The sequence below is a fragment of the Amycolatopsis sp. MEPSY49 genome (assembly GCF_051337345.1).
GTDB lineage: Bacteria > Actinomycetota > Actinomycetes > Mycobacteriales > Pseudonocardiaceae > Amycolatopsis.
This window is the reverse complement of the sequence record NZ_JBDLYJ010000002.1, coordinates 903,301-1,131,357: the sequence shown is the minus strand read 5'-3', so window position 1 is coordinate 1,131,357 and position 228,057 is coordinate 903,301. Positions and strand designations below refer to the sequence as shown.

Annotated in this window: 199 protein-coding genes (1 of these 199 only partly in view); 120 read left to right on the top strand and 79 right to left on the bottom strand. The window is 71.9% G+C overall.

From position 1 onward, the window contains the following. Window positions 1-229: the 5' portion of a LysR family transcriptional regulator gene (locus ABFJ78_RS14365; RefSeq protein WP_436386595.1), read on the bottom strand. Its footprint begins 665 nt before the window's first position; only the first 229 of its 894 coding nucleotides appear in the window; its start codon is at window positions 227-229; its stop codon lies off the left edge, out of view. Window positions 230-299: 70 nt separating this feature from the next. Here ABFJ78_RS14365 and ABFJ78_RS14360 point away from each other — a divergent pair, with 70 nt between their 5' ends. After that, window positions 300-2,033 carry a pyruvate dehydrogenase gene (locus tag ABFJ78_RS14360; RefSeq protein WP_436386593.1) on the top strand — a complete coding sequence of 578 codons (1,734 nt, stop codon included), beginning with the start codon at window positions 300-302 and terminating at the stop codon, window positions 2,031-2,033. 45 nt (window positions 2,034-2,078) lie between these two features. Here the strand turns inward: ABFJ78_RS14360 and ABFJ78_RS14355 are convergent, their stop codons facing one another. The 4 genes from ABFJ78_RS14355 to ABFJ78_RS14340 form a co-directional block, all read right to left on the bottom strand. Further along, complete coding sequence (locus ABFJ78_RS14355) at window positions 2,079-2,321, bottom strand: hypothetical protein (protein ID WP_436386591.1); 243 nt, start codon at window positions 2,319-2,321, stop codon at window positions 2,079-2,081. Between the two features lie 16 nt (window positions 2,322-2,337). Beyond that, window positions 2,338-3,447 (bottom strand): NDMA-dependent alcohol dehydrogenase, encoded by a 1,110-nt coding sequence (locus ABFJ78_RS14350; protein ID WP_436386589.1) that lies wholly within the window; start codon window positions 3,445-3,447, stop codon window positions 2,338-2,340. Between the two features lie 104 nt (window positions 3,448-3,551). After that, complete coding sequence (locus ABFJ78_RS14345; RefSeq protein WP_436386587.1) at window positions 3,552-5,165, bottom strand: sigma-54-dependent Fis family transcriptional regulator; 1,614 nt, start codon at window positions 5,163-5,165, stop codon at window positions 3,552-3,554. 101 nt (window positions 5,166-5,266) lie between these two features. Continuing rightward, a complete protein-coding gene (locus tag ABFJ78_RS14340) occupies window positions 5,267-6,091 on the bottom strand; it encodes an urea carboxylase-associated family protein (RefSeq protein ID WP_436386586.1) in 825 nt (274 codons plus the stop codon). A 143-nt stretch (window positions 6,092-6,234) separates the two neighbouring features. Here ABFJ78_RS14340 and ABFJ78_RS14335 point away from each other — a divergent pair, with 143 nt between their 5' ends. Both ABFJ78_RS14335 and ABFJ78_RS14330 read left to right on the top strand, forming a co-directional pair. Beyond that, window positions 6,235-7,215, top strand: coding sequence for a hypothetical protein (locus ABFJ78_RS14335; protein ID WP_436386584.1), 981 nt, complete (start codon window positions 6,235-6,237; stop codon window positions 7,213-7,215). An 82-nt stretch (window positions 7,216-7,297) separates the two neighbouring features. After that, window positions 7,298-7,954, top strand: coding sequence for an HNH endonuclease family protein (locus tag ABFJ78_RS14330; RefSeq protein ID WP_436386582.1), 657 nt, complete (start codon window positions 7,298-7,300; stop codon window positions 7,952-7,954). Here ABFJ78_RS14330 and ABFJ78_RS14325 read toward each other — a convergent pair. Beyond that, window positions 7,951-8,694: a fructosamine kinase family protein gene (locus ABFJ78_RS14325; RefSeq protein WP_436386580.1), complete on the bottom strand. Its 744-nt coding sequence runs from the start codon at window positions 8,692-8,694 to the stop codon at window positions 7,951-7,953. The genes ABFJ78_RS14330 and ABFJ78_RS14325 overlap by 4 nt on opposite strands. A gap of 55 nt (window positions 8,695-8,749) precedes the next feature. On the opposite strand from ABFJ78_RS14325, the gene ABFJ78_RS14320 reads away from it, so the two are divergent. Next, a complete protein-coding gene (locus ABFJ78_RS14320; RefSeq protein WP_436386578.1) occupies window positions 8,750-9,106 on the top strand; it encodes an MmcQ/YjbR family DNA-binding protein in 357 nt (118 codons plus the stop codon). On the opposite strand, the gene ABFJ78_RS14315 is transcribed toward ABFJ78_RS14320, so the two are convergent. The 4 genes from ABFJ78_RS14315 to ABFJ78_RS14300 form a co-directional block, all read right to left on the bottom strand. Then, window positions 9,031-9,888, bottom strand: a complete 858-nt coding sequence (locus ABFJ78_RS14315) for a GNAT family N-acetyltransferase (RefSeq protein ID WP_436386576.1) — start codon at window positions 9,886-9,888, stop codon at window positions 9,031-9,033. The genes ABFJ78_RS14320 and ABFJ78_RS14315 overlap by 76 nt on opposite strands. Window positions 9,889-9,934: 46 nt before the next feature. Next, window positions 9,935-12,007, bottom strand: coding sequence for a putative Ig domain-containing protein (locus ABFJ78_RS14310; protein ID WP_436386794.1), 2,073 nt, complete (start codon window positions 12,005-12,007; stop codon window positions 9,935-9,937). Between the two features lie 106 nt (window positions 12,008-12,113). Then, window positions 12,114-12,335 carry a hypothetical protein gene (locus ABFJ78_RS14305; RefSeq protein ID WP_155543862.1) on the bottom strand — a complete coding sequence of 74 codons (222 nt, stop codon included), beginning with the start codon at window positions 12,333-12,335 and terminating at the stop codon, window positions 12,114-12,116. 200 nt (window positions 12,336-12,535) lie between these two features. Then, on the bottom strand, window positions 12,536-14,107 hold the full coding sequence (locus ABFJ78_RS14300; RefSeq protein ID WP_436386574.1) for an acyl-CoA synthetase: 1,572 nt from the start codon (window positions 14,105-14,107) through the stop codon (window positions 12,536-12,538). A 129-nt stretch (window positions 14,108-14,236) separates the two neighbouring features. Between ABFJ78_RS14300 and ABFJ78_RS14295 the strand changes: the two genes are divergently transcribed. After that, window positions 14,237-15,463, top strand: coding sequence for a phospholipase D-like domain-containing protein (locus tag ABFJ78_RS14295; RefSeq protein WP_436386573.1), 1,227 nt, complete (start codon window positions 14,237-14,239; stop codon window positions 15,461-15,463). A gap of 55 nt (window positions 15,464-15,518) precedes the next feature. On the opposite strand, the gene ABFJ78_RS14290 is transcribed toward ABFJ78_RS14295, so the two are convergent. Next, window positions 15,519-17,360: a tetratricopeptide repeat protein gene (locus ABFJ78_RS14290; RefSeq protein WP_436386571.1), complete on the bottom strand. Its 1,842-nt coding sequence runs from the start codon at window positions 17,358-17,360 to the stop codon at window positions 15,519-15,521. Further along, window positions 17,318-18,454 carry a BTAD domain-containing putative transcriptional regulator gene (locus ABFJ78_RS14285; RefSeq protein ID WP_436386569.1) on the bottom strand — a complete coding sequence of 379 codons (1,137 nt, stop codon included), beginning with the start codon at window positions 18,452-18,454 and terminating at the stop codon, window positions 17,318-17,320. The genes ABFJ78_RS14290 and ABFJ78_RS14285 overlap by 43 nt, the downstream gene beginning before the upstream one ends. Before the next feature lie 530 nt (window positions 18,455-18,984). On the opposite strand from ABFJ78_RS14285, the gene ABFJ78_RS14280 reads away from it, so the two are divergent. Beyond that, entirely contained in the window at window positions 18,985-19,344 is a 360-nt protein-coding gene (locus ABFJ78_RS14280) for a DUF488 domain-containing protein (RefSeq protein ID WP_436386567.1), read from the top strand. A 2-nt stretch (window positions 19,345-19,346) separates the two neighbouring features. Here the strand turns inward: ABFJ78_RS14280 and ABFJ78_RS14275 are convergent, their stop codons facing one another. Together ABFJ78_RS14275 and ABFJ78_RS14270 are read right to left on the bottom strand one after the other, a co-directional pair. Further along, the gene (locus ABFJ78_RS14275) at window positions 19,347-21,692 is read right to left on the bottom strand and encodes a glycoside hydrolase family 2 TIM barrel-domain containing protein (protein WP_436386565.1); all 2,346 of its coding nucleotides are present in this window, start codon (window positions 21,690-21,692) and stop codon (window positions 19,347-19,349) included. Window positions 21,693-21,868: 176 nt separating this feature from the next. Next, entirely contained in the window at window positions 21,869-22,903 is a 1,035-nt protein-coding gene (locus tag ABFJ78_RS14270; protein ID WP_436386563.1) for a LacI family DNA-binding transcriptional regulator, read from the bottom strand. A gap of 150 nt (window positions 22,904-23,053) precedes the next feature. On the opposite strand from ABFJ78_RS14270, the gene ABFJ78_RS14265 reads away from it, so the two are divergent. From ABFJ78_RS14265 to ABFJ78_RS14225, 9 genes are all read left to right on the top strand, one after another. Next, window positions 23,054-24,571, top strand: a complete 1,518-nt coding sequence (locus tag ABFJ78_RS14265) for a sugar ABC transporter ATP-binding protein (protein WP_436386561.1) — start codon at window positions 23,054-23,056, stop codon at window positions 24,569-24,571. Beyond that, window positions 24,568-25,626 carry an ABC transporter permease gene (locus tag ABFJ78_RS14260; RefSeq protein WP_436386560.1) on the top strand — a complete coding sequence of 353 codons (1,059 nt, stop codon included), beginning with the start codon at window positions 24,568-24,570 and terminating at the stop codon, window positions 25,624-25,626. The genes ABFJ78_RS14265 and ABFJ78_RS14260 overlap by 4 nt, the downstream gene beginning before the upstream one ends. Next, window positions 25,619-26,626 (top strand): ABC transporter permease, encoded by a 1,008-nt coding sequence (locus ABFJ78_RS14255; RefSeq protein WP_436386559.1) that lies wholly within the window; start codon window positions 25,619-25,621, stop codon window positions 26,624-26,626. Before ABFJ78_RS14260 ends, ABFJ78_RS14255 begins: the two co-directional genes overlap by 8 nt. A gap of 5 nt (window positions 26,627-26,631) precedes the next feature. After that, window positions 26,632-27,693, top strand: coding sequence for a rhamnose ABC transporter substrate-binding protein (gene rhaS, locus ABFJ78_RS14250; protein WP_436386557.1), 1,062 nt, complete (start codon window positions 26,632-26,634; stop codon window positions 27,691-27,693). Window positions 27,694-27,764: 71 nt separating this feature from the next. Continuing rightward, entirely contained in the window at window positions 27,765-28,109 is a 345-nt protein-coding gene (locus ABFJ78_RS14245; RefSeq protein WP_436386555.1) for an L-rhamnose mutarotase, read from the top strand. After that, on the top strand, window positions 28,106-29,281 hold the full coding sequence (rhaI, locus tag ABFJ78_RS14240) for an L-rhamnose isomerase (RefSeq protein WP_436386553.1): 1,176 nt from the start codon (window positions 28,106-28,108) through the stop codon (window positions 29,279-29,281). Before ABFJ78_RS14245 ends, rhaI begins: the two co-directional genes overlap by 4 nt. A 2-nt stretch (window positions 29,282-29,283) precedes the next feature. Beyond that, window positions 29,284-31,314 carry a bifunctional aldolase/short-chain dehydrogenase gene (locus ABFJ78_RS14235; RefSeq protein ID WP_436386551.1) on the top strand — a complete coding sequence of 677 codons (2,031 nt, stop codon included), beginning with the start codon at window positions 29,284-29,286 and terminating at the stop codon, window positions 31,312-31,314. 8 nt (window positions 31,315-31,322) lie between these two features. Further along, a complete protein-coding gene (locus ABFJ78_RS14230) occupies window positions 31,323-32,744 on the top strand; it encodes an arabinose isomerase (RefSeq protein ID WP_436386550.1) in 1,422 nt (473 codons plus the stop codon). 5 nt (window positions 32,745-32,749) lie between these two features. Further along, the gene (locus ABFJ78_RS14225; RefSeq protein WP_436386793.1) at window positions 32,750-34,135 is read left to right on the top strand and encodes a rhamnulokinase; all 1,386 of its coding nucleotides are present in this window, start codon (window positions 32,750-32,752) and stop codon (window positions 34,133-34,135) included. Between the two features lie 22 nt (window positions 34,136-34,157). Here ABFJ78_RS14225 and ABFJ78_RS14220 read toward each other — a convergent pair whose 3' ends face one another. The 5 genes from ABFJ78_RS14220 to ABFJ78_RS14200 form a co-directional block, all read right to left on the bottom strand. Beyond that, entirely contained in the window at window positions 34,158-34,769 is a 612-nt protein-coding gene (locus ABFJ78_RS14220) for a hypothetical protein (RefSeq protein ID WP_436386548.1), read from the bottom strand. A 54-nt stretch (window positions 34,770-34,823) separates the two neighbouring features. After that, entirely contained in the window at window positions 34,824-35,420 is a 597-nt protein-coding gene (locus ABFJ78_RS14215; RefSeq protein ID WP_436386546.1) for a mycothiol-dependent nitroreductase Rv2466c family protein, read from the bottom strand. A 66-nt stretch (window positions 35,421-35,486) separates the two neighbouring features. Next, window positions 35,487-36,095 (bottom strand): response regulator, encoded by a 609-nt coding sequence (locus ABFJ78_RS14210; RefSeq protein WP_436386545.1) that lies wholly within the window; start codon window positions 36,093-36,095, stop codon window positions 35,487-35,489. Then, window positions 36,092-37,168, bottom strand: a complete 1,077-nt coding sequence (locus ABFJ78_RS14205; RefSeq protein ID WP_436386543.1) for a sensor histidine kinase — start codon at window positions 37,166-37,168, stop codon at window positions 36,092-36,094. The genes ABFJ78_RS14210 and ABFJ78_RS14205 overlap by 4 nt, the downstream gene beginning before the upstream one ends. A gap of 10 nt (window positions 37,169-37,178) precedes the next feature. Further along, window positions 37,179-37,568: a hypothetical protein gene (locus tag ABFJ78_RS14200; RefSeq protein WP_436386541.1), complete on the bottom strand. Its 390-nt coding sequence runs from the start codon at window positions 37,566-37,568 to the stop codon at window positions 37,179-37,181. A 121-nt stretch (window positions 37,569-37,689) separates the two neighbouring features. Between ABFJ78_RS14200 and ABFJ78_RS14195 the strand changes: the two genes are divergently transcribed. Together ABFJ78_RS14195 and ABFJ78_RS14190 are read left to right on the top strand one after the other, a co-directional pair. Further along, entirely contained in the window at window positions 37,690-38,730 is a 1,041-nt protein-coding gene (locus ABFJ78_RS14195; protein ID WP_436386539.1) for a LacI family DNA-binding transcriptional regulator, read from the top strand. 257 nt (window positions 38,731-38,987) lie between these two features. Beyond that, complete coding sequence (locus ABFJ78_RS14190; protein ID WP_436386537.1) at window positions 38,988-42,182, top strand: TIM-barrel domain-containing protein; 3,195 nt, start codon at window positions 38,988-38,990, stop codon at window positions 42,180-42,182. Between the two features lie 348 nt (window positions 42,183-42,530). Here ABFJ78_RS14190 and ABFJ78_RS14185 read toward each other — a convergent pair whose 3' ends face one another. Together ABFJ78_RS14185 and ABFJ78_RS14180 are read right to left on the bottom strand one after the other, a co-directional pair. Next, window positions 42,531-43,058, bottom strand: coding sequence for a DUF305 domain-containing protein (locus tag ABFJ78_RS14185; protein ID WP_436386536.1), 528 nt, complete (start codon window positions 43,056-43,058; stop codon window positions 42,531-42,533). Continuing rightward, window positions 43,055-43,987, bottom strand: a complete 933-nt coding sequence (locus tag ABFJ78_RS14180; protein WP_436386534.1) for a DUF1996 domain-containing protein — start codon at window positions 43,985-43,987, stop codon at window positions 43,055-43,057. Before ABFJ78_RS14180 ends, ABFJ78_RS14185 begins: the two co-directional genes overlap by 4 nt. A gap of 214 nt (window positions 43,988-44,201) precedes the next feature. Between ABFJ78_RS14180 and ABFJ78_RS14175 the strand changes: the two genes are divergently transcribed. The 5 genes from ABFJ78_RS14175 (at window position 44,202) to ABFJ78_RS14155 (ending at window position 50,039) form a co-directional block, all read left to right on the top strand. Beyond that, entirely contained in the window at window positions 44,202-46,334 is a 2,133-nt protein-coding gene (locus tag ABFJ78_RS14175; RefSeq protein WP_436386532.1) for a discoidin domain-containing protein, read from the top strand. Window positions 46,335-46,629: 295 nt separating this feature from the next. After that, window positions 46,630-47,682 carry a hypothetical protein gene (locus ABFJ78_RS14170; RefSeq protein WP_436386531.1) on the top strand — a complete coding sequence of 351 codons (1,053 nt, stop codon included), beginning with the start codon at window positions 46,630-46,632 and terminating at the stop codon, window positions 47,680-47,682. A gap of 214 nt (window positions 47,683-47,896) precedes the next feature. Continuing rightward, window positions 47,897-48,331 (top strand): XRE family transcriptional regulator, encoded by a 435-nt coding sequence (locus tag ABFJ78_RS14165; protein ID WP_436386529.1) that lies wholly within the window; start codon window positions 47,897-47,899, stop codon window positions 48,329-48,331. A gap of 19 nt (window positions 48,332-48,350) precedes the next feature. After that, window positions 48,351-48,941, top strand: coding sequence for a hypothetical protein (locus ABFJ78_RS14160; RefSeq protein WP_436386527.1), 591 nt, complete (start codon window positions 48,351-48,353; stop codon window positions 48,939-48,941). 9 nt (window positions 48,942-48,950) lie between these two features. Further along, the gene (locus ABFJ78_RS14155; protein ID WP_436386526.1) at window positions 48,951-50,039 is read left to right on the top strand and encodes a hypothetical protein; all 1,089 of its coding nucleotides are present in this window, start codon (window positions 48,951-48,953) and stop codon (window positions 50,037-50,039) included. 102 nt (window positions 50,040-50,141) lie between these two features. On the opposite strand, the gene ABFJ78_RS14150 is transcribed toward ABFJ78_RS14155, so the two are convergent. Together ABFJ78_RS14150 and ABFJ78_RS14145 are read right to left on the bottom strand one after the other, a co-directional pair. Then, complete coding sequence (locus tag ABFJ78_RS14150) at window positions 50,142-50,684, bottom strand: 2'-5' RNA ligase family protein (protein ID WP_436386524.1); 543 nt, start codon at window positions 50,682-50,684, stop codon at window positions 50,142-50,144. Between the two features lie 394 nt (window positions 50,685-51,078). Beyond that, window positions 51,079-51,498 carry a hypothetical protein gene (locus ABFJ78_RS14145; RefSeq protein ID WP_436386523.1) on the bottom strand — a complete coding sequence of 140 codons (420 nt, stop codon included), beginning with the start codon at window positions 51,496-51,498 and terminating at the stop codon, window positions 51,079-51,081. Between the two features lie 155 nt (window positions 51,499-51,653). Here ABFJ78_RS14145 and dinB point away from each other — a divergent pair, with 155 nt between their 5' ends. Beyond that, window positions 51,654-52,847, top strand: a complete 1,194-nt coding sequence (gene dinB / locus ABFJ78_RS14140) for a DNA polymerase IV (protein WP_436386522.1) — start codon at window positions 51,654-51,656, stop codon at window positions 52,845-52,847. 12 nt (window positions 52,848-52,859) lie between these two features. Here dinB and ABFJ78_RS14135 read toward each other — a convergent pair whose 3' ends face one another. Next, entirely contained in the window at window positions 52,860-53,744 is an 885-nt protein-coding gene (locus ABFJ78_RS14135) for a class I SAM-dependent methyltransferase (protein WP_436386521.1), read from the bottom strand. Window positions 53,745-53,962: 218 nt separating this feature from the next. Here ABFJ78_RS14135 and ABFJ78_RS14130 point away from each other — a divergent pair, with 218 nt between their 5' ends. From ABFJ78_RS14130 to fdhD, 3 genes are all read left to right on the top strand, one after another. Further along, entirely contained in the window at window positions 53,963-54,373 is a 411-nt protein-coding gene (locus ABFJ78_RS14130; RefSeq protein WP_436386520.1) for a histone-like nucleoid-structuring protein Lsr2, read from the top strand. An 800-nt stretch (window positions 54,374-55,173) separates the two neighbouring features. Further along, complete coding sequence (locus ABFJ78_RS14125; RefSeq protein WP_436386518.1) at window positions 55,174-56,511, top strand: OFA family MFS transporter; 1,338 nt, start codon at window positions 55,174-55,176, stop codon at window positions 56,509-56,511. 1 nt (window position 56,512) lies between these two features. After that, window positions 56,513-57,346: a formate dehydrogenase accessory sulfurtransferase FdhD gene (fdhD, locus tag ABFJ78_RS14120; protein ID WP_436386516.1), complete on the top strand. Its 834-nt coding sequence runs from the start codon at window positions 56,513-56,515 to the stop codon at window positions 57,344-57,346. Here the strand turns inward: fdhD and ABFJ78_RS14115 are convergent. Genes ABFJ78_RS14115 through sucC form a run of 4 tightly spaced genes read right to left on the bottom strand, consistent with a single transcriptional unit; the run spans window position 57,334 to window position 60,787 of the window. Continuing rightward, window positions 57,334-58,332: a LysR family transcriptional regulator gene (locus ABFJ78_RS14115; RefSeq protein ID WP_436386514.1), complete on the bottom strand. Its 999-nt coding sequence runs from the start codon at window positions 58,330-58,332 to the stop codon at window positions 57,334-57,336. The genes fdhD and ABFJ78_RS14115 overlap by 13 nt on opposite strands. Continuing rightward, window positions 58,332-58,760 carry a beta-class carbonic anhydrase gene (locus ABFJ78_RS14110; RefSeq protein WP_372664963.1) on the bottom strand — a complete coding sequence of 143 codons (429 nt, stop codon included), beginning with the start codon at window positions 58,758-58,760 and terminating at the stop codon, window positions 58,332-58,334. The genes ABFJ78_RS14115 and ABFJ78_RS14110 overlap by 1 nt, the downstream gene beginning before the upstream one ends. Further along, the gene (gene sucD, locus ABFJ78_RS14105) at window positions 58,757-59,638 is read right to left on the bottom strand and encodes a succinate--CoA ligase subunit alpha (protein WP_436386512.1); all 882 of its coding nucleotides are present in this window, start codon (window positions 59,636-59,638) and stop codon (window positions 58,757-58,759) included. Before sucD ends, ABFJ78_RS14110 begins: the two co-directional genes overlap by 4 nt. Before the next feature lie 3 nt (window positions 59,639-59,641). Beyond that, window positions 59,642-60,787 carry an ADP-forming succinate--CoA ligase subunit beta gene (gene sucC / locus ABFJ78_RS14100; RefSeq protein WP_436386510.1) on the bottom strand — a complete coding sequence of 382 codons (1,146 nt, stop codon included), beginning with the start codon at window positions 60,785-60,787 and terminating at the stop codon, window positions 59,642-59,644. Between the two features lie 269 nt (window positions 60,788-61,056). Between sucC and ABFJ78_RS14095 the strand changes: the two genes are divergently transcribed. From ABFJ78_RS14095 to ABFJ78_RS14075, 5 genes are all read left to right on the top strand, one after another. Beyond that, window positions 61,057-62,793 carry a thiamine pyrophosphate-binding protein gene (locus ABFJ78_RS14095; protein ID WP_436386508.1) on the top strand — a complete coding sequence of 579 codons (1,737 nt, stop codon included), beginning with the start codon at window positions 61,057-61,059 and terminating at the stop codon, window positions 62,791-62,793. A gap of 14 nt (window positions 62,794-62,807) precedes the next feature. Continuing rightward, window positions 62,808-64,037 (top strand): formyl-CoA transferase, encoded by a 1,230-nt coding sequence (frc, locus tag ABFJ78_RS14090; RefSeq protein ID WP_436386507.1) that lies wholly within the window; start codon window positions 62,808-62,810, stop codon window positions 64,035-64,037. Continuing rightward, window positions 64,038-66,164 carry an acetate--CoA ligase family protein gene (locus ABFJ78_RS14085; RefSeq protein WP_436386505.1) on the top strand — a complete coding sequence of 709 codons (2,127 nt, stop codon included), beginning with the start codon at window positions 64,038-64,040 and terminating at the stop codon, window positions 66,162-66,164. A 103-nt stretch (window positions 66,165-66,267) separates the two neighbouring features. Further along, the gene (locus ABFJ78_RS14080; RefSeq protein ID WP_436386503.1) at window positions 66,268-67,647 is read left to right on the top strand and encodes an OFA family MFS transporter; all 1,380 of its coding nucleotides are present in this window, start codon (window positions 66,268-66,270) and stop codon (window positions 67,645-67,647) included. Between the two features lie 55 nt (window positions 67,648-67,702). Continuing rightward, window positions 67,703-69,082: an OFA family MFS transporter gene (locus ABFJ78_RS14075; protein ID WP_436386501.1), complete on the top strand. Its 1,380-nt coding sequence runs from the start codon at window positions 67,703-67,705 to the stop codon at window positions 69,080-69,082. 28 nt (window positions 69,083-69,110) lie between these two features. On the opposite strand, the gene ABFJ78_RS14070 is transcribed toward ABFJ78_RS14075, so the two are convergent. Further along, window positions 69,111-69,848, bottom strand: coding sequence for a GntR family transcriptional regulator (locus ABFJ78_RS14070; protein ID WP_436386500.1), 738 nt, complete (start codon window positions 69,846-69,848; stop codon window positions 69,111-69,113). A gap of 247 nt (window positions 69,849-70,095) precedes the next feature. On the opposite strand from ABFJ78_RS14070, the gene ABFJ78_RS14065 reads away from it, so the two are divergent. From ABFJ78_RS14065 to ABFJ78_RS14000, 14 genes are all read left to right on the top strand, one after another. Then, window positions 70,096-71,091 (top strand): 2-dehydropantoate 2-reductase, encoded by a 996-nt coding sequence (locus ABFJ78_RS14065; RefSeq protein WP_436386498.1) that lies wholly within the window; start codon window positions 70,096-70,098, stop codon window positions 71,089-71,091. A 13-nt stretch (window positions 71,092-71,104) separates the two neighbouring features. After that, complete coding sequence (locus ABFJ78_RS14060; protein WP_436386497.1) at window positions 71,105-73,024, top strand: molybdopterin oxidoreductase family protein; 1,920 nt, start codon at window positions 71,105-71,107, stop codon at window positions 73,022-73,024. Window position 73,025: 1 nt separating this feature from the next. After that, window positions 73,026-74,771: an NAD(P)H-dependent oxidoreductase subunit E gene (locus ABFJ78_RS14055; RefSeq protein WP_436386495.1), complete on the top strand. Its 1,746-nt coding sequence runs from the start codon at window positions 73,026-73,028 to the stop codon at window positions 74,769-74,771. A 34-nt stretch (window positions 74,772-74,805) separates the two neighbouring features. Beyond that, window positions 74,806-75,663 carry a 2Fe-2S iron-sulfur cluster-binding protein gene (locus tag ABFJ78_RS14050; RefSeq protein WP_436386493.1) on the top strand — a complete coding sequence of 286 codons (858 nt, stop codon included), beginning with the start codon at window positions 74,806-74,808 and terminating at the stop codon, window positions 75,661-75,663. A gap of 138 nt (window positions 75,664-75,801) precedes the next feature. After that, complete coding sequence (locus tag ABFJ78_RS14045) at window positions 75,802-76,614, top strand: hydroxypyruvate isomerase family protein (RefSeq protein WP_436386491.1); 813 nt, start codon at window positions 75,802-75,804, stop codon at window positions 76,612-76,614. Next, on the top strand, window positions 76,611-77,498 hold the full coding sequence (locus ABFJ78_RS14040) for a 2-hydroxy-3-oxopropionate reductase (protein WP_436386489.1): 888 nt from the start codon (window positions 76,611-76,613) through the stop codon (window positions 77,496-77,498). The genes ABFJ78_RS14045 and ABFJ78_RS14040 overlap by 4 nt, the downstream gene beginning before the upstream one ends. Window position 77,499: 1 nt before the next feature. Beyond that, window positions 77,500-79,188, top strand: coding sequence for a glyoxylate carboligase (gene gcl / locus ABFJ78_RS14035; RefSeq protein ID WP_436386487.1), 1,689 nt, complete (start codon window positions 77,500-77,502; stop codon window positions 79,186-79,188). A gap of 194 nt (window positions 79,189-79,382) precedes the next feature. Next, entirely contained in the window at window positions 79,383-80,252 is an 870-nt protein-coding gene (locus ABFJ78_RS14030; RefSeq protein ID WP_436386486.1) for an FAD binding domain-containing protein, read from the top strand. Beyond that, window positions 80,243-80,713, top strand: coding sequence for a (2Fe-2S)-binding protein (locus tag ABFJ78_RS14025; RefSeq protein ID WP_436386484.1), 471 nt, complete (start codon window positions 80,243-80,245; stop codon window positions 80,711-80,713). The genes ABFJ78_RS14030 and ABFJ78_RS14025 overlap by 10 nt, the downstream gene beginning before the upstream one ends. Further along, window positions 80,710-83,001, top strand: coding sequence for a xanthine dehydrogenase subunit D (gene pucD / locus ABFJ78_RS14020; RefSeq protein ID WP_436386482.1), 2,292 nt, complete (start codon window positions 80,710-80,712; stop codon window positions 82,999-83,001). The genes ABFJ78_RS14025 and pucD overlap by 4 nt, the downstream gene beginning before the upstream one ends. Window position 83,002: 1 nt before the next feature. Beyond that, window positions 83,003-83,485 (top strand): nucleoside deaminase, encoded by a 483-nt coding sequence (locus tag ABFJ78_RS14015; protein WP_436386481.1) that lies wholly within the window; start codon window positions 83,003-83,005, stop codon window positions 83,483-83,485. Between the two features lie 109 nt (window positions 83,486-83,594). Beyond that, a complete protein-coding gene (locus tag ABFJ78_RS14010) occupies window positions 83,595-85,040 on the top strand; it encodes an NCS2 family permease (protein ID WP_436386479.1) in 1,446 nt (481 codons plus the stop codon). 10 nt (window positions 85,041-85,050) lie between these two features. Further along, on the top strand, window positions 85,051-85,428 hold the full coding sequence (locus tag ABFJ78_RS14005; RefSeq protein WP_436386477.1) for an allophanate hydrolase-related protein: 378 nt from the start codon (window positions 85,051-85,053) through the stop codon (window positions 85,426-85,428). Continuing rightward, window positions 85,425-86,525: a glycerate kinase gene (locus ABFJ78_RS14000; RefSeq protein WP_436386476.1), complete on the top strand. Its 1,101-nt coding sequence runs from the start codon at window positions 85,425-85,427 to the stop codon at window positions 86,523-86,525. The genes ABFJ78_RS14005 and ABFJ78_RS14000 overlap by 4 nt, the downstream gene beginning before the upstream one ends. Here ABFJ78_RS14000 and ABFJ78_RS13995 read toward each other — a convergent pair. Then, window positions 86,504-87,499, bottom strand: coding sequence for an aldo/keto reductase (locus ABFJ78_RS13995; RefSeq protein ID WP_436386474.1), 996 nt, complete (start codon window positions 87,497-87,499; stop codon window positions 86,504-86,506). The two genes, ABFJ78_RS14000 and ABFJ78_RS13995, sit on opposite strands and share 22 nt — an antisense overlap. Before the next feature lie 87 nt (window positions 87,500-87,586). On the opposite strand from ABFJ78_RS13995, the gene ABFJ78_RS13990 reads away from it, so the two are divergent. Beyond that, window positions 87,587-88,282, top strand: coding sequence for a TetR/AcrR family transcriptional regulator (locus ABFJ78_RS13990; protein ID WP_436386472.1), 696 nt, complete (start codon window positions 87,587-87,589; stop codon window positions 88,280-88,282). 190 nt (window positions 88,283-88,472) lie between these two features. Then, a complete protein-coding gene (locus tag ABFJ78_RS13985; RefSeq protein ID WP_436386471.1) occupies window positions 88,473-90,695 on the top strand; it encodes a glycoside hydrolase family 15 protein in 2,223 nt (740 codons plus the stop codon). A gap of 46 nt (window positions 90,696-90,741) precedes the next feature. Here ABFJ78_RS13985 and ABFJ78_RS13980 read toward each other — a convergent pair whose 3' ends face one another. Together ABFJ78_RS13980 and ABFJ78_RS13975 are read right to left on the bottom strand one after the other, a co-directional pair. Then, window positions 90,742-91,611 (bottom strand): hypothetical protein, encoded by an 870-nt coding sequence (locus tag ABFJ78_RS13980; RefSeq protein ID WP_436386469.1) that lies wholly within the window; start codon window positions 91,609-91,611, stop codon window positions 90,742-90,744. Next, a complete protein-coding gene (locus ABFJ78_RS13975) occupies window positions 91,608-92,609 on the bottom strand; it encodes an SPFH domain-containing protein (RefSeq protein WP_436386467.1) in 1,002 nt (333 codons plus the stop codon). The genes ABFJ78_RS13980 and ABFJ78_RS13975 overlap by 4 nt, the downstream gene beginning before the upstream one ends. A 76-nt stretch (window positions 92,610-92,685) precedes the next feature. Between ABFJ78_RS13975 and ABFJ78_RS13970 the strand changes: the two genes are divergently transcribed. Further along, window positions 92,686-93,363 carry an NUDIX hydrolase gene (locus tag ABFJ78_RS13970; RefSeq protein ID WP_436386466.1) on the top strand — a complete coding sequence of 226 codons (678 nt, stop codon included), beginning with the start codon at window positions 92,686-92,688 and terminating at the stop codon, window positions 93,361-93,363. A 3-nt stretch (window positions 93,364-93,366) separates the two neighbouring features. Here ABFJ78_RS13970 and ABFJ78_RS13965 read toward each other — a convergent pair whose 3' ends face one another. The 4 genes from ABFJ78_RS13965 to ABFJ78_RS13950 all read right to left on the bottom strand — a co-directional run bounded on the left by ABFJ78_RS13965 (window position 93,367) and on the right by ABFJ78_RS13950 (window position 97,835). Then, on the bottom strand, window positions 93,367-95,136 hold the full coding sequence (locus ABFJ78_RS13965; protein WP_436386464.1) for an FtsX-like permease family protein: 1,770 nt from the start codon (window positions 95,134-95,136) through the stop codon (window positions 93,367-93,369). Window positions 95,137-95,139: 3 nt separating this feature from the next. After that, window positions 95,140-95,799, bottom strand: coding sequence for an ABC transporter ATP-binding protein (locus tag ABFJ78_RS13960; RefSeq protein ID WP_436386462.1), 660 nt, complete (start codon window positions 95,797-95,799; stop codon window positions 95,140-95,142). A 344-nt stretch (window positions 95,800-96,143) separates the two neighbouring features. After that, a complete protein-coding gene (locus ABFJ78_RS13955) occupies window positions 96,144-96,674 on the bottom strand; it encodes a PadR family transcriptional regulator (RefSeq protein ID WP_436386461.1) in 531 nt (176 codons plus the stop codon). Between the two features lie 33 nt (window positions 96,675-96,707). Further along, on the bottom strand, window positions 96,708-97,835 hold the full coding sequence (locus ABFJ78_RS13950; RefSeq protein WP_436386460.1) for an FAD-dependent monooxygenase: 1,128 nt from the start codon (window positions 97,833-97,835) through the stop codon (window positions 96,708-96,710). 89 nt (window positions 97,836-97,924) lie between these two features. Between ABFJ78_RS13950 and ABFJ78_RS13945 the strand changes: the two genes are divergently transcribed. Continuing rightward, on the top strand, window positions 97,925-98,620 hold the full coding sequence (locus tag ABFJ78_RS13945) for a TetR family transcriptional regulator (protein WP_436386459.1): 696 nt from the start codon (window positions 97,925-97,927) through the stop codon (window positions 98,618-98,620). A 19-nt stretch (window positions 98,621-98,639) separates the two neighbouring features. Here ABFJ78_RS13945 and ABFJ78_RS13940 read toward each other — a convergent pair whose 3' ends face one another. Then, window positions 98,640-99,233: a hypothetical protein gene (locus ABFJ78_RS13940; RefSeq protein WP_436386458.1), complete on the bottom strand. Its 594-nt coding sequence runs from the start codon at window positions 99,231-99,233 to the stop codon at window positions 98,640-98,642. A 387-nt stretch (window positions 99,234-99,620) separates the two neighbouring features. Between ABFJ78_RS13940 and ABFJ78_RS13935 the strand changes: the two genes are divergently transcribed. Continuing rightward, on the top strand, window positions 99,621-103,286 hold the full coding sequence (locus ABFJ78_RS13935; protein ID WP_436386456.1) for an NB-ARC domain-containing protein: 3,666 nt from the start codon (window positions 99,621-99,623) through the stop codon (window positions 103,284-103,286). Window positions 103,287-103,319: 33 nt separating this feature from the next. On the opposite strand, the gene ABFJ78_RS13930 is transcribed toward ABFJ78_RS13935, so the two are convergent. The 3 genes from ABFJ78_RS13930 to ABFJ78_RS13920 all read right to left on the bottom strand — a co-directional run bounded on the left by ABFJ78_RS13930 (window position 103,320) and on the right by ABFJ78_RS13920 (window position 108,171). Continuing rightward, complete coding sequence (locus ABFJ78_RS13930; RefSeq protein ID WP_436386454.1) at window positions 103,320-106,154, bottom strand: glycoside hydrolase family 2 TIM barrel-domain containing protein; 2,835 nt, start codon at window positions 106,152-106,154, stop codon at window positions 103,320-103,322. 80 nt (window positions 106,155-106,234) lie between these two features. After that, on the bottom strand, window positions 106,235-107,236 hold the full coding sequence (locus ABFJ78_RS13925) for a LacI family DNA-binding transcriptional regulator (RefSeq protein WP_436386453.1): 1,002 nt from the start codon (window positions 107,234-107,236) through the stop codon (window positions 106,235-106,237). 29 nt (window positions 107,237-107,265) lie between these two features. Further along, window positions 107,266-108,171, bottom strand: a complete 906-nt coding sequence (locus ABFJ78_RS13920) for a glutaminase (protein WP_436386451.1) — start codon at window positions 108,169-108,171, stop codon at window positions 107,266-107,268. A 172-nt stretch (window positions 108,172-108,343) separates the two neighbouring features. Between ABFJ78_RS13920 and ABFJ78_RS13915 the strand changes: the two genes are divergently transcribed. Continuing rightward, window positions 108,344-109,738 (top strand): amino acid permease, encoded by a 1,395-nt coding sequence (locus ABFJ78_RS13915; RefSeq protein ID WP_436386450.1) that lies wholly within the window; start codon window positions 108,344-108,346, stop codon window positions 109,736-109,738. Here the strand turns inward: ABFJ78_RS13915 and ABFJ78_RS13910 are convergent. Next, the gene (locus ABFJ78_RS13910) at window positions 109,726-110,343 is read right to left on the bottom strand and encodes a helix-turn-helix transcriptional regulator (protein ID WP_436386449.1); all 618 of its coding nucleotides are present in this window, start codon (window positions 110,341-110,343) and stop codon (window positions 109,726-109,728) included. The genes ABFJ78_RS13915 and ABFJ78_RS13910 overlap by 13 nt on opposite strands. Further along, a complete protein-coding gene (locus tag ABFJ78_RS13905; protein WP_436386448.1) occupies window positions 110,340-111,461 on the bottom strand; it encodes a threonine synthase in 1,122 nt (373 codons plus the stop codon). The genes ABFJ78_RS13910 and ABFJ78_RS13905 overlap by 4 nt, the downstream gene beginning before the upstream one ends. 767 nt (window positions 111,462-112,228) lie before the next feature. Between ABFJ78_RS13905 and ABFJ78_RS13900 the strand changes: the two genes are divergently transcribed. From ABFJ78_RS13900 to ABFJ78_RS13865, 8 genes are all read left to right on the top strand, one after another. After that, complete coding sequence (locus tag ABFJ78_RS13900) at window positions 112,229-119,173, top strand: SDR family NAD(P)-dependent oxidoreductase (RefSeq protein WP_436386447.1); 6,945 nt, start codon at window positions 112,229-112,231, stop codon at window positions 119,171-119,173. 5 nt (window positions 119,174-119,178) lie between these two features. Then, a complete protein-coding gene (locus ABFJ78_RS13895) occupies window positions 119,179-123,504 on the top strand; it encodes a beta-ketoacyl synthase N-terminal-like domain-containing protein (protein ID WP_436386446.1) in 4,326 nt (1,441 codons plus the stop codon). Beyond that, complete coding sequence (locus ABFJ78_RS13890) at window positions 123,501-123,806, top strand: acyl carrier protein (RefSeq protein ID WP_372665001.1); 306 nt, start codon at window positions 123,501-123,503, stop codon at window positions 123,804-123,806. The genes ABFJ78_RS13895 and ABFJ78_RS13890 overlap by 4 nt, the downstream gene beginning before the upstream one ends. Continuing rightward, window positions 123,803-124,609 carry an alpha/beta fold hydrolase gene (locus ABFJ78_RS13885; RefSeq protein ID WP_436386445.1) on the top strand — a complete coding sequence of 269 codons (807 nt, stop codon included), beginning with the start codon at window positions 123,803-123,805 and terminating at the stop codon, window positions 124,607-124,609. Before ABFJ78_RS13890 ends, ABFJ78_RS13885 begins: the two co-directional genes overlap by 4 nt. Continuing rightward, complete coding sequence (locus tag ABFJ78_RS13880) at window positions 124,609-125,778, top strand: glycosyltransferase (protein ID WP_436386444.1); 1,170 nt, start codon at window positions 124,609-124,611, stop codon at window positions 125,776-125,778. Before ABFJ78_RS13885 ends, ABFJ78_RS13880 begins: the two co-directional genes overlap by 1 nt. A 44-nt stretch (window positions 125,779-125,822) precedes the next feature. After that, on the top strand, window positions 125,823-126,287 hold the full coding sequence (locus tag ABFJ78_RS13875; protein ID WP_436386442.1) for a GNAT family N-acetyltransferase: 465 nt from the start codon (window positions 125,823-125,825) through the stop codon (window positions 126,285-126,287). A 28-nt stretch (window positions 126,288-126,315) separates the two neighbouring features. Beyond that, the gene (locus ABFJ78_RS13870; RefSeq protein ID WP_436386441.1) at window positions 126,316-127,152 is read left to right on the top strand and encodes an SDR family NAD(P)-dependent oxidoreductase; all 837 of its coding nucleotides are present in this window, start codon (window positions 126,316-126,318) and stop codon (window positions 127,150-127,152) included. 81 nt (window positions 127,153-127,233) lie between these two features. Beyond that, the gene (locus ABFJ78_RS13865) at window positions 127,234-129,267 is read left to right on the top strand and encodes a DHA2 family efflux MFS transporter permease subunit (RefSeq protein ID WP_436386440.1); all 2,034 of its coding nucleotides are present in this window, start codon (window positions 127,234-127,236) and stop codon (window positions 129,265-129,267) included. Window positions 129,268-129,310: 43 nt separating this feature from the next. Here ABFJ78_RS13865 and ABFJ78_RS13860 read toward each other — a convergent pair whose 3' ends face one another. Next, window positions 129,311-130,162 (bottom strand): PHP domain-containing protein, encoded by an 852-nt coding sequence (locus ABFJ78_RS13860; protein WP_436386438.1) that lies wholly within the window; start codon window positions 130,160-130,162, stop codon window positions 129,311-129,313. Window positions 130,163-130,201: 39 nt separating this feature from the next. Here ABFJ78_RS13860 and ligD point away from each other — a divergent pair, with 39 nt between their 5' ends. Continuing rightward, window positions 130,202-131,149 carry a non-homologous end-joining DNA ligase gene (ligD, locus tag ABFJ78_RS13855; protein WP_436386437.1) on the top strand — a complete coding sequence of 316 codons (948 nt, stop codon included), beginning with the start codon at window positions 130,202-130,204 and terminating at the stop codon, window positions 131,147-131,149. 35 nt (window positions 131,150-131,184) lie between these two features. Beyond that, on the top strand, window positions 131,185-131,604 hold the full coding sequence (locus tag ABFJ78_RS13850; protein ID WP_436386435.1) for a methylmalonyl-CoA mutase: 420 nt from the start codon (window positions 131,185-131,187) through the stop codon (window positions 131,602-131,604). On the opposite strand, the gene ABFJ78_RS13845 is transcribed toward ABFJ78_RS13850, so the two are convergent. Next, the gene (locus tag ABFJ78_RS13845) at window positions 131,535-132,731 is read right to left on the bottom strand and encodes a thiolase family protein (protein ID WP_436386434.1); all 1,197 of its coding nucleotides are present in this window, start codon (window positions 132,729-132,731) and stop codon (window positions 131,535-131,537) included. The two genes, ABFJ78_RS13850 and ABFJ78_RS13845, sit on opposite strands and share 70 nt — an antisense overlap. A gap of 131 nt (window positions 132,732-132,862) precedes the next feature. On the opposite strand from ABFJ78_RS13845, the gene ABFJ78_RS13840 reads away from it, so the two are divergent. The 6 genes from ABFJ78_RS13840 (at window position 132,863) to ABFJ78_RS13815 (ending at window position 141,603) form a co-directional block, all read left to right on the top strand. Next, entirely contained in the window at window positions 132,863-133,303 is a 441-nt protein-coding gene (locus ABFJ78_RS13840) for a winged helix-turn-helix transcriptional regulator (protein WP_436386432.1), read from the top strand. Window positions 133,304-133,597: 294 nt separating this feature from the next. Continuing rightward, complete coding sequence (locus ABFJ78_RS13835) at window positions 133,598-137,188, top strand: discoidin domain-containing protein (RefSeq protein ID WP_436386430.1); 3,591 nt, start codon at window positions 133,598-133,600, stop codon at window positions 137,186-137,188. A 57-nt stretch (window positions 137,189-137,245) separates the two neighbouring features. Beyond that, window positions 137,246-138,004 carry an SDR family oxidoreductase gene (locus ABFJ78_RS13830; RefSeq protein WP_436386428.1) on the top strand — a complete coding sequence of 253 codons (759 nt, stop codon included), beginning with the start codon at window positions 137,246-137,248 and terminating at the stop codon, window positions 138,002-138,004. Window positions 138,005-138,204: 200 nt separating this feature from the next. Beyond that, complete coding sequence (locus ABFJ78_RS13825) at window positions 138,205-140,403, top strand: glycosyl hydrolase family 95 catalytic domain-containing protein (protein ID WP_436386427.1); 2,199 nt, start codon at window positions 138,205-138,207, stop codon at window positions 140,401-140,403. Between the two features lie 59 nt (window positions 140,404-140,462). After that, window positions 140,463-140,831 (top strand): DoxX family protein, encoded by a 369-nt coding sequence (locus tag ABFJ78_RS13820; RefSeq protein ID WP_436386425.1) that lies wholly within the window; start codon window positions 140,463-140,465, stop codon window positions 140,829-140,831. 16 nt (window positions 140,832-140,847) lie between these two features. Beyond that, the gene (locus tag ABFJ78_RS13815; protein WP_436386423.1) at window positions 140,848-141,603 is read left to right on the top strand and encodes an alpha/beta fold hydrolase; all 756 of its coding nucleotides are present in this window, start codon (window positions 140,848-140,850) and stop codon (window positions 141,601-141,603) included. Here ABFJ78_RS13815 and ABFJ78_RS13810 read toward each other — a convergent pair. Further along, window positions 141,600-141,776, bottom strand: a complete 177-nt coding sequence (locus ABFJ78_RS13810; protein WP_436386421.1) for a hypothetical protein — start codon at window positions 141,774-141,776, stop codon at window positions 141,600-141,602. The two genes, ABFJ78_RS13815 and ABFJ78_RS13810, sit on opposite strands and share 4 nt — an antisense overlap. A 116-nt stretch (window positions 141,777-141,892) precedes the next feature. Here ABFJ78_RS13810 and ABFJ78_RS13805 point away from each other — a divergent pair, with 116 nt between their 5' ends. Then, window positions 141,893-142,648 carry an HpcH/HpaI aldolase/citrate lyase family protein gene (locus ABFJ78_RS13805; RefSeq protein ID WP_436386419.1) on the top strand — a complete coding sequence of 252 codons (756 nt, stop codon included), beginning with the start codon at window positions 141,893-141,895 and terminating at the stop codon, window positions 142,646-142,648. A gap of 53 nt (window positions 142,649-142,701) precedes the next feature. Next, on the top strand, window positions 142,702-143,460 hold the full coding sequence (locus tag ABFJ78_RS13800; RefSeq protein ID WP_436386417.1) for a DinB family protein: 759 nt from the start codon (window positions 142,702-142,704) through the stop codon (window positions 143,458-143,460). Here ABFJ78_RS13800 and ABFJ78_RS13795 read toward each other — a convergent pair. The 3 genes from ABFJ78_RS13795 to ABFJ78_RS13785 are packed head-to-tail and all read right to left on the bottom strand — an operon-like array spanning window position 143,457 to window position 146,903. Then, the gene (locus ABFJ78_RS13795; RefSeq protein WP_436386415.1) at window positions 143,457-144,683 is read right to left on the bottom strand and encodes an epoxide hydrolase family protein; all 1,227 of its coding nucleotides are present in this window, start codon (window positions 144,681-144,683) and stop codon (window positions 143,457-143,459) included. The two genes, ABFJ78_RS13800 and ABFJ78_RS13795, sit on opposite strands and share 4 nt — an antisense overlap. Window positions 144,684-144,725: 42 nt before the next feature. Then, window positions 144,726-145,901, bottom strand: coding sequence for a CaiB/BaiF CoA transferase family protein (locus ABFJ78_RS13790; protein WP_436386413.1), 1,176 nt, complete (start codon window positions 145,899-145,901; stop codon window positions 144,726-144,728). 21 nt (window positions 145,902-145,922) lie between these two features. Further along, entirely contained in the window at window positions 145,923-146,903 is a 981-nt protein-coding gene (locus tag ABFJ78_RS13785) for a hypothetical protein (protein ID WP_436386412.1), read from the bottom strand. 180 nt (window positions 146,904-147,083) lie between these two features. Between ABFJ78_RS13785 and ABFJ78_RS13780 the strand changes: the two genes are divergently transcribed. Continuing rightward, window positions 147,084-148,091 (top strand): LacI family DNA-binding transcriptional regulator, encoded by a 1,008-nt coding sequence (locus ABFJ78_RS13780; protein WP_436386411.1) that lies wholly within the window; start codon window positions 147,084-147,086, stop codon window positions 148,089-148,091. Between the two features lie 9 nt (window positions 148,092-148,100). On the opposite strand, the gene ABFJ78_RS13775 is transcribed toward ABFJ78_RS13780, so the two are convergent. The 3 genes from ABFJ78_RS13775 to ABFJ78_RS13765 are packed head-to-tail and all read right to left on the bottom strand — an operon-like array spanning window position 148,101 to window position 150,957. Then, window positions 148,101-148,892 carry a carbon-nitrogen hydrolase family protein gene (locus tag ABFJ78_RS13775; protein WP_436386409.1) on the bottom strand — a complete coding sequence of 264 codons (792 nt, stop codon included), beginning with the start codon at window positions 148,890-148,892 and terminating at the stop codon, window positions 148,101-148,103. After that, on the bottom strand, window positions 148,889-150,205 hold the full coding sequence (locus ABFJ78_RS13770; protein ID WP_436386407.1) for an MFS transporter: 1,317 nt from the start codon (window positions 150,203-150,205) through the stop codon (window positions 148,889-148,891). Before ABFJ78_RS13770 ends, ABFJ78_RS13775 begins: the two co-directional genes overlap by 4 nt. Beyond that, window positions 150,202-150,957, bottom strand: coding sequence for an HpcH/HpaI aldolase family protein (locus ABFJ78_RS13765; protein WP_436386406.1), 756 nt, complete (start codon window positions 150,955-150,957; stop codon window positions 150,202-150,204). The genes ABFJ78_RS13770 and ABFJ78_RS13765 overlap by 4 nt, the downstream gene beginning before the upstream one ends. Window positions 150,958-151,071: 114 nt before the next feature. On the opposite strand from ABFJ78_RS13765, the gene ABFJ78_RS13760 reads away from it, so the two are divergent. The 5 genes from ABFJ78_RS13760 to ABFJ78_RS13740 all read left to right on the top strand — a co-directional run bounded on the left by ABFJ78_RS13760 (window position 151,072) and on the right by ABFJ78_RS13740 (window position 155,433). Beyond that, window positions 151,072-151,725 carry a GntR family transcriptional regulator gene (locus tag ABFJ78_RS13760; protein WP_436386404.1) on the top strand — a complete coding sequence of 218 codons (654 nt, stop codon included), beginning with the start codon at window positions 151,072-151,074 and terminating at the stop codon, window positions 151,723-151,725. Window positions 151,726-151,873: 148 nt separating this feature from the next. Beyond that, window positions 151,874-153,196: a M20/M25/M40 family metallo-hydrolase gene (locus tag ABFJ78_RS13755; protein ID WP_436386402.1), complete on the top strand. Its 1,323-nt coding sequence runs from the start codon at window positions 151,874-151,876 to the stop codon at window positions 153,194-153,196. Next, window positions 153,196-154,089 carry an alpha/beta fold hydrolase gene (locus ABFJ78_RS13750; protein WP_436386400.1) on the top strand — a complete coding sequence of 298 codons (894 nt, stop codon included), beginning with the start codon at window positions 153,196-153,198 and terminating at the stop codon, window positions 154,087-154,089. The genes ABFJ78_RS13755 and ABFJ78_RS13750 overlap by 1 nt, the downstream gene beginning before the upstream one ends. Window positions 154,090-154,121: 32 nt before the next feature. Next, window positions 154,122-154,721 carry an ArsR/SmtB family transcription factor gene (locus ABFJ78_RS13745; RefSeq protein ID WP_372665030.1) on the top strand — a complete coding sequence of 200 codons (600 nt, stop codon included), beginning with the start codon at window positions 154,122-154,124 and terminating at the stop codon, window positions 154,719-154,721. Beyond that, complete coding sequence (locus ABFJ78_RS13740) at window positions 154,711-155,433, top strand: SRPBCC family protein (RefSeq protein ID WP_436386398.1); 723 nt, start codon at window positions 154,711-154,713, stop codon at window positions 155,431-155,433. Before ABFJ78_RS13745 ends, ABFJ78_RS13740 begins: the two co-directional genes overlap by 11 nt. Window positions 155,434-155,437: 4 nt before the next feature. Here the strand turns inward: ABFJ78_RS13740 and ABFJ78_RS13735 are convergent, their stop codons facing one another. The 4 genes from ABFJ78_RS13735 to ABFJ78_RS13720 all read right to left on the bottom strand — a co-directional run bounded on the left by ABFJ78_RS13735 (window position 155,438) and on the right by ABFJ78_RS13720 (window position 158,536). Further along, the gene (locus ABFJ78_RS13735) at window positions 155,438-156,244 is read right to left on the bottom strand and encodes an endonuclease/exonuclease/phosphatase family protein (protein WP_436386397.1); all 807 of its coding nucleotides are present in this window, start codon (window positions 156,242-156,244) and stop codon (window positions 155,438-155,440) included. Window positions 156,245-156,247: 3 nt separating this feature from the next. Further along, complete coding sequence (locus tag ABFJ78_RS13730; RefSeq protein WP_086678081.1) at window positions 156,248-156,472, bottom strand: DUF5703 family protein; 225 nt, start codon at window positions 156,470-156,472, stop codon at window positions 156,248-156,250. Further along, a complete protein-coding gene (locus ABFJ78_RS13725; RefSeq protein ID WP_436386395.1) occupies window positions 156,469-157,476 on the bottom strand; it encodes a YncE family protein in 1,008 nt (335 codons plus the stop codon). Before ABFJ78_RS13725 ends, ABFJ78_RS13730 begins: the two co-directional genes overlap by 4 nt. A 91-nt stretch (window positions 157,477-157,567) precedes the next feature. Then, window positions 157,568-158,536, bottom strand: coding sequence for an aldo/keto reductase (locus tag ABFJ78_RS13720; RefSeq protein ID WP_436386393.1), 969 nt, complete (start codon window positions 158,534-158,536; stop codon window positions 157,568-157,570). An 86-nt stretch (window positions 158,537-158,622) separates the two neighbouring features. Between ABFJ78_RS13720 and ABFJ78_RS13715 the strand changes: the two genes are divergently transcribed. The 5 genes from ABFJ78_RS13715 (at window position 158,623) to ABFJ78_RS13695 (ending at window position 164,049) form a co-directional block, all read left to right on the top strand. Continuing rightward, on the top strand, window positions 158,623-159,660 hold the full coding sequence (locus ABFJ78_RS13715; RefSeq protein WP_436386392.1) for an LLM class F420-dependent oxidoreductase: 1,038 nt from the start codon (window positions 158,623-158,625) through the stop codon (window positions 159,658-159,660). 1 nt (window position 159,661) lies between these two features. After that, the gene (locus tag ABFJ78_RS13710; protein WP_436386390.1) at window positions 159,662-160,504 is read left to right on the top strand and encodes an undecaprenyl-diphosphate phosphatase; all 843 of its coding nucleotides are present in this window, start codon (window positions 159,662-159,664) and stop codon (window positions 160,502-160,504) included. 50 nt (window positions 160,505-160,554) lie between these two features. After that, window positions 160,555-161,262 carry a histidine phosphatase family protein gene (locus ABFJ78_RS13705; RefSeq protein WP_436386388.1) on the top strand — a complete coding sequence of 236 codons (708 nt, stop codon included), beginning with the start codon at window positions 160,555-160,557 and terminating at the stop codon, window positions 161,260-161,262. A gap of 94 nt (window positions 161,263-161,356) precedes the next feature. Beyond that, a complete protein-coding gene (locus ABFJ78_RS13700; RefSeq protein ID WP_436386386.1) occupies window positions 161,357-163,411 on the top strand; it encodes a M3 family metallopeptidase in 2,055 nt (684 codons plus the stop codon). A gap of 191 nt (window positions 163,412-163,602) precedes the next feature. After that, a complete protein-coding gene (locus ABFJ78_RS13695) occupies window positions 163,603-164,049 on the top strand; it encodes a DUF6294 family protein (protein ID WP_436386385.1) in 447 nt (148 codons plus the stop codon). Between the two features lie 55 nt (window positions 164,050-164,104). Here ABFJ78_RS13695 and ABFJ78_RS13690 read toward each other — a convergent pair whose 3' ends face one another. The 4 genes from ABFJ78_RS13690 to ABFJ78_RS13675 form a co-directional block, all read right to left on the bottom strand. Then, window positions 164,105-164,761 (bottom strand): SGNH/GDSL hydrolase family protein, encoded by a 657-nt coding sequence (locus ABFJ78_RS13690; RefSeq protein WP_436386383.1) that lies wholly within the window; start codon window positions 164,759-164,761, stop codon window positions 164,105-164,107. Between the two features lie 73 nt (window positions 164,762-164,834). Then, window positions 164,835-165,416 (bottom strand): ClpP family protease, encoded by a 582-nt coding sequence (locus tag ABFJ78_RS13685; protein ID WP_436386382.1) that lies wholly within the window; start codon window positions 165,414-165,416, stop codon window positions 164,835-164,837. A gap of 122 nt (window positions 165,417-165,538) precedes the next feature. Continuing rightward, complete coding sequence (locus ABFJ78_RS13680; protein ID WP_436386381.1) at window positions 165,539-166,519, bottom strand: malate dehydrogenase; 981 nt, start codon at window positions 166,517-166,519, stop codon at window positions 165,539-165,541. Between the two features lie 111 nt (window positions 166,520-166,630). Beyond that, entirely contained in the window at window positions 166,631-167,065 is a 435-nt protein-coding gene (locus ABFJ78_RS13675) for a MarR family winged helix-turn-helix transcriptional regulator (RefSeq protein ID WP_436386380.1), read from the bottom strand. A gap of 89 nt (window positions 167,066-167,154) precedes the next feature. On the opposite strand from ABFJ78_RS13675, the gene ABFJ78_RS13670 reads away from it, so the two are divergent. From ABFJ78_RS13670 to ABFJ78_RS13655, 4 genes are all read left to right on the top strand, one after another. Next, window positions 167,155-167,559: a nuclear transport factor 2 family protein gene (locus tag ABFJ78_RS13670; RefSeq protein WP_436386379.1), complete on the top strand. Its 405-nt coding sequence runs from the start codon at window positions 167,155-167,157 to the stop codon at window positions 167,557-167,559. Then, window positions 167,556-167,921 carry a VOC family protein gene (locus ABFJ78_RS13665; protein WP_436386378.1) on the top strand — a complete coding sequence of 122 codons (366 nt, stop codon included), beginning with the start codon at window positions 167,556-167,558 and terminating at the stop codon, window positions 167,919-167,921. The genes ABFJ78_RS13670 and ABFJ78_RS13665 overlap by 4 nt, the downstream gene beginning before the upstream one ends. A 2-nt stretch (window positions 167,922-167,923) precedes the next feature. Next, on the top strand, window positions 167,924-168,778 hold the full coding sequence (locus ABFJ78_RS13660; RefSeq protein ID WP_436386377.1) for an LLM class F420-dependent oxidoreductase: 855 nt from the start codon (window positions 167,924-167,926) through the stop codon (window positions 168,776-168,778). Between the two features lie 241 nt (window positions 168,779-169,019). Beyond that, window positions 169,020-169,649, top strand: coding sequence for a DUF4360 domain-containing protein (locus ABFJ78_RS13655; protein ID WP_436386792.1), 630 nt, complete (start codon window positions 169,020-169,022; stop codon window positions 169,647-169,649). Between the two features lie 47 nt (window positions 169,650-169,696). Here ABFJ78_RS13655 and ABFJ78_RS13650 read toward each other — a convergent pair whose 3' ends face one another. The 3 genes from ABFJ78_RS13650 to ABFJ78_RS13640 form a co-directional block, all read right to left on the bottom strand. Next, window positions 169,697-171,781, bottom strand: a complete 2,085-nt coding sequence (locus tag ABFJ78_RS13650) for an FUSC family protein (protein ID WP_436386376.1) — start codon at window positions 171,779-171,781, stop codon at window positions 169,697-169,699. Further along, window positions 171,778-174,900 carry a GH92 family glycosyl hydrolase gene (locus tag ABFJ78_RS13645; protein ID WP_436386791.1) on the bottom strand — a complete coding sequence of 1,041 codons (3,123 nt, stop codon included), beginning with the start codon at window positions 174,898-174,900 and terminating at the stop codon, window positions 171,778-171,780. Before ABFJ78_RS13645 ends, ABFJ78_RS13650 begins: the two co-directional genes overlap by 4 nt. Window positions 174,901-175,122: 222 nt before the next feature. After that, a complete protein-coding gene (locus tag ABFJ78_RS13640) occupies window positions 175,123-179,451 on the bottom strand; it encodes a GH92 family glycosyl hydrolase (protein ID WP_436386374.1) in 4,329 nt (1,442 codons plus the stop codon). A gap of 145 nt (window positions 179,452-179,596) precedes the next feature. On the opposite strand from ABFJ78_RS13640, the gene ABFJ78_RS13635 reads away from it, so the two are divergent. The 3 genes from ABFJ78_RS13635 to ABFJ78_RS13625 are packed head-to-tail and all read left to right on the top strand — an operon-like array spanning window position 179,597 to window position 182,140. Then, window positions 179,597-181,225: a tannase/feruloyl esterase family alpha/beta hydrolase gene (locus ABFJ78_RS13635; RefSeq protein WP_436386373.1), complete on the top strand. Its 1,629-nt coding sequence runs from the start codon at window positions 179,597-179,599 to the stop codon at window positions 181,223-181,225. A 42-nt stretch (window positions 181,226-181,267) separates the two neighbouring features. Then, complete coding sequence (locus ABFJ78_RS13630) at window positions 181,268-181,900, top strand: class I SAM-dependent methyltransferase (RefSeq protein WP_436386371.1); 633 nt, start codon at window positions 181,268-181,270, stop codon at window positions 181,898-181,900. A 9-nt stretch (window positions 181,901-181,909) separates the two neighbouring features. Next, window positions 181,910-182,140, top strand: coding sequence for a hypothetical protein (locus ABFJ78_RS13625; protein WP_436386370.1), 231 nt, complete (start codon window positions 181,910-181,912; stop codon window positions 182,138-182,140). Between the two features lie 6 nt (window positions 182,141-182,146). Here ABFJ78_RS13625 and ABFJ78_RS13620 read toward each other — a convergent pair whose 3' ends face one another. Together ABFJ78_RS13620 and ABFJ78_RS13615 are read right to left on the bottom strand one after the other, a co-directional pair. Beyond that, window positions 182,147-183,445, bottom strand: a complete 1,299-nt coding sequence (locus tag ABFJ78_RS13620) for a M20/M25/M40 family metallo-hydrolase (protein ID WP_436386368.1) — start codon at window positions 183,443-183,445, stop codon at window positions 182,147-182,149. Further along, window positions 183,438-184,265, bottom strand: coding sequence for a M55 family metallopeptidase (locus ABFJ78_RS13615; protein ID WP_436386366.1), 828 nt, complete (start codon window positions 184,263-184,265; stop codon window positions 183,438-183,440). The genes ABFJ78_RS13620 and ABFJ78_RS13615 overlap by 8 nt, the downstream gene beginning before the upstream one ends. A 169-nt stretch (window positions 184,266-184,434) precedes the next feature. Here ABFJ78_RS13615 and ABFJ78_RS13610 point away from each other — a divergent pair, with 169 nt between their 5' ends. The 5 genes from ABFJ78_RS13610 (at window position 184,435) to mptB (ending at window position 191,445) form a co-directional block, all read left to right on the top strand. Then, entirely contained in the window at window positions 184,435-186,267 is a 1,833-nt protein-coding gene (locus ABFJ78_RS13610) for an ABC transporter substrate-binding protein (protein ID WP_436386365.1), read from the top strand. A gap of 2 nt (window positions 186,268-186,269) precedes the next feature. After that, window positions 186,270-187,295, top strand: a complete 1,026-nt coding sequence (locus ABFJ78_RS13605) for an ABC transporter permease (protein WP_436386363.1) — start codon at window positions 186,270-186,272, stop codon at window positions 187,293-187,295. Continuing rightward, on the top strand, window positions 187,292-188,188 hold the full coding sequence (locus ABFJ78_RS13600) for an ABC transporter permease (RefSeq protein WP_436386362.1): 897 nt from the start codon (window positions 187,292-187,294) through the stop codon (window positions 188,186-188,188). The genes ABFJ78_RS13605 and ABFJ78_RS13600 overlap by 4 nt, the downstream gene beginning before the upstream one ends. Further along, entirely contained in the window at window positions 188,185-189,837 is a 1,653-nt protein-coding gene (gene nikE, locus ABFJ78_RS13595; RefSeq protein ID WP_436386360.1) for a nickel ABC transporter ATP-binding protein NikE, read from the top strand. Before ABFJ78_RS13600 ends, nikE begins: the two co-directional genes overlap by 4 nt. A gap of 72 nt (window positions 189,838-189,909) precedes the next feature. Next, on the top strand, window positions 189,910-191,445 hold the full coding sequence (gene mptB / locus ABFJ78_RS13590; protein ID WP_436386358.1) for a polyprenol phosphomannose-dependent alpha 1,6 mannosyltransferase MptB: 1,536 nt from the start codon (window positions 189,910-189,912) through the stop codon (window positions 191,443-191,445). On the opposite strand, the gene ABFJ78_RS13585 is transcribed toward mptB, so the two are convergent. Genes ABFJ78_RS13585 through ABFJ78_RS13575 form a run of 3 tightly spaced genes read right to left on the bottom strand, consistent with a single transcriptional unit; the run spans window position 191,442 to window position 194,655 of the window. Next, a complete protein-coding gene (locus ABFJ78_RS13585) occupies window positions 191,442-191,843 on the bottom strand; it encodes a TIGR03668 family PPOX class F420-dependent oxidoreductase (RefSeq protein WP_436386357.1) in 402 nt (133 codons plus the stop codon). The genes mptB and ABFJ78_RS13585 overlap by 4 nt on opposite strands. Beyond that, entirely contained in the window at window positions 191,840-192,739 is a 900-nt protein-coding gene (locus tag ABFJ78_RS13580; RefSeq protein ID WP_436386356.1) for a S66 peptidase family protein, read from the bottom strand. Before ABFJ78_RS13580 ends, ABFJ78_RS13585 begins: the two co-directional genes overlap by 4 nt. Continuing rightward, window positions 192,736-194,655 carry a prolyl oligopeptidase family serine peptidase gene (locus ABFJ78_RS13575; RefSeq protein ID WP_436386354.1) on the bottom strand — a complete coding sequence of 640 codons (1,920 nt, stop codon included), beginning with the start codon at window positions 194,653-194,655 and terminating at the stop codon, window positions 192,736-192,738. Before ABFJ78_RS13575 ends, ABFJ78_RS13580 begins: the two co-directional genes overlap by 4 nt. Window positions 194,656-194,731: 76 nt before the next feature. On the opposite strand from ABFJ78_RS13575, the gene ABFJ78_RS13570 reads away from it, so the two are divergent. The 7 genes from ABFJ78_RS13570 (at window position 194,732) to ABFJ78_RS13540 (ending at window position 200,293) form a co-directional block, all read left to right on the top strand. After that, window positions 194,732-195,307, top strand: a complete 576-nt coding sequence (locus tag ABFJ78_RS13570; protein WP_436386352.1) for a DUF3090 domain-containing protein — start codon at window positions 194,732-194,734, stop codon at window positions 195,305-195,307. Window positions 195,308-195,309: 2 nt separating this feature from the next. Further along, complete coding sequence (locus tag ABFJ78_RS13565) at window positions 195,310-196,113, top strand: SCO1664 family protein (protein ID WP_436386351.1); 804 nt, start codon at window positions 195,310-195,312, stop codon at window positions 196,111-196,113. Beyond that, window positions 196,098-196,982, top strand: coding sequence for a phosphotransferase (locus ABFJ78_RS13560; RefSeq protein ID WP_436386350.1), 885 nt, complete (start codon window positions 196,098-196,100; stop codon window positions 196,980-196,982). Before ABFJ78_RS13565 ends, ABFJ78_RS13560 begins: the two co-directional genes overlap by 16 nt. Window positions 196,983-197,032: 50 nt before the next feature. Next, on the top strand, window positions 197,033-197,848 hold the full coding sequence (locus tag ABFJ78_RS13555; RefSeq protein ID WP_436386349.1) for a DUF3097 domain-containing protein: 816 nt from the start codon (window positions 197,033-197,035) through the stop codon (window positions 197,846-197,848). Between the two features lie 84 nt (window positions 197,849-197,932). Then, window positions 197,933-198,367, top strand: coding sequence for an NfeD family protein (locus ABFJ78_RS13550; RefSeq protein ID WP_436386348.1), 435 nt, complete (start codon window positions 197,933-197,935; stop codon window positions 198,365-198,367). Continuing rightward, the gene (locus tag ABFJ78_RS13545; protein WP_436386347.1) at window positions 198,364-198,852 is read left to right on the top strand and encodes an SPFH domain-containing protein; all 489 of its coding nucleotides are present in this window, start codon (window positions 198,364-198,366) and stop codon (window positions 198,850-198,852) included. The genes ABFJ78_RS13550 and ABFJ78_RS13545 overlap by 4 nt, the downstream gene beginning before the upstream one ends. 91 nt (window positions 198,853-198,943) lie before the next feature. Then, entirely contained in the window at window positions 198,944-200,293 is a 1,350-nt protein-coding gene (locus ABFJ78_RS13540; RefSeq protein WP_436386789.1) for an SPFH domain-containing protein, read from the top strand. 52 nt (window positions 200,294-200,345) lie between these two features. On the opposite strand, the gene ABFJ78_RS13535 is transcribed toward ABFJ78_RS13540, so the two are convergent. After that, window positions 200,346-201,689, bottom strand: a complete 1,344-nt coding sequence (locus tag ABFJ78_RS13535; protein WP_436386346.1) for an MFS transporter — start codon at window positions 201,687-201,689, stop codon at window positions 200,346-200,348. A gap of 161 nt (window positions 201,690-201,850) precedes the next feature. Here ABFJ78_RS13535 and ABFJ78_RS13530 point away from each other — a divergent pair, with 161 nt between their 5' ends. From ABFJ78_RS13530 to ABFJ78_RS13505, 6 genes are all read left to right on the top strand, one after another. Next, on the top strand, window positions 201,851-202,468 hold the full coding sequence (locus tag ABFJ78_RS13530; protein ID WP_436386344.1) for a TetR family transcriptional regulator: 618 nt from the start codon (window positions 201,851-201,853) through the stop codon (window positions 202,466-202,468). Window positions 202,469-202,546: 78 nt separating this feature from the next. Next, window positions 202,547-204,070, top strand: a complete 1,524-nt coding sequence (locus tag ABFJ78_RS13525; RefSeq protein ID WP_436386342.1) for an FAD-dependent monooxygenase — start codon at window positions 202,547-202,549, stop codon at window positions 204,068-204,070. Between the two features lie 26 nt (window positions 204,071-204,096). Then, window positions 204,097-204,483, top strand: coding sequence for a VOC family protein (locus ABFJ78_RS13520; protein WP_436386340.1), 387 nt, complete (start codon window positions 204,097-204,099; stop codon window positions 204,481-204,483). Beyond that, entirely contained in the window at window positions 204,483-204,800 is a 318-nt protein-coding gene (locus ABFJ78_RS13515; RefSeq protein WP_436386338.1) for a metalloregulator ArsR/SmtB family transcription factor, read from the top strand. The genes ABFJ78_RS13520 and ABFJ78_RS13515 overlap by 1 nt, the downstream gene beginning before the upstream one ends. Next, window positions 204,797-205,261 carry an SRPBCC family protein gene (locus ABFJ78_RS13510; RefSeq protein WP_436386336.1) on the top strand — a complete coding sequence of 155 codons (465 nt, stop codon included), beginning with the start codon at window positions 204,797-204,799 and terminating at the stop codon, window positions 205,259-205,261. The genes ABFJ78_RS13515 and ABFJ78_RS13510 overlap by 4 nt, the downstream gene beginning before the upstream one ends. An 81-nt stretch (window positions 205,262-205,342) precedes the next feature. Continuing rightward, window positions 205,343-205,951 (top strand): TetR/AcrR family transcriptional regulator, encoded by a 609-nt coding sequence (locus ABFJ78_RS13505; RefSeq protein WP_436386335.1) that lies wholly within the window; start codon window positions 205,343-205,345, stop codon window positions 205,949-205,951. Here the strand turns inward: ABFJ78_RS13505 and ABFJ78_RS13500 are convergent. After that, window positions 205,931-206,707: an SGNH/GDSL hydrolase family protein gene (locus tag ABFJ78_RS13500; RefSeq protein ID WP_436386333.1), complete on the bottom strand. Its 777-nt coding sequence runs from the start codon at window positions 206,705-206,707 to the stop codon at window positions 205,931-205,933. The genes ABFJ78_RS13505 and ABFJ78_RS13500 overlap by 21 nt on opposite strands. 90 nt (window positions 206,708-206,797) lie before the next feature. Here ABFJ78_RS13500 and ABFJ78_RS13495 point away from each other — a divergent pair, with 90 nt between their 5' ends. Further along, the gene (locus tag ABFJ78_RS13495) at window positions 206,798-207,451 is read left to right on the top strand and encodes a class I SAM-dependent methyltransferase (protein WP_436386331.1); all 654 of its coding nucleotides are present in this window, start codon (window positions 206,798-206,800) and stop codon (window positions 207,449-207,451) included. On the opposite strand, the gene ABFJ78_RS13490 is transcribed toward ABFJ78_RS13495, so the two are convergent. Continuing rightward, window positions 207,441-207,950, bottom strand: a complete 510-nt coding sequence (locus tag ABFJ78_RS13490; RefSeq protein ID WP_436386329.1) for a CGNR zinc finger domain-containing protein — start codon at window positions 207,948-207,950, stop codon at window positions 207,441-207,443. The genes ABFJ78_RS13495 and ABFJ78_RS13490 overlap by 11 nt on opposite strands. Window positions 207,951-207,975: 25 nt before the next feature. On the opposite strand from ABFJ78_RS13490, the gene ABFJ78_RS13485 reads away from it, so the two are divergent. Further along, on the top strand, window positions 207,976-208,137 hold the full coding sequence (locus tag ABFJ78_RS13485; protein ID WP_436386328.1) for a hypothetical protein: 162 nt from the start codon (window positions 207,976-207,978) through the stop codon (window positions 208,135-208,137). Window position 208,138: 1 nt separating this feature from the next. On the opposite strand, the gene ABFJ78_RS13480 is transcribed toward ABFJ78_RS13485, so the two are convergent. Together ABFJ78_RS13480 and ABFJ78_RS13475 are read right to left on the bottom strand one after the other, a co-directional pair. Continuing rightward, entirely contained in the window at window positions 208,139-209,173 is a 1,035-nt protein-coding gene (locus tag ABFJ78_RS13480) for a site-specific integrase (protein WP_436386326.1), read from the bottom strand. 9 nt (window positions 209,174-209,182) lie between these two features. Next, window positions 209,183-209,977 (bottom strand): alpha/beta fold hydrolase, encoded by a 795-nt coding sequence (locus tag ABFJ78_RS13475; protein WP_436386324.1) that lies wholly within the window; start codon window positions 209,975-209,977, stop codon window positions 209,183-209,185. Between the two features lie 105 nt (window positions 209,978-210,082). Between ABFJ78_RS13475 and ABFJ78_RS13470 the strand changes: the two genes are divergently transcribed. From ABFJ78_RS13470 to ABFJ78_RS13445, 6 genes are all read left to right on the top strand, one after another. Continuing rightward, window positions 210,083-210,427 (top strand): YciI family protein, encoded by a 345-nt coding sequence (locus ABFJ78_RS13470; RefSeq protein WP_436386322.1) that lies wholly within the window; start codon window positions 210,083-210,085, stop codon window positions 210,425-210,427. Then, complete coding sequence (locus tag ABFJ78_RS13465) at window positions 210,424-211,614, top strand: RNA polymerase sigma factor (RefSeq protein WP_436386321.1); 1,191 nt, start codon at window positions 210,424-210,426, stop codon at window positions 211,612-211,614. The genes ABFJ78_RS13470 and ABFJ78_RS13465 overlap by 4 nt, the downstream gene beginning before the upstream one ends. A gap of 182 nt (window positions 211,615-211,796) precedes the next feature. After that, entirely contained in the window at window positions 211,797-212,867 is a 1,071-nt protein-coding gene (locus ABFJ78_RS13460; protein ID WP_436386320.1) for a hypothetical protein, read from the top strand. A 39-nt stretch (window positions 212,868-212,906) separates the two neighbouring features. After that, window positions 212,907-213,251 (top strand): ArsR/SmtB family transcription factor, encoded by a 345-nt coding sequence (locus ABFJ78_RS13455; RefSeq protein WP_436386319.1) that lies wholly within the window; start codon window positions 212,907-212,909, stop codon window positions 213,249-213,251. After that, entirely contained in the window at window positions 213,248-213,679 is a 432-nt protein-coding gene (locus tag ABFJ78_RS13450; protein WP_436386318.1) for an SRPBCC family protein, read from the top strand. The genes ABFJ78_RS13455 and ABFJ78_RS13450 overlap by 4 nt, the downstream gene beginning before the upstream one ends. Beyond that, window positions 213,676-214,080 (top strand): YybH family protein, encoded by a 405-nt coding sequence (locus ABFJ78_RS13445; protein ID WP_436386317.1) that lies wholly within the window; start codon window positions 213,676-213,678, stop codon window positions 214,078-214,080. The genes ABFJ78_RS13450 and ABFJ78_RS13445 overlap by 4 nt, the downstream gene beginning before the upstream one ends. On the opposite strand, the gene ABFJ78_RS13440 is transcribed toward ABFJ78_RS13445, so the two are convergent. Beyond that, window positions 214,052-214,978: an AraC family transcriptional regulator gene (locus ABFJ78_RS13440; RefSeq protein ID WP_436386315.1), complete on the bottom strand. Its 927-nt coding sequence runs from the start codon at window positions 214,976-214,978 to the stop codon at window positions 214,052-214,054. The two genes, ABFJ78_RS13445 and ABFJ78_RS13440, sit on opposite strands and share 29 nt — an antisense overlap. An 81-nt stretch (window positions 214,979-215,059) precedes the next feature. On the opposite strand from ABFJ78_RS13440, the gene ABFJ78_RS13435 reads away from it, so the two are divergent. Both ABFJ78_RS13435 and ABFJ78_RS13430 read left to right on the top strand, forming a co-directional pair. Further along, entirely contained in the window at window positions 215,060-215,881 is an 822-nt protein-coding gene (locus tag ABFJ78_RS13435) for an NmrA family transcriptional regulator (RefSeq protein WP_436386314.1), read from the top strand. Window positions 215,882-215,898: 17 nt separating this feature from the next. After that, complete coding sequence (locus ABFJ78_RS13430) at window positions 215,899-216,348, top strand: DUF1772 domain-containing protein (protein ID WP_436386312.1); 450 nt, start codon at window positions 215,899-215,901, stop codon at window positions 216,346-216,348. Here ABFJ78_RS13430 and ABFJ78_RS13425 read toward each other — a convergent pair whose 3' ends face one another. Genes ABFJ78_RS13425 through ABFJ78_RS13405 form a run of 5 tightly spaced genes read right to left on the bottom strand, consistent with a single transcriptional unit; the run spans window position 216,349 to window position 220,290 of the window. Next, complete coding sequence (locus ABFJ78_RS13425) at window positions 216,349-216,834, bottom strand: AraC family transcriptional regulator (protein ID WP_436386310.1); 486 nt, start codon at window positions 216,832-216,834, stop codon at window positions 216,349-216,351. It lies immediately after the preceding gene. Beyond that, window positions 216,834-217,166 carry a YciI family protein gene (locus ABFJ78_RS13420; RefSeq protein WP_372665090.1) on the bottom strand — a complete coding sequence of 111 codons (333 nt, stop codon included), beginning with the start codon at window positions 217,164-217,166 and terminating at the stop codon, window positions 216,834-216,836. Before ABFJ78_RS13420 ends, ABFJ78_RS13425 begins: the two co-directional genes overlap by 1 nt. Then, a complete protein-coding gene (locus ABFJ78_RS13415) occupies window positions 217,167-217,925 on the bottom strand; it encodes an alpha/beta fold hydrolase (protein WP_436386308.1) in 759 nt (252 codons plus the stop codon). Beyond that, on the bottom strand, window positions 217,922-219,199 hold the full coding sequence (locus tag ABFJ78_RS13410; RefSeq protein ID WP_436386307.1) for an RNA polymerase sigma factor: 1,278 nt from the start codon (window positions 219,197-219,199) through the stop codon (window positions 217,922-217,924). The genes ABFJ78_RS13415 and ABFJ78_RS13410 overlap by 4 nt, the downstream gene beginning before the upstream one ends. Before the next feature lie 20 nt (window positions 219,200-219,219). Continuing rightward, on the bottom strand, window positions 219,220-220,290 hold the full coding sequence (locus tag ABFJ78_RS13405) for a TetR/AcrR family transcriptional regulator (protein WP_436386305.1): 1,071 nt from the start codon (window positions 220,288-220,290) through the stop codon (window positions 219,220-219,222). 86 nt (window positions 220,291-220,376) lie between these two features. Between ABFJ78_RS13405 and ABFJ78_RS13400 the strand changes: the two genes are divergently transcribed. After that, window positions 220,377-221,546 (top strand): cytochrome P450 family protein, encoded by a 1,170-nt coding sequence (locus ABFJ78_RS13400; RefSeq protein WP_436386303.1) that lies wholly within the window; start codon window positions 220,377-220,379, stop codon window positions 221,544-221,546. A gap of 95 nt (window positions 221,547-221,641) precedes the next feature. On the opposite strand, the gene ABFJ78_RS13395 is transcribed toward ABFJ78_RS13400, so the two are convergent. Then, window positions 221,642-222,424, bottom strand: a complete 783-nt coding sequence (locus ABFJ78_RS13395; RefSeq protein ID WP_436386302.1) for a TetR/AcrR family transcriptional regulator — start codon at window positions 222,422-222,424, stop codon at window positions 221,642-221,644. Window positions 222,425-222,501: 77 nt separating this feature from the next. Between ABFJ78_RS13395 and ABFJ78_RS13390 the strand changes: the two genes are divergently transcribed. The 4 genes from ABFJ78_RS13390 to ABFJ78_RS13375 all read left to right on the top strand — a co-directional run bounded on the left by ABFJ78_RS13390 (window position 222,502) and on the right by ABFJ78_RS13375 (window position 227,850). Continuing rightward, a complete protein-coding gene (locus tag ABFJ78_RS13390) occupies window positions 222,502-223,431 on the top strand; it encodes an ATP-binding cassette domain-containing protein (RefSeq protein WP_436386300.1) in 930 nt (309 codons plus the stop codon). Continuing rightward, window positions 223,428-224,210 (top strand): ABC transporter permease, encoded by a 783-nt coding sequence (locus ABFJ78_RS13385; RefSeq protein ID WP_436386298.1) that lies wholly within the window; start codon window positions 223,428-223,430, stop codon window positions 224,208-224,210. Before ABFJ78_RS13390 ends, ABFJ78_RS13385 begins: the two co-directional genes overlap by 4 nt. A 71-nt stretch (window positions 224,211-224,281) precedes the next feature. Beyond that, entirely contained in the window at window positions 224,282-226,765 is a 2,484-nt protein-coding gene (locus ABFJ78_RS13380; RefSeq protein ID WP_436386297.1) for a DEAD/DEAH box helicase, read from the top strand. Further along, window positions 226,762-227,850, top strand: a complete 1,089-nt coding sequence (locus tag ABFJ78_RS13375; protein WP_436386296.1) for an SWIM zinc finger family protein — start codon at window positions 226,762-226,764, stop codon at window positions 227,848-227,850. Before ABFJ78_RS13380 ends, ABFJ78_RS13375 begins: the two co-directional genes overlap by 4 nt. Window positions 227,851-228,057 lie beyond the last annotated feature (207 nt).

Sequence of the window (228,057 nt, the reverse complement as noted above, 5' to 3'; positions counted from 1 at the left end):
GGTCCAGCTGGTCGAGGACGAGCTCGACGTGCCGCCGGAACGCGTGCCCGGCCGGGGTCAGCCGCAGCACCCGCCCGGACCGGCGGAACAGCTCGGCGCCGGCGTCGTGTTCGAGCCGCCGCAGGGCCCGCGACAGCGCGGGCTGGGTGAGGTGGCCCCGCGCGGCGGTCTCCGTGACGGTGGCGCCGCCGGCGACCTCGCGGAAGAGCCGCAGCGTCTGGACGTCCATGCGCTCAGTGTATGGATTTTCAGCCAATCAGGCATTGGACGCATCGGTGGTGACGGGCCACCCTGGAGGTATGGCAACCGTGGCAGAACAACTGGTCAGGACCCTGCGGGACGCGGGTGTCGAGCGCATCTACGGCATCGTCGGCGACAGCCTCAACCCGATCGTCGACGCGGTCCGCCGCACCGACGGCATCGAGTGGGTGCACGTCCGGCACGAGGAGACCGCCGCCTTCGCCGCGGCGGCCGAGGCGCAGGTCACCGGCAAGCTCGCCGTGTGCGCGGGCAGCTGCGGGCCGGGCAACCTGCACCTGATCAACGGCCTGTTCGACGCCCACCGCTCCGGCGCGCCGGTGCTCGCGATCGCGTCGCACATCCCGTCCAACCAGATCGGCACCGGCTTCTTCCAGGAGACCCACCCGGACCGGCTGTTCGCCGAGTGCAGCCACTTCAGCGAGGTCGTGGCGGACCCGGCGCAGCTGCCGCGGCTGCTGCGCATCGCCACGCAGGCCGCCGTCGGCAAGGGCGGCGTCGCCGTGCTCACGATTCCCGGCGACCTCGCCGACCGCAAGGCCACCGGCCCGCTGACCGAGCGCCTCCCGCTGGTCACGCCGTCGCCCGCGGTGCCGTCCCCGGAGACCGTGCAGGAGCTCGCGGACCTGCTGAACTCGGGCGAGAAGGTGATGCTGTTCGCCGGCGCGGGCGTCCGCGGCGCGCACGACGAGGTCATGGCGCTGGCGGAAAAGCTCGCCGCGCCGGTCGGGCACTCGCTCGGCGGCAAGGAGTGGATCCAGTTCGACAACCCGTTCGACGTCGGCATGAGCGGCCTGCTCGGCTACGGCGCCTGCTACGACGCGATGCACGAGGCCGACCGGATCGTGTTGCTGGGCACGGACTTCCCGTACGACAACTTCCTCCCGCAGGCCCGCACGATCCAGCTCGACCACGACGCCTCGCGCCTCGGCCGGCGCACGCCGCTGGACCTGGCGGTGCACGGCGACGTGCGCGAGACGCTGCGTGCGCTGCTGCCGCTGCTGCGGCCCCGCACCGACCGCGCGTTCCTCGACCGGATGCTGCGCGAACACGTGCGGAAGCTGGAAAAGGTCGTCGGCGCGTACACGGGCAAGATCGAGCAGCGCCGGCCGATCCACCCGGAGTACGTCGCCTCGGTGCTCGACGAGGTCGCCGCCGACGACGCGGTGTTCACCGTCGACACGGGCATGGGCAACGTCTGGGCCGCGCGCTACCTGACCCCGAACGGCCGCCGCCGCGTGCTCGGCTCGTTCCGCCACGGCAGCATGGCGAACGCGCTGCCGCACGCGATCGGCGCGCAGCTGTCCCAGCCGGGCCGCCAGGTCGTGTCCCTCTCGGGCGACGGCGGGCTCGCGATGCTGATGGGCGACCTGCTGACGCTGCCCACCTACGACGTCCCGGTGAAGGTCGTGGTGTTCAACAACGCCACGCTGGGCATGGTGAAGCTGGAGATGCTCGTCGACGGCCTCCCGGACTTCGGCACCGACCACGCACCGGTGAACTTCGCGGCGATCGCGGCGGCGTGCGGGGTGTTCTCCGTCCGCGTCGAGGACCCGGCCGACGTCCGCGGCGCGCTGGAGAAGGCGTTCGCCCACCCGGGCCCGGCGGTGGTCGAGGTGGTGACCGACCCCAACGCGCTCTCGATCCCGCCGCGCATCACCGGCGAGATGGTGCGCGGATTCGCCTTGGGCGCGACGAAGACGGTGCTCAACGGGGGCGTCGGCAAGATGGTCGACCTGGCGCGCGCCAACCTGCGCAACGCGCCGCGGCCGTGAGCCGGCGGGTGGCCACCACGCCGTTGTGGTGGCCACCCGCCCGGTTCACGGGTCGGTGACGATGATCCCGGCGGCGGCCAGGTGGGCCAGCGCCGAAACCAGCCGGGCCCGGCTGGTTTCGGCGAGCTCCGCGGCGTCGAGCGCGTCGCGGGCCGTCGCGTGCATCGCCAGGGCGCGGGCGAACCGGACCACGTCCGGAGCGTCGAGCAGGCATCCTTCCCGGCGCTCGTGGACGAGCGCGTCGAGGGTCACCAGCGGGTTCATCCGGTACGACGCGTCGAGGTCCACTGTGGACTCCGGTGGGTCACTCGTGGACGATGACGCCGCGGATGTTCTTGCCGTCGCGCAGGTCCTGGTAGCCCTCGTTGACCTGCTCGAGGGTGTACTTGCGGGTCACCAGCTCGTCGAGCTTCAGCTGCCCGGCGTCGTAGAGGCGCAGCAGCCGGACGATGTCGTACTGCGGGTTCGCCGAGCCGAACAGCGTACCCTTGATCGTCTTCTCGAACAGCGTCAGGACGCCGCCGGAGACGTGCACGGTGAGCTTCTCGGGGTTGGCGAGGCCGGTGATGACGACCGTGCCGCCCTTGCCGACGACGTTGAACGCCTCGCTGACGACGTCTTCGTCGACCGTGCCGACGGTGATCAGCGCCTGGTCGGCCAGCTGGCCCCAGGTGAGCTCGGTGACCTTCTCGGCGGCTTCGGCCGCGGTCGCGAACGCGTGGGTGGCGCCGAACTTGAGCGCCGTCTCCCGCTTGAACTCGATCGGGTCGACCGCGACCACGTACTTCGCGCCGGCGTGCTTGGCGCCCTGCACGGCGTTGATGCCGATGCCGCCGATGCCGTAGACGACGGTGGTGTCGCCGGCCCGGACGCCGCCGGCGTAGTTGGCGGTGGCCCAGCCGGTCGGGACGCCGCAGCCGACCAGGACGGCGGTTTCCAAGGGCAGCCAGTCGTCGACCTTGACGACGGAGTGCTGCGAGATGGTGGCGCGCTCGGAGAACGTGCCGAGCATGCACATCGCGCCGAAGTCCTGCCCGCCGCCGTGGAAGCGGAAGGTGCCGTCCGGCATGTGGCCGTCGAGGATGGTGGCGCCCATGTCGCAGAGGTTCTGGCGGCCGGTCGAGCAGTAGCGGCAGGTGCCGCAGTTCGGGATGAAGCTGCAGACGACGTGGTCGCCCGCCTGCACCTTGGTCACGCCGGCGCCGACTTCTTCGACGATCCCGGCGCCCTCGTGGCCGCCGATGATCGGGAAGCGCGGCACGAGGTCGTTGTCGATCAGGTGCAGATCCGAGTGGCACAACCCGGCGGCGGTGTACTTGATGAGCACCTCGCCGGGACCCGGGCCGTCGAGGTCCAGCTCCATGATCTCGAACGGCTTGCCGGCATCGAACAGTACGGCTGCCTTGGTTTTCACGGCCATCTCCTCCACGTGCGGCGGTGCGCTCTGCGTTGCCTCGATTGTGTGGAGCGGGGGAGGGGACGGAGTGTCCAAATCCCGGACACCCGGGGCGCTCGGGCTCAGCGGACCCGCAGGGCGCGCATCCGGTTGTAGAGCGTCGAGCGGCTGATGCCGAGCTGCTTGGCCGCCCGGACCTTGTTGCCGTCGCAGGCTCGCAGCGTCCGGACGATCACGTCGTACTCCGCCTGCTCCCAGCCGCTCAGCGCGCCGCCCGGGGCCGTCTCCGCACAGCCCGGTGCCACGTCCTCCGCCGTCAGGTCGCCCGCCGAACGGCGGTCGGCCGCGCCCGCCAGGACTCCGGCCAGCTCGCGGAGGTTGCCCGGCCACTGCTGCGATCCCAGCAGTTCCAGCGCGCCCGGGGTCAGCCGGAGGGAGTCGCCGAAACCGCGCAGCAGCGCACGGGCGATCGCCGGGATCTCGTCGCGCCGCTCGCGCAGTGGAGGCAGCTCGATCCGCCGGTGCATGCGCGCCGCCAGGGTCGCCTGCTCGCCGCGCAGGTCCGCCGGTGGACCGCTGAGCAGCGCGAACCACGCCGTCGTCGTGTCCAGCAGCCGGGAGAGGCGAACCGCCGCCAGCGGGGGCAGCAGCTGGATGCCGTCCACCACGAGCAGGCCGCGCATGGACGCCCCCGCCTCCACCCGCGCGCACCACTCGGCTTCGCCGGCGACGACGTCGGACGCGTCGAACTCGTGCAGCGGCTCGTCCCCGGCGACGACGCGCGCCGCCGTCGTCCGGCCCGCGCCCGGCTCGCCGGAGATCAGCACGCGCCGGCGGGCCCGGCCCGCGCCGCGGAGCCGCTCGTCGATCTGCTCGGGGAAGAGGCCGCGCGCGGCTCGCGGGCGCGACACGACCGGGCTCGACGTCCGCACCGGCGCCAGCTCGAAGAGCAGCCCGGCGTTCGCCGACACCGCCTCGACGCGCACCTCGACCGGCGTGCCCGACGTCAGCCGGAGCCGCCGGAGCCCGCGCCGGGTGCGGCCCAGCTCCCGCAGCAGCCGGTGGTCGGCCGTGTCGACCAGCTCGGTCGCCGCCGTGTTCGCGAGCACGACGTCCTGGCCGAGCGCCAGCACCGCGCACGCCCGGTGCTGCACCGACTGGAACGCGGCCAGCAGCTGCTGCTCGGCGAGCTTCGCACCGTCGAGCAGCCGCCGTTCGATGTCGGCGACCGCGCGGCGCAGGAACGGGCCGAGCAGCGGGTTCGCGTCGCCCGCCGGGCCGGTGATGTCGAGGACGCCGGCGAGCCGCCGCGTCGCCGGGTGCACCACCGGGTGGCCGTAGCAGGTGAACTGCTTCATGGCTTCGAGGAAGTGCTCGTCGCCGTCGACGGACACGCCGCGGCGGGTCTCGAACGGCGTCGCGAGGGAGTTCGTGCCGGTCCGCTCCTCCAGGAACTGGCAGCCGGGCACCGCGCTGATGTTCTCCAGCGCCAGCTCGACCGACCGCTCGCTGAACCGGCGGGCCACGATCCGGCACTCGTCGTCGGCCAGCACGACGCAGAAGCGCGTCCCGGCCAGCTGCCGGGCCAGCTCGTCCAGCACCGGCGAGGCGGCCCGCAGGAGCCGGCTGCGGCTGTCGACGTCGGCGACGTCCAGGCGCTCGACCGACGACGCCGGCGAGAGCCCGGAAAGCTCCGCCCGCCGCCACGACTGCGCGATCTCGGTCCGCAGGTCCACTCGCACTCCTCGCCGAGCCGATCGGTGTCCCCGGACTGCCATCATCACACGCGGCGCAAGTGCGGTGCACCGTCCCGGCGGAATCCGTTGCGGCACAGGGGTTACGCGCCCCACTCCGGCAGCCGGACGCCGTGCAGGCCGCGGTAGGCGGCGCGCTCGGGTTCGCGCCGCCCGTCGAGCAGGCCGTCGCGCGGCTTGAACACCTCGACGCCGATCGGGTGGCAGACGTCGATCGGGTCGCGGGCGCCCGGACCCCAGAGCGGGATGGACAGGTCGCCGCCCGGGCAGGTGGACAGCGCGCACAGCAGGTCCAGCTCGGCGAAGAACTCGAAGTGGTCGCCGGGGCGGGCGGGGCAGGCCTTCATGAAGTACCGGTCCTCGTCGTTGAGGCCGGTGCACTGGAAGACGTTCAGGACGTCGTGCACGTCGAACTCGGTCAGCCCGAACGGCGCGACCGCGCGCACCAGGTTCGAGTGGCAGTGGAAGTCGAAGTCCTCGCCGGTGAGCATCCGGTTGACGTACGGGTCGCAGCGGGTGCCGAGCAGGTCGTGCACCCGGCCGCCGTCGGAGTCTTCGCCGTAGTTTTCGAGGGTGTCGGCAGTGATCGTCGCGAGCGGGCGGAGGAAGGGCAGTGTCGACCAGAGCCGGTCGAACGTGCTGACGTGCGCGCGCTGCAGCTGACGGGTGCGCGCGGCCCAGAAGCGTTCGCGGGGGTCGGCGGCGTTCCACAGGTTGAGGTCGCCGACCTGCGGGCCGTCGACGGTCTTGAGCCGGCAGAGGTGACCCGCGGGCACGCGCCACGCGCGGCCCGAGCGGATGGGGACTTCGAAGGCGTCGACGAGCTCCCGGCCGTCGTCCTCGGCGAGCCGCCGGTAGAAGTCCCGGTCGACGTCGAGCGCGCGGCCCTGGTAGGCGGCTGGGGGCATCGTGTCTCCCTCGTGCGTGCGGATGCGGTTCCAGCATGCCCGGCTACGCACGGTGGTGTTCGATCACTCGTTCGGCTGCTGGGGCGGCGGCGGGTCCGCTCTTACCGTCGAGGGAGCTCTACTCGTGGGAGGAGTGTGCGGCGGTGCTCGTGGCCTTCCAGCGCACCGGTGACGAGCGGCGCCTGCCCGCCGCCGCGGAGCACCTCGTGGGGTTGCTGCGTTCGTGGGGCCGGGGTCCGGATCACCTGACGGGGTTGGCACTGGCGGGGATCACGGTCCCGAGCCGCCGCGGTCCCCGGGTGGTGGACGCGCTGGTGTTCACCCGATCGGGCGTGGTGGTGATCGCGGCGCACGAGCCGGGGGTGGGCGTGTCGCCGGGGCCGGAGGAGCGAGCGGGAGCGGGAGTCGCGGCGGCGAAGGGGGCATTGGCCGCACATGACGGCGGGCGGTACGTGACGGGGCTGGTCGCGGTCGTGCCCCCGATCTCCGAGGCGGATCTGGGCGGACGATTGGCCGAGCCGGCGGCGGATTCGGTGGCGATCGAGCCCGGGCTTGGCGGCCACGAGGAACTGGTGGCCGGGCTGCCCGAGCCTCGGTCGGCGGACGACCCGCGACCGGAGTCCGGATCACACGAGCGACTGCCGGACATGACGGCCGAAACCGGACTGGCAGCCGTTCCGCACCCCCGCGAACCCGAATCCGTCCCCGACGTGGCCGTCGTCCTCGCCGATCCTCGGGGCCTGCGCCGGATCATCGGGCAGCACAACCGCTGGCGCACCGTCTGGTCGGCCGACGACGTCCTCGACGCCTGCTACGCCCTCTCCCTCGCCCACCTGGCCCCGCCCCGGTCGGCCCTCCTCGCCGACGGCTTCCCCGCGCGCATCCCCGCCCGGCTGCCCGTGCTGCCCGCCGTCGTCCAGGTCGCGCCCGATCCGCCGCCGCCACCGCCCACGGCCGACGAGGAGCCCCTCCCGCAGATCCCCGTCCAGCGCGGTCAAGCCGTCTTCCCGCGGCAACGGCCCATCCGGCTCGTGCCGTGGGCGCTGCTCTTCGTCCTCACCGTGCTCGTCACCGTGGGGGTCATCGCCGCGGTTTTCGTCGCGCAGGTCTTCCACGGCTCGTAAAGTTCGCGCCAACTACGCCATCTGCACCGTTTCTCCGCGACTCCGCTTGGGCACCTCCCGGTAGACGTGAAAGGGGTTCACGATGCCGCGCACCCGAGCGCTCGTCCTGCTGGCCGTCCTCACCGGCGTTTCCCTCACCGGCTGCAAGGTGCCGGACGGGCTCGCCGCCGGGAGCCGGCCCACCGGCACGCAGCAGGCTCCGCCCATCGCGCCCGCCGAAGCGCGGGCTCAGCTGGCGAAGCTCCCGATCGCCGTGCGCGGCACCATGGACGGCTACAGCCGCGACAAGTTCCCGCACTGGGACAAGGTCGACGGCGCCTGCGACACGCGCGAGCAGGTGCTCAAGCGCGACGGCAAGGACGTCACCACCAACGCCGACTGCGCCCCGAAGTCCGGTACCTGGGTCAGCGCCTACGACGGCGAAACCTGGCACAAAGCGTCCGATGTGGACATCGACCACATGGTTCCGCTCGGGCAGGCCTGGGTCAGCGGCGCCAAGAAGTGGACCCAGGAACGCCGCGAGCAGTTCGCGAACGACCTGATCCGCCCGCAGCTGCACGCCGTCACCGACAACCTCAACGAGCAGAAGAGCGACAAGGCCCCCGACCAGTGGAAGCCGCCGCTCGTCTCGTACTGGTGCACCTACGCCACGGACTGGATCGTCGTCAAGAGCAACTACGGCCTGACGATCACCGTCCCGGAGAAGACGGCTCTCGAGACCATGCTGCAGCGCTGCTAGAACGAGCGCGCCGCCGCGAGCGCCCGGCCGGCGTACGACCGTCCGAACAGGACCGTGTGGACCAGCAGCGGGAACAGCTGGTGCAGCCCGATCCGGTCGCGCCACCCGTCGGCCAGGGGCGCTTCCTCGTCGTACGCGGCGACGACGCGGTCGAGGTGCGGGCAGCCGAACAGGTGCAGCATCGCCAGGTCCGTCTCGCGGTGCCCGCCGTGCGCGGCCGGGTCGATCAGCCACGCCTCGCGCCCGTCCCACAGGACGTTGCCGGTCCACAGGTCGCCGTGCAGCCGCGCGGGCGGCTCCGCCGACGCCGGGATCCGGGCGCAGGCGCGCTCGAACACCGCCGCCTCCGAAGCGTCCAACGTCCCCGCGTCGACGGCCCGCCGGACGTACGGCAGCACCCGGTCCGACGCGTACCACGACGCCCAGTCTCCGGCCGGGACGTTCGCCATCGGCGCGAGCCCGATCCACGCGTCGGCCGGCCCGTCCGGGGGAGGCGAGCCGAACGCCGGCGCGCCGGCCGCGTGCAGCCGGGCCAGCCCGCGGCCGAAGCGCTCCGCCGCGGCCGGGGACGGACGCCCGGCCGGGACGCGGTCGATGACGAGCGTGTCGTCGTCCTGGCCGCGGACGAGCGGTACCGGGACCGTGGCCGTCGCGGCCAGCCAGCGCAGGCCCGCGGCCTCGGCGGCGGTCGCGCCGGGGGTGTGCCCCCGCTTGACCACGACGTCACGCGGATCGCTCATGTCCCGCACGGTACCGGCGCGCTACGGTGGTCGCCGGAGACAGGGGGAGCGACAGGTGACGGTCACGGTCCGGAAACTCGAATCGCTGCTCGGCCGGCTGGCGGAGGTCCAGCGGTCGGAGGCACGCGACTACTCGTCGTTCAGCGTGCGCGGCAAGCGGTTCGGCTACTTCTGGCCGCGGACCCGGACCGTCGGTCTCAAGCAGGAGATCTCCGAACAGCTCGCGCTGGTCGCGGAGCGGCCCGACGTCTTCGAGGTCCAGTTCACCGCCGGCGGCTTCGGCTGGGTCGTGGTGTACCTCGACAAGATCGACGCCGACGAGCTGGCCGAACTCCTCTACGAGGCGTGGCGGCTGTCGGCGCCCGACGAACTCGTCGAGGAGACGCCCTTCACCAAGATCGCCCGCGCGTAGAGCAGGTCGAACCCCTGCCGCTGCACGTTCTGCTGCGATTTCGACCCCGGCTGCGTCGTGACGACGGCGACGTCGCACCCGGCCTCGGCGGCCGCCGCGAGCCGCGCCCGCAGCAGGGCCGTCTGCACCCCGCGGCGCCGGAACCGCGGCACGGTGGCGGCGCCGGTGAACTGCGCGATCCCGTCGGTGACGCGGAAACTCGCCCCGCCGGCGAACTCGCCCTCGCGCTCGGCGACGTAGCGCCGCACGCCGGCCATGTCCCGCATCGCGTCGATCACGGTCTGTCGCGGGAAGTCCTCGTGCGACGGCACGCCCTCGATGTCGGCGACGGCGAACGCGTCGGCGATCTCGGCCAGCCACGTTTCCAGTTCGTCGTCGCCGGCGAGCCGCACGCCGTCGGGGGCGGACGACTCGCCGACCCGCCGGCCGAGCACGTTCTCGAACGACTCCAGGTGGTAGCCGCGCCGGGTGAGGAACGCCCCCACCGCGGGGTCGGCGAGCTGCGCAAGCTCGACCTGCACCGGCGCGCCCAGCTCGGCGAAGGCCTGCTCGACCTCGTCGAGAGCGTCGGGCAGGCCGTCGAAGCCGAGCCCGGCGATCTTGTTGAACGGCGAATCCGCCTCCGCGAAGCTCGCGACGCCGCCGGCGAGCGGACGCGCGAACCCCACGGAGTCCCCGCGCCGCGCTCGGGCGGCGTCGCTGCTTTCGGCGATCAACCGGGCTTCGGCGCGCTCGATGCGCGCGGCGAGCGCGGTGCCGCAGAAGAGCCGTTCCCCGTCCATGTCCCCAGACTGGCGGACGCGGACGGGGAACTCCAACCGGATTTCGTCAGCCCTCCACGCGGTGCGCGGCCCAGAACGACGTCAGGTCGGTCGACCCGGCCGCCGCCTGCGCAGCGGCCTTGAACTCGGCCGTGGTCGACACGCCGTACCAGTGCGACTGCGCGTACGACTTGAGCAGGTTCGCCATCGCCGGGTCGCCGATCAGCCGCCGCAGGTCGTGCAGGGTGCACTTGCCGTAGTTGTAGACGACCGTCGAGTACCGGGACGAATGCGCGTCCCAGTAGGCCATCGAGTTGGTCAGCTTCTCCGCGCTCGACTGCCACGTGATGCCGCAGCCGCTGCCGGTGACCCCGCGGTAGAGGTCGGTGGCGTAGTCGGTGAAGCTCTCGTCCAGCCACGGCGAGGTGTACTCGTCGTCGCCGACGATCCCGTAGAACCACTGGTGCGCCAGCTCGTGCGGGAGCGCCGTGGTCGACACGAGGTCGAGCACGAAGCCCGGGTACTCCATGCCGCCGAACCAGAAGTTGTTGTCCAGCACCACGTCGACCTCGCCGTACGGGTAGTCGCCGAAGCGGCCCGAGTGGACGTCGATCGAGTCGGCGGCCAAGGTCAGCATCTGGTTGGCGCTGCTGGTCGAGATCCCGCTGACCGAGTAGACGTTGACGCGCACGCCCTTGCCGGACGTCGTGGTGATCTTGGCGAACGGCCCGGCGGCCCACGCGAAGTCGCGCACCTTCGGAGCCACCGCGTGCGTGGTGGTCGTCGTGCCGCTGGTCGTCTCGGTCGACGTGCCGGTGGCCGGGGTCAGCAGCGACGCCGGGTGCACGAGCGTGACGTCGAAGTCGCCGATCACCGTGTAGAAGGACTCGCCGTTGTTGGTGTACGGGTCGAGGTGCCAGCCCGCGCCGTCGCGGACCGCCAGCACGGGCAGCGCGTTGCCGATCATGTTGTACGCGCCGTCGTGGCCGAACCGGTCGGCGCCGCTCGGCACGACGATGCCCAGGTCGAACCCGATGGTCGCCGACTGCCCCTGCGCCAGCGGCGAAGGCAGCGTGATCTTCATGGCGGTGCAGTTCACGCTCAGCGCGGCCGGCGTGCCGCCGGTGACGTTCGTGACCGTGATCGGCGTCGTCGGGCAGCTGCCGTGGTAGTTGTCCCAGAGTCGCAGGTAGACCTCGGGCAGCGCGGTCGCCGAGCCGTTGGTGAAGCTGACGCTCTGGTGGCCGGTCCACGTGGTGCCGGCGGTGTTCGAGGTCAGGTTGACCGTGTAGGCGGGGTTGATCGGGGTGCGGGTGGAGTCCGCGGGCGCGGCGGTGACCGTCCAGCCGAACGTCGCGCTGCCGCTGTGGCCGGCCGGGTCCTTGGCCGTGACCGTCACCGAGGACGTCCCGGCCGTGGCCGGGGTGCCGGTGATCTTGCCCGTGCTCGCGCCGATGGCGAGCCCGGCGGGCAGCCCGGTCGCGGTGTAGGTGAGCGCGTCGTGCTGCGGGTCACCGGCCTGGACCTGCAGCGACACGGCTTGGCCGACGGCGCTCGACTGGGCGCCCGGCGAGGTCACGACCGGCGACTGCGGGTCGGACGTCCCGGTCGTGGTCAGCGAGAAGTCGTCGAGGAGGAAGTTGGTCGCCAGGCTCGAGTCCTCGGCGCCGGTGATCTTGAGCGTGACGGTCTGGCCCAGGTAGCGCGACACGTCGACCGTGCGCTGGACGTACCCGGTGTTCTTGTCGAGGTTGGAGTAACTCGCGAGGGTGTCGGATCCCGCCTGCACCGTCAGCTTGTCGTAGGCGGTGGAGGTCGTCGTCTCCTTGGTGTCGACGTGCGCCCACCACGAGAGCGTCGCCGACGCGCAGCCGGCGGGCAGCGTCAGCGACTGGGACAGGGTGTCGGTGTGCGTGCTGCCGTAGCCGTCCAGCCAGGCGTCCATCGTCCCGCCGTGCGCGGGCTCCGCCGTGGTGGCGGCGGAGATCACGCCACTGGTCTGGATCCACGGCGCCGTGCCGCTCTCGAACCCGCCGTTGCCGACGACCTGGTCACCGCAGACCGCGGCGGCCTGGGCCGGCGCGGCGACGACGACTGTGCCCAGCAGGCCGATGGCCGCACTGAGCGCAGCAGAAAGCACCCTCGATCTCATGGGGGAGTCCTTTCCCGGCCCCGCCCGTCGGGGCCAGGGGAAAGCGTGCGCTGCCGCCGGGACGGCAACAACCCGCCATGAGTCGGGTTCCGCGTCAGGCCTGCTGGAGCACGTTCAGCAGGATGAAGAGCAGCACGAGGGCGCCGGCGACGGCGAGGAGGGCGGACACGCCGGAGCGGATCATCTCCCCGAAGCCCTTCGCGGTCCGGGCCCGGTAGGCGGAGTAGTTGGCGCGGGCCTCGCGGGCGCTGTGGACACGGCTGCCGACGAACAGCCCGGCGCCCAGGGCGAGCAGGACGGCGAGGAAAACGGACACGGGAGATTCCTTTCGCGGTTCGGGAACGAGGAACGGCCTCATTACTAGACCCGACGGACGCCGCGCGCCATGGCTTTCGGACATCTCGTTTCCGGGCCGCCGGCCCTGGTGGGACGCACGTCCCGCGTTCCTCGGAAAGCCGTGGCGGGCAGCCGACGGTATCCGCGGTCTCCCGTGCCACGCAAGGAGTTTTCGGTGGCTCAGCCCTCGCTCGCGAGTCCTTTGTGTCGTTCCCGCAATTCCCGCTTGACGATCTTTCCGCTGGGGTTCTTGGGAAGGCGGTCCGCGAAGACGACGTACTTGGGGCATTTGTAACCGGCGAGGTGTGCCTTTGCGTGGTCGATCACTTGCGCAGCGTCGAGGGTGACGCCTTCTCGCGGAACGACGACCGCGGTCACCGCTTCGATCCAGTGTGGATGGCCGATCCCGAACACGGCGACCTCGGCGACGCCGTCGAGCAGGTACAGCGCCTCCTCGACCTCCCGGCTGGCGACGTTCTCGCCGCCGGTCTTGATCATGTCCTTCTTGCGGTCCACGACGGACAGATAGCCGTCCTCGTCGACGACGCCGAGGTCGCCGGAGTGGAACCAGCCGGCGCGGAACGCTTCGGCGGTCTTGGCCTCGTCGCGGTAGTAGCCGAGGGTGGCGTGCGGGCTCCGGTGCACGATCTCGCCGATCTCGCCCGGCGCCACGGGGTTGTCCTCGTCGTCGACGATCCGCGTCTCGACGTTCAGCGACGCCCGCCCGGCCGACCCGGCGCGCGCGAGCTGCTCGTGCGGACGCAGGATGGTCGCGAGCGGCGCCATTTCGGTCTGGCCGTAGAAGTTCCACAGCTCGACGTCGGGCAGGCACCGGCGCAGCTCGCGCAGCACCTCGACCGGCATCGCCGAAGCGCCGTAGTAGCCCTTTCGCAGACTGGACAAGTCGGTGCGGTCGAAGTTTTCGTGGCGCAGCAACGAGATCCACACCGTCGGCGGCGCGAACAGCTTCGTGGCGCGCTCCCGCTCGACGGCGGCGAGCAGCGCGGCCGGGTCCGGGCCGGGCAAGATCACGCTCGTCGCGCCGAGGTAGACGTCGACGGAGAAGAAGCAGTCCAGCTGGGCGCAGTGGTACAGCGGCAGCGAGTGCACCTCGACGTCGTCGGCGCTCATGCCGCCGTCGATCACGCACGAGACGTACTGCGCGATGAGCGACCGGCTCGACAGCAGCACGCCCTTGGGGCGCGACTCGGTGCCGGAGGTGTACATGATCCGCAGCGGGTCGTCGTCGGCGACGAGGACGTCCGGTGCTCCGGCGTCCCCTTCGGACAGCCAGGCGGTCACGTCTTCCCATTCGCCGCCGCCGTTCTTCGGGATGCGGCCGCGGACGACGTCACCCAGTTCGGCCAGCTCGAGGGCTTTCGCTGCAGTCGGCTCCAGGGCGTCCTCGGCGACGAACGCTTTGACTTCGGCGTGCCGCAGGATGTAGGCGATCTCGTCGGCGCCGAGCATGAAGTTGACCGGTACGAGCAGCACGCCGAGCTTCGCGGTGGCGAAGGCGAGGACGCCGTACTGGAAGCAGTTGTGGCTCAGCAGCGCGAGCCGGTCGCCCTTGGCCAGGCCGCGGGCGGCGAGGGCGTGGGCGCAGCGGTTGGCGGCGGCCTCGAACTCGGCGAAGGTGAGCTTCGTGGTGCCGTCGACGACGGCGAGCTTGTCCGGCAGCCGCAGCGCGGTGCGGCGGAGCAGGTCGCCGAGGGAGTGCTGCCGGGCGCGGTCGACGAGGTGCTGATCCATCCCGGCAGTCTCGATCGCGACGCGGCGGCGCGCAAGTGTCCCGTTCGTCGTGTATGCGGCGGGACGTGGCGGGTGTACGGATCTTGTACGGCGGGTTGCGAGCTTGGGGAGACCGACAGGGAGGAAGACATGGTTCCCCAGAGAATGCGCCGGGCGCTCGCCGCGGGTGCGGCGGCCGCGTGCGCGGTGGTGGCGCTGTCCGGCGGCGTGGCCGCGAACGCCGCGACGGCGGCCGAGCCGCTCGCCGCGAGCGGGATGGAAGCGCTGTTCAACAACCCGCCGGAGAACGGCGACCGCGACCACTCGATCGAAACCCGGCTGGTCCAGCTGATCAACGGCGCGCCGCCCGGATCGGAGATCCACTTCTCCGTCTACAGCTGGACCCGGCCGGCGGCCGCCGAGGCGCTCAAGGTGGCGCAGGCCCGCGGGGTGCAGGTGCGGATCGCCATCGACGGCGGCGCGGACGACGACCCGGCCAACACCGCGATGCCGATCCTCAAGTCCGCCGGACTCACCCAGCTGGTGTTCTGCGGCCCCGGCGGGCTCAGCACCGGCTGCATCGCCCACGACGGGAGCCCGCACTCGATCAACCACGACAAGCTGTGGATGTTCTCCGAGACCGAGGGCAAGAAGGACGTCGTCGTCATCGGCTCGCACAACCTGACCACGACCCAGGGCAACCTGTTCAACAACGCCCTGCTGACCTACGGCGACCCCGACCTCTACGGCTTCTACCTCGGGCACGTCCGGAAGATGCTGGCGCAGAAGAAGAACAACGACTACTTCGACAACGGCGGGTACCACAAGTCGCCGGACAGCCACGTGACCAGCTACCTATCGCCGCGCGCCGACTCGACGGGCGGCGACTCCGAGGAGTTCGCCACCGACACCTGGGCGCAGCTGCTCAAGTGGATCACCAAGTACGAGTCCGGCTGCGCGCTCGACGTCGTGCAGGCCAACATCGCCGACTCGCGCACGCCGGTCGTCACCGAGCTGGCGCGGATCGCGAAGCTCGGCTGCAAAGTCCGGATCGTCTACGGCACGATGGAGCCGGCCGCGCTGACCGCGCTCAAGGGCAAGGCGAACGTCACGCTCAAGCGGTTCAGCACCACGGTGAACGGCCGGGAGATCTCCGTGCACTCGAAGTACATGCTCTACACCGGGCACTACAACGAGACCGCGCACCGTTCGATCGTCTTCACCGGCTCGCACAACGTCTCCGGCGCGGCGCTGCGGGACAACGACGAGATCCTGATCAAGGTCGAGAACCCGGCGATCAGTGCGGCCTACGCGGACAACTTCGCGACGATCCTGTCACGCGCGAAGTGCTCGGCCCCGCCCACCGGCACCTGCTGACCGCGGTCGTGAGTGGGACCCTGTTTCCCACTCACGACCAGCCGCGGCAGGCTGCTCAGGCGGGCAGCTTCGCGAGGACGCGGGCCACGCGGGTTTCGAGCGGGCGGTAGCCGGCCCGCGCCGCCAGTTTGGTCGCGGCTTCACCGTGCAGCCGGGCCTGGTCGGCGTCCCCGCCGGCGAGCGCCGCCTCGGCCAGGCCGGTCAACGCGGCCGCCTCGCACCACGCGAAGCTCGTCTCCCGGGCGATGTCCAGCGCCGACGTGAGGTGCTCGGCCGCCGGCCGGCCGAGCAGGACGCATACTTCGCCGAGCGCCGCCAGCGCCGAAGCTTCCGTGCCCCGGTCGCCGATGCGGCGGGTCAGCTCCACCGCTTCGGCCGCGTCAGCCCAAGCGCGCGTGTCGTCGCCCGCGCGGGCCTCCAGCACCGCCCGGCCGGACAACGCCGCCGCTTCGCCGTACTGGTAGCCGACTTCGCGGTTGGCCGTCAGTGCCCGCTCGTAGAACTCGGCGGCTTCGGCGTCGCCGCGGTCGCGGTGGATGTGCGCGAGGTCGGCCAGCACCACGGCCACGCTGAACCGGGCGCCGTCGCGTTCGGCGATCTCCAGCGCGCGGCCGAAGTGGCGCAGCGCCGCGTCGAGCTCGCCGACCTGGCCGCACGCGAACCCGAGGTTGGCCAGCGCCATCGTGACGCCCGGGATGGCCAGCTCTTCGCACAGCCGCAACGACTCCTCGCCGCAGGCAATGGCCTCGTGCGGGTCGCCGAGGCGCTGGTGCACCGCGCTGAGGTTGTTGAGCGCCGCCGCGCGCCCGGCCGGCCAGTCCGCCGCGAGCCCGGCGTCGAGGACGGTCGTCAGGTGCGTGCGCGCGTCGGCGTACCGGCCGCTGTTGACGCCGGCGAGCGCGATCGACAGCCGCATCGCCGCCTGCGCCTGCCGATCGCCGGCGGCCTGCGCCGCGGTCAGCGCCGTGGTCGCGGTGTCGATCCACTCCGTGTGGTGGCCGCGGTGGTGGAAGAACGCCCGCAGCGCGTCGGCGAGGTGCCAGGCGTACTCGCGGGCTTTCGCGTGTTCGACGGCGGCCGCGAGGTTCGGCCACTCGGTGTCGAGCCAGGCCAGCGCGTCCTCGGTGCCGGCGAAGACCTGGGCCGGTTCGGGCCGGGGCAGCCGGAGGAAGTGCGGGATCAGCCGGCGTCCCGCCGCGTCGGCTGTCGTCAGGTAGTGCTCCAGGAGCCGCCGCCGGGCCGCGTCCCCGGCTTCGGCGGAGTCGTCGGCCGTGACCCGGCCGGTCGCGTAGCTGTGCAGCAGGTCGTGGAAGCGGTAGCGGCCGGGCAGGTGCCGTTCGACGAGGTGGGCCGCGGCCAGCGCCTTGAGCTGCTGCCCGGCGCGTCCCTCGGGGACATCGGTGAGCGCCGCGGCCGCGGGTGCGGTGAACGTCTGGCCCGGCACGAGCGCGAGCCGCCGGAACAGCAGCCGGTGCTCGGCGGGCAAGGCCCGGTAGGACACGGAGAACGCCGTCGTGACGGCGCTTTCCTCGGCGCCGTCGACGCTCAGCCCGGCGAGCGGGTCGCCGTCGGCGAGTTCGCGGGCCAGGTCCGCGAGCCCGCCCGCGTCGCCGAGGTTCGCCGCGGCCAGCCGCAGGGCCAGCGGGAGGTGCCCGCACAGCCGCGCCAGTTCCGCGGCCGCCGCCGGCTCGGCCGCCACGACGGGTGTCCCGAGGACCGTCTCCAGCAGGTGCCGCGAGTCCTCGGCGGGCAGCACGGCCAAGGGCACCGGCCGCGCGCCGGTGCGGGCGATGAGGTCGCCGAGGCGCTGGCGGCTGGTCACCAGCACCGTGCCCGACGACGGCAGCAGCGGCGTCACCTGCGCGCTGTCGCGGGCGTTGTCGAGCAGGACGAGCACGCGGCGGTCGGCGAGCAGCGAGCGCCACAGCGCCGTCCGGCCGTCCGGGTCCGGCGGGATCGCCCGCGGGTCGGTGCCCAGCGCCCGCAGCAGCTGCGCGGCGGCGACAGCGGCTCGTGGTCGGGGTCGAAGCCGCGCAGGTCGAGGTAGAGCTGGCCGTCCGGGAACCGGTCGCGGACGCGGTGCGCCCACCGCACGGCGAGCGCGGTCTTGCCGACGCCGGCCGTCCCGGTGAGCACCCGGATGTCCGGGCCGGGTCCGGTGGCGGGTTCGTCGAGCCGGGCCAGCTCGGCGGCGCGGCCGGTGAAGCCGCGGACGTCGTGCGGCAGCTGGGCGGGCCGCACCGGTTCGGCGACGGCGTCCAGCGCCGGGTCGGCCGCCAGGATCGCCGACTGCAGCCGGGTCAGCTCCGGCGCCGGGTCCAGGCCGAGGTCGTCGGCCAGCCGGATCCGCAGGTCGCGGAAGGCGGCCAGGGCGGCGTCGGTGCGGCCCTCGCGGTGCAGCGCGAGCATCAGCTGGCCGACGAACCGCTGGCGCAGCGGGTGCGCGGCGACCAGCGCTGTCAGCTCAGCGAGGACGTCTCGGCCGCGGCCGAGACGCAGCTGCGCGTCGATCCGGTCCTCGAGGGCGCTCCAGCGGGCTTCGTTCAGCCCGGCGAGGAGCCGCTCGGCCAGTTCGGCGGGCGCGGCGCCGGCCAGCGCGTCGCCCTGCCACAGCGCGAGAGCTTCGTCCAGCAGCGCGACGGCGGTCTCGTCGTCGGCCGCGCGGGCACGCCGGACCAGCGCGGTGAACCGGTGGACGTCGACGGCTTCCGGGTCGGCGCGCAGGACGTACCCCGGACCTTCGGTGACCAGTTCGGGGCCGCCGGCGGTGCGGAACACCGCGCGCAGCCGCGAAACCAGCGCCTGGACGGTGTTGCGCGCGCTCGCCGGGGGAGCGGCCGGCCAGAGCAGGTCGACGAGCCGGTCGAGCGGGACCGGACGGCCGGCTTCGAGGAGCAGGACGGCGAGGACGAGCCGTTGCTTGCGGGAGCCGAGGTCGACCGGAGCGCCGGCCACGGACGCCTCGACGGTGCCGAGGACGCGGAACCGCACTCCGTCACCTCCGTTCACCCGGGCGGGTGACCACCGTACTGCAAGCCGATTGCAAGCCCGCCCGGCGATCCTGGCCGGGCGGTACGGACACCACCCCGACGATGTCCACGGCCGGCTCGGCTCGCCGGTGCGGACCGGCGGGCTGCCGCTCCCACCCGGGCGGCGCGAGCTGGGGGTAGGGCCACCACGGAGACCTTTCCCCCTCGGTCGCCGTGGTGGCCCTTCGCGCGTTTTCAGCGGGCGCTGTCGTCGATCTGGACGGGGTAGCCGGCGCGGAGCACGGCGATCGTGGCCGGTGGCGTGAGGACCGGGACGGTCCCTGCCCGGGGCAGCCGCTGTTTCCGGCCGTAGCCCGCGGTCGTCCACTCGGTGAGGCGAGCGCACCGGCACTCCTCGGTTCCGGACGACGTGAATGACTCATTCCTGTCACCACACGACAGGAATGAGTCATTCACGTCACCACGGGAGCTCCGGCCGGGCCGCGGGATTCCGGAGTGGCGGCGCGCGCGGGCGCACCGCAGAATGCGCGCATGCAGCCGACGGATGTCCGGGTGGCGCGCCTGGCCGACCCGGCCGGGCCCGCCGACGGCGTCCGCGTGCTCGTGGAACGGCTCTGGCCGCGCGGCACGGCCCGCACGGAAGTCGTCCTGGACGGCTGGTACCGCGGGCTGGCTCCCTCCGACGAGCTGCGCACCTGGTACGGCCACGACCCGGAGCGGTTCGAGGAGTTCGCCGAGCGGTACCGCGCGGAGCTGCGGGAGCCCGATCGGGTGGCGGCATTGGAGCGGCTGCGCGAGCTGGCGGCGGGCGGGCCGGTGACGCTGCTGACGGCGAGCGGGTCGCCGGCGATCAGCCAGGCCGCGGTGCTCGCCGAAGTGCTCGCCGGCTGAGCTCACGACCGCGAACCGCCTTCCGGGCCACTGGCGCTCGTCGTCACGGTCGCGGTGGCCGTGCCCAAGGACTCGTGCCGGGCCGTCAGCGTCAGCACTCCCGGCGGCCCGGCGAACGGCCGCAGCCACACCGCCGCCGCCCCGCCGGTCGCCCCGAGGTCCAGGGCCGGCTCGCCGACCAGCTCGGCCGGTCCGGTCAGCGCCAGCGTCACCTTGCCGGTCGCCCCCGCGCGCAGCGTCCCGAACCGGTCCATCGCCGACACCACCACCCGGGTCGCGTCGGCGCCGTCCGCCCGCAGCCGGGTGTCGTCCGGGACGCAGCCCAGGACGTCGCGGCTCCGGTCGCCGCTGAAGCGCCGGGACACCACCAGCCGGCCGCCCGCGTAGCCGTCGATCCGCAGCTGGGGCCGCTGTCCACGCGGGACGACCAGGTCCGCGGCGAACGGCGGGTACCGCAGGTGCGGGAAGTCCGCCCGGCGGCTCCGCGCCTCCCCGATCGGCCGGTCGTCGAGGAACAGCAGGAGCCGGTCGCAGTTGGACCAGATCGTCACGTCGCGCCCCGGGCCACCGGGTGCAGCCGTGAAGTCCCAGGCGAACCCCGGCTCGACGACCGCCCGCGCCCGCGGGTCGCCCTGCGAGGCGTAGAACGCGGCCGCCGGCTTGGGTATGCGGAAGAAGTCGGACACCCCGGCGTACTTCGACCCGCCCACCGACCGTTGCCAGCCCGACGGGTAGTCGAACGCGCACCACGCGAGCAGCCCGCAGTACCGGTCGTCCGCGGCCGCCAGGTCGTGGGCCTTCGCGTGCAGCTCGGCCTGCAGCTGCTGGGTCGCGGCCGGGTCCGTCCGGCGGTAGGCGCGGGCGCCGGACAGGGTGCCGATCGTCTCGGTGACCAGGTACGGGACTCCCGCGCGTGGCGGGCGCAGCTGAAAGGGCGCGCCGCGGCGGGCGGTGTAGTCGTTGTAGGCCAGGACTTCGACGTCGCTGCCGGCGAACCGCGCGCCCGTCGAGCTCGCGAGCGCGCCGCTCGTCGGCCGGGACGGGTCGAGCTGCCGTGCGAGCCGTCCGGTCCGGCCGTACATCGCCGTCGTGCCGTTGGCCTCGTTCACGCGGGTGCCCCAGACGACGACGCTGGGGTGGTTGCGGTCGCGGGTGATCATGTCCGACACGTCCCGGAAGTTCTGCTGCTGCCACGCGGCGTCGCCGATCCGGCCCCAGCCGGGGATCTCCTCCCAGACCAGCAGGCCCAGCTCGTCGCAAGCGTCCAGGAACGCGCTGGACTGCGGGTAGTGCGAGCACCGGACCATGGTGCAGTTCAGCTCGCGCCGCAGGATCTCGGCGTCGCGCCGCTGCACGCGGTCGGGCATCGCGCCGCCCGCGAACGGGTACCACTGGTGCCGGTTGAGGCCCACCAGCTTGAGCCGGCGGCCGTTGAGGAAGAAGCCGTCCGGGGTGAACCGCGCGTCGCGGAACCCGATCCGCACGGTCCGCTGGTCGAGCACCGCGGCCCCGGACCGCACGGTGACCACGACCTCGCACAGCGCCGGGTCGTCGACGTCCCACAGCCGGACCGCGCCGAGCCCGCCGACGTCGAACTCGGCGGTGGTGCCGGCCACGGGTGCGGTGCCGCGGGCCAGCTCCCGCCCCGCCTGGCGCACGGACGCGGTCACCTGGGCCGCGACGGGCTTGTCGAGCGTGCAAGTGAGGTGCAGCGACCGGCCGGGGGAGAGGACGTCGACGGGGCGGGCGAAGACGTCGGCCAGCCGGGTCCGCGGCACGGGGCCGATCGTCGCCGGGCGGTAGATCCCGGCCGGCTGGTAGAAGTCGATCACCGTCGGGCCCGCGCTGTGCGGCAGGTTGGGCGGCACGTCCAGCGCCCACCGCCCGTCGACGACGACGGCGAGCACGTTGTCGCCTTCGACGACCCCGGGCAGCTCCACTTCGAACGGGAGGTAGCCGCCTTGGTGCGTCGCGACGGGCGCGCCGTTGAGGAAGACCGACGCGTTCGTCATGACGCCGTCGAAGCGGGCGGTGCAGCGCTCGGCCGTGGTCACCGTGAAGTGCTTGCGGTAGATCCACCGGTCCTGCCAGGACGCCGGGTCCCAGCCGGTCCACGAAAGCGGTGTCACGCAATGGGGCAGCTGCACGGGGGAGAGGTCGATCTCGTCGAAGCCGAGCTCGGCGCAGCCGTCGGTGTACCGCCCGAACAGCCAGAAATCGCCCAGCCGCGCGCTGTCCGGGCCAGGAGCCGCGTGCCCGGCCGACCCGGCGACGGCGGCGCCGAGCAGCGCGGCCCCGCCGGCCGCCAGGAACCCGCGCCGGGACAGCCGCGGTTGCGAGTCGGCCATCCACGACCTCCGTGCTCGGGCTCCCCGATGTCACCAATCCGGCCAAAGCAGGCCGCCCCCTCAGCGGCACGTAACCGTTGCTATGAGGGCCATCGGCCGTGACTGCGGCCGGATTGGTGACAACGGAACAGTATCGCTTGTACGGGGTAAGACGTCACAAACGATCAAAGGGTTGCTCAGCGCAGGGTCGAGGCGCGCACCACCAGCTCGGGCGTGAAGACGACCTGCCGGTGTTCGTGGCCGGGTTCGGCTTCCGCCAGCAGCAGCTCGGCGGCCGTGCGGCCGAGACGGCGCCGGGGCTGGCGGACCGACGTCAGCGGGACGGCGGCCGCCGCGGCGAACTCGATGTCGTCGTACCCGACGATCGCCATGTCCTGCGGGACGCGCATGCGCAGATTCGCGCACGTCTGGAGCAGGCCGAGGGCCACCAGGTCGTTGGCGCAGAACGCGGCGGTCGGGCGGACGGCCGCCGGCAGCCCCGCCAGCCGCTCGCCCGCACCGCGGCCGTCGGCCACGGTCAGCGCCGTCGTCGTCAGGTCGACCAGGTGGTCGGGGCCGAGCCCGGCCGCCTGCAACGCGCGCAGCGCGCCCAGCCGCCGGTCGCGGACCTGCCCGACCGTGGTGTGGTTGCCGATGAACGCGATCCGGTCGTGGCCCTGCTCGACGAGGTGCCGCACGGCGATCTCGCCGCCGTAGACGTCGTCGACGGCGACCGAGCAGTGCGTCGTGCCACCCGGCGTGCGGTCGACGACCACCACCGGCGTGCCGCGGTGCGCGATCTCGCCGAGGAGCGGGGCGTCCGGGTCGACCGGCGTGATGAGGATGCCCTGCACGCGCTGCTGCTCGAGCCGGCCGAGGTAGGCCGCCTCGCGCGCCGGCTGGTGCGCGCTGTTGCAGAGGAACAGCGAGAGGTCGCCGGCGTCGGCGGCGTCTTCCATCCCGGCGGCGACATCGGTGAAGAACGGGTTGCTGCCGTCGAGCATCACGTACGCCAGCACGCGGCTGCGCCCGGCCCGCAGCTGCCGCGCGGACTCGTTGCGCACGAACCGGAGTTCGGCCATCGCGGTCTCGACCTTCGCGCGGGTGGCGGGGCTGACCCGGTCGGGGCGGTTGAGCACGTTGGACACCGTGCCGAGGGAGACGCCGGCGGCCGCGGCGACGTCCTTCATGCCCGCCGCTTTCGGCTCGGCACCGGACTCCTGGACCGTCATGTGCGCTCCCCTTTGAAACGTAACATCATCACGAACTGCCCGGTCCAGAAGCCGTTTGGCCACGGTTCGGCGGATTCATTGACTTGTTCTCCGACTGCATAGTAGCGTCACCGCGCCAGGTTTGTGAAACCTTTCAATCCGGAGGTCGCGATGACGCGCCCACGCCCGGGCCGGGTCCCTCTGCTGGAGGTGCGCGGCGTGACGAAGTCGTTCGGCGCGGTCGCCGCCGTCGCCGGCGTGAGCTTCGGCTTGCACGCGGGGGAAGCCCACGCGCTGGTCGGAGAGAACGGCGCCGGCAAGTCCACGATCGTGAAGATGCTCGCCGGGGTGCACAAGCCCGACGACGGCACGCTGCTGCTGGACGGCACCCCGGTCGAGTTCGGCTCGCCCGCCGACGCGAAGGCCGCCGGCATCGCCGTGATCTACCAGGAACCCACGCTTTTCCCCGACCTGAGCGTCGCGGAGAACATCGTGATGGGCCGGCACCCGCGCAAGAGCATGGGCCGCATCGACCGGACGGCGATCCGCGAAGAGGCCGAGCGGCTCTTCACCCGCCTCGGCGTCCGGATCGACCCGGCCCGGCCCGCCCGCGGTCTCTCCATCGCCGACCAGCAGATCGTCGAGATCGCCAAGGCGCTCAGCGCCGACGCCCGCGTGCTGGTGATGGACGAGCCGACCGCCGCGCTGAGCCGCGTCGAGGTCGACCGGCTCTTCACCGTCGCGCGGACGCTGCGCCAGGAAGGCGCGGCGATCATGTTCATTTCCCACCGCTTCGAGGAGATCACCGAGCTCTGCCAGCGCGTGACGATCATGCGCGACGGCAAGCACGTCTCCACCGACCTCCTCGAAGACGTCACGGTCGACGACATGGTCAAGCGCATGGTCGGCCGCGACCTCGACGCCCTGTTCCCGAAGCAGGACGTCGAGCCGGGCGCGGTCGTCCTCGAAGTCGAAGGCCTGGCGCGGGAAGGCGTTTTCCGCGACATCTCCTTCTCGGTGCGCGCGGGGGAAATCGTCGCGTTCGCCGGGCTCGTCGGGTCCGGACGCTCCGAAGTGGTCCAAGCCGTGTTCGGAGTGGACGAACGGGACGCCGGGGTCGTGAAGATCGGGGGCAAGAAGCTGAAAGCGCATTCGTCGCGGGCCGCGATGGCCGCCGGGATGGCCCTGGTTCCCGAAGACCGCCGCCAGCAGGGCCTGATCATGGACCTCTCGATCGAGCGGAACGTGACGCTGCCGCGGTCCCGCGCGCTGTCCAAGCTCGGGTTCCTCACCGGCGCGAGCGAGCGGCAGGAGGCCCGGCACTGGACCGAGCGCCTGCGCACCAAGTACCGCCGCCTCGCCGACCCCGTCGGCACGCTCTCCGGTGGCAACCAGCAGAAGGTCGTGCTGGCCAAGTGGCTCGCGATGGCGCCGAAGGTGCTGATCGTCGACGAGCCGACGCGCGGCATCGACGTCGGCACGAAGGCCGAGGTTCACCGGCTGATGTCGGCGCTCGCGGCCGAAGGCGTCGCGATCGTCATGGTGTCCTCGGAGCTGCCCGAGGTGCTCGGCATGGCCGACCGCGTGCTCGTCATGCGGGAAGGCCGGCTCGTCGCCGAGCTTTCGCGCGCCGACGCGACCGAGGACTCCGTCATGTACGCCGCGATGGGTCAGGGAGCCGCCGCATGACCGTCACGAAGGAGGCCCCCGTGACCGGCGACCCGGCCGTCCACTCCGGACGCTCGTGGACCGCGAACGTGTTCAAGGCCCGCGAATCCGGCATCGTCCTCGCCCTGATCGTGCTGGTCGCGTTCACCGCGACGCAGAACTCCCGGTTCCTGTCCGGGCAGAGCATCCGCGACATCCTGCTGGGGACGGCGATCCTGGCGGTGCTCGCCGTCGGGCAGGCGATCGTGATGATCACCCGCAACATCGACCTGTCGGTCGGCTCGGTGCTCGGCCTCGCCGCCTTCGCCGTCGGCTCGCTGATGCGCGACAACCCGGGCCTGCCGGTGATCGTCGCGGTGCTGGCGGGGCTCGGCGTCGGCGCGGTCTGCGGGCTCGTCAACGGCGCGCTCGTGCGGTTCGGCCAGGTGCCTGCGCTGGTCGTCACGCTCGGCACGCTCTACGCCTACCGCGGCGTCAGCTACTTCTGGGCCGGCGGCCAGCAGATCAACGCCGACAAGCTCCCCGCGTCCTTTTTGGACTTCGGGACGGCGTCGGTGCTCGGCGTGCCGTGGCTCGTCCTGATCGCGGTGCTCGTCCTGGTCGTCGCCGGGATCGTGCTCCGCAGCTACCCGGCCGGGCGCGAGCTGTACGCGATGGGGTCGAGCCCGCAGGCCGCGCAGCTGGCCGGCATCCGGGTCGGCCGCAACACCACCGCCGCGTTCCTGGTCAGCGGCGCGCTCGCCGGTCTCGCCGGGGTCCTGTTCGCGGCGCGGTTCGGCACCGTGGACGCGGCCGCCGGCACCGGCTACGAGCTGAACGTCGTCGCGGCGGCCGTCGTCGGCGGGGTCGCGGTGTTCGGCGGCAGCGGTTCGGTCTGGGGCGCCGGTCTCGGCGCGCTGCTGCTGACCGTGATCGGCAGCGCCCTGGCGGTGCTCGACATCAACCAGTTCTGGCAGCAGGCGATCGTCGGCGCGCTGATCCTGCTGGCCATCGGCGCCGACCGGCTGGTCGCGGTCCGGGTCCAGAAAACACTGTCAAGGCGCTCAGTGTCACAGAAGAGGGACGCCCATGTCTGACCGAGGGAACCGGTTCGGCCGGCTGCTCAGCTGGGACGCCGCCGTCGTGCTCGTGACGGTGATCGTGCTGATCGTCGCTTCGGGCGCCGTCGAGAACTTCGGCACCAGCCGCAACTTCACCTTCCTGCTGCTCGACCTGCTCCCGATCGCGCTGGTCGCGCTGCCGATGACGTTCATCATCGTCACCGGCGAGATCGACCTCTCGGTGGCGAGCACGCTCGGGCTGACGTCCGCGGTGATGGGCTCGCTGTGGGACGCGGGCCTGTCGATCGAGACGATCATCCCGCTCTGCATCGTGCTCGGCGGGATCCTGGGCGCGCTCAACGGCTTCTTCGTCACCGTGCTGAAGCTGCCGTCGCTCGCCGTCACGATCGGCACGCTCGCGCTGTACCGCGGCCTGGCCTTCGTCGTCCTCGGCGACGGCGCGGTCGCCGACTTCCCGCGCGACTACACGAGCTGGGTCACCGGGACCATCGGCGACGGCCCGATCCCGAACGTCCTGGTCCCGCTGGCCGTGGTGGCCCTGATCTTCGGCGTCGTGCTGCACGCGACGCCGATCGGCCGCGGCGTGTTCGCGGCCGGCGCGGGCGAGCAGGCGGCCCGGTTCGCCGGGATCCGCACCGGCCGGCTCAAGTTCTGGCTGTACGTCGTGAGCGGCGCGGTCGCCGGGCTCGCCGGGATCCTGTGGACCCTGCGCTACTCCAGCGCCCGCGCCGACAACGGCTACGGCCTCGAACTGGCCGTCGTGGCCGCCGTGCTCCTCGGGGGCGTGTCCATCTTCGGCGGCAAGGGCACGCTGCCCGGCGTGCTCGCCGGAGTGGTCCTGCTGGCGTCGCTGCAGAACGCCCTGCGCCTGCAGGACGTGTCCAACGAGGCGCTCAACATCGTGACCGGCGTGCTCCTCATCGTGTCGGTCCTGCTGCCCAACATCGTCTCCTCGGCCCGGACGGCACTGCGCCGCCGGAGCCGGGCGACTGCTCCGGTATCCCCAGAAAGGTGACGAAGATGTCCCGACGGTTCCTCACCGGCGCAGTGTCGGCCGGGCTGGTGCTCGTGCTGGCCGCCTGCGGCGGCACCACCAAGAACGACTCCGCGGGCTCCGGCGCCCAGCAGTCCACGGCCACGGCGAACCCGAACGCCACCGCCGCGACGGGCGTCAAGATGGCCTTCCTGCCCAAGCAGCTCAACAACCCCTACAGCGACATCGAGGTCAGCGGCGGCAAGGCGGCGCTCGAGGAGCTGAAGGGCGAGTACAAGCTCGTCGGGCCGAACGACGCCAGCGCGTCCTCGCAGGTCAGCTACATCAACACGCTGATCCAGCAGCAGCAGGACGTCATCGGCATCGCCGCGAACGACCCGAACGCCGTGTGCCCGTCGCTCAACCAGGCCCGCAGCGCCGGCATCAAGGTCGTCGCGTTCGACTCCGACGCCGCCAAGGACTGCCGCGACGTCTTCATCAACCAGGCCACCACGCAGGGCATCGGCGAGGCGCTGGCCAAGCAGGCCAAGGACCTCTCCGGCGGCTCCGGCGAGATCGCGGTGCTGTCCGCGACGCCGAACGCCACCAACCAGAACGCCTGGATCGAGGTCCTGAAGAAGGAGCTGGCCAAGCCGGAGTACGCGAACATCAAGCTGGACAAGATCGCCTACGGCAACGACGACGACCAGAAGTCGTTCCAGGAGGCCCAGGGCCTGCTGCAGTCGTTCCCGAACCTCAAGGTGATCGTCTCGCCGACCACGGTCGGCATCGCGGCCGCCGCCCGGTACGTCAGCACGTCCAGCTACAAGGGCAAGGTCGCGGTGACCGGCCTGGGCACGCCGAACCAGATGCGCGCCTTCGTCAAGGACGGCACGGTCAAGCAGTTCGCGCTGTGGAACCCGGCCGACATCGGCTACCTCGCCGCGTACGCGGGCGTCGCGCTCAAGTCCGGCCAGATCACCGGCAAGGAGGGCGAGACGTTCAAGGCGGGCAAGCTCGGCGACTACAAGATCGGCGCGAGCGGTGAGATCGTCCTCGGCCCGCCGACGACGTTCGACGCGAACAACATCGACAAGTTCAACTTCTGACGGTTTTCCGCGGCCGGACCGGATCGCCGCCCCGGTCCGGCCGCGGAGTCCACAAAGGACTGCGAAGAGCGATGCCCCGTTACTGCTTCTGCCTGCAGGTGAAACCCGATCGGAAGGCCGAGTACGCGCAGCGGCACCGCGCGGTCTGGCCGGAGATGCGCCAGGCCCTGCACGACACCGGCTGGCGCAACTACTCGCTCTTCCTGCGCGACGACGGTCTCCTCGTCGGCTACGTCGAAGCCGACGACCTCGAGGCCGCCCAGGCCGCGATGGCGGAGACCACCGTCAACACGCGCTGGCAGGCGGAGATGGCGGAGTTCTTCACCGGCCTTGACGGCGGTCCGCCCGACGAAGGCTTCCAACTGCTCGAAGAGGTCTTCCACCTCGAACCCCCCACCGTCGCGGAAGGACAGTGATCGCCGTGGGCGACTTGACGGCCGTGAAACAGGCCCTGCGGGCCCAGCGCATCGAAACGCCGTCGTGGGCGTACGCGAACTCGGGCACCCGGTTCAAGGTGTTCCCCCAGCCCGGCGTCCCGCGGACGCCCGAAGAGAAGATCGCCGACGCGGCGACCGTGCACCGGTTCACCGGGGTCGCGCCGAGCGTGGCGCTGCACATCCCGTGGGACAAGGTCGACGACTACGGGGCCCTGACGGCGTACGCGCGGGACCAGGGCATCGAAATCGGCGCGATCAACACCAACGTCTTCCAGGACGAGGACTACAAGCTCGGCTCGGTCACCAACCCCGACCCCGGCATCCGCCGCAAGGCCACCGACCACCTCCTCGAAGCCATCTCCATCATGGACGCCACGGGGTCGCGCGACCTCAAGCTGTGGTTCTCCGACGGCATCAACTACCCGGGCCAGGACGACATCCGCGACCGCCAGGACCGGCTCGCGGCGGCGTTGAAGGAGACCTACGACCGGCTCGGCGACGACCAGCGGATGCTGCTGGAGTACAAGCTCTTCGAGCCCGCCTTCTACGCCACCGACGTCCCGGACTGGGGCACCTCCTACGCGCACTGCATCGAGCTGGGGGAGAAGGCGACCGTCTGCATCGACACGGGCCACCACGCGCCGGGCACGAACATCGAGTTCATCGTGGCCTTCCTGCTGCGCGCGGGGAAGCTCGGTGCGTTCGACTTCAACTCCCGCTTCTACGCCGACGACGACCTGATGGTCGGGGCGGCGGACCCGTTCCAGCTGTTCCGGATCATGTACGAGATCGTCCGCGGCGACGCCCTCGACCCCGCGTACGGCATCGCGTTCATGCTCGACCAGTGCCACAACATCGAGGCCAAGATCCCGGCGATCATCCGGTCGGTGATGAACGTCCAGGAGGCCACGGCCAAGGCGCTGCTCGTCGACCGCGGTGCGCTGCGCGCCGCCCAGCAGTCCGGGAACGTGCTCGCCGCGAACGCCGTGCTGATGGACGCCTACAACACCGACGTCCGGCCGCTGCTGGCCGAACTGCGCGAGGACTCCGGGCTGGACCCGGACCCCGTCGCGGCGTATGCCCGCAGTGGGTACCAGGAGAAGATCGTGGCCGAGCGCGCCGGCGGCACGCAGGCCGGATGGGGAGCATGAGGATGACCGTGCCGGAGCAGCTCATCGCGCGCAGCAACGCGCTCGGGGCCGACCCGCGCAACACCAACTACGCCGGCGGCAACACCTCCGCCAAGGGCGCCGTCACCGACCCGGTGACCGGCGCCCCGACGGAGGTGCTGTGGGTCAAGGGTTCCGGCGGCGACCTCGGCACGCTCAAGGAGTCCGGCCTCGCCGTGCTGCGCCTGGACCGGCTGCGGTCCCTGGTGGACGTCTACCCGGGCGTCGAGCGCGAGGACGAGATGGTCGCCGCGTTCGACTACTGCCTGCACGGCCGCGGCGGGGCGGCGCCGTCGATCGACACCGCGATGCACGGGCTCGTGGAAGCCGACCACGTCGACCACCTGCACCCCGATTCCGGCATCGCCCTCGCCACCGCCGCCGACGGCCAGGCCTTGACGAAGGAGTGCTTCGGCGACCGGGTGGTGTGGGTGGACTGGCGCCGCCCGGGCTTCCAACTCGGCTTGGACATCGCCGCGGTCAAGGCGGCGAACCCGCAGGCCATCGGCGTGATCCTCGGCGGGCACGGCATCACCGCCTGGGGCGCCACCTCGGAGGAGTGCGAGCGCAACTCCCTGGACATCATCCGCACGGCCGAGAAGTTCTTGGCTGAGCGCGGGGTCGCCGAGCCGTTCGGTCCGGTCGTGCCGGGCTTCGAAGCGCTTCCCGAAACCGAGCGCCACGCGCGTGCGGCGGCTCTGGCGCCGGTGGTCCGCGGGCTGGCCTCGACCGACCAGCGGCAGGTCGGGCACTACACCGACAGCGACGTCGTGCTGGAGTTCCTCTCGCGGGAGAAGCTCGCGGCATTGGCGGCGCTGGGGACGTCCTGCCCGGACCACTTCCTGCGCACCAAGGTCCGGCCGCTGGTCGTGGACTTACCCGCGACGGCACCGGTCGAGGACGTCGTCGCCCGGCTGAAGGAACTGCACGCCGAGTACCGCGACGCCTACCGCGCCTACTACGAGCGGCACGCGACGTCGGACTCGCCCGCGATGCGCGGGGCGGATCCGGCGATCGTGCTCGTCCCCGGTGTCGGGATGTTCTCGTTCGGCAAGGACAAGCAGACCGCACGGGTGGCGGGCGAGTTCTACGTCAACGCGATCAACGTGATGCGCGGCGCGGAGGCCGTCTCGACGTACTCGCCGATCCCCGAGAGCGAGAAGTTCCGGATCGAGTACTGGGCGCTGGAAGAGGCGAAGCTGCAGCGGATGCCGAAGCCCAAGCCCCTGGCCGGACGGATCGCGTTGGTCACGGGCGCCGGTTCGGGCATCGGCAAGGCCATCGCCCAGCGGCTCGCCGCGGAGGGCGCGTGCGTGGCGATCGCCGACCTGAACGCCTCGGCGGCCGCGGAAACGGCGGCGGAGATCGGGAACGCCGACAAGGCCATCGCGGTCACCGCCGACGTCACCGACGCCGACGCGGTCCAGGCGGCGATCGACACGACCGCGCTGGCCTTCGGCGGGATCGACCTGGTCGTCAACAACGCCGGGCTGTCCATCTCGAAGCCGCTGCTGGAGACCACCGAACGCGACTGGGACCTGCAGCACGACGTCATGGCCAAGGGTTCGTTCCTGGTCGCCCGCGCGGCGGCGAAGGCGATGATCGACCAGGGCATCGGTGGTGACATCGTCTACATCTCGTCCAAGAACTCGGTGTTCGCCGGCCCGAACAACGTCGCCTACGGTGCCGCGAAGGCCGACCAGGCCCACCAGGTCCGGCTGCTGGCCGCCGAGCTGGGCGGGCACGGCATCCGCGTCAACGGCGTCAACCCCGACGGCGTCGTCCAGGGCTCCGGCATCTTCGCCGGCGGCTGGGGCGCCCAGCGCGCCGCGGTCTACGGCGTCGAGGAGGCGAAGCTCGGCGAGTTCTACGCCCAGCGGACCATCCTCAAGCGCGAGGTGCTGCCCGAGCACGTCGCGGCCGCGGTGTTCGCCCTCACCGGCGGCGACCTCACCCACACCACCGGGCTGCACGTGCCGGTGGACGCCGGGGTGGCCGCCGCGTTCCTGCGTTAGGAGTTCCGATGACCCTCGACCGCATCACGCCGCGCAAGACCCGCGTCGGGCTCGTCTCCGGCGGGCTCGGCGCGTACTGGCCGCAGTTCCCCGCGCTGCTGCCGCAGCTGGAGGCGTCGGCCCGGCGCGTCGCGGAAAGACTGTCCGAGATGGACTGCGAGGTCGTCGACGCCGGGTTCGTCTCGGACGCGGCCGAAGGCGCGGCCGCGGCCGAGAAGCTCCGGGTGGCCGGGTGCGACCTGATCGTCGGGTTCCTCACGACGTACCTCACGTCGAGCATGCTGGCGCCGGTCGCGCAGCGCTCGGGCGCGCCGGTGCTCCTGCTGAACCTGCAGCCGACCGAGGCGATGGACCACGAGTCCTTCGACACCGGCGCGTGGCTGGCCTATTGCGGCGCCTGCCCGCTGCCGGAGCTGGCCAATGCGTTCCGGCGGCTGGGTGTCGAGTTCCGCTCGGTGTCCGGCTACCTCGAGGACACCCGGGCCTGGACGAAGATCGAGCGGTGGATCAAGGCGGCCGGCGTGCGGGCGGCGCTGCGGCACGGCCGCCACGGCCTGCTCGGGCACCTCTACCCGGGCATGATGGACGTCTCCACCGACCCGACGCTGGTGTCCGGCCAGCTCGGCGGGCACGTCGAGATCCTGGAGATCGACGACCTGCGGGTGCGCGTGGAGAAGGTCACCGACGACGAGACCGCCTCGCGCGTCGAGCTGGCTCGTGAAGTGTTCACTGTGGACGAGTCCGTAGTGGACGAAGACTTCGCCTGGGGCGCCCGGGTTTCGGTGGCACTCGACCGGCTCGTCGAGGACTTCTCGCTCGACTCCCTGGCCTACTACCACCGCGGCCTCGACGGCGAGACGCACGAACGCGTCGGCGCCGGGTTCATCCTCGGTGCGTCCCTGCTGACCGCGCGGGGCATCCCGGCCGTCGGCGAGTACGAGCTGCGGACGTCCCTGGCCATGCTGGTCATGGACCGGCTCGGCGCGGGCGGCTCGTTCACCGAGCTGCAGGCGCTGAACTTCCGGGACAACGTCGTCGAGATGGGCCACGACGGCCCGGCGCACCTCGGCATCAGCGCGCGCCGGCCGCTGCTGCGCGGCCTCGGCGTGTACCACGGCAAGCGCGGCTGGGGCGTGTCGGTCGAGTTCGACGTCAAGCACGGGCCGGTGACGCTCTGCGGGCTCGGGCAGCGGCGCGACGGGACGTTCACGCTCATCGCGTCCGAGGGCACGGTCGTACCCGGGCCGCTGCTGCGGATCGGCAACACGACGTCCCGGGTGGACTTCGGCTGCGACCCGGGGGAGTGGACCGACGCCTGGTCGGCCAGCGGCATCGCGCACCACTGGGCCCTCGGCACCGGCCACCGCGTCGGCGAGCTGACGGCCGTCGCGGATCTGCTCGGCCTGGAGCTGACCGTGGTGAACCCGTGAAGCGGGTGGCGGCCGTCGACCTGGGCGCCTCCAGCGGGCGCGTGATGGCCGGCACCGTCGGCTCGTCGGTGCTGGCGGTTTCGGAGGTACGCAGGTTCGCCAACGGCGGGATCCAGGCGGGACCGGTGCTGTACTGGGACGTACTGGGGCTCTACCGCGAGACCCTGGCCGGCATCGGGGAAGCCGGGGCCCTCGACGGCGTCGGGATCGACTCGTGGGCGGTCGACTACGGGCTCCTGGACGAACGGGGCGCGCTGCTCGGCAACCCCGTCCACTACCGGGACCCGCGCACGGACGGGATCACCGTCCCGGTGCCCGATCGGGAACTGTACGACGTGACGGGGTTGCAGCAGCTGCCGTTCAACACGCTGTACCAGCTGGTGGCCGAAGGCGAGCGGCTCGGCGCGGCGGCGACCATGCTGCTCATCCCGGACCTCCTGAACTACTGGCTGACGGGGGAAATCGGGGCGGAACGCACGAACGCGTCGACCACGCAGCTCTACGACGTGCGCGCGCGGACCTGGGCCGGCTCGCTCGCCGCCCGAGTGGGGATCCCGTCGCGGCTGTTCCCGCCGTTGCGCGATCCGGGCACGGTGGTGGGCAAGGCCCGCGAGCTGTCCGGTCTACCGGTGATCGCGGTGGGTTCGCACGACACGGCGTCGGCGGTGGTGGCGGTGCCCGCATCGCCCGGGACGAACTTCGCGTACATCTCCTCGGGAACGTGGTCCTTGGCGGGCTTGGAACTGCCCGCGCCGGAGCTGAGCGACGCGGCACTGGCGGCGAACTTCACCAACGAGGGCGGCGTCGACGGCACGATCCGCTTCCTGCGCAACGTGATGGGCCTGTGGGTGCTGTCGGAGACGCTGCGGACGTGGTCCACTTCGGACCTTCCCGGCCTGCTCGCCGCGGCGGCCGCCGCACCCGCGTTGGCGGCGGTGGTGGACATCGACGCCCCGGAGTTCCTGCCGCCCGGCGACATGCCGGCGCGCATCACCGCCGCCTGCGCGGCGACCGGCCAGCGGCCGCCGTCTTCGCGAGGCGCGATGGTCCGGTCCATCCTGGACAGCCTGGCGCTGGCGTATCGCCGCACGCTCCGGGCGGCGGCTTCGATCACCGGCCGCACGATCGACGTGGTCCACATCGTCGGCGGGGGCGCGCGCAACGAGCTGCTGTGCCGGCTGACGGCGGACGCGTGCGGCGTTCCGGTCCTGGCGGGCCCGGTCGAGGCGGCGGCGCTGGGCAACGTGCTGGTCCAGGCCCGCGCGCTGGGGGAGGACCTGCCGGACCTGGCGTCGATGCGGGCGCTGGTGCGGGAAACCCAGGAGGTCCGCCGCTACGAGCCGTCCGGTACCGGTGACTGGGGCGCCGCGGAAGCCCGGCTGCGCGGCTGATCCGCCTCCGCTCGGTCTTCGGCTACTGCGAGCGTGCGGGAAGGGCGGCGAAGAACTTCGCGGGTACAGCGCGCGGACGGCGGGGGCCCCAGCGACTGTCGGCGAACAGGACCACGATCGAGCGGCCCGAGCCTCCGACCCACGCGGGTTGCGCGCTGTCGAAGGCCACAAGCGGAGGGTTGTGCCAGAAGCCGGCGCCACCTCGCAGCCGAGCACCACCGCCGTCGCGGTAGTGGACGACGTAGTCGAGGCTTCTGGCGTTGTTCGGCTGCGAGAAAGGGAGAGCGAGGCACCCTCTCGGGTCCACGCTCACTGCCGTGACCGTCGCGGCTCGCCAGCCGGTGCGCCGGACCGACTCATAGCGCCTCCACCACAACACCGCGCCCGGGGTAAAACACAACGACACCGCGATCACGCCGAACACCAGGACATCCGTCGCGGTGTTCCGGTGCGTATCGCCGTCACCGATGCCGTACGCGAAAAGCCAGAACGCGAGAGCCGGGATCCAGACCAGGCAGCACGCCGTCGTCCGCAGTGCCACGGCTCCCACGCGCTCCCGTTCGCGAGCCGGCTTCACCCGGTCCAACCCCCAGGCATCCCCACGATCACCCCGCGGCCCGTTGTCCGGATCCATCATCCCAGCATACGGACCGTGCTTCGGCCCGAGCTCCGCATTGTCGGGCTCACCCTAGCTCGTCACCGGACGGCCGCGACCCCGCTTCAGCTCGAAGAACCCGGGCGTGCCGGTCACGAGCAGCACGCCGTCCCACAGCCGCCCGGCCTCCTCGCCGCGCGGGACCGGGCTGACGACCGGGCCGAAGAACGCGTTCCCGTCGACGTGGATCGCCGGGACGCCGAGGTCCTCGCCGATCGGGTCGAGCGCCGCGCGGTTCCCGGCGCGCAGGTCCGCGTCGAGGTCCGGCGACTCGGCGGCGTCCGCCAGCGACGCGGGCAGGTCCACCGACGCCAGCGCGGCGACGATCGTTTCGCGCGAGACCGGCTCCTTGTCGCGGTGGAAACGCGTGCCGAGCGCGGTGTAGAGGTCGCGCAGCACCTCGTTCCCCTGCGCCCGTTCGGCGGCCAGCGCCACGCGCGCGGGGCCCCAGCGCTCGTCGAGCCAGCCGCGGTACCAGTCGTCCACCTCCCGCCCTTCGTTGTGCAACGACAGGCTGAACACGTGGAACCGCGTCCGCACGGCACGGACGGCTTCCACCTCCAGCAGCCACCGGGAGGCGATCCACGCCCACGGGCACACCGGGTCGAACCACAGGTCAACGGTTTTCACCCGGCCAACCTAGGACGCCGAGCGGCCCGGCAGAAGATCCAATTCCGGTACGCCGGACCGGGCCAATCAGAGCCAGCCGCGTTCGTCGGCGATCCGCACCGCCTCGACGCGGTTGCGCGCGCCGGTCTTCATGATCGCGGCCGAGACGTAGTTGCGCACCGTGCCTTCGGACAGGTAGAGCCGGGACGCGATCTCGGCGATCGTGGCGCCGGTCCGGGCGGTGACGAGCACGTCCCGTTCCCGGGCGGTCAGCGGCGACTCGCCGGCGGCGAGGGTAGCGACCGCCAGCGCCGGGTCGACCACGCGCTCACCGGCCCGCACGCGGCGGATCGCGTCGGCGAGGACGTCGGCCGGGGCGTCCTTCACGACGAACCCGGCCGCGCCCGCGTCCATCGCCCGGCGCAGGTAGCCCGCGCGGCCGAACGTCGTGAGCATGACGACGCGGCAGTCCGGCACCTGCGCGGCGAGCACCGCGGCGGCGGAAAGGCCGTCCAGGCCCGGCATTTCGATGTCGAGCAGGGCGACGTCGGGCCGGTGCGTGCGGGCTGCGTCGACGACCTCGTCGCCGCGACCGACGGACGCGACCACCTCGAAGTCCTCCTCCAGCGCGAGGAGCGCGCACAGCGCCTGGCGGACCAGCTCCTGGTCGTCGGCGAGCAGCAGGCGGATGGTCACACCGTCACCCGCAGCCGCCAGCCGCGCGGCCGCACCGGCCCGGCCCGGAACTGCCCGCCGGCGGCGCGGACGCGTTCGCGGAGCCCGGCCAGCCCGGAACCTTCCTCGGGGGAGCCGCCCACACCGTCGTCGACGACCTCCACAGTGGACTCCGAGACGGTGACCGCGCAGCGGGTCGCGCGCGCGTGCCGCGCGACGTTGGTCAGGCCCTCCCGCACGACCCAGCCGAACAGCTCCTGGTGCGCCGGGCCGACGACGTCGGTCGTGGTCGGCAGGTCGGCGGCGACGCCGCACGCGCGCAGCAGCTCGCGGCCGCGGGCGAGCTCGCCGGCCAAGGTGACCTCGCGGTAGCCGGACACCGCCGCCCGCACATCGGTCAGCGCCTGGCGGGCGAGCGTCTCGACGGCGGTCATCTCGTCGCCCGCGCGGGCGGTGTCGGCGTCCACGAGCCGCCGGGCCAGGGTGCTCTTGACGGTGATCGCGGTGAGCGAGTGGCCCAGCAGGTCGTGCAGGTCGCGGGCGATGCGAGTCCGTTCGGCCTCCGACGCCAGCCGGGCGACCTCGGCGCGCGCCTCGACGAGGGCGGCGTTGGCCCGGACCGCCTCGGCGAAGGCGTAGACCACCAGCACGGTGAAGACGAGCGCGACGGCCTGCGTCCAGCCCGCGGTGCCCCAGGCGACCCACGGGACGACCAGCGCCGCGGCCGCGGCGACGACCACGAGCGCGCCGGAGTGGCGGGGGAGCCGCGGCACGGCGAGCGACACGACGACGGTGGCGAGGAAGAACGCCTCGGCGTGGGCGAAGGGGAGCGTTGCGGCGAACAGGACGGCCAGCACCCCCAGGAGTGGCCAGAACCGGCGCGCCGCCCGCTTCGCCGCGGCACGGGCCGCGAGGACGTAGCAGCCGGCGAAGACGACGGCGAGCACGCACCCGGCGACCGCGGCGTGGCCCGTCGAGTGCTGCAGCACGCCGGGCACGGTCACGGCCGGGTAGACGAGCATGCCCGCGTCGAGCACCATCACCCGCCAGCCGCGCACCCAGCGCTGCACGTCGGCCGGTTCCGTCCTGTCCACCACCGGCACGCTACCGGCCCCGCGCCCGCCGGCCGTTGACGAGCACCGTGACACCGAGCAGCAGCAGCCCGCAGACGGCCTGCTCGATCCGCAGCCACACCGGGAACAACCCGGGCAGGGCGACGATGACGACGATCGCCACGAGCATCACCGCGGCGACGATCCGCAGTCTCAGCAGGCCCTTCCGCGACCCGCGGGCCGCGCTGCGGGCGAAGGCGAACGTCAGCAGCGAACTGGCGACGACGAGGGTGGCGCGCACCCAGACCGCGTCGGTCACCAGCGCGTGGTCGTTCCGCAGGAGCACGATCGCGACGAGCGTGAGGACGCTGAGGGCGGCGTAGCCGCCGGTGAGCAGGAGAACGGGCCGGAAGCCGGTCTCGGGGCGAGTGGTGGTGGTCATGCCGGAAATGCTCGTCTCGCGGGGGTGTTCGGGGGCAGTGCCGTCCCGCATCGGCCGCCCATGACATTTGTCATCGGCGCGGTACTGGGAGAGCGCTCTCACAGCGTGCTACAAAGTAGGGGTGACGACGCACCCGCCCTCGGCGCCGCCGACCCTGGAGGACGTCGCGCGGGTCGCCGGCGTCTCGCGGGCCACGGTGTCCCGCGTGGTCAACAGCGTGCGCAACGTCGACCCGAAGCTGCGGGAGACCGTCGAACGCGCCATCGCCACCACCGGGTACGTGCCGAACCGGGCGGCCCGATCGCTGGTCACGCGCCGCACGGGCGGGGTCGCGCTGGTGGTGTCCGAGCCGGACCGGCACATCGAAGCCTTCGGCGGGGTGTTCGGCGACCCGTTCTTCGGCCGGGTGGTCGAAGGCGTGGTCGCGCACCTGCGCCCGCAAGGGTTGCACCCGCTCCTGATGCTCGTCGACAGCGACGAAGAGCGGGAAAAGCTCGTGCCGAAGCTGCGGCAGGAGCAGGTGAGCGGGGTGCTGCTGATCTCACTGCACCCGGCGGAGGACCCGCTGCCGCGGATGCTGACCGACGCGGGTGTGCCGACGGCGTTGTTCGCGCGGCCCGGCCGCCCGGCGCCGGTGAGCTACGTCGACGTCGCCCACCAGGACGGCGCCCGCCTGGCGGCGGACCGGCTGGTGTCGCGCGGGTGCCACCGGGTCGCGACGATCGCGGGCCCGGCGGGGACGCCGGCGGGCCAGGACCGGCTGGCCGGTTTCCGCGACGCGATGGCCCGCCACGGCCACGCGTACGTGGCGGTCGCCGAGGGCGACTTCACCGAGCACGGCGGCGAGCGCGCGATGGAGCGGCTGCTGGCCGAGGAACCGGCGCTGGACGGGCTGTTCGTGGCCAACGACCTGATGGCGTACGGCGCGTTGACCGTGCTGCGCGAAGCGGGCCGCCGGGTCCCGGACGACGTGGCGGTGATCGGCTTCGACGACAGCCGGGTGGCGTTGAGCTGCCGCCCGCGGCTGACGACCGTCCGCCAGCCGGTGGAGGAGATGGGCGCGGCGATGGCCCGGATGGTCCTGGAGCGCATGGCCGACCCCGAGCGGCGCGCGGAATCGGTGATCTTCGACCCGGAACTGGTGATCCGCGACTCGGCTTGAGCCAACGCCTCCGGTGTGGTGCTCGCGGCGTCGGGAGTCCCGAATGCGACGGTCTGTCCAGTACCACCCCTCGCCACCGGTTCGCCCCGATGCGCCGCCCGCGTGGCCTGCCGGGCACGGACTCCGGCCTGTCCGGACAGTTCCGCTCACCGGTCTAGACAGGCGTCCACCCGCTGTGCTCAGATCGGATCACCTTTTCCAACGTTGTAAAACTGGTCCCCTGACCGGAACGGAGTTCCGCCGTGCGGCCGAGAGCAGTGAGAGCCCTCCACCTGGTGAGCGTCCTGGCGGTCACCGCCGCGGTCGTCACCGTCGCGACCCCCGCCGATGCCGGCCCGGCCGCGCGCCAGACCGTCACCGCCGGGAACGCGCGCTTCCAGGTCCTGTCCCCGACCCTGATCCGCACGGAGTACGCGGGCGACGGCCGGTTCACCGACGCCGCCACGTTCAACGCCGTCGGCCGCGGCTCGTTCACGCCCCCACCGTTCACCACCACGACGGCGAACGGCGTGCTGACCATCCGCACGAGCGCGACGACCCTGACCTACAAGCTGGACTCGGGCCCGTTCGACTCCGGCAACCTCCAGATCCGCACGACGGCGGGCGCGCCGGTGACCGCGGCGCCGTGGCGGCACCTGACCTGCGCGACCGGCGCGCTGTGCGAGGCCGAAGACCTGACGGCCGACGGGCTGGGCGTCGCCACCGACCACACCGGCTACACCGGCGAGGGCTTCCTCGCCGGCTTCGAAAGCACCGGCACCTCGGCCACCGCCGACGTCTCGGCCGCCACGGCCGGGACGTACAACCTGACCGCGCGCTACGCCAACGGCTCCGGCGGCGACGGCCAGCACGTCACGCGCACCCTGAGCGTGTCCGTCGACGGCGGGGCACCGCAGAAACTCACCCTGCCGACGACGGCCGACTGGAACAGCTGGGCCACCGCGTCGGTCCCGATCACCCTCGGCGCCGGCCGCCACAGCGTCCGCCTCGAGCGGACCGCGAGCGACTCCGGCAACGTCAACGTCGACGCCGTCGCGGTGCTGTCGGCGGGGGCGCCGTTCCCGCCGTCGTCGGCCCGCGCGTTCACCGGCTGCGCCCTGGATGTCAGCTGCGAAGCCGAATCCGGCCTCCGCGCGGGCTCGGCCGTCGTCGCGACCGACCACGCCGGGTACGCCGGGCGCGGGTTCGTCGCCGAGCTCAACCGCGGCTCGTCGCTGACCCACCGCGTCGTCGCCGTCCCCGCCGCCGGCACGTACCAGCTGGCCGTCCGGTACGCCAACGGCACCGGCGGCGACGGCCTGCACCAGACGCGGACCGCGACGGTCGGTTCGGCCGGTGTGACGCGCACGCTGTCGATGCCGGCCACCGCGAACTGGGACACCTGGGGCACCGCGTCGGTCCCGGTCGACCTGCGCGCGGGCACGAACGACATCGTCGTCGGCTGCCCCGACGACACGAGCTGCCACGTCAACGTCGACACGGTCGCGGTGACGCGCACCGGGGCCGCGGTCCCGCAGCCGCACCTCACCCTCGGCGGCTACCGGCGCGGCCTCGACGGCGTCAACGGCGACAACGGCACGCCGTCGCTCACCGAGGGGCTGCTGCACTCCGACGGCTGGTACCTGCTCGACGACAGCCCGTCCGCGCTGTACGACACCGCCACCGAGAAGGTGACGCAGCGGCCGTCGCACGGCGGAAACCCGTACCAGGACGGCTACGCCTTCACCTTCGGCCACGACTACAAGGCCGGGCTGCGGGACCTGGCGACCCTGACCGGGCCGTCGGAGCTGCTGCCGCGCTGGGCCTACGGCGTCTGGTACTCCGAGTACATCGACCGCACCGCGGCCGACTACCGCGACAAGATCCTGCCGCGCTTCCGCAGCGAAGGCGTCCCGCTGGACGTCCTGGTGACCGACACCGACTTCAAGGCGCCGGACACGTGGAACGGCTGGCAGTTCGACACGACCAAGTTCCCCGACCCGGCGGCGTTCTTCGCCTGGTCGCACTCGCAGGGCCTGCACAACACGCTGAACATCCACCCGAGCATCATGGGTTCGGACCCGCAGTTCGCCCGCGCGCAGGCGACGGCGAAGGGCAAGCTGGCGAAGTCGAACTGCGGCACGGACTGCTACGTCTTCGACTGGGGCGACCCCGACCAGCTGAAGGCGTACCTGGACCTGCACGGCCAGATGATGAGCCAGGGCAACGACTTCTGGTGGCTCGACTGGTGCTGCGACGCGGCGAAGTCCAGCCTGCCGGGCGTCACGCCGGATTCGTACATCAACCAGAAGTACGCCGACCTGTCCGCACCGGCGATCGGGCGGGGTTTCGCGACTTCGCGGGCGTACGGCTCGCTGCAGGCCGGCGGTTACGGCGGCCCGGTCGGGCTGTCGACCGGACCGTGGGCCGACAAGCGCAGCACGGTCCACTTCACCGGGGACACGTCGTCGACGTGGGGCACGCTGCGGATGGAGGTCGGGATCACCCCGGCCGAGTCGGCCGCGACGGGCCTGTCGCCGATCAGCCACGACATCGGCGGCCACAACGACACGACCGGGTTGCGCGGCAGCGAGACGTACACCTCCGGCGGGCAGCAGCACCAGACGTTCAAGCTGCCCGACGACCTGTACGCGCGGTGGGTCCAGCTCGGCACCTTCCAGCCGATCGACCGGCTGCACAGCAACCACAGCGACCGGCTGCCGTGGCAGTACGGCGACGCGGCGAAGGCGTCGGCGACGAAGTTCCTGAACCTGCGCGAGAACCTGGTGCCCTACACCTACACGCTCGCGCAGCAGGCGGCGACGACGGGCGTCCCGGTGGTGCGGCCGACGTACGTGGAGTACCCGGACGACCCGGCGGCCTACGCGGCGGCGTCGGGCGAGTACTTCTACGGGCCGGACATGCTGGTGGCGCCGGTGACGTCCCCGGGAACGTCGGCGACGACGCCGGTCTGGTTCCCGCCGGGGCAGTGGACGGACTACTTCAGCGGCAAGGTCTACCAGGGCGGGAGCACCCAGCAGGTGACGTCCGACCTGGGCACCATGCCGGTGTTCGTCCGGGCGGGCGGCATCACGGTGACCCGCACGGCCGACGTGACCAACGACGTCCAGAACCCGCTGAACCGCGCGACGGTGACGGTGGCGCCGGGGGCCTCGGGCTCGTTCTCGCTGTACGAGGACGACGGGAGTTCGTCGAAGCACAGCTCGACGACCCGGATCACGTACTCGGAGCGGCGCGGCGCCCACACGGTGACGGTCGAGCCGACGCGGGGCCGGTCCCAGGTCGCTTCGCGCGAGTGGACGGTCAAGTTCCTCGGCGTTGCGTCGGCGCCGTCGCGGGTCCGGGTCGGCGAGGGCTGGGCGCCTTCGCAGAGCTGGAAGTGGGACGCGGCGACGCAGACGCTGACGGTGACGGCCCACGGCGGGAGGGGTCCGGTGACGGTGACGTACTGAGAGCAGCCGGCGGGCGGAGCCGGTGACTGCCGTCGGGGCCACCACGTGGGGTGGCGGCCCCGACGGCGCCGGCTCGGCCACCTTGTGGGGAGGCGGCCCCCTCGGCCCGGGCCTGGGCTCGGGCCAAGTCGTGGGGTACCGATTCGGTTCACGCGCTGAGGGGTGGCAGCACGCTGCCACCCCTCAGCCGCATGGTCGGGGCCTCTCCCGCCGTGCACTTCGACAAGGCCGCCGGCGCGGCCCGTCCGGCCGCGGCCTGATCGGGCGCCGCGGCCGCCGACGCGGCCGGCCGGCCGTGGCCGGTCTCGTGCCGTGCGTTCGTCCGAGCCGTGCCCGTACGCCGGCGAATCAGCCCAGCCCGGCCAGCGCCTTCTCCTGCCGCGTACCTTCGGCACCGACCTCACCGGCGAGTTCCCGCGTGTCCGCGTCCCCACCCGAGGTCTGCTCGCCCTTCGCCAACACCACCAGCTGAGCCGCGTGCGCCCGCAGCAAGGCGACCAGGCGCCGGTCGAACTCCGGCCCGCTCCCGGTCCGCAACGCGACGAGGTCCGCCGCGGTGACCATCCCCGGCATCCGGTGTCCACTGTGGACGTCGGCCGCCGGCAGCCCCGCCCGGTCGCGGGTCGCCGTCAAGCGCGTCAGCAACCGCTCCGACGGGGCCGCGACCGAGTCCGCGGCCGCCCGCACCGCCGGGCCCGCCGCGTGGGACGGCGCCAGCCGGGCGGCCGCCAGCGCGTTCTCGGTCATCGGCACCACCAGCTGCAGCCACGCCACATCGGTCGGGTTGAAGGGCGAAGCGGCGGGGGCGGGGCCGGTGGTGGCGCAACCGCCCATGATCAGCGCCACCACCGCCGCCCCCAGGAGCGGCCGTCTCACGGACGGCCGGGCAGCCGGTAGTTCGGCCCGAGCACCGTGCCGCGGTCCGGCTTGTACAGGTCGAACCCGCGCGGGTCGCACTGCAGGCCGCCGTTGATGCAGTGCTTCACCAGGGCCTCCAGCGTCGGCGGGTCCCACGCGTTGAAGAAGTCGTAGTGCCACGAGTACCCGCGTCCGCTGGCCAGGTGCACGCCGGTCATGTCGCCGCTGACCGGGAACGCCATCTTGAACTCGAGCATCGGCACCGGCACCGGGTGGTCGCCCGGGCACGTCAGCGTCGCCCGGTCCGGGTACGCCATGTGGCTCTTGTGGTCGGCCGAGTCCAGGTGGACGCCGTCCCAGCAGCTCGGCGCCTGGTAGCGGATGTTGAGCTGGCTGCCGGCGACGCACTGGACGGGAATGTCCCAGTTGTGGAAGCTGTCGCCGCACTCCCAGCCCTCGACGGCGCCGGTCGCGTGCTGGAACTCGTCCTGCGTCGCGGTGACACTGCCGACGACGTACCGCAGCCCGGGCGGGAACGGCACGACCTTGGTGTAGTCGAGGATGCCGGACTTGTAGTAGACGACCTGCGCGAAGTTCGGCAGCACCGCCTGGCTGCCGTTCAGGACGGTCGGGAACCAGTACGCCGAGAGGTCGTCCGGCGCCAGGCACGTCGTGTTGCCGACGCCCGCGTTCTGCAGCGACTGCAGGGTCGTCGCCGCGTTGGTGGTCTTGTTGCCGAGGAACGTGTGGTCGTGCGACGCGCCGGGCAGCCCGGGGAAGACGATCGGGTCGTCCGGCTGGTGGTGGCTGGGGGAGCAGTTGACCTGGAACTCGTGGTGGGTCACCAGGTCGTCGGCCCCGGCGGGCGACCAGGTGGCCGCGGTCAGGAAGGCGCCTGCCAGCACGGTGGCGGCGGTGCAGGCGAGGAGCGCGGCTTTCGTTGCCAAGGGTCCTCCACGGTGAGGTGCCAGGGATGGGAGAGCGCTCTCCCACAGCATGCGCACCGGGTCCCGGCCGTGTCAAGGAGCACCCGGATCGCCCGCCGGACAGTCATTGTCGGGTTCGCGGGCGAATCTTGACAACGCGGGGGCGCGTGCCGAACCATCGATCGCGCCGGAGAGCGCTCTCCCTCTCCGTTCCCCTTGTCGTACGGGAGTCATCGTGGACCGACCGTCGCTCCTCCGTGCCGTCCCGGCGCTGGTGGCCCTGCTGGTGCTGGGCCTGCTCGCCGGCCCGTCCCCGGCGCACGCCGCGACCCTGCTTTCCCAGGGCAGACCCGCGACCGCGTCGAGCAGCGAAGGCGCGGGCACCCCGGCGTCGGCGGCCGTCGACGGCGACGCCGGCACTCGCTGGGCCAGCGCCTGGAGCGACCCGCAGTGGCTGCAGGTCGACCTCGGCGCGCCCGCCGACATCAGCCAAGTCACCTTGAACTGGGAAGCCGCCTACGCGACCGCATACGAAATCCAGGTTTCCGACGACGCCGGTACTTGGCGGACTGTATACAGCACGACGACGGCGGTCGGCGGTATACAGAATCTCGCCGTCACCGGCCACGGCCGTTATGTGCGCTTCTACGGCACCCACCGCGTTGGCGGTTACGGCTACTCGCTGTGGGAATTCCAGGTCAGCGGCACCCCGGGGACGCCGACGCAGGACGGTCCCGGCGTCACGCGGGTGACCGGGTCGCAGGGCAACTGGCAGCTGACGGTCGACGGGATACCGTGGACCGTGAAAGGGCTGACGTGGGGACCGCCGGTGAGCGAGGCGGGAACGCGGATGCCCGAGCTGCACGCGATCGGCGTCAACACCGTCCGCACGTGGGGCACGGACGGCAGTAGCCAGCCGCTGTTCGACGCCGCCGCGGCCAACGGCATCAAAGTCGTGGCCGGCTTCTGGCTGCAGCCCGGCGGCGGCCCGGGCAGCGGCGGCTGCGTCGACTACACAACGGATACCGCATACAAGAACACGATGCTCGCCGAGATCCAGAAGTGGGTCACCACCTACAAAGCACACCCCGGCGTGCTGATGTGGAACGTCGGCAACGAGTCGATTCTCGGCATGCAGAACTGCTACTCCGGCACGCAGCTGGAGCGGAACCGGATCGCGTACACGCGCTTCGTCGACCAGGCCGCCCAGGCGATCCACGCCATCGACGCCAACCACCCGGTCACCTCGACCGACGCCTGGACCGGCGCGTGGCCGTACTACAAGGCGTACGCGCCGAGCCTCGACCTCTACTCCGTCAACTCCTACGCCCAGGTCTGCCAGGTGAAGCAGGACTGGCTGGCGGGCGGCTACACGAAGCCGTACATCATCACCGAGACCGGCCCGGCCGGCGAGTGGGAGGTGCCGAACGACGTCAACGGCGTGCCCACGGAACCGACCGACCAGCAGAAGCGTGACGGGTACGTCAACGCCTGGAACTGCGTGCTCGCGCATCCGGGCGTGGCGCTCGGCGCGACGCTGTTCCACTACGGCACCGAAGGCGACTTCGGGGGCGTCTGGTTCAACATCACGACCGGCAACGAGAAGCGGCTCTCCTGGTACGCCGTCCGCAGGCTCTACAGTGGACAGACGGGCGGCAACACACCGCCGGTGATCGCGTCGATGAACCTCAGCCGCGTCACCGACGTCCCGGCGGGCTCGACGTTCACCCTCACGGCGAACGTGTCCGATCCGGACGGTGACCCGATCACCTACACCATGGGCTACAACAGCAAGTACATCAACAACGCCGCCGGCCTGATCCCGGCGCAGTTCACCGGGAACGGCACGTTCACCGTCACCGCGCCGCAGCAGCTGGGCGTCTGGAAGATCTACCTCTACGCCCGGGACGGCCACGGCAACGTCGGCATCGAGACGCGGTCGCTGCGCGTGGTCGCCCCGCCGGTGCCGGGCACGAACCTGGCCCGCGGCAAGGCGACCACGGCGTCGACGTACCAGGCCGACGGCCCCGGCGCGCCCTACCCGCCGCAGGCCGCCACGGACGGCGACACCGCGACGCGCTGGGCGAGCGCGTGGGCCGATCCGCAGTGGCTGCAGGTGGATCTGGGCAGCAGGCAGGCGTTCGACCACGTCCAGCTGATCTGGGAGGCCGCCTTCGGGAAGGCGTACGAGATCCAGGTCAGCGACGACGCGGCGAGCTGGCGGACGGTGTACTCGACGACGTCGGCCGACGGCGGCGCCGACGACCTCCCGATCGCCGCCACCGCCCGGTACGTCCGGCTGTCCGCGACCCAGCGCGGCACCGCCTACGGCTATTCGCTGTACGAGTTCGGCGTCTACCGCGGCTGACCCGGGACGAGACAGCGAAGTGACCTCCCGGGTCGGCGAGCAAGACCCGGTCGGCGCCACCGGGCCGGAACGCCGGCTCGGTGGCGCCGAGCGCCTCGAACTCCGCGACGGCGCTGCTTGTCGGTCGCATGAGCCGCTCGGCAGGCCACGTCCGCTGCCGTCTCCTGCCCGCCAACCCGCGGAACCAGCCCGGGTCGATCCCCCTCCCGCACGCCGCGATCCGCGGCCGAACTCCCTTTCCGCGGCGGTACTTTTGCCGCGCCACCCCACCGCCGCACCCCGCTAACCTCCCGCCATGCCGGACACGACGACCCGGGTGGTCCCGCTCTCCCGCGCCCGCCGCTGGACGTGGGTCCTTGTCGTGGTCGCGCTTGCCTTCGCCGCCTGGCACGGCTACGGCATCACTGTCGCGCCCGAGCGGCCCTTCTTCTGGATCGGCGTCGCGCTCGATGTTCTCGTCGCCGTCGTCGCCTGGCTGCTCGGCCGCGCCTGGCCGCCCGCGGCGACCTTCGGCCCGGACGCCATCGCCTTCGACCGGACGCAAGTCCCGTACAGCGCGATCACCGACGTCCGGCGCGGGGCCGTGTCGGCCAAGCCGTTCTGGCTCGCCTTCTGGATCCCGACGTCCCTGGTGATCGGGCTGATCGTCGCGCTCCGGCCGTCCGGCGACTTCGACCGCGAGGTCGTCGAATTCCGCGCCGGTCAAGGCCGCGTGCGCACCCGCTGGCGCGACTACCGAGCCGCCGAAACCTTCCTCGCCGCCCTGCGCGCCAAGCTCCCCGACCTCGAAGTCCGGTACGGCGTCGACCCCGCCTCCTACGCGCGGGACCACTCGCCGCGCCTCGGCGTCGGCGGCGGGTTCCTCGCCTTCGCGCTCGGGATCTGGCTGTTCTTCGGGACCTGGTTCGGGTTCCAGCTGTTCGACCAGTCCCTGGACCGCGGCCCCTTCCCGCCCGGACCGACGTCCGCGGCGTCCAACGAGCTCGCCGCCGGCCTGTCCGGCTTCGCGCCGCTGCCGGGCGTCGCCCGCGACTTCACCGAATGGCCCTGCGACCGCACCAACGACCTGATCCTCGGCCCGGACCCCGGCGCCGCCGACCTGCACCTCAAACTGGAAGGCCGGACACCGGAGGCGGGCGCCGTCGAAGCGCGGCTCCGGCAGGCGGCGGGGATGGACCCGGACCAGTACCTCGGGCGGCTCGGCCCGGACGACATCGATTTCGAGGTCGACGTCCCCGAGGTCGACGATCTCTACGTGGAGTTCTCCACCGGCTGCGTCACCGACGACGCGGTGCCGGGCCTGCGCGACGATCTCGCGAAGCTGGCCACGGCGATGGGGGTGCGCTGAGGTGGGGCGGCGCGGCGGGAGCACGGTGCGGCGCGTGGCCACCCCCAGCGACCACGTGACATCACCCTGCGGCCGCAGCGCCACCCCGGGCTCCGGTGTCCTGTTTTCGAAACACCGAACAGGAGTATCGTAGTCTTTCCGGGACAGGCTGTGTCAAGTTTTCGGGACAGCTAAGCTGACGGTTGTCACGTTTCCTGGCTGAAGGTGGTGTGTGGTGAGCGACGAGCGCAGTTTCGCGGCACGGCTGGCGCAGTTGATCGCGACCGTGCACCCGCCGGACCGCAAGCCGTACTCCTACCGGGAGATCGCGCACGGCGTCGCCGAGCAGACCGGCGTGACGATGTCGGCGACCCACGTGCAGCAGCTCGCCGTCGGCGCACGCAAGGACCCCAAGCGCTCGCACATCCAGGCCCTCGCCCAGTTCTTCGGCGTGCCGGTGACGTACTTCTTCGACGACGAGGTCGCCGGGCAGGTCGACCGCCAGGTCGAGGACGTCGTGGCGTGGCGCGACACCGAGGCGCGCAACCTCGCGCAGCGCGCCATGCGGCTCTCGCCACGCGACCGCGAAACCGTGACGGCGCTGCTCGACCAGCTGGCCGGCTACGACGAAACCCGGCACCGCGAGGGCCGGCGCCGGAAGCCGGAGTGACCGCGCGCGGTCGGCTACGATGACCTCGTCCGTGATCGCGCCCCGGTGCACCCGGCTGGCGCCCGGTGACCGGGGAGGACCCATCGACGAGCGCGGCTTGACGGACCTCCGGGCCGGTGCCCGCGAGCGGGTGCGCGCGCTGCTCGCCGCCGTCCCGGTGCCGCGGCCGTGGTCGATGAACGCGTGGGTCGACCGCCTCGAGGCGTGGCGCGGGCGCGAAATCGACCTCGTCCCGGTCGAATACCGGCCCGGCCGCCCGTCCGGCGCGTGGCAGGCCCGCTCGGACTACGACCTGATCGCGTACGTCGAGCACACGTCGGCACTGCACCAGGACCACATCATCGCCCACGAGCTCGCCCACATGCTGTGCGCGCACACGGGCACCTGCCAGATGTCGGAGTCCGAGGCCGCGCAGCTCGCCCCGGACCTGGCGCCGCAGGCGTTGTCCCACCTGCTCACCCGCGTGACGACCGGCACCGACGAGTACGAGGCCGAGCTGATCGCCGTGCTGCTGATGAGCGCCGCGACGAGCGAGCCGCCCGCCGTTCAGCCGGGCGCGTCCGGCCGGGCGGCGGAGCAGGCTAGGCGGCTGGCGGCACTCCTGGGATAGTGCCGTCTCGTGATCGACATTCTGTTCGTCGGGGTCGGGCTCTTCGCGTTGGCGGTCGGGATCTGGCGCGCGGTCCGCGCCCGGCGCACCGGGGCGGGGGCCGGGCTGGCCGTCTCGCTCATCGCGCTGGGGGCGGCGTTCTGCTTCCTGTCCAACCGGGCGCAGCTGTTCGAGAGCGAGATCTACCCGAGCCTCGGCCGGCTGCTGTCGAACCTCGCGACGATGGTCGCGGCCTACGGCATCGGGCTGACGGTCGCGGAGATCAGCGGCACGCGCGACCGCGGCGGCCGGCTCCGGCTGGTGGCGCTCGGCACCGCGCTGGTCCTGCTGACGGTGATGTTCTTCAGCACGCCGGATCTGCCGCGCGGCGTCGGTGTGTTCGACGCGCTGTACCGCACGCACCCGACGCTGGTCGTCTACGTCTTCGTGTACACGGTCTACCTCGGGTTCGCGGTGATCGACATCGGCGTGGTGTCGGCGGTGACGATCCGCGCGAGCGGCGGCGCGCTGCGCGCCGGGTTGACGTTGTTGCTGCTGGCGTCGGCGTTCGCGGTCGCGTACCTGGCGGGCAAGGTCGTCGCGACGATCGGGGCCCTGCAGGCCGAGCACCCGGTGAAGGCGTTGTGCCGCGGGCCGTTCTCGACGCTGCCGTGCGCGCTCGACGTGGGGTTTCCGGCGGTCTCGGTGCTGCTGATCGTGGTGGGGTTGACGATCCCGTCGGTCCCGGGCTTGGTCGCCGGCCGCCGCGACGCGAAGACGCTTCGCCTGCTTCGGCCGCTTCGGACGCACTTGACGCGGCGGTTCCCGGAGATCGTCCGCATCGACCCCGGCGGGCCGTCCCGCCGCGAGCGGCTGTTGACGGCGATGAGCGAGACGAACGACGGGTTGATCCTGGCGGGGGTGACGCCGGAGTTGCCGGCCCCGGCGGCGGCGCGGCTGGTGCGCGATCTGCCGGACGAGCCGGGGGAGGAGGAGCCGCCGCCGGTCGCGCAGACGGAGCCGTTCGCCGCTGACGTCGCGCGGTTGCGGGCGATCGCGCGGGCGTACCGGAAGCTGGACGGCGCCGCGGTCGGCGAGGTGACCAGCCCGGCGAAGTGAGTTCATAGGTGTAGTGAGTGCGAAGGTGGATCGACTACATCTTCGACATCGCTACACGTCGCCACTGGCCGCGAAGATGTATTCACTACACATCGCTACCTGCTACGAACGTGTATCCGCTGCGCGAACCGCTTGCCCGCCGAACGGCGCTTCCAGCCGCGGTTCCCACCCGCGCTCGGTCAAGGCGACCAGCTGCAATGCTTCGGCCCGACCGGTCACCGGCAGCAGCGGCCGGACTTCGGTGGCGACGCGGGAGAGGGTCTCGTCGTCCCCGCCCATGGCGACGGTCACGTGCGCCGGCGGCCGGGTCCCGAATCGCCCACCGTAGGGCGGAACGTCCGGCCACCGAGCACAAACCGCATCGGTGACCGGTTGAAGCGACGGAGCCGGAAGCGCCAGGAAGCCGGGCGCCACCAGAACCTCGGTCAGCTCGACGGAAACCGGAGAGGTCGCGGCGGCAAGCGAACGAACCGCCGACAAGACCTCATCGCTCAGCGAGGCATCAGGAAGGAACGGGTAAAGCGCGGTCACGTGAGCGGGCAACCCGGGCCGGACCAAGCCGGGATCGATCCGCCGGGCCGCGGCGAGCGCGGATTCGGCGGCGGGCAGCAGGATCACCAGCGCGGTGGTTCCGATCTCGGGCACCTCCGCATCATGGCAGTGCCGCGTCGGCGGCGGCCGAGAACCATCGCCTTGTGTCGGCCGCCCGTCGGCGGCGTTCCGGACTCACGGTTTCAGCCGGTCGCAGGTCGGCGGTCCTTCGGGCTCGCGGTGATCTCCTGGCCGCCCGTCGGCGGTCTTTCGGGCTCGCGGTTCAGCCCGCCGCGGATTGGCGGCATTTCGGATCCGCCTTTCTGCCAGCTGTGCGCCGACGGTGTCCCGACCTCGCGGTTTTCTGCTGACCGCGCGCCGACAGCGTCCGGACGAGTGCCGTGTGCCGGTCGCGGCCTCTGGGAACCGTCGCGTGACAACCACGCCGACGACCGCCGCGGCCAATTTCGGGAAACCAACGCCGTACAGCGACGGCTTCCGGGATCCGTCACGCGGCCGCCGTCTCCGGGAACCGTCCCGAGCGGGCCAGTGCCAAGCTCCGCCGGCACAGCTCCACCAACTCCAAGTTGGCGCGGCTGCGCGGGCTGCGGCCGCAGAGTCCGCAGTGGATCGCCACCTCGCCGGTCAGCTCGTCCACCGCCACCAGCGCCTGGTGGTCGCAACTGCGGCACCAGCGGTACCCGATCGCCGGGTTCGTGTGCACCGGGGACGCGACGCAGTCGTGCAGCCAGCGGCGGTGCGTGCGGCACGAGACCCGGTCGGTCGGGTCGAGCCGGCCGGCGTCTTCGTCGCGGTCCTCGCCCGCCAGTGTCGACGCCAGCAGCGGCTGTCTCGCCGCGGCGGGCCGGTCGTCGGGATTCGGGCCGGCCCACGCGTGGTGGTCGCCGCATCGGCACTTCTCGGACATGTCGCCCCCAGTGGTCGGGCCAATCGATCCGTCGAGTGTGACCGGGGCAACAGCGCGGCGACAACCGGGAAAACGCTCAGTTTCGCCCGGCGGCAGGGGTTCCGCGGCGGACGGAACAGCGGACTTCGGCCCTCGCGTATGCGAACATATGTTCTATGACCGCCGCCGAGGGGCCCATCCTGCATGCCGACCTCGACTCGTTCTACGCGTCGGTCGAGCAGCGCGACGACCCGGCGCTGAAGGGGCGCCCGGTCATCGTCGGCGGCGGGGTCGTGCTGGCCGCGAGTTACGAGGCCAAGGCCTATGGCGTGCGCACCGCGATGGGCGGCGCGCAGGCCCGGCGGCTGTGCCCGCACGCCGTCGTCGTGCCGCCGCGGATGTCGGCGTATTCGGCCGCGAGCAAGGTCGTCTTCGACGTCTTCCACGACACCACGCCGTGGGTGGAAGGCCTCTCGATCGACGAAGCCTTCCTCGACGTCGGGGGGTTGACGAGGATCGGCGGACGGCCCCGTGACATCGCCGAACGGCTGCGCGCCACCGTCGCCGAGCGCGCCGGGCTGCCGATCACGGTAGGGGTTGCGCGGACGAAGTTCCTCGCGAAGGTCGCCAGCCGCGTCGCGAAACCGGACGGCCTGCTCGTCGTCCCGCACGACGCGGAGCTCGAGTTCCTGCACCCGCTGCCGGTCGGCGCGCTGTGGGGCGTCGGCAAGGTCACCACCGAGAAGCTGCGCGCGCGGGGCATCACGACGGTCGGGCAGCTGGCCGCGTCCGAGCCGGTCGACCTCGTCGGCATGCTCGGCCGGGCGGCCGGCGGGCACCTGCACGACCTGGCGCACAACCGGGACCCGCGCCGCGTCGAGGTCGGCCGGCGGCGCCGGTCGATCGGCGCCCAGCGGGCCCTCGGGCGCGGCAGGCGGACCCCGGCGGAGCTCGATGTCGTGCTCGTGGCGCTCGTCGACCGCATCGCCCGCCGGTTGCGCGCCGCCCGCCGCGTCTGCCGGACGGTCACGATCCGCCTGCGCTTCGCCGATTTCACCCGGGTCACCCGCTCGCACACGCTCAACGAGCCGACGGCGGGCACCGGCGTGCTGCTCGCCGCGGCGCGGGAGCTGCTCGTGGCCGCGCTGCCGATGATCGCCGACCGCGGCATCACGCTGCTCGGCGCCGCGCTGTCGAACCTGGCCGACGAAGACCCGTTCCAGCTGGCGCTGCCGTTCGAACGCCGGCGGGCGACCCAGCTCGACACCGCGTTGGACGCGGTGCGGGACCGGTTCGGCAAAGCGGCGGTCACCCGGGCGGTCCTGCTCGGCCGCCCGGACGACCTCGAAGTGCCGATGCTGCCGGATTGACGGGAAAACCGGTCAAATTCCGAGCGGTTCGCGAATGCGGGCGTGCGCCAGTGCGGAAAGCGCGGCGGGGCGCAGCGCGTCGGTGCGGTTCCACAGCTCCGGAGGCACGCTCTCGCGCTGCCCGGCCTGTTCGACGACTTCGAAACCGGCCTGACGCAGGAGATCGGCCATGGCCGCGGGGGAGAGGAACGTGCGCCAGGGCTCGCCCTGTTCCGCGGCGACCGCGGCGACGGCTTCGGCGTAGCCGTTTCCGGCCGCGTCCCGCAGTTCCGCGGGAAGCAGGTGATCGGTCACGATTTCCGATCCGGGTGCGAAACCGCCGAGATCCGTCAATGTGGCGAGAATCGCCTTCCGGGTCAGGTACATGGTGACACCGAGCCAGCTCACGAACACGGGCTGAAACGGGTCCAGTCCACTCTGGACGAGCCGTTCCCGGAGCGGATCGGCTTCGAAGTCGACCGGGACGAACGTGACCGAGGCGGGCACGGCGACGCCGGCGCGCTCGAGCAGTTCCCGTTTGACGGCCTGGGTCGCCGCGCGGTCGACCTCGAACACCCGGAATCGTCCGGGTACGCTCCGATAGGCGAACGAATCCAGTCCGGCGCCGAGAATCACATACTGGTCTATACCGGAATTGCCGCGAAGCAGCCGGTCTTCGGTGAACCGGCTGCGGCACACTGCCTGGGCGCGGGCGCCGGCCAGGACGGGATGTGCGCCGTGGACGTGGTGGTAGGCCAAGAGTTCCTCGGCGCGGTCGCCGAGGAGCGTCGCGGCGAGGGTGTCGGAGAAGATGACGGGCCCGGCGTCGACGAGCAAATGTGCCGCTCGTGCGGCGGCCGCGGTGAAGGCGGTCCGGCTGACGCGGGGTGCAATACCGGGAAAGTCGTCGGTGGTCATGCGGCAACGGTACCGATTTGATTTCAAACATATCACAACAACAAATATTCGACAAGATGGCGCGCATTCCGGCTCGGTTGCGGTCACTCTGGACGGGGGCGACGCGGTCGCCCGGGCGGCCATTGTGGACGCTTCACGGGTGTCGCGCGTGCCGGACGGGATTCGACAGGTTAGGGTCTGTCCGACCGTGTTCTGGAGAAGATGAGGAACGACGAACCATGGCGCAACGGGTGCACGTCGAGATGGTGGACGACCTCGACGGGAGCGAGGCTTCGCAGACCGTCCCCTTCAGCCTTGACGGGGTGACGTACGAGATCGACCTGTCCGAGGACAACGCTTCCGCGCTCCGGGACGAACTCGCCCGCTACGTCGCCGCGGCGCGGCGGACCGGCGGCCGCAAGGTGCGCCTCGCGACCGGCCAGTCGCTGTCGGGCTCGGCGGGCTCGGGCACCGACCGCGAGCGCAACCGCCAGATCCGCGAGTGGGCGCAGGCGAACGGCTACGAGGTGGCCGAGCGTGGCCGCCTGTCGAGCGAGATCATCGCGGGCTTCGAGGCCGACCAGGCCGCGGCGGCCGAACCGGCGGAGGCCAAGCCGGCGCGCAAGCGCGCGACGCGCAAGAAGGCCTGACGCCGGGACTGGTTGCCGGAGAAGGAATGCCTCGGCGGTCTCGCCGCGTGTGAGTGCGCGGCCGGATCGGGTGGCGTTCAGTAGGTCGGTTTCGCGCGCCCGGAGCCGGGGGAGCTCCCGGCGCGCGAAATGGGGTTGCCGGGCCGGGATCTCAGCCGGCCGAGGTGAACCGGGCACGGCTGCCGCTGCGCAAGCGCGCCCCGCGCGGCCCAATCGCACGCTGCTGTTGGGTGGGTGGCGTGCGCTCGGCCGGATCGGCGCACTGCCGCCAGGTAAGTCATGTCCGCTCCGCAGATTCGGCGCGCTGGAGCGGCCGCTCGCCCCGGTGGAGAGTGGCCGCCGCGGCAGGGTTCACGGCAATTGCCGAGCTGCGTCCGGTCCGAGGTGTCCTGCCCCTCGTCCACGACTGTCCCAGCCGGTCCGTCCCGCGGGTCCACATCCCCTCCGTCGCATGTGGATCTTCCCGCGCGCCCGGTCCGGTGGGTAGCCGGCGGTCACGCGCCGTCGTCCTGACGCGAAAAAGCCACCGCACGCCGACATTTCCCGGCCGGTAAAGCTTGTCGGAGGGTGGCTCCGATCGCCAGACTGTCAGTGCTCCGCGCGGCCGGTACCGCGCCGGAGCACGGCCCGGTGGCCGCCTCCTCCCTCGATGGCCACCGGGCCGCCTTCAGCTCCGCCTCCTCGCGCGCCGAAGCCGCGGAGCGCTTTTCCCGCCGATCGGGCGTCCCTTCACGCAGCCTGTAGACAATCGACCGCAATGAGCGCACACTCAGACTACTCCATACTGCATACAATCTTCAGTGGCGAGTTCTGAGGAGGCGGTCACGATGGCCGAGGTCCGCGAGCTCCGGGACGTCTACGGACGGCGGTACCGCGTCGGCGAGTCCGACCGGGAGCTGCTCGGCCGGCCGCGGACGTGGGTCACCTGGCTGGCCGGGGCGGCGATGCTGGCCGCCGGCGTGCAGCAGTACGGCTTCGGCGCGCTCGTCCCGCAGCTGACCCGGGTGCACGGGTGGACGTTCGGTGCCATCGTGCTCTCGCTCGCGGTGTGGGCGATCTGCCAGGCCGGGGCCGCTTTTCCGACCGCGTGGCTGCGCGAGCGCGGCCTGCTCCCGGCGCCCGCGGCGATGGCCGCCGGCGCCGTGCTCTGCGCCGCCGGGCTCGTGACGCTCGGCCACGCGACCAATCTGCTCACCGTCTTCCTCGGCTACTCCGTCCTCGGCGGCCTCGGCACCGGCCTGGTCTACGCGACCTGCGTCGGCGCGGTGCTGGCCTGGTTCCCGGACCGCACCGCCCCCAGCGCGGGCGTCGTGAGCGGCGCGTTCGCGTACGGCAGCGTGCCCTTCGTCGTGCTCGCCGCCGCCTTGCCGGCCGCGCGGCCGGCGCTCCTCGACGTGACCGCGGGCGTCGTCCTCGTCGTGATCGCCGGGTGCGCGCTGCTGCTGCGGTACCCGCCGCGGCACTGGTGGCCGGCGACGCCCGAACCGCGCACGTGGGCCCTCGACCGGGCGCACAACCGGCGGCCGGCCGTCCGCCACTACCGGCCCGCGGAGCTGTTCCGGTGCGGGACGACCCTCGCGTTGTACCTGGTCGTCGTGCTCGCGGCCGCGGTGCTGTTGTTCGACCTCGCCTACCTCGCGACGTTCGTCGCCGGGCGCAGCGGGCCCGGGCTCGCCGCGGCCGCCCTGGCGCTGCTCGCCGCGGCGACCGGCAGCGGCCGGGTGCTCATCGGCAGGCTCGCCGACCGGCTCGGCCGGCACCGGATCCTGCGGTTCGCGCTGCTCGCCGGCGGCGTCGCCCAGTTCGTCCTCTTCTACTCGGGCGAACACCGGCACGCCGTCGGGCTGCTGCTCGGCGTCGCGCTCGCCGGGCTCGGCAACGGCTGCTGCTACACGCTGCTGGTCGGCCTGGTGCGCGAATACTTCGGCGAGGAGTCGGCCGCCCAGAACTTCGGGATACTGTATTCCGCCAAGGCCGTCGGCGCGGTGGTCGGGATCGGGCTGGCCGCGCTCGTCGTGACGTCGCACGGGTTCGTCGGCGCCTTCGCCGCGGCGGGTGTGCTGAGCCTGGCCGGCGCGGTGCTGTCCGGACGGCTGACCCAGCCGGGCCGGCCCAAGTCGCTGCTGCCGGCGGCCTGACGTGGGGCGGATGACGAGCCGGCGCCGGGTGCTGCGCGTCCACGACGGCGTGCACACCGCGCGGCCGGACACGCTGACCGTCGAAGAACCCCTCGAGATCCGGGTGGCCGGGAAAGCGCTGTCCATCACGATGCGCACCCCGGGCGACGATTTCGACCTCGCCGCCGGGTTCCTGGTCGGCGAGGGCGTGGTGCGGGCGGCCGCGGACATCCACTCGATCCGCTACTGCGCCGGCGCCACGGCCGACGGGAGCAACACGTACAACATCCTGGACGTCGTGCTCGCGCCGGGCGTCGCGCCGCCGGACGCGTCGGTGGAGCGGAACTTCTACACGACGTCCTCGTGCGGGCTGTGCGGCAAGGCGAGCCTGGACGCCGTCCGGACGACGGTGACGTGGCCGGTGGCCGCGGACCCGTTCGCCACCGACCCGGCGACGCTCGCCGGGCTGCCGGACGAACTCCGGGCGGCGCAACGGGTCTTCGACCGGACCGGCGGGCTGCACGCGGCGGGGCTCTTCGACGCCGACGGCAAGCTGCTGTGCCTGCGCGAGGACGTCGGCCGGCACAACGCGGTGGACAAGGTGGTGGGCTGGGCGACCCGCGACGGCAGGCTGCCGCTGTCGGGGAAGGCGCTGATGGTGAGCGGGCGGGCGTCGTTCGAGCTGGTGCAGAAGGCGGTGATGGCCGGGATCCCGTTGCTGGCGGCGGTTTCGGCGCCGTCGTCACTGGCGGTGGACCTGGCGGCCGAGCTGGGGCTGACGCTGGTGGGTTTCCTGCGGGGCACGTCGATGAACGTCTACACGCGACCCGACCGGCTGGGGCTTCAGCCGAGCTGAGCGAGCAAGGCGGCGACGGCGGGGGAGACGTCGGCCCGGTGCACGGCGCCGAGCTGCCACGCCGGCGGCCGGTCGAACCGCCGGACGGTGAGATCGGGAAACCGCGCGGCGGCCGACGAAGGCAGCACACAGGCGGCGAGCCCGGCCCGGAGCAGCCCGGCGGCCACGGCGAGATCATCGACCTCGAGCGAAAGCCGGCGGCCGGGGAAAGCGCGGTCGACGGCTTCGCGGATCGCCCAGCCGGCCGGAAAGTCCACAAGGGACAGTTCGGACAGGTCGGCGGGCGCCGACGGGGACCCGCCGGGCGCGGTGGCGAGGACGAGTTCTTCGCCCGCGAGGGGAGTGATGTCCAGCCCGGGCGCGAAAGGGCCGGAGGGGGCCGGGTGGACGCCGGGAGCGAGGTCAGGGATGGCTGCGGGATCCACCTGGCCGCGCGAGGGGCAGCCCGCGGCGGTGGGGTCGGCCGAGGCGAGGCCGGGCGTGGCTGATCCGGCCGCTGCGAAGCCGTTCGGCGCCGGATCGCCCGGGCGGGTCGCCGTACTGAGAGTCCCCGCCGCGACCACCGTCAGGACCACGTCCACTGTGGACTCCGCCACCGCCTCCGGCCCATCGCAAGCCGCGACCTGACGGACCTCCACCGCCAACCCCGGGTGTACGTGCCGCAGCGTCGCCAGCACCCGGTGCCAGTCCGCCAGCAACCCGGGGCACACCCCCAGCCGCACCTGCCCGTTCACCGGGGACACGGCCGCCCGCGCGCGGGCGGCCGCCTCCAGGGCCGCCCGCGCGGCGGGCAGGAACGCCTCGCCGGCGGGCGTCAGCTCCACCCGGTGCGTCGTGCGGTGGAACAACGGTGTCCCCAGATCGCGCTCCAGCGCACGGACCACTGTGGACACCGTCGACTGGACCGTTCGCAACCGGTGGGCGGCCGCCGTGAAGCCGCCTTCCTCGGCGACCGCCACCACCACCGCCAGCTGGCGCAGCTCCATCACGGCACCTCGTCGAGCGCGCCGGTCCGTTCGTCGAGGACGTAGCCGCGCACGGCGTCGGTGTGCCGCAGGAACGGGGACGCCCGCAGCCGGGCGATGCACTGGCGGACGTCCTGGACCGGGTCGGTGAACGTCTCCGCCGCCCAGCCGGGCCGGATCCCGGTCGACGACTCCAGGCGCCGGGCGAAGTCGGTGTCCGTGAACCTCCGCATGCCACAGTCCTGATGGTGGATCAGCACGATCTCCCGCGTGCCCAGCAGGTGCTGGCTCACCGTCAGCGAGCGGATCGCGTCGTCGGTGACCGCGCCGCCGGCGTTGCGGATCACGTGCGCGTCGCCCTCCCGGAGGCCGAGCAGCCGGGAGACGCTGATCCGCGCGTCCATGCACGCGAGCACCGCCAGCTTCAGCCGCGGGACCGCCGACGTCATCCCAGTACCTCGCGGGCCAGCGCCGCCGTCTCGCTCGGGGTGCGGCCGACCCGGATGCCCGCCGCCTCCAGGGCTTCCTTCTTCGCCGCCGCCGTTCCCGCCGAGCCGGAGACGATCGCGCCCGCGTGGCCCATCGTCTTGCCCTCCGGTGCCGTGAAGCCCGCGACGTACCCGACGACCGGCTTCGACACGTTGGCCCGCACGAAGTCCGCGGCCCGCTCCTCCGCGTCGCCGCCGATTTCGCCGATCAGGACGATCAGGTCCGTCTCCGGGTCCTTTTCGAACGCTTCGACGGCGTCGATGTGTGTCGTGCCGACGATTGGGTCGCCGCCGATGCCGACGCACGTGGAGAACCCGATGTCGCGCAGCTCGTGCATGAGCTGGTAGGTCAGCGTGCCGGACTTGGACACCAGCCCGATCCGCCCCGGGCCGGTGATGTCGGCCGGGATGATGCCGGCGTTCGACTTGCCGGGGGAGATGATGCCGGGGCAGTTCGGCCCGATGATCCGGGTGCGCCCGCCCGCCGCGACGGCATGGGACCACAGCCGGGCGGTGTCGTGCACCGGGACGCCCTCGGTGATCACCACCGCGAGCCCGATCCCGGCGTCGACGGCTTCGATCACGGCGTCGGCGACGAACGGCGGCGGCACGAAGAGCACGCAGACGTCCGCGCCGGTCGACGCCATCGATTCCGCGACGCCGCCGAACACCGGCAGCGAACGACCGGAGATCTCCACCTGCTGCCCGGCTTTGCGCGGGTTGACGCCGCCGACGACGTTCGTCCCCGCGGCGAGCATCCGGCGCGTGTGCTTGGCGCCTTCGGAGCCGGTGATGCCGGAGACGACGATCCGGCTGTTCTCGTCCAGGAAGATGGCCACGGTTCAGACCTCCGCGATCGCGAGCTTCGCCGCCTCGCGGGCGGCGTCGTCCATGGTGGCCACCACGGTGACCAGGGGATGGGTGGCGTCGGCGAGGATCCGCCTGCCTTCGGTGACGTTGTTGCCGTCGAGCCGGACCACCAGCGGTTTGGTGGCGCGGGCCCCGAGGATCTCCAGCGACCGCACGATCCCGGTCGCGACGGCGTCGCACGCGGTGATGCCGCCGAAGACGTTGACGAACACGCTGCGCACCTGCGGGTCGCCGAGGATGACGGTCAGCCCGTCGACCATCACCTGCGCCGACGCGCCGCCGCCGATGTCGAGGAAGTTCGCCGGCCCGCGCGCGCCGGCCTCCGCGGCGGCGGCCGCCACGACGTCCAAAGTGGACATGACCAGCCCGGCGCCGTTGCCGATCACGCCGATGTCGCCGTCGAGCTTGACGTAGTTGAGGTTCTTCGCCCGCGCTTCCCGCTCCAGGGGATCGCCGTCCACGGTGTCGTCGAAGGTCGCGGACCGGCGGAAGAACGCGTTGTCGTCCAGAGTGATCTTGCCGTCCAAGGCGACGATCCCAGTCGACGTGCTGGCCAGCGGGTTCACCTCGACCAGCGTGCAGTCCTCGGCGACGAACACTTCCCACAGCTTCTCGACGACGCCGGCGACCTCGCCGCGGACGTCGGCGGGGAACTCGGCGGCCACCGCGGCCGAGTCGACGCCGGAAAGAGGGTCGATCGGCACCCGGACCAGGGCGTCCGGCCGGGACGCCGCGACCTCTTCGATCTCCATCCCGCCTTCGGTCGACGCCATGGCGAGGAACGTGCGCCCGGCGCGGTCCAGCAAGAAGGACAAGTAGTACTCCTCGGCGATCTCGCTCGCTTCGGTCACCAGGACGCGGTGCACGGTGTGGCCCTTGATGTCCATGCCGAGGATGTCGTCGGCGGCCTGTTCGGCGTCGTCCGCGGTCCGCGCCACGCGGACGCCGCCCGCCTTGCCGCGGCCGCCGGTCTTCACCTGGGCCTTGACCACCACGGGGCCGTCGAGGGCAGCGGCCGCGGCGCGGGCCGACGCGGGATCGGCGGCGACCCGGCCACGGGGGACGGGTACGCCGTGCTTCTCGAAGAGCTCACGGGCTTCGTGTTCGAAGAGGTCCATGCGGGGGCGTCCTTTCCGCGGCGGGGCAGGGCGAAGGGCGTGGAGTGGTGGTCCGCGGGCCCGGCTTCGAGTGCCGGAAAAACCCTGCGGATGGCCCTGGACACGGGCTGCTTGAAGAGTGACTATATGCCTACCCCATACGGTATGCAATCTACAGTCTGCCGCGAAGAGGCCGCTGACCTCGACGGACGCCGACAGCGGCGACGAGCGGACCGGAGTACGCACCGCCGGACAAGAGAGATCCGGCGGCGGACCAGAGGAGTTGAGCAATGGCGCTGACAACGACCGGCACCACCGCGGGGGAGAGTGCCGCGGCGACGAACGGCGCCGAGCCCGCGCCCGCCGAAATCTCGGGTGGCCACCTCGTGGCCAAGGCGCTGAAGGCCGAAGGGGTCGACACGATCTTCACCCTCTGCGGCGGCCACATCATCGACATCTACGACGGCTGCGTCGACGAAGGCATCCAGGTCATCGACGTCCGGCACGAGCAGGTCGCGGCCCACGCGGCCGACGGCTACGCGCGGATCACCGGCAAGCCCGGCTGCGCGGTGGTCACCGCCGGGCCCGGCACCACGGACGCCGTCACCGGCGTCGCGAACGCCTTGCGCGCGGAAAGCCCGATGCTGCTCATCGGCGGCCAGGGCGCGCTCACCCAGCACAAGATGGGGTCGCTGCAGGACCTCCCGCACGTGGACATGATGACGCCGATCACCAAGTTCGCCGCCACCGTGCCGCACACCGCCCGCGTGGCCGACCTGGTGAGCATGGCGTTCCGCGAGGCCTACGCCGGCGCGCCCGGGCCGTCGTTCCTGGAGATCCCGCGCGATGTCCTCGACGCGCGCGTACCACTGGAGCAGGCCCGCATCCCCGAAGCGGGCCGCTACCGCGCGTCGACGAAGAACGCGGGCGACCCCGCCGACATCGAGAAGCTCGCGGACCTGCTGGTGCACGCGAAGAAGCCGGCCATCCTGCTGGGCAGCCAGGTCTGGACCACGCGGGCCACCGAACCGGCCGTCGACCTGGTGCGCACGCTCAACATCCCGGCGTACATGAACGGCGCCGGCCGCGGCACGCTGCCGCCGGGCGACCCGCACCACTTCCAGCTCTCGCGCCGCTACGCCTTCGACAACGCTGACGTCATCGTCATCGTCGGGACCCCGTTCGACTTCCGGATGGGCTACGGCAAGCGGCTGTCCAAGGACGCCACCGTCGTCCAGATCGACCTCGACTACCGCACGGTCGGCAAGAACCGCGACGTCGACCTAGGCATCGTCGGCGACGCCGGGCAGGTCCTCGCCGCCGTCGCCGAGGCCGCATCCGGGCGCAGCGACAACGGCGCCGTCGGCCGCAAGACCTGGCTCGAAGAACTCCAGGCCGTGGAGGAGAAGGCGAAGCAGAAGCGCCTGCCGCTGCAGCACTCCGACGCGAGCCCGATCCACCCGTACCGGCTGGTCCACGAGATCAACGAGTTCCTCACCGAGGACTCGATCTACATCGGCGACGGCGGCGACATCGTCACCTTCTCCGGCCAGGTCGTCCAGCCGAAGTCGCCCGGCCACTGGATGGACCCCGGTCCACTCGGGACACTCGGCGTGGGCATCCCGTTCGTCATGGCCGCCAAGCACGCGCGCCCGGACGCCGACGTCGTCGCGCTCTTCGGCGACGGCGCCTTCAGCCTCACCGGCTGGGACTTCGAGACGCTGGTGCGGTTCAACCTGCCGTTCGTCGGGATCGTCGGCAACAACTCGTCGATGAACCAGATCCGCTACGGCCAGGCCGCGAAGTACGGCCTGCCGCGCGAGCGCGTCGGCAACACCCTCGGCGACGTCCGCTACGACGAGTTCGCGCGGATGCTCGGCGGCTACGGCGAAGAAGTCCGCGACCCGGCCGACATCGGGCCGGCGCTGCTGCGGGCGCGGGAGTCCGGCAAGCCGTCGCTGATCAACGTCTGGGTCGATCCCGACGTGTACGCCCCCGGAACCATGAACCAGACCATGTACAAGTGAGCGGAGGCCAAGGCATGGGTAAGGCACTGGAGGGCGTCCGCGTCCTCGACATGACGCACGTGCAGTCCGGACCGTCGTCGACGCAGCTGCTCGCCTGGCTCGGCGCGGACGTGATCAAGCTGGAAACCCCCGGCCGGGGCGACATCACGCGCGGGCAGCTGCGCGACCTGCCCGGCGTCGACAGCCTCTACTTCACGATGCTGAACTCGAACAAGCGCAGCATCACGCTCAACATGAAGAGCGCCGAGGGCAAGGAAGTCTTCGAAAAGCTCGTGTCCGGAGTGGACATCCTGGTCGAGAACTTCGGCCCCGGCGTCGTCGACCGGTTCGGCTACCCGTGGGACAAGCTCTCGGCGCTGAACCCGCGGCTGATCTACGCCTCGATCAAGGGCTTCGGGCCGGGCCGCTACGCCGACTTCAAGGCCTACGAGGTCATCGCGCAGGCCATGGGCGGCGCGATGAGCACGACCGGCTTCGAAGACGGTCCGCCGACGGCGACCGGCGCGCAGATCGGCGACTCCGGCACCGGCATCCACCTGGTGGCCGCCATCCTCGCCGCGCTGTACCAGCGGACCTCCACCGGCCGCGGCCAGCGCGTCCAGGTCGCCATGCAGGACGCCGTGCTCAACCTGTGCCGGGTCAAGCTGCGCGACCAGCAGCGCCTGGCGCACGGGCCGCTCGGCGAGTACCCCAACGACCAGTTCGGCGACGAGGTCCCGCGGTCGGGCAACGCCTCCGGCGGCGGCCAGCCCGGCTGGGCGGTCAAGTGCGCGCCCGGCGGCCCGAACGACTTCATCTACGTGATCGTCCAGCCACCCGGCTGGGCGCCGCTCGCGCGGTTGATCGGCAAGGAGGAGCTGGCCGAGGACCCGGCGTGGGCCACCCCCGAGGTCCGGTTGTCCAAACTGGACAAGATGTTCGCTCTCGTCGAGGAGTGGACCGAGAAGCACACCAAGTGGGAAGTGATGGAGAAGCTCAACGCCCACAACATCCCCTGCGGCCCGATCCTGTCCACGAAGGAACTGATCGAGGACGAGACCCTGCAAGAGCTCGGTTCGGTCGTCGAGGTCGCGCACCCCGAACGCGGCAGCTTCAAGACCGTCGGCTGCCCGCTGAAGCTGTCCGACTCGCCGGTCGAGATCGAACGGTCGCCGCTGCTCGGCGAGCACAACGACGAAGTGCTGGCCGAACTCGGCTACAGCGAGGCCGAGCTGGACAAGTTCCGCGCCGCGGGGGTGATCTGAGTGGGGGATCGCGCGGCGGTCGAAAAGATCCTCGACCAGGCGGCGGCCGAAGGCCGGTCCTCGCTGACCGCGCCCGAGGGGCGTGCGGTCTGCGAGGCCTACGGCATCCCGACGCCCGCCGAACGGCTGGCGACCACGGCCGAGGAAGCCGTGACGCACGCGGAAGCCATCGGGCTGCCGGTGGTGCTCAAGATCGTCTCGCCGGACATCCTGCACAAGACCGAGGCCGGCGGCGTGCTCGTCGGCCTGAAGGACGCCGACGCGGTGAAAACCGGCTTCACGAGGATCATCGAGAACGCGAAGGCGTACAACGCCGACGCGCGCATCGTCGGCGTCCAGGTGCAGCAGATGCTCACCGAAGGGCAGGAGGTGATCATCGGCTCGGTCACCGACCGGACCTTCGGCAAGGTCGTCGCGTTCGGCCTGGGCGGCGTCCTCGTGGAGGTGCTCAAGGACGTCACCTTCCGGCTGGCGCCGACGACCACCGAGGAAGCGCTCTCCATGATCGACGGTATCCAGGCGGCGGAAATCCTCCGCGGGGTCCGCGGCTCGGAGCCGGTCGACCGGGACGCGCTCGCCGCGGTGATCACCGGGCTCGGGCAGCTGGTGGCCGACTTCCCCCAGTTGTCCGAAGTGGACCTCAACCCGGTACTCGCCACGGCCGGCGGCGCCACCGCGGTCGACGTCCGGATCCTGGTCGACCCGGACGCGGCGAAGGAGCCGCACCGGTTCACCCAGGAGGAGATCCTCGCCTCCATGAACCGGATCATGAAACCGGCGTCGATCGCGGTGATCGGCGCGTCGGCCGAGGCCGGGAAGATCGGCAACTCGGTGATGAAGAACCTGGTCAACGGCGGTTATGCCGGGGAGATCCACCCGATCAACCCGAAGGCCACGGAGATCCTCGACCGCAAGGCCTACGCCAGCATCGCCGACGTGCCGGGCGACGTCGACGTGGCCGTCTTCGCCATCCCGGCGAAGTTCGTCCCCGCGGCCCTCGAAGAGGTCGGCCGCAAGGGCGCGGCCGGGGCGATCCTCATCCCGTCCGGCTTCGGCGAGACCGGCAACATCGAGCTGCAGGACGAGGTCGTCGCGATCGCGCGCAAGCACGGCGTCCGCATCCTCGGGCCCAACATCTACGGCTACTACTACACGCCGGAGAACCTGTCGGCGACGTTCTGCACGCCGTACGACGTCAAGGGCGGCGTGGCGCTGTCGTCGCAGAGCGGCGGGATCGGGATGGCGATCCTCGGCTTCAGCCGCTCGGCGAAGATGGGCGTCTCCTCGATCGTCGGCGTCGGCAACAAGGCCGACATCGACGAAGACGACCTGCTCACGTTCTTCGAGCAGGACGACAACACTCAGCTCGTCGCGATGCACCTCGAAGACCTCAAGGACGGCCGGTCGTTCGCGGAGACGGCGAAGCGGGTCTCGAAGCGCAAGCCGGTCGTGGTCCTCAAGGCCGGGCGGACGTCGCAGGGCGCCAAGGCGGCCAGCTCGCACACCGGCGCGCTGGCCGGCGACGACAAGGTCTACGACGACATCCTCCGCCAGAGCGGCGTGATCCGGGCGCCCGGGCTCAACGACATGCTCGAGTACGCCCGCGGCATCCCGCTGCTCCCGACGCCGCAGGGCGAGAACGTCGTCATCATCACCGGCGCCGGCGGGTCGGGCGTGCTGCTCTCGGACGCCTGCGTCGACAACGGGCTGAGCCTGATGGAGATCCCGCCGGACCTCGACACGGCGTTCCGGAAGTTCATCCCGCCGTTCGGCGCGGCGGGCAACCCCGTCGACATCACCGGCGGCGAGCCACCCTCGACCTACCGCAACACCATCGCGCTGGGCCTCGAGGACGACCGCATCCACGCCCTGATCCTGGGTTACTGGCACACCATCGTCACCCCGCCGATGGTGTTCGCGGAACTGGTGTCCGAAGTGGTCGAGCAGTACCGCGCGAAGGGCATCCACAAGCCCGTCGTCGCTTCCCTCTCCGGGGACGTCGAGGTCGAAGAGGCGAGCGACTACCTCTACGACCACGGCGTCGTCGCCTACCCGTACACGACCGAAAAGCCCGTGGCCGTGCTCGGCGCGAAGTACCGCTGGGCCCGGGCCGCGGGCCTGCTCTGAACGTCTTCCACAGGGGCTGGCCCGACCACACGGAAAGGACGATGATCCACCCGCACGACGGCAGCAGAGGGATTCGAGTCAATGGTGACGAAAGAGAACTCTTATGACCGCAGCTACATACCAGGAGATCACTGACCCGAACGGGCGGGTCTACCGGGTCGGCGAATCCGACCGGGACATCATGGGCAGACCCCGGTGGACGATGGTCGTCCTGCCCTGGGTGGCCATGATGGCCATCAGCTCTTCGGAATACGCGTTCACTTCGGCCGAGGACACGCTGTCCGCGGCGCACGGCTGGCACGGCGCGCACATCTTCTGGCTGCTGGCCGTCTGGGTGTTCTTCCAGGCGGCGGTCGCCTTCCCGGCGGGCAAGATGCGGGAGAGCGGCCGGTTGTCCGCCCGGTCCGCGATGTTCCTCGGCGCGGCCGGCACGGTGCTCGGTTACCTGGCCCTGGCCTATTCGCCGAGCGTCTTCTGGGCGTACCTCGGCTTCGGCATGTTCGGCGGTGGCGGCGCCGGGTTCGTCTACGCGACCTGCATCAACATGGTCGGCAAGTGGTACCCGGAGCGGAAGGGCGGGAAGACGGGCTTCGTCAACGGCGGGTTCGCCTACGGCTCCGTCCCGTTCATCTTCATCTTCACGACCTACCTGGACCTGGGCAACTACGGCAGCATCCTGCCGGCGGTCGGGCTCTTCCTCGCCGCCGCCGTCGCGGTGAGCGGGTTCTTCTTCCGCGACCCGCCGAAGAACTGGTGGCCGGCCCACGTCGACCCGCTCAAGGTGCCCGACGACCCGCGTGTGCGCCGGTCGCTGGCGAAGAACCCGCCCGCGGTCAAGCAGTTCACGCCGCGGGAGGCGCTCAAGACCGGGATGCTGCCCCTGATGTGGATCTGCCTGCTGTGCACAGCGGGCGTCAACATCTTCGGCATCTCGGCCCAGGTGCCGTTCGGCAAGGAGATGGGCTTCGCCGGCGGCATCGTCGCGCTGGCGATGAGCCTCAAGGCGGTCATCAACGGGGCCGGCCGCGGGGTGATCGGCTGGATCTCCGACCGCTACGGACGACGTCAGACGCTGTTGCTGGTCTGCGTGGTGCTGGGGCTGGCCCAGGTCGCGGTGTACCTGTCGGGCTCGATCGGCAGCATGCCGCTGTTCCTGCTGGCGTCGATGGTCTCCGGGTTCGGCGGCGGGGCGATCTTCCCGTTGTTCGCGGCCCTGACCGCCGACTACTTCGGGGAGAACAACAACGCCAGCAACTACGGCCTCGTCTACAGCTCGAAACTCGTTTCGGGGATCGTCGGCGCGGGCCTCGGGAAGATGGTGATCGACGGGTGGGGCTACGGCGCGGCCTTCTACCTGGCGGCCGGGACCAGCCTGCTGGCGGCCGGCCTCGCGCTGTTCCTGCGCCAGCCCGGCCGGAATCCCGGCGGGATGCGCCACGGGCTCGCCGAAACCGAGCTCGTGGCCCGGCCCGCCACCGGCTGACGCCGGGCGCACGACCGCAGAGGACACGAGTCAACGGTGACGAAAGAGAACTCTCATGACCGCAGCTTCATACCAGGAGATCACTGACGAGAACGGAAGGGTGTACCGGGTAGGCGAGTCGCCGCACGACATCATGGGGCGCTCGCGCAGCTGGATGGTCTGGCTGCCCTGGATCGCCATGATGGCGGTCAGCGTCTTCGAGTACGGCTGGGGTGCCGTCGAAGGCACCCTCGAGGAGAAGTACGGCTGGACCCTGTCGGACGCGTTCTGGCTGGCCAGCATCTGGGCCGTGTTCCAGGCCGCGGTCGCGTTCCCGGCGGGGCGCCTGCGGGAGAAGAACATCGTGTCGGCGCGCACGGCCATGCTCGTCGGCGCGGTGTGCAGCGGCATCGGCTACTTCACCATTTCCCACAGCGGCAACCTCGTGCTGGCGTTCGCCGGCTACTCGGTGCTGGGCGGGATCGGTGCCGGGCTGGTGTACGCGACCTGCATCAACATGGTCGGCAAGTGGTACCCCGAAAAACGCGGTGCGCGGACCGGTTTCGTCAACGGCGGCTTCGCCTACGGCGCGGTTCCGTTCATCTACGTGTTCGCCGCTTTCCTCACCCCGGCCAACTATTCGGTGATCCTCGACGTCATGGGCGTGTACATGCTCGTCGCCGTCGGGATCTGCGGGTTCCTGTTCAAGGACCCGCCGAAGAGCTGGTGGCCGAAGGAAGTGGACCCGCTCAACTGGGTCCGCGACCGGAAGTCCAAGAGCGGGGGCCTGGCGAAGAATCCGCCCGCGGTGAAGCAGTTCTCGCCGGTGGAGGCCATCCGCACCGGAATGCTGCCGCTGATGTGGGTGTGCCTGGTGATCATCGGCGGGGTCTCGCTGTTCGGCATCAACTTCCAGGTGCCGTTCGCGAAGGTGAGCCACTTCGGTGCCTTCGTCGCGGCCTCGTCGGCCGGGGTCCTGGCGATCGTGAACGGCACCGGCCGCGCGGTCGTCGGCTGGGCGTCGGACAAGATCGGGCGGCGGCAGACGCTCACCCTGGTGCTGGTCATCGCGGCCGGGGCGCAGTTCGGCGTGCTCTACGCCGGGAACACGCACAACCTGGTCCTGTTCATGGTGTTCGCGTTCTTGACCGGCTTCGGCAGCGGCGCCTTCTACCCGCTGTTCGCGGCGCTGGTGCCGGACTACTTCGGCGAGAACAACAACGCGTCGAACTACGGCCTGGTCTACAGCGCGAAACTGGTCGGTGGCGTCGGCGGCGGCGGGCTCGCCGCGGGGGTCATCAGCGTGTGGGGCTACACGGGCGCGTACATCCTCGCCGGGTGCATCGCCCTCCTTTCGGCGGCGCTGACGCTGTTCCTGCGCCAGCCCGGCCGGAAGCGCCACCAGCTCGCCGAAACCGAGCTGGTGGCGCGACCGTCGGCCTCGGCCGGCGGTTAGTCCGGCGAGCGCCCCGGTCCTGCCGAAATCAGGATCGGGGCGCTTCCGGACGTTCGTGGTAGGCCTGGCGGGTCCGCTCGGTGTGCTTGGCCATGATCTGCTCGGCGGCTTCGGCGTCGCCGTCGGAGATCGCGTGGATCAGCTCGTCGTGCTCGTTCCACGCGTCGCGCCCGCGAGGCCGGGCGATCGGCGTGTAGTACCAGCGGACCCGGCGGTCGACGAGGCCGATCAGCTCCGCCAGCACGGCGTTCCCCGACAGCTGCGTGATAAACGCGTGGAGCGCGGCGTTGGCCGCGACCAGGCCTTCGGTGTCTTCGGCGTGCAGGGCCTGGACGCCGACTTGCTGCAGGTCCCAGAGCCGGGCGACGTCGTCGGCGGTGGCGCGGCCGGCGGCGAGCTTCGCGGAGTGCGTCTCCAGCACGCTGCGGACGCTCAGCAGCTGGTCGGCTTCCTCGTCGGTCGGCAGGTGCACGAAGGCGCCCTGGGCGGGCCGGAGGTCGACCCAGCCCTCGCTCTGCAGCCGCTGCAGGGCTTCGCGGACGGGCTGCCTGCTGACGCCCAGGTACTCGGCCAGGTCGGCCTCGACCAGGTGCTGCCCGGGTTCGAGGGTGCGGTTGATGATCAGCTCGGCGAGGGCCTCGTAGACGACCTGCCGCAGCGGCGCGGGCCGTTCGACGCGCTTGGCGGCGGTCGAGCTGAGCGAGCCCTTGGCCGTGCGGCGGCCGCTCGGGCCGCGGTCGGGGAGGGGCGAAGCGGGCTGGCTCACGGGACACCTCGAAAGGGGAGAGGAACGCGATGATCTGCCATCAGGATACAGGTTTTGGTATGCAAAATCCCAGAAACTCACCCCGTCGGGGCTTTTCTGTCGGAGTGGATCAACGGCGAGCGGGCGAGGTGACCCCTCGTGTCGGTTTTGTCGGATTTTGCTGCGCCGCCTGAGTGACTTGCCCCTGGTCACCGTCGCGGATCCAGGATACTGTATGCAATCGAGCGCTCGACCAGGGAGGCACATCATGAAGGTGGCTGTTCTCGGGGCCGGGGCGATCGGCGCCTACGTCGGGGCCGCGCTGCACCGCGGCGGGACCGAGGTGCACCTGATCGCCCGGCGCGCCCACCTCACCGCGATGCGCGAGCACGGCGTCCGCGTGCTCAGCCCGCGCGGCGACTTCACCGCGCACCCGCACGTCACGGACGACCCGGCCGACGTCGGCGAAGTGGACTTCGTGTTCCTGGGCCTCAAAGCCAACTCCTACGCTTCGTGCGGACCGCTGCTCGCCCCGCTGCTCGGCCCGGACACCGCGATCGTGGCGGCGCAGAACGGCATCCCGTGGTGGTACTTCCACGGCCTGAAGGGACATCCGCTCGAAGGCAGGCGGGTCGAGACCGTCGACCCGGGCGGTTCGGTGACCGCCGTCCTCGAGCTGCGGCGCGCGATCGGCTGCGTCGTCTACTGCTCCACGGTCATCGAGGAACCGGGCGTGATCCGGCACCTGGAAGGCACCCGGTTCTCCCTCGGCGAGCCGGACGGCGAGACCTCCGCGCGCTGCAAGGTGCTGAGCGCGGCGATGATCGCCGGCGGGCTCAAGGCCCCGGTCGAACCCCGCCTGCGCGACGACATCTGGATCAAGCTGATGGGCAACGTCGCCTTCAACCCGCTCTCGGCGCTGACCCGGGCGACCATGGCCCAGATGTGCGAGCACGACGACACGCGCGCGCTCGTCGCCACCATGATGACCGAGACCCTCGCGATCGCCCGCGCGGCGGGCAGCGACCCCGGCGTCTCGGTCGAGAAGCGCATCGACGGCGCCTGGCGCGTCGGCCACCACAAGACGTCGATGCTGCAGGACCTCGAAGCGGGCAAGCCCCTCGAGATCGACGCGATCATCGGCGCGGTCGTGGAGCTGGCCGGCCTCACCGGCGTGCCCGCGCCGGCCCTGCGGCACGTCCACGCCGCCATCTCGCTGCTCGACCACACCAGCCACCCGCCCGTCCCCGTCGGGGCGCACTGAACCGGAGGTGCCCGTGAAGCGCAGGAACACCGAGCCGTACGTCCGGCTCACCCAGCCCCTGGTCCGCGACTCCGGCGTACTGCGGCCGGCGACCTGGGAAGAGGCCCTCGACCGGGCCGCCGCCGGCATCCGCCGGACCCTCGAACGCAAGGGACCGGAGGCGTTCGGGATGTTCTCGTGCGCCCGCGCGACGAACGAAATGAACTTCGTCGCCCAGAAGTTCACCCGCGCGGTGATCGGCACGAACAACGTCGACTCGTGCAACCGCACCTGCCACGCGCCGAGCGTGGCGGGCCTGGCCCGGGTGTTCGACAGCGGTGGCGGGACGTCGTCCTACCAGGAGATCGAGGACGCCGACGTCATCGTCATCTGGGGCGGCAACCCCCGTGAAGCGCACCCGATCTTCTTCCAGCACGTCCTCAAGGCCGTCCACAAGGGAGCGAAGCTCTTCGTCGTCGACCCGCGGCAGACGAGCACCGCGAGCTGGGCGCACCGGCAGCTGCAGCTCGAAGTGGGCACCGACATCCCGCTGGCCCACGCGATCGCCCGCGAGATCATCCACTCCGGACTCGCCAACACGACGTTCATCGAGCGCGCCACCGAGGGGTTCGCCGAGTTCGCCGCGTCGGTCGAACCGTGGACCCTGGAGGTCGCCGAGAAGACCACCGGCGTGCCGGCCGGGCTGATCCGCGAACTCGCCCACACCTATGCCCGCGCCGACCGCGGGCAGCTGTCGTGGACCCTCGGCATCACCGAGCACCACAACGGCACCGACAACGTCCTCGCGCTGATCAACCTGGCGCTGCTGGCCGGGCAGGTCGGCCGCTACGGCGCGGGGCTGAACCCGCTGCGGGGACAGAACAACGTCCAGGGCGGCGGCGACATGGGCGCCATCCCGGACCGGATGCCCGGCTTCCAGGACATCCTCGACGCGGACGTGCGGGCGAAGTTCGACACCGCGTGGGGCTCGTCGATCCCGCCGCACAAGGGTCTCAACCTCACCCAGATGCTCGACGCGATGGAACGCGGCGACCTGACCTGCGTGTACATCATCGGCGAGAACCCGGTCCAGTCCGAAGCGGACTGCGAGCACACGATCAAACGACTGTCCAACGTGGACCACCTGGTGGTGCAGGACATTTTCCTCACCAAGACCGCGCAGCTGGCCGACGTCGTGTTGCCGGCGTCGGCGGCCTGGTGCGAGAGCGACGGCACCTTCACCAACTCCGAACGCCGTGTCCAGCGCGTCCGCAAGGCCCTCGACCCGCCGGAAGGCGCGCGCGACGACATCGAGCTGCTCTCGGAACTGGCCCGCCGGCTCGGCCACGACTGGCACTACACCGGTGGCGAGGAGGTCTGGGACGAGCTGCGTTCGCTGTCCCCGATGCACGCCGGGATGTCGTACCGGCGGCTGGAAGAGCTGGGCGGCATCCAGTGGCCGTGCTACTCCGAAGACACCCTCGAACCGACGTTCCTGCACGGCCGCCTGTGGGCCGACGACCCGGCCGAGCGCGGCCGCCCGGCGCCGTTCACGGTGCTCGAGCACAGCCCGCCGGTCGACCTGCTCACCGAGGAGTTCCCCATCCGGCTCACCACCGGCCGGCGGCTCGATTCCTACAACACCGGTGTCCAGTCCGGCGGGTTCCCGTCGCCGCTGCGGCAGGGCGAGACCCTCGACCTCTGCCCGGAAGACGCTCGTTCGCTCGGCGTCGAACCCGACGAGCTGGTCCGCATCTCCTCGCGGCGCGGTGAGATCGTCGCGCCGGTGCGGCTCGACAAGGGCCTGAAGCCCGGGCTCGCGTTCATGACCTTCCACTTCCCGGACGAGGTCGACGTCAACGTCATCACCATCGAAGCGACCTGCCCGATCGCCGGGACGGCCGAGTACAAAGCCGCGGCGATCCGCGTCGAGAAGCTGCCGGTGGAGGTCTGAAGTGGACCTCAAGCTCCTGGACGCGGTCGCGTCGCGTGAAGAACGGGAGGCGGTCGCCGGCTTCGAGGGCGGTGGCCGCGACCGGCTGCTGCCCGCGCTGCACGCGGTCAACGACCGGGTCGGCTGGATCAGCCAGGGCGCGCTCAACCTCATCTGCGAGGCGCTGCACGTGCCACCGGCCGAGGCCTACGGCGTGGCCAGCTTCTACTCGCTGTTCGCGCTGGAGGAGCGCCCGGAACGGGTCGTGCACGTGTGCACCGACCTGGCTTGCCGGCTCAAGGGCGCGGACACCGTGTGCGACGTCCTCACCGAGCACGTCGGCGCCGCGGGGAAGGCGCGCGGCGGGGTCACGTGGCTGCGCAGCCCGTGCCTCGGCGTGTGCGAACGAGCCCCCGCGGCGCTGACGTTCCAGGCCGGCGACCCGGCGGCCACCGAACTGCTCGCGCCCACGACCGGCGCGTCGGCGGTGCTGGCCGCCCAGCGGGCACCGTCCGCTTCGGACGGTGCGCCGCCGGTGCTCCACCAGCAGGACGGGTTGCGGCTGCTGCGCCGGGTCGGCGTGGTCGATCCGTCCAGTTTGGACGACTACCGGGCGGCCGGTGGGTACGCCGCGCTGCGCAACGCCCTGCGCATGGGCGAGGCCGCGGTGCTCCGCGAGGTCACCGACTCCGGCCTGCTCGGCCGTGGGGGCGCGGCGTTCCCGACCGGGCGCAAGTGGGCGGCCACGGCCGCCCAGCCCGCCGGCCCGCACTACCTGGTGTGCAACGCCGACGAGAGCGAACCCGGGACGTTCAAGGACCGGGTGCTGCTCGAGGGCGACCCGTTCGCGCTCGTGGAGTCCATGACGATCGCCGCGTTCGCCATCGGGGCCCGGCAGGGGTACATCTACCTGCGCGGCGAGTACCCGCGGGCGCTGCGGTTGCTACGCAACGCCCTGGAGGTCTGCCGCGAACGCGGGTTCCTCGGCGTGGACATCATGGGCCACGAGGGGTTCTCGTTCGACATCGAGATCCGGCGCGGCGCGGGCGCCTACATCTGCGGCGAGGAGACCGCGATCTTCAACTCGATCGAGGGCTTCCGCGGCGAACCGCGCACGAAGCCGCCGTTCCCGGTCGAGAAGGGGTTGTTCGGCAAGCCGACGGTCGTCAACAACGTCGAGACGCTGGTCAACGTGCCGCTGATCCTCACCGAGGGCGCGGCCGCGTACCGGTCGATCGGAACCGAAGCCTCGGCCGGGCCCAAGCTGTTCTGCCTGTCCGGCAACGTCGAACGGCCGGGCGTCTACGAAGTGCCGTTCGGTACGACTCTGCGGGAACTCCTCTCCTTGGCCGGGGGAGTACCCGAAGGCCGTTCGCTGCGCGCGATCCTGCTCGGTGGCGCGGCCGGTGGGTTCGTCCGGCCGGACGAGCTGGACCTGCCGCTCACCTTCGAGGACGCGCGGGCGGCGAAGACGACGCTCGGCTCGGGGGTCGTCCTGGTGCTGGACGACCTGGCCGACCTCGGCGGGTTCCTGCTGCGGATCGCGGAGTTCTTCCGCGACGAGTCGTGCGGGCAGTGCGTCCCGTGCCGGATCGGGACCGTGCGGCAGGAGGAGGCGATCCGGCGCGTCCTCGCGGCCGGCTCGGAGGAGCGGCCGCTGCTCCGCGAAGTGGGCGGGGTGATGCGGGACTCGTCGATCTGCGGCCTGGGCCAGACGGCGTGGAACGCCATCGAGTCCGCCATCGACCGGTTGGGAGCGCTGCAGTGACCAGCGACGACACACGCTTCCCAGTGGAGGAGCCATGACCACAGTGGACATCGGGATCCCGAAGCGGCTGGTCGAGTTCACTGTGGACGGTGAAACCGTCCGCGTGCCCGAAGGATCGACGATCCTCGACGCCTGTACGGCGGCGGGCAAGGACATCCCGACGTTGTGCTACGGCGACACCCTGGAACCGGCGAACGCGTGCCGCGTCTGCATGGTCGAAGTCGAGGGCTCGCGGACGCTGGTGCCGTCCTGCTCGCGCAAGGCCGAGCCGGGGATGGTGGTGCGCACCGATTCGGAGCGGACGCGCACGAGCCGCAAGGTGGTCCTCGAACTGCTGGCATCGGCGACGGACCTGTCGACGACGCCGGGCGTCGCCGAGTGGATGGCCGAATCGGGCGCGGACCCCGGCCGCTTCGGCCCCGACGCGGCCACCGTGGCGCAACCGGCCCTGGTGGACAACGAGCTGTACGTCCGGGACTACGAGAAGTGCATCCTCTGCTACAAGTGCGTCGACGCGTGCGGCGACCAGTGGCAGAACTCGTTCGCGATCAGCGTGGCCGGCCGCGGGTTCGACGCGCGGATCTCCACGGAGTTCTCGAACCCGCTGCCGGACAGCGCGTGCGTGTACTGCGGCAACTGCGTCGAGGTCTGCCCGACCGGGGCGCTGAGCTTCAAGCGCGAGTACGACAAGCGCGCGGACGGCACGTGGGACGAGTCGCGCCAGAAGCAGACGACGACCGTGTGCACGTTCTGCGGGGTGGGCTGCAACCTGACGCTGCACGTGCAGGACAACGAGATCGTCAAGGTGACCTCACCGCACGACAGTTCGGTGACCCACGGGAACCTCTGCATCAAGGGCCGCTTCGGCTGGCAGCACGTTCAGAACCGCTAGCGGCCCCCGTTCGCCCGGAGGCGCCGCGGCTCGACGAGTCGCGGCGCCTTCGTCGTCCCACCGTTGACCGCGCCGCAGGCCAGCAGCTATTCTCGATATGCGAAAGAAAAATTCCGGATAGTGAAATTCGAGGTCGCGATGCCAGAAGAGGGGCACTCCCTGCCGTACGTCGCCAACCTGTCGATCCTGTTCAAGGAGGTACCGCTCCTCGAGCGGGCCGCCGCCGCGCGGGAGGCCGGGTTCACCGACGTCGAGTACTGGTGGCCGTTCGACACCGCGGTCCCCGCGCGCGACGAGGTCGACGCGTTCGTCAAGAGCTTGGCCGGAGTCAGGTTGCGCGGGCTGAACTTCTACGCCGGCGACATGGCGGCGGGGGAACGCGGCCTGGTGTCGTGGCTCGGCCGGGAGACCGAGTTCGCCGACAGCCTCGTCGTCGCGCTCGGCATCGCCGAACGCACCGGCTGCCGCAGCTTCAACGCGCTCTACGGCAACCGGCTCGACGGCGAAGACCCCGTCAAGCAGGACGAACTCGCCCGCGTACATCTCGCGACGGCCGCCGAAGCCGCCGCGAAGATCGGCGCGCAACTGGTCCTCGAACCGCTTTCCGGCGCGGACCGCTACCCGCTCAAGACCGCCGCGGACGCCGTGGCCGTGCTCGACGACCTCGGGCGCGACAACGTGCGGCTGCTGGCCGACCTGTACCACCTGGCAGTCAACGGGGACGACCTGGACGCGCTGGCGGCGAAGCACATCTCCCGGATCGGGCACGTGCAGATCGCCGACGCTCCCGGCCGGCACCAGCCCGGCACCGGCTCCCTGGACATCGACGGGCACCTCGCGAAGCTGCAGAACGCGGGCTACGCCGGGTTCGTCGGGATCGAGTACGTCCCGGAACCCGACACCGTCACGTCGCTGAACTGGCTGCCGAAGACCCGAAGGGGACGAGCATGAAACTGGGATTCATCGGACTGGGCGTGATGGGCGCCCCGATGGCCGCGCACCTGGTCGCGGCCGGGCACGACGTCAGCGGCTACGACGTCACCCCGGCCGCGGGGGAGAAGCTCGCGGCCGCCGGCGGACGTGCCGCGACCGGGGTCGCCGACGCGGTCGCCGGGGCGGACGTCGTCATCACGATGCTGCCGAACCACCCGCAGGTCGAGGAGGTCGTGCTGGCCGCGGGCGGGGTCCTCGACAACGCGGAACCGGGTGCGCTGCTGATCGACATGAGCACCATCCGGCCCGAGACGTCGATCGCCGTCGCGGAAGCCGCGGGGGACAAGAGGATCCGGGTCCTGGACGCCCCGGTGTCGGGCGGCCAAGCCGGGGCCGAGCAGGCGTCGCTGTCCATCATGGTCGGTGGTTCCGAAGAGGACTTCGAGGCCGCGAAGCCGGTGTTCGACGCGCTCGGCAAGACGATCGTGCACGTCGGCCCGCACGGCGCCGGCCAGGTCGTGAAGGCCGCCAACCAGCTCGTCGTGGGCGGGATCTACGGCCTGGTCGCCGAGGCGATCGTGCTGCTCGAAGCGTCCGGAGTGGACGCCGCCGTCGGCCTGGACGTCCTCGCCGGCGGCCTGGCGGGCAGCCGGATCCTCGAGCTGAAGCGCAAGTCCATGGTGGACCGCCAGTTCGCGCCCGGCTTCCGGATCGACCTGCACCACAAGGACATGGGCATCGCGCTGGCCGCCGCCCGGCAGGCCGACGTCGCGCTCCCGCTCACCGGGCTGGTCGCCCAGCTCGTCGCCGCCGGCCGTGCCATGGGGTACGGCTCCCTGGACCATTCGGCCTTGCTGAAGGTCGCCGAACAGTTGTCGGGCCGCGTCCCGGCGGAGGTGTGACATGCCCAGAATCCCCGCGATGCAGGCGGTCGTCGACGTCCTGGAAAGCGAAGGCGTCGACACCGTCTTCGGCTGCCCGGGCGCCGCGATCCTCCCCCTGTATAACGCCCTACAAGGCCGGGCGATCCAGCACCTGATCGTCCGCCACGAAGAGGGCGCGACGCACATGGCCGACGGCTGGGCGAGGACGAACGGCAACGTCGGCGTCGCCATCGGCACGTCCGGTCCGGCCGGGACGAACATGATCACCGGGCTCTACACCGCGCACGCGGACTCGATCCCGATGATCTGCATCACCGGCCAGGCGGCGACGACGAAGTTGCACCAGGAAGCCTTCCAGGCCGTCGACATCGTCGAGATCGCCAAGCCGGTGACGAAGTGGGCGGTGCAGGTCAAGGAGGCGGCGCAGCTGCCGTGGATCTTCCGCGAGGCGTTCCGGATCGCCCGCTCGGGCCGGCCCGGCCCGGTGCTGATCGACCTGCCGATCGACGTCCAGAAGCAGGACATCGAGTGGGACTCCTCGATCGACTCGCCGCTGCCGGTGACGGCCGTGAAGCCCGCGTCCGCGCGGGTCGAGCGGGCCCTCGACCTGCTGCTGGCGGCCGAGCGCCCGATCATCCTGGCCGGTGGTGGCGTCGTCCTCGGCGAGGCGAGCGAGCAGCTGCGGGCGGTGGCCGAGCGCCTGGACGTGCCGGTGCAGGTGACGCTCATGGGCAAGGGGAGCTTCCCCGAGGACCACGAGCTGTTTGCCGGGATGGCCGGCATCCAGACGTCGCAGCGCTGGGCGAACGCGGCCTTCCTGGAGTCCGACCTGGTGCTGGCGCTCGGCGCGCGCTTCGGCGACCGGCACACCGGCGAGCTGTCGGTGTACCGGGGTGACCGGAAGTTCATCCACGTCGACATCGAGCCCACCCAGCTGGGCAAGGTGTTCGGGCCGGATCTCGGGATCGTCTCGGACACGCGGGAGTTCCTGGCCGCGCTGCTGACGGCGCTGGAGCACCGCGAACCGCGGCCGCGCAGGGAGTGGGTCGGCCGGATCGCGGAGCTGAAGGAAGCGCTTCCCCGCCGCGAGGACTTCGACACGCTGCCGATCAAGGCGCCCCGGGTTTTCAAGGAGATCAACGAAACCTTCGGCGAGGACACGTACTTCGTCACCGCGATCGGGCTCTACCAGATCTGGTCGGGCCAGTTCCAGAAGGCGCACAAGCCACGCCACTACCAGGTGTGCGGCCAGGCCGGCCCGCTCGGCTGGGAGATCCCCGCCGCGATCGGCGTCAAGAAGGCACGGCCCGAAGCCGAGGTCGTCGGGGTGGTCGGCGACTACTCGTTCCAGTTCCTCGTCGAGGAGCTGGCGGTCGCCGCCCAGTACGACGTCGGGTTCGTGCTGATCATGCTCAACAACGAGTACCTCGGCCTGATCCGGCAGGCCGAGACCGGCTACGACATGAACTTCGAGGTCGACATCCACTACGACTCGAACGGCACGGACAACGTCAAGATCATGGAAGCCTACGGCTGCTCGGGCACCCGCGTGCTCGAACCGGGGGAGATCCGGACGTCCCTGGAGTGGGCCCGCAAGGAGGCCGAGCGCACCAGCCGCCCGGTCCTGGTGGAGATCATGATCGAACGCGAGGGCAACGCCGCCATGGGCGCCGCGCTCGACGCCGTCAAGGAGTTCGAGCCCGCCTGACATCCGCGTGACCACGGCCGCCGCACGAGACCCTGACCTCGTGCGGCGGCCTTTCCGCGTCCGCGATCAAGGCGTTGTCGGAAAGTACAAACGCGAGCCGCAAATTCACCCGTCTTTCAGGGGTTTTGCCGTGGCCCCGGCCACAGCCGAGCGTGTGTACTCCTTGCCGAAGCAGCCCCGAAAGGACGTCCACAGTGGAATTCCTCCGACCCGCCTCGCTGGCCGACGCGCTCGCCGCGCGCGCCGCGAACCCCGGTGCGGTCCCGATCGCCGGCGGCACGGACGTGATGGTCGAGCTCAACTTCGACCACCGCCGTCCCGAAGCCCTGCTCGACCTCGGCCGCGTCGCCGAGCTGCACGAGCACGGCACCGACGGTGGCCGGATCCGGCTCGGCGCGGCCGTGCCCTATGCCCGGATCATCGCCGAACTGGGCACGCAGCTGCCCGGCCTCGCGATGGCCGCGCGGACCGTCGGGTCGCCGCAGATCCGCAACCGCGGTTCCGTGGGCGGCAACCTGGGCGCGGCTTCGCCCGCGGGTGACTCGCACCCGGCGCTGCTCGCGGCGGACGCTGAGGTCGAGATCGCGTCGGTCCGCGGCACCCGGATCGTGGCGGCGAAGGACTTCTACGTCGGGGTCAAGCGCAACATTCTGGAGCCGGACGAGCTGATCACCGCCGTGCTCATCGAGCCGGCGACCGGCCCGCAGCAGTTCAGCAAGATCGGCACCCGCAATGCCATGGTCATCGCCGTCGCCGCCTTCGGACTGGCGCTGCACCCGGCCGAAAAGCGGGTCGGCACCGGCGTCGGCTCGGCGGCGCCCACCCCGCGGCGTGCCCTCGAAGCCGAGGAGTTCCTGGCGGGCGAGCTGGATTGGGACGCGCCGAAGGCGCTGAACGACTCGGTCAAGCGCCGTTTCGGCGACCTGGTCGCCGCGGCCGCCGCGCCGATCGACGACGTCCGCGGCAGCGCCGCCTACCGGCGCCATGCCCTGGGGGTCATGGCGCGCCGGACGCTGACCTGGGCCTGGACCGAATACTGCGGAGGGAGCGCGAAGTGCGCGTGAACGTCACCGTCAACGGCGAGTCCCGCCGGGCGGACAACGTCTGGGAAGGCGAGAGCCTGCTCTACGTGCTGCGCGAGCGGCTCGGCCTGCCGGGCTCGAAGAACGCCTGTGAACAGGGCGAATGCGGCTCCTGCACGGTCTACCTCGACGGCGTCCCGGCCTGTGCGTGCCTGGTCGCGGCCGGGCAGGCCGAAGGCCGCGAGGTCGTCACGGTCGAGGGTCTGGCCGAGGGGGACGACCTCGACCCGGTCCAGGAGTCGTTCGTCGAGCGCGGCGCCGTCCAGTGCGGGTTCTGCACGCCGGGCCTGCTGGTCGCGGCGCACGACCTGATCGAGCGCGTCCCGGACCCGAGCGATGTCGAGATCCGCGAGGCCCTCGCCGGGAACCTCTGCCGCTGCACCGGGTACGAGAAGATCCTCGACGCCGTTCGTGACGCGGCCGCGAAGAAGGCCGTCCGATGAGCGCGCCGGCCCGGTCCCCGCAGGAGCTGCACGACACGATCGCCGGCGGCATCGGCGAGAGCCCGCTGCGCCCGGACGGCACGCTCAAGGTCCGCGGCGAGTTCGCCTACTCCTCGGATCTGTGGCACGAGGACATGCTGTGGGGTGCCACGCTGCGCAGCCCGCACCCGCACGCCCGGATCGTCCGCCTCGACGTCTCCCGCGCCCTCGCCCAGCCGGGCGTGCACGCAGTGCTCACGCATGAGGACGTACCCGGCGAGAACGTCTACGGCCTCAAGTTCCAGGACACCCCGGCGCTGGCCGACGGCCTGGTCCGCTACCAGGGCGAGCCGGTCGCCATCCTGGCCGCCGACCACCCGGAGATCGCGCGGCAGGCGCTCAAGGAGATCGTCGTCGAGTACGACGTCCTCGAGCCGATCACCGACCCCGAGCGCGCCGCGCACGACGACACCCTGCCGAAGCTGCACCCCGGCGGGAACCTGGTCCGCCACCAGCGGATCGTCAAGGGCGACCCGGCCGCGACGGCGGACGTCGTGGTTTCCGGCGTCTACGAGATCGGCATGCAGGACCAGGCGTTCCTCGGCCCCGAATCAGGCCTCGCGGTGCCGGCCGAAGATGGTGGCGTCGACCTCTACCTGGCCACTCAGTGGCTGCACGTCGACCAGCGCCAGACGGCGAAAGCCCTCGGCCTCCCGCTGGAGAAGGTGCGGCTGACGCTGTCCGGTGTCGGCGGCGCGTTCGGCGGTCGCGAGGACCTGTCCATGCAGATCCACTCGTGCATGCTCGCGCTGCGCACCGGGCGGCCGGTGAAGATGAGCTACAACCGCCTGGAGTCGTTCTTCGGGCACGTCCACCGCCACCCGGCGAAGATGTACTACGAGCACGGCGCCACCCGCGACGGCAAGCTGGTCTACGTCCGGGCGAAGCTGTACTTCGACGGCGGCGCGTACGCGTCCAAGACCCCGGTCGTGGTCGGCAACGGCACCACCCTCAGCGTCGGTCCCTACGACGTCCCGAACGCGCACATCGAAGGCTGGGGCGTCTACACCAACAACCCGACCTGCGGTGCGATGCGCGGGCTCGGCGCGGTCCAGCCGACCTACGCCTACGAGTCCCAAATGGACAAGCTCGCGTCCGCTTTGGACATGGATCCCGCCGAACTGCGGATCCGCAACGCCCTGAGCGAAGGGTCCACTGTGGTCACCGGCCAGGTCGTCGACTTCCCGGCGCCCGTCGCCGAGCTGGTCCAGCGGGTCCGCGATCTGCCGCTGCCGCCCGAGCCGGCCGGTGAACGCGACATCCGCGAGCTGCCCGGCGGCGCGTCCAACACCACGCACGGGGAAGGTGTCGTCCGCGGTGTCGGTTACGGCGTCACGATCAAGAACATTTCCTACGCCGAAGGGCTCGACGACTACTCGACCGCCCGCGTCCGCCTGGAGGTGCTCGGCGGCGAAGCGGTGGCCATGGTCCACACCGCGGCCGCCGAGGTCGGCCAGGGGCTCGTCACCCTGCAGCAGCAGATCGCCCGCACCGAACTCGGCCTGACGCGGGTGAGCGTGCACCCGGCCGACACGAGCGTCGGCGACGCCGGCTCCAGCTCGGCGTCGCGCCAGACCTACGTCACCGGTGGCGCGGTCCGCAACGCCTGCCGCGCGGTCGCCGAGGCGGTCTACGCCCGGCTCGGGGTGTCCGCCGAGGGCATGTCCCTGACCGGCGGGAAGGTCGTCGCGGCCGACGGCGAAGTCGTCGCGGACCTGGCCGAGCTGCTCGGCGACACCGCGATCGAGGAGACCCGCGAGTTCCACCACCGCCCGACCTACCCCCTCGACCCGGAAACCGGGCAGGGCGACGCCCACGTCCAGTACGGCTTCTCGGCCCACCGTGCGGTGGTCGACGTCGACCTGGACCTCGGCCTGGTCAAGGTCGTGCAGCTCGACTGCGCCCAGGACGTCGGCAAGGCGATGAACCCCGACGCCGTCGTCGCCCAGATCCAGGGCGGCTCGGCGCAGGGCCTCGGGCTCGCCGTGATGGAGGAGATCGTGGTCGAGGGTGGAAAAGTCAAGAACCCGTCGTTCACCGACTACCTCATCCCGACCATCCTCGACATGCCGCCGATGCGCGTCGACGTCCTCGAACGCCCCGACCCGCACGCGCCCTACGGCGTCCGCGGCGTCGGCGAGCCGCCCACGATCTCCGCGACGCCGGCGATCGCCAACGCCATCCGCGCGGCCACCGGCCTCGAGCTGCCGCGCGTCCCGATCCGCCCCGAGCACATCACTGGAGTTTGAGATGACCACGTCGCTTTCCGTCGAGCAGGAATGGCTCGACCAGGCCGTCCGCATCGCGGAGACCAACGTCGCGAACGGCGGCGGCCCGTTCGGCGCGCTGATCGTGAAGGACGGTGAGGTCGTCGCGACCGGCGTCAACCGCGTCACCGCGAACCTCGACCCGACCGCGCACGCCGAAGTCGTCGCGATCCGCGCGGCCTGCCAGGCGCTCGGCACGTTCAAACTCGACGGCTGCGTGCTCGTCTCCAGCTGCGAGCCGTGCCCGATGTGCCTGTCCTCGGCGCTGTGGGCGCGCGTGGACAAGGTGATCTTCGCGGCCGACCGCGACGACGCGGCCAAGGCCGGTTTCGACGACCGCGCCTTCTACGAACTGTTCGACCGTCCCCGCGAAACCTGGACGGTTCCCGTGACGCGACTGTCCGCAAAGGACGGTTTCGCCCCCTTCGCGGCTTGGCTCGACAAGAGCGACCGCACCGACTACTGACCCACAAGGCCAGCTGACCGGAGCACAACCGAATCGAACGTCCCGCTCGGCCAGGCACGGCGTAGTGCCTGGCCCTGGCCGAGCACACCCACCGGCAAGGGCAGGACGCATGACCCAGACCGAAGTCCCCACCCCAGTAGTCGACGAAGTACCCCCGCAACGCCGCTCACTGCTCGACAGGCTGTTCGAGCTGCGCGCCCGGCAGAGCACGGTCGGCCGCGAAGTCCGCGGCGGCGTCACGACGTTCGTCGCGATGGCGTACATCGTGCTCCTCAACCCGCTCATCCTCGGCGCCTCCGCCGACATCACCGGCGCCCGGCTCTCCGCCGCGCAGGTGACCACCGCGACGGCGCTGGCCGCCGCGGTGATGACCGTCCTCATGGGACTCGTCGGCAACGCGCCCCTCGCGCTGGCCGCCGGGCTCGGCATCAACGGCATCGTCGCCTTCCAAATGGCCCCCTCGATGACCTGGGCGCAGGCGTTCGGGCTGGTCGTGCTCGAAGGCGTCTGCATCGTGCTGATGGCCGTCAGCGGCGTCCGCGAGCGGATCATGAACGCCATCCCGCGGCCGCTCAAGACGGCGATCACGGTCGGGATCGGGCTCTACATCGCGCTCGTCGGCCTGGTCAGCGCCGGGTTCGTGACCCGGATGCCGGACGCGGCACAGACCACGGTCCCGGTGCGCCTCGGGGCGAGCGGGCACCTGCACGGCTGGCCGATCGTGGTGTTCTGCTTCGGGCTGCTGCTGATGATCGTGCTGGTGGCGCGGAAGGTCCCGGGCGCCGTGCTGATCAGCATCGGGGTCGCCACCGTGTTCGCGGTCGTGCTGCACGAGGGGTTCGGCGTGGGCGGCTGGGGCCTCACCAGCCCGGAACTGCCCGACCACGTCGTCGCGGCGCCGGACTTCGGGCTCTTCGGCCACATCGACCTGCTCGGCGGCTTCGCGTCGGCGGGCGCGCTCGCGGCGACGGTGTTCCTGTTCACGCTGGTGCTGTCCGGCTTCTTCGACGCGATGGGCACGATCACCAGCGTCTCGGACGAGGCCGGGCTGTCGAAGAACGGCAAGGTCCCGCGGATGGGCCGCATCCTGCTGGTCGACGGCGCGGGCGCGATCGCGGGCGGCGTCACCGGCTCGTCGCCGAACACGGTGTTCCTGGAATCCGCGGCGGGCGTCGGCGAAGGCGCCCGGACGGGCCTGGCGAGCGTCGTCACCGGCCTGCTGTTCGCCGGGACGTTGCTGTTCACGCCGCTCGCCGGGGTCGTCCCGGCTCAGGCCGCGGCGCCGGCGCTGGTGGTCATCGGCGGCATGATGGTCGCGCAGTGCCGCAACATCCCGTGGCACGACCCGGACTACACGATCCCGGTGTTCTTGACCGCGGCGCTGATCCCGTTCACCTACTCGATCACCAACGGTGTCGGCGCCGGCCTGATCGCGTTCGTGCTGATCAAGATCGGCCGCGGCAAGTGGCGCGAGGCCGGCTGGCTGCTGTCCCTGCTGGCGCTGGTGTTCGCGGTGTACTTCGCCGTCGACGGCGTCGAAGCCCTCTTCCGCTAAGGAGATCCCCGTGGCCCTGATGTTCTTCAACGGCGGCGCCATGCGCGGCGAGCCGCTGCACCACCTCCTGGACGGCTCGCCGTTCGTGGGCACCGCCCGGACGGCGGCGAAGTACCGGTTCTACGCGGTGGGCGACCAGTGCCCGGCGCTGTACCCGGTCTCGCACGGCGGCGCCGAAGTGACCGGCGAGGTGTACGACGTCTCGCTGGACGACCTGCGCGACAAGGTGCTGCCGTCCGAGCCGCACGAGCTGGAGCTGGGGGTGGTGGAGCTGACGGACGGAAGTTCGGCGTTCGCGATGCTGCTGCGGCGGCCGTACACCTCACACGCCGCCCTGCGCGACATCACCGAGGTCGGCGACTGGCGGGCGTACAAGGCGAGCGCGTGAAGGTCCTGGTCGCACCGGACAAGTTCAAGGGGTCGCTGACCGCGGCCGAGGTGGCGTCGGCGGTGGCGTCCGGCCTCGCCGACGTCCACCCCGGTCTCGTGGTGCAGGAGCTCCCGGTGGCCGACGGCGGCGACGGAACGGTCGACGCCGCCGTGGCCGCCGGTTACGAGCGGGTGCGGGTGCCGGCGCGCGGCCCGACAGGAGAGCCGGTGACGGCGTCCTACGCGGTCCGCGGGGTCACGGCGATCGTCGAGCTGGCCGAGGCATCCGGGCTGCATCGGCTGCCGGGCGCGCCGGAACCGCTGACAGCGACGAGCGCGGGCACCGGCGACGTGATCGCGGCGGCGGTCCGGGCGGGGTGCCGGCGGATCGTGCTCGGGGTGGGCGGCAGCGCGTGCACCGACGGCGGCGCCGGGCTGCTGACGGCACTGGGAGCCCGGCTCCTGGACGGATCCGGTCGCGAGCTTCCGTTCGGCGGCGCGGCTCTCGCCCGGCTCGCGGCACTGGACGTGTCGGGCATGTCCGAAGTGGACATCGAGCTGGCGAGCGACGTGGACAACCCGCTGTACGGCCCGCGTGGAGCGGCGGCCGTCTACGGACCGCAGAAGGGAGCGTCCCCCGACGACGTCGAGACGCTGGACGCGGCATTGCGACACTGGGCGTCGATCGCCGGCCAGGAGTTCGCCGAACGGCCGGGCGCCGGCGCCGCCGGGGGAGTGGGCTTCGCGGCGATGGCGGTGCTGGGCGCCCGGATGCGCCCGGGCATCGAGCTGTTGCTGGACCTGCTCGGCTTCGACGAGGCGCTGACCGGAGCGTCGCTGGTCGTGACCGGTGAGGGATCCCTCGACGAGCAGACCCTGTCCGGCAAGGCCCCGGCCGGAGTGGCCCGAGCGGCGGCGGCGAAGGGCATTCCGTGCGTCGCGGTGTCCGGACGCTGCCGACTGTCCTCGGCGGACTTGACGGCCGCGGGATTCTCGGCAGCGTACGCGCTGACGGACCTGGAACCGGACCCGTCGCGCTGCATGGCGGAGGCGGCACCACTGCTGCGCCGGCTCGCACATCGCGTGGCGATCGACTACTTCTCGCTGTCGAGGTGATCAAGCTGGGCGGCGGCGTAGCGACCGCCTGAAGCAGCCCCGGCGGGGACGGCGGCCTCGATCTCCGCGAGGTCGGCGGCGGTCAGCTCGACGTCGGCGGCACCGAGGGATTCGGCAAGGCGGGCCCGGGTACGGGCACCGACCAGGGGAACGATGTCGTCGCCTTGCGCGGCAACCCAGGCAATGGCGAGCTGCGCGGTCGTGACGCCCTTGCCCGCGGCGAGCTTGCCGAGCGCATCGGTCAGGGCGAGGTTGCGATCGAGGTGCTCGCCCTGGAACCGCGGGGCGTGGCGACGGAAGTCCCCGGCGGCCAGCTCCCGCGACGGCGGCCAATGGCCGCTGAGCAGGCCACGCGATAGGACACCGTACGCGGTGACACCGATGCCGAGCTCCCGGGCGGTAGGCAGGATCTCGGCCTCGATACCGCGCGAGAGCAGCGAATACTCGATCTGCAGGTCCGAGATCGGGTGCACGGAGGCAGCGTGGCGCAGGGTGTCCGCGCCCACTTCGGACATCCCGATGTGCCGGATGCAACCGGCCCGGACCAGCTCGGCAAGCGCACCGACCTGGTCTTCGATGGGCACGGCCGGATCGAGCCGGGCGGGCCGGTAGACGTCGACGTGGTCGGTACCGAGTCGGCGCAGGCTGTAGGCAAGGAAGGTCTTGACGGTTTCGGGACGGCCGTCGTGGCCGAGCCAGGATCCATCCGGCCCGCGCAGCGCACCGAACTTGAGGCTGATCACCGCCCGCCCGCGAGCACGGCCGCGAAGGGCGTCGCGCAGCAGCATCTCGTTGTGGCCCATGCCGTAGAAGTCGCCGGTATCGAGCAGGGTGACCCCGGCGTCGAGGGCGGCGCGGATGGTGGCAACGGACTCGGTGTCGTCAGCCGGGCCGTAGAGATCGGACATACCCATCAGGCCGAGCCCGAGTGCGCCGACGGCGGGACCGGTCCCGCCGAGGATGCGGCGAAGCATCAAGTCTCCCGTGTTTCCGATGATACTGGACACAACGTATCACCGATACCGAACGACTGCTACTAAGAATTTGTTATCATCGAAACCATGGCAACGAAGACGGCGGTGGACACCAGGGCGCGCATCCTCGAGGCGGCGGCAGCACTGCTGGTGGCAGAAGGCCGCGACGGCCTGTCAACACGCGCGGTGAGCGCGGCGGCGGGCGTCCAGCCACCGGCGTTGTACCGCCTGTTCGGAGACAAGGACGGCCTGCTCGACGCGGTGGCGGCGTACGGGTTCGACGAGTACCTGACGAGCAAGCGAGCACTGGGCTCGACGGGCGACGCGGTCGAAGACCTCCGCCGAGGCTGGGACCTGCACATCGAGTTCGGACTGTCCCGCCCGGAGTTCTACGTGCTGATGTACGGCGACGCACGCCAGGGCCGCACATCCCCGGCGGCGCAGGAGGCGGAGGCGATGCTGCGAAGCATCGTCGAGCGCGTAGCGGAGGCGGGGAGGCTGAGGGTAAGCGTCGAGCGAGCGGCAAGGCTGGTGCACGCAACAGGAATGGGAGTGGTCCTGTCCCTGATAGCAACCCCGGAGAGCGACCGCGACCCAGAGCTGTCGACAACGGCAAGGGAGACGGTACTGACCCGAATCCTGACAGGCACGGAGGAGCCGAAGGGCTCAAATCTCCCGGAACGAGCAATCGCGCTGCGAGCGGGCCTCGACGGCGCAGCGGCACTGACCCAGGCCGAGCGGGTGCTGATGGCGGAGTGGCTGGACCGCATAGCGGACGCATAAGCGAGGCCTGTCGAGAACCCGCACCGGGTAGAACCCGGGACCCAAGCGAGGGACCAAGCGAGAACAGCCTTAACCCATCCGTCGGTGGGCTGTATCGATCCAGTCCCATCGGACATTGCTTGTCACCGACCCGTGACCCAATATGTTGCGGCCAACAACATATGGACGACAACGCCGTCGGAGGCCCCGAATGATCAGGTGGAAAGCGATCCTGGCCTGCACCGGAGCAGCAATCCTGCTAACCGCGACAATCCCGGCGACAGCCCAGGCAACGGGCACGGCAACGGACTGCTGCGGCGGAGGGGCCTCCTGGGCAACGGGCAACAAGTCGGCGTTGGGCACGTCGACGACGACCGGAAGCCCGGTGTGGTTCACGGTCGCCGACGGCGTGACATCGGAAGTCTTCTACCCCCGGGCAGACGTCCCGAACATCCAGGACATGCAGTACGTGATCACCGACGGCACCAGTTTCGTGGACCTCGAGCGCGACGCGACCAACCACGTGGTGACGATGCCCGACGAGAAGGCGCTCCAGTACACCGTCACGAACACGGCGAAGAGCGGCAAGTACCGGATCACCACGGACTACGTGACAGACCCGGCCCGGGCAACCCTGATCACGAACACCCGCTTCCAGTCCCTGGACGGCGGCACCTACCGGCTCTACCTCCTGGCCAACCCGTCAATGGCCGGCGGCGGCGCCAACGACAACGCATGGTGGGACGGCACCGGTCTCGTGGCGAGCGGAACCGAGACGCTGTTCGGCGGCACGGCCACGACCGTGGTGCAAGCCCTGCGGGTCTCCACCGGCTTCACGGCGCACGACAACGGCTACGCGGGCGCGGCCAGCGACTGCCTGACGGACCTGCGAGCCGACAAGAACCTGAACAACCAGTTCGACAACCTCTCCGGCACGGGCAACGCGGTCCAGTGTGGACAGATCCCGGTAGGCACGGACACGACGTTCACGGTCGCCCTCGGCTACGGCAGCACAGCGACAGCGGCGACCTCGAACGCGACCGGCTCGCTCAGCACCGGCTTCTCGGCGATAGCAACGTCCTATCGCAGTGGCTGGAACTCATACGTGAACAGCCTGAAACCCGCACCGGCAAGCGTCTCGGGGGACACCCAACGACGTCGCGCTTACTACGTCGCGGCAATGGCGCTCAAGACGGCCGAAGACAAGCAACACCCCGGAGCAAGCGTCGCCGGCCTGGCAACGCCCTGGGGCAACTTCACGAACGGCGACCAGCTGAACGACGGCTACCACCGCGTCTGGGGCCGCGACCTCTACCAGCAGGCGACCGGTCTCCTGGCCGCCGGCGACACCGCCCAGGCCAAGCGGATGGCCCAGTTCCTCTGGAACTCCCAGTGGATCGGCAGCCCGACCGCGGGCGACGGCATGACGTACCCGGCTGGGTCCTTCCCCCGCTACAGCCCGGTGTCCGGGGTGAACGGAGCCAGCGCCCAGCAACTCGGCTGCTGCGAACAACTCGACCAGGACGCGGACGCGATCCTGCTGGCGTGGTTGACGGGCCTCACCGACGGGTCGACGTACGCCAAGGTGAAGACGACGGCCAACCACATAGCCTCGACCGGCCCGGACACCACCGAACGGTGGGAGGAGCAGTACGGGAAATCCCCGTCGTCGATAGCCGCCGAGATCGCCGGCCTGATCGCGGCGGGCGCGATCGCCCGGGCCAACGGCGACACGGTGAGCGCGACGTCGTGGGAGTCCACAGCGGACTCCTGGCGCAACTCCCTGGCCGGCTGGACGGTCACGACATCCGGCTACTGGGGCGGCCACACCTACTACGAACGCCTCGACCGCGCGGGAAGCCCCAACGACGGCGCGACGATCTGCTTCGACGAAGGCTGCTTCTACGAGCACGACGTCACCGACTTCGGGTTCCTCGACCTCGTCCGCCTCGGCATCCGCCCGGCGGCCGACGCGACGATCGCGAACTCGGTCGCGCCCACGGCGGCCGCGTCCGACGGCAACTCGTCGGTGCAGGTCACGCTGCCCAACGGCGACGTCTACTTCCACCGCTACCCGCACGACAACTACGGCGAGAGCACGGCGAACTGCACCGGCTGGCCCGCCAACGGCAGCCGGCGGTTCGGCCGGCTGTGGCCGGTGCTGTCGGGGGAGCGCGGGCAGTACGAACTGGCCAACGGCCGCTCGGCCGCGGTCTACCTGAAGTCCATGGCGGACTCGGCCAACGACGGCTACTTCGTCCCCGAGCAGGTCTGGGATCGCGCGGACGTCGGCTGCTTCGGCCTGGGCCGCCCGACGGGCAGCGCGGGTCCGCTGATGTGGGCCGAGGGCCAGTACCTGCGGCTCGCGCAGAGCATGGACGCGGGCCACAACCTCGACACGCCGTCGATCGTGAAATCCCGCTACGGCACCTGATGACCCGCCGGTCCGGCACGCCCCCTCGGTGTGCCGGACCGGCGCGTCACCGCACCAGGCGGACGGTCTTCGCCGCCGGGACGAAGGTCGCCGTCTGGCCGCGGGTGAGGGCGACCGTGTCGGTTTCGAGGCCGTCGCCGAACGCGACCAGGCGGTCGGACTCCACCTCGACCGTCAGCGGCGCCCGCGTCAGTTCCCCTTCGGTGCACGAGGTCCCCGTTGTCGGCGACGGCCACGCCTCGCGCACGAACCAGACGAGCCGGGCCTCGCCGGGCGCGGGCAGCCGCAGCGCGCTGCCGCGTTCGCGCCACACCGAGCCGCACCAGCCGGTGGCGCCGGTGCCCGTCCCGACGAGGATTCCCGACGACGCCTGGCGTTCGGCCGGCCCGCTACCGACCCCCAGCCGGTAGCGGGCCGTCTGGTGCCCGGCGTGTCCCAGGTAGATCTCGTTGAGCGCGAGCAGTCGCTGGCCGTCGTCGGCGGTGAGCTCGGCCATCGTGCGGTGCTCGACGTCGCCGGTGGACCGCACCAGGTCCGCGACCGCCGCCGGTGGATGCCGTACGAGCACTCCGGGCGCGCCCGGAGCGATCCCGACCACCGGCTGGCCGTCGAGGTACTTGGCCACGTTCGCGACGAGCCCGTCCTGGCCGACCACGACGACGACGTCCTCCGGGGTGAACAGGAACCGGTCGAGGTCCGCCCGTTCGACCTCGCCGCGGCGCCAGTCGAGCGGGATGGCCGCCGACGCGGCGGCGAGTGCCGCGCGCACGGCGGCGTCCGCCTCGGTCACCTCGGCCAGGTCCCGCCCGCGCGTGCGCAGGAAGAACTCCGCCTGCCCGCGCGTGCCGTGCCGGGCGAGCAGCTCGGCCAGCTCGGTGCGCCGGTGCACCAGCACGACGCGCGGGGCGAGGCTCACGACCGCACGCCCAGCTTCGTCAGCAGCGGCGCGAGCAGGTCCGGCGTCACCGTCAGGCTGTCGATCTGCGGGAGGTTGCCGGCCAGCTCCTTCAGCGCCAGTCCGGTCAGGACGCCCTCGGGCAGGTCGCGGTACGCGGCCAGCCGCGCGGCTTCCCCGGCGGCTTCCGCCTCGCCGAGCGCGCGCTTGCCTTCGGCTTCCACGAGCGTCAGGCGTTCCTTGCGCGAGGCCTGCGCCTCGGTCTCGATCCGGCTCGCCGCCGCGGCCTCTTCGGCCTGGCGACGGGCGTTCGCGCCGCGCTGGGCGACCAGCTGCTCTTCGCGCCGGGCCAGCTCGATCTGGTTCTGCAGCTCGTTTTCGCCGATCGCGCGCTCGCGTTCGACGGCCAGCGCGCGTCGCTCGAACGTCGCCCGGTCGGCCTCCTGCTGGACCTTCTCCCGCGCGGTCGTCTGCAACGCCTTCTCGACCTCCGGCTCGGCCCGGATCGCGACGACGCGGACGTCGACGACGGCGGAGCCGGTCTGCGCGAGCCGGGTGTCCTCCTCGGCGAGCCCGGCGCGGATCCGGTCGCGGACCGCGCTCACGCCGTCGACCAGCGCGGTCGCGAGGTCGATGCGGGTCAGCACCTCCACGGCGTACTGCTGGACGTTCTCGGTGAGCAGCCCGCTGATCTGGGCGAGGGGATCGCTTCTCCAGCGCCCGGTGTCCGGGTCGATGGAGAAGTCGATGCGCTGCGCGGCCAGCGCCGGGTCCTCGATCCGGAACGTCAGCGCGAGCTGGACGGTGACGTCCTGGAAGTCGGCCGTGCGGGCGTGGAACAGCAGCGGCAGCTCGCGGTCGTCGACCGGGACCTCCGAGACGACCGCCGTCAGCGGCCGGTACCAGAACGACAGCCCGACGCCGTCGTGCGCGAGCTTGCCGCGGCGGTAGTGGCGGATGTGCACGGTCGGGGCGCCGCGCAGGTGACGGAACCCGAAGCGGCGGTCGATGTCGGCCATGAGCCCTCCTCTTATCGTCGAGGTGACGATATGTGGCCAGGTGGCTAATCGTCAAGATGACGATTACAGTCGTGGCATGGGTCACCCGCCGTTCGCCGTAACCGTCGACCTCGTCGTGCTCACGCTCACCGGGGACGAGCTGTGCGCCCTGGTCGTGCGCCGGGGAGTCGAGCCGTACGAGGGGGAGTGGGCGCTCCCCGGTGGCTTCGTCCGCGAGGACGAGGACCTCTCGGACGCGGCGCGCCGCGAGCTGGCGGAGGAGACCGGGCTCGCGCCGGGGACCGTCCACATCGAACAGCTCGCCGGCTACGGCGCCCCGGACCGGGACCCGCGGATGCGCGTGGTCACCGTCGCCTACCTGGCGCTGGCGCCGGACCTGCCGACCCCGAGCGCGGGCACGGACGCGGCGGAGGCGCGCTGGACACCGGTGCGGACGCTGACCCGCGAGCACCTGGCGTTCGACCACGACCGGATCCTCGCGGACGGGGTGGAACGCGCCCGCGCGAAACTCGAGTATTCGCCGCTGGCGACGGCGTTCTGCGCGCCGGAGTTCACGGTCGCGGAGCTGCGGCGGGTGTACGAGCTGGTGTGGGACACGCGGCTGGACCCCCGCAACTTCCACCGCAAGGTCACCGGCGCCGAGGGCCTGCTGGAGCCGACCGGGCGCACGACCGCCCGCGACGGCGGCCGGCCGGCCCAGCTTTACCGGCGCGGGAAAGCGGAGTTGCTGTACCCGCCGATGTTGCGCGCGTGACGCTCAGGCCAGGGCACGTCCGGCGGGCCGGCGGGTGTGCGCCCAGGCGGGCAGCGCGGTGAGCACGCCGACCGCCAGCAGCACGCCGAGCGCGGCGACGAGCTGGGCCGGCAGCGGGGGAGTGGCGAACTTCGGGTTGAAGAACCCGTACAACGCGATCCCGCCCGGGATGCCGGCGAGCACCGCGGGCGCGGCGGGCAGGAGCTGCGCGGTGCACAGCGCCGCGACGACGTGGCCGGGCGTAGCGCCGAAGGTCCGACTGATGGCCAGCGCGTGCCGCGCCTGGACCGCGCTGCTCCACCCGACGAACACCGTGTTCAGCACGGAAAGCGCTGTCAAGGCCACGGTGACGCCGATGGCGACCTGGCCGATCCGGGTGTTCACCGCGGCCATCGCGGGATCGGTCAGCCCCGTACCGGTGTCGTGCGCGACGGCGGTGCGGAAGGCGAGCAGCGCGGAGATCGTGACACTGATGGCCCCGGTCCCGAGCGCCGTCAAGGCGGATCGGCCCGGCCGGCGGGCGAGCAGCCGGACGCCGACCAGGAGCGAGGTGGGCAGGTACGCGGTCAGCGCGGTCAGCCGCGGGTGGCGCGTGATCAGGTGGGCCGGCTCGGCCAGCACGTGGACGGTGCTGGTCCGGGCGGCCCGCAGGACGGGCCCGGCCGTCGCGGTCAGGACCACCAGCGTGGCGAGCAGAACCACGGCGACCACGGTGCCCGTGCCCGGCGGCTGAGTGGTGACGAGCAGGCCGGCGCTGGGGTTGGCCAGCCCGGGCGCGGCCAGCGTCCCGGCGGTCAGGCCGAGCGCGGTGGCCACGGCGGTCGGCAGCAGGTACTGCGCCAGGAGAACGGCGGCCACGGTCCGCGGCCCGGCCCCGACGGCCTTGAGCAGCCCCGCGCGCCGGTTGTCGCGGCCGGCGCGGACGGCGGCGAGCGCGGCGAGGGTGACGATCGCGGCCGCGGCCAGCAGCCAGCCACCGGCGATCAGCGTCGGCCGGGTGTCCTTGATCATGTTCGTGTCGGTCCGCAGGACGGTCTGCCAGTTGTGCGTGTTGACCCAGTCGCCGCCCCGGTTGTCCTTGGCGAACACGGTGTCGCGCCAGTGAGTGGGTGCGTCCGGATCGGACAGTCTCAAGTGGATCAGGTGGACGACGGTGGCGTCACCCACGGCCGCTTTCGCGTCGGCGGTGGTCAGCCAGATCCGGCCGCCCCGGTCGGACGGGCCTTCCCCCTGGGCCCAGTCGCTCCACGGGTAGACCGGGGTGGCGGCGCTGATCGCGATCCCCACGACCGGGTAGGCGCGGCCGCCGAGGGTGACGTCGTCGCCGACGTGGACGCCGAAGACCTCGGCGAAGCCGCGTTCGATCACCGCACCGCCGGGCCGGACCCAGGAGCCGTCCGTCACGAGTGGACGGTCCACTGTGGATGGTTTCTCGTCGCGCCCTTCGATCGAGGAGTGCGCGTCGCGGCCGTGCAGCCCGACGGTGGCGTCGAACGCGAAGACGGGATCGGCCTGCTCGGCGACGCCGGGGGTGCGCGCGAGGCGGCCGGCGAGGTCCGCCGGATCGGTGGCCGTCGTGATGACGGTGATGTCGGGACCGGCGGTGGCCGCGCGGGTGTTCTCGTACCCGGTCGTCACGGCGCTGCCGGTCGCCAGGCCGAGGGTCAGCGCGGCGGTGGCGGCGGTGACGGCGATCAGGAAGAGCGCGGCTTCGCCGGGACGGCGGCGCAGGTCGCGCGCGGCGAGGCGCCAGACGAGCAGTAGGCGTCCCACCGCTCAGCCTTCCCAGCTCAGCAGCGCACCGAGCGGGGTCGTGGCGCCCTCGAGGCGGGTGTCGTCGACGAGGGCGCCGTCGCGAAGCGAGACGACGCGGTCGGCGGTGGCGGCGACGCGGTCGTCGTGGGTGACGACGACGAGGGTCTGGCCGGTGGCGCGCAGTTCGTCGAAGAGGCGGAGGATGTCCCGGGTCGCGGCGCTGTCGAGGTTCCCGGTGGGCTCGTCGGCGAGCACGACGAGGGGCTCGTTGACCAGCGCCCGCGCGACGGCGACCCGTTGCCGCTGCCCACCGGAGAGTTCCGACGGCAGGTGGCGGGCGCGATCGCCGAGCCCGACCCGCTCGAGGAGCGCGGTGGCGCGGGAGCGGGCGGTGCGCGGCGAGGCGCCGGCGAGCAGGGCGGGCAGTTCGACGTTCTCGGCGGCGGTCAGCTCGTCCATGAGGTGGAAGTCCTGGAAGACGAACCCGGTGGCCCGCCGGCGCAGGCGGGCGAGGGCGCGTTCCCCGAGGTGGTCGATCCGGCGGCCGCCGAGCCGGACCTGGCCGCGGGTGGGGCGGTCGAGCCCGCCGAGCAGCTGGAGGAGGGTGGACTTCCCACAGCCGCTCGGCCCGGTGACGGCGAGGGTCTGCCCCGCGGGGACGTCGAGGTCGATGCCGTCCACGGCACGGACGAGCGTCTCGGCGCGGCCGTAGGTGCGGGTGAGCCCGATGGCTTGGAGGACCGGTGTTTCCGCGGCGGGCCGGCGCGCGGAAGGTTGCTCGCCACTTCGCGGGTCGGCCGTGCGCGGCGGTTGTGCGGGATAGGTGGTTGCTGCGCGGGTGCGCGGGGCCAGCTCATCCGCGCTTGGCGGGTGGGTGGGCCCGGTCGTTTCCGCACCGGTCCGCGGTGCCGGACCGCCTGCGCTCGGCGACTGGGCGGGGCCGGTCGTTCCCGCGCGGGTTCGCTGCCCCCGCCGGGCCGCGCCCGTCGGCTGCGGGCGGCCCCCGGTCAGCCGGCCTTCTCCCGTCATGCCTTTCCGCCTTTCCCGCGGGCGGACCACGTCCGCTCGCACGCCTCCAGCCAGCGCAGCTCGGCCTGCCACCGCAATGTGATGCCCTCCAGGAGCAGGCCGGCTTCCGAGTCCGTGTCATGCTCGAGCGCCGCGTGCTGGGCGTCGGCGAGACTGCGAAGCAGCTCGCGTCGCCGGCCGTCCACCAGTGCCAGCGGGTCGGCCAAGCCCGACTCCGCCGCGGCCACCAGCTTCAAGTGGAACTCCGCCACGTCCGCCTTCGGCCCGGCGCCCTCGGCCATCCACGCCACCACGCGCTCCTGCCCGGCCGCGGTCAGCGCGTACACCTTGCGCCGCGGGCCGCGGACCGGTGCGTCCTCCCGGTCCTGGACGACCATCCCCGCCTTCTCGAGCCGGGTGAGCGTCACGTAGATCTGCCCCACGTTCAGCGATCCCCCAACAGGTCCGAGCGCCGACACCAGCCGCCGCCGCAGGTCGTAGCCGTGCGACGGTTCCTTCGCCAGCAAAGCCAGCACGACGTCCTGCACAGCTCAATAGATAGCGGTTAGCCAAAGGGTGTGTCAAGCGGGTGCCAGCCGCCGTGCGGCCGTGACCAACGGCAGCAGGCGCGTGCCGAAGTTGCGGGCCGCGAGGCCGCCGCGGGTGGCCGGGATCAGCAGGGCCGCCGCCGTGGAGACATTGCGCTGCTTGGGTTCCACCAGCTTCCGGTGCGCCGCCTCGTACCGGCGGAACGCCGCCGCCGCGTCGCCCGGGGGCCGGCCCAGCTCCTCCGCCAGGGTGTACGCGCCGGCCATCGCCAGCGTCGAGCCGTCGCCGAACAGCGACACGCACGACGCCGCGTCCCCGGCCAGCGCGATCCGGCCGGACGACCAGCCGCCCATCCGCACCCGGCTCACCGAGTCCAGGTACAGGTCGCCGGCCTCGCGCACGCGCTCCAGCAGCTCGGGCACGCGCCAGCCGGCGCCCGCGTACGCCTCGGCGAGCATCCGCTTGTGCAGCGCCACGTCCCGGTGGTCGAACCCCGGCACGGCGGCGCCGCGGAACATGAACGCGGCGATCCCGCGGCCGCGCGACGGGTGCACCGCGACCGCCCGGCCCGGCGAGTTGTACATCACCAGCTCGGTGCGGTCGGCGGGCGGGTCGGCCAGCGGCAGCGTCGCGACGTAGACGCCCATGTGCTCGACGAACGCGTGCTCCGGCCCGAACACCAGCCGCCGCACGCCCGAGTGCAGGCCGTCGGCGCCGAGCACCAGGTCGAACCGCCGGGGAGCGCCCCGCTCGAACGTGACGTCGACGCCGCCGTCGTCCTGGCTCAGCTCGGTGATCGAGTCGTGGAAGACGAACTCCGCGTCTTCGCGCGCGGCTTCGTGCAGGATCGCCGCGAGGTCGGTGCGCGGCAGCTCGATGCCGCCGTCGCCGCCCATCGCGACGCGGCCGGTCCGGCGCCCGGTGTCGTCGACGAACTTCAGCGACGTCACGGCGGTGCTCGCCTCGCGCAGCTTCGCGGTGATGCCCATCCGGTCGGCGACGCGCGAGGCCGGCCCGCGGACGTCGACGGGGCTGCCGCTCGAGCGCAGCCCGGCGGCGCGCTCGACGACGGTCGGCCGGAAGCCGGCGCGGGCCAGCCAGTACGCCAGTGTCGGCCCGGCGACGCCCGCGCCGGAAATCAGTACGGTCTGCTCGGTCATGGTGAAACCCCCATCGAAGGTCCTGACCATCGGTCAGTCCCGACCGTACGCTCCTGTCCAACGGTCAGGCAAGCGGCTAGGCTCGGGCGATGACCGACGACACCCGCGCCCGGATCCTGCGCGCCGCGCTCGAGGAGTTCTCCGAGCGCGGCTTCCACGCGGTGTCGGTCCGGGAGCTGGCCGAACGCGTCGGCGTCACCAAGACCGCGGTGCTGTACCACTTCCCCGGCAAGGCGGACATCGTGACGGCGCTGGCCGAGCCGCTGCTGGACGACCTCGAAACGGCCATGACCAAGGCCGCCGACGCCGCCGCCCCGCGCGCCGCGGCGATCGAGGGACTGCTGGACGTGTGGCTGAGCCACCGGTACCTGCTCCGGATGAACCTGCGCGACCTCGGGCTCACGGCGTCGAAGGCGGTATTCGACCGCTTCCGCGACGGCATGCTCAAGGCGAACCAGCTGGTGGCGGGCCCGGACGCGGACCTGGCCGGCCGGGTCCGCGCGGCGCAGGCGATCGCGATGCTCAGCGACCCGGTGGTGCTGTTCGCCGACGCGCCGGCGGACGAACTGCGCGCCGCGGTCCTCGATGGCGTCGACCGGCTGTACGCGGTGCCGGAACCGGAGGCCAGGCCGCGCGGCCGCCGCGGCCGGCCGCCGGTGATGAGCCCGGAGACGATCGAGGCGGCCCGGCGCCTCTACGACGCGGGCCACCCGCCGTCCGACATCGCCGCAGCGCTGGGCGTCTCCCGCGCCACGATCTACCGGCACCTGCCGGGCGCGGAATAATGAGACGAATTAATGAGACTTATTGAGACGCGACTTCGATCTCGGGCAATGCCGAGAGCTGGGCGGGCGTCAGCTTCGACGCCGCCGCGAAGACCGTCTGCTGGTGTTCCTTGATCCGCTCGTCCACCAGCCGGCTCAGCTCGAAGGCCAGCCGCCCGGTCTGCTTCACCGTGACCTCGTCCACCAGCGGCCGCGCGGCCGACGTGATGACCACCCCCGAAGCCTCGCCGGTCGAGGATTGTGAGACGCCGACCGAGTAGGCCTCGCGCGGGTTGACCGGCCCGTCGATCGAGAAGTCGCGGATCCGGCCCAGCAGCGCGTGCCACTCGGCGACTTCACCGGGCACGCCGGTGGCCTGGACGTCGTCGACCGTCAGGTGCAGGCCGCGGTCGCCGGTGCGGAAGCAGCGGGCGTAGGCGTTGAGCGCGGACACCCAGAGCGCCTCGACGACCACCGCGTCGACCCGCGGGCGTGCCAATTCGGCCACCAGCCGTTCGCAGCATTCGAGGGTGAACTGCAGGTCGTCGAAGAGCGCGACGAGATCGGCCAGGCCGAGCGCGCCGGGCGTCGCGAGCTGCCGGGCGCTCGTGGGGGTCGTCGTGGAAGGGGTCATCCGGGACGCTCCTGTCGGCGGTCGAACCTCAACGACACCGCATCCGGGAGCGTCCCGGGGTCTCAATTTGCGACACCACCCGCCACGGGACGCTATACGCAGCCGTGGCCCGAATGGCATCGACACGCTTCCGTGACTATCTGAACGATGAGGCGGCGCTTAGTCAGCCTCGAAACCCGACTACATCTGGACAAATCTTGGACAATCCAGGGTTCGTCCGTGCCCGCTCTCAAGCTGATCGGCGCCGCCCGGCAAAATGTTCGCGGCGATCATTCGGCAGCGAGGCAGAGCGGGAGGCGGCGCGGGTTGTCACATCGATGGAGATCGCGCGCCCTTGTGCTCGGTGCGGTCGTCCTTCTCGTTGTAGCCGGGACCGTTGGTGCTGTCGTGGTAAACCTGGCCACCTCATCGGACACTGCGTGGTGGCGTCCGATCCAGGCGCACCCGTTGCGCTGGGTCTTCGGCAGTACGCTGGCGACGGCGGTGCTGACGCTGCTCGTTTGGTGGGTTCAACGCCGCCACGAACGGTGGCAGGCGACACCGATCCCGGCTGAGCAGCGGCTGGAGTCGTGGGTCGTCGATCGTCCGGTTGAGGTGCAGGAGATCGTCAACGCGCTACTCGGACGTGCTCGGAGGTCTGTCGGAATCACAACCGCGGTCCAGGGTGCGGGAGGGTTCGGTAAGACGACGGTCGCCAAGCTGGTGCGGGCCGATCGGCGCATCCGACACCACTTCGACGGCGGAATCTATTGGGTGACGCTGGGGCGCGATGTCCGATCGAAGGCCGCGATCACGGCAAAGGTCAACCAGTTGCTCAGCCAGCTGGATCCCAAGGAGTCGCCGTCGTTCACCGATCCGCAGCAGGCCGGCGAATACCTTGCCGCCGTGCTCGCAGCGGGACCGCGTCGGCTGCTGATCCTCGACGACGTGTGGTACCCCGAGCAGCTCACCGCATTTCCACTCGGTGGACTCCGTTGCAAGCGATTGATCACCACGCGACTGACATCACTGGTCGATGACTGTGTTCCGGTCCGAGTGGACCAGGTGACTGCGGAACAGGCCACCGAGCTGGTCTGCGTCGGTCTTCCGGCAATACCACCGACGTTGGTCCACGACCTTGTGGCCTGGACCGGACGGTGGCCACTTCTTCTCAGGCTCGTCAACAAAGTTCTCGTTGGCCAGTACGCGACAGAGCCCGACATCGGCCGCGTTACGGCGGACCTTCTGAAGCGGTTGCACCGAGCTGGTCCGGTGCACATCGACGAACTGACTGGGGCCGCACACGAACTGCTCGATGTCAACGATCCGGAGCAACGGCGCCGCGCGGTCACTGCCACGATCGAAGCTAGCCGGGGCCTGCTGCCGGAGGTGGCACGAATCAGATTTCTGGAGCTGGGGGTCTTCGCCGAGGACGAAACGATCCCTGTGACGTTGATTTGCAAGCTCTGGGCGGTGACCGGGCAATTGGACCTCACCGCGGCCCGGGCGTTATGCGCGCAGTTGCACGATCTGGCGTTGCTGAACGCGGCCGGTGGCACAGTCACGATCCATGACGTTGTCCGCGACTTTCTGCGGCAGGAGCTCGAAGAGTCTGGCAGGGGCCGAATCAGTGAGCTTACTGGGGTGCTGGTTCGCGCAGCGGCTGCGGACCTTCCGCGCGAAGGAGGGCGGACGGCCTGGTGGGAACTCAGCCGGACCGACCGGTACCTTCGGGACCACGTGGTCGAACACCTGCTGTCGGCCGGGCTGCCTGCTGAAGCTGAACACGTGGCCACCGATCTCCGCTGGATTGCGACACGTCTTGGCCAGGCCGGGCCGCTCGGTCCATACATGGACCTCAATCAGATCGGCTCGTCCCGCTGCCGTCGACTGGCCTTGTTGCTTGGTCAGAGCGCGCACCTGCTGGCGCCGACAGATCCGGAATACAGCCGTATCGATATCCTCTTCAGCCGCGTCGCACACGGAACGGACTGGGAGCGCCAGGCCGACCAGCTGGCCCGCGCAAGTCCGCATCCGCGGATCGTCAACCGCTGGCCGCTGCCGGATCTGCCGGATCCTGGCTTACGCCGCGTGATCTACGCCGGAGTCACTTCGTCACCGGTGCTCGCGGCCGTGCCGAAGCGAAACTGGATCGCAGCTGCTTGCGGAGACAATTCGGTCATCGCCTGGGACGTTGTGACCGGCTCCGAACGGGTCAAGCTCGTCGGCCACACTCGTCCCGTCACTGCGATGGTCGTCGCTCCCGACGGCAGCTGGTTCGTGACCGCGGCCGGTGATTGGACGGTCCGGGTCTGGGACACGGCAACGGGTCGGCAACGCTACGGTCTGGATGGTCACCCCAGGTACGCGAGCCCCTTGGCCGTCGCCCCGGACGGTACGTGGTTCGCGACCGTCACCGAAGACTGGAAGGTGCGGGTGTGGGACTCGGCGACCGGCGACCAGTGTTCAGTGCTCGCCGGGCACACCGCGCCGGTCACGGCGTTGGTCGTCGGGTTCGGCGGGCGTTGGCTGGCTAGCGCCGCCCGTGACCGCTCCGTGCGGATCTGGCACCCAGGCACCGGGGAGGAGCTCCGGAGGTTCACTGTAGCCGATGCGACCGACGGTGTGGGCTTGGTGCCCGGGCCGGACGGGCGCTGGATTGCGAGTGGGTGTGGTACCGGAACACCGCAGCTCTGGGACCTCGTCACGCGCGCGCAGCGGCCGAACCTCTCCGGTTTCGCCAACTCGGGTAGTGCACTCGTGGCCGCCCCGGACGGAGCTTGGCTCGCCGCCGGTTGTGACGACGATTCGGTGCAGGTTTGGGATATGCAGAGCGGTCGGGAAAAGGTGCGGTTCTCGGGTGCGCCGACGACAGGCGCGCTAGTCGCGGATCCCCACGGGGCCTGGGTCGCGGCTGCGGGAGAAAACCATTCCGTGCGGATGTGGGACGTGGACACCGGCGCAGAGCGTGCCCGGTTCCTTGGCCACAGCAACGACGTGCGAGCTCTGGAGACTGCGACGGACGGAAGCTGGCTGGCCAGCGCCGCTCACGACGGTACGGTACGCATCTGGGATACTCAGGTCAGCCGTCAGCGCTTACACCACCTCGAAAACCGGATCACCCTTACCGCTTCCGTTGTCGCCCCCGACGGCAGCTGGATCGCGACCGCCGACGCCGACGGCGGCCTCCGGGTCTGGGATGTGGACTCCGGTAAGCAGAAGCGACAGCTGACCGGTGCCGGCCAACTTGGTGAACTGCTCACCTTGGTCGTCGCACCTGATGGCCGTTGGGTCGCCGGAGTATACGGGGAGACAATCCTGGTCTGGGACGTCCCGAGCGGGCGGGAACTTACTCGTGTGCCCACCAACACAAAGGGTCTGCCGGTACTCGCTGTGGGTCACCACTGGATCGCGGTGGTCGGTAATCACCGACGGGTGCGGATCTGGGACGTTTGGACAGGCAAGGAAAAGGCGAGGCTTCGGGGCGACAACGAGCGGCCTCGGGCACTCGTGGCAGGTAACGGAGGGAGCCACCTGGTCACGGCGAGCGCGAAGGCCGTCCAGATCTGGCAGGTGGCAAGCGGACTGCGGCTGACAAGGCTCACGAAGAGCGAGGCAGTCGACCGTCTGGTGACAGGTCCGGACGGCGCGTGGGTCGCGGGCTCGGTCGGTGAAACTGTCCGGCTCTGGGATGCCGCCACTGGCGCCTTGAGAGCCGAACTCCCTGGTCATGTGCTCTGGGTGACTCGCCTTGTGGCGAGCTCAGATGGTAAGTGGCTCGCCAGCGTCGATGCGGTCGGGACGATCCGGATCTGGGACGTGGTGACGGCGCACAAGCGGGCGACGCTCACTGGACACGAGAGCGGTGACGTGGAGATCGTGCCCTACGAAAATCGCTTGGCGAGTGTCTCGCCTGATCGCTCCTTGCGGGTGTGGGACGCGGTGACAGGCGCCCCGCTGGCCATGATGCGCGTAGAGATGCGGCCGCAAAGCTGTGCCTGGGCTTTGCGAGGACGTGCCATCACGGTCATGGGTTCCTCGGGTGTCTGCGTTTTCGACTTCTGGCCGGGCTAGTTCTCGCCGTGAAACGAACCTGGCCGGTGCCGGTCACTTCACCACGGGCCGGAAGGACAGGGCGAACGACGTCTTCTGCGGCACCAGCCGGTACGCCGGCAGCACGCCGGGCCCGCAGGCCGCCGTCCCGAGGCCGTGGTGAGCCACGTCCAGGGTCACGTGGACCAGCGATCCCGACTCCAGCTCGTCGGTGTGCCGCGCCGCCTCCAGAGCGGCCGCCGTCCAGCGGCGGGCCGTGAAGTCGAACGTCGGATCGCCGTCGACGCGCAGGCCCGTTCCGTCCGGGTTCGTCAGGCGGACCCAGCGCACGTCCGTCCGGTTGCCGTTCTCCTGCGGGAAGACGTACGGCGTCTGCAGGCCGTCGACGCTGCTCGAGAACCGGCCGATCCGCGCCGCCTGGCGGCTGTCCGGGTACGCCTCGCCGGGGCCGCCGCCGAACCACTCGGCCGTACCGAACGTGCCCGGGACCGCCATCGCCAGGCCGAGCCGGGGGAGCGTGCCCGGGAACTCGCCGTCGGGGGTCACGTCGACCCGCAGCCGCAGGCCGCCGTCGAAGGCTGTCCACGTGTAGTCCGCGAACAGGCCGAACGGCTGGGCCGGCGGGGCGACGCGGGTGCGCACCACCAGTTCGTCGCCGTCGGCGTCCACCGCGATCACCCGGTGCTGCATCCGGTGCAGTCCCGCCGCCAGCCACTGCGACGCGTCGGACGGTCCGGGCGACGAGCCGCGGTCGTTGTCCGTCGTGGCGCGCCAGACGTCCAGCCGTGGGCCCCGCACCGGGTGCCCGCCGAGCGTCGTCAGCGTGCCGGTCGCCGGGTCGAACTCGCCGGCGCCGAGGATGAGCCGTCCGGACGTGCGGAACACCGGACCCCGCGACGGAGGCAACGCACGGGACGGCGCCGGCGATATCGGCAGCTGACTCCAGCCGACGACGTGCCCGGCGGGCGCCCACGCCGTCCCGGCCGTCAGCGACGCCGAGACGGTCAGCCACGACTCGCCGCGGGTCGGCGGCAACGACGGCAGTGGCATCGAGACGCTCTGTCCGGAGTGGACGATCGGCACATCGAGAACCCCGTCCGCGACGCCGATTCCCTCGTCTTCCAGGACCCAGGTGAACGTCAGGTGCCCGGTGTCTGCGAAGTCGTAGTGGTTCGACACCCGGATGCCGGCCGGGTCCGCGTCGATCCGGACCGGCTCGATGATCTTCGCGAACTCCGTCAGCCCCGGCGACGGCGTCCGGTCCGGGAAGAGCAGGCCGTCGATGACGAAGTTGCCGTCGTGGATGGGCTCGCCGAAGTCGCCCCCGTAGGCGAAGTGGCCCGGCGCGGCCAGGCCGTGGTCGATCCACTCCCAGACGAACCCGCCCTGGCAGTTCGGGTACCGCTCGAACAGCGCGCGGTATTCGAGCAGCCCGCCGGGCCCGTTGCCCATGGCGTGCGCGTACTCGCACAGGATGAACGGGAGGTCGCGGCGACGCTCGTTGCCGTCCTCGCGACGTCCGATCTGCTCCACTTCGGACGGTGTCGCGTACATGCGGCTGTGGACGTCCACGTAGGAGCAGTCGTGGTCGCCCTCGTAGTGCACCGGCCGGCTCGGATCGCGTTCGCGCACCCACTCCGCCATCCGCGCGAGGTTGTCGCCGGTGTGGCTTTCGTTGCCCAGCGACCAGAGGATCACGCTGGGGCGGTTCTTGTCCCGCTCCACCGTGCGGCGCATCCGGTCGAGGTAGGCGTCCGTCCACATCGGTTCGGAGCTCGGGTTGCGGTCCCACCCGAGTGGCCCGAAGCCGTGCGTTTCCAGGTCGCACTCGTCGATGACCCACAGGCCGTACTCGTCGCACAGGTCGAGGAACGCGGGATCCGGCGGGTAGTGGCTGGTCCGGACGGCGTTGACGTGGTGCCGCTTCATGAGCAGGACGTCGGCCAGCGCGGTCTCCCGCGAGACGACCCGCCCGGTCCGCGGGTCGTGCTCGTGCCGGTTGACCCCGCGCAGCAGCAGGCGCCGTCCGTTGACCTTGAGCTGCCCGTCCTCGATCGTCACCGTCCGGAACCCGATCCGGACGGGCACGCGTTCGGCCACAGTGGACAGCGTGCCCTCGTACAACCTCGGCGTCTCGGCGCTCCACGGCTCGACGGGCAGTTCCAGGGGCGTTCCGGCCGGGTGCCCGGCTACGCCCAGCGACGGGATGTCCAGCACGACGTCCGGGCCGGTCTCGACGCGGACCGTGCCCAGCCCGGTCCTGTGGTCGTAGTCGGCGTGGACAAAGAAGTCGCCGATGCCGCCGGCCGGCCGGGCGAGCAGCGTGACCGCCCGGAAGATCCCGGACAGCCACCACATGTCCTGGTCTTCGAGGTAGCTGCCGGCCGACCACTGGTGCACGCGCACCACCAGGACGTTGCCGCGCGGCTTCAGCAGCGAACCGGCCTCGAACTCCGCCGGCAGCCGGCTGCCCTTCGTGACACCGAGCTCGGTCCCGTTGAGCCAGATCCGGCCGCACGAGTCGATCCCGTCGAAGCGCAGCAGCGCCGACCCGGCCGGCCAGTCGTCGGGCAGGTCGAACCGCAGCCGGTGGTCACCGGTCGGGTTCTCCGACGGCACGTGCGGCGGGTCGACCGGGAACGGGTAGTGCACGTTGGTGTAGGCGGGCTTGCCGTGCCCGTGCAGCTGCCACAGCGACGGCACCGGCAGCTCGGCCCACGCGGAGTCGTCGAACGCGGGATCGGCGACGTCCGGGGGAGCGGCGGCGAGGCTCGGCGACAGCCGGAACCGCCAAGCGCCGGTCAACGACAACGCCGGCGCGTCGGAGCCGAAGGCCGCGCGCGGAGCCACTGAGCCGTAGCCCGGACCCGGGTCTTCGACGTACGCCATGACACCTCCCGTGAGCGTTCCCGTGAACGTTCACGGGAACGGCTGAAGTGTGCGGACCGCCGAGCGGGCGTGTCAAGGGATCAGGCGGATTCCCGCAGGTGGAGCCGGGCGCGGACGATCAGCTCACCGGGCTCGAGGGGCGCGGCACCGGTCACGAGCCGCGTCGTCTGCTCGACGGCCAGCGCGCCGAGCGCGCGGGTGTCGATGGCGACGCTGGAGAGCTCCGGGTCGACGAGGGTGCCGAGGGTGAGCCCGTCGAAGCCGATCACCGCGAGGTCGGCCGGGACGCGCAGGCCGAACCGGCGGGCCTCGCGCAGGGCGCCGATGGCGATGACGTCGTTGAAGGCGAACACGGCGGTGACGTCGGGGTGGGCGGCGAGCAGGCTCGCGAGGGCCGCGCCGCCGCCGTCGACGGTCTGGGCGGCGCGCGCGATCCACCCGGGCGCGACCGCGAGGCCGTGCTCGGCGGCGGCCCGGCGGAACCAGAGCTGCCGGACGCTGGGTTCGGGCCCGTCGTCGTCGAGCATCCCGATCCGCCGGTGCCCGCGCCCGGCGAGGTGGGCAACGGCCTCGCGGACGCCGTCCTCGCCGTCGATCGGGATGCCGCTGAACCGCGGCAGGCGCGGCTCGCGGCCGAGCAGCACCACCGGGATGCCGGGGGTGAACCGGTCGAGGTCCTCTTCGGACCGGCTGAAGTAGCCGACGACGGCGTCGACCTGGGTGCCGATGACCCGCAGCGTGGCGAGCTCCTGTTCGGCGTCGCCGGCGGTGTCGTAGACGACGACGTGCCAGCCGCGCGACCGGGCGGCCGCCAGCGCCCCGGAGGCGACTTCGGTGAAGAAGGGGTTGAGCAGGTCCGGCACGACCAAGCCGATCGTGGTGGTGTCCGGCCGGACCAGGCCGCGGGCGAACCGGCTCGGCCGGTAGCCGAGCTCCCGGGCGGCGTCGAGGACGCGCTGCTTGGTCGAGCCGTCGATCTCGGCCTTGTCGTTCAGCGCGCGCGAGACGGTCTGCCGCGACACCCCGGCCGAGCGGGCGACGTCGTGGATCGTCACCCGCCGGGGTTCGGTGCTCGAGGACATCCGTCGAGTATGCCCGCCGTGACGGGGCGCTAGAAGATCGACCAGCCGGTCAGGGTGGTGAAGCGGTCCAGCGCCGACACGCCCGCCACCGAGTTGCCCCGGGCGTCCAGGCCGGGGCTCCACACGCAGACCGCGCACCGGCCGGGGACGATCGCCAGGATGCCCCCGCCGACCCCGCTCTTGCCCGGCAGCCCGACCCGGTAGGCGAACTCGCCGGCCGCGTCGTAGGTGCCGCACGTCAGCATCACCGCGTTGATCCGCTTCGCCGCGCTCAGGTCCAGCAGCCGGCTGCCGTCGTTGCGGATGCCGTGCCGGGCCAGGAACAGCGCCGCGCGCGCGACGTCCGCGCAGCTCATCGCGATCGAGCACTGGCGGACGTACTGGTCGAGCACCGACGGCACCGGGTGGCGCATGTTGCCGTAGGACGCCATGAAGTAGGCGAGCGCGCGGTTGCGGTCGGCGTGCCCCGCCTCCGACGCGGCCACTTCGGGGTCGATGTCGATGTCCGGCCGCCCGCTCTCCTCGCGCAGGAAGGCGAGCAGCGCGTCGGCCGCGTCGCCGTGGCGGGCCAGCTCGTCGGTCACCACCAGCGCGCCCGCGTTGACGAACGGGTTGCGCGGGATGCCGTCCTCGTGTTCGAGCTGCACCAGGGAGTTGAACGGGTCGCCGGACGGCTCGCGCCCGACCCGCGTCCACACGCCGTCACCGCGCGAGAGGACCAGCGCGAGGGTGAACACCTTGGACATGCTCTGCACCGAGAACGGCCGCCGCCAGTCGCCGACGCCGTGCAGCGCACCGTCCACTTCGGCCACCGCCATGCCGAACGCGCGCGGCTCGATCCGCGCCAGGGCGGGGATGTAGTCCGCGACGGCGCCGCGGCCGACCTCGGGCGCGACGTCGCCGGCGATCCGGTCCAGCAGCGCCGCGAGGTCCACGGCGGGGAGCTTAGAAGCCGCGGCCGGCGGGTCGCACGGCGGCCCTGTCAAATCGCCGTGTCAAATCGAAACCAGTCAGCACCAACGAAAGCGGGTGGTGATCTCCGGCACACCTTAAGTCTTCCTTAGCCTGCTTGGTGACTTGCCGCACAACCTCTAGCGTCTGGCAACCATGGATTCCTCGCTCCTCACCGAAAAAGGTGAAAGCTACTCGAAAGCACTGGGCAACCGCCAAGTGCAGATGATCGCCATCGGCGGCGCGATCGGCGTCGGGCTGTTCCTCGGCGCCGGCGGCAAGCTGCACCAGGTCGGTCCGTCGCTGGTCCTGTCCTACGCGATCTGCGGGGTGGCCGCCTACTTCGTGATGCGCGCGCTCGGCGAGCTCGTCCTGCACGAGCCCAGTTCCGGCAGCTTCGTCACCTACGCGCGGAAGTTCATCGGCCCGTGGGCCGGGTTCGCCTCGGGCTGGATGTACTGGGTGAACTGGGCCATGACCGGGATCGCGGAGATCACCGCGGTCGCGATCTACGTCCACAAGTGGCTGCCGGACGTGCCGCAGTGGATCACCGCGCTGGTCGCCCTCGGCGTGCTGCTCGCGGTGAACCTGCTGAGCGTCAAGCTGTTCGGCGAGCTGGAGTTCTGGTTCTCGGTGGTCAAGGTGCTGGCCATCGTCGTCTTCCTGGTCACCGCGCTCGGTCTCGTGTTCACGAGCGCCGACATCGGCGGCACCCCCGCCGGCGTGCACAACCTCACCGGCCACAGTGGATTCTTCCCGGCGGGCATCGGCGTCGCGCTGATGACGCTGCAGGCGGTCATCTTCGCCTATTCGGCCATCGAGGTCGTCGGCATCGCGGCCGGCGAGACGAAGGACGCCCGCAAGGTGCTGCCGAAGGCGATCAACGGTGTGGTGTGGCGGATCGGCGTCTTCTACGTCGGGTCGGTGCTGATGCTCGCGATGCTGCTGCCGTGGCCGTTCTACAACGGCGACGAGAGCCCGTTCGTGACGGTGTTCAGCCGGCTCGGCATCCCGGGCATCGGCGACGTCATGAACGCGGTCGTGCTGACCGCGGCGCTCTCCAGCGTCAACTCCGGGCTCTACTCGACCGGCCGGATCCTGCGCTCGCTGGCCGAAAAGGGCGAGGCGCCGTCGTTCGTCAGCCGGATGAGCAGCCGCCACGTGCCGTACGGCGGCATCCTGTTCACCTCCGTTGCCTACCTGCTCGGCGTGGTGCTGAACTACCTGGTGCCCAAGGACGCGTTCGACATCGCGATCGCGATCGCCTCCCTCGGGGTGATCACGACCTGGGCGACGCTGGTGTTCTGCCAGCTGCGCCTGCGCCAGGCCGCGCTGCGCGGCGAGCTGGAGCGGCCGTCGTACCGGATGCCGTGGGCGCCGTACTCGGGCTGGGCGACGCTGGCGTTCCTGGCTCTGGTCGTCGTCCTGATGGGCTTCTCCGACGGCGCGGAGAAGGTCGCGTTCTACTCGATCCCGGTGCTGGTCGTGGTCCTCGCGGTGGGCTGGCGGTTCGTGGCGAAGCGGCGGGAACCCGCCGCTCAGCGCAGGTAGTTGTAGACGCTGGCCCGGGAGATCCCGAGCAGGTCGGTCAGCGCCGGCACCGCGTTCTTCAGCTCCAGGAACCCGCGCTCCTTGAGCGTCCGGACGAGGTCCTTCTTCGCGGTCGGCGGCAAGCTGCGCGGGGTGTGGCCGCGCTCGGTCGCGTAGTCCTCGACCAGCGCGCGCAGCTCGTCGCCGGTGCGGGCCCGCAGCGACTCGGTCAGCGGGGCCGGTTCGTCGGTGCGGGCCAGCCGCGTCAAGGCACGGGCCGCGGAGCCGAGCAGCGAGACGTCGAGGTTGAGGCACAGCGCCGCGACGTACTCGCCGCTCGCGTTGCGGATGCCGATCGACGTGCTCTTCGCCGGCCGGCCGTCCGGGAAGCGGTTCGGGTAGTTCTGCAGCACGTCCGGGAAACCGGGGTCGGCGATCCGGGCCAGGCCGAGCTCGGTCGCCGGATCGCCGACCACCCGCCCGGACAGGCCGCCTTCGATCGCGCGCACGGCGTGGGCCGGGTCGCGTAGGTCGTGCAGCACGACCTCGCACAGTCCCGGGAACATCCGGCCCACGGCCTGCGCGATCTTTCCGGCCTCGCGCAGCAGCAGTTCGTCCTCGGTCATCCGATCAGCTCCCGCAGCTTGTCGGCCGCCTTCAGGCCGGACCCGGTGAGGACGACGACGGTCGTCTCGCGGGGGCGGATGGCGCCCCGCGCGCGGAAGACGTCCACGGCCGCGGCGGCGGTCGCGCTGGTCGGTTCCGCGTAGAGGCCCAGCGACGCCAGCCGGCGCGCCGCGGCGGCGATGGCGTCCTCCTCGATCGCGACGGTGTCGCCGCCGGACCGGCGGATCGCCGCGACGACCTCCGGGAGGCGGACCGGCTGCCGGATGGCGGTCCCCTCGGCGACGGTCGGGGCGAACGGCGGCGGCTCCCGGTCGTGGAAGGCGGCGTCGACGGGGGAGCAGTTGCGCGGCTGGGCGACCAGCAGGCGCGGCCGCCGGGTGATCGACCCGGCAGCGAGCAGTTCCCCGAACCCGAGGTCGCAGCCCAGCACGATGCTGCCGGCGCCGGCCACCGTGACGACGGCGTCCGGCGCGCGGAAGCCCAGGTCCTCCCACAGTTCGTACGCCAGCGTCTTGGTGCCCTGCAGGAAGAAGGGGTGCCAGTTGTGGCTGGCGTAGGTGGTGCGCGCCGAGCGGCGGACGGCCTCGGCGGCGGTGTCGTCGCGGGTGCCGGGGACCAGTTCGACGTCGGCGCCGTACGCGCGGGCCTGCAGGACCTTCGCCGGTGACGTCCCCTGGGGAGCGAGCACGGTGGCCGCGATCCCGGCCGCGGCGCTGTAGGCGGCGACCGACGACCCGCCGTTACCGGAACTGTCCTCCAGCAGTTCCGTGACGCCGGCGCCGGCCAGCGCGGAGATCATCACGCTGGAGCCGCGGTCCTTGAAGCTGCCGGTCGGGCTGAACCACTCGAGCTTGAACCGGACGTCGCCGTCGCCCCACGGCCGCGGGACCAGCGGGGTGCAGCCCTCGCCGAGCGAGACCGGGCGCAGGTCGCCGGGCAGGGCGGCCCGGTACCGCCAGAGCGACCGGGCGCCGGTGTCGACGTCGCCGGGGGTGAGGCCGGTGAGCGGGGCGACGGTCAGGGGCGCGCCGTCGTCGCCGCGCCACCGCAGCGGGTCGCCGGGGTAACGCGTCCCCGACCGCTCGTCGGCGTACCAGTACTCCACGACCACCTCCACGCTTGGACAGAGGGTCTAAGTATAGACGATACGTCCAGCGTTACCGGTGAGTATGCGAAACGCTTTCAGCTTCTTCTAAGGAAAATCTGTCACCGGAGAGTGGAAAATTCTTGTCGGCGAGCGTGGGGCGCGGGGAGTGGAGGTACCGATGGTGTCCGGCTGAATACCCGGAGTCGTACTGGTCAAGGCCGGTGCCGCCGGTCGCGGGGTGGCCCGGGACCGGAGCGCGCGAGATCGCGTGAGCACGACGAACCCGGCACATCCGGGAATCCACAGTGGACGCGCGAGTTCCGGCGACGCGAATCCGGCGTGGGTCCGGGTACTACTTTCGACTGTGGGTAAAACTGCCGGGAGAATAGTGGACGCCCAATCCGCAATTCGCCGGATTCCGCATTGCGGGAGGGTTCGTTCGTCGTGGCGGTTTTTACCGGCACGGCGCTTTGCGGGGTGCGCGGGAAACGACGGGACCGCCGGTCGTCGTGGTCCGGTGTGGTCAGTCACACTGCGTCCGCCGGGTGAGAAGGCTTGCCCCATCTGGTGGTGTGTGCCAGGGAGGTCGCAGGTCCGGGCCGTCGTGCCCGCCGCGGCGCGTCTTCCCGACCGGCGGAACGTGACGGCGGCGTTAAATTCTTGCGTCATCCGGCTGGTCCATCCGGAATTTTCTGAACCAGCACGACGAATTCGTGGTGGGTTGTTGACGGCGGCGGTGCGAACCCGCTTAAGTACTCCCCGTTGCCATCACCCTTTCGTGCGTAGCGGGAGTTCCCATGCGTGTTCCGAAAGCCGACCGCGGATCGGCCGGCCTGATCGTCGCCGTGTCTCCCGTGCGGTGGCCGTCGGCGCGCGCGGTCGCCGCCGCCGCGCGCGGCGGCGGGCTCGGCGTCCTCGACCTGACCGGCGGCGCGGCCGCCGCGGACGAGCTCGCGCTGCTCGCCGAGTGGGGTGTCCCCGCGTTCGGCGTCCGGCTGACCGACCCGGTCGCCGAACTGCCCGAAGCCGTGACCACCGTCCTGCTGACCGAAGACTCCCCGTGCACCGCGCGGGACTTCCCGGACCGCCGGGTGCTCGCCGAGGTCACGAGCCGCGCGTCGGCCGCGCGGGCCGTCGACGGCGGGGCCTGCGGCCTGATCGCGCGCGGGCACGAATGCGGTGGCCGGACCGGCGAGCTGAGCACGTTCGTGCTGCTCCAGGCCCTGCTCGAGAACTTCGCCGTGCCGGTGTGGGCGGCGGGCGGGATCGGCCCGCACACCGCGGCCGCGGCGGTCGCGGGCGGCGCGGCCGGGGTCGTCGTCGACACCCAGCTCGCCCTGCTGCCCGAAGCCGAACTGCCGTCGGCGCTCACCCGCGCGCTCACCGGGCTGGACGGCTCCGAGACGACGGTCGTCGACGGCGTCCGCCGCCTATCGCGGCCCGGCTCCGAACCGGTCGAAGCCGGCCAAGACGTCTTCCTCGCCACCCGGTTCCGCGACCGGTGGGGCACCGTGACCGCGGCCGTGCGCGGCTTGGCCGACGCCATCGGCGACGCCCTGCGCGTCGAGACCCCGGTGCTCGGCCCCGGCAGCGCGGGCAGCCGGGCGCTCGGCACGGCGCTGCCGATCGCGCAGGGCCCGATGACCCGTGTCAGCGATCAGCCCGCCTTCGCCGCCGCAGTCGCCGCGGGTGGCGCCCTGCCGTTCATCGCGCTGGCCCTGTCCGGGCCGGACCAGACCCGCGAGGTCCTGGAACGGACCCGGGAAGCCGTCGGCGACGCGCCTTGGGGCGTCGGCGTCCTCGGCTTCGCCGCGGAAGACGTCAAAGCCGCGCAGCTCGAGGTGATCCGCGAACTGCGGCCCACCCACGCGATCATCGCCGGCGGTCGCCCCGCGCAGGCCGCGGCGCTCGAAGAGGCCGGGATCTCGACGTTCCTCCACGTGCCGTCGCCGGGACTGCTGAAGCAGTTCCTCGAAGCGGGGGCGCGCAAGTTCGTCTTCGAGGGCTCGGAATGCGGGGGCCACGTCGGGCCGCGCACCAGCTTCCCGCTGTGGGAAGCGCAGCTCGGCGTCCTCGCCGACTTCGTCGCGGCCACGCCGGACGCGGCCGCGGACCTGCAGCTGCTGTTCGCGGGCGGGATCCACGACGAGCGGTCGGCCGCGATGGTCGCCGCCCTCGCCGCACCGCTGGCCGCGCGCGGCGCCGCGATCGGCGTGCTCATGGGCACCGCCTACCTCTTCACCCGTGAGGCCGTCGACGCCGGCGCCGTGCTCCCGCTGTTCCAGCGCAGCCTGATCGGCGCCGAGCACACCGACCTCCTGGAGACCGCGCCGGGCCACGCCACCCGCTGCGTCCGCAGCCCGTTCACCGAGGAGTACGCGGCGATCAAGGCCGGCCTCGCCGAGCAGGGCGTGCCCAGCCGGGACGCCTGGGAACGGCTGGAGCAGTTGAACGTCGGCCGGCTTCGGTTGGCCAGCAAGGGAATCGAGCGCGTCGGCGCCGAGCTGCGTGACGTCGGCGAGGACCGGCAGCTCGCCGAAGGCATGTTCATGGCGGGCGAAGTGGCCGTGCTGCGGTCGGCCGTCACGACGATCGCCGACCTGCACCACGCGGTCGGCGAAGGCGCGAACGCGGTCCTGCGCGAGCGCGCGGCCGCGTTCGCCGTCGAGACGCCGGAACCCCCGGCGACCGCGCCGCTGGACATCGCGATCGTCGGGATGGCCTGCATGTTCCCGCAGGCCCCCGACCTGGCGACGTTCTGGGCGAACGTCCTGGCCGGCGCGGACGCGGTCACCGAAGTGCCGCCGCAGCGCTGGGACACCTCGCTCTACTACGACCCCGAAGGCCAGGGCGAGCGGACGCCGTCGCGTTGGGGCGGGTTCCTGCCCGAGATCGGCTTCGACCCGCTGAAGTACGGCATCCCGCCGTCGTCGTTGGCCAGCATCGAGCCCGCGCAGCTGCTGGCCCTGGAGGCCGCACACCGCGCGCTCGTGGACGCCGGGTACGAGGACCGCCCGTTCGACCGGGCCCGCACGTCGGTCGTGTTCGGCGCCGAGGCGGGCAGCGACCTGTCGAACGCGATGTCGCTGCGGACCGTGCTGCCGTCCTATGTGGGCGAACTACCGTCCGGACTGGACGATCAGCTGCCGCGGATCACCGAGGACTCCTTCCCGGGCGTGCTGGCCAACGTCATCGCCGGCCGGATCGCCAACCGGCTCGACCTCGGCGGCGCGAACTACACCGTGGACGCCGCGTGCGCGTCGTCGCTGACCGCCGTCGACGTCGCCTGCAAGGAGCTGACGGCCGGCACCAGCGACCTCGTGCTGTGCGGCGGCGCGGACCTGCACAACGGCATCAACGACTACCTGCTGTTCGCGTCGGCGCACGCCCTCTCGCCGACCGGGCGGTCGGCGACCTTCGACAGCGCGGCCGACGGCATCGCGCTCGGCGAAGGCGTCGCCTGCGTGGCGCTGAAACGGCTCGCCGACGCCGAACGCGACGGCGACCGCGTCTACGCAGTCATCAAGGGCGTCGGGGCGGCGTCCGACGGCCGCGCGCTCGGCCTGACCGCGCCGCGGCCGGAAGGCCAGCACACCGCGCTGACCCGGGCCTACCGCAACGCCGGCGTCTCGCCCGCGCGCGTCGGGCTGGTCGAGGCGCACGGCACCGGGACCGTCGTCGGCGACCGGACCGAACTCGGCACGCTGACGAAGGTGTTCACCGAGGCCGGCGCCGCGCCGGGTGCGTGCACGATCGGGTCGGTGAAGTCGCAGATCGGGCACACCAAGTGCGCCGCGGGCCTGGCCGGGCTGATCAAGACCGCGCTGGCCCTGCACACCGGCGTCAAACCGCCGACGCTGCACCTGTCGTCGCCGAATCCCGCGTGGGACGCCTCGACGAGCCCGTTCGTGTTCCAGTCGGCCGCGCAGCCGTGGGCCGCGCCGCCCGCCGAGCGGATCGCCGGGGTGAGCGCGTTCGGCTTCGGCGGCACCAACTTCCACGTCGTGCTCGGGGCGCACGACAGTGTCCCGCCCGCGCTCTCCGCGGACGAGTGGCCGGCCGAACTGTTCATCTTCGGCACGGACGCGGCGGCCCGCGACCTGCTGGCGCTGGCATCGGACGTCCCAGCTGGACAGCAGCCGTGGCGGCTGCGGGACCTCGCGCTTTCGGCGTCGTCGCGCGCTCAGGGCCGGCCGGTCCGGCTCGCGGTCGTGGCGTCCACAGTGGACGAGCTGACCGGGTTGCTGCGGCAGGCACTCGCGGGCCAGGACGCGCCGGGCGTGTACCGCGCCGGCGACGGTGAGCCCGGCGAGGTCGCGGTGCTGTTCCCCGGCCAGGGCAGCCAGCGGCCGGGGATGTTCGCCGAGCTGTTCGTCGCGTTCCCGGAGCTGCAGCGGTACCTGCGGCTGGACCCGCCGACCGCCGACGTCGTGTTCGGCCCGGCGGTGTTCGGCGAATCCGCGCGGCAGGCCCTCGCCGACCGCGTCACCGACACCCGCGTCGCCCAGCCCGCGCTCGGCCTCACCGGCCTGGCCGCGTTCCGGCTGCTGACCCGCGCCGGCGTCCGGCCCGCGATGGTCGGTGGCCACAGCTACGGCGAGCTGACGGCCCTGGCCGCGGCGGGCGCGTTGACGCCGGAGGCGCTGCTGCACGCCAGCCACGCGCGGGCGGCGGCCATCCTCGGCGCCGTCCCGGCGGGCGACCCGGGTGCGATGGCGGCGGTCTCGGCCTCGGCATCCGCCGTCGACTCGGTGCTCACCGGGTCGGCCGTCGTGCTGGCCAACCACAATTCGCCCTCGCAGACGGTGATCTCCGGTCCGACCGCGGATGTCGAAGCGGCGGTCGCGCAGCTGAGGGCGGCAGGGTTGGGCGCCAAGCGGCTCCCGGTCGCGTGCGCGTTCCACAGCCCGCTGGTCGCGGCGGCGGGGGACACGTTCGGGCGCGACCTCGACGCGATCGGCGTCGTACGGCCCGGCGTCCCGGTGTACTCGAACCGGACGGCGACGCCGTACCCGGATTCGCCGGACGAGATCCGCGGCGAGCTGGCGGCGCAGGTGGGTTCGCCGGTCCGGTTCGTTTCGCAGATCGAGGCGATGTACGCGGCCGGTGCGCGGGTGTTCGTCGAGGCGGGGCCGGGTGTGGTGCTGGCCAGGCAGGTCGAGGCGATCCTCGGCGACCGGCCACACCGGACGGTCGGGTTCGAGCAGCCGGGCCGCCGGGGCTTGCCGGGTTTCCTGGCCGCGCTCGCGCAGCTGGCCGTGGCCGGGGTGGGCGTCGAGACGGGGTGGTTGTTCCGAGGGCGCGACGCCGTCGACGCGGCTTCCGTGCCGCGGCCGAAGCGTCCCGGGTGGACGGTCGACGGCCACCTCCTGCGGACGGCAGACGGTGCTGTCCCGGTGGGGGCCCTGCGTCCGGCTTCGCGGGTATCGCTGGGGGCACCCACGGCCTCCACTTCGGATGAGATGGTCGCCGACTTCCTGCGGACGAGCCGGGAGATGATCGCGGCTCAGCGGGACGTGTTGCTGGGGTACTTCGGCAGTGAGGCGCCGGCGGTTGTTTCTGCGCCGATTGTTCCGGCGCCGGTGGTCTCGGTTCCGGTCGTCGAGGTGGAGCCGGTCCTCGCCGAGCGGCCGCTGCTGGAGACGATCGTCGAGGTGATCGGGGAGCGGACGGGTTATCCGGTGGAGATGATCGAGCCGGACCTCGATCTGGAAGCCGACTTGAGCGTGGACTCGATCAAGCGCGCCGAGATCGCGGGCGAGCTGGCCGCCCGGCTGGGCTTGCCGGGCGGCGACATCGAGGAGTTCGCCAAGGCCCGCACGGCGGCGGCGATCGCGGAACTGGTCGGCGCCCAGCGCCCCAATGTGGCCTTGGTTGCTCCTCCCATGCCCCCACCGCCACCCTCAACGGAGGCGCTCCGCGCCGCAGCGTCATTCAACGCACCGAAGGCCGCCTTGGGCGCGTCTGACGCACCGAAGGCCACCTTGGGGCGCTCGGTCCTGGAGACCGTCGTCGAGGTGATCGGGGCGCGGACCGGTTACCCGGTGGAGATGATCGAGCCGGACCTCGATCTGGAAGCCGACTTGAGCATCGACTCGATCAAGCGCGCCGAGATCGCCGGCGAGCTGACTGTTCGCCTCGGCGCGGGTGACGTGGAGGAACTCGCCAAGGCCCGCACGGCGGCGGGGATCGCCGAGATGTTCGGTACGGGAGTGCCGGGGGATGGCCCCAGCGCCGGGACCGCGGCGAATCTCGCCTGGCCGGAGCCGGTGGTGAGCGAATCGGCCGAGGGGCGATCCGGGGCGCAGCCCGTAGCCGGCCAGTCTGCGCCGGGCCTGGCCGGCGGGGCTCCGGCGAGCCACTCCGAACCTCAGCCGGTGATCGTCGCGCCGAAGCGGTACCTCATGACCGAGGTCGACCTCGCTCCCGCCACCACCCCCGACATCGCCAACTGCCGGTTCCTCGTGCTCGGCTCCGGCTCTCGCGCAGACGCCGTCCGGGCCGAACTCGCCGCCCACGGTGCCGAAGCCGAGGTCGGCGAGGACGTCCGGCCGGGCTTCGACGGCTACCTCCACCTGCCCGACGGCGATCCCGTCCTGCCTGCCGCCTTCCCGCGGTACCAGGCCATCCTCGCTCAGAAACCGCGGTTCCTGCTGACCGCCGGACCCGCCGAAGGGCTCCGCGGCTTCTACCGCAGCATCGCCCGCGAGTACCCCGGTACCCTCGCCCGGGTCGTCGAACACGCCGACCCCGCGCACCTCGTCGCCGAGCTGTCCACTGTGGATCGCGAACCGGTGGTCATCAGGGACGGGTCCGTACGCCGTGGACTCGCGCCGACAGAACAGACCCTCGGCCTCCTCGGCAGCAGCGGCGCAGGCCCGGCCGGCGACGGCGCCGCCGAAGCGGCCGCCATCGGCCTCGACCGGGACTCAGTCGTCCTGCTCGTCGGGGGCGCCAAGGGCATCACCGCCCGCTTCGCCACCACCCTCGCCGCGGCGACCCGCTGCCGCGTCGAACTGCTCGGCCGCACCCCCGTCCCGTCCGGGGAGGACCCCTTCCCCGGCGTCACGGACCTCCGCGCGGCTCTGATCGGGAGCGGCATGCGGAACCCCGCCGAGATCGAACGGGAAATCCGCCGGATCCAGGGCGAGCGCGAAGTACGCACGACGCTCGTCCAGCTCGAAGACCTCGGCAGCCCGGTGCGCTACCAGTCCGTCGACATGCTCGACGCCGAAGCCGTGCACCGGGCCGTCAAGGAGATCCACGCCGAGTACGGCCGCCTCGACGGCATCGTCTACGCCGCCGGCGTCATCGAGGACAAGCTGGTCGCCGACAAGACGCCCGAGTCGTTCGCCCGCGTCTACGGCACCAAAGTGGACGGTGCCAGGACGCTCCTCGAAGCCACCGCCGACCTGCCCGACGAGCCGAAGTTCGTCGTGCTCTTCGGCAGCATCGCCGCGACGCTCGGCAACCGCGGCCAGTCGGACTACGCCGCCGCCAACGACGCCCTCGAGGCGCTCGGGCGGCGGTGGCCCGCCGGCCGGGCGGTGACCGTCCACTGGGGACCGTGGGCCCCGACCGGCGACCACGACGGCATGGTCACGCCCGCGCTGATGCGCGACTACGCCCGCCGCGGCATCGAGCTGATCGACCCCGACGAAGGCACCCTCGGCCTGCTGCGCGAGCTCGCTTGGGGCCGCCAGGACGTCGCCGCCGTCGTCCACACCGCATCGGGGTGGTGACGGACATGCGCGTGGCGATCGTGGGGATGTCGGTGCTGCTGCCCGGTGCCCCGGACCTCGCGACGTACTGGCGCAACCTCGTCGGGGGCGTCGACGCGATCACCGAAGTGCCGTCCGCGAAGTGGGACAGCCTCCACTACGCGCCGGACGAGCGGCGGCGCGCCGACCGCGTCTACTGCCGCCGCGGCGGGTTCGTCGACGAACTGGCCGAAGTGGACGTCACCGGCTTCGGGATCATGCCGAACTCGGTGCCCGCCACCGAACCCGACCAGCTGATCGCGCTGCGGGTCGCGGCGCAGGCCGTCGCGGACGCCGGCGGCCCGGACCGGCTGCCGGTGGACCGCGCGAAGGTCGGGGTCGTCCTCGGCCGCGGCGGCTACCTGACGCCCGGGCTGGTCCGGCTCGACCAGCGCGTCCGGACCGCGAGCCAGCTCGTCCGCACGCTCGGCGAACTCCTGCCGGAACTCGACGAAGACCGGCTCGACGCCGTCCGCCAGGCCTTCACCGACCAGCTCGGCCCGGAAGCACCGGAGTCCGCGATCGGGCTCGTGCCCAACCTCGCCGCGTCCCGGCTGGCCAACCGCCTCGACCTGCGCGGTCCCGCGTACACAGTGGACGCCGCCTGCGCCTCTTCGCTGATCGCCGTCGACCACGCCGTGCGCGAACTCGCCTCCGGCCGCTGCGACGTGGTGCTCGCCGGCGGCGTCCACCACTGCCACGACATCACCTTCTGGAGCGTGTTCACCCAGCTCGGCGCGCTGTCGCCGTCCGAGCGCATCCGGCCGTTCCACCGCGACGCCGACGGCGTGCTGATCGGCGAGGGCACCGGCGTCGTCGTGCTGAAGCGCCTGGCCGACGCCGAGCGCGACGGCGACCGCGTGTACGCCGTGATCACCGGCACCGGCGTCGCCTCCGACGGCCGGACCGCCGGCCTGGCCAACCCGGACTCCGGCGGCCAGGTCCGCGCGGTCCGCCAGGCGTGGGCCGCGGCCGGGCTCGATCCCGCCGAACCGGACTCGCTGGGACTCCTGGAAGCGCACGGGACGGCGACCCCGGCCGGTGACGCGGCCGAACTCGCCACCCTGGAAGAGGTCTTCGGCCCCGCGGGCGCCGCGGTCCTCGGTTCGGTGAAGTCGATGATCGGGCACACGATGCCGGCCGCCGGGATCGCCGGGCTGGTCAAGGCGGCCCTGGCCGTGCACCACGGCGTCCTGCTGCCCACGCTGCACTGCGACGACCCGCACCCCGCGCTGGCGAAGACCCGGTTCTCCACTTTGGACACCGCGAAGGACTGGGCCGCGCCGGTGCGGCGGGCCGGGGTCAACGCGTTCGGGTTCGGCGGGATCAACGCGCACGTCGTCCTCGAACAGGCGCCCGGACGCGCGAGGCCGGCCGTCGTCCGGGAACCCGAGCGCGTGCTGCGGCTCGCGGCCCGGAGCGTCGACGAGCTGCGCGACCTGCTGGACCGTCCCGGAACGCGGGCGACCGGCGACGGGCCCGTCCGGCTCGGCGTCGTCGACCCGACCGAGAAGCGCCTGGCCCTGGCTCGCAAGGCGGTCGGCCGGGGGAAGCCGTGGCGCGGCCGCAACGACGTCTGGTTCGCCGACCGCCCGCTGCTCGGGCCGGGCGGCGGCAAGCTGGCCTTCGTCTTCCCCGGCCTGGAGTCGGAGCTGGCGCTCAACTGCGGCGACGTCGCCCGCCACTTCGGCCTGCCGTGGGACCACGACGACGTCGAGATCGGCGACGTCGGCCGCCAGGGCACCGCCGTCTTCGAACTGGGCCGCCTGCTGAACTCCGCGCTCGGCCGGCTGGGCGTCACCCCGGACGCCGTCGCCGGGCACAGCCTGGGCGAGTGGACGGCGATGGCCGTCGCCGGCGTGCACGCCGAAGCGGAGGTCGACGCGTTCCTCGCCGGGTTCGACCCGGACGCGCTCGTCGTCCCCGGCCTCGCGTTCGCCGCGATCGGCGCGCCCGCGCCCCGCGTTCTCGAGGAGCTGGCCGGCCGCGCGGACGTCGTGCTCTCCCACGACAATTCGCCCAACCAGGCCATGGTCTGCGGCCCCGCGGCGGCGGTCGAGGCCCTCGTCACCCGCTTCCGCGACGCCGGGATCGTGGCCCAGGTCCTGCCCTTCCGGTCCGGGTTCCACACGCCGATGCTGCGCCCGTACCTAGGCCCGATCCGCGACGCGGCCGCCTCCTTCACCCTGCACCCGCCGCGGGTGCCGCTCTGGTCGGCGACCACGGTGTCGGAATACCCGGCCTCCGAAGCGGAAATCCGCGAGCTGTTCGTGCGGCACCTGCTGGAGCCGGTCCGGTTCCGGCCGCTCGTGCGCGCGCTGCACGCGGCCGGAGTTCGGGCGTTCGTGCAGGTCGGCGCGGGTCAGCTGGGCTCACTGGTCGGCGACACCCTGCACGGCGAGGAGCACCTGGTGGTGGCCGCGCACTCCGCGCACCGGCCCGGGCTCGCCCAGCTGCGCCGCGTCGCGACCGCGTTGTGGGCCGACGGCCTCGACGTCGACTTCACGCGGCTGCCCGGCGATCGCCCGGTCCCGCACAAGGCCGTCAAGCTGGATCTCGGCGGCCGGCTGATCTCCCTGGACGACGAGGTACGCGCACGCATCGCGTTGCCGGCCGGCCGCACGTCCACTGTGGACGAACTGGCCGCGAAAGGCCCGCTCGCCGCGGAGTTCGCCGCCTTGCTCAAGGACACCGCCGACCTGGCGTCCACCGTCCTCGCCGGCCGCCCCGACGCGGCACTTTCACGTGAAAGTGCCGCCCCAGGACGGAGCTTTCACGTGAAAGCTCCGGCACCGGTCGAGCTGGACACCACGCTCACCGTGTCGGTCGAGGCGATGCCGTACCTGCTCGACCACTGCTTCTTCAAGCAGCCGCCCCAGGCCGAGCCCGGGGACCGCTGGCCCGTCGTCCCGGCGACCACCGTGATCGACCACCTGATGGGCTTCGCCGAGCAGGCCGCGCCCGGCCGCCGCGCGGTCGCGGTGCACGACGTCCGGCTGACCCAGTGGATCACGGCCGTGCCGGCGGTCACCGTCGGCGTGCGGGTCCGCCCGCACGGCCCCGACCGCGTGCTCGCGGCCCTCGACGGCTACTCCCAGGCCACCGTCGAACTCGCGCCGACGTATCCGGCAGGCGCGCCCGCGCCCTGGACGTTCCCGGCGTCGGCCGAGCAGGTCCCGGAGACGACGGCGGCGCAGCTGTACGACGAACGCTGGATGTTCCACGGCCCGCGCTTCCAGGGCGTCACCGAGCTGACGGCCGTCGGCGAGCGGCACGTCCGGGCCGTCCTGACGACTCCCGCGGCGCCGGGCGCGTTGCTCGACAACGTCGGCCAGGTGCTCGGCTACTGGATCATGTCGCGGCTGCGCGAGCGCACCACCGTCTTCCCGGTCGGCATGCGCGAGATCCGGTTCCACGGCCCGCACCCGGCACCGGGGGAGCGGCTGGAGTGCCTGGTCAAGATCACCGGGCTGACCGGCGAGTTCCTCGACGCCGACATGCAGCTCGTCCACAACGGACAGGTCTGGGCCGAGTTCGGCGGCTGGCGCGACCGCCGGTTCGACAGCACCCCGCACATCCGCCAGGCCGACCGGACGCCGGAGCGCTCGACGCTGTCGATCGAGCAGCCGGGCGGCTGGGCGCTGGTGCACGAGCAGTGGCCGGACCTGGCGACCCGCGAGCTGATCATGCGCAACTACCTGGCGGGCGCCGAACGCGAGGCCTACGAACAACGCCCGCCGCGCGGCCGGCGCCAGTGGCTGCTCGGCCGGATCGCCGCGAAGGACGCCGTCCGGCAGTTCCTGTGGGCGCGCGGCGAAGCCGAGATGTTCCCGGCCGAGCTGCGGATCGGCAACGACGAGGCCGGCCGCCCGCACGTGACCGGGGCGTACGGCCGGACCCTGCCGCCGCTGACGATTTCGGTGGCCCACCGCGGCGAGGCCGGCGTGGCGATCGCCCGCCACGGGCGGTGCGGCATCGACGTCGAAGAGGTCGCCGCCCGCACCGGGTCCACTGTGGACGCGGCGCTCGGCGCGGGCGAGCAGGCCCTGTTCGCCGGCCTGACCGGCGACCCGGAGCGCTGGTTCGCCCGGTTCTGGACGGCCAAGGAAGCCGTGGCGAAGCTGCTCGGGACCGGGCTGCGCGGCGAGCCGAGGGACTTCGAGGTCGTCGCCGCGACGCCGGCCGCCCTCACCGTCCGGGCCGGCGGCCACGACTTCCTCGTGCACTGCACCGACGTCGAGAGCCTGCCCGGCGCACCGCCGCGCCGCTACGTCGTCGCCTGGACCGAAGAGACGAAGGAGACCGCGGAATGAGCATCGAGACCACGGCCACGGACGAAGCGACCGTGCTCGCCCAGCTCGGCGGCATGCTGCGGGAGCTGCTGGAGGAGTACGGCCTCGACGACGCAGAGATCACGATGGACACGACGTTCCACGACGACCTCGAGCTGGAGAGCGTCGACCTGGTGGCGCTGTCCGGGCAGTTGCGGGAGCACTACGGCGAGCGCGTGAACTTCGCGACCTTCATCGCCGAGCGCGACCTCGAAGAGATCATCGCGCTGACCGTCGGCGAGCTCGTCCGCTACATCGTCGCGTCGCTGCGGGCGACGGCGTGAGCCGGATCCGCGCCGGCGAGCTGGACGTCCACGTGCAGCGGCTCGCCCCCGAGGTGCCGCTCGACGGGGACGCGCCGCTCGTCGTGTGCGTGCACGGCCTGCTCACCGACAGCCTCGCCAGCTACTACTTCACGCTCGGCCCGGCCTTCGCCGAGCGCGGGCTCGACGTGCTGATGTACGACCTGCGCGGGCACGGCCGCACGACCCGCCCGAAGTCCGGCTACCACCTGGAGGAGTTCGTCGGCGACCTCGTCGCGGTCCTCGACGCGTGCGAGGTGACGCGGCCGGTGCACGTCGTCGGCAACTCCTTCGGCGCGTCGGTCGCGTTCGGGCTCGCCGCGGCCCGTCCGGACCGGGTGGCGAGCGTCGTCGTCATCGAAGGCGAACCGCCGACGGAAGAGTGGACGCGGCACATGGCCGACGGGCTCGCCGACGCGAAGACCCGGCTGGCGATCGACGAGGTCATCGGCTGGATCGCCGACAACCACGGCGCGCACACCGCGCGGCTGTCGAAGGCGGCGAACAAGATCCTCCAGACCACCACGATCGCCGACGACATCCCGCGCAGCGCGACGATCGCCGCCGACCTCTCGGCCGTGCGCTGCCCGGTGTTCGCGATCTTCGGCGGCGACTCCGGCCTCGCCGAGCAGGTGCCGCACTTCGAGACGCACCTGGACCGCTGCCGCTGCGTCGTGCTGCCCGACCAGGGCCACTCGGTGCTCGTCGAGCGCACCGCCGAGGTCATCGAGCTGATCTTCGGCTGGGTCCGAGACACTTCGCGCGTCCCGGTGCGGACGCGCTAGTGGCCCGGTTCCTGTTCGTCGTCCCGCCGCTGGTCGGGCACGTCAACCCGGCCGCCGGCGTCGCGGCCGAGCTCGCCGCGCGCGGGCACGAGGTCGCCTGGGCCGGGCACGAAGAACTGCTCTGGCAGCTGGCCGGCCCGGACGCGCTCGTCTTCTCCTGCGGCTTGCCGGCCGGGGCGCCCGCGCGCCCGGCGGAGCTCAAGGGCCCGGCCGCGCTGCGGTTTCTCTGGGAGGACTTCCTCGTCCCGCTGGCCGACGCGATGGCGCCGGGCGTCGCGGCGGCGCTCGACGCGTTCGCCCCGCACGTCGTGGTCGCCGACCAGCAAGCGCTGGCCGGCGGCTTGCTGGCCGACGCCCGCGGGCTGCCGTGGGTGACGTCGGCGACGACGTCGGCCGAGCTGGTCGACCCCCTCGCGGGCATGCCGAAGGTGGCGGACTGGGTCGGTTCGCTGCTGCGCGAGCTGCGGGCGCGGATCGCCGGCGGCCGCGGTTCGGCCGATCCGCGGTTCTCGCCGCACGGCGTCCTGGCGTTCACCACCCGTGAGCTGCTCGGCGCGGCCACGCTCCCGCCGCGGGTGCGGCTCGTCGGCCCGGCGCTGGGCGCGCGTCCGTCCACAACGGACTTTCCGTGGGAGTGGCTCGACCCGCTCCGGCAGACGGTGCTGGTCTCGCTGGGCACGGCGAACACCGAAGCGGGCGGCCGGTTCCTGGCGACCGCCGCCGAGGCGTTCGCCGGACTCGACGCGCGGGCGGTGCTCGTCGACCCCGGCGAGGTGCTCGGGCCGGTGCCGCTGAACGTCCTGGTGCTGCCGCGGGTTCCGCAGCTGGCGCTGCTGCCGCGGATGGACGCGGTGCTGTGCCACGCGGGCCACAACACCGTGTGCGAAGCGCTTTGGCACGGCCTGCCGCTGGTGGTCGCCCCGATCCGCGACGACCAGCCGATCGTGGCCGCCCAGGTGGTGGCCGCGGGCGCGGGCGTCCGGCTGCGGTTCGGCCGCGCCGACGTCGGCCGCGTCGCCGCGGCGGTCGGGGAGGTGCTGGGCGAGCCGGCGTACCGCCGGGCGGCGGAGACCGTGGCGGCGTCCTTCCACGCCGCGGGCGGAAGTGGTGCCGCGGCCGGGTACCTGGAACAGATCGCGCTCGAAAGCCTGGCCCGTTTGCGGCCCTGAAAGTTCTTATTTACTCTCAAAAAACACGCGGTTACCGTGCTGGTATGACTGTTTCCGTCGATGTCACCGAAGACGTTCCCGAACTCGTCGCCTCGGCGGCCGCGCTGTTCGCCGAGGACGCCGGAAGCCGCGACCCGCACATGGATCTCGGCTGGCCGGCCCGCGAAGGCGCGGCGTACTACCGGGGCCTCGTCCAGGACGAGAACGCGCTGTGCCTGCTGGCCCGCGCGGACGGCGCGGCCGCGGGCCATCTGATCGGCCGGCTGCTGCCGGTCGGTTCGCTGCGCCCGAAAGCGGTGCGGGCGGCGCTGGAGAGCATGCGGGTCGCGGCGGAGCGCCGGCGCGAAGGAGTGGGGGAGGCGCTGGTGTCCGCATTCATCGAGTGGGCGCGGGACCGCGGCGCGAACGAATTGGTCGTGCAGGCCTACGCGGCGAACGACGGCGCGCTGGCGTTCTACCGGGCGCAGGGCTTCCGGCCGTTCGAGGTGACGCTGGCGCGGGAAGCGTGAGCGGCGCGCCTGGGCCACACTGAGGTGCATGGGAATCCTGGACGGACGCGCGGTCGTGATCACCGGGGCGGGACGCGGGCTCGGGCGGGCGTTCGCGCGGCACGCCGCCGGCGCGGGGGCCGCCGTCGTGGTCAACGACATCGACGCGGAACCCGCTCACGAGACCGTCACCGCGATCGAGGCGGACGGCGGCACGGCCGTCGCCAGTGTCGGCTCGGTGGCCGACGCCGGCTACGCCCGGGCGCTGATCAGCCTGTGCCACAACAGGTTCGGCAAGGTCGACGGGCTCGTGAACAACGCGGCCGTCGGCTACCACGCCCCGCCCTGGGCGGACGACGACGCCGAGCGGACCCGGGCACTGGTCGAGACCAACGTCCTCGGCCCGCTCCACTGCGGCACCGCGGCCGCGAAGGTGATGGTTGCCCAGGGCAACGGTGTCCTCGTCAACGTGACGTCCGGATCCATGATCGGGCAGCGCGGGGCCGCCGCCTACTCGGCGTCCAAGGGCGCGGTGGCGTCGATGACGTACTCGTGGGCCGCCGATCTCGCCGCGCACGGGGTGCGCGTCAACGCCGTCAGCCCGATCGCCTGGACCCGGCTGATGGCCGCCGACCCGAACGGCAACCCGGACGCGCACCCACCCGAGCGGGTCGCGCCGCTCGTCACCTACCTCCTCAGCGACCTCTCCGCGGGCGTCACCGGGCAGGTGCTGCGGCTGGCGGACGGGCACCTGCACACCGTCCGCCAGCCCGCGATCATCCGGCCGGTGCTGCACCGGGAGTCCTGGACACCGGAGGAGATCGCCGCGGCCGTCGACGGCGAGCTCGTCCTCGAGTCGCCGCCGCGGGACCGCTGGACCCTCTGACCGGCCGGGACCACCGGAACGGGTGGCTATCCACAGTGGACTGCGCGCACTAGCCTCGGAGGCCGAGCGAGGAGGCGGTAGATGACGGCCACCGCGGAGGTCGCCCACGAGCCGGGACCCGCGCCGCTGAGCAAGGCCCGGGTCAACGCCGTGTTCGGCGCCGTGCTGCTCGGCATGCTCCTGGCCGCGCTGGACCAGACCATCGTCGGCACGGCGCTGCCGACCATCGTCGGCGACCTCGGCGGCGCCGGGCACCTGTCCTGGGTCGTCACGTCCTACCTGCTGGCCGAGACGATCATGACGGTCGTCGTCGGCAAGCTCGGCGACCTGTTCGGCCGCAAGCTGATGTTCCAGCTGTCGGTGGTCGTGTTCGGGATCGGCTCGTTCTGCGCCGGGTTCGCCGACAGCATGGTGTGGCTGATCGTCTGGCGCGCGGTGCAGGGCCTGGGCGGCGGCGGGCTGATGGTCACCTCGACCGCGTTGATCGCCGACGTCGTCCCGCTGCGCGAGCGCGGCAAGTACCAGGGCGTCCTCGGCTCGGTGTTCGGCGTGGTGACCGTGGCCGGGCCGATGCTCGGCGGGTTCTTCGTCGACCACCTGTCGTGGCGCTGGGCGTTCTACGTCAACATCCCGCTGGTCGTCGTCGTGCTGATCGTGGCCTCCTCGGCGATGCCGAACGCGCGGGCCGCGGTCAAGCCGGTGATCGACTACCTCGGCATCCTGCTCATCGGCCTCGCCGCCACCGGCCTCACGCTGGTCACGAGCTGGGGTGGCACGCAATACGCGTGGGGCTCGCCGGTGATCATCGAGATGGCGATCGGTTCGGTGGTGCTGCTCGCCGCGTTCGTCTTCGTGGAGCTGCGGGCGAAGGAACCGATGCTGCCGATGCGGCTGTTCCGCAACCCGGTGTTCACCGTCGGCGGGATCATGAGCTTCGTCGTCGGGTTCGCGATGCTCGGCGCGCTGTCCTACCTGCCGACGTACATGCAGTACGTGCAGGGCACGTCGGCGACGACGTCCGGGGTCCGGCTGCTGCCGATGGTGCTGGCGCTGCTCGTCGCGTCGATCGCCGCGGGCAACGCGGTGAGCCGGACCGGGCGGTACAAGATCTTCCCGCTGGTCGGCGCGGCGGGCATGACGATCGGGCTGTACCTGCTCTCGCGGCTCGACACGGACACGGGGTTCTGGGAGGCGTCGGCGTACATGGCGGTGCTCGGTCTCGGGATCGGGCTCGGCATGCAGGTGCTGACCATCGCCGTGCAGAACACCGTCGACTACGCCGACCTGGGTGTCGCGACCTCGGGTGTGACATTCCTGCGCTCGATCGGCAGTTCGTTCGGCGCGGCGATCTTCGGGACGGTGTACGCCAACCAGCTGACCCCGAACCTGGCCGCTGCGGTCGCTTCGTTGCCGCCGGGAGTCGATCCTCGGGCGCTCCAGGTGCCGACGGCGTTGCACGCGCTTCCGGAGGCGGTGTCGGCGCCGATCATCAAGGCGTACAGCGACTCCCTGCACGTCGTGTTCTTGGCGGCGGCGCCGGTCGGGCTGGTGGCGTTCGCACTGGCGTTCTTCCTCAAGGAGGTTCCGCTCCGCGACACGGCCCGCGCGGCGGCCCCGGACCTCGGCGACGGCTTCGCGATGCCGGAGGCCCGCACGGACGACCGCGAGCTGGAACGCGCGGTCGCGACGCTGTTCTTCCGCGAGCGCCGCAAGGTCGCCCCGGCGATCGTCTCGCGAGCGGGGACCGAGCTCGACGAGGGCGGCATCTGGTGCCTGCTGCAGGTCCACCTGCGCGAACGCCGCGGCGAGCCGGCGACGCTGCGGGCGATCGGCGAGTACTTCGGCGTCCCGGCGTCGGTGCTGGAACCGGCGTTCAACCGGCTCGAGCTGACCGGCCACCTGCGCTACGCCCGCGACGGCTGGGAGCTGACCCCGGCGGGACGGTCCGAATTCACCAAGGTGGCCGGCGCGTGGCACGACTGGCTCGCCGACCGTCTCGGCGACTGGGGAACGGGCAACCGGGCGGACCTGGACGCGGCGATCGGCCGGGTGGCGGCAAGGCTGCTGGACCAGAGCGCGGAGTCCCGCGCCCACGGCCGCCACGCCCTGACCTGACCCGGCACTTTCACGTGAAAGTGCCCACCTGCGAGCGGCACTTTCACGTGAAAGTGCGCCGGCGCCAGAAGTCGTGCGGGGTGCGGCCCGGGCGGAAGCCGCATGACTCCACCAGGGCCGCCGCCTCCGCGAAGCCGTGACCGACCAGGCCCGGCTCGTGCGCGTCGCTGCCGAACGCGACCGCCTCGCCGCCCTCCTCGAACCACCAGCGCACCACCTCGCCCGGCAGTGGCACCTTCGTGTTGACCTCCAGCGCGCGCCCGCTCGACGCCAGCGCGCGCAGCACCGTCCGGAATTCCTCTTCGTAGTCCGACGCGACGAATGGTGGCCCTTCGCCGGGCCACGAGCGCAGCGCGTAGTCGATGTGCGCGAGCACCGCGAAGTCCGCCGTCGACTCGACCAGCCCGAGCACCTCCGCCAGGTACGCCCGCAGCACGGCGCCGGGCGGGCGGTCGGCCGGCACCGTGACCTCGTGGTGGTGACCGTGCTGTCCAGGTAGGGAGTGCACCGAGCCCAGCACCCGGTCGAACCGGTGGGCGGCGAGCAGCGCGTCGGCGCGCGGGCGGTGCCAGTGCGGCTCGCTCAGTTCCACGCCCGAGAGGATCCGCAGCGAGGGGAACCGCGACCGGCATTCCTCGACGCACGCCAGGTAGCCCGAAACGTCGAGGTCCGGCGGCTCGAGGACACCATCGGGTCGCAGCCGCACCCGGAAGTGGTCCGGCAGCAGCGGCCGGACCGGCTCGGGGATCAGCCACGGCGTCAGGTCCGCGTGCTCGGTGAACGCCACCGACGGCAAGCCCAGCTCGAGCGCCCGTTCGCAGGACCCGATCATCGACCCGGTGACCGTGTCCCAGGACCACTCGGTGTGGACGTGCCCGTCCGGCGGGAGGCTCACCGGCCCACCGTAACGCGGTTTTTCGGCTACGGTCTGGCCATGGCGCAGAAGTCGGCGGCAGTGGAGCTGGAAGTCGGCCCGCACACGGTCCGCATCTCGAACCCGGACCGGGTCTACTTCCCGGCCCGCGGCGAGACGAAGCTCGACCTGGTCAACTACTACCTCTCGGTGGGTGACGGCATCGTCAACGCGCTGCGCGAGCGGCCGTGCATGCTGCACCGCTTCCCGTCCGGCGTGGCGGGGGAGAAGGTCCACCAGAAGCGCGTCCCGAACGGCGCGCCGCCGTGGCTGGAGACCGTCCGGGTGACCTTCCCGCGCTACAACCGCCACGCCGACGAACTGTGCGTCACCGAGCTGGCGCACGTCGCCTGGGCGGTGCAGATGTCCACAGTGGAGTTCCACCCGTGGAACTCCCGGCGCGCCGACACCGAAAAGCCCGACGAGTGGCGCATCGACCTCGACCCGATGCCCGACTGCGGCTACGACCGCGTCCGCCGGGTCGCGCACGTGGCGCACGAGATCCTCGACGAGCTCGGCGCGGTCGGCTGGCCCAAGACGTCCGGCGGCCGCGGCCTGCACATCTACGTCCGGATCCGGCCGGACTGGGGCTTCAAGGACGTGCGGCGCGCGGCGCTGGCCTTCGCGCACGAAGTCGAACGCCGTGCCCCCGACGACGTGACGACGACCTGGTGGCGCAAGGACCGCGACCCGCGGCTGCTCTTCGTCGACTACAACCAGAACGCTCGCGACCACACGATCGCGAGCGCCTATTCGGTGCGCGGCAACCCGGAAGGCACGGTGTCCACACCGATCCGCTGGGAGGAGATCGACGACGCCGAGCCGGGCGACTTCACCATCGCGACGGTTCCCGCGCGGTTCGCCGAGCTGGGCGACCTCCACGCGGGCATCGACAAGGCCGTCTTCTCCCTGGACCCGCTGCTGGAGTGGGCCGACCGCGACGGGCTCGAGGAACCGCCGGAAGACTGACGTATTTCCCGGGCGGGCTCGCGGCTCTGCGGTGGGTGAAGGTCGTGCTGTCGGGTTTGGACGCGGACGCGTGGAGCCTCGTCGCGTTGCAGGTGGTCCTCGAACGCGAGGGGCACACCGTGCGCGTGGCGGGCGAAGTGGTCGAAGTCTGCCGCCGGGAGCGCCCGGACTGCCTGGTGCTGTCCACTGTGCTCGGTGCGTCCGGGGTGGACGTGCTCCGCCGCGTGCGCGCCGAGCCCGCGCTCGCCGGCCTGCTGGTCGTCCTCGGCGGCCGGCTCAAGAAGTCACGCGCGGAGCTCCTGGCGCAGGGCTTCGACGAGGTGTTCCCGGTGGCCGCCACGGATCCCGGGGGAGCCGTGGCGGCGCTGCGGGCGTACCTGGCCCGTCAGTCCAGGCGCTCGATGATCGTCGCGTTGGCGAGGCCGCCCGCCTCGCACATCGTCTGCAGGCCGTAGCGGCCGCCGGTCTGCTCCAGCACCGACAGCAGCGTCGTCATCAGCCGGGCGCCGCTGCCGCCGAGCGGGTGCCCGATGGCGATCGCGCCGCCGTTGACGTTGACCTTCGCCAGGTCGGCGCCGATCTCGGCCTGCCACGCGAGCACGACGCTGGCGAACGCCTCGTTGACCTCGAACGCGTCGATGTCGGCCACGGAAAGCCCCGCCCGGGCGAGCACCTTGCGCGTCGCCGGGATGACCCCGGTCAGCATGTACAGCGGGTCGTCGCCGGCGACGGCGAAGCTGTGGATCCGCGCGCGCGGGCGCAGCCCGAGCGCCTTCGCCGTCTCGGAACTGGTGAGCAGCAGACCCGCGGCGCCGTCGTTGATCGGCGAGGAGTTCCCGGCCGTCACGTGCCAGCCGAGGTCCGGGAACCGCTGCTCCCAGACGTCCGCGCGGAACGCGGGCTTCAACCCGGCGAGGATCTCCGGAGTCGTCGACGGCCGGACGGTTTCGTCGGTCGTGACGTCGACGAGCACGCCGTCCGGGCCGCGGGCCTTGAGCGGCGCGACCTCGCCGGCGAACTTCCCCTCCGCCCAGGCGCGAGCGGCCCGCTGGTGGCTTTCCGCGGAGAACTCGTCGAGCTGAGCCCGGCTGAAGCCCCACTTCGCGGCGATCAGCTCCGCGCTGATGCCCTGCGGCACCAGGCCGTCGGGGTAGCGGGCGGCGACCTGCGGCCCGAACGGGTCGCGCCCGGCCACCTGGCTGCCCATCGGCACCCGGCTCATCGACTCGACGCCGGAGGCGATCACGACGTCGTACGCGCCGGCGATGACGCCCTGCGCGGCGAAGTGGACGGCCTGCTGGCTGCTGCCGCACTGCCGGTCCACGGTCACCGCGGGCACCGACTCCGGCAGGCCCGCGGCGAGCGCGGCCCAGCGGGCGGTGTTCATGCTCTGCTCGCCGATCTGGCCGACGGCGCCGCTGATCACGTCGTCGATCCGGGCCGGGTCGACGCCGGTGCGCTCGACGAGCGAGCGGAGCGCGTGGGCGTGCAGGTCGACCGGGTGCACCCCGGCGAGTGTTCCGTTCGGCTTGCCCTTGCCGATCGGGGTCCGTACCGCGTCGACGATCACCGCGTCCGTCATGGCGTCTGCCTCCTCGCAGATCGGGGATACCTTCGGTATACGCCGGGTAAGTTGGATTACACAACTCACCTGTACCTCAGGTCACACGGCGATGAAGTGCTAGGTTGGATTTTCAACCCCAGGGAGGTGGCATGACCCGGCGTGGTCGCGAATGCTCGGTCGCCGAGGCCCTCGAGGTCGTCGGCGAACGCTGGAGCCTGCTCGCGCTGCGCGAGATCATGCTGGGGGAGCGGCGGTTCAACCGGATCGCCGAGAACACCGGCGCCAGCCGGGACATCCTGGCCGCGCGGCTGCGCAAGCTCGTCGACGCGGGCGTGCTCGAGAAGCGCCAGTACGAAGACCACCCGCCGCGCTTCGAGTACTACCCGACCGAAGCCGGTCGCGCGCTGCAGCCGATCCTGCTCGGCCTGATGGCCTGGGGTGACAAGTACGTCCACCAGGGCGAACCGCCCACGCTGTGGCGCCACGCGTGCGGTGCGGTGCTGGAGCCGGCGACCGTCTGCGCGCACTGCGGCGACCCGGTCAACGCCCCGGGCACCCACGCGATCCGGCTGGGTGCCGTTCACTCCTGATCGAAGCCGCAAAGGCCTCCTCGCATCCCCCGCGAGGAGGCCTTTTTCGTGGGCGGGCGTTGACTTGAGACGCCCGTCACGGTAACTCTTGAACGAATCAGTGCAAGAACCTGACAACAGTGCGAGAAATCGAAGCAGACGTCAGGAAGATCCCGCCCAGCCCTCGACGAAGAGGTGCCCATGACGGCTGTCCCGTGCTGCCCGCGCGCGCCCCCGGGTCCGGACCGCGCGTGTCCCGTTCCCTGGTTTTGCCGTCCCCACGCGTCTCCCCTCCTCCCCGGATCCGAGGAACCCATGAGAACGAAGCGACTCCTGTCGCGCGCGGCGACCTACGCCGCCCTGTCCCTCCTCCTGGCCGCCCCCGCCGTCGCGGCGAGCGCCGCCCCGGCCACCACACCTGCGGTCGCCGCCGTCCAACCCGCGGCCCAAGCCGCCTCCGCGACCTACACCGCCAGCAGCCAGCTCGGCGAATACCCGGCGGCGAACGTCGGCGACGGCAACCAGGCCACCTACTGGGAAAGCACGAACAGCCAGTTCCCGCAGTGGATTCAGGCGGACCTCGGCACGACGTCGGCCATCGCCCGGCTGGTCCTCAAGCTGCCGTCGAACTGGGAGGCCCGCACCGAGACCTTCAGCGTGCAGGGCAGCACCACCGGCACCGGCTTCAGTGATCTGAAGGCCTCGGCCGGCTACCGCTTCGACCCGGCGACCGGCAACACCGTGACCGTGGACGTCACCGGGAACACCCGGTACGTGCGGCTGACCATCAGCGCCAACACCGGCTGGCCCGCCGGGCAGCTGTCGGAGTTCGAGGTGCACGGCCCGGCCGGCGGGGACACGCAGCCGCCGTCGGCGCCCGGCAACCTCGCCTACACCCAGCCGGCGAGCGGCCAGATCCGGCTCACCTGGGCCGCTTCGACCGACAACACCGGCGTCACCGGCTACGACGTCTACGCCAACAGCCAGCTCCGCGGCAGCGTCGCCGGGACCGTCCTGACCTACACCGACACCCAGCCGGACGGCGCGACCGTCGCCTACTACCTCCGCGCGAAGGACGCTGCCGGCAACCAGTCGGCGAACAGCAACATCGTGACCCGCAACGGCACCCAGGCCGGCACGAACCTCGCGCTCGGCAAGCCGATCACGGCGTCCTCGACGGAGTTCAGCTTCGTGGCGGCCAACGCCAACGACGACTCCGTGACCACGTACTGGGAGGGCGGCGGCGGGACGTACCCGAACCTGCTGACCGTCGCGCTCGGCTCCAACGCCGACCTGAACCAGGTCGTCGTCAAGCTGAACCCCGATCCCGCGTGGGGCCCACGGACCCAGACGATCGCGGTCGAAGGCCGGGAGCAGAGCGGCACCGCGTTCACCACGCTGTCCGCGGCGCAGACCTACAGCTTCAGCCCGAGCAGCGGCAACACCGTCACCATCCCGCTGAGCGGCCGCGCCGCCGACGTCCGCCTGCGCGTGACCGCCAACTCCGGGGCCGGTGGCGGGCAGGCCGCGGAGTTCCAGGTCTTCGGCGTCCCCGCGCCCAACCCGGATCTAACGGTCTCGGGCGTGTCCTGGTCGCCGCAGAACCCCGTCGAGACCGACGCGATCACCGCGTCGGCGACCGTCCGCAACGCCGGGACGGCGGCCTCGGGCGCGACGAACGTCAACCTGTACCTGGGCACCACCAAGGTCGGCACGGCGAACGTCGGCGCGCTCGCGGCCGGCGCGTCGACGACCGTGTCGGCGAACATCGGCACCCGGGACGCGGGCAGCTACCAGCTGACCGCCAAGGTCGACGAGGCCAACGCCGTCATCGAGCAGAACGAGGCCAACAACTCCTACACGAGCTCGACGGCCCTGGTCGTCAGCCCGGTGCAGAGCTCCGACCTCGTCGCGGCCACGGCGTGGTCGCCGACCAACCCGTCCACCGGCAACACCGTCACGTTCACCACGACCCTGCGCAACCAGGGCACCGTGGCGAGCGCGAGCGGCGCCCACGGCGTCACGGTGACGATCACCGACCAGAACGGCACCGTCGTCAAGACGCTGACCGGCAGCTACAGCGGAGCCATCGCCGCCGGAGCCACCGCGGCGCCGGTGACCGCCGGCACCTGGACGGCCGCCAACGGCCGGTACACCGTCAAGACGGTCGTCGCGAACGACGCCAACGAGCTGCCGGTGAAACAGGGCAACAACACCAGCACACAGGCGCTGTTCGTCGGCCGGGGCGCGAACATGCCCTACGACATGTACGAGGCCGAGGACGGCGTCGTGGCCGGCGGGGCGTCGGTGATCGGGCCGAACCGCACGATCGGCGACCTCGCGGGCGAGGCGTCGGGCCGCAAGGCCGTGACGCTGAACTCGACCGGCTCGTCGGTGGAGTTCACCACCCGCGCGTCGACGAACACCCTGGTCACGCGGTTCTCCATCCCGGACTCCGCGGGTGGCGGCGGGATCAACTCGACGCTCAACGTGTACGTCGACGGCACGTTCCTCAAGGTCATCGACCTGACCTCGCACTACGCGTGGCTCTACGGCGCCGAAACCGGGCCGGGCAACTCGCCGGGCGCCGGCCCGCGCCACATCTACGACGAGGCCAGCACGATGCTCGGCACGACCGTGCCCGCCGGGCACAAGATCAAGCTGCAGAAGGACGCGGCCAACAGCACGAACTACGCGATCGACTTCGTGAACTTCGAGCAGGCCACCGCGACCGCCAACCCGGACCCGGCGCACTTCGCGGTGCCCACCGGGTTCACGCAGCAGGACGTGCAGACCGCGCTGGACAAGGTCCGGCAGGACAGCACCCTCACCGGCGTCTACCTGCCGGCCGGGAACTACTCGCTGTCGAGCAAGCTGAACGTCTACGGCAAGGCCGTGACGGTCACCGGCGCCGGGCCGTGGTTCACGAAGTTCTCCGCGCCTTCGGGCCAGGAGAACACCGACATCGGCATCGACGTGCAGGCGAGCGCGAACGGCTCGACGTTCAGCGGGTTCGCCGTGTTCGGGAACTACACCTCCCGGATCGACGGGCCCGGCAAGGTGTTCAACCTGACGAACGTCGCCAACCTGACGATCGACAACATCTGGGTCGAGCACCAGGTCGTCATGGTCTGGGGCACGAACGTGGACAACACCACGATCAAGAACTCCCGGATCCGCGACACCTTCGCCGACGGCGTCAACCTCACGAACGGGAGCACCGGCAACCACGTCACCAACATCGAAGCCCGGTCCACCGGCGACGACAGCTTCGCGCTGTTCGCCGCCACGGACCTCAACCCGGGCAACCAGTACGACAACGTGTTCGAGAACCTGACCTCGCTCACCCCGTGGCGCGCGGCCGGGCTGGCGGTCTACGGCGGGTACAACAACACCTTCCGCAACCTCTACATCGCGGACACGCTGACGTACTCGGCGATCACGATCAGCTCGCTCGACTTCGGCTATCCGTTCCTCGGGTTCGGGCCGCAGCAGACGACGGTCCAGAACGCCTCGCTCGTCCGCGACGGCGGCCACTTCTGGGGCCAGCAGACCTTCCCGGCGATCTGGCTGTTCTCCGCGTCCAAGGAGTTCCGCGGCATCCGGGTGTCCGATGTGGACATCCAGAGCCCGACCTACAGCGGCATCATGTTCCAGACCAAGTACAACGGCGGTCCGGAGCACCCGGTCGAGGACACCGTGCTGACGAACGTGTCGATCACCGGCGCGCACCGCAGCGGGGACGCCTTCGACGCCAAGTCCGGGATCGGGATCTGGGCCAACGAGCTGCCGGAACCGGGTCAGGGCCCGGCCGTCGGCTCGGCGACCTTCACCGGGCTGACGCTGAGCGACAACGACGAGGACATCCGCAACAAGACGACCACGTTCACCATCATCCGCAACTGAGCGGTGCGGGTGGTGCCCGCCGGGAAACCGTTTCCCGGCGGGCACCGCCGTGCCAGGATGACGCCGGAGGTGGTCGACGTGCGGATCCTGGTCACCGGCGGCACCGGGCAGCTCGGTTCGGCGGTCGTGGCGCGGCTGCGGGCGGCGGGCGAGGAGGTCCGCGTGCTGAGCAGGAAGCCCGGGCCGGAGGTCGTCCGGGGCGACCTGCGGACCGGGCGCGGCATCGACAGCGCCGTGGCCGGCGTCGACGTCGTCGTGCACTGCGCCACGGACTTCCGGCGCGAGACTGCGCTCGCCCGGACGCTGGTCGAAGCGGCGCGCTGGGCGGGGGGCCCGCACCTGGTCTACGTCTCGATCGTCGGCGTCGACCGCGTCCCGCTCGGCTACTACCGGGCCAAGCACGAGACCGAGGAGCTCATCGCCTCCTCGGGCCTGCCGTACACGATCCAGCGGGCGACGCAGTTCCACGGCCTGGTCCGCACGCTGCTCGCGGGCGCGATCCGGCTGCCGGTGGTGCCCGTGCCGAGGATGTCGTTCCAGCCGGTGGACGTCCGGGACGTCGCCCGCCGGCTCACCGCCCTGGCCCAGGGCGATCCGGCCGGCCGGGCGCCCGACTTCGGCGGCCCGGAGATCCTGACGGCGACGGAGCTGGCCCAAGCCGTCGGGGCGGCAAGCGGGCGGGTCCGGCGGATCGTGCCGCTGACGGTGCCGGGGGAGACGTTCCGGGCGTACGCCGACGGCGGTCACCTGGCGCCTGAGCACCGCGAAGGCGAGATCACCTTCCGGGAGTACCTGACCGAGCACGCTCATATGTAATCGGATTAATTACGAAGAATCTTGACCTTGGATCCGGATAGGTCATATGTTTGGCGGGCTGCACGCCGGTCCCGCCTTCAACGCCGAACGGATCCGACATGTCGAACCCTCCCTCTCGCCGTACCTTCTTCAAGCTCGGTGGCGCGGTCGGCGCCGGTCTCGCCTTCAGCGGCGTTCCTGCTTTCGCTGCAAGCGGGAATGTGCTTCGGCCCGCCGCTGCCGACCTCGTCCCGGACGCCCGGGCGACGACGCTGTGGTACCCGGCCCCGGCGGCCGAAGACAAGATCATCGAGCAAGGCCTGCCGATCGGAAATGGTCGGATCGGTGCCCTCGTCGGCGGTGACCCCGCCGCCGACTTCCTCTACCTCGCCGACGCGTCGCTGTGGACCGGCGGCGCCAACGACGTCCTCGAGGACGACGGCCAGTTCCCCTACGAACGCGAGAAGTTCGGCACGCTCGGCCTGCTGGCGAAGCTGCGGATCTCGGTGCCGGCGCACACCGGCGTCACGGAATACCGCCGCACGCTCGACCTGAGCAACGGCGTCGTCGTGATCACCTACCGGCACCAGGGCGTGCGGTACCGCCGCGAGTACTTCGCGAGCCACCCCGACGACGTCGTGGTGATCCGGCTCAGCGGCGGGCCCGTGACCGGCTCGGTGTCGCTGGAGCCCACCCGCGGCGAGACCATGTCCGGCGCGGCCGCGTTCACCGGCTCCTTCGCCAACGGCCTGAAGTACGCGTGCACGGTGGCCGGCGGGACCACGTTCAGCGGCAGCCGGGACGTGGTCGTCGTCCTGAGCGGCGGCACGAACTACGTGCCCGACGCGGCCCGGAAGTTCCTCGACGCGTCCCTCGTCCCGTTGGCGCTGGCGAAGCAGAAGGTGTCGAAGGCCCTGCGCGCCGGGGGAGGCGCGTTGCTGGCCACCCACGTCGCCGACTACCGGCGGCTCTACGACCGGATGACCGTCGACCTGGGCCAGTCGCCGCCGGCGAAGCGCGCGCTCGACACGTGGTCGCGGCTGCTGGCCCGCCACGACGACCCGGCCACGCCGGACCCGGAGCTGGAGGCGAGCTACCTGCAGTTCGGGCGGTACCTGACGATCACGGGCTCGCGCGACGGGCTGCCGATGGGCCTGCAAGGTCTGTGGCAGAACACCAACACGCCCGACTGGATGAGCGACTACCACACCGACATCAACGTCCAGATGAACTACTGGCTGGCCGACCGCGCGGCGCTGCCCGAGAGCTTCACTGCCCTGGCCGACTACTGCCTCGCGCAGCTTCCCGTGTGGACGGACAGCACGAAGCGGCTGTTCAACGACCCGAGGAACCGCTTCCGCAACATCAGCGGGAAGGTCGCGGGCTGGGCGGTCGCGTTCTCGACGAACATCTACGGCGGCTCCGGCTGGTGGTGGCACCCCGGCGGCAACGCCTGGCTGTGCAACTCGCTGTGGGACCACTACGCCTTCACCCAGGACAAGGCCTACCTCGCCCGGATCTACCCGCTGCTCAAAGGTGCGGCCGAGTTCTGGGAGGCCCGGCTGGTCCCGATGACGGTCGACGGCCGCGAAGTGCTCGTCGACGACCACGACTGGTCGCCCGAGCACGGCCCGCAGGACACCCGCGGCAACACCTACTCCCAGGAGATCGTCTGGGACCTCTTCGAGCACTACCGGGAAGCCGTCGCCGTCCTGGGGCGCGACCGCGCGTACGGCGACCGGATCGCCGGGCTGCAGCGGAAGCTGTACCTGCCGAAGGTGAGCCCCACGACCGGCTGGCTCGAGGAGTGGATGTCGCCGGACAACCTCGGCGAGCCGACCCACCGGCACCTGTCCCCGCTGATCGGCTTCTTCCCGGGCGACCGGATCGCCGCCGACACCGCGCCGCCCGAGCTGCTCGACGGCGTGCGCGCGCTGCTGATCGCCCGCGGGATGGACAGCTACGGCTGGGCGACCGCGTGGCGGTCGGCGTGCTGGGCGCGGCTCAAGGACGCCGACCGCGCGTACCAGCTGCTGCGCACGGTCCTGCGGCCGTCGGTCGCCAACGGCAACGGCACCGCGCCGAACTTCTTCGACATGTACAGCCAGGGCAGCTACACGATCTTCCAGATCGACGCCAACCTCGGCGCGCCGGCGGCGATGGCCGAGATGCTCGTCTACTCGCGGCCGGGCGTGCTGGAGCTGCTGCCCGCGTTGCCCTCGGCGTGGGCCCGGTCGGGCCGGGTGACCGGCATCGGCGCGCGCGGCGGCTTCGAGGTCGATCTGGCGTGGCGCGACGGGAAGGTGACGCGGGCGGTGATCACGAGCGTCGGCGGGACCCGGACCGAGGTGCGCGCCGGGCAGTGGCGCCGCGTGATCGGCCTGCGGCCGGGGCAGTCGATCACGGTCCAGCCAAGTTGAGGAGTAGCCTCCGGAAAGTGATGTAGTGTTCAATCACTTTCTTCGGACCGGAGGTCGCCGTGAACGTTGTCCTGTGGATCGTGTCGGGTGTGCTCGCCGCGCTGTACCTCGGCGCCGGCGGCATGAAGCTCTTGACGCCGCGGGAGAAGCTGCTGGAAAACCCGAACATGGGCTGGACGGCGGACTTCTCCGACGCGGGCGTGAAGGGCATCGGCGCCGTCGAGATCCTCGGCGCGATCGGGCTGATCCTGCCCTGGGCGCTCGGCATCGCGCCCGTGCTGACGCCGCTGGCGGCCACCGGGCTGGCGGTGATCCAGATCGGTGCGATCATCGTGCACGCGCGGCGCAAGGAAACGAAGGCGCTGCCGATGAACGTCGTGCTGCTGGTGCCGGCGGCGTTCGTGGCGGTGGGCCGGTTCGCCGGCTGAGACTCCCGGAGGATCGATGACGCTTCCCGCTTACACCGATCACGGTGGCGATGGCCCGGTGGTCGTGCTGCTGCACAGCTTCCTGATGGACGGCGGCATGTTCGCCCCGCAGTTGGCGGCCCTCGACGGCTTCCGGTGCGTCACGGTCGACGAGCGCGGCCACGGCGGCACGCCCGCCACCGGGCCGTTCGACTACTGGGACGTCGCCCGGGACGTCCTCGGCGTGCTCGACCACCTCGGCGTCTCGCGCGCGGCGGTGGTCGGGACCAGCCAGGGCGGGTTCGTCGCGCTGCGGATGGCGCTGCTGGCGCCCTCGCGGGTGGCCGCGATCGCGGTGCTCGGCACGTCGGCGGCGGCCGAGGACCCCGCCGTGGCGGCCGGGTACCGGGCGGTGCTGGACGCCTGGGTCAGCGGGGGAGCGCCGCCCGAGGTGCTCGACGGCGTGGCCCGGATCTGCTTCGGTGACTTCGACGCCTCGGCGGACAAGAAGCGGTGGGCGTCCGTGCCGCCGTCGCAGCTGACACTGACGATGAGCGCGCTCGTGGACCGCGACGAGGTGCTGTCGCGGGCGGGGGAGATCACGTGCCCGGCGCTGGCGCTCCACGGCTCGGCGGACCTCGCCTACCCCGTCGAGCGGGCGGCCGAGCTCGCGGACGCGCTACCCGCGGCCGAGCCCCTGGTCGTCGTCGACGGGGGTGCCCACTTCCTGAGCTACACGCACGCGGAGGCGGTGAACCCGGCGCTGAAGCGGTTCCTCGACGCGCACGCCTAGCAGCTCGCCGGGGAACCGCCGCGGCGCACCTCGACCCGCCGGGCCGGGAACAGGCCCGCCCACAGAGCCGCCCAGTGGCGGGGTGCTTCCCGTCGCCCGCGGACCGGCTGGGGCGGCCCGGCCCGGTACTCCATCTCGACTCGCACCCAGTCGTAGATCCAGTCGCCGCGCATGGTCTTCTCCTCACGTAGGTCTTTCGCCGGACTCCACGTTCGTCCTGAGGGGACCGTCGCCGCATGGGGTGAACGCGCACTCTCCGGCGGCGCGATCCCTTACTAGGCTGAGGTCCGTGCCCGCGACCACTTACCTGTTCGTGCCCGGCGACCGGCCCGACCGCTTCGGCAAGGCGGTGGCGAGCGGCGCCGACGTCGTGCTCCTCGACCTCGAAGACGCCGTCGCGCCGGCGGACAAGGACGCCGCCCGCGCTTCGGTCGCGGCCTGGCTCGAGCACAACCTGGCCGCGGTGCGGATCAACGCCCCCGGCACGCCCTGGTTCGAGGCCGACGCCGCCCTGGTCGCGGCGCGCGGAGTCCCGGTCGTCGTGCCGAAGGCCGAAACACCCGGCGTGCTCGCCGGGTTCCGCGAGGTCGTGGCGCTGGTCGAGACCGCGCGCGGCGTCGAACGCGCCGGTGAGCTGGCCGCCGTCCCGTCGGTGACGCGGCTGGCGTTCGGCAGCGTCGACCTGGCCGCGGAACTCGGCGTCGCGCCCGAGGACCCGGAACCGTTCGCCTACGCGCGCTCGCGGCTGGTGATCGCCTCGGCGGCGGCCGGCCTCGCCCCACCGGTCGACGGCGTGACCACCGACCTGCGCGACGACGACCGGCTCGCGGCGGACGTCCGCTACGCCCGCCGGCTGGGCTTCGGCGGCAAGCTGTGCATCCACCCGCGCCAGATCGAGCCGGTCCGCGCCGGGTTCGCACCGACCGAGGCCGAACGCGAGTGGGCCCGCCGGGTCGTCACGGCGGGCGAGTCGGCGTCCACTGTGGACGGCGCCATGGTGGACAAGCCGGTGCTCGCCCGGGCCCGGCGGATCCTGGGGGACTGAGGCATGTCCGGAAAGCGCTGCGGAGTCGCCGGCCGTGGTGCGAGACTGCTGTGATGGCTTCCGAATACGTCCAGAGCGACCGGTTCCGCGGCGCCCGGATCCACCTGTGCGACCTCGCGGGCCTCGAGATCCGCGACTGCGAAGTGACCGGCCTGAAGATCGTCGACTGCTACGGCGGCGACGTCTCGCTCGGCGGCGACTTCAAGAGCGTCGTGGTGAACGACGTCGACGTGACCGCGTACGTCGAGGGCGAGCTGGATCGCCGCCACCCCGCGCGGGTGCTGGCGCGGAACGCCGTTTCTCCCGAGGACTACCGGGCCGCCTGGGACGCCGTCGAGAGGCTGTGGACCGCGACGCTCGACCGGGTGCGGCAGTTGCCCGAGGCCAAGCTGCACGAGCGGGTCGACGGCGAGTGGTCGTTCGTCGAGACGCACCGGCACCTGCTGTTCGCCTGCGATGCCTGGGTCGGCAACGCCGTGCTCGAAGAGGAAGCGCCCTACCACCCGCTGGGCTTTCCCGCCGGAGGGACGCCGCCCGAGGAGGCGGCCAAGCTCGGCCTCACCCTCGAAGCCACCCCGACGCTCGAGGAGGTGCTCGCACCGCGGCTCGCCCGCATGGCCGTGATGCGGCGAGTCGTCGACGGGCTCACCGAGGCCGAGCTCGACCGGGTGTGCGGTCGCAAGCCGGCCGACCCGTACCCCGAGCAGGAGTACGTCGTGCGCCGCTGCCTCAAGGTGGTGCTGAAGGAGGAAGCCGAACACCACCGGTACGCGGTGCGTGACCTCGCGGTGCTCGAGGCGGGGGCACGCTAGGGCCGGCGGCTCCGGAAGGTGCGGCGCAGGTCGTCCACCCAGGCGTCCGGGTTCTCCCACGGGATGAAGTGCCCGCCGCGGTCGTGGGCGGCGACGTTGACGTGGTTGAACCACGCGGCCTGCGGGCCGTTCTCGAACGCCCGGACGCGCTCGGCGGCGGAGTGGATGCCGGGCGGGTTCTCGTAGGTGACGAAGGTGAGCCCGGTCGGCGCCTCGACGACCGGGCTGCGGTCGTGCGACGGCGTCCAGGGGTAGCGGTTGGCGTTGGCGTAGTAGCGCATCGACGTGGCGATCGAGTTGGTCGCCCAGTAGATCGTCGCGTGGGTGAGCAGGTCGTCCTTGGTGAAGACGGATTCGACGTCGCCGCCGTTGTCGCTCCACGCGGTCCAGCGCTCCAGCAGCCAGGCGAGCAATCCCGCGGGGGAGTCGCTCAGCCCGTGCGCGAGCGTGGCGCCGTCGAGCATGTGCACGGTCAGGTGGGCCGCCGAGCGGTGGTCCAGCTCGATGATCCGGGCACGGACATCGGCGGGCTGGTCGTCGGTGAGGGGCCGGTTGCGCGTGAAGCTCCAGGCCCGCGGGCCGGTGAAGAAGTCGAGCGGCAGCCCCGAGCCGATGTGGATGCCGTACAGCTCGCCGGCGTACTTGTGGCCGAGCTGGCTGGTGACGATCCCGCCGATGTCGCAGCCCCCGGCGGCGTACTTCTCGTAACCCAGGGTCTCGGTCATCAGCGTGTGCCAGAGATCGGACACCTTCCAGAAGTTGACGTCCGGGAAGCCGGTGAGCGGGCCGGGGAACCCGAACCCGGGCAGCGACGGCACGATGACGTCGAACGCGTCGGCGGGGTCGCCGTCGGACGCGGCCGGGTCGGCGAGCGCGTCGATCACCTTCGACCAGTGCCAGAAGGTCCACGGCCAGCCGTGGGTGAGGATCAGCGGGATCGGCCGCGGGCCGCGGCCCGGCTTGCGCATGAAGTGCACCGGGACCCCGGCGACGGTCACTTCGTAGTGCTCGTAGGCGTTGATGGCGGCTTCGGCCGTGCGCCAGTCGAAGCCCTCTCGCCAGTAGGCGACCAGCTCGCCGAGGTAGCCGGCCGGGACGCCGTACGACCAGTCCTCGTTGCCCTCGTCCAGCGGCGGCCGGGTCAGCGCCAGCCGGGCGCGCAGGTCGTCGAGGACCGCGTCGGGCACGTGGATCGGCTTGGGCGCCAAAGGAAACACGGTCATGACGGCCATTCTCGCAGACGGCCGCGGGCAAGATCACCTGCTTTACAGGACGCCCTGGCGGCGCAGGTCGGCCGCGTCGAACCCGAACTCCGCGAGCACCGCGTCGGTGTGCTCGCCCAGCGCCGGCACCGGGTCCATCCGCGGCGCCCGGCCGGCGACGGTGATCGGCGGCAGCGTGGCCCGGATCGGCCCGCCCGGCGTCGGAACCTCCGCGAACCGGTCGCGCGCGGTGAGCTGCGGGTGCGCCAGGACGTCGGGCAGCTCCCGGCGGCGCGCGTGCGCGATCCTTCCCCGGCGCAGCCGCGACTCCAGTTCGGCGCCGGTCAGCCGCGCGAAGATCGCGTCGATCTCCCCTTCCAGCTCCGGCCGGTGGGCGACGCGGGCGCTGCCGGTGGCGTACCGCTCATCGGTGACCCACTCCGGCCGTTCGACGGCGTGCTCGCAGAACGCCGCCCACTCGCGTTCGTTCTGCACCGCCAGCACGACCTCGGTCCCGTCGCCCGCGGCGAAGGTGCCGTAGGGCGCGATCGCCGGGTGGCTCGTCCCGGTCCGTGGCGGGGGCGTGCCGCCGTAGCCGGCGTAGTAGAGCGGGAACCCCATCCACTCGACCAGCGAATCGAACAGGCTGACCTCCAGTTCGGTGCCCTGCCCGGTGCGTTCCCGGTCGTACAGCGCCGACAGGATGCCGGAGAACGCGTACATCCCCGCGCCGATGTCCGCGGCCGGGATGCCGCTCTTGGCCGGCTCGGTCGCCGACCCCGTCACCGAAACCAGGCCGGCTTCGGACTGGATGAGCAGGTCGTACGCCTTCGCGTCGCGGTACGGCCCGCTCGAGCCGTAGCCCGACACCGAGCACGTGATCAGCCGGGGCCGCGACGCGCGGATGTCCGCCGCCCCGAGCCCGAGCCGGTCCGCGACACCGGGGGCGAAGTTCTGCACGAACACGTCGGCGCGGTCGAGCAGGGCTGCCATGACCGGCGCCGCGGCGTCGCTCTTGAGGTCGAGCGTGACGCTCTCCTTGGACCGGTTCAGCCAGACGAAGTGGCTGGACTGGCCGTGCACGGTTTCGTCGTAGGTGCGGGCGAAGTCGCCGGTGCCCGGCCGCTCGATCTTGACCACCCGGGCCCCGAGGTCGGCGAGGTGCCGGGTGGCCAGGGGCGCGGCGACGGCCTGTTCACAGGACACGACGGTGACGCCGTCGAGGGGCAGGGAGCGCATGGCCGCATCCTGCCACCCGGGTCAGACCGCCCGGGCGATGGCGATGTTCCCGGCGAGCCGCTCGCCCGCCTCGTAGATCATGTACTCGCGGCCTTGGTAGGTGCCGAAGCTCGGAGCCGCGGACCGGCCGTTGTCCGGCGCGCCGGCGAGCGGGGTGTGGAACGTCCCGAGGTGGTTGCGCTTCGTGAAGTCGTTGCCGACCTCGGTGATCATCAGCGTCCCGCCGTGCGCGATGTCGGTGTTGTAGACGACGTAGGTGCTGTTGTTGCGGTACAGCAGGTGCGGGCCGCCGATGTCGTTCGCGCCGACGTCGGTGTGGCGCACGAGCGGCGTCTGCGAGAACGTCCAGTTCAGCGCGTCGGGCGACCAGCCCCAGCCGATGTCGCGGTGGTTGGTCGTGTTGTTGAGCATGAACACCATGACGTACCGGGCGTTCTTCGACGGCAGGTCCTGGCGGAACACCCGCGCGTAGGACGTCTCGGTGGTGCCGGCGGGCTGCAGCCGCGTCGACAGGACTTCCTTCTCGTAGGTGAAGTGGATGCCGTCGGCGGAACTCGCCAGGCGGGTGACGGTGTTCTCGCCGTGGAAGTAGAGGTAGATCCGGTTGACGTCGTCGTTCCACAGCGCGTGCGGCGAGGAGACGTGGCTGACGGAGTACTCGCCGGGCCAGGAGTTCTTGATGATCGGGTTGCCCGGGTACTCGGTGAACTCCTCGTCGAGGGAGTTGGCGTACGCAAGGCAGATCCCGCCCGGGGCGTCGTGGGGCGCGTAGTAGAGGTAGTACGCGGCGAGGGCGTTGGGGATGCGGCCTTTCGTGCCGCGGACGCAGGGGAAGATCAGCTCGCCGGTCGGGTTGTACCGCAGCTTGCTCTTGACGAGGGCGAGCCGCTGGTAGCGGTAGTCCGGGAAGCCGGCGGGGGCGGCGAGGGCGGTGGCGGGGAGGAACGCGCCCGCGCCGAGCGCGGCGGCGCCGGCCAGCAGGCCGCGTCGGGTGAGGGGCATGACCGCTCCTTCGAGGTCTCGGGTGCGGCGACGGTGTCACGGCCCGGCCGACAGGAGCAAGGGAGTAATACGTATTAGTACGGTCGGGACAGGTTTGCTGGAGTTTCGGGCAAACCCGTTGACGGCGGGTGGGCGCGGTCGCAGGCTGGATCGGATCGGCTGACTCCGAGCGAGGTGGCGATGGGCAGGGTCCGGCAGGCCGACATCGCGCGCGTGGCGGGGGTTTCGCAGGCGACGGTGTCGGTGGTGCTGGGCGGCAACCGCACCGGGGTCCGGCTCTCGGAGGGGACGCGGCTGCGCGTGCTGGAGGCGGCCGAACGGCTGGGGTACGTGCCCGACCCGGTGTCTTCGCGGCTGACGGCCGCGCACAACAACCTGCTCGGCGTGTACACGTTCACGCCGGCGTTCCCGGACATCGCCGACGCGTACTACCCGATCCTCGCCGGTGTCGAAGCGGAGGCGGCCGCGCTCGGCAAGGACCTGATCATGTTCACCGCGTCGAGCGCGGCGCCCGACCGGATCCGCCGCACCCGGCTAGCCGACGGCTGCCTGTTCCTCGGCCGGCACGTTCCGGTCGACGCGATCGCCGGCCTCCTGGACGCCGGGTTCCCGATCGTCTACATCGGACGGCGCACGGAGCTGGACGGCCGCATCCCGCACGTGGGCGCGGACTACGTGTCGGCGTCGGCGGAGGTGATCACACGGTTGGCGCGGGCGGGCCACCGGCGCGTGCGGTACCTGCGCGAGCCGGACGAGGCGCCGTCGTCGGGGGACCGCGAACGCGGGGTGCGCGGCGCGGCGGCCGACGCCGGGCTGTCCCTCGCGGTGACCCGCACCGACGGCACGGATCTGACGCCGGCGACGATCGCGGGCTGGCTGGCCGACGGCGTGACGGCGCTGGTGGTCGAGGAGACCGACACGTTCGCGGTGTTCGACGGGACCCGCCGGGCCCTGCGCGCGGCGGGGGTTTCGGTGCCGGGGGACGTCTCGCTGGCGGTGCTGGGACGGCCCCCGGGCGGAACGGCGGGTCCGGTGGTCAGCGGGTTCGAGGTGCCGAGGCGGGCGCTGGGCCGGGCGGCGGTGCGGCTGCTGGCGTCGCTGGTCGAGCCGGGGACGGGGGAGCCGTCGCCACACCGCCTGCTGACGTGCCCACCGGTGGCGGGCGAGACGATCGCGCCCGTCGCCTGACCGCCCGTGCTAGCGGGGCACCACCGAAAACCGGCGCAGCTCCAGCGCCGGGTTCTTCTTCCGCACCTCCGCGATCCGCCCGGCGGACACCTCGCCGACGGCCACCCCCGTCTGCTCACCCAGCGACGTGACGACCACACCCATCGGGTCGACGAGCATGCTCGTGCCCGACCCGGTCGGCGCGGCCTGGCCCGCCGCCGCGACGTACAGCGTGTTCTCGATCGCGCGGGCGCGGATCAGCGTGCTCCAGTGGTACTCCTTCAGCGGCCCGGGCACCCACTCCGCCGGCAGCAGCACGACGTCGGCGCCCGCGTCCGCCAGCCGCCGCGTCACCTCCGGGAAGCGCAGGTCGTAGCACGTCTGGAGGCCGAAGCGGACGCCTTCGACCTCGAACGTCTCGGGCTCGGTGATGTCCCCGGCGCGGACGACGTCGGACTCGCGGAAGCCGAACGCGTCGTACAGGTGGATCTTGCGGTACCGCGCGGTCACCCCGTCCGGGCCGGCCGCGACCAGGGTGTTGGAGATCCGCGACCCGTCGAGGCGCTCGTTCATGCCGCCGACGACCGTGACGCCCCGCTCGGCGGCGAGGGAGAGCAGGCCCGTCACGAACTCGCCGTCGAGTGCTTCGGCGGAGTCTACGAACCGGTGGTCCATCGCCGGGACCGTGAACATCGCGTACTCGGGCAGCACGACCACCCGCGCGCCGCGGTCGGCCGCGTCGCCCACCAGCTTCGTGATCAGCGCCAGGTTGGCGGTCTTGTCGTCGCCGGGGGCGAACTGCGCCAGTGCCACGTGCGTCATGCGGTTTCCTTCCGGGGAGCGGCGGGCATGCGGTCGAGCTTGCCGAGCACGACCGTGTAGCAGAAGATCCCGGCGAGCAGCACCACGCCGGTGACGAGGAACGCGCCGGCGAACGAGCCGGTGACGTCGACGACGGCGCCGGTCACGATCGGCGCGGCGATGCCGATCATGTTGGCGACGAAGTTGACCAGCCCGCCGAGGGTGCCGGAGCAGCCTTCCGGCGCGATGACCGCGACGATGCTGGACCCGGCGGGCACCGACACGGCGAGCCCGGCGGCACCGATCGACAGGAACACCAGCGCCACCGCGACGGACCCGGCGTAGGCGGCGCCGGCGACGGACAGCGACACCAGCATGCTCACGACGAGCACGATCCGCCGGGCCTTGGTCTCGTCGCCGCTGCGGGCGATCAGCCGGTCCAGCACGATCCCGCCGACGAGGAACTGCGCGAGCACCGCGACCAGCCACGGGATCATCGTGTAGAAGCCGCCGGCCAGCAGCTTCACGCCGAACTGCTTCTCCAGGTAGCCCGGCAGCCAGGTCAGCAGCACGTAGTAGGCGTAGGTGTAGGACGCGTACCCGAGCGCGAGGCCCCACGTCTTGCGGCGGCGCAGGAGGTGGCCCAGGCCGGTGAGCGAACTCGGCGCCGGCGCGTCTTCGTCGTCCGCGCCGCCCTCGCGCAGGTAAGCGAACTCCTCGGGTGACAGGCGCCCGCGTTCGAGGGCCTGCTTCGGCGTCAGGTAGAGCAGCCACCACACGAGGAGGTAGCCGAGGCTGAGGACGCCGGTGAAGACGAACGCCGCGTGCCAGCTGAACACCGTCACCAGGAACGCCATCACCGGGATGCCGAGGACGTTGGAGATCTTGGCGCAGCCGTCGAAGACCGCCGTGGCGCGGCCGCGCTCGGACCGCGGGAACCACTGGCCGATCGCCTTCCAGCCCGCCGGGATCGTGGGCGCTTCGCCGAAGCCGAGCACCAGCCGCGACACGAGGAGCAGGCCGAGCCCGCCCGCCGACGCCGTCAGGAACGACGCGATCGCCCACAGGGCGGCGGCCGCGCGGTTGACCCAGCGGACGCCGATCCGGTCGAGGATCGCGCCGATCGGCAGCTGCAGCACCGCGTACGTCCAGAGGAACGCGGAGGCGACGACGCCGAGCTGGGCCGCGCTGAGGTGGAACTCGCGCATCATCTCGGGCCCGGCGATGGACAGGTTGACGCGGTCGACGTAGTTGACGAACGAGCCGACGCCGAGCACGCCGGCGATCGTCCAGCGGGCCTTCTTCCGCGTCGCCCTGCGGACCGCGGTCGTCATCGCGCCTGCTTCGCGAGCGACGTGGTCTCCTCGAACGCGGCGGTGAGCCCGGCGGCGAGGGCGCCGTGCTGCATCGTCAGGGCGAGCTGCCCGGCGCCGTGGGCGAGGGCGAACTCCTTCTCTTCGCGGCTCCACGCGGGCAGCACCCACGGCTTCCCGGCCGCGCGGGCGGCGTCGGCGACGCGCTTCAGGTCGGCGAAGTCGCCTTCCTCGCGGCTGTACGCGCCCCGCTCACGCCGCAGCGACAGGTCGGACGGACCGACGAAGACACCGTCCACTGTGTCCAGTGCGAGGATTTCGGCGACGTCCTCGAGCGCGCCGGCGTCCTCGATCATCGGCAGGCAGCGGGTGCCGCGGTCCTGATCGGCCACCCACTCGTCGGTGAAGCCGCCGTAGCCGGTCGTACGTCCGCCCGCGAAGCTGCGGTCGCCGAGCGGCGGGAACTTCGCGAACGCCGTCACGGCCTTGGCGTGCGCCGCGTTCTCGACGTGCGGGATGACGACGGCGTCGGCGCCGAAGTCGAGGGCCTGCTGGATCGGGCCGCGCTCCGGGCCGAGGACCTTGGCGAGCACCTCCAGTCCGAGGGCGCGCAGGAACGGGACGAACCGCTCGAGGTCGGCCAGGTCGAAAGCGCCGTGCTCGATGTCGAGGACGGCGGCGCCGTAGCCGATCCCGCGGGCGATCTCGGCGGCCGCGAACGACGGGTCGGAGAGCCAGACGGCGTAGCGCCGGTCGGCGGGGACTGGGGACATCGGGGAACCTCCTGCGCACTGACGACGGTAGCTCCGGTCATTGTGTGCACCGTGTATACACGATGGATATCTGCGGGTCCAGACGCTAAGCTGACGGCCGACGAGGGGAGAGGCATGACGACCAGCGCACCGGCCGGGCCGGCGCGGGACCGCGTGTACGCCTGGCTGCGCGACGGGATCATCGCGGGCGAGCTCGAAGGCGGCCGGTTCCTGGACGAGCAGTGGGTGTCGGGCGTGGTCGGGGTGTCCCGGACGCCGGTCCGCGAGGCGTTCCACCGCCTGGAGGCCGAGCGCTTCATCAGCCTGCTGCCCCGCAAGGGCGCGCAGGTCCGCACGGTGACCGCCCGCGAGCTGGAGGAGGTCTACCAGAGCCGCCGGCTGATCGAGGGGCACGCGATCGGCGAGGTCTGCGCGGCCCGGGCGGGGGCGCCGGCGGAGATGGCCGGGTTGATCGAGGAGATGGACCGCGCCGGGAAGGCCCGCGACTGGTTCGCGGTGTCCGGCCTGGACCGCTCGTTCCACCGCGCGATCGTGAACGCGGCGGGCAACTCCGTGCTGACCGAGCTGTACGACACGTTGCGCTCGCGTCAGCAGCGGGTCGCCGTGCGGGCCCTGGAGGCCCGGCCGGAGCGGCTGCCGGTGATCGACGCCGAGCATCGCGCCTTGGTGGCCGCGTTGGACGCGCACGACACCGAGGAGGCTTTGCGGATCCTGAACCAGCACCTGCGCCCGGTGTCCGAAGTGGTCTCGGCCCTGGACCGCGGCTGACCCCGGCCCGCCGGATGTAGTGAATGACTCATTCATGTCGCCTGGCGACATGAATGAGTCATTCACTACACGGCAGCGCGCAGCCCGGACCTGCGCGGCCGCGTCCCACGTGCGGCGGTACCGGCCCCGCGAATGATAGGAATGGCCGGTGACCGAACCGAACCTGATCGAAGCCGCCGCGGCCGAGGCCGTCACGCTGACCAGCGAGCTCATCCGCATCGACACGACCAACACCGGCGACCCCGACACGCTGGTCGGCGAGCGGGCGGCGGCCGAGTACGTGGCGGAGAAGCTGACCGACGCCGGCTACGAGATCACCTACGTCGAGTCGGGCGGGAAGAACCGGCACAACGTGATCGTCCGGCTGGAAGGCGCCGACCGGTCCCGGGGCGGGCTGCTCATCCACGGCCACCTCGACGCCGTCCCCGCGGACGCCTCGGAGTGGTCGGTCCACCCGTTTTCCGGCGCCGTCCAGGACGACTACGTCTGGGGCCGCGGCGCGGTCGACATGAAGGACATGTGCGGGATGGCGCTCGCGCTGGCCCGGCACTACAAGATGAACAACGTAGTGCCCCCGCGTGACCTTGTCTTCGCCTTCCTCGCCGACGAAGAAGCGGGCGGCAAGTACGGCGCCCAGTGGCTCGTCGAGCACCGTCCCGAGCTGTTCGAGGGCGTCACCGAGGCGATCAGCGAGGTCGGCGGCTTCTCGATCACGCTCAAGGACGACGTCCGCGCGTACCTGATCGAAACGGCCGAAAAGGGCATCCGCTGGATGAAACTGCGCGTGCGCGGCACGGCGGGCCACGGCTCGATGATCCACCGCGACAACGCGGTCACCAAGCTCGCCGAGGCCGTCGCGAAGCTCGGCAACCACCGCTTCCCGCTGGTGCTCACCGACTCGGTGAAGGAGTTCCTCGCCGGCGTCACCGAGATCACCGGCTGGGACTTCCCCGAGGACGACCTGGAAGGCTCGGTCGCGAAGCTGGGCAACATCTCCCGGATGATCGGCGCGACCCTGCGCGACACGGCGAACCCGACGATGCTCACCGCCGGGTACAAGTCGAACGTCATCCCGTCGGTCGCCGAAGCCGCGGTCGACTGCCGGATCCTCCCGGGCCGCCTCGAAGCCTTCGACCGCGAGCTGGACGAGCTGCTCGGCCCGGACATCGAGAAGGAGTGGATGGAGCTCCCGCCGGTCGAGACGACGTTCGACGGCGCCCTCGTCGACGCCATGACCGCCGCGGTGCTCGCCGAGGACCCGGGCGCGAAGACGCTGCCGTACATGCTTTCCGGCGGCACGGACGCGAAGTCGTTCCAGGAACTGGGCATCCGCAACTTCGGCTTCGCGCCGCTCAAGCTGCCCGCGGACCTCGACTTCTCGGCGCTGTTCCACGGCGTCGACGAGCGCGTCCCCGTCGAGGCGCTGAAGTTCGGCACCCGCGTGCTGGACCGGTTCCTGCGCACCAGCTGATGACCGCGTTCGCGCTCGCCGACGGCACGTCCCTGCAGGTGGTGCGCAGGGGCGACCCGGCCGCGCCGGTGACCGTGGTGTTCGTCCACGGCTACGCGCTCGACCAGCGCAGCTGGGGCCGGATCGCGCCGCTGGTGCCGGACGCCGCCGACGGGCCGGTGGCCGTGCTGACCTACGACCAGCGCGGCCACGGCGGATCGGGGCGGGCGCGCCGCGGCACCGCGACCATGGCACAGCTCGGCGACGACCTCGCCGAGCTGCTCGAGCGCGAGGTACCCGCGGGACGGGTGGTCCTGGTGGGGCACGACATGGGCGGGCTGGCGATCATGTCGCTGTCCCAGCGGCATCCTGCGCTGTTCGCGGCGCGGGTGTCGGGCCTGGTGCTCCTGGCGACGTCGTCGGGGACGCTCGCCACCGAGGTCTCGGCGGCGTGGCCGAACGCGCTGGGCAAGCTGGCCCGCGACCTCGAAGCGGTGCTCGGCTCCAAGCTCTTCGGCGTGGTCCGGGAGCACACGAGCCGGGCGGTCAGCGCGGGTCTGCGGTGGTGGCTCTTCGGCGACGACCCGGACCCGGAGCTGGTCGAGCTGACCGTGAAGATGATCCGCGGCAACTGGCCGCACACGGTGTCGCTGTTCCGCCCGGCGCTGGACGCCTACGCCCGGGACGCGGCGTTGGCGCAGGTCAGCGGCCTGCCGGTGACGGCGATCGTGGGGGAGCGGGACCGGATCGTCCGCGCGTCCGACGTCGAGCAGTGGGTCGGCGGCCTCGACGACGGGACGGCGGTGGTGCTGCCCGGCGTCGGGCACGTCGTACCGCTGGAGGCCGCGGCCCAGGTGCTGCCGCGGGTGGTCGCCCTGGTCAACGCCGGGTACCGACAAGGCGAGAGTTCTTGACAACATAGTTGTTCGGCGGCGATGCTGGGTGCATGTTCTCCGTGGCGGTGATCGAAGACCCGGCCGCGGCCGAGGTGTCGCTGGACCCGATCCGCGCCCGGCTGCTGGCCGAACTGGCGGAGCCGGCGTCGGCGACGATGCTCGCCGCGCGCGTCGACCTGCCGCGGCAGAAGGTCAACTACCACCTGCGGGCGCTCGAAGCGCACGGTCTGGTCGAGCTGGTCGAAGAGCGGCGCAAGGGCAACGTCACCGAACGGATGATGCGGGCGACGGCGTCGTCGTACGTCATCTCGCCGGCCGCGCTCGCCGCCGTCCAGCCCGACCCGGCCCAGTCGCCGGACCGGCTCTCGGCCCGCTGGCTGCTCGCCGTCGCCGGCCGGCTGGTGCGCGACGTCGGCGTGCTGATCACCGGCGCGGCCAAGGCCAAGCAGCGCGTGGCCACCTTCGCGATCGACGGCGAGGTCCGGTTCGCCTCCGCGGCCGACCGCGCCGCGTTCGCCGAGGAGCTCGCGACCGCGGTCACCACCCTGGTCGGCAAGTACCACGACGAGACGGCCGAGAAGGGCCGCCCGCACCGGGTGGTCGTCGCCGTCCACCCGAGCGTCCCGGAGGAGACCGCCAGTGGGGCATGAGTTCGAGCGGACCGACGTCGCCGAGGTCGACGCGACGCCGGAGCAGGTGTGGGACGCCATCGCCACCGGGCCGGGCATCGACTCGTGGTTCATGGGACGCAACGAGGTCGAGGGCGGTACCGGAGGGGTGGTCCGCGGCGCTTTCGGCGGGTACCGGCCGGAATACCGGATCCGGGAGTGGGACCCGCTCGAAAAGCTCGTCTACGGCAGCGACCCGGCGCCGGACGGGCGGACGATCGCCTACGAGTTCCTCATCGAGGGCCGGGCCGGCGGGAGCACGGTCGTCCGGTGCGTCACGAGTGGCTTCCTGCCCGGCGACGAATGGGAGGACGAGTTCGAGGCGATGACCACGGGCAACGAGCTGTTCTTCCGCACGCTCGTCGAGTACGTGACGCACTTCGCCGGGCGCGTGGCGGTCCCGGTGACGGTCTTCGGGCCGCCGGTGGGGGACTGGGACGAGGCGTGGGCGCGCCTGGGCTCGGCGCTGGGCTTGCCTTCGCGGCCCGCCGAGGGTGACCGGGTCTCGCCCGGCGGCGTGGTCTACGCGGCCAACGACCAGACGGTCGGCATCCGGACAGCGGACGCGATGCTCCGGTTCATCAAGGGCTTCCACGGCCCGATGGTCGCGTCTCACCACGTCTTCACCGCGGGCGCGGACGCGGAGACCGAGGAGAAGACCTGGAGCGACTGGCTGAACCGCGTGTTCGGCTGACCCGTCAGTAGCGCAGTTCGGCCAGTACCCCGTAGTGATCGGAGGGCGCGGCGACACCGGTGCCGAAGACCTCCGCCCGGACCGGTTGCCCGGCACCGCCCCGGCGGAACGACGCCGAGAAGACGTAGTCGATGCGCCGATCCCGGGGAAACACCGCCGCGGCCCACGGGTTGGCCGTGGACCAGGTGTGCCCCGGCCCGGTGCCGGCGAACTCCCAGGCGTCGTGCCAGCACACGCCCGCGCCCGCGGCACGGCCGGTGAGCATCCGGATCTCGTCGCAGTCCGGCGTGGCGTTGAAATCGCCGCACACCACGGTCAGTGCGCCGCGACCGGCCTCGCGTACCCGTCGCGCCAGCTCGGCCACCTGGCACTGCCGGACGTCGGTGTGGTGCAGTGGCCAGTCGAGCATGACGTTGACGAGCCGGACCGGGCCACGCGGACCGTCGACGTCGACCCGGACGGCACTGCCTTCGTGGCCGGCGGGACCGGGCAGCACCCACGCTTCGACGGTGCCGATCGGCCAGCGGGAAAGCACCGCACTGCCCGAACTCACGCCGTTTTCCACGCGGTCGCCGGAAAACCGGTGGTGGGGCAGCCCAAGCGCGGCCGCGAGCTCCCGCGCTTGGTCACGATCGGCCGCCGACCACGCCTCCTGGAGCGCTACGACGTCCGGGGCGTGTTCGGCGAGGGCTGTGGAGAGGCCGCTTTGGCGGTGTTCCCAGGGCCCGAACCGGCCCCAGACGTTCCAGGTGAGCAGCCGGAGGCGCGAGCCGATCAACGGCCCGTACGGCTGAAGGGGGTCCCCCGCCACGGCTCAGGTCGGCAGGGCGCCCGGGAGGCTTTCCTTCGTCTTCTTGCGGCGCAACCAGACCCTGCGCGTGCCGTCGGCGTAGAGCCGCACCGTGCGCAGTTCCCAGCCCGCGAACTCCGCGTGGATGGAGAGCTGGATCGCCGCCGCACGCCGGGACACGCCCGGGGGGAGGTGCAGGCGGCGATACTCCCAATCCCCTTCGACCACCGCCTCGCTGACCGTCGTCATGGCTGGATCACCTGGGTCCCTTCTCCGGCGGCCGAGCCGACGAGCACCCGGCCGCTCCTTTCGTCCACCCCGACCGAGTCCGGCTGGCGCACGGTGGGGAACCGGTACTTCTCGACGGGCTCGCCGCCGCGGACGTCGAACCCGACCACCTCGTTGCGTTCGGTGAGCGTCACCCAGGCCAGGCTCCGCTTCGCGTCGTAGGCGATCCCGTACGCGCCCCCGGGCACCGGGTAGCGCTGCCGCATGATCAGCGGCGACGCCGAGAACGCGATCAGCGCACCCGCGCGCGCGTCCGTCACCAGCACGCGCCCGTAGGAGTCCGCCACCGCGTTCGCCGCGCCGTCGCCCGCCCGCAGGCCCTCGTTGACCTTCCCGGCGGCGACGTCGACCGAGAACACCGCGGTCCGCAGCCGGTCCAGCACCACGACCCCCTTGCCCGTGTCCACGACGTCGTCGGCGCTGTAGAGCTGCCCGCCGATCGTCCGCGCCGGACCCGTCGCGGGCAGCACCTGGATGTCCCTGCCGGGCCCCATCGCCACCAGCCGGTCGGCGCCGTAGGCGATGCTGGACGCCGGCTGCCCGCCCGTCTTCGTCTCCGTGAGCTTCCGGCCCGGCAACGACAGCTGCTGCACCACACCCTGCGCCGGCTCCGCGATCTCCACCCGCCCCGGTGCCACGGTCAGCTTCTCCGCCTTGCCGTATAACGGCATATTCACCGGGGGTGACGCGAGCGCGTTCAGGTCGTAGAGCTGCAAAGACGGCGGTTGAGCGAGAGCGACGACAAGGGTCCCCTCGGCGACGGCCAGCGCCGACACGGCTCCGGTGGCGAGCACCTGGCCGGCGGGCTTCACGGTCACGGCGGGGGAGACGGCCGGCTTCGCCGCGACGGGGTTCGCGACGATCTGCAGCTCGTCGCTGTCGGTCTTGGCCGACGAGCAACCCGAGAGCACCAGGACACCGGCGAGCGGGATCGCGATCCACGACACGGCGGCGAACCGACGCACGTTGCTGCCTCCAGGTGTCCCTCGACGGGCGGTCAACACCAGCATCCTCCACGATCGTCTTGCCGTCACGCGCATGTCACCCAACAGACACCTAATGCGGCCAGCGCTCCGGGTAGCCGACCTCGATGGCGCTCACGTCGTCGAGCGCCGCGCGGATCGCGGGCGGGAGGGTGATCTCCTCCGCCGTCAGCGAGCCGGTCAGCTGGCCGGTGTCCCGCGCCCCGACGACCGGGGCGACGACGCCGGGCCGGTCGCGGACCCAGGCGAGCGCCACGGCCAGCGGCGACGTGCCCAGCCCGTCGGCCGCGGTGGCGACCGCCTGCACGATCCGAGCGGCCCGGTCGGTGCGGTGGTGCTCGACGTAGCCGGCGTACGCGCTGTTCGCGCCGCGCGAGTCCGCGGGCGTGCCGGTGCGGTACTTGCCGGTCAGCACCCCGCGGCCCAGCGGTGCCCAGGGCAGCAGCCCGATGCCGTGGTGCTCGGCGGCCGGGACGACCTCGCGGTCCACCCCGCGCTCCAGCAGCGAGTACTCGACCTGCGTGGAGACGATCGGGGCGACCGCGGCGGCGCCGGCGGCGGCCGTCGCGAGCTGCCAGCCCGCGTAGTTCGAGACGCCGACGTAGCGGACCTTGCCGCTGGTCACGGCGTACTCGAGGGCGGCGAGGGTCTCGGCGATCGGCACGCAGGTGTCCCAGGCGTGCAGCTGCCAGAGGTCGATGTGGTCGGTGCCGAGCCGCTTGAGCGAGCCGTCGAGCGCGCTGAGCAGGGCGCCGCGGGAGGCGCCGCCGCCGAACGGGCCGTCCGTGCGCCGGGCGACCGCCTTGGTCGCGAGGACGACGTCGTCGCGGGGCACGAGGTCGCCGAGCAGCGAGCCGAGCACCCGCTCGCTCTCGCCCTCGCCGTAGATGTCGGCCGTGTCCACCAGGGTGCCGCCGGCGTCCACGAAGGCGACCAGCTGGCTGGCGGCCTCTTCCGCGTCGGTGTCGCCACCCCAGGTCATGGTGCCGAGCGCCATCCGCGAGACGCGCAGTCCCGAGCGGCCGAGCAGTCGCTTTTCCACGACCGCCGAGCCTAGTGGGCTGCCCCGTCCGGAGGAGACCAAGGTGAGTCGTGTCGCGATCAAGGCCCCCGTTAGGGTCTGGCCCCGTGCGACTCGGACTGAATCTCGGCTACTGGGGAGCGGGGAACGACCCCGCGAACCTGGCCCTGGCGAAACAAGCGGACGAACTGGGCTACGCCGTCGTGTGGGCGGCGGAAGCGTACGGCTCGGACGCCGTGACCGTGCTGACCTGGATCGCGGCGCAGACGTCGCGGATCGACGTCGGCGCCGCCGTGCTGCAGATCCCGGCCCGGACCCCGGCGATGACCGCGATGACCGCCGCGACCCTCGACACGCTTTCGGGCGGCCGGTTTCGGCTCGGCCTGGGCGTGTCCGGCCCGCAGGTGTCCGAAGGCTGGCACGGCGTGCGGTTCGCCTCGCCGCTGGGCCGCACCCGCGAGTACGCCTCGATTGTCCGCAAGGCGCTCCGGCGCGAACGGCTGTCCCACGAGGGCGAGCACTTCACGCTGCCGCTGCCGGACGGCCCCGGCAAGGCGCTGCGGCTGACCGTCCGGCCCGCGCGCAAGCACATCCCGCTCTACCTGGCCGCGATCGGCCCGAAGAACCTGGAGCTGACCGGGGAGATCGCCGACGGCTGGCTGCCGGTGTTCTTCTCGCCCGCCCACGCGGGGGAGCAGCTGGCGCAGCTGCGGGCCGGCGCCGAGCGGGCCGGGCGGACTCTCGATGGCTTCGACGTCGTCCCGACGGTGCCGCTCGTCGCGGGGGACGACTGGAAGGGGTGCGCGGACGCCGTCCGCGGCTACGCGGCGCTCTACCTGGGCGGGATGGGCAGCAAGGAAAAGAACTTCTACAACCGGCTGGCCTGCCGGATGGGCTTCGAAGCCGAAGCTGCCGAAGTGCAGGAGAAGTACCTGGCCGGCGACCGCGCCGGGGCGATGGCGGCGGTGCCGCTGGAGTTCCTCGACGCGACGTCGCTGCTGGGCCCGAAGGAACGGATCGCGGAGAAGATGACCGAATTCGCCGAGGCCGGCGTGACGACCCTGTCGGTGTCGCCGTTCACCCCCGACCCGGCAGGCGCGCTGACCACCGCCGTCGAGGCGCTCGAGCTGGCGGGGGTGGCCTGACGTGGGCTGGTTCGAAGCACTGGTCCTGGGCCTGGTCCAGGGCCTGACCGAGTTCCTCCCGATCTCCTCGAGCGCGCACCTGCGGATCGTCGCGGCGCTCGTCGGCTGGGACGACCCGGGCGCGGCGTTCACCGCCGTCACCCAGATCGGCACCGAGCTGGCGGTGATCATCTACTTCGGCAAGAAGATCGGGAAGATCCTGCAGGCCTGGTTCTTCTCGCTGTACAAGGCGGAGTGGCGCCAGGACCCGGACGCCCGGCTGGGCTGGCTGATCATCGTCGGCTCGCTGCCGATCGTGGTGCTCGGCCTGCTGCTGCAGGACCAGATCGACAGCGCGTTCCGCGACCTGCGGATCACCGCGACCGTGCTCATCGTGTTCGGCCTGATCCTGCTCTACGCCGACCGCGTCGGGAAGCAGGAGCGGACGCTGGACCACCTGACCGTGCCGCACGGTCTCGGCTTCGGCTTCGCCCAGGCGCTGGCGCTGATCCCGGGCGTCTCCCGCTCCGGCGGCACGACCAGCGCCGGCCTGCTGCTGGGCTACACCCGCGCGGAGGCGGCGGAGTACTCGTTCCTGCTGGCGCTGCCGGCGGTGTTCGGCTCGGGTGTGTACAAGCTCAAGGACATCGGCTCGGGCGACGTGCCGGCCCAGTGGGGCCCGACGATCCTGGCGACGCTGGTGGCGTTCGGCGTCGGGTACGCGGTGATCGCGTGGCTGATGGCCTACATCAAGAAGCGCAGCTTCGTGCCGTTCGTGGTGTACCGGCTGGTCCTCGGCGTGCTGCTGTTCGTGCTGATCTTCACTGGTGTGCTCGACCCGAACGCGGGTCCGGTCAGCCACTGATCCACCCGGCGTGGGGACCGCATGATCGGTCCCCACGTAGGGTGGGGGCCGTGAGTACGGTCATTCTGCTCCGGCACGGCAAGTCGACGGCCAACGGTTCCGGGATCCTGGCCGGGCGTTCGCCGAAGGTGAACCTCGACGACACCGGCCGCGCCCAGGCGGAGAAGCTCGTCGAACGCCTCGACGGCGTGCCCCTCTCAGGGCTCGTCGTGTCACCGATGCTGCGGTGCAAGCAGACCGTCGGACCGCTGGCGGCCGCGCGCGGCCTGGACAAGGTCGTCGAGCCCGGGCTGTCCGAAGTGGACTACGGCGACTGGACCGGCAAGGAGCTCAAGCACCTGGCGAAGGAGCCGCTCTGGCGGGTCGTGCAGGCGCACGCCTCCGCCGCGGTGTTCCCCGGCGGTGAAGGGCTCGCGGCGATGCAGGCGCGCTCGGTGGCCGCCGTCCGCGCCCACGACCGGCGGATCACCGCCGAGCACGGCGACCACGCCGTCTGGCTCCTGTGCAGCCACGGCGACGTGATCAAGTCCATCCTCGCCGACGCGCTCGGCCAGCACCTCGACGCCTTCCAGCGGATCGTCGTCGACCCGGCGTCCATCTCCGTCGTGCGCTACACCGAGACGCGGCCGTTCGTCATGCGGGTCAACGACCACGGCGGCGACCTGCGCGGGATCGTGCCACCGGAGCCGAAGCCGAAGCGGGGCAAGAAGGCCGTTTCGGGCAGCGACGCCGTCGTGGGCGGTACCACCGGCCGGTGAGCTTGGCCACCTCCGGAAAGCGCTGACATCGATGGCGGCGGACCACGTAGGGTGGCGGGACCGAGTGTTGCACCCCCACCAGGAGCCTGCCCCGATGATTTCGCCGGACAACCCGTTCGCCGCACCCAGCGAGCTGCCCTACGCCCTGCCGCCCTTCGACCGGATCGCCGACGAGCACTACCGGCCCGCGTTCGAGGCCGGCCTGGCCGAGCACGCGGCGGAGATCGAGCAGATCGCGGCGCAGGACGCCGAGCCGACGTTCGAGAACACGATCGTCGCCCTCGAGCGCTCCGGCGAGCTGCTCGGCCGGGTGGCGAGCGTGTTCTACAACCTCTCCGGCTCCAACAGCACCGACGAGATCCAGGCGATCCAGGCGGAGTTCGCGCCCAAGCTGGCCGCCCACCACGACGCGATCCACCTGAACCCCAAGCTGTTCGCCCGCATCGACGCCCTCCACGCGAAGCGGGACGAGCTGGGCCTCGACGGGGAGTCGCGGCGGCTGCTGGAGCGGCAGCACCTCGACTTCAGCCGCGCGGGCGCCGGGCTGGGCGCGGCCGAGCAGGCCCGCCTGCGCGAGCTGAACGCGCAGCTGTCGACGCTGCAGACGCGGTTCCAGCAGAACCTGCTCAAGGACACCAACGACCTGGCCGTCGTCATCGAGGATCGCGCCGAGCTGGCCGGTTTGGGCGACGGCGCGATCGCCACCGCGGCCGAAGCCGCCTCCGCCCGCGGCGAGGACGGCAAGTACGTCATCCCGCTGACGCTGCCGACCAGCCAGGCGTCGCCGCTGGAGACCCTGACCGACCGCGACGTCCGCGCGCGGATCCACGCCGCGTCGATGGCGCGGGGCAACCGCGGCAACGACTTCGACAACAACGCGCTCGTCGCCGAGATCGCGCACCTGCGGGCGGAGCGGGCCGTCCTGCTCGGCTACCCGAACCACGCGGCGTACGTCATCGCCGACGAGACGGCGAAGACCGCCGAAGCCGCAGCCGGCCTGCTGGAGCGGCTCGCGCCCGCCGCCGTCGCGAACGCCCGGACCGAAGCCGCGGAACTGCAGCAGCTGCTGGAATCCGACGTCCCGGGCGCGACACTGCGTCCGTCCGACTGGCCGTACTACGCGGCCCAGGTCCGCCGCGAGCGCTTCGACGTCGACACCGAGGCGCTGCGCCCGTATTTCGAAGCCGACCGCGTGTACCTCGACGGCGTCTTCTTCGCCGCCACCAAGCTCTACGGCCTCACCTTCACCGAGCGCACCGACCTGCCGAAGTACCACCCGGAGGTCCGGACCTTCGAGGTGTTCGACGCCGACGGCACGCCGCTCGGGCTGTACCTGCTCGACCTCTACACCCGCGACGCCAAGCGCGGCGGCGCCTGGATGAACACCTTCGTCGACCAGTCCGAGCTGCTCGGCCGCAAGACGGTCGTGGTCAACGTCCTCAACGTCGGCAAGCCGCCGGCGGGGGAGCCGACCCTGCTCACCTTCGACGAGGTCGTCACCGCGTTCCACGAGTTCGGCCACGCGCTGCACGCCCTCGTCTCGTCGGTCCGCTACCCGACGTTCTCCGGCACCAACGTGCCCCGCGACTTCGTCGAATACCCGTCCCAGGTCAACGAGATGTGGATGCTGTGGCCGGAGGTGCTGGCCAACTACGCCAAGCACCACGAGACGGGGGAGGCCCTGCCGCAGGCGCAGGTCGACAAGCTCCTCGCCGCCCAGCAGTACGGCGAAGGCTTCGCCACCACCGAATACCTGGCCGCGTCCCTGCTCGACCAGGCCTGGCACCGCCTCGGCGTCGACGACCGCGTGGAGGAGGTGCAGCGGTTCGAGACCGACGCGCTCGTCAAGGCGGGCGTCGCCGTCGAGGCCATCCCGCCGCGCTACCGCACGACGTACTTCGCCCACGTCTTCAGCGGCGGCTACAGCGCCGGGTACTACTCCTACATCTGGAGCGAAGTCCTCGACGCCGACACCGTCCAGTGGTTCCGGGAGAGCGGGGGACTGACCCGCGAGAACGGCGACCACTTCCGCCGCACCCTCCTGGGCCGGGGCGGCAGCATCGACCCGATGGACGCCTTCCGGGCCTTCCGCGGCCGAGACCCCGAGATCGAGCCGCTCCTGGCCCGCCGCGGCCTCACCGGAGTCTGATCCTTCAACTGTATAACGACCTATACTGTAGGGCTGGTTTCGAAACCAGCCCTACAGTCGTTTTGTCCGCCCGAAAAAACGGCTAAGACGGACGGGACCTGCTTCCCCGGGAACTGCACGTCCGTGACCTTCGCCGGGAGCTGCGCGGAGCTAGCTTGAGTGCTTCGACAACTCCAGGGGAGGGAGATCCGATGAACGGATCACGTCGGGTTTCGGTCATCGTGGCCTTGTTCGTGCTGGCGCTGGGCGTCCTGTTCGCCGGGCCGGCGTCGGCCGGGACGCAGGCGGCGGCGACCACGCAGGCGACCTGCACGGGCGCCGGTTCCTGCTGGTTCAGCTGGGGCCGCATCACCGCGGGGGACTGCGCGATGGAGCGGGCCAAGTGGACGCTGAACCGGAACGGCAGCGCGTCCTTCGAGGCGATCATCAACAGCAGCGACAGCGGCGACGCGTGGCTGATGTGGCCGGTTGCCACGGATGTCAACGGGTTCGTGCTGGGTCCGATCACGCACGGAGGCGACCCGAAGTTCGTGCGGGGCACGGTGAAGAACACGTGGACGTGGTGGTTCGACGCTGGGTCGTTCGACCCGGCGTGGTTTGACCGGATCCAGGGCATGAGGTTGACGAGTCACTGTTGATCGTCGCGATCGGTCGCCCCGGTGCCCGTGCGGCACCGGGGCGAGTTCGGGAGAACTAGGAGACCAGGTCGATCCAGGCGGCCGCGAGGGCGCAGTGTCCTTCCGGGGTCGGGTGCACGCCGTCCGCGGACCAGTGTTCCGGGCCGGTTTCCGCGGAGAGCTCGGCGAACATGCGGTCGGCGGCGATCAGGTGGGCGCCGTACTCAGCCGCGAGGTGCCGCACGGCCTGGATCTTCGGGTCGAGGCCGGCTCGCCAGTCCCGGCGCACGTCGGCGTCGATGCGGATGTCGCCGGCTTCGGTGACCCCTTCGACCGGCAGGAGGAACGGCTCGATGAGGATCAGCTCGGCGCCGGCTTCGGCGAGGGGTGCGAGCAGGCGGCGGTAGCCCGCCGCGAACTCGTCGGCGGAGACTTCGCGCCGGCGTGGGTCGAAGGTGTGCCGTCCGTTGTCGTTGACGCCGACGAGGATCGAGACCACGTCGGGGCGGGCGTCGAGGACGTCGGTCTGCCAGCGGGCTTCGAGGTCGGTCACGGTGTGGCCGGCGTCGGCGGTGTCGATCCACGTGATCGGGCGGCCGGGGTGGCGGAAGCACCACTCGCCGGCGACGAGCAGCGGGTAGCCGCAGCGGTCTTCGCCTTCCGGTCGCCAGAGGGTGGTGATGGAGTCGCCGGCGAAGAGCACGGTGCTGTGGGGTTTCAGGGTGATCGTCATGGGGCCGAGCTTGGCGGGGACCCCTGGCGGGGGACGCACACGGCGCTGGCATCCCCCGCCAGGGGCGGGCGTGTCAGGCGCCGGCGACGATGTGGTCGACGAAGCCGTAGGAAAGGGCTTCCTCGGCGTCGAACCAGCGGTCGCGGTCGGCGTCGGTGGTGATGCGTTCGACGCTCTGGCCGGTTTGGCGGGCGGTGATTTCGGCGATGCGGCGCTTCATCTTGCCGAAGACCTCGGCCTGGATGGCGATGTCGGTGGCGGCGCCGCTGATGCCCGCCGAGGGCTGGTGCATGACGATCCGGGTGTTGGGCAGGAGGTAGCGCTTTCCGGGGGCGCCGGAGGAGAGCAGGAACTGGCCCATGGAGGCGACGAACCCGAGGCCGTAGGTGGCGACGTCGGGTTTGACGAGCTGCATGGTGTCGTAGATGGCCATGCCGGCGGTGACCGAGCCGCCGGGGGAGTTGATGTAGAAGGTGATGTCCTTCGCCGGGTCGTCGGCGGCGAGCAGGAGGAGCTGGGCGATGAGGCGGTTGGCGACGTCGTCGTTGACCTCGGAGCCGAGGAAGACGATGCGGTCGCGCAGGAGCTGCTGGTAGACCGAGTCTTCGGGGGCGGTGCTCGGGGCCTGCATTTCGGGTGCGGCGAGAAGGGTCATGGGGCTGACGGTAGAGCCGCGGGGCGGGTCGGCGGTGGCGGTTTCGCTGTGAGCGTGCGGTGTTCGCCGGACGCGAAAGGGCCGCCGTCCGATGTGGACGGCGGCCCGGGTCGTGGCGGGGCTCAGATGAGGCCGAGCTTCTGCACGGTGTCGCGTTCCTCGACGAGCTCGGCGACGGAAGCGTCGATGCGGGCGCGGGAGAAGTCGTCGATCTCGAGGCCCTGGACGATCTCGTACTTGCCGTTCGAGGCGGTGACCGGGAAGGAGGAGATGATGCCTTCGGGGACGCCGTAGGAGCCGTCGGAGACGACGGCGGCGGAGGTCCAGTCGCCGGCCGGGGTGCCGTTGACCCAGGTGTGGACGTGGTCGATGGCGGCGGAGGCGGCCGAGGCGGCGGAGGAGAGGCCGCGGGCTTCGATGATGGCGGCGCCGCGCTTGGCGACGGTCGGGATGAAGTCGCTCTCGAGCCAGGCCTGGTCGACCTCGACGGCCTTGCCGCCGACCTCGGCGTGCTGGACCGAGGGGTACTGGGTGGCGGAGTGGTTGCCCCAGATGGCGAGCTTCTTGAGCTCGGTGACGGGGACGCCGAGCTTCTTGGAGAGCTGGGCGAGGGCGCGGTTGTGGTCGAGGCGGGTCATCGCGGTGAAGCGGTCGGCGGGCACGTCGGGGGCGTGCGAGCGGGCGATGAGGGCGTTGGTGTTGGCGGGGTTGCCGACGACGAGGACCTTGACGTCGTCGGCGGCGCCGGCGTTGATGGCTTCGCCCTGGGGCTTGAAGATGCCGCCGTTGGCCTCGAGGAGGTCGCCGCGCTCCATGCCCTTGCTGCGGGGGCGGGCGCCGACGAGGAGGGCGATGTTGGTGCCTTCGAAGGCCTGCTTGGGGTCGTCGAAGATGTCGGTGCCGGCCAGGAGCGGGAAGGCGCCGTCTTCGAGCTCCATGGCGGTGCCCTCGGCCGCCTTGACCGCCTGCGGGATCTCGAGGAGCCGCAGCTTCACCGGGACGTCCTGGCCGAGGAGCTGACCGGAAGCGATGCGGAAGAGCAGCGCGTAGCCGATCTGGCCGGCGGCGCCGGTGACGGTCACGTTGACAGGGGCTTGGGTCATTGCGGTACTCCAGCTTGAGACGACTTTGGCTAGTGGTGTGGAGCCTATCCCTCCTGGGCGTCGCCGGTCGGGTGCGTCCAGTCACTGTTGCGTGGATCGCTTTTGTCGGCCTCACCCTTCGTCGGTGACGTTGGCGGCGAGGCGGTGGAGGAGGTCGGCGAGCTGGGCGATCTCGGTGTCGGTGAGGCCTTTTCGCATGCGTTCGTCGTGGGCGATGGCCGCTGAGGCGAGGCGGAGGAAGAGCTGTTCGCCCTCCGCGGTGAGGGTGACCAGGTGGACGCGGCGGTTTTGCGGGTCGCGGCGGCGCGTGACCAGCCCGGCGGTTTCCATGCCGTTGAGGTGGTGGGTGAGGGTGGCGCCTTGGATGCCGACGGCGTCGGCGAGTTCGCGCTGGTTGGCGACGGGTCTGGTTTTGAGGGAGATGAGGATCTGCCAGACGGGCTGAGAGCCGCCGGCGGCGGCGAGGGCCTGGTCGAACGCGCGGCCCGCGGTTTTGGCGGTGCGGGCGAGGACGACGCCGATGGGGGCGGTGGTGGGTGCTGGCACGACCGGCAGCCTACCGCAGGGGTCTAAGCGTTTGACATCTAATCATTAGAGATCTAACGTTGTGCTCATCGAACCGGAAGGGGAACGCGATGAGCACCGAAGAAGAGGTCCGCGAGTTCGGCCGGGTGTGGGCGGCCGCGGAGGAGCGCGGCGACACCGATGTGTTGGCCGGCCTGGTCGCCGACGGCTTCCGCCTGGTCGGCCCGCTCGGCTTCGTCCTGGACCGCGACGCGTGGCTGGGGCGCTACGCCGGCGGCGGGCTGGTCACCGAGAAGCTGAACTGGACCGACGTCGAGGTCCGCGACTTCGGCGGCACCGCGATCGCGATCGGCGTCCACGACCAGCTCGCGACCCACCGGGGCAACCCGGTGCACGGCCGGTTCCGCGCCACTCACGTGCTGGTCCGCGACGGCGACCGGTGGCGCCTGGCCGCCATCCACCTCAGCCCGATCGGCGGCCCGCCGCCGTTCACGCCGGACGGAGACGAGCGATGAGCGTCGAACTGAACCACACGATCGTGTGTGCGACCGACCGGGAGGAGTCGGCGGAGTTCCTCGCCCGGATCCTGGGTCTGCGCACCGAGCCGGTCGCCGGGCCGTTCGTGCCGATCCGGCTGGCGAACGGCGTCACGCTCGACTACCTCCAGGTTGACGCCGTCACCAGTCAGCACTACGCGTTCCTGGTCGGCGAGGCCGACTTCGACGCCGCGATGGCGCGGATCGAGCGGGCCGGCATCCCGTACTGGGCGGACCCGTTCCACGAGCGGGCCGGCGAGCTCAACTCCATGAACGGCGGCCGCGGGGTCTACTTCGAGGACCCGGACGGCCACAACCTGGAACTGCTGACGAGGGAGTAGCCGTGCGGCTGAGCATCGGGGTCACGGACTTCTCGTGGCCGGACAAGCTGACCGGCGAGCTGGCGGGCATCGCGGTGGCCGCCGAGGACGCCGGGCTGGACACGCTGTGGGTGCCCGACCACCTGCTGCAGGCCGACCCGAACAGCACGCCGGATTCGGCGATGCTGGAGGCCTACACGACACTCGGGTTCCTGGCCGCCCGCACGAGCCGGATCGGGCTGGGGACGATGGTGTCGGCGGTGACGTTCCGGCCGCCGGCGCTGCTGGTCAAGGCGGTCACGACCCTCGACGTCCTCTCCGGCGGACGGGCCCGGTTCGGGATCGGCACCGGGCACCACGAGGGCGAGGCGCGGGCGATGGGCCTGCCGTTCCCGCCGGTGGGCGAGCGCTTCGAACGGATGGAGGAAACCGTCCGGCTGGCGCTGCGGATGTGGGACGGCGACGCCTCGGCGTTCGAGGGCGCGCACTACCGCCTCGACCGTCCGATCGGGAACCCGCGGCCGGTGCGCCGCCCGCGGGTGCTGATCGGCGGGGCGGGTGAGCGCAAGACCCTGCGGCTCGTCGCGCGGTACGCCGACGCGTGCAACGTGTTCGACATCCCGGACGGGGGTAAGACCGTTCGGCACAAGCTGGCCGTCCTCGCGCGGCACTGCGAGGAGGCCGGGCGGCCGTACGGGGAGGTCGAGAAGACGATCAGCACGCGCCTGTCGCCGGGGGAGTCCGCGGAGTCGTTCGCGCGGCGGTGTGCGGAGTTCGCGGAGTGGGGGATCGAGCACGCGGTCGTGATCACGGCGGGGCCGTGGTCGGCGGCGGGGGTCGCGACGCTGGGGCGGGTCGCGGGGTTGCTGGCGGAGTGAAACGATCAAGCCCGGACGTCGCGGGGTGATCGCGGACGGCGGGCGGCGGTCCGGTGGCGCGAAATCGTTTTCCGATCCTTTTCATTCGTGCCGGTGAAATGGCGGCTCGAAATTATCGGTATACCGCGTGGCGGGACGGCTACTGCGTGTTGCTCCGTTCAGCGGGGTTTCGGACCATGATCCATTCGCTACCATGGTCGGCGCCCCCGTCCCCCATGGGAATGTATTGGGAAGGATTCCGATGCTTTCTGCGGTCGTTGCTGCCGTTTTGGCGCTGTCGTCTGTGGTCACCCCGCATTCGTGGAACACTCCTCCGCCGCCCGACAAAATCGTCATCGACGTCGTGAACGCCATCGGCACGGGCTGTCCGCCGAACACGTCCGCGGTGGCGGTCTCGCAGGACAACACGGCGTTCACCGTGACCTACAGCGCTTACACGGCGCTGGTCGGGATCGGCGCCGGCCCGCTGGACGCGCGGAAGAACTGCCAGATCGGCCTGCGCGTGCACGTTCCGCAGGGGTTCACCTACGGAATCGCGCAGGCCGACTACCGGGGATTCGCTCACCTGGAACGCGGCGCGACCGGCCTGGAAAGAGCCAACTACTATTTCCAGGGCAATTCCCCGACGGCTTACGTCCAGCACCCGCTGGCCGGTCCTTTCGAGGATGACTGGCATTTCACCGATTCGACGGAGGTCGGTGCGATCGTGTTCAAGCCGTGCGGCGAGGAGCGCAATCTGAACATCAACACGGAATTGCGGGCCGCGGCCGGGACGTCGGATCCGAAGAAGACGACGAGCTACGTCACGATGGACTCGACCGACGGCAGCATCACCACGGTGTACCACTTCGCGTGGCTGCAGTGCCCGTGACCGGACCGCGGTGAACCGGGGCGGCGCGCCGCGCGCCGCCCCGGTGGTCAGTTCTTCGCGGGGGCGCGGGGGTCGGTGGCCTGGAGGTCGAAGACGCGGCCGAGGGAGACGAGGGCTTCGTCGAGGTGGCTGAGGCTGGAGAGGACGGCGCGGGTTTCGGCCTGGTCGACGCGGTCGGAGACCGGGGTGCCGTCGTCGCGCACGAGCGTGCCGGGTGTGGGGCCACCGGGTGCGTCGAGTGCTTTGCGGAGGACGTCGATGTTGGCCAGCAGCCGGCCGGTGAACTGGCGGAGGCGGTCGGTGTCGGGTCCGGCGAGCATGCCGGGCTGGGCGCGGGCGGCGACGTGGCGGGCGCGGAAGGCGATGGTTTCCAGGGTGGTGAGCACGTGCCAGCCGTAGTCGCGGCGGGCGCTGCGGAGGTTGACCGGGTGGGTGAGCGGTTCGACGGTGGTGCGGACCTGTTCGACGGCGCGGTCGAGGTCGCGGGAGAGTTCGATGATGTTGACGTTCTCTTCGCCGGCGAGCAGGTCGCGGGTGTGTTCGAGGAACTCTTCGAGTTCGTCGAGGACGGCGCCGATGTCGTCGAGCATGACCGAGCGGGTGCGGACCGGGACGATGACGACGGCGGCGAGGATGCCGGCGGCGGCGCCGACCGCGGTTTCGGCGACGCGGATCCAGAGGACTTCGAGGCTGAAGGTGCCGAGCAGGCTGTAGAGCAGGCCGAGCATGCTGGTGATGAAGAAGGCCATCACGACCTGGGAGACGCGGGCGGTGTAGACCATCCCGAACACGCAGACCAGGATCAGCGAGAGCGTGGCGGCGGTGTTGCCGCCCACCAGGAGCGCGAGCAGGACGCCGCCGACGATGCCGATGAGGGTGCCGCCGAGGCGGCGGACGCCCTTGACGAAGGTGGCGCCGGCGCTGGAGGCGCCGATGAACACGACGAAGACCGTGAGGACGGCCCAGTACCAGCGCTGGTGGGAGACGAGTTCGCCGCCGAGCACGGCGAGCCCGCCGCCGACGACGGCCTGGATGGCGCTGCGGGTGCGGTTGTCGTAGGCGAACGCGGGGGTCGGCTCGTCGGCTTCGTCGTCGAGGGGGTCCACTGTGGACTCGGGCGCGGCGGCGCGCTGGGCGCGGTCGTCGGCGAGGGCGAGCTCGGCCAGTGCCTTGCGGACGCCGTCGCCGGGTGCGGCGTGTTCGCCGATGCGGCTGCCTTCGACGAGCATGCGGCTGTATTCGCCGGTCTGGCTGATCAGCGGGAGCTCGCGGGGGTCGCGTTCCATCAGGGCGCGGAAGCGGGCGAGCCGGGCGATGAGGTCGTCGCGGACGACCGCGGCGAGTTCGGCGGAGCAGGTGCGCTGGACGGTGATGGTGAGCCACTGGACGGCGAGCTCGACCTCGATGGCGCGGCGGCGCAGCCGGTCGGCGGCGCGGGCGTCGACGACGTCGGGGGCGGCGTCTTCGATGAGCAGGACGCACTCGTGGAGCCGGGCCAGTGCGTGGCGGAGCTGCTTGCGGGTGCGTTCGCTGCCGTTGACGGCGAGGTAGGCCTCGGTGGCGCGGACGACCGCGGCCAGGCGCGCGCGGAAAGCCCGGCGCACGCGCAGGAACTCGGCTTCGGCGTTGTGGCGCAGCAGGACGAACCGGACGACGGCGTTGGCCAGCACGCCGACGCCGAGCGCCATCAGCAGCTGCGGCACCTGCGCGAGGTGGGCTTGGAGGAACATCGGGAAGAAGAACAGGAAGAACCCGATCGACCCGAGCGCGGTGCCGCGGGCGCCGAAGCGCTGGGCGTAGACCGCGACGAAGATCAGCAGCACGAACACGACGCTGTCCATCGGCGGCAGCGCCGAGCCGAGGCTGGCGACGGTGATCGACGCGGCCCCGGTGAGGAACGCCAGCACGAGGGTGACGGCTTGGCCGCCGGGGGTGGCGTCGTTGACGGTGAACGCCGTCATCATGGCCGCGATGGCGCCGACCAGCATCACGGTGAGCGGGACGTGCGTCGGCAGCAGCGCGGCCACGGCCAGGACGATGCCGAGCACGGCGGAGCCGGCCAGCCGGAGCCGGACCAGGCCGGGGTCGGCCGCCGCGAGCCGGTCGAGTGCGGCGGTGCGGAAGTGGTTCATCGGGCGAGCAGCTCCCACTGGGCGAGGGTGGCGCGGCCGCCGCGGGTGGCGGTGATCCGGAGCCGGTAGTGCGGGTGAGCCGCCGGGGCGGCGAGTGTGAAGGGGCGGGTCTGGCGGCGCCAGCGGAACAGCTCCCCGGTGCGTTCGTCCAGCGTGGTCCAGTGGGCGCCGTCGTCGGAGCCTTCGAGGATCCACGCGCTGGGGTCGCCGCGGCGGGTGCCCGAGGTGAGCGTGTACATCGTGACTTCCCGCGGTTCGCCGGTGACGGCGAAGGTGATGGCCGGGGTGGCGGCGCGGAAGGTGACCTGGGTGCGGGTGGTGTCGTCGAAGAGCGCGTCGACGCTCGTGTGGTCGGAGGCGGTCGCGGTGCCGGTCAGGTCGGTCGCCGGGGCCGGGTGCGCGGCGGGTGGCGGCGGGGCGCCCCAGCCGGTGGGTTCGGTGGTGAGGTCGAAGACCAGCTCGGCGCCGGCGGCGAGGGTGGCGTGGGCGATGGTCGTCGTGTCGTGCGGTTCGCCGTTGACCGTGAGGCCGCGGACGTAGACGGTCTGGCCGGTGTTGCCGGGGGCGTGGACGACGAGCTTCTTGCCCTCGCCCAGGTGCACGGTCGCCTTCTCGAACAGCGGCGACCCGATCGCGTAGCGCGGGCTGCCGACGGCCAGCGGGTAGAAGCCCAGGGCGCTGAACACCCACCATGCGGACATCTCGCCGTTGTCCTCGTCGCCGGGGTAGCCCTGCCCGATTTCGCTGCCGAGGTAGAGCCGGCGCAGCACTTCGCGCACGACGCGCTGGGTCTTCGCGGGCGCGCCGGCGAGGTTGTAGATGTAGGGGATGTGGTGCGAGGGCTGGTTGGAGTGGCCGTACTGGCCCATGCGGACGTCGCGGGCCTCGGTCATCTCGTGGATGAGACCGCCGTACGCGCCGGGGCGGCGGCCGGTCTCCGGGGTGGCGAAGAAGGTGTCGAGCTTGGCTTCGAGGCCGGCGTTGCCGCCGTGCAGCGCGGCGAGGCCAGGGCCGTCGTGGGGTGCGGTGAAGGCGGTGTTCCACGCGTTGGTCTCGACGAAGTCGCCGCCCCACGCGGCCGGGTCGTAGCCGGCGGGGGCGAACTTGCGGCGGCCGTCGCGGTGGCGGCCCTGGAAGAAGCCGATCGCCGGGTCGAAGTGGTGGACGTAGTGCTTCGCGCGCTCGCGGAAGTAAGCGGCGTAGTCCGCGTACATCCGCGAGCGTGGCCCGGAGCTTTCACGTGAAAGCTCCGCTGACAGGTTGGCGAGGCCGAAGTCGTTGATGCAGCCCTCCAGCGCCCAGGACAGTCCTTCGTGGACCGATACCGGGGTGTAGCCGAGGAAGATCGACTCCTCGAGGCCCTTGCGGCCGACCGCGCGGCGCGGCGGGGTGACGGTGGCGTTCTTCAAGGCCGCGTCGTAGGCGGCCTCGACGTCGAAGGTGCGGACCCCCTTGAGGTAGGCGTCGGCGAACGCGACGTCCGAGCTGGTGCCCGTCATCAGGTCCGCGTAGCCAGGGGAGGACCAGCGGGAGATCCAGCCGCCTTCGCGGTACTGCTGGACGAACCCGTCGACCATCCGGCCGCACTCGGCCGGGGTGAGCAGCGCGTACGCGGGCCAGGTGGTGCGGTAGGTGTCCCAGAAGCCGTTGTTGACGTACAGCTCGCCGTCGACGACCTTCGCGCCGGTACGCGTGCGGGTGCTCGGCCACCACCGGCGCCGCACCGGGCTCGCGTGCCGGATGCCCTTCGGCGTGTTCTCGTGGGCGACGTTCGGGTAGAGGAACAGCCGGTACAGGTTGGAATACAGCGTGGTCCGCTGGTCCTCCGTCGCACCTTCGACCTCGATCCTGCCGAGCCGCTCCTGCCAGAGCTCGCGGGCGCTGTCCCGGACCTGCTCGAACGTCGTGCCGGCCGGGATCTCCAGCTCGAGGTTGCGCTTGGCCTGCGCGAGGCTGATCAGCGACGTCGCGATCCGCAACGTCACCTCGGGCGCGTCGAACTCCAGGGCGCCGGTCACGGTCCGCCAGAACGGACGGCGGATCTTCCCGCCCCGGGCGGCCGGGACATCGGTCTCGGCGTAGACGAACATCCGCCGCGCGCCGGCCGACAGGCGGCTGCGGACCCAGGTGTGCCCGGTGACGACCCCCGTGGCCGGGTGCAGGCGCAGGCCACCGCGGTTGGCGGCGTTGTCGAACAGCAGCCAGCCCCGGCCGTCGGGGAAGGCGCAGCGCAGGATCGCCGCGTGCGACGCCGGCGCGAGGTCGGCGGTGACGCCGTTCGCGAACCGCACGCCGTAGTGGTGCGGCGAATCGGTCTCGTCGTCGTGGGAGAAGGCCAGGGCGCGCTTGCGGCGGTCGGGCTCGACCGGGCCGGTGCCGGGCATGACGTGGAAGGTGTGCCGGTCGCCCATCCACGGGCTCGGCTGGTGCGACAGCGCGAACGCCTGCAGCGCCGGGCGGTTCTCCTCGTCGTTGTGGCGGTGGTAGGAGTAGAGCCAGTTGGTCACCCCGGCGTCGGTGACCGGGGTCCAGAAGTTGAACCCGTGCGGCACCGCCGTGGCGGGGAAGTTGTTGCCGCGGGAGAAGTCCGCGCTGGAGTGCGTGCCGCGGGTGGTGCGGACGCAGCCGACGGGGTCGCGGCGCGGGTCGGGGCGCTCGGCGACGCGGACGTCGTCGAGCCAGCCGGTGATCTCGCCGGGAGCGTCGGTGCGCAGCACGATCCGGGCGATCCGGCGGCCGGCGAACGCCCCGAGCGGGCGGCGGACGGGGTTCCACTGGTCCACCCACAGCGTCTTGTCGTCCACCGGGTCGAAGCCCGCGCTCGTGCCGTCGGCGAACTCGACGTCCAAGCTGATCCGGGTGGCGTGGTAGGCGGGGACGTCGCCGTCGGAGCGCGGGAAGACCACATAGGACAGCTCGGTGCGCTCGGTGACCGGCGCGTCGAGTTCGAACAGGACATCGCGGGGACGCGCGGTGTAGCGCAGGGCGTGCGCCCCGGTGAAGCCGACGCCGGTCTTGGCCGTGGGGGAGCGGTCCGGGCCGCTGTCCACCCGCAGAGCGGGGTCCGCGGGCCGCGGGTCACCGGTTTCGAAGGAGGAGAAGAACACGGCGTCGGGCATGCGCCCACCGTATCGGCCGAACGGCGTAGCGTGCGCCCGACGCGGGGGCAGGCGGCGCAGCAGCAGGTCCCGGTACGCGCCGGCCTGGTAGCCGGGCTCCTCGAACGTCGGGCCGCGCGCGATCATCCCCCGGCGGTCCCGGTGGTGGCGGGAGAACTCCATGACGCAGTGATGCCCCCTCCTCACGAGACCGCGGGGAGGGGGCATCACGGCACTACGGGACTAGATCTTCGCGCACTGCCCGGCGGCCGGGCCGCGGACGGTGTTCGGCAGGTCGTAGTCCGTCGGAACCGGGGAGTTGGCCGCGCACGCCAGCGGGCCGCCGATCGTGCTGGACGTCAGCACCGGCCCGTGGTTGGCCGTCAGCGCGACCGGGCCGCCCACCTGGGTCAGCTCGATCGACACCGTCCCGGTCGTCCCGGTGATCGCCACCGGCCCGCCCACCTTCGTGCGGTTCAGCACGACCTGGCCGGCACCCGTGGCCGACAGCGGACCCTTGATCTCGCCGCCGCGCACCACCAGTGACGCGCCCGGAGCGACCGTCACCGGACCCGACACCGTCGCGTCCTGCAGGCAGACCGTGCCGCTCGACACCGTCAGCGGGCCGGAAGAAGCCCCCGTGACGGTGCGGGTGCAGGCGGCGTCCGGCTTGCCCAGCAGCTCGAACTCGGCCAGCTGCGCCGGGGCGCCGGTGCTGGTCGCGGTCACTTCGAGCTTGTAGTAGGCGTAGTGCGCCGGGTTGGCGACCTTGAACGCGCGGGTCTGCTGCCGCCAGGTGAACGCCTGGTTCGTCTGCTGGTCGGCCACGGCCCAGGTCTTGCCGTCGTAGGAGCCCTTCAGCGTCCAGCTCTTCGGGTCGCCCGCACCGGTCTGGGACGTCAGCGTGTAGCTCGTGACGGCCTCGTCGGTGTTGTCGAGCTGGTACTGCACGGCCCCGGTGACGGCGGCCTGGGTGCGCGAGGTGTTGTCGAGCAGCGCACCGGCGTTGGAGCCGTCCGAAGTGGACAGCGTGCCCTTGCCCGCGCCGGTCTCGTCGTGCAGCGGCGCCGGGACCGCGTCACCCTGAGTGATCGACTTCGGTGCGTCGTTCGGCCCGGTTCCCCAGTTCGAGGGGTTCGGGCCCATGTCGAAGTCGATGACCCCGCCGCGCGCGATCAGGTCCTGCGGCAGCGACGTCGAGGAGTACGCCTTGCCGTTGACCTTCACGCCCTGGACGTAGACGTTCTTCGCGCTGTTCTTCGGCGCGTTGATCACCAGGTTCTTGCCGCCGGCCAGGTGGATCGTGGCCTTCTTGAACAGCGGCGACCCGATCGCGTAGTTCGGGCTGCCCATCTGCAGCGGGTAGAAGCCCAGCGCGCTGAAGGTCCACCACGCCGACTGCTCGCCATTGTCCTCGTCGCCCGCGTAGCCCTGCCCGATCTCGCTGCCGGTGTAGAGCCGGGAAAGCGCCTCACGGACCTTCTCCTGCGTCTTCGACGGCTGGCCCGCGTAGTCGTACATGTAGAGCGTGTGGTGCGAGGCCTGGTTGGAGTGGCCGAGCTGGCCCATCCGCACGTCCCGCGCCTCCCGCATCTCGTGGATCACGCCACCGTAGGAGCCCGGGAAGTTCGCCGTCTCCTGGTCGGCGAAGAACGCGTCCAGCTTCTTCGCCAGGCCCGCCTTGCCGCCGTAGAGGTTGGCCAGGCCCTGACCGTCCTGCGGCACGGAGAACGCCATGCCCCAGCCGTCGGTCTCGGTGTAGTCGATGCCCCACATCCGCGGGTCGTACTCCTGCGACGAGCGGCTGAACTTGCCCGCGGCGTCGCGGCCCTGGAAGAACCCGACGCTCGGGTCGAACACGTTCACGTACTGCTGGGCGCGGCTGGTGAAGTACTCGTAGTTCGCCAGGTACTCCTGCTTGCGCGGGTCGCTCGCGGGAGCTTCGTCGTAGAGCTTCTTCGACAGGTTCGCGATGCCGAAGTCGTTGACGTAGCCCTCGATCGACCAGGAGAACCCGTGCTCGGCGGTGTTCGGGGAGTAGCCGAGGAAGATGCCCTCGTCGATGCCCTTGCGGCCGACCGCGTTGTTCGGCGGGGTCACCGTCGCGTCCTTCAGCGCCGCGTCGTAGAACGACTTGACGTCGAAGTTCTTCACACCCTTCAGGTAGGCGTCGGCGAACGCGACGTCCGCGCTGGTGCCCGTCATCAGGTCCGCGTACCCCGGCGACGACCACCGGGAGATCCAGCCGCCGTCGCGGTACTGCTGGACGAAGCCGTCGATCATCTTCCCGGCCATGTCCGGGGTCAGCAGCGAGTACGCCGGCCACGTCGTGCGGTAGGTGTCCCAGAACCCGTTGTTGACGTAGGTCTGGCCGTCGACGATCTTCGACCCGGTCTGCGTCGGGGTGTCCGCGCCGGTCTTCGGCGAGACGAAGCTCGCGTACTTGTAGACCGGCTTCTCCGGCGTGCCGGTGTTCTCGAACCCGGAGTTCGGGTAGAGGAACAGCCGGTACAGGTTCGAGTAGAGCGTCGTGAGCTGGTCCTTCGACGCGCCCTCGACCTCGATCACCTTCAGCTGGTCGTCCCAGGTCCGCTGCGCGGCGTCGCGGACGGTGTCGAACGTCGCGGCGGGGGCGATCTCCATGGCGAGGTTCTTCCTCGCCTGGTCCACGCTGATCAGCGACGTCGCGATCCGCATGTTCACCGTCTTGTCGGCGCCGGCGGCGAACCGCAGGTAGCCGGCGACGTCGTCGTGGCCCTGACCGGTGAGCTTCCCGCCCGCGGTGACCGGCTTGTCGAACGTCGCGTAGACGAACATCCGGCCCGCACCCGCCGACAAGCCGCTCTTGACGTCGGTGAAGCCCGACAGCGTGCCGTTCGCGGTGTCGAGCGTCAGCCCGCCCTGGTTCTTGAAGTTGTCGAAGATCAGGCTGGAGTCGCTGCCGGGGAAGGAGAACCGGAACATCGCCGCGTGGTCGGTCGGCGCGATTTCGGTCTTGATCCCGTTCTCGAACTGCACGCCGTAGTAGTGCGCGCGAGCGACCTCGTTGTCGTGCTTGAACGCCAGCGCGCGGGCGTCGCGGTTCGCGTCCGGCACCCCGGTGGCCGCGGACGGCATCACCTGGAAGGTCTGCCGGTCGCCCATCCACGGGCTCGGCTCGTGGCTGACGCTGAACGCCTGCAGCTCCGGCAGGTTCTGCTCGTTGTTCTGGCTGTGGTAGTTGTACATCCACCGCACGTCGCCGTTGTCGGCGTTCGCGTCGGTCACCGGGGTCCAGAAGTTGAACCCGTGCGGCACCGCGGTGGCCGGGAAGTTGTTGCCCCGGGAGAACGTGCCGTTGGCCATCGTGCCGCGCGTGGTGAGCACGTTGTCACTCGGGCGCAGGCTCGCGGGCGGGGTCGGGGTCGCCGACACCTTCACGTCGTCCAGCCAGCCCTGCAGCGAGCCCGGGCCGTCGGGGTTGTCATAGCCGACCAGGATCCGGTCGATCGTCTTGCCCTTGGCGACCTGCCCGATCGCCGAGCGAACCAGGTTCCACTGGTTGGTGTAGAGGACCTTGCTCTTGCCCTGGCCCTCTGGCGTGAGCGGGAAGCCGTACTGGTCGGTCGCGCCGAGGTCGCGCAGGTAGGTGCCGTCGGTGAAGGCCAGGTCGATCGCGACGTTCGTGCTCGGGTACTTCAGGTCGCCGGTGATGAACTGCGGCTGCACCTTGTACGACAGCTCGGTCGAGGCGACGACCGGGACGTTCACGTCGAAGATCTTGTTGTAGGACCAGCCGTGCCCGGCCGCGGTCTGGCTGCCCGCGTAGCGGAACGCCTTGAGCCCGGTGAAGCCGACGCGGTTCTTGTTCGTGTAGCCGGTGGTCGGACCCGAGTCGACGAAGCTGCGCATGTTCGGCAGCGGCGGCGGTGCCGGGTCGTCGTTGGCCAGCAGCAGCTCCGACAGCTGCAGGATCGGCCCGCCGTTGTTGCGCGTGACGTTCAGCCGGAAGTACTTGTACGCCGCGGTCGGGGCGGCGAGCTGGTAGTCCTTCTGCTGGAACCGCTCGGTGAACGCCTGGTCGGTCTGCTTGTCCAGGTCGGTCCAGGTCAGGGCATCGGTGGAGCCCTGCAGCGTCCAGTCCCTGGGGTCGCGGTTGTCGAAGTCGTTGGCCGAGGAGATCGCGTAGTGCGTGATCGAGGTGGCCTCCGACAGCGTGATCTGCGCCCACGCGGTCGGGTCCCAGGACAGCCACTTCGTGTCCGTGGTGCCGTCGACGAGGTTCGACACGACCTCGCCGCCCGAGGTGTTCTCGCTGCTGGCGCTGGTCTCGGTCACCTTGCCGCGGATGTCGCCGGGGATCGTGGTGCCGTTCGCGCCGTTGATGCCGGACGCGCGGGGCTTGCCCGCGGCGTCGGTGTCGACGGTGTCGGTCCAGGTCGGCTGGACGTCACCGGGCTCGAAGGAGGAAGAAAAATCAGCCGGCAGGGCTTCTTCGGCGGCGGACGCCGTCGCGGGGAGGGCGACCAGGCCGGCGGCGACCACGGCGGCGGTCACCAGGAAAGCGACCGGCGGTCTGGCGCTTCGGGGCATCATTGCTCCAAGCTCTGGAGGGTGAACTGGGGACCGACGGACGGGGACCGGCGGCGCCCAGAGAGCGAAACGCGCGGGTGACATCGATGTCAAGACCGGTCGGCAAACCTGGCCAGAACTGGACAACCGAGGGAATGGGGAACCCATGAGACCAGTCCGGATCTTCACCGCACTCACGACACTCCTGCTCGCCACCACCGGGTTCGCCCCGGCGACGGCCACCGCCGCGACGGAGTCGCCCGTCCGGCCGATCACCGCCTGCGGCGACCTGGTCCGCCGGTTCGCCCTGCCGGGCGCCGCCACGCACGTCACGTCGGCGGCCGTCGTCCCCGCGACCGCCACCGACCCCGAGTACTGCGGCGTCCAGGGCTACGTCGAACCCGCCGTCCGCTTCGAGCTGCGGCTGCCCACCAAGACCTACGCCGGCCGCTACCTGCAGTACGGCTGCGGCGGCTTCTGCGGCCTGGTCAACCCGCCCGCCTTCGCCGACTGCGGCCTGCCCCACGGCGGCGACGTCGCGGTCGCCGCCACCGACGACGGGCACGTCGGCACCACCCCCGCCGTCGTCGACGACGGCAGCTGGGGCGCGCACAACCAGGCGGCGCGCGACGACTTCGAGTTCCGCGCACCCCACGTCGTCTCGCGTGCGTCGAAGGCGATCATCCAGGCGTTCTACGGCTCCCCGCCGCGCAAGTCCTACTTCACCGGCTGCTCCGACGGCGGCCGCGAAGGCCTGCTGCTGGCCCAGCGCTACCCGGCGGACTTCGACGGCATCGACGCCGGCGCCCCCGCGAACTACTGGGGCCCGCTGCTCGGCGAGTACCAGACGTGGCTCGCGCGGGTGAACACCGCCGACGGCAGCCCGGTCCTCACCGCCGCCAAGCTGCCCGCGCTGCACAACGCGGTGCTCGCCGCCTGCGACCGCCTCGACGGGCTCGCCGACGGCCAGCTCGACGACCCGCGCGCCTGCCGCTTCGACCCGGCCACGCTGACCTGCGCCGGCGCCGACACGCCGTCCTGCCTCACCCCGGCCCAGGTCGCCGTCGTGCGCAAGCTGTACTCGCCGCCCACCGACGCCCACGGGACGCTGCTCTACCCCGGCGGCCAGGAGCCCGGCTCCGAGCTGTCCTGGGCCGGCTGGATCATCGCGACGCCCGAGACCGGCGGCGTCGCCTTCGCCCGCAGCCTCGCCGACAACTACCTGCGCTACCTCGGCTACCCGATCGGCGCCCCGGCCTCGACGGTGGACACCTTCGCCTTCACCCGCCGCGAGTTCGACCGGCTCACCCCGGTCGGCGTCCGCTACAACGCGCTGAGCCTCGACCTGTCGGCGTTCCGGAAGCGCGGCGGCAAGCTGCTGCTGTGGCACGGCTGGGCCGACGAGGCCATCCCGCCGGCCGGCACTCTCGACTACTACCAGCGGCTCACCCGCGCCCACGCACAGGACTGGGTCCGGCTGTTCATGGTCCCGTCGCTCTACCACTGCGGCGGCGGCACGACGCTCACCGAGTTCGACCCGCTCAAGCAGCTGGTCGCCTGGGTCGAACGCGGCTCCACGCCGACGGTGGTGACCGCGACCGGCCGCGACGCCGCCGGGAACGTCACCCGGACGCGACCGGTGTTCGCCTACCCGCGGCGCGCGGTATACGACGGCACCGGCAACATCGACGACGCGGCCAACTTCCGCCCGGCACCGCCCACCTCGCCGATCCGGGACGTCGTCCACTGGGCCGGTGAGCACCTGTACGCGATTCCCGGCCCGATAGCTCGGTAAAACGGGTCCCGCGGGTCCGGCGCCGCCGCTAAGGTCACGCCCATGACGACGCCGGAACCCGCCGACCGTGTGCTCTCCCGCGCTTCCCTCGCCGACGGCAGCCCGACCCGCTGGTTCGACGAGCTCTACACCGCCGCCGCCCGCGGCGAGGCCGAGGTCCCCTGGACCCGCGGCGCGCCGAACGCCGACCTGGCCGACTGGGTGGAGCCCGGCGAGGGCCGCCGGGCGCTGGTGGTGGGCAGCGCCCTGGGCGACGACTCCGAGCTGCTGTCTGCGGCGGGCTGGGCGGTGACGGGCTTCGACGTCGCCCCGGCCGCGGTCGAGGCCGCCCGCGCCCGCTTCCCGCAGTCCACGGTGGACTACGTGGTGGCGGACCTGCTGAAGCCGCCGGGGGAGTGGCACCAGGCGTTCGACCTGGTCGTGGAGATCATCAACATCCAGGCGATGCCCCGCGAGTTCCGCGCCGCGGCGATCACGTCGCTGGCCGGCTTCCTCGCCCCCGGCGGCACGATGCTGGTGTCGGAGGTGGCCGAGGAGAACGTGGCACCTGAACCGGGGCCGCCGTGGCCGTTCAGCCGCGCGGAGATCGAGTCCGTGGCCCAGGACGGCGTGAAGCTGGTGGGACTGGAGACCATCCGCGACGGGGCGCGTTACTGGGCCGAGTTCACGCGCTGAGGAGGGCCCGTGCCCGACGGGAAACGCCGCAAGGTCGCGCGACAGCTCAAATACGGGTCGCCCGCGGACCCGGCCGACCGCCTCGACCGCGGGTGGGACGACGACAGCGAAGATGACGGCGGCGTCGGGGTGCGCGAGCCGCGCCGCCCGCTCCCGCCGTCCCCGGTCAGCGGCGCGGGTGCGCGGCCGCTGCCGGAGACCGTGATCGCGGCCGAGCTGCCCAACCCGCCGGTGCGCTGAACCGGCTCAGCAGCCCGCGAGGAACCGGGACAGCACCCGGGTCCCGAAGTGCAGCCCTTCCACCGGGACCCGCTCGTCCACCCCGTGCGCCATCGCGCGGTACGGGAAGCCCTTCGGCAGCCACAGCGGCGCGAACCCGTAGTTGGCGATCCCCAGCTGCGCGAACGCCTTCGCGTCCGTCCCGCCCCCGAGGCAGTACGGCACCACGACGGCTTCGGGATCCTCGGCCCGCAAGGCCGACGCCATCGCGGAGAACCACGGCGAGTCCACCGGCGCCTGCACCGGCGGCTGGTGCGCCACGAACTCCCTCGTCACGCCCTCGCCGAGCAGCTCGTCCAGCGCCGCGAACAACGACTCCTCGGTGCCCGGCAGCACCCGCACGTCCACCTGCGCCGACGCCGTCGACGGGATCACGTTCACCTTGTAGCCCGCGGCCAGCATCGTCGGGGTCGTGCTGTTGCGGACCGTCGGCAGCACCAGCGAACCCGCCGGACCCAGCGCGGCCACCGCCGCGTCCACCGAGTCCGAAGAGGACAGATCCACCGGTACGCCCAGCGCCGCGCCCGTCCGCTCCAGGAACGCCCGCACCGCCGGAGTCAGCGACACCGGCCAGCGGTGCGACGCGATCCGGTGCAGCGCGCCCACCAACCGGGTGACGGCGTTCTCGTCGTTGGGCCGCGATCCGTGCCCCGCCCGGCCACGCGCGGTCAGCCGCAGGTGGGCGGTGCCGCGCTCGGCCGTCCCCACCGGGTACAGGTGCACGTCACGGCCGTCGGCCGCCGGGACGTGGTAGGTGTAGCCGCCCGACTCGCTGATCGCCGCGACGCACCCCTCGAACAACTCCGGATGGGCAGCGACCAGCCAGTGCGCGCCCCACTCGCCGCGGTCCTCCTCGTCGGCCACGAACGCCAGCACCAGCTCCCGCCGCGGCCGCACCCCGCCGGCCAGCGCCGCCAGCACCATCGCCACGAAGTCCTTCATGTCGGTCGCGCCGCGGCCCCACAGGCAGCCGTCGCGGACCTCGCCGGCGAACGGGGGCACCGACCAGTCCGCGGCGTCCGCCGGGACGACGTCCAGGTGCCCCTGCACCAGCAGCGCCGGCAGCGTCGGGTCCGTGCCCGGCACGCGGGCGATCACGCTGGCCCGGCCCGGCGCGGCTTCGAGGATCCGCGACGGGATGCCCAGGCCGTCCAGGAACGCGGCCACGTACTCGGCGGCGGGCCGCTCCGGGTTGGCGTCGTTGTTCCCGCGGTTGGTCGTGTCGAACCGGATCAGGTCCGCGCACAGCTCGACGACGTCAGCCATAGATGCCCTGCACCGCCCCCGCCGCGATCGCCGTGACGACCTTGAACGCCTTCATCGCCTCGGTCATGTTCGGCGCGTCGAACCCGACCCGGCGCGTCCCGATCTGCTCCACCGTCGGGATCACCGCCGTCGCCTGCGCCAGGTGGCTCGCGTCGAACTCCACCTCGATCCGGTGCCCCCGCACCTGCCGTTCCTCGCGCCCGGCCCGCGCCATCGCGTCGGCCGCCGCGCCGGTCAGCAGGTCCGCCGTGCGCGCCGGCGGCAGGCAGATCGCCGCGTACCGGCTCACGCACTCCTTCACCTGGACCAGCTCCGCCTCCGGAGCGTAGTCACGGGCGTCGTCACACGTTTTGTCGTCACCCGAAACGAGCAGGACAGGGACGCCGTACTCCGCGGCCATCGCCGCGTTCAGCCGGCCCTCGCTCGCCGGGACGTCGTCCAGCCACACCCCGGTGATCTGGTTCTCCAGGTAGGTGTGGGAAAGCACGCCGTCGAACCCGGCGCCGGCGTGGTAGCCCAGGAACACCACACCGTCCACACCGGAGTCGATGCCCTGCATCATCGACAGCGGCTTGTGCCGCCCGGTCAGCATCCGCGCCCGCGGGTCCAAGTCTTCCAGCAGCAGGTTCCGCTGCGACGAATGCGCCTCGTTGACCAGCACATCCCCGGCCCCGGCGTCGTACAGCCCGGCCAGCACCGCGTTGACGTCACCGGTGAACAGCCGCCGGAACCGGTCCCACTGCGGCGAACCGGGCACGACGTCGTCGGTCCAGGTGACACCGGTGGCGCCCTCCATGTCCGCCGAGATCAGGATGCGCATGCCCGGCACTCTAGCCAGGCCGCCGCGGCCCCGGGCACGGCTCCCCGATCACGCAGCGTAACCGAAAGCGATCGATAACGATCGGACACCTGCCGCAGCGGCAACATATTGCGCGGTTGTGGCCGTATGTGGTTACTTCTCGTCCTTGGGGAGGCTCACAGCGAGAACGATGGGGTGGTTTTTGGTGCATTTCCAACGCAGAATCGGGCGGCTCGGCCGCGTGGGCGCGGTCGTCGCGGCCGCGGCGCTGGCGGGGATCCCGCTCGCCGTGCCCGCCCAGGCCCAGCAGGGCAAGGTGCTGCGGGTCGCGCTGACCACCGGCATCGATCACCTGAACCCGTTCACCGCCGTGCTCGCCGCGTCCACGCAGATCGGCCGGTTCACCTACGAGTTCCTCACCGTCCCGGACGCCGCGAAGGCCGAGGCCTCGCCCGCCCTCGCCGAGTCCTGGACGCCGTCGCCGGACAAGCTGACCTGGACGTTCAAGATCCGCGGCGGCGTCAAGTGGAGCGACGGGCAGCCGGTGACCGCCAAGGACGCCGCCTACACGTTCAACCGGATGCTCACCGACGAGAACGCCCGCACCGCCAACGGCAACTACGTCGCCAACTTCGAGACGGTCACCGCGCCCGACGACACGACCCTCGTCATCAAGACCAAGACCGTGCAGGTCAACATGAACCTGCTCGACGTCCCGATCGTGCCGCAGCACATCTGGGAGCCGGTCAAGGACCTCAAGGCCGCCGAGACCGACGACCTCAAGATCGCCGGCGTTTCCGACGGCCCGTTCCAGGTCACCGAGTTCAAGCCCAACGAGTACGTCAAGCTCAAGGCGAACAAGGACTACTGGCGCGGCGCCCCGAAGATCGACGAGCTGCAGCTGCTGCAGTTCAAGGACACCGAGGCCGCGGTCAACGCGCTCAAGCAGGGCGAAGTCGACGTCATCAACCGGCTCAACCCCAACCAGTTCGCCGCGCTGCAGGGCCAGGAGGGCATCACCACCAACGCCGCGCCCGGCCGCCGCTATGACGAGCTGTCGCTCAACTTCGGCGTCACCGACAACGCCAACAACCCGATCGGTGACGGCAACCCGGTCCTCAAGGACATCAACGTCCGCAAGGCCATCACCCAGGCCGTCGACACCCAGGCCATCGTCGACAAGGTCCTCAAGGGCCTCGGCCAGGTCGGCGGCGGCGTCGTGCCCGCCGTCTACGCCGACTACCACTGGGACCCCAGCGACGGCGAAAAGGTCAAGTTCGACCTCGCCGCCGCCAACAACACCCTCGAGCAGGCCGGCTACAAGAAGGGCCCTGACGGCGTCCGCACCGCCCCCGGCGGCGCCAAGCTGGAGCTGCGCCTGACCGGCCACGCCAACCGCAGCTACGACCAGGGTGTGGCCCAGTACGTCACCGGCTGGCTCAAGGACATCGGCATCACCGTCAAGCAGGACCTCGTCTCCGACGACGAGCTGTCCGACCGCACCGCCACCGGCAAGTACGACCTCGCCATCGGCGGCTACGGCACCAACCCCGACCCGGACTACGCGCTCTCGCTGCACACCTGCGCCGCGCGGCCCAGCGCCGACGGCAAGGGCGGCAGCACCGACACCTTCTTCTGCGACGCCCAGTACGACGACCTCTACAAGAAGCAGCTGACCGAGACCGACGACGCCAAGCGCGCGGACTACGTCAAGCAGGCCCAGGCCCGGCTCTACAGCCAGTTCCCGACGATCGTGCTCGACTACCAGAACGCGCTCGAGGCCTACCGCTCCGACAAGTTCTCCGCCTTCACCACCCAGCCGCAGCCCAAGGGCGCGATCCTCGAGCAGACCGGCTACTGGGGCGTCTACGGCGCCACCCCGGCCGGCGCGGAAGCGACCGCCGACTCCGGCAGCGGCGGCACGGTCGTGTGGATCGTCGTCGGCGCCATCGTCGTGGTGATCATCGTCGTCGGCGGGGTCGTCATCAGCCGCCGCAACAAGACCACAGAGGACCGCGAGTAAGCATGACCACGCCCGACCAGGCCGCGGTGCTCGTCGACCCCGACGAGCACCGCGGCGGGACCGGCACCGCCCGGTTCGTGCTCACGAAGATCCTCGAAGCGGTCGTCAGCGTCCTGCTGGTGATCGTGCTGTTCTTCTTCCTCTTCCGGATGCTGCCGGGCGACCCGGTCGCGGCGATGACCCGCGACCGCGTCACCAGCCCCCAGCAGATCGCCGAGCTGCGCGAGAAGATGGGCGTCGACAAGCCCGTCTTCGTCCAGTTCGGCCAGTACTTCTGGAACCTGCTGCACGGCGACCTCGGCGAGTCCCGGCTGCTCAACAACGGCCGCCCGGTCGCCGACATGATCGGCGAACGGCTCTGGCCGACCATCCTGCTCGTCGGCAGCGCCACCGTCCTCGCCGTCATCATCGGCCTGTGGCTGGGCATCCGCGCCGCCTGGCGCCGCGACAGCTTCTTCGACCGCGCCCAGACCGGGGTCGCGCTGACCCTCTGGTCGGTCCCGCAGTTCTGGCTCGGCCTGATGCTGCTCGTGGTGACGGGCGGCCTGTTCCCCAGCCGCGGCATGCACTCCCCGGACGCCGCGCCCGACGTCTTCTCCCAGACCCTCGACGTCCTGCACCACCTGGTGCTCCCGTGCGTGACGCTGCTGGCGGTGTTCTACGCCCAGTACATGCTCATCATGCGGTCGTCGCTGCTGGGGGAGATGAACGCCGACTACCTCACCACCGCCCGCGCCAAGGGCCTGCGCGACGACCTCGTCCGCCGCCGCCACGCCGTCCCCAACGCCCTGCTGCCGACCACCACGCTGGTGTTCATGCAGTTCGGCCAGGTCGTCGCCGGCGCGGTCACCGTCGAGGCCGTGTTCAGCTGGCCCGGGCTCGGGCAGCTGACCTACGACGCCCTGCACGGGCCCGACCTGCCCGTGCTGCAGGGCGTGTTCACCGTGCTGGCCAGCGCCGTCGTGCTGATGAACCTGCTCGCGGAGCTGCTCTACCGCGTGCTCGACCCGAGGGTGCGTACCTCATGACCACCGCCGAGACACCCCGGCAGATCGCCTGGCACCGCCGGCGCGCGTCGCTCGCCCGGACCTGGCGGGAGTTCGCCGCCCAGCGCGCCGCGCTCGCCGGGCTGGTCCTGCTCGGCGCCACCGTCGTCGTCGCCCTGCTGCTGCCGCTGATCAGCGACCAGAGCGGCCTCGACGTCACCAAGGCCACCGGCGAGCCGCTCAGCCCGCCCACCGGCGACTTCTGGCTCGGCACCGACAACTTCGGCCGCTCGGTGCTGCTCATGACGATCTGGGGCACCCGGATCTCCCTGCTCGTCGGGTTCTCCGCGGCGCTGCTGTCGGTCGTCATCGGCACGCTGATCGGCATCACCGCCGCGCACTTCGGCGGCTGGGTGTCGGCGGCGCTGCTGCGGTTCACCGACTTCTTCCTGGTCCTGCCCTCGCTGATCCTCGCGATCGCGCTCTCGGCGGTGCTGCCCAAGGGCGTCGGCACGATCATCCTCGCCATCGGCTTCACCGCCTGGCCCAGCACCGCCCGGCTGGTCCGGGCCCAGACGCTGACCATCGAAAGCCGCCCCTACATCGAGCGCGCCCACGCCCTCGGCGGCGGCCACCTGCACGTCATCGGCAAGCACGTCCTGCCCGGCGTGATGCCCCTGGTCCTCGCCAACACCACGCTGGTCGTCGGCAACGCCGTCATCGCCGACGCGACCCTGTCGTTCCTGGGTGTCGGCGACCCCAACTCCGTCACCTGGGGCCTGGTGCTCGAGAGCGCGCTCAACAACGGCGCCATCAGCCGCGGCGCCTGGTGGAACGTGCTCCCGCCGGGCATCGCGATCGTCCTCGTCGTCCTCTTCTTCACCCTGGTCGGCCGGGGCCTGGAGACCGTGTTCAACCCGAGGTTGAAGAAGTGACCACCCCGCTGCTGCAGCTCAAGGACCTCAACGTCACCTACGCGGTGGGCGAGCAGGAGGTGCCCGCCGTCCGCGGCGTCGACCTCACCCTCGACCCCGGCGGCACCCTCGGCGTCGCCGGCGAATCCGGCTCGGGCAAGTCCACGGTCGCGATGAGCGTGCTGCGCCTGCTGCCGCGTACGGCGAAGATCACCGGCGAGATCGTCCTCGACGGCGAAGACGTCACCGCCATGAAGTGGGGCCGCCTGCGCGCGGTCCGCTGGGCCGAGGCGTCGGTGGTGTTCCAGGGCGCCATGCACGCGCTCAACCCGGTCCGCAGGATCGGCGAGCAGATCGCCGAGCCGCTGCGGCTGCACCCGCCCGCGGGCGGCGCGCTCACCGACGCCCAGGTCGACGCCCGCGTCGCCGAGCTGCTCACCCAGGTCGACCTGCCGCCGAGCCGGGCCGGCGCCTACCCGCACGAGCTTTCGGGCGGGCAGAAGCAGCGCGTCATGATCGCCATGGCCCTGGCGTGCTCGCCCCGGCTGATCATCGCCGACGAGCCGACCACGGCGCTGGACGTCATCGTCCAGGCCCAGGTCCTCGCCCTGCTCTCGCGGCTGGTCGCCGAGCAGGACATCGGCCTGATCATGATCAGCCACGACCTGTCCGTCCTCGCGGCGACCTGTCAGCGCATCGCCGTGATGTACGACGGGCAGATCGTCGAGGAAGGGCTCAGCGCCGAGGTGATGGGTGCCCCGAAGCACGAGCACACCCGGGCGCTGGCCGCGGCGTTCCCCACGGTCGGCGACCCGCTGTCCCGCTTCGCCCCGGCCACCAGCACCCCGCTGCCGCCCGAACCCGCGGACCGGGTGGTGGGCGGCGAGCCGCTGCTGGCCGCGGAGAACCTGCGGGTGTCCTTCCGCGACCGCACCGGCAAGCGCATCGACGCCGTCGCCGGCGTCGACCTCACGGTGTCGCGCGACGAAATCGTCGCCCTGGTCGGCCAGTCCGGCTCGGGCAAGACGACGCTCGCCCGGACCCTGCTCGGCCTGCAGAAACCCGACTCCGGCGTGGTCCGCTACGACGGCAAGCCCGTCCCGGCGGGGGGAGCGGGCCTCAAGGCCTACCGCCGCCAGGTCCAGCTGGTGCTGCAGGACCCGACCAGCGCGCTGAACCCGGCGCACACGGTGTACGAGGCCGTCGCCGAAGGCCCCCGGATCCACAAGCTCGCCGACGAGCGCGCGGTCGTCCACCGGGCCCTGGAGGCCGCGGAGCTGCGGCCGGCGGAGAAGTACGCCGACCGGCTCCCGCACCAGCTGTCGGGCGGCCAGCGCCAGCGCGTCGTCATCGCCGGCGCTCTGGCCCTCGAGCCGTCGGTGGTGGTGGCCGACGAACCGGTCGCGTCGCTGGACGCGTCCGTGCGCGGCGAGATCCTCGGGCTGCTGCTGCGGCTGCGGCGCGAACTCGGCCTCGCCGCCCTGGTGATCACCCACGACCTGGGCCTGGCCTGGAACATCGCCGACCGCGTCGCCGTGATGTACCGCGGCGAGCTCGTCGAAACCGGGACGGTGGAACAGGTCCTGCTCGACCCGCGGCACGAGTACACGAAGTCCCTGCTGGCCGCCCTCCCCGGCGGCACGGCCCAGCGCCGTACCGTCGAAACCTGACCCGCGCCCGCCGCCCGAAACCTGACACTGCGGGAACCCCGCGCGAGCGCGGTGTGTAATCTCCGAACGGAAATGGCGACCACCACCGACCCCACTCAGACGCCCTCGGCCGGACTGGCCGAGCGGCTCCGCGTGCCCTCGCGATTCCCGTACCGCACGATCGCCATGGGGACGGTCGGCAGCACGCTGCTCATGCTCGCGGCCTTCGGCGCCGGCGGCATCCTGATCAAGGACCCCGTGCTCGGCCACGGCCCGCTCTCGTGGATCCGCTACGGCCACGGGCGCATGCTCGCCAACGCCGTCCTCTACACCGGCTTCGGCCTCGTCGTGTGGGCGTGGGTCCGGCTCGGCCGCTACGTGCTGCTCGGCCGCGTCGGCAGCAGGCCCATCCTGGTCGCCGCCGGGTGCTGGATGGCGCCGCTGCTCATCTCGCCGCCGCTGTTCACCCGCGACGTCTTCTCCTACCTCGGCCAGGGCGCCCAGCTGCTCTACGGGCTCGACCCGTACGCCAACGGCCCCGCCGAGCTCGACGTGCTGCCGAACGTCGTGCAGAACGTCCACCCGCTCTGGCAGACCACGCCGGCGCCGTACGGGCCGCTGTTCCTGCTCATTTCGAAGGGCGTCGTCGCCATCACCGGCGACAACATGATCCTCGGCGTCATCCTCATGCGCGTCGTGCTGCTGGCAGGCCTGGCCGGGACGCTGTGGGCGCTCCCGCGGCTGGTCAAGCACCTCGGCGGCAAGCTCCCGGTCGCGCTGTGGCTCGCGGTGGCCAGCCCGATGATGGTGATCCACCTCTTCGGCGGCCCGCACAACGACCTGATGATGCTCGCGTTCCTCACCATCGGCGTCCTCGCCGCCCTGGAACGCAAGCACGTCGCCGCGGTCGTCCTGGTCACGATCGGCATGCTGATCAAACCGACGGCCGCGATCGCGCTGCCGTTCATCGTCTGGATGTGGGCCAACCACCTCGAAGGCGAGTCGAAGGTCCGCAACTTCCTGCGCGCCGGCGCGGCGTCGGTCGGGCTGTTCCTGCCGGTGTTCGTCGCGGGCACCTGGATCTCACTGGGCTCGTTGAACATGGGCTGGTGGTCCGGGCTCAAGGCTCCACAGCTCATCGCGAACTGGCTGAACATCCCCACCGGCATCGGCGAGGTGTTCTACAACCTGGTCCACATCGTCGTGGACGTCCAGGTGTCCCCGTTCGTGACGGTCGCCCGCGCGGCGGGCATGCTGGTCCTGATCGGCTTCGGCATCCGCCAGTGGTGGCTCGGCCGCGGCGGCGGCACGGAGGCGGTCTACCGGGCGGGCATCTCCCTGCTCGCGGTCGCGATCCTCATGCCGCCGACCCTGCCGTGGTACCTGACCTGGGGTTTCGTGCTCCTGTCGGCGTTCAAGTGGCAACCCCGCCACCTGGCGCTGGTGGTGGCGGTGTCGGTGTTCGTGACGCTGGTGTACTACCCGACGGGCGAGCAGGCCCTGTACGACTGGTGGTTCATCGCCGGGGTCGTGCTGGCGAGCTTGTACGCGGCGGCTTCGCTCCTGCGCCCGGACCCGCTGGGGCTCATCGACGCCTGGCGCCGCCCGGAGAAGTTCCTCCGCGACTAGGAACCCGTCCAGCCGCTCCATCGCCGCACCTCGGTGACCACCACCGCGTGCTCCGGCGGCCGGTCCGCGTACTGCGAGTACTTCTCGACCAGCCACGAAACCGGACCGGAACCCGGCGGCAGCACCTGAGCCGTGCCGTCCGCCCGGGCCCACCACAGCCGGGACCAGTCCTCGTCGTAGCCGTCGGCCAGGAAGCACACCGCCGGGTTCTCCTCGATGTTGCGCAGCCGCCGCAACGCCACCGAAGACTTCGGCTTGTGGTCCACCGCGAACACCACCTGATCACCCCGGACCGCGAACGTCACCGGCACCAGGTGCGGCACCCCGGCCGCCGACGCCGTCGCCAGCCGCGCGATCCGTGCCTGCGCGAACCGGGAACGAGCCTCGTCGGGAGTCACGTCAGCGCCGGGGTGTCGAACGTCAGCGTCCGCAGGTCCGCGTCCAAGGTCACCGGTACGCCCAGCGGCAGCGTCGGCGACGACGCCACGTGCCCGAACCCGAACTCCTCCACCACCGGCACCCCCAACGGCCCCAGCCGGTCCAGCAGCAGCGCCCGCACCTCCGCCGGATCCCCGCACGCCGCCCACGACCCCAGCACGATCCCGCGGACCCCGGCGAACCAGCCACTGCGCAGCAGCTGCGTCAGCATCCGGTCCAGCCGGTACACGCTCTCCGTGACGTCCTCCAGCAGCACCACCGCGTCCCGCGCCGACCCCTGCTCCGGCGTCCCGATCCCCGCGGCCAGCAGCGACAGGTTCCCGCCCGTCAACACGCCCGACGCCCGGCCCGGCACCAACGCCGAACCGCCGCGCACCACCACGTTCAGCTCGGGCTCGAACAACGACCGCCGCAGGTGCTCGACCGCGAAGTCGTCGAACAGCACGCTCGCCGGCATCGGCGAGAACAAAGTGGACAGTCCCAAGTGGACGTTCACCGCCCGGTGCAGCGCCGTGATGTCCGACGACCCCGCCAGCACCTTCGGGCCCGCTTCCCGCAACGTCGCCCAGTCCACCAGGTCCAGCATCCGCTGCACGCCGTAGCCGCCGCGGGCGGCCAGCACGCACCGCACGCCCGGGTCCAGCCACGCCTCGGTGAACTCCGCCGCCCGCGCCGCGTCCGAACCGGACAGATAGGGCGGCGATCCGGGCGAAGAACGCACGCACGGCCCGATCCGCAGCTCGACACCCCAGCCGCGCAGCACCGGCACCGCCTTCTCCAGCAGGTCCGCCGGCACCGGCCCGGCCGGCGCCACCAGCGCCACCGTGTCGCCCGCTCGCAACCGAGGCGGCCTCACCGCGACAGCTCCAGCTTCGCGACACCCGGCGTCTCGAACCCGAGCACCTGGCCGTAGAACGACAGCTCCGCCTCCAACGCCGCCACGATCGTCGACGCCTGCCGGAACCCGTGCTGCTCCCCGGGAAACCGCTGGTAGGCGTACGGGATCCCGCGTCCTTCCAGCCCGGCCACGAACCGGTCGGCCTGCTCCGGCGGGCAGATCCGGTCCTCCAGGCCCTGCTGGAAGAGCACCGGCCCGGCCAGCGCCGCCGAGTTCGCCAGCGGCGACCGCTCGACGTACCGCTGCCGTGCCGACGGCAGCGTCCCGATCAGCCCGTCCAGGTACCGCGACTCGAAGTCGTGCGTGTCGCCCTCGGTGCCGGTCCACCCGGCCAAGTCCAGCACCGGGTACATCACCGTGCCCGCCCGGTAGGTCTTCGTCGTCGTGAGCGACGCGGCCGCGGTGAACCCGCCCGCGCTGCCGCCCCGGATCGCCAGCCGGTCACCGTCGGCCAGCCCGGCCGCCACCAGCGCCTCGGCCACCGCGACGCAGTCCGCGACGTCGACCACGCCCCACTGCTCCCGCAGCCGCTCCCGGTAGGCGCGCCCGAACCCGGTCGACCCGCCGTAGTTCACCGCCGCCACCGCGAGGCCCCGGCTGGTGAAGTACGCCAGCTCCAGGTCCAGCAGCGGCAGGTACTGCCCGGTCGGCCCGCCGTGGACGTGCACCAGCAGCGGCGGCCGCTCGCCGTCGGGCGCGGTGAACTCCGGGTTCGCCGGCAGGTACAGCACCACGGGCACGGTTTCACCGTCGGCGGTGGTGAACACCCGCTCCTGCGGCACCGGCAGGAACGCCGACGGCAGATCCGGCTGGGGCGTCAGGTCCGTGACCCCGCCGTCGAGGGACACCCGCACCACCGCGGGCTCCCGGACCGGGCCGCCGGCCACCCCGGCGACCGCGTCGCCGAGCACCGCGAAGCCCGTCGACGACCACGCCGTCAGCTCGTCCGCGACCGGCGTCACCGAACCGTCCGCCTCGTCGAGCACGGCCAGCCGCCCCGACACGAGCACCGCGTGCCGCCCGCCGCCGAGCGGGGCGAACCACCGCGACCCCGCCTTCCACAGCGGCCCGCCCAGCTCGCGCTCCACCGGCGCCAGGTTCACGGCGGTCCCGTCGAGGCCGACGCGGTGCAGGTTCCACCAGCCGTCCGGGTCCAGCAGTGCCAGCAGCGACGCCGGCGTCTCCCACTCGACCTGGCACACCGAGACGTCCGCGCCGCCGGCCAGCACGCGGTGCGGCCCGAAGGTTCCGTCCGCGGCGACGGGCGCGACGCACAGCTCGGTCCCGTCCCACGGCATCGCCGGGTGGTCCCAGCCGAACCACGCCGCGTGCCGCCCGTCCGGCGCGAGCTTCGGCGCGGTCAGGAAGTGGTGGCTCGCGGCCAGTACCCGTTCGCCGCCGCCGTCCAGGGCGATCGCCACCAGGTCCCGCGAGACGTCGGTCGGACGCGGCCCGACACTGCGCTCCCGCACCGCCCACACCTCGCCCGGCCGCCCGGGCAGCAGGTCGCCGTAACGGACACCCTGGGGCTCGGCCGGCTCCGGCGTGATCGGCACGACACCGGTTTCGCCCACGGCGTAAACGCGCTGATCCGCCCAGTGCGTGAAAACCACCACACCACCGGCGACCACCCACGGCCGGCCGCCGTATTCGTGCAGCCGGTTGCGGACGTTCCACGGCGCCGGCAGCACGTCCTCCGTGCCGCCCGGACCGGCCTTCACCAGGGCGACCCGGCCCTGCTCACCGGGCCGCGCCTCGGCCCACCACACCTCGCCGGAGACGACGTCGAGCCACTGCGGGCCGCCACCGGCGGCGGCCACCTCGGCGGCGGTGATGGGCGAGGACCAGGTTCCGTACGGGGAGATCCGAGACACCCCCAGAGGCTAGCGGCCCGCGAAGGTGGGGCGGCGGATGCCGATCATGCGCCCGTGGCCTAGGGTCGACAGTGCTATGTCTCGCGTAATCCACGTCTTCCGCCAGCCGGATCGGTTCGTCGCCGGCACCGTCGGCGAGCCCGGCGATCGCACGTTCTACCTCCAGGCTTCCGAGGACGTGCGCACCATCAGCGTCACCATCGAAAAGCAGCAGGTCGTCGTCCTCGCGGAGCGCCTCGGCTCACTGCTCGAAGAGGTCGCCAGCCGCTTCGGCGCCGACGTCCCCGACGACGCCCCCGACGACCTCGTCGACCTCGACCCCCTCACCGTGCCGGTCGAGGAGGAGTTCCGCGTCGGCACCATGGGCCTGGGCTGGGACGCCGACAGCAGCGCCGTCGTCATCGAGCTGCTCGCCATCACCGAGGGCGAGGTCGACGAAACGGTCGTGCTCGACGACACCGAGGAGGGCCCGGACGCCGTCCGCGTCTTCCTCAGCCCGGCCGCCGCCCGCGCCTTCGCCGAACGCGCCGACCGCGTCGTCAACGCCGGCCGCAAACCGTGCCCGCTGTGCGGGGAGCCGCTCGACCCGGCCGGGCACATCTGCCCCCGGCAGAACGGCTACCGGCGCGAGACCGACGCGGACGAAGACTGACCATGGCCACGACCCCCGATCCGGCCGACCCGGCGGCGCGCGAGCTGGTCACCCACGGCCGCATCGACGTCGAAGGCCGCCTGGTCGACGCCTCCAACGTCACGCTCTTCTGCGCCATCGAGCTCGACGGCGTCACCGGCCGGGTCGTGTACAAGCCGGTGTCGGGGGAGCGGCCGCTGTGGGACTTCCCCGACGGCACCCTGGCCGGGCGTGAGGTCGCGACCGCGATCATCAGCGACACCGCCGGCCTCGGCGCGATCCCGCCGACCGTGCTGCGCGACGGCCCGTTCGGCCCCGGCATGGTCCAGCTCTGGGTCGAGACCACCGAGGACGACCTCGTCGAAGTCCTCCCACCCGACGAGGTCCCCGACGGCTGGCGGCCGGTGCTGCACGCTCACGACCGGCTCGGCGAGCCCGCGGTGCTGGTCCACGCCGACCACGCCGGGCTGCGCGACCTCGCCGTGCTCGACATCGTCGTCAACAACACCGACCGCAAGGGCGGGCACCTGCTGCCCGGCGTCGACGGCCGCGTGTACGGCGTCGACCACGGCATCTGCCTGCACACCGACCCGAAGCTGCGGACCGTCCTGTGGGGCTGGATCGGCGAGCCCGTGCCGCCGGACGCCGTCGAGAAGCTGCGCAAGCTGCGGTCGGAGCTCGACGGCGGCCTTGGCAAGACCCTCTCGGAACACATCACGAAGTTCGAGGTCCGGGCCGTGGCCGAGCGCACCGACCTGCTGCTCGCCGAGGGCATCTTCCCCGAACCCGGCGACGACTGGCGCGCCATCCCGTGGCCGCTGTTCTGATCGACGACGCCGCTCGCGCGCGGCTGGCCGACCGCTTCGGCGCCGAGCTGGCCGAACCCTGGTGCGACGCGCTCCCGGACCTGGTCGCGCGGCTCACCACGAAGTGGAACCTCGAAGTCCGCGAGGCCCGCCCCGGCAACACCGGCCGCACGCTGCTGTGCACCGGTCCCGGCGGCGACCTGCGGGTCCTCAAGCTGACCCCGGATCCCGAAGTCGCCCGCCTGGAGTTCACCGGGCTGAGCGCCTGGGCCGGCTGCTCCCGCGTCGTCCAGGTTCTCGACGCCGACCTCGACGTCAACGCGATCCTCCTGGAAGGCCTGCTCCCGGGCACCCAGCTGGACGGCGACGTCCCCTGGGCGCAGCTCGGCGAAATGCTCGACCAGCTGCATTCGGTCGAGCCCGCCGGCGAGTTCCGGCGGCTGGCCGAAGGCATCGAATTCATCTTCACCCTCTCCGAACGCCGTCGCCGCGAAACGGCGGCCGCGGAGCACCTGAGCGCCGAGACCCTCGAGCGAGGCCGCCGGCGCGCGCTCGAACTCGCCACCAGCGGGCCGGTCACGCTCATCCACGGCGACCTGCACCCGGCGAACGTCCTCGACGCGGGACCCGGCCGCGGCGCCGTGGCCATCGACCCGCGGCCCGGCCTCGGCGACCCGTCGCTCGACGCCGTCGACTGGATGTTCGTCCCGATGGCCGCCGGCGGCACGATCGACGACGGCATCGCCGCGCTCGCCCCGCACGTGACGGACTTCGACGCCGAGCGCGTCCGCGCCTGGTGCGTCGCGATGGCCCCGCTGATCGCGCTCGCGCCCTTGCGCCGCGGAGAGCCGTCGCCGTTCACCGACCGGGTCCTCGAACTCGCCCGCTGACGGCGTGGCATGACCCGTCCGCGTGCCGATCACCACTACGTTCCCTGGTCGTGCGCTCCCACTCGTATGACGACGTGCTCGCCGGCCCGCGCCGCAAGAAGGTGCCCGAGGTTCCCGCCGAACCCGGCCTGGTCGTCGAGGACCCGGCCAGCGGCTACTGCGGCGCGGTGGTGAAGATCGAGTACGGGAACGTCGTGCTCGAGGACGCCAAGGGCCGCCACCGCGTCTTCCCGCTCGCCCCCGCCGGGTTCCTGCTGGAGGGCAAGCCGGTCACGCTGGTGCCGTACCGGGCCCCGGCGAAAGCCCCGGCCCGGCAGGTCTCGGCCTCCGGTTCGGTCCGCGTCCAAGGCCTGAAGGCCCGCGTCGCCCGCGACTCGCGCATCTGGGTGGAGGGCAAGCACGACGCCGAGCTCGTCGAACGCGTCTGGGGCCACGACCTGCGCGTGGAAGGCGTCGTCGTGGAGCCCCTCGACGGCGTCGACGTCCTGGCCGACCGGATCGCCGAGTTCGGCACCGGGCCCGAGCGTCGACTGGGTGTGCTCGTCGACCACCTCGTGCCCGGCAGCAAGGAGTCCCGGCTCGTCGAGGCCGTCCGCGACGAGAACGTGCTGGTCACCGGCCACCCCTACATCGACGTCTGGGAAGCCGTGCGCCCGGCGGCCGTCGGGATCAAGGCGTGGCCCAAGATCCCGCGCGGCACCGAGTGGAAGCAGGGGATCTGCGACGCGCTCGGCTGGGGGCAACCTTTCGAAGGCTGGCAACGTGTCCTGAGTGGGGTGAGCAGTTTCCGCGACCTCGAGACCCCGCTCATCGGGGCCGTGGAACGGCTCATCGACTTCGTCACCGAGCCGACGGAAGAGGGCTGAATGTCCCAATTGTCCAAGGTCACGCGAAGGTTACGACCCGTCACCGCGCCGGTGCGAACCGGCGCGATCTGAGAGCATCGACCCATGGCATGGGCAGTGGTCTGGTTGGTCGTCGGCATCGCCCTGATGATCGCGGAAGTCCTCTCCGGCGACTTCGTGCTGATCATGCTGGGCGTCGGCGCGCTGTTCGGCGCCGGAGCCGACGTGCTCACCGGGAACGTCTTCATCGACGTCGCCGTGTTCGCCGTCGCCTCCGTCGGCATGCTCGTGCTGGTCCGGCCCGCGCTCAAGCGCCGCTTCCTCGCCGGGTCCGGGCACCGCACCGGCATCGAAGCCCTGATCGGCGCCCGCGCCGTCGTCGTGTCCACAGTGGACTACGAGGCCGGGCAGGTGAAGCTGGCCGGCGACGTCTGGTCCGCGCGCAGCCTGTCCGAGCACAGCCCGCCGATCGAGCCCGGCACGTCCGTCACCGTCGTCGAGATCTCCGGCGCCACCGCCGTCGTGTCGGCCGAGCCGTGAGCCTCGGCCTCGTCACCGTCGCGCAAGGCCGGGCCGCGGTGATCGAACGCGGTGGGCGCTTCCGCACCGTGCTCGGCCCCGGCCGCCACTTCGTCGTGCCGTTCGCCGACCGGGTCCGCGCCCGCGTCGACCTCGGCGACCAGGTGCTGACCGCCCCACCGCGCCCGATCGAAGCCGGCGACGGCCGCGAAGTGCTGATCGGCTTCGAAGTCGTCTTCGCCGTCACCGACCCGCGGCTGGCGACCTACGAAATCGGCAACCCGGCGATCGCGATCGAACAGCTGACCACCACCGCGCTGCGGCAGGAGGCGAGCCTGACCACCGGCGAGCGCGCCGTCACCGCACCAGGGGAACTGCACCGTACAGTGTGGACGGTCCTGCACGACACCACCGGCCGCTGGGGCATCGCCGCGAAGGAGCTCAAGCTCGAGGTGAGCCCGCCCGCGGCGCCCGGACCACCGTCAACCGCGCAAGAATGGTACTAGGTAAGGGGAAGATCTCTTGACCACCACAGTAGCGATCGTCGTGGTCGTCTTACTGGCTCTCTTCGTGATCATCACGGTAGCCAAGGCGATCATGGTCGTGCCGCAGGCGCAGTCGGCGGTGATCGAGCGGCTGGGCCGGTTCCGCACGGTGGCCTCGCCCGGGCTGACCTTCCTGGTGCCGTTCCTGGACAAGGTGCGCGCCCGGATCGACCTGCGCGAGCAGGTCGTCTCGTTCCCGCCGCAGCCGGTGATCACCGAGGACAACCTGACGGTGTCGATCGACACCGTCGTCTACTTCCAGGTGACCGACTCCCGCGCCGCGGTGTACGAGATCTCCAACTACATCGTCGGTGTCGAGCAGCTGACCACCACCACCCTGCGCAACGTGGTCGGTGGCATGAGCCTCGAGCAGACGCTGACCTCGCGCGACTCGATCAACACGCAGCTGCGCGGCGTGCTCGACGAGGCGACCGGCCGCTGGGGCATCCGCGTCGGCCGCGTCGAGCTCAAGGCGATCGACCCGCCGCCCTCCATCCAGGACTCGATGGAGAAGCAGATGCGCGCCGACCGTGAGAAGCGCGCCATGATCCTCACCGCGGAAGGCCAGCGGGAGTCCGCGATCAAGACGGCGGAAGGCCAGAAGCAGAGCCAGATCCTGTCGGCCGAAGGTGCCCGCCAGGCCACCATCCTCGCGGCCGAGGCCGAGCGGCAGTCCCGGATCCTGCGCGCGCAGGGTGAGCGCGCCGCGCGGTACCTGCAGGCGCAGGGCCAGGCGAAGGCGATCGAGAAGGTGTTCGCCGCGATCAAGGCCGGCCGCCCGACGCCGGAGGTGCTGGCCTACCAGTACCTGCAGACGCTGCCGCAGATGGCGCAGGGCGACGCGAACAAGGTCTGGATGATCCCGAGCGACTACGGCAAGGCCCTCGAAGGCTTCGCCCGCGCGCTCGGCGCCCCCGGCGACGACGGCGTGTTCCGCTACGAGCCGCCGAAGGACGACACCGTGCCGGACAAGGTCGACCTCGAGGACGAAGAGGTCGCCAGCTGGTTCGAGACGAAGAGCGACCCGAAGGTCGCCGAAGCCGTCGCGGCCGCGGAAGCCGTGGCACGCCAGGAGGTCCCGGCCCTCGGGACGCCGTCGGCCCCGCCCGTGCGGCCGTCGATCCCGCGTCCGGTGCAACAGCAGCCCGAGCCCGAGGCGGACGAGGAACGCGGCACCGAGGTCGCGCCGGCCCCGCAGCAGCCGCAGCCCCTGCAGAACCCGCCGACCCCGCAGAGCGGCCAGCCGCTCCCGCAGCCGCAGCCGCCGGCCGGACCGCCTCAAGGTGGCCAGTACCAGGGCCAGCCGCCGCAGTCCCCGCCGCCGGGCCAGTTCGGCGGCCCGCAGAACCCGGGCAGCGGACCGTTCCCGCAGCAGCCCCCGTTCGGCGGCCCGCGCCGCTGACGTTCGTTCTCCGTGAAGGCCACCTTGAGCTCAAGGTGGCCTTCACGGCGTTTCAGCGCTGGTACACGGTCACGTCGTCGATGTCGGCCTTCGACCGGTCCCGCAGGAAGATCACGCACAGCACCGTGACCACCGCCGACAGGATGATGTAGCCCGAGATCGAGTACGGCGTCCCGGTGGTGTGCAGCAGCCACGTCGCCAGCAGCGGCGCCGGCCCGCCCGCGAACACCGATGCCAGCTGGTAGCCCAGCCCCGCGCCGCCGTAGCGCAGGTGCGTCGGGAAGCTCTCGCCGATCAGTGCCGCCTGCGGCCCGTACTGCAGCGCGTGCGGGATGAACGACACGACCACCGCCACGAACACCAGCGCGTGGTTGCCGTGCGCCAGGATGGTGAAGTACGGGAACGCGATCACGGCGGTGAACACCGCGCCCGCCAGGTACACCCGCTTCCGGCCGATCCGGTCGGACAGGTTCGAGAAGAACGGGATCAGCGCCAGCTCGCACGCGGCGCCGACGAGGACCGCGTTGAGCACGAACGTCTTGCTGAACTCGTGCCGCGACACGACGTAGATCAGCACGTAGCTGGTGAAGAGGTAGAACGGCATCTGCTCGCTGAAGCGCACGCCGGCCGAGAGCAGGATTTCGCGCCAGTGCTGGCGGATCGCGTCGAGCACCGGCGTCCGCGCGGTCTGCCGGTTCTCGACCAGCTTCGCGAACATCGGCGTCTCGAGGATCTTCAGCCGGATCACCAGGCCCACCGCGACGAGCACCAGGCTGAGCAGGAACGGGACCCGCCAGCCCCACGAGTCGAACGCCGCGGGGGAGAGGGTCGCCGACAGCAGCGTCATCCCGCCCGTGCCGAGCACCAGCCCGACCGGAACGCCGATCTGCGCGAAACTGCCCAGCAGCCCGCGTTTGCGCTGGTCGCCCCACTCCATCGCGAGCAGCACCGACCCGCTCCACTCGCCACCGATCGCGATGCCCTGGATGAGCCGCAGCAGCACCAGCAGCAGCGGCGCGGCGAACCCGATGGCCGAGGTCCCGGGCAGCATCCCGACGATGCCGGAGGAGATGCCCATCAGCAGCAGCGTGACGATCAGCGTGGCCTTGCGGCCGATCCGGTCGCCCCAGTGCCCGAAGATCGCGGCGCCGACCGGGCGGGCGGCGAACCCGACCGCGTAGGTCGCGAAGGACTGCATGGCGCCCGCGTAGGCACTCGACGCCGGGAAGAACAGGTGCGGGAAGACCAGTGCCGCCGCGGTGTTGTAGAGGAAGAAGTCGTACCACTCGATGGTCGTGCCGATCGCGCTCGCCAGCGCCGCACGCCGTACTTGCACCTTTCCGGACTTGCTGTCCGGTTCCACCTTGTGAGTGACTCCGTTGTCGCCCAAGACCATCTCGCAACACCTCCGGTGACTGATGTCACACAACAGTGTGACGCCCGTCGACGGTTTCGGCGATCGATGGCCGGTATCTCGTCCGGTCGGTGATGAACAGCCCTTCAATCTTGCCGAATCTGCAACTTTGCAGATTCGGCAAGTTCAGCTACGCTGGTCCCATGGACGCCCGAGGACTGCGTGAGCGCAAGAAGCAGGAGACGCGCATCGCGCTGAGCTGGGCGGCCATCCGGCTCACGGTGGAACGCGGCTACGACAACGTCCGGATCGAAGACATCGCCGCCGAAGCCGGGGTCTCCACCCGGACGTTCAGCAACTACTTCGGCAGCAAGGGCGAAGCCATCGTCGCCCGCCACCACGACCGGGCCCGGGCGATCGCCGAGGCGCTGCGGCAACGCCCGGAAGGCGAGCCGATCTGGACGGCCATCACCGAAGCCGCGCTGGCCGGGTTCGCCCTCGGCGAGCCGGTGACCGAAGGGCGGCCGCCGGAGCAGTCGTGGGTCGAAGGCCTGCGGCTGATGGTCGCGGAACCCGCACTGCAGGGCGAGTTCCAGAAGGCGGGCGCGGCGGCCGAGACCGAGATCGCGCTCGTCGTCGCCGAACGCACCGGCACCGACGCGGCCAAGGACGTCTACCCGCGGCTCGTCGCGGGCGTCGTCGGCGCCGCGCTCAACACCGTCACGCAGCAGTGGCTCCTTGCCGACCGGCCGCAATCGATGGAAGAGCTCCTGCGGGACGTCTTCGGCCGGCTCGCCGCCGGCCTGCCCGAACCGCGCTGAATCCCACCGCTCCATGCCCGGCAGGGTCGCCGGGTTTCTTCGTCATGCCCTTTTCCTTCCATTCCAAGGAGTTCCGCCATGGAAGACGTCGTCATCGCGGGCGCCGGGCCCAACGGCCTGATGCTCGCCTGCGAACTCGCCCTCGCCGGCATCCGCCCGCTCGTGCTGGAACGGCTGCCCGAGCCGACCGAGGAGAACCGCGCCAACGGCCTGGTCGGCCAGGTCGTGCGGCTGCTCGACCGCCGCGGCCTGCACGACCGCCTCGCCGGCCCGATCGGGCCGCCCGTCCCCGCGTTCGTCTTCGGGGCGATGCGCCTGGACCTGACGCTGCCCGAGCACAACTCGCTGCACATCCTCGGCGTGCCGCAGCGGCGGGTCGCGGCGATGCTCGCCGAGCGCGCCGCCGAACTCGGCGTCGAAATCCGCCGGGGTCACGAGCTCACCGGCCTGGTTCAGGACGCCGACGCCGTCACGATCGACTTCACCGGACCGCAGGGGCCGGGCCGGCTCACCGCCCGGTACGTCGTCGGCGCCGACGGCGGGCGCAGCATCACCCGCAAGCTCGCCGGCATCGGCTTCCCCGGCGTCACCGAGGACCGCACCCTGTCCATCACCGCGAACGCGACCGTCCCCGCGGAGTTCGTCGACCCCGCCTCCGGCGGGCTGAACGTGCCCGGCCACGGCGTCATCCCGCCGTTCTTCCACTACCGCACCGAAACCGGGCTCTTCGTCTACGCGCCGTTCCCCACCGGGCCGCTCGTCACGACGATGGAGTGGACCGACGAGGAGGAGCCCGCGGACGAGCCGCCGATGACGCTCGACGACCAGCGCGCGAGCATCGAGCGCGTGCTCGGCTTCGCGTTGCCGATCGGGCCGCCGGAGGGTGACGGGCCGCACCTGCTGCGGCGGCTGCGCGGGCGCAACACCCGGCTGGCCGACCGGTTCCGCGAGGGCCGTGTCCTGCTGGTCGGCGACGCCGCGCACGTCCACTCCGCGATCGGCGGCCCCGGCCTGAACCTCGGGCTGCAGGACGCCGTCGGCCTCGGCTGGAAGCTCGCCGGCGAGCTGCACGGCTGGGCGCCGGCCGGCCTGCTCGACACCTACGAGAGCGAACGCCGCCCGGTCGCCGAGCGCGTCGTCATGCACACCCAGGCCCAGTCGGCGCTGATCGCGCCCGGCAGCGACGTCACGGCGCTGCGGGAGCTGTTCGGCGAGCTGCTGCGGCTGCCGAGCACGGTCGAGCACATCGCCGACCTGATGTCCGGCGCCGACGTCCGCTACGAACCGGCCACCGCCCACCCGCTCGACGGCCGGTGGGCCCCGGACCTGGTCCTGGCGGACGGCACCCGCCTGGCCGAGCTGACCCGGACCGCCCGGCCGCTGCTGCTGGACTTCACCGGCTCGCTCGGGGAGGAACTGCGCGGCTGGACCGACCGCGTCGACCTCGTCACCGGAGAGGCGGAGGGGGACGCGACCGCGTTGCTGATCCGGCCCGACGGCTACGTCGCGTGGGCGTCCGGCTCGGCCGAGCCGGACGACACCGAGCGGAAGGCGCTGCGGACGGCTCTCGAACGGTGGTTCGGCACGCCCGTTGACATGTAGGAGATCTCCTACGTATCGTCGGCGCCATGACGATCACCCACGTGCAGTTCCTGACCCTGCCCGTCGCCGACCACGCCCGCGCGCGCGACTTCTACGTCGGCAAGCTCGGTTTCGAAGCGCTCGTCGACCGCCGCACGACGGAAGGCGGCCGGTTCGTGATGGTCGCGCCGAAGGGGGCGAAGACGGGCGTAGTGCTGACCGACCAGCAGGTCACCGGGATCGAGCCGGGTCCGCGGCACTTCCAGCTGCAGACCACCGACCTCGACGCCGACGTCGCCGCGTTGCGGGCGGCCGGCGTCGAGGTCGCCGAGCCGCAGGAGCGGCCGTGGGGGCGGGCGACGTCGTTCCACGACCTCGACGGCCACGCGATCGGTCTGCTCCAGCCGTCGGACTTCGGCAACGTCCCGAACTGATGCCGGTCAACGACGACGTCTTCGCCGCCCTCGCCAGCCCGGCGCGGCGGGAGGTCCTGCGGCTGCTGCTGGACGGCCCGATGGCCGCGGGGTCGATCGCCGAGCGGTTCGACATGGCCCGGCCCAGTCTCTCGGAACACCTTCGGGTGCTCCGGGAGGCCGGCCTGGTCAGCGAGCAGCGGCAGGGCCGCCACCGCGTCTACCGTCTGGACGCGGCCCCGCTCGAGGAGGTCGCCGACTGGCTCGCGCCCTACGAGCGGTTCTGGCGGAGCAAGCTCGCGAACCTGCGCGACCTGCTCGACGAGGAGGACCTGTGACCGACGACGACCCGACCGCGATCCACGTCGACCAGTTCCTCGCCCACCCGGCCCGCAAGGTCTGGCGCGCGCTCACCGAACCGGACCTGCTGCAGCGGTGGATCAACATGCCGAACGACATCAAACCCGTGGTGGGCCACCGGTTCGAGCTGCTGGCCGAGCCGGTGCCCGCGGCCGGGTTCGCCGGCGGCCCGGTGGCGTGCGAGGTCCTGGAGGTCGAGCCCGAGCGCACGCTCAGCATCCGCTGGGGTCCGCAGTGGACGGTCACCTGGCGGCTGGTCCCGGAGGGCACCGGCACCCGGCTCTTCCTCACCCACGAGGGCTTCGACCCCGACGACGAGCTCCAGCGCGTCTCGCGGCGCATCATGGGCGGCGGCTGGCGCTCCCACGTGCCGCGCGCACTGGCCCGGTTGCTCGACGCCATCGACGACGAGGCCCGTGACCGACCCAGTCGGAAGTAGAGCAATGCGAACCGTTGCCGCGAAAGTCATCGGCCGTGGCTGTAGCCGGATCGGTGACAAACGGCGCAGTACGATCGGGAGGTGACCCCCGCCGCCGCTGAGCCCACCGAGTCGAAACCGCTGCGCGCCGACGCCCGGCGCAACCGGGCGCGCGTGCTGGAAGCGGCCGAGAGCGTGTTCGCCGCCAAGGGCACCGGGGCGCCCACCGAAGAGGTCGCCCGCGCCGCCGGCGTCGGCATCGGCACGGTGTTCCGGCACTTCCCGACGAAGGAAGCCCTCCTCGAGGCCGTGCTGGTCGCTCGGCTGCACCGCTTCGCCGACGAGGCCGAAGCCGTCGTGGCGGCCGACTCCGCGGACCCGGGGGCGGCGTTCTTCACCTTCCTCGCCGACTGGGTCGAGATGTCCGGCGCGAAGAACGCCTACTTCGAGGCGCTCACCGCCGCCGGGGTCACCTTGCCGCACGCCAAGTCCGACATCGGGGCCCGGCTGCTCGGCGCGCTCGGGGTGCTGCTGTCGCGGGCCCAGGCCGCGGGCGCGGTGCGCGAGGACCTGGTTCCCGGCGAGCTGATCACGGTCATCATCGGCGTGGCGAAGGCCGCCGAGTACGCGGGCCCGGACGTGCGACTGCGCGACCGGGCCGTGACGATCCTCTTCGACGGCCTCCGCCCGTCAGCGGGGGAGCGGCGCTGAGTCCACCGGCGCGAGCGTCGGGCGCTTCGCGGTGAGGGTGTCCCCGGAGGACTCGCCGCGCAGCCGGCGGCGCACCCACGGCAGCGCGTGTTCCCGGGCCCACTGCAGGTTCTGGCTGCGGCGCGCGGCCGGGCTGAGCACCTCGCGCGGCCCCAGCTCGGCGCCTGTCAGCGGATGCTCGACACCCAGGGCGGCCAGGACCGCGATGGCGACCTCGGTGTGGCCGTAGGCGTTGAGGTGCAGGCGGTCCGGCGCCCAGAACCGCCGGTCGCGCAGCTGCCGCATCGCCCACATGTCCACCAGGTGCGCGCCGTGGCGCGTGGCGATGGCGCGGACGAACTCGTTGTAGATCGCCACCCGCCCGCGCATCTTGCGGAACAGCGCGTCCTCGACGCCGTCGACCCCGGTGAACAGCACGAGCTCGGCCCCGGTCGCGCGGATCCGCGCGACGGCGGTCTCGTAGTCGGCCATGAGCGCGTCGATGTCGACCTTCGGGCGCATCAGGTCGTTGCCGCCGGCGTAGAGGGTGACGAGGTCGGGTGCCATGGCGAGCCCCGGTTCGAGCTGCTCGCCGAGGATCTGCGGCAGCAGCTTCCCGCGGATGGCGAGGTTGGCGTACCGGAAGCCCGGCTCGCGTCCGGCGAGCTGTTCGGCGACGCGGTCGGCCCAGCCGCGCACGCCGTTCGGGGCGGCCGGGTCCTCGTCCCCGACGCCTTCGGTGAACGAGTCCCCCATGGCCACTAAGCGCTTGCTCATGTCAGCAGTCTAAGCGGGTCCCCGTCGCAAGCCTTCCGCCCGGGGCGGAATCCCTGGCACACCGCCGCCGGCGGCCGGTACACGGGAAAGATGACGTCCTACGACGCGATCGCCGACTGGTACGAGACGACGTTCCTCCCCGGCCAACGCGACGATCCCCTCGAGATCGGCCCCCTGCTGCGCGATCTCCTCGGGCCCGGCTCCGGACCGTGCCTCGAGCTGGGCTGCGGCACCGGCGCCCACGCCGGCCGGCTCCGGGAGCTCGGCCGGACGCCGCTCGGCCTCGACATCTCCGCCGGCATGCTGCGCCACGCGTCCGGACGGCTGCCCGTGCTGCGAGGCGACGGCGAAGCCCTTCCGGTCGCCACCGGATCGCTGCCCGCCGTCGCGTCTCTCATGGTGCACACCGACATTCCCGCCTACCCGGCGGTGCTGCGCGAGGTGGCACGCGTGCTGGCGCCCGGCGGGGTGTTCGTCCACATCGGAGTGCACCCGTGCTTCTGCGGTGCGTTCGCCGACCGGTCCGACGAGCGGGCCGTCGTCCTCCGGCCCGGGTACCGGGAGCCCGGCTGGACGACGGCGTCCTGGACCGACTGCGGGCTGCGGGACAAGGTCGGCGCCACCCACCGGCCGCTGCCCGAGCTGCTCCACGCCGTCCTCGACGCGGGGCTGGTTTTCGAAAGGTTCGCCGAAGGTGGGGCACCCACGCCGACCGTCCTGGGGTGGCGAGCCGTCAGGCGCTGACCTGCCGAGCCCGGTGGTCGGCGACGTGCACCCGGGTCGCGCAGCGCGTCGAGCAGAACCGCCGGCGGCCGTTGCGGGAGGTGTCGACGTACGCCGTTTCGCACCCCTCGCGGCCGCAGATGCCCAGGCGGTCCGGGGCCTCGCACACCAGGTGCGCCAGCCCGCCGGAGGTGTACGCGCGGACGCGGCCCACCGGCCCCGCGTCTTCGGCCGAGTAGTGCAGGTGAGGCGGTTTGCCGTCGTGGGTGGTGATGTACGGGCGGCACGCCGCTTCGGCGAGCAGGTCGTTGACCAGCTCCGGGCGGTCGGCCGGCTCGGCGGCGAACACCGGTCGCAGCCGAGCGGCCCACGCCGCGATCCGGGTCGCCTCGTCGTCGGTCAGCGCGGGGATGGACATGCCGTTGCGGACCATCCCGGCCAGCAGCTCGCTCGCCGACCCCGCGTTCACCAGGTCGGCGGCCACGAGCGCGGCCGGCCCACCGTAAGGGTTGAAGTGCACAAAGCCATTACAGCACGATCGGGGCATGGACGGAACTCGTTGCCCCCGCTGCGGCTGGCCGCTCGCCGAACTGCCGGCGACCGCGGCCCGGCCCGCCACCCACCGGCTCGACTACGTGCGCTGCGTCTGCGGCAGCTGGCTCGCCCGCCTCGACGGCGAGGTCGTCGGCGCCACGCGGACGCCGTGACTCACAGGTCGAGCACGCCCGCGGCGTTGTCGTTCCACTGGTCGACGCGCCGGATGTACTCATACAGCGCGCGGCTGCCGCGCACCCACCGGCCCTGGTCGGCGATCGCGAGGTCGTCGGCCCCGGCGCGGCGCGCCTCGGTGGCGAACCCGGACCGCAGCGAGTGCCCGGTCACCGGGTACGGCAGGCCCGCGCGGACGCCCGCCCTCGTGAGGATCTGGTTGACGCCGGTGGTGCTCAGCGCCGGCGCGCCGACATTGCCGTGCCGGTCGACCCGGCGGAACGCCGGCCCCTCGGCGATCCCGGCTCCGGAGCGCCACGCGTGCCACGCCCGCACCGGGTCGGTGTCGGGGCTCTCGCGCCGCGGGACGACCATGGCGCCGGTGCTCTTGCCGTGCCGCACGGTCACCGCCAGCCCCCGGTCGTCGACCGGCTCGACGTCGGTGACCAGCAGGTTCGCCAGGTCCGAGCAGCGGGCGGCGATCGGGAACCCGATCAGCAGCATCGCCCGGTCGCGGGCGCCGGCCAGGGTGTCCGGGCAGGCCCGCGACATCGCCCGCAAGTCGGTGAGGGTGACCATGGTGGCCTTGCCACGGCCGCGTTGGATGCCTTCGCGGGCCAGCCGCTGCCGGTAACCCTTCAGCGCCCGCCACGCGGCTCGGCTCGATTCGGGGTCGACGACGACCTTGTGGTGGCGCAGCCCGGCGAGCGCGCCGGTGAGCCGCCGTTCGATCGTCGACGGCGCGGCCGGGGCGGCGCGCTCGGGCACTTCGGGCACGGCGCGTTCGTCCGGCCGCAGGGTCCGGCCGCGTTCGAGCCACACGACGAACCCGGTGAGCGCGCCGATCGACGCCGACAGCGGCGGGATTCCGGCTTCGGCGGTGTAGTCCTGCCAGACCTGCCAGTCCTGGGCGTAGGCCTTGAGCGTGTTGGGCGGCCGTTGCTCGTCGACGTGCCGCGCGGCGGCCTCGTCGAGCAGGGCGAGCCGGTCCTGCGGACTCAGGGCGGCAGCGGTCACCGGTTCGAGCTCGGGCACGCGCCGAGGTTACGGGATGTCGATCTCCGCGGGCAGGAACCGGCCCAGGGCGTCGGCCACCTCATCGGGGCGTTCCAGCGTCTGGATGTGCGGGGCGCCGGGGACCACCTCGAACTTCGCGCCGCCACCACCGATCCGGCCGGCGATGGCGGCCATGCCGTCGACCGTGATCGACGCGTCCGCGTCGCCGGCGAGCGCCAGCGCCGGGGCGGGGAAGCCGCGAAGCCGTTCGTAGACGTCGAGTCCGCCGTAGCCGCGCCAGATCGAGGCCCAGGCGGCCGGGGCGAACGAGGTGAGGCAGTCGCGGGCGTAGCGCACGCCTTCGGTGTCGGCTTCGAGTGCCTCCGGGGTGAACCAGCGTTCCAGCGTGGGCCCGAGGAGCGCGGCCATGCCGTCGGTTTCGGCGAGCCGCGCGCGCTGCTCGAAGGCCTCGGGCACCGGCCGGTCCGGCGCGGCCATCAGCGTGAGCGACGCGAAGCGCCCGGACGCGGCGACGGCCGCGGTCTGCGCGATCGCCCCGCCCATCGACAGCCCGGCGACGTGGGCGGTGTCCAGCCCGAGGGCGTCGAGCACGGCCAGCAGGTCGGCGGCAGTGGCCGCCATGGTGAACGGCAGCGGCGCCGCGGCGGCCGTGCCGTGCCCGCGCACGTCGTAGGCGAACACGCGGCGTCCTTCGGCGAGCCGGTCCAGCACCGGGTCCCACATCCGGCGGTCAAGCCCGAGGGAGTGGACGAGCAGCACGGCGGGCCCGCGGCTGCCTCGGGCGGTGACGGTGGTTTCGTGGTCGGACGCGCGGATCCTCATGTCTTGATCCTTCCAGCGGTGTCCACGCGAAATTCGTCCGCCGGAGTTGTCGATCCGGCCGGGTGGCGGTCGTATGAGCGGTGACGGGCAGCGAAAGGAGCCGACGTGAAGCAGTACCTGCTCAGCATCTACCAGCCCGACGGGCCGACCCCGCCGCCGGACGTCCTCGATGGCGTGGTGAAGAAGCTCGACGCCCTCAACGCCGACCTCAAGGCGGCCGGGGCCTGGGTGTTCGCCGGTGGGCTGCACCCGCCGTCCACGGCCACCGTGCTGCGCGCGGACGACGGCGGCACCCTCGTCACCGACGGCCCGTTCACCGAGGGCAAGGAACACCTCGGCGGCTTCACGGTCATCACCGCCCCCGACCTCGACGCGGCGCTCGCCTGGGGCAGCCGGCTCGCCGACGCCGTCGCGCCGCTGCCGGTCGAGGTGCGGCCGTTCGCCGGATGACCGTCGAGGAGGTCTTCGCCGCGGAGTACGGCCGCGCCGTTTCGGTGCTGGTGCGGGTGTTCGGGAGCATCGACATCGCCGAGGAGGCCGTGCAGGACGCGTTCACCGAGGCCGTCCGGCGGTGGCCGGAAGCCGGGCTCCCGCCCAGCCCGGCGGGCTGGATCATCACCACCGCCCGCAACCGCGCGATCGACCGGCTGCGCCGCGAGGCCGCCGGCGCGGACAAACACGCCCAAGCGGCGTTGCTGCACGCCGAAAAAGAGCCCGTGGAGGAGGGCGCAGTGCCCGACGAACGGCTCCGGCTGATCTTCACCTGCTGCCACCCCGCCCTCGCCCGCCCCACCCAGGTCGCGCTGACGCTGCGGCTGCTCGGCGGCCTGACCACCGCCGAGATCGCCGGCGCGTTCCTGGTCGCCGAACCCACGATGGCCCAGCGGATCGTCCGGGCGAAGAACAAGATCCGCGACGCGGGCATCCCGTACCGCGTCCCGCAGGACGCCGACCTGCCCGCGCGGCTGTCGGCGGTGCTGGCCGTGCTGTACCTGATCTTCAACGAGGGCTACAAGGCGAGCGCGGGGGCGGACCTGGTCCGCGACGACCTGTGCAGAGAGGCGATCCGCCTCACCCGCGTCCTGGCCGGCCTGATGCCCGACGAGCCGGAGGTCTGGGGCCTGCTCGCGCTGATGCTGCTGATCGACGCCCGCCGCGCGACTCGCACGACCGCATCCGGCGAGGTGGTGCTGCTGGCCGATCAGGACCGCTCCCGCTGGGACGCGGACCTGATCGCGGAGGGCCAGGGGATCGTCCGCCGCTGCCTGCGCCGCAACCAGCCGGGCCCGTACCAGGTCCAGGCGGCGATCCAGGCCGTCCACAGCGACGCGCCGACGGACTGGTCCCAGGTCAAGGCGTTGTACGACCAGCTGCTGGCGCTCACGCCGACGCCGGTGGTGGCGCTGAACCGCGCGGTGGCGGTCGCCGAGGTCGACGGTCCCGCCGTCGCGTTGGCCCTGGTGGACGAGGTCGAGCTGCCGCGCTTCCCGCTGTTCCACGCGATCAGGGCGGACCTCCTGGCGCGGCTGGGCCGGAGCGCCGAAGCGACGGCGGCTTACGCAGCGGCCATCGATCTCACCCGCAATTCCGCCGAGCGGGGGCTTCTGGAACGAAAGCGTTCGTCAACCCTCAGTTGACGAACGGAGAGGGTCCTAGTTTTTTCGCGGCTCTGAATCCGCTCATGTCACCCCGTCGGTCTTCCACGTTGTTCTGAGTTCGGATATGTGACCTTATCCAAACCCAGCCACTCACACTGATATTTTCTAATTTTGAACAGCTACTTCTAGTTCTGATCAGAAGCTTTGATAGGCTCCCGATCATGACGGAAGAGGCAGGTCAGCCGCGGATTTGCGAGTACCGGCGCTGCGGGGCACCGCTGCCGCCGGCGGTGGGGCGGGGGAGCCGGGCGCGGTTCTGCCAGGACGGGAAGACCTGGGGCCGGCGGAACCTCTCCTGCCGGGACGCCGAGGCCGTCCTGTCCGACGCCGAGGCGCTGCGGGAGAGTGACACCGAGCTGGACGACACCGCCGTCACCGCGCTCGCCGGGCAGGTCGACCGCGTGCTCGAACCCGCGCGCGGACTCGTCGAGACGCTCACGACCCTGCGCCACCAGCTCGAAGCCACCACCGCGACCGCCCTCGCCGAACGCGACGCCGCCGTGGCCGAGGCCGACGAGCACCGCCGTCAGCGCGGGCTCGCCGAAGCCGACGCCGCGCAAGCCCGCGAGATCGCCCAGGAGGCCTCCGCCACGGCCACGGCGGCCGAGAAGGAGACAGCCGCGGCGATCCGGGAGCGGGACGCGGCCCGCGGCGCCCAGCGGGAGGCGCTCCACGAACAGCAACGCGCCGAAGGGCAGCTGGCCGCCGTGCGCGACGAGCTGGCCCGGGTCGCCGAGCGTGCCGATGCCGCGGCCGCCCTCGCCGGCGAGCGTGCCGGGACGATCGCGACGCTGACCGCCGAACTCGCGGCCACCCGCGCGGCCCTCGACGAGGAGCGCGGACGCAGCCGGGCCGCGGAGAGCCGCGCCGAGTCGACGGCCCTCCGGCTCGACGCGGCCGAATCGCGAGCCGACGCCGCCGCCGCACGGCTCGACGCGGCACACGAAGAGCTGACCAAGGCAGCTACTGCCCACCAGGCCGCCCAGGACCAGGCGCGAATGGACGCCGACCGCCTGCGCGCCCGGTTCGACGAGCGCCTGGCCGAACTGCAGGCGGCGCACGAGCAGACCGTCCGGTCCATGCACGAGACCACCACGCACCTCGGCGCCGAACTACGGGCCGCCAGCGGCCGGGCCGACGCCGCGGAACGGGCGTTGACCAGGGTGTTGACGGTCCTGCGTGAGATGCCGGGTCTGGAGCTGCCCGAGGACGTCGTGGCAATGCTTAAGTAGTTACTTGACTATTGGTGGCGGCGGACCTAACTTAAGTACATGCTTGACCATGAGCTGGACCTGGTGTTCCGCGCTCTGGGCGACCGGACGCGGCGGGCGCTGGTGGAGCGGCTCGTGCGCGGGCCGGCGTCGGTCAGCGAGCTCGCCGAGCCGCTGACCATGTCGCTCGCCGCCGTGGTGCAGCACCTGCAGGTGCTCGAATCGGCCGGGATCGTGCGGTCGGAGAAGGTCGGCCGCGTCCGGACCTGCCGGATCGAGCCGGACATGCTGCGCGCCGGCGAGCACTGGCTGGGACGTCAGCGCACGACGTGGGAAAGCAGGCTCGACCGGCTCGGCGACTTCCTCGCCGAGCCGCCCGGCACCTCGGAAGGGAGCACGACATGACCGTCACGCACGCCACCTTCACGCTGGAACGCACCTACCCGGTCCCGCCGTCGCGGGTGTTCGCCGCGTGGGCGGACCCGGCCGCGAAGGGCCGCTGGTTCGTCCCCGACGGAACGCACGAGCTGGACTTCCGCGTCGGCGGCCGCGAAACCGTCGATGCCACGGGCCCGGACGGCACGGCGCTGTCCGTCGTCTCGGCCTACCACGACATCGTGCCGGAACAGCGCATCGTCTACTCCACGACGCTCAGCGGCGGCAAGGCGCTGGCGACGGTCTCGATCACCACGGTCGAGTTCGCGGCCGAAGGCGCGGGCACCCGGCTCGTCCTGACCGAGCAGGGCACGTTCCTCGACGGCGCCGAAGAACCGGCGTGGCGGGAGCAGGGCACGGGCGACTGGCTCGACCGGCTGGGCGAGGCCCTCCGATGACCGCGGCGCTCACCGCGCTCGTCGAATCGCGAGCGGCGGCCGTGGCGGCAAAGGACGTCGAGACGCTGGTGGCGCAGTACGCCGAGGACGTCACGCTGTTCGACGCGCTCGGCCCGCTGCGCGACACCGGCCGAGACGTCGAGCGGAAGCGGCTGCGGGCGTGGTTCGGCGCCTACCGGACGTCGATCGGCCTGCGGATCCGAAACCTCGAGGTGGTGGCCGACGGCGACGTGGGGTTCGCGCACTACGTGTTCCAGGTCCGCGGCACGATGACCGACGGCACCGAGGTGGACATGGCGGTGCGCGCCACCATCGGGTTCCGCCGCGATGACGACGGCTGGAAGATCGTGCACGAGCACAGTTCCGTTCCCTTCACGCCGTCCGGTACCGCTGCGGGCTGACGCCGAACTCGCGTTTGAACGCCGCGCTCAGGGCGAACGCGCTGCCGTAGCCGACCTGGCGGGCGACCGACGCGATCGTCGACTCCGGGTGCTGGCGCAGGAGGTCCGCGGCGAGCGCCAGCCGCCAGCCGGTGAGGTAGGCCATCGGGGTCTCGCCGACGGTCGTGGCGAAGCGGCGGGCCAGCGCGGCCCGGGAGACGCCGGTGTTCGCGGCGAGCTTCGCGACCGTCCACGGCTCGGCCGGCTGGTGCTGCAGCAGCCGCAGCGCCTGCCCGACGACCGGGTCCTCGTGGGCGCGGTACCAGGCGGGCGCGGTCGTGTCGGCCCGGTCGAACCACGCGCGCAGGGCCGCGATGAGCAGCACGTCGAGCAGCCGGTCGAGGACGGCTTCCTGCCCGGGCACGTCCCGGCCGATCTCGCCGGCCAGCAACGCGACCAGCGGCGTCGGCCAGTCCGCGGCGCGCAGGACGATCAGGGCCGGCAACGCGGCCAGCAGCTTCTTGCTGATCTCCCCTTCCATCCCGTAGGTGCCGGTGAGCAGCACGACCGGGCCGCCGGTGCCCCAGGTGCGGACGCCCAGGTCGGCGTAGTCGGTGAGGTGGCCGCCGTCGGGGGTGCGGCACTCCTGGCCGGGCAGGATCAGCGCCTGCGGCGGCGTCGCCGGGTGGTCGGCGACCAGATACGGGTCCGGGCCGCGGGCGATCGCGACGTCGCCTTCGCCGAGCAGGACGGCCTCGCCGGCGTCCGGGACGATCCACGCCTCGCCGCGCACGACCGACACCACGGTCAGCGGCGCCCGGTCCTCGATGCGCAGCGACCACGGCGGGGTCAGCACCGAGCGCAGCAGGAACGCGCCGTGGGCGCGGGGGCCGTCGAGGAGTGCGGCGAGCGGATCCATGCGCTCAGTGTAGACGCTGGAACATGCGATCGAGCTTGTGAACTATGGAGAGTCTCACCGCCACTCGGTTGACTCAGGGACATGACAACGAACTTCCTGGTGGTGGGCGGCACCGGCAAGACCGGCCGCCGCGTGGCGGACCGGCTGCGGGAGCGCGGTCTGCCGGTACGGATCACGTCGCGGCGCGGGGCGCCGCCGTTCGACTGGAGCGATCGCGAGACCTGGGCACCGGTGCTCGAGGACGTCGGCGCGGTCTACCTGACCTACTACCCCGACCTGGTCGTGCCCGGCGCGGCGGCCGACATCCGCGCGTTCGCCGAACTCGCGGTGACGCGCGGAGTCCGGCACCTGGTGCTGCTCTCCGGACGCGGCGAAGAGGAGGCCGAGGCGTGCGAGCGGATCATGGCCGAGGCGGGGACCGGCTGGACGGTCCTGCGGTGCAGCTGGTTCGCGCAGAACTTCAGCGAGCACTTCCTGCTGGACGCGGTGCGCGGCGGGGAGATCGCGTTGCCGGCGGGCACGGTGACCGAGCCGTTCGTCGACGTTCGCGACATCGCCGACGTCGCGGTGAAGGTGCTGACCGAACCGGGCCACACCGGGAGGCGGTACGAGCTGACCGGGCCGCGGCTGCTGAGCTTCGCCGACGCGGCGGCCGATATTGCGGCCGTGTCGGGGCGGGATGTCCGCTATGTTCCGGTTTCCGCCGAGGAGTACGCGGCCGCGGCGGTCGCGTACGGCGTGCCGGCGGCCGAGGCCGGGGCGTTGAGCGAGCTGTTCGCGCGGGTGCTCGACGGCCGCAACGAGTCGGTGACCCACGACGTCGAGCGGGTGCTGGGGCGGCCGGCGACGGACTTCGAGGACTTCGCGCGGGACGCGGCGGCGGCCGGGGTCTGGGCGCGGTGAAGGGGAAGGTGAAACCGATGTCCACTGTGGTGCTGGTGGCCGCGCTGGTCGCGGCCGGGTTGGTCGCGGGGTTGTTCTACGCCTACGCGTGCTCGGTGCTGCCCGGGTTGGCGAGGGGTGACGACAAGACGTTCGTCGAGGCGATGCGCGGGATCAACGTCGCGATCGTCAACCCGGTCTTCCTGCTGACGTTCCTGGGCGCCCCGGTGCTGGCGGGGGTGGCGATCTTCCTGAACCCGGGGCCGCGGCCGTGGGTGATCGCCGGGTTCGCGTGCCTGGTGGCGATGATCGTGATCACCGGGGTGGTGAACATCCCGCTGAACAACGCGCTGGAGTCCGGCGGCGACGACTACGCGGTGGTGCGGGCGAACTTCGAGGCGGTGTGGGTGCGCTGGAACGTCCTGCGCGCGGTGGTGAGCACGGCCGGCTTCGGCTGTCTGGTCGCGGCCGTGCTCACCGAGCGCTGATCAGTCCGCGAGGCGGAAGAGCAGGTCGGTGACCCACTGGGCGGGGTCGGGGACTTCCAGGGGGTTGGTGCGCAGCACTTCCAGCCGCCCGCCCCACTCTTCGCCGTCGGGGCCTTCGGTGACGTCCCACGTGACGCCCTCGGCGGCGCCCCAGGCCAGGACCGCTTCGGTCGCGGCGGCCAGGCCGTCGGGGGCGCCGACGTAGGTGTCGAGCACGTACTTCCCGGCCGGGACTTCGCCGAGGAACGCCGGCTGCTCAGGGGTGAAGCCGCCCTCGATGGGGACGCCGGCTTCGACGGTGAACCGCATGCCGGGGTGCAGGACGCGGTAGCGGAAGAACGGCGCCCCGGCCGGGACGATCCCGTGCCCGGCGAGGGTGCCGATCAGCGGTGGCAGCCGGTCGGCGATGCGCGGGAACTCCTCGATGCCGAGGGTGGCGCGCTCGGCGACGTAGGGCTGGGCCGGTCGGTCCACAATGGACGGCATCAGGGTTCCTCCGGGACGAAGACGGGCCGGACTTCGATGCTGCCGTAGGTCGCGGCGGGGTGCTTGGCCGCGATCTCCAGGGCTTCGTCGAGGTCGTCGCACTCGAGGACGACGTAGCCGCCGATCTGTTCCTTGGCTTCGGTGAAGGGCCCGTCGGTGAGCAGCACTTCCCCGTCGCGGACGCGGATCGTGGTGGCTTCCGACGGCGGGCGCAGGCCGCCGCCGCCGTGGATCTTGCCGCGGCGGGCGAGGTCTTCGCCCCAGCCGTCGCACCCGTCGTACTGGTGTTCTTCGGCAGTTTCGTCGCCGGCGATCAGGAGCAGGTACCGCATTCAGCGTCCTTCCAGTACTTCGCGCAGCCGCGCGGCGAAGGCGTCCGGTTCGGCCATGAAACCACCGTGGTCGCCGGGGAACAGTTCGGGCTTCAGGTCGAGGTCGGCGGCCAGGCCGAGGCCGGTGTCGTGGGCGAGCTGCCCGGCGGACTGCTCGCCCACGGCGACGACGAGCCGCGCGGACGTCGCCCGCAGCGCGTCGAGGTCGGGGTCGTAGGCGCCGGTGGCGGGCATCAGGTGGCCGAAGAAGTAGGCGAAGTTGCCTTCGGCGCGCGGGTCGAGCGGCGGCGCGGGGTCGATGCCCAGGAGCGCCATGAACGCGGCGAAGGCCGGGGCGAGGCCATGGTCGCGGTACAGCGCGGGGATGTCGGGGCCGCCCCCGGCGGGTGCGTACCGGGTGATCGGCGGCTCGTGCAGGACGACGGTGCGGACGTCGCCGGGGTACCGGACGACGTGGTCGAGCATCGTGATGGCGCCGCCGCTGTTGGCGAACACGTCCGCCGGGCCGACCTCGGTGAGCAGGCGGTGCACGTCGTCGGCGTGCCGGCGGATCGTGTCGCCCGCCGGTTCGCCGTCGAGGGGGCTGCGGCCGAGGCCGCGGGGATCGAACGTGACGACGGTGTGGTCTTCGGCCAGCACGGGCCGGATCGCGGTGAACACCGCGGCGTCGGCGGGGCCGCCGGGGACGAGCAGCAGCACGGGTCCGCGGCCGGTGACGTCGTAGGTGAGCGTGGCGCCGGGGACGGCGAGGGTGGTCATGGGCGTTCCTCCGGAGTTCGGGTCTCGCCCGACCGACGAACGGGCGCGCCCGGGACCGACACCACCTCGGAAATTCTTCGCGTGAGGTAGGCGCGCTCGGCGTCGGTGGGCGCGAGGTCGCGGGCGACGGCGTACCACTGGGCGGCTTCGGCGGTGCGGCCCAGGCGGCGGAGGAAGTCGGCGCGGGTGGCGGGCAGCAGGTGGTAACCGGCCAGGTCCAGCTCGTCGAGCAGGGCGAGGCCGGCGACCGGGCCGTCGGCCATGCCGACCGCGACGGCCCGGTTGAGCTCGACGACGGCGCTGGGGACGAACTTGCGCAGCTCGCCGTAGAGGCCGGCGATCTGCGCCCAGTCGGTGTCGGCGGGCCGGGCGGCGGTGGCGTGGCAGGCGGCGATGGCGGCCTGGATCTGGTACGGCCCGGGCCGCCGCCTCCGCAGCGCCGTCTCCAGCAGTTGGGTCCCTTCGGCGATCTCTCCGGCGTCCCAGCGGGCGCGGTCCTGGTCTTCGAGCGGGACGAGCTCGCCGTCGGCGCCGGTGCGGGTGGCGCGGCGGGCGTGCTGCAGCAGCATCAGCGCGAGCAGGCCGAGGACCTCGGGTTCGTCGGGCATCAGCCGGGCCAGGACGCGGGCGAGGCGGACGGCTTCGGCGGCGAGGTCGGGGCGCAGCAGGTCGGGTCCGGCGCTGGCGGAGTAGCCCTCGTTGAACGTCAGGTACAGCACGCCGAGGACGGCGGCGGTGCGTTCGGGCAGCAGGTGCGCGGGCGGGACGCGGTAGGGGATGCCGGCGCCCTTGATCTTGCGCTTCACCCGCACGAGCCGCTGGGACATGGTCGCTTCCGGGACGAGGAACGCGCGGGCGATCTCGGCGGTGGACAGGCCGGCCAGCGTGCGCAGGGCGAGGGCGACCTGGGCTTCGGTGGCCAGCGCCGGGTGGCAGCAGGTGAAGATCAGCCGCAGCCGGTCGTCGGTGACGCCGGAGTCGTCGTCGGGTCCTCGTTCGTCGGGGACGTGCATCAGCGCGGCCTCCCGCAGCTTGGCGGCGCCGACGGTGTCGCGGCGGAGCCGGTCGGTGGCGCGGTTGCGGGCGGCGGTGGTCAGCCAGGCGCCGGGCCGGTCCGGGACGCCGTCGCGGGGCCAGGTGCGCAGGGCGAGGGCGAACGCGTCCTGGGCGCACTCCTCGGCGAGGTCCCAGTCGCCGGTGATCCGGATGAGCGTGGCCACGACCTGGCCCCACTCCTCGCGGAACGCCTCCGCGACCGCGGTCTCGACGCCCACCGTGCCTCCTTCGCGCCGGGTCACTTTCCCGACGAACGGCCGGGGCCGGAACCGACAGCCGCCGCGTGGCAGGCGCCGAAGCCTTCGGCGCAGGCGACGATCCGGCCGTTTTCTACACGTACGGCCGCTTCGGTGGCGTCGCTGACGGCGGTGATGCCGGCGGCCGCGGCGAGTTCGCCGGTCGCGTCGCAGACCAGCCGCAGCCGGGGCCGGGCCGGGGGTTCGACGGCTTGGTCGAGGCAGGCGCGCAGGTCGGTGACGGCGAGGCGGGCCAGGGGCGCGAGTTCGCCGGGGTCGCTGGTGACAAGCACGGCGGTGACGTCGGCGCCGGTGCGCACGGCTTCTTCGAAGGCGGACGCGCGGTGCAGGCCGAGGACGGTGACGACGCCGTCGCCGGGCCGGAACGGCTCGCCGGTCAGCAGGTCGGTGGCGGCCGGTGGGGTCCAGGGTTCGTCGGCGGATCGGGCCCGGGTGGTGATGGGCGGGCTCGCCGGCCAGTCGTCGTCGAGGTCCAGGTCGAGCAGCGCGGTGCAGGCGGTGACGATGTGGAACGGTTCGCCGAAGCCGGGTGCGGCCGCGGCGAGCTGGCTCGCGCCGTGCAGCGTCGTCAGCGCGGCTTCGGCGACGCGCACGAGGCGCCTGCCGGGGCGGAGCCGTTCCAAGGCCAGCCCGAGCAGGATCGCGTTGACGCGCATGAGCTGCGCGAACGGCCGTCGGGTGTGCTCGTCGGCGAGGATCTCGGGCAGCAGGTCGCGGCCGAGGCGGGCTTCGCCGCTGTCGGCGTCGGTGGCCAGGGGCAGGCGGGCGACCCAGGCGCGGGCGAACGCGGCCAGCGCGCCGGCGGCGGTGGGGTCCGCCGGCGGGGTGGGGGGCCGGGGGGCGCGTTCGGCGAGGTCGGCCAGGACGGCGAAGTACAGGGCCCGTTTGCCGGGGAAGTTGGAGTAGACCGCGCCGCGGGTGAGCTCGGCGCGTTCGGCGATGACGTCGACCTTCGCCTCGCGGAAGCCGCGGGCGGCGAACTCGTCGCGGGCGGCGGCGAGGACCTTCGCGCGGTTGCGTTCCTGCGTTTCCGCCCTGCTGAGCCTGACCATCGTCCTCCTTGCCGCGGCGTCGCGAGCCAAGATACCGTGACCACTGAGATGATAAGAACATCTGATATCAACATCTGGAGTGGTGGATGACCCCCGAGATCGACCTGACCGACTTCAAGGTCCTGACTGACCCGTTCACCGCCTACGACCAGGCCCGCGAAGTGAGTGCGCTGGCCAAGCTCGTCATCCCCGGCTTCGGCCCGTTCTGGGCCCTGACCCGCTACCGCGAGGCCCGCGCGATGCTGGCCGACCCGCGGTTCGAAGTCCGGTCCGAGAGCTTCCTGCGGCCGCCCGGCATCCCCGAGCACTGCCTGGAGTACATGCGGACCATGGCCGAGCAGGACGGACCCGAGCACCTGCGGCTGCGGCGGCTGGTCGCGCCGGCGTTCACCCCGAAGCGCGCCGCGCGGCTGCGGCCGCGGCTGGAGGCACTCACCGACCGACTGCTCGACGAGCTGCCCGGGCACGCCGAGGACGGCGTCGTGGACCTCGTGCCCCACTTCGCGCGGCCGTTGCCGATGGATGTCATCTGCGAACTGGCGGGTATCGCCGAGGCCGACCGGCCGCGCTGGCGCGAATACGGCGCTGCGGTCGCGGGCGGGGCCGGCCCGGACTTCGCCGCCGCGATCCCGGCGATCATCGAGGGTGCGAAGGACGCGGTGGCGCGCAGCCGCGCCGAACCGGGCGACGACCTCATCGGCGACCTGGTCCACGCCCAGGACGGGGACCGGCTCACCGACACCGAGCTGGTCACGCTCGTCTGGCACCTGGTGCTGGCCGGGCAGACGCCGGTGAACCTGATCGCCAACGCCGTCGAAGCGCTGCTGCGGCACCCGGACCAGCTGGACCTGCTGCGCGCGGATCCCGGGTGGTGGCCGGGCGCGGTGGAGGAGCTGATGCGCTTCTGCAGCCCGCAGCTGCTGACCACGCCGCGGTTTGCCCGCGAAGACGTCGAGATCGACGGGCAGCTGATCCGCGAAGGCGAGCGGGTGAGCGCGGCGATGGTGGCCGCCGACCGCGACCCGCGGGTGTTCGGCGACGCGGACCGCCTCGACGTCACGCGCACCGGGCCGGCGCAGCTGGGGTTCTCACACGGCCCGCACTTCTGCCTGGGCGCGTCGATCGCGCGGGTGGAGACGGAAGTGGCGCTCTCAGCGCTGTTCCGGCGCTTCCCGAACCTGGAGCTGGCCGGCGATGTGCCGCGGGCACCGGACGGCGGGACGTGGCGGCCGGCAGCGCTCCTGCTGCGGCTCTGACCGGCGCACGTGATGTCTTGAATGACTCATTCATGTCGTCCGACGACATGAATGAGTCATTCAAGACACTCGCCCGGCCATGGGGGCGCGTACGGCTACTGCGGTGTCGCGCGGGCGTTGACCAGGGTTTCGATGCCGTCGAGGACGCGGGCGAGGCCGAAGCGAAACGTGTAGGCCGGGTCTTCGGCGGCGTTGTGGGCTTCGCCCGCGGCCTGGCCGACGCGTGAGGCCAGGGGGTAGTGCTCCGCGGCGGCGGCCGGGATCCCGGCCAGCACCGGCGCGGCGCGCTCCCACCACTGCGCGTCGGTCAGGCCGCTGGTGCGGACCAGGCGGGCGGCGTCGAGCGAGCTGCGCGCGGTGGTCCGCACCAGGCCGGTGACGAGGCCGACGGCGGCGTCCATCTCGACGTCGTCCAGGCCGATGCCTTCGACCGCGCGCAGTTCGTGTTCGTACTTGGCGAAGCTGTGCGGGCCCAGCGCCGAGCGGCTGGTGGTGACCTGCAGCAGCCACGGGTGGCGGTGGAACAGCGCCCACTGGTCCTCGGCGATCGCGGTCAGCGCGGTGCGCCAGCCGAGGCCCGGGTCGGGGACGGGCAGCTCGCCGTGGGCGTGGTCGATCATCAGGTCCAGCAGCTCGGCGCGGCCCGGTACGTAGGTGTAGAGGGACATGGGGGAGACGCCGAGCTGCTCGGCGACCCGGCGGATGGTGACGGCGTCGATGGTGTCGGCGTCGGCCAGCGCGACGGCCGCGCGGACGACGTCGGCCGTGGTCAGCTTGGGTTTCGGGCCGCGTCGCGGGGGTGCGGAGACACCCCAGAGCAGTTCGATCGCCCGTCGCGGGTCGCCGTCGCCGTTGTCCTCGGTGCTCACTCCGCTCATTCTGCCCACCGGATTCCCGTACGTCGTACAGAGTTGTGCTACCCTTCTTTGTACACAGTACAGAGTTAAGGGGCTCGATGACTCCGCAGATCCACGCCGAGGGACTTCGCAAGCGCTACGGCGACGCGTACGCCCTCGATGGGTTCGATCTCTCCGTCCCGGCCGGGTCGCTGCACGGCCTGCTGGGACCCAACGGTGCCGGCAAGACCACGGCCGTGCGCGTGCTGTCGACGCTGCTGCGCCACGACGGCGGTACCGCGCGCGTGGCCGGCTTCGACGTCGCCACTGAATCAGCGAAAGTGCGTGCCTCGATCGGGCTGGTCGGGCAGCAGGCCGCGGTCGACGAGCTGCTCTCCGGGCGCCAGAACCTGATCCTGTTCGGCCGGCTGCACCACCTGGGCCGGCGCGAGGCCACGCGCCGCGCGGACGACCTGCTCGAGCGCTTCGGCCTGGCGGACACCGGATCGAAGCCGGTCTCGGCGTACTCCGGCGGGATGCGGCGACGGCTGGACCTGGCCGCGTCGCTGCTGGCCGCCCCGCGGGTGCTGTTCCTCGACGAGCCGACGACCGGGCTGGACCCGCGCAGCCGCATCGAGGTGTGGCGGGCGGTGCGGTCCCTGGTCGCCGACGGCACCACCGTCCTGCTCACCACGCAGTACCTGGAGGAAGCCGACCGGCTGGCCGACCGGATCTCGCTGGTCGAGCACGGCCGCGTGATCGCCGAAGGCACCCCGGCCGAGCTGAAGGGCTCGCTCGGGGCGACCCGGATCGAGCTGGCGCTGACCGACCCGGACGTCGTGGGCGCGGCGACGGCGTTGCTGGCCCGGGTCACCGGCGCCGAGCCGGTCACCGAGGAGCTGCGGGTCAGCGCGCCGGCCGAGCCGTCGATGCTGACCGACCTGGTCCGCGAGCTGGCGGCGACCGAACTGGCGGTCGCCGACGTGGCGCTGCGGCATCCGACGCTGGACGAAGTGTTCCTCGAGCTGACCGGAAAGGCGTCGCGATGAGGTGGGCTCTCGAAGACGGCTGGACGCTGACCGGGCGCTACCTCGCGCAGCTGGCCCGGCGCCCGGCGCGGCTGGCCACGGTGGTGGCGTTCCCGATCCTGATGGTGCTCATCTTCGCCTACCTGCTCGGCGGCGGGATGACCGTGCCCGGCGGTGGCTCCTACCGCGAGTTCCTGATGCCGGGGATGTTCGCGATGACCATGGCCTTCGGGTTGTCGGGGACGATGATCGCGGTGCTCGACGACGCCACCAAGGGCGTCACCGACCGGTTCCGGTCGCTGCCGATGGCGCCGTCGGCCGTGCTCACCGGCCGGGTCGCCGCGGACCTGGTGAACGCGGTGCTCGCGCTGGTGGTGCTGCTGGGGTGCGGGTTCGCGGTCGGCTGGCGGCCGCACGGCAGTCTCGCCGAGACCGTGGCGGCGTTCGGGCTGCTGCTCCTGCTGCGCACAGCGCTGGTGTGGGCGGGGATCTACCTGGGGCTGCTGACCACGGATCCGGCGATGGTGACGCTCGCGCAGACGCTGGAGTTCCCGTTCGGGTTCCTCTCCAGCGCGTTCGTCGCGACCGCGACCATGCCGGCGTGGCTGGGAACCGTGGCCGAGTGGAACCCGTTGTCCTCCACGGTGACCGCGGCGCGGGTGCTGTTCGGCAACCCGGGCGCGGCCGCGACGTCCTGGGTGAGCGCGCACCCGGTGCTGATGGCGGTCGGCTGGCCGCTGGTGCTGCTCGCGGTGTTCGTGCCGCTGTCCGTCCGCCGATACGGGAGGCTGGGAAACTGAACGCCGATTTCGAACCGGGTGAACCACCGCGCGCGGGCCGCCTGGTGCTCGACGGGCGCCGGGTGTCCCTGGTGGACGGTCTGCCGGAGCTGCTGAGCGCCACCGGTCCGGCAGCGGAGTTCTGGGCTACCGCGGCGAAAGCGGCGTTGCGGCTGGTCGCGGCCGGACGGCTGCTGCCGGGGGTCACCGCCGCCGGGCACGACGCCTGGCGCGTCGGTCCCCTGGAGCCGGCGGAAGCGGCGTGGCTGCGGGACCTGGCGGCGGCGATGCCGGTGGACGACCGCGCGCCGGGCCCGCTGTTGCGGGCGTTCCTCGACGCCGTCGCCGACACCCTGCCCCGCACCCCCGCCGCGGCGAAGGCGGCCGGGACGCGGTTGTTCGCCGCCCTCGCCCCGCAGCGAGCGGAGTCGTTGCGCGACTGGGCGGACGAGCTGGCGGCCGGGCTCGACTCGGGCATCCGGGTGTCCCTGCGCGTCGAGGCGCCGGACGGGTTCGACAGCGGCCGCTTCCACGCCGTCGTGCAGGTCCACAGCCTCGCCGAGCCGGGCCAGGTCGCCGACGCGGCGCAGCTGTGGGAGACGGGCCGGTTCGGTCCGCGGGCGCGCATCGACGTCGTGCTGGCGCTGCGGCGCGGCGCGCAGGTGTGGCCGGCGTTGAGCCCGCTGCTCACCTCCGCCGTGCCCGACGAGCTGGTGCTGGGCGGGGACGAGGTGACCGAGCTGGTCGCGACCGCGGCGCCGCGGCTGGCGGCGGTGGGCATCGACGTCCACTGGCCGGCCGAGCTCGCGGGGCTGCTGACCGCGCGGGCGGTGGTGAACGCCGGGGACGCGCCGGGTGACCTGCCGTCGTTCTTCGGCGGGGGCCGGGCCCTGGCCTTCGACTGGCAGCTCGCGCTGGGCGGGCAGGTGCTGACCGAAGCGGAATTGGACGCCCTCGCCGAAGCCCGCCGCCCGGTGGTGCGGCTGCGCGACCGCTGGGTGCTGGTCGACCCGGCGTTGGCGGCGAAGGCACGGGACCGGACGCTCAAGCCGCTGACGCCGGTCGACGCGCTCGGCGCGGTGCTGACCGGCACCACCGAGGTCGACGGCGAGCACGTCGAAGTCGTCACCGAAGGCTGGCTCGCGCAGTTGCGGGAACGGCTGTCGGCACCGCCGGAACCCCAGGCACCACCCGCCGGGCTGGCCGCGACGCTGCGGGACTACCAGCTGCGCGGGCTGCAATGGCTGGCCACCGTCACCGGCCTGGGCCTCGGTGGTTGCCTGGCCGACGACATGGGGCTGGGCAAGACGGTCACGCTGATCGCGCTGCACCTGCACCGGGCGTCGGGGGCAACGCTGGTGGTGTGCCCGGCGTCGCTGCTGGGCAACTGGGAACGCGAGATCCACCGGTTCGCCCCGGGCGTGCCGGTGCGGCGCTTCCACGGCACCGCGCGTTCGCTCGAGGACGTCGAGGGGTTCGTGCTCACCACCTACGGGACGTTGCGCGCCGATCCCGCGCCGCTGGCCGGAATCCAGTGGGGGTTGCTGGTGGCCGACGAGGCCCAGCACGTCAAGAACCACCGGTCGGAGACGGCGAAGGCGTTGCGGCTGGTGCCCGCGGCCGCACGGGTGGCGCTGACCGGCACGCCGGTGGAGAACACGCTCTCGGAGCTGTGGGCGATCCTCGACTGGTCGGCGCCGGGCCTGCTGGGGTCGCTGTCGGAGTTCCGGGCGCGCTGGGCGAAACCGATCGAAGCCGGGGACCCGGTCGCGGCCGAGCGGCTGTCGCGGTTGCTGCGGCCGTTCCTGTTGCGGCGCCGCAAGTCCGACCCCGGGATCGCGCCCGAGCTGCCGGCGAAGACCGAGACCGACCGGCCGGTCGCGCTGAGCCCGGAGCAGGTGGCGCTGTACGAGGCCGTGGTGCGGGAGATGATGGCCGACATCGCCGCGAGCGACGGGATGGCCCGGCGCGGCCGGATCGTCAAGCTGCTGACCGCGCTCAAGCAGATCTGCAACCACCCGGCGCAGTACCTCAAGGAGCCCGGCGGCCGGTCGGGCAAGCTCGAGCTGCTCGACGAGCTCCTCGAAACGATCCTCGCCGAGGGTGGCGCGGTGCTGGTGTTCACCCAGTACGTCGCCATGGCCCGGCTGCTGGAGCAGCACCTCACCGCGCGCGGCATCGGGACGCAGCTGCTGCACGGCGGCACCCCGGTCGCCCGTCGCGAGGAACTCGTCCAGCGGTTCCAGGACGGCGCGGTGCCGGTGTTCCTGTTGTCGCTCAAGGCGGCCGGGACGGGGCTGAACCTGACGCGCGCCGACCACGTCGTGCACTTCGACCGCTGGTGGAACCCGGCGGTGGAGGACCAGGCGACCGACCGGGCGTACCGGATCGGGCAGACGCGGCCGGTGCAGGTGCACCGGCTGGTGGCCGAGGGCACGGTCGAGGACCGGATCGCGGCGATGCTGCGGGAGAAGCGGGCGCTGGCCGAGGCGGTGCTGGCCGGCGGTGAGGCGGCGTTGACGGAACTGTCGGACACCGAGCTCGCGGAGCTCGTCGAGCTGAGGAGCCGCGGATGAGCGACGAGGCGGTGCGCGGGTTCCCGGCGTTCGGCGCGGGCGGCCGGCTGGCCCGCTCGTGGTGGGGGCGGGCGTGGGTGCGCGCGATGGAGGACACGGCGCTGGACCTGCGGCAGCTGAAGGCGGGGCGCAAGTACGCCGCGGCCGGGCTGGTGGGGCCGATCACGGTGAGCCCAGGCCGGATCGCGGCGGTGGTCGACGACGCCGACGGCGGCCCGTTCCGGACCGAGCTGCGGCTGGCGGTGCTGTCCGAAGCAGACTGGACGCGGTTCCTGGACCGGGTGGCCTCCCGCGCGGGGCACCTGGCCGCGCTGCTGGACCGGGACATGCCCCACGACCTGGTGACGGCGGCCGACGACGCCGGCGTCCACCTGCTGCCGGGGATCGGCGACCTGGACCCCGAGTGCGAGTGCCCGGGCTGGGAGCTGCCGTGCCGGCACGCGGCGGCGTTGTCGTTCCAGGCGTCGTGGCTGCTGGACGCGGACCCGTTCGTGCTGCTGCTGATGCGCGGCAAGGGCGAACGGGAGATCCGGGCGGAGCTGGAGAGCCGTACGGCGCCGCGGACGGACCTGGTCGTCGAGGACCGGACGCCGGGGGTGCTGCCGGACCTGGCGGACTTCGCGCCGTCGGGGGCGCCGTCGATCCCGGCCGCGCCGGGGGTGCCCGCGGCGGCGTTCGCGCTGCTGGCGGCCAACGCCGCGGCGCAGGCCCGCGCGGTGCTGGCGGGGGAGCCGTGGCCGGGACGGCGGCTCGACACCGTCCGGCTGGCCGCGGAATTCCCTTCGGTGGCCTCGCGGCTGGGCGAGGGACCGGAGTTCGAGCGGGCGGTGGCGGCTTGGACGCACGGTGGGCGCGCCGGCCTGGAGGTGCTGGACTCGGTGTGGACGCCGCCGAAGGCGGCCTTGGCGGCGGCGCGGGCCGCGCTCGCCGACGAGGCTCCGGTGTTCGAGCGCAACCGGTGCACGGCCGGGGACGTGCAGCTGCGGCTGGACCGTGCGGGCCGGTGGCACCCGTACCGGCGCGAGGGTGGCGAGTGGTGGCCGTCGGGTCCGCCCGAGACCGACCCGGGACTGCTGATCGGCTGACGCTTCTTCACGGACAAACCCCTTGTCCGGGCAGGGATTTTCGTGGGATTTCGCGGTATCCAGCGAGATCCTCGTTGTCTCCTGTCCGCGACGGCGGGGTTTCCGCCGGGGCCCACTGGGGGTGCGGGCGCGCGGGGCCGGTCTTCCCCGCGCGCCCCCCCGGTTTCCGCGGAGCAACGCGGCGGCGCGGTCCGCGCGCGGCCGCCG

What these genes read in the sequence shown, in the direction of transcription:
- ABFJ78_RS14200 (WP_436386541.1), bottom strand. Translation starts at nt 37,568, where the DNA reads ATGACCACCACCACTCGCCCCGAGACCGGCTTCCGGCCCGTTCTCCTG.
- ABFJ78_RS13530 (WP_436386344.1), top strand. Translation starts at nt 201,851, where the DNA reads ATGGACGCCCGAGGACTGCGTGAGCGCAAGAAGCAGGAGACGCGCATC.
- ABFJ78_RS13525 (WP_436386342.1), top strand. Translation starts at nt 202,547, where the DNA reads ATGGAAGACGTCGTCATCGCGGGCGCCGGGCCCAACGGCCTGATGCTC.
- ABFJ78_RS14270 (WP_436386563.1), bottom strand. Translation starts at nt 22,903, where the DNA reads ATGACGGTCCAGGAGTCCGGTGCCGAGCCGAAAGCGGCGGGCATGAAG.
- ABFJ78_RS13745 (WP_372665030.1), top strand. Translation starts at nt 154,122, where the DNA reads ATGTTCTCCGTGGCGGTGATCGAAGACCCGGCCGCGGCCGAGGTGTCG.
- ABFJ78_RS13415 (WP_436386308.1), bottom strand. Translation starts at nt 217,925, where the DNA reads ATGACCACCCTCGCCGTCCCCGGCGCCACGCTCACCTACGACGTCACC.
- ABFJ78_RS14080 (WP_436386503.1), top strand. Translation starts at nt 66,268, where the DNA reads ATGACCGCAGCTACATACCAGGAGATCACTGACCCGAACGGGCGGGTC.
- ABFJ78_RS13430 (WP_436386312.1), top strand. Translation starts at nt 215,899, where the DNA reads ATGTCCACTGTGGTGCTGGTGGCCGCGCTGGTCGCGGCCGGGTTGGTC.
- mptB (WP_436386358.1), top strand. Translation starts at nt 189,910, where the DNA reads ATGGCGACCACCACCGACCCCACTCAGACGCCCTCGGCCGGACTGGCC.
- ABFJ78_RS14235 (WP_436386551.1), top strand. Translation starts at nt 29,284, where the DNA reads ATGACCGTGCCGGAGCAGCTCATCGCGCGCAGCAACGCGCTCGGGGCC.
- ABFJ78_RS14135 (WP_436386521.1), bottom strand. Translation starts at nt 53,744, where the DNA reads ATGACCACCGACGACTTTCCCGGTATTGCACCCCGCGTCAGCCGGACC.
- ABFJ78_RS13600 (WP_436386362.1), top strand. Translation starts at nt 187,292, where the DNA reads ATGACCACCGCCGAGACACCCCGGCAGATCGCCTGGCACCGCCGGCGC.
- ABFJ78_RS13760 (WP_436386404.1), top strand. Translation starts at nt 151,072, where the DNA reads ATGACGACCAGCGCACCGGCCGGGCCGGCGCGGGACCGCGTGTACGCC.
- ABFJ78_RS14160 (WP_436386527.1), top strand. Translation starts at nt 48,351, where the DNA reads ATGACCTCGTCCGTGATCGCGCCCCGGTGCACCCGGCTGGCGCCCGGT.
- ABFJ78_RS14280 (WP_436386567.1), top strand. Translation starts at nt 18,985, where the DNA reads ATGCAGCCGACGGATGTCCGGGTGGCGCGCCTGGCCGACCCGGCCGGG.
- ABFJ78_RS14255 (WP_436386559.1), top strand. Translation starts at nt 25,619, where the DNA reads ATGTCTGACCGAGGGAACCGGTTCGGCCGGCTGCTCAGCTGGGACGCC.
- ABFJ78_RS13540 (WP_436386789.1), top strand. Translation starts at nt 198,944, where the DNA reads ATGGTCGTGCCGCAGGCGCAGTCGGCGGTGATCGAGCGGCTGGGCCGG.
- ABFJ78_RS14095 (WP_436386508.1), top strand. Translation starts at nt 61,057, where the DNA reads ATGGCGCTGACAACGACCGGCACCACCGCGGGGGAGAGTGCCGCGGCG.
- ABFJ78_RS13835 (WP_436386430.1), top strand. Translation starts at nt 133,598, where the DNA reads ATGAGAACGAAGCGACTCCTGTCGCGCGCGGCGACCTACGCCGCCCTG.
- ABFJ78_RS13635 (WP_436386373.1), top strand. Translation starts at nt 179,597, where the DNA reads ATGAGACCAGTCCGGATCTTCACCGCACTCACGACACTCCTGCTCGCC.
- ABFJ78_RS13910 (WP_436386449.1), bottom strand. Translation starts at nt 110,343, where the DNA reads ATGACCGAGGACGAACTGCTGCTGCGCGAGGCCGGAAAGATCGCGCAG.
- ligD (WP_436386437.1), top strand. Translation starts at nt 130,202, where the DNA reads ATGGCGCAGAAGTCGGCGGCAGTGGAGCTGGAAGTCGGCCCGCACACG.
- ABFJ78_RS14315 (WP_436386576.1), bottom strand. Translation starts at nt 9,888, where the DNA reads ATGGACGGGGAACGGCTCTTCTGCGGCACCGCGCTCGCCGCGCGCATC.
- ABFJ78_RS13450 (WP_436386318.1), top strand. Translation starts at nt 213,248, where the DNA reads ATGACCGTCACGCACGCCACCTTCACGCTGGAACGCACCTACCCGGTC.
- ABFJ78_RS14295 (WP_436386573.1), top strand. Translation starts at nt 14,237, where the DNA reads ATGGTTCCCCAGAGAATGCGCCGGGCGCTCGCCGCGGGTGCGGCGGCC.
- ABFJ78_RS14265 (WP_436386561.1), top strand. Translation starts at nt 23,054, where the DNA reads ATGACGCGCCCACGCCCGGGCCGGGTCCCTCTGCTGGAGGTGCGCGGC.
- ABFJ78_RS13385 (WP_436386298.1), top strand. Translation starts at nt 223,428, where the DNA reads ATGAGGTGGGCTCTCGAAGACGGCTGGACGCTGACCGGGCGCTACCTC.
- ABFJ78_RS13945 (WP_436386459.1), top strand. Translation starts at nt 97,925, where the DNA reads ATGACCGACGACACCCGCGCCCGGATCCTGCGCGCCGCGCTCGAGGAG.
- ABFJ78_RS13610 (WP_436386365.1), top strand. Translation starts at nt 184,435, where the DNA reads ATGGGGTGGTTTTTGGTGCATTTCCAACGCAGAATCGGGCGGCTCGGC.
- ABFJ78_RS13750 (WP_436386400.1), top strand. Translation starts at nt 153,196, where the DNA reads ATGACCGCGTTCGCGCTCGCCGACGGCACGTCCCTGCAGGTGGTGCGC.
- ABFJ78_RS13550 (WP_436386348.1), top strand. Translation starts at nt 197,933, where the DNA reads ATGGCATGGGCAGTGGTCTGGTTGGTCGTCGGCATCGCCCTGATGATC.
- ABFJ78_RS13840 (WP_436386432.1), top strand. Translation starts at nt 132,863, where the DNA reads ATGACCCGGCGTGGTCGCGAATGCTCGGTCGCCGAGGCCCTCGAGGTC.
- ABFJ78_RS14130 (WP_436386520.1), top strand. Translation starts at nt 53,963, where the DNA reads ATGGCGCAACGGGTGCACGTCGAGATGGTGGACGACCTCGACGGGAGC.
- ABFJ78_RS13790 (WP_436386413.1), bottom strand. Translation starts at nt 145,901, where the DNA reads ATGCGCTCCCTGCCCCTCGACGGCGTCACCGTCGTGTCCTGTGAACAG.
- ABFJ78_RS13915 (WP_436386450.1), top strand. Translation starts at nt 108,344, where the DNA reads ATGGATTCCTCGCTCCTCACCGAAAAAGGTGAAAGCTACTCGAAAGCA.
- ABFJ78_RS13620 (WP_436386368.1), bottom strand. Translation starts at nt 183,445, where the DNA reads ATGGCTGACGTCGTCGAGCTGTGCGCGGACCTGATCCGGTTCGACACG.
- ABFJ78_RS13925 (WP_436386453.1), bottom strand. Translation starts at nt 107,236, where the DNA reads ATGTCCTCGAGCACCGAACCCCGGCGGGTGACGATCCACGACGTCGCC.
- ABFJ78_RS13830 (WP_436386428.1), top strand. Translation starts at nt 137,246, where the DNA reads ATGACGCCGGAGGTGGTCGACGTGCGGATCCTGGTCACCGGCGGCACC.
- ABFJ78_RS13390 (WP_436386300.1), top strand. Translation starts at nt 222,502, where the DNA reads ATGACTCCGCAGATCCACGCCGAGGGACTTCGCAAGCGCTACGGCGAC.
- ABFJ78_RS13615 (WP_436386366.1), bottom strand. Translation starts at nt 184,265, where the DNA reads ATGCGCATCCTGATCTCGGCGGACATGGAGGGCGCCACCGGTGTCACC.
- dinB (WP_436386522.1), top strand. Translation starts at nt 51,654, where the DNA reads ATGACCGCCGCCGAGGGGCCCATCCTGCATGCCGACCTCGACTCGTTC.
- ABFJ78_RS13970 (WP_436386466.1), top strand. Translation starts at nt 92,686, where the DNA reads ATGGGTCACCCGCCGTTCGCCGTAACCGTCGACCTCGTCGTGCTCACG.
- ABFJ78_RS13630 (WP_436386371.1), top strand. Translation starts at nt 181,268, where the DNA reads ATGACGACGCCGGAACCCGCCGACCGTGTGCTCTCCCGCGCTTCCCTC.
- ABFJ78_RS13535 (WP_436386346.1), bottom strand. Translation starts at nt 201,689, where the DNA reads ATGGTCTTGGGCGACAACGGAGTCACTCACAAGGTGGAACCGGACAGC.
- ABFJ78_RS13395 (WP_436386302.1), bottom strand. Translation starts at nt 222,424, where the DNA reads ATGAGCGGAGTGAGCACCGAGGACAACGGCGACGGCGACCCGCGACGG.
- ABFJ78_RS13520 (WP_436386340.1), top strand. Translation starts at nt 204,097, where the DNA reads ATGACGATCACCCACGTGCAGTTCCTGACCCTGCCCGTCGCCGACCAC.
- ABFJ78_RS13815 (WP_436386423.1), top strand. Translation starts at nt 140,848, where the DNA reads ATGACGCTTCCCGCTTACACCGATCACGGTGGCGATGGCCCGGTGGTC.
- ABFJ78_RS13995 (WP_436386474.1), bottom strand. Translation starts at nt 87,499, where the DNA reads ATGCTTCGCCGCATCCTCGGCGGGACCGGTCCCGCCGTCGGCGCACTC.
- ABFJ78_RS14275 (WP_436386565.1), bottom strand. Translation starts at nt 21,692, where the DNA reads ATGGCCGACTCGCAACCGCGGCTGTCCCGGCGCGGGTTCCTGGCGGCC.
- ABFJ78_RS13765 (WP_436386406.1), bottom strand. Translation starts at nt 150,957, where the DNA reads ATGTCCCCAGTCCCCGCCGACCGGCGCTACGCCGTCTGGCTCTCCGAC.
- ABFJ78_RS13460 (WP_436386320.1), top strand. Translation starts at nt 211,797, where the DNA reads ATGACGGAAGAGGCAGGTCAGCCGCGGATTTGCGAGTACCGGCGCTGC.
- ABFJ78_RS13495 (WP_436386331.1), top strand. Translation starts at nt 206,798, where the DNA reads ATGACGTCCTACGACGCGATCGCCGACTGGTACGAGACGACGTTCCTC.
- ABFJ78_RS13405 (WP_436386305.1), bottom strand. Translation starts at nt 220,290, where the DNA reads ATGGTCAGGCTCAGCAGGGCGGAAACGCAGGAACGCAACCGCGCGAAG.
- ABFJ78_RS14220 (WP_436386548.1), bottom strand. Translation starts at nt 34,769, where the DNA reads ATGGATCCGGACAACGGGCCGCGGGGTGATCGTGGGGATGCCTGGGGG.
- ABFJ78_RS13780 (WP_436386411.1), top strand. Translation starts at nt 147,084, where the DNA reads ATGGGCAGGGTCCGGCAGGCCGACATCGCGCGCGTGGCGGGGGTTTCG.
- ABFJ78_RS13565 (WP_436386351.1), top strand. Translation starts at nt 195,310, where the DNA reads ATGGCCACGACCCCCGATCCGGCCGACCCGGCGGCGCGCGAGCTGGTC.
- ABFJ78_RS13900 (WP_436386447.1), top strand. Translation starts at nt 112,229, where the DNA reads ATGCGTGTTCCGAAAGCCGACCGCGGATCGGCCGGCCTGATCGTCGCC.
- ABFJ78_RS13795 (WP_436386415.1), bottom strand. Translation starts at nt 144,683, where the DNA reads ATGACCGTGTTTCCTTTGGCGCCCAAGCCGATCCACGTGCCCGACGCG.
- ABFJ78_RS13640 (WP_436386374.1), bottom strand. Translation starts at nt 179,451, where the DNA reads ATGCCCCGAAGCGCCAGACCGCCGGTCGCTTTCCTGGTGACCGCCGCC.
- ABFJ78_RS13665 (WP_436386378.1), top strand. Translation starts at nt 167,556, where the DNA reads ATGAGCGTCGAACTGAACCACACGATCGTGTGTGCGACCGACCGGGAG.
- ABFJ78_RS13465 (WP_436386321.1), top strand. Translation starts at nt 210,424, where the DNA reads ATGACCGTCGAGGAGGTCTTCGCCGCGGAGTACGGCCGCGCCGTTTCG.
- ABFJ78_RS13985 (WP_436386471.1), top strand. Translation starts at nt 88,473, where the DNA reads ATGATCAGGTGGAAAGCGATCCTGGCCTGCACCGGAGCAGCAATCCTG.
- ABFJ78_RS13655 (WP_436386792.1), top strand. Translation starts at nt 169,020, where the DNA reads ATGCTTTCTGCGGTCGTTGCTGCCGTTTTGGCGCTGTCGTCTGTGGTC.
- ABFJ78_RS13785 (WP_436386412.1), bottom strand. Translation starts at nt 146,903, where the DNA reads ATGCCCCTCACCCGACGCGGCCTGCTGGCCGGCGCCGCCGCGCTCGGC.
- ABFJ78_RS13500 (WP_436386333.1), bottom strand. Translation starts at nt 206,707, where the DNA reads ATGAGCAAGCGCTTAGTGGCCATGGGGGACTCGTTCACCGAAGGCGTC.
- ABFJ78_RS13425 (WP_436386310.1), bottom strand. Translation starts at nt 216,834, where the DNA reads ATGCCGTCCATTGTGGACCGACCGGCCCAGCCCTACGTCGCCGAGCGC.
- gcl (WP_436386487.1), top strand. Translation starts at nt 77,500, where the DNA reads ATGCCCAGAATCCCCGCGATGCAGGCGGTCGTCGACGTCCTGGAAAGC.
- rhaS (WP_436386557.1), top strand. Translation starts at nt 26,632, where the DNA reads ATGTCCCGACGGTTCCTCACCGGCGCAGTGTCGGCCGGGCTGGTGCTC.
- ABFJ78_RS13485 (WP_436386328.1), top strand. Translation starts at nt 207,976, where the DNA reads ATGGACGGAACTCGTTGCCCCCGCTGCGGCTGGCCGCTCGCCGAACTG.
- ABFJ78_RS13870 (WP_436386441.1), top strand. Translation starts at nt 126,316, where the DNA reads ATGGGAATCCTGGACGGACGCGCGGTCGTGATCACCGGGGCGGGACGC.
- ABFJ78_RS13445 (WP_436386317.1), top strand. Translation starts at nt 213,676, where the DNA reads ATGACCGCGGCGCTCACCGCGCTCGTCGAATCGCGAGCGGCGGCCGTG.
- ABFJ78_RS13605 (WP_436386363.1), top strand. Translation starts at nt 186,270, where the DNA reads ATGACCACGCCCGACCAGGCCGCGGTGCTCGTCGACCCCGACGAGCAC.
- ABFJ78_RS13895 (WP_436386446.1), top strand. Translation starts at nt 119,179, where the DNA reads ATGCGCGTGGCGATCGTGGGGATGTCGGTGCTGCTGCCCGGTGCCCCG.
- ABFJ78_RS14245 (WP_436386555.1), top strand. Translation starts at nt 27,765, where the DNA reads ATGCCCCGTTACTGCTTCTGCCTGCAGGTGAAACCCGATCGGAAGGCC.
- ABFJ78_RS13440 (WP_436386315.1), bottom strand. Translation starts at nt 214,978, where the DNA reads ATGGATCCGCTCGCCGCACTCCTCGACGGCCCCCGCGCCCACGGCGCG.
- ABFJ78_RS13670 (WP_436386379.1), top strand. Translation starts at nt 167,155, where the DNA reads ATGAGCACCGAAGAAGAGGTCCGCGAGTTCGGCCGGGTGTGGGCGGCC.
- ABFJ78_RS13400 (WP_436386303.1), top strand. Translation starts at nt 220,377, where the DNA reads ATGACCCCCGAGATCGACCTGACCGACTTCAAGGTCCTGACTGACCCG.
- ABFJ78_RS13930 (WP_436386454.1), bottom strand. Translation starts at nt 106,154, where the DNA reads ATGGCGTACGTCGAAGACCCGGGTCCGGGCTACGGCTCAGTGGCTCCG.
- ABFJ78_RS14010 (WP_436386479.1), top strand. Translation starts at nt 83,595, where the DNA reads ATGACCCAGACCGAAGTCCCCACCCCAGTAGTCGACGAAGTACCCCCG.
- ABFJ78_RS14040 (WP_436386489.1), top strand. Translation starts at nt 76,611, where the DNA reads ATGAAACTGGGATTCATCGGACTGGGCGTGATGGGCGCCCCGATGGCC.
- ABFJ78_RS13730 (WP_086678081.1), bottom strand. Translation starts at nt 156,472, where the DNA reads ATGACGACGGTCAGCGAGGCGGTGGTCGAAGGGGATTGGGAGTATCGC.
- ABFJ78_RS13810 (WP_436386421.1), bottom strand. Translation starts at nt 141,776, where the DNA reads ATGCGCGGCGACTGGATCTACGACTGGGTGCGAGTCGAGATGGAGTAC.
- ABFJ78_RS14050 (WP_436386493.1), top strand. Translation starts at nt 74,806, where the DNA reads ATGACCACAGTGGACATCGGGATCCCGAAGCGGCTGGTCGAGTTCACT.
- ABFJ78_RS13645 (WP_436386791.1), bottom strand. Translation starts at nt 174,900, where the DNA reads ATGCCCGACGCCGTGTTCTTCTCCTCCTTCGAAACCGGTGACCCGCGG.
- ABFJ78_RS14065 (WP_436386498.1), top strand. Translation starts at nt 70,096, where the DNA reads ATGAAGGTGGCTGTTCTCGGGGCCGGGGCGATCGGCGCCTACGTCGGG.
- ABFJ78_RS14115 (WP_436386514.1), bottom strand. Translation starts at nt 58,332, where the DNA reads ATGGAGCTGCGCCAGCTGGCGGTGGTGGTGGCGGTCGCCGAGGAAGGC.
- ABFJ78_RS13455 (WP_436386319.1), top strand. Translation starts at nt 212,907, where the DNA reads ATGCTTGACCATGAGCTGGACCTGGTGTTCCGCGCTCTGGGCGACCGG.
- ABFJ78_RS13475 (WP_436386324.1), bottom strand. Translation starts at nt 209,977, where the DNA reads ATGAGGATCCGCGCGTCCGACCACGAAACCACCGTCACCGCCCGAGGC.
- ABFJ78_RS13420 (WP_372665090.1), bottom strand. Translation starts at nt 217,166, where the DNA reads ATGCGGTACCTGCTCCTGATCGCCGGCGACGAAACTGCCGAAGAACAC.
- ABFJ78_RS13435 (WP_436386314.1), top strand. Translation starts at nt 215,060, where the DNA reads ATGACAACGAACTTCCTGGTGGTGGGCGGCACCGGCAAGACCGGCCGC.
- frc (WP_436386507.1), top strand. Translation starts at nt 62,808, where the DNA reads ATGGGTAAGGCACTGGAGGGCGTCCGCGTCCTCGACATGACGCACGTG.
- ABFJ78_RS13695 (WP_436386385.1), top strand. Translation starts at nt 163,603, where the DNA reads ATGAACGGATCACGTCGGGTTTCGGTCATCGTGGCCTTGTTCGTGCTG.
- ABFJ78_RS13570 (WP_436386352.1), top strand. Translation starts at nt 194,732, where the DNA reads ATGTCTCGCGTAATCCACGTCTTCCGCCAGCCGGATCGGTTCGTCGCC.
- ABFJ78_RS14110 (WP_372664963.1), bottom strand. Translation starts at nt 58,760, where the DNA reads ATGACGTCGGCGGTCCCGCGGCTGAAGCTGGCGGTGCTCGCGTGCATG.
- sucC (WP_436386510.1), bottom strand. Translation starts at nt 60,787, where the DNA reads ATGGACCTCTTCGAACACGAAGCCCGTGAGCTCTTCGAGAAGCACGGC.
- pucD (WP_436386482.1), top strand. Translation starts at nt 80,710, where the DNA reads ATGAGCGCGCCGGCCCGGTCCCCGCAGGAGCTGCACGACACGATCGCC.
- ABFJ78_RS13890 (WP_372665001.1), top strand. Translation starts at nt 123,501, where the DNA reads ATGAGCATCGAGACCACGGCCACGGACGAAGCGACCGTGCTCGCCCAG.
- ABFJ78_RS14230 (WP_436386550.1), top strand. Translation starts at nt 31,323, where the DNA reads ATGACCCTCGACCGCATCACGCCGCGCAAGACCCGCGTCGGGCTCGTC.
- ABFJ78_RS13775 (WP_436386409.1), bottom strand. Translation starts at nt 148,892, where the DNA reads ATGACGCACGTGGCACTGGCGCAGTTCGCCCCCGGCGACGACAAGACC.
- ABFJ78_RS14145 (WP_436386523.1), bottom strand. Translation starts at nt 51,498, where the DNA reads ATGTCCGAGAAGTGCCGATGCGGCGACCACCACGCGTGGGCCGGCCCG.
- ABFJ78_RS14170 (WP_436386531.1), top strand. Translation starts at nt 46,630, where the DNA reads ATGCCGGACACGACGACCCGGGTGGTCCCGCTCTCCCGCGCCCGCCGC.
- ABFJ78_RS14330 (WP_436386582.1), top strand. Translation starts at nt 7,298, where the DNA reads ATGCCGCGCACCCGAGCGCTCGTCCTGCTGGCCGTCCTCACCGGCGTT.
- ABFJ78_RS13990 (WP_436386472.1), top strand. Translation starts at nt 87,587, where the DNA reads ATGGCAACGAAGACGGCGGTGGACACCAGGGCGCGCATCCTCGAGGCG.
- ABFJ78_RS13690 (WP_436386383.1), bottom strand. Translation starts at nt 164,761, where the DNA reads ATGACGATCACCCTGAAACCCCACAGCACCGTGCTCTTCGCCGGCGAC.
- ABFJ78_RS14045 (WP_436386491.1), top strand. Translation starts at nt 75,802, where the DNA reads ATGCCAGAAGAGGGGCACTCCCTGCCGTACGTCGCCAACCTGTCGATC.
- ABFJ78_RS13770 (WP_436386407.1), bottom strand. Translation starts at nt 150,205, where the DNA reads ATGACGACCGCGGTCCGCAGGGCGACGCGGAAGAAGGCCCGCTGGACG.
- ABFJ78_RS14015 (WP_436386481.1), top strand. Translation starts at nt 83,003, where the DNA reads ATGACCACGTCGCTTTCCGTCGAGCAGGAATGGCTCGACCAGGCCGTC.
- ABFJ78_RS13680 (WP_436386381.1), bottom strand. Translation starts at nt 166,519, where the DNA reads ATGACCCAAGCCCCTGTCAACGTGACCGTCACCGGCGCCGCCGGCCAG.
- ABFJ78_RS13700 (WP_436386386.1), top strand. Translation starts at nt 161,357, where the DNA reads ATGATTTCGCCGGACAACCCGTTCGCCGCACCCAGCGAGCTGCCCTAC.
- ABFJ78_RS13515 (WP_436386338.1), top strand. Translation starts at nt 204,483, where the DNA reads ATGCCGGTCAACGACGACGTCTTCGCCGCCCTCGCCAGCCCGGCGCGG.
- ABFJ78_RS13975 (WP_436386467.1), bottom strand. Translation starts at nt 92,609, where the DNA reads ATGGCCGACATCGACCGCCGCTTCGGGTTCCGTCACCTGCGCGGCGCC.
- ABFJ78_RS14075 (WP_436386501.1), top strand. Translation starts at nt 67,703, where the DNA reads ATGACCGCAGCTTCATACCAGGAGATCACTGACGAGAACGGAAGGGTG.
- ABFJ78_RS13950 (WP_436386460.1), bottom strand. Translation starts at nt 97,835, where the DNA reads ATGACCGAGCAGACCGTACTGATTTCCGGCGCGGGCGTCGCCGGGCCG.
- ABFJ78_RS14360 (WP_436386593.1), top strand. Translation starts at nt 300, where the DNA reads ATGGCAACCGTGGCAGAACAACTGGTCAGGACCCTGCGGGACGCGGGT.
- ABFJ78_RS13800 (WP_436386417.1), top strand. Translation starts at nt 142,702, where the DNA reads ATGGCTTCCGAATACGTCCAGAGCGACCGGTTCCGCGGCGCCCGGATC.
- ABFJ78_RS13845 (WP_436386434.1), bottom strand. Translation starts at nt 132,731, where the DNA reads ATGACGGACGCGGTGATCGTCGACGCGGTACGGACCCCGATCGGCAAG.
- ABFJ78_RS13865 (WP_436386440.1), top strand. Translation starts at nt 127,234, where the DNA reads ATGACGGCCACCGCGGAGGTCGCCCACGAGCCGGGACCCGCGCCGCTG.
- ABFJ78_RS14340 (WP_436386586.1), bottom strand. Translation starts at nt 6,091, where the DNA reads ATGCCCCCAGCCGCCTACCAGGGCCGCGCGCTCGACGTCGACCGGGAC.
- ABFJ78_RS14300 (WP_436386574.1), bottom strand. Translation starts at nt 14,107, where the DNA reads ATGGATCAGCACCTCGTCGACCGCGCCCGGCAGCACTCCCTCGGCGAC.
- ABFJ78_RS13940 (WP_436386458.1), bottom strand. Translation starts at nt 99,233, where the DNA reads ATGACCCCTTCCACGACGACCCCCACGAGCGCCCGGCAGCTCGCGACG.
- ABFJ78_RS14325 (WP_436386580.1), bottom strand. Translation starts at nt 8,694, where the DNA reads ATGAGCGATCCGCGTGACGTCGTGGTCAAGCGGGGGCACACCCCCGGC.
- ABFJ78_RS13875 (WP_436386442.1), top strand. Translation starts at nt 125,823, where the DNA reads ATGACTGTTTCCGTCGATGTCACCGAAGACGTTCCCGAACTCGTCGCC.
- ABFJ78_RS13650 (WP_436386376.1), bottom strand. Translation starts at nt 171,781, where the DNA reads ATGAACCACTTCCGCACCGCCGCACTCGACCGGCTCGCGGCGGCCGAC.
- ABFJ78_RS13375 (WP_436386296.1), top strand. Translation starts at nt 226,762, where the DNA reads ATGAGCGACGAGGCGGTGCGCGGGTTCCCGGCGTTCGGCGCGGGCGGC.
- ABFJ78_RS13685 (WP_436386382.1), bottom strand. Translation starts at nt 165,416, where the DNA reads ATGACCCTTCTCGCCGCACCCGAAATGCAGGCCCCGAGCACCGCCCCC.
- ABFJ78_RS14260 (WP_436386560.1), top strand. Translation starts at nt 24,568, where the DNA reads ATGACCGTCACGAAGGAGGCCCCCGTGACCGGCGACCCGGCCGTCCAC.